Source organism: Ectorhizobium quercum, from assembly GCF_026552795.1.
Classification (GTDB): Bacteria; Pseudomonadota; Alphaproteobacteria; order Rhizobiales; family Rhizobiaceae; genus Ectorhizobium; species Ectorhizobium quercum.
Map to the genome: position 1 here is coordinate 225143 of NZ_JANFPI010000004.1, position 229604 is coordinate 454746.

Annotated in this window: 203 protein-coding genes (2 of these 203 running past the window's edge); 103 read left to right on the top strand and 100 right to left on the bottom strand. The window is 66.5% G+C overall.

The features are described from left to right. Positions 1-407, bottom strand: partial view of an adenosylcobinamide amidohydrolase gene (locus NOF55_RS13435; RefSeq protein WP_306411895.1) — the 5' portion only. It extends 271 nt beyond the left edge of the window; only the first 407 of its 678 coding nucleotides appear in the window; it begins with the start codon at positions 405-407; its stop codon lies beyond the left edge, outside the window. A gap of 211 nt (positions 408-618) precedes the next feature. On the opposite strand from NOF55_RS13435, the gene fabG reads away from it, so the two are divergent. Then, positions 619-1389: a 3-oxoacyl-ACP reductase FabG gene (fabG, locus tag NOF55_RS13440; RefSeq protein ID WP_306411896.1), complete on the top strand. Its 771-nt coding sequence runs from the start codon at positions 619-621 to the stop codon at positions 1387-1389. A gap of 186 nt (positions 1390-1575) precedes the next feature. Here fabG and NOF55_RS13445 read toward each other — a convergent pair whose 3' ends face one another. Together NOF55_RS13445 and NOF55_RS13450 are read right to left on the bottom strand one after the other, a co-directional pair. Beyond that, complete coding sequence (locus NOF55_RS13445; RefSeq protein ID WP_306411897.1) at positions 1576-2910, bottom strand: aspartate aminotransferase family protein; 1335 nt, start codon at positions 2908-2910, stop codon at positions 1576-1578. 12 nt (positions 2911-2922) lie between these two features. Further along, positions 2923-3906, bottom strand: a complete 984-nt coding sequence (locus tag NOF55_RS13450) for a phosphotransferase enzyme family protein (RefSeq protein WP_306411898.1) — start codon at positions 3904-3906, stop codon at positions 2923-2925. Between the two features lie 153 nt (positions 3907-4059). On the opposite strand from NOF55_RS13450, the gene NOF55_RS13455 reads away from it, so the two are divergent. Next, positions 4060-4347 (top strand): hypothetical protein, encoded by a 288-nt coding sequence (locus NOF55_RS13455; RefSeq protein WP_306411899.1) that lies wholly within the window; start codon positions 4060-4062, stop codon positions 4345-4347. Here NOF55_RS13455 and NOF55_RS13460 read toward each other — a convergent pair. The 6 genes from NOF55_RS13460 to NOF55_RS13485 form a co-directional block, all read right to left on the bottom strand. After that, entirely contained in the window at positions 4320-5183 is an 864-nt protein-coding gene (locus NOF55_RS13460; RefSeq protein WP_306411900.1) for an urea carboxylase-associated family protein, read from the bottom strand. The genes NOF55_RS13455 and NOF55_RS13460 overlap by 28 nt on opposite strands. A 156-nt stretch (positions 5184-5339) precedes the next feature. Next, positions 5340-6644: a TRAP transporter large permease gene (locus NOF55_RS13465; RefSeq protein WP_306411901.1), complete on the bottom strand. Its 1305-nt coding sequence runs from the start codon at positions 6642-6644 to the stop codon at positions 5340-5342. Further along, positions 6641-7144, bottom strand: a complete 504-nt coding sequence (locus NOF55_RS13470; RefSeq protein ID WP_306411902.1) for a TRAP transporter small permease — start codon at positions 7142-7144, stop codon at positions 6641-6643. Before NOF55_RS13470 ends, NOF55_RS13465 begins: the two co-directional genes overlap by 4 nt. A 5-nt stretch (positions 7145-7149) precedes the next feature. Beyond that, the gene (locus tag NOF55_RS13475; RefSeq protein WP_306411903.1) at positions 7150-8139 is read right to left on the bottom strand and encodes a TRAP transporter substrate-binding protein; all 990 of its coding nucleotides are present in this window, start codon (positions 8137-8139) and stop codon (positions 7150-7152) included. A gap of 157 nt (positions 8140-8296) precedes the next feature. Then, the gene (locus NOF55_RS13480; protein ID WP_306411904.1) at positions 8297-9499 is read right to left on the bottom strand and encodes a LysR family transcriptional regulator; all 1203 of its coding nucleotides are present in this window, start codon (positions 9497-9499) and stop codon (positions 8297-8299) included. Then, positions 9496-10374, bottom strand: coding sequence for an NAD(P)-dependent oxidoreductase (locus NOF55_RS13485; protein ID WP_306411905.1), 879 nt, complete (start codon positions 10372-10374; stop codon positions 9496-9498). Before NOF55_RS13485 ends, NOF55_RS13480 begins: the two co-directional genes overlap by 4 nt. 169 nt (positions 10375-10543) lie before the next feature. Here NOF55_RS13485 and NOF55_RS13490 point away from each other — a divergent pair, with 169 nt between their 5' ends. From NOF55_RS13490 to NOF55_RS13505, 4 genes are read left to right on the top strand one after another with little or no spacing between them, the layout of a single operon-like run. Further along, positions 10544-11278, top strand: a complete 735-nt coding sequence (locus NOF55_RS13490) for a PIG-L deacetylase family protein (RefSeq protein ID WP_306411906.1) — start codon at positions 10544-10546, stop codon at positions 11276-11278. Positions 11279-11319: 41 nt separating this feature from the next. Further along, entirely contained in the window at positions 11320-12276 is a 957-nt protein-coding gene (locus tag NOF55_RS13495) for a VOC family protein (protein WP_306411907.1), read from the top strand. Between the two features lies 1 nt (position 12277). Continuing rightward, positions 12278-12949 (top strand): 4-carboxy-4-hydroxy-2-oxoadipate aldolase/oxaloacetate decarboxylase, encoded by a 672-nt coding sequence (locus tag NOF55_RS13500; RefSeq protein ID WP_306411908.1) that lies wholly within the window; start codon positions 12278-12280, stop codon positions 12947-12949. After that, positions 12942-13994 carry a 4-oxalomesaconate tautomerase gene (locus NOF55_RS13505; protein ID WP_306411909.1) on the top strand — a complete coding sequence of 351 codons (1053 nt, stop codon included), beginning with the start codon at positions 12942-12944 and terminating at the stop codon, positions 13992-13994. The genes NOF55_RS13500 and NOF55_RS13505 overlap by 8 nt, the downstream gene beginning before the upstream one ends. A gap of 110 nt (positions 13995-14104) precedes the next feature. Here NOF55_RS13505 and NOF55_RS13510 read toward each other — a convergent pair whose 3' ends face one another. The 7 genes from NOF55_RS13510 to NOF55_RS13540 all read right to left on the bottom strand — a co-directional run bounded on the left by NOF55_RS13510 (position 14105) and on the right by NOF55_RS13540 (position 22099). Then, positions 14105-14857: a class I SAM-dependent methyltransferase gene (locus NOF55_RS13510; RefSeq protein ID WP_306411910.1), complete on the bottom strand. Its 753-nt coding sequence runs from the start codon at positions 14855-14857 to the stop codon at positions 14105-14107. Positions 14858-14934: 77 nt separating this feature from the next. Then, positions 14935-16053 (bottom strand): endo-1,4-beta-xylanase, encoded by a 1119-nt coding sequence (locus NOF55_RS13515; protein WP_306411911.1) that lies wholly within the window; start codon positions 16051-16053, stop codon positions 14935-14937. Then, positions 16043-16966 (bottom strand): glycosyltransferase family 2 protein, encoded by a 924-nt coding sequence (locus NOF55_RS13520; protein ID WP_306411912.1) that lies wholly within the window; start codon positions 16964-16966, stop codon positions 16043-16045. The genes NOF55_RS13515 and NOF55_RS13520 overlap by 11 nt, the downstream gene beginning before the upstream one ends. Continuing rightward, the gene (locus NOF55_RS13525; RefSeq protein WP_306411913.1) at positions 16959-18296 is read right to left on the bottom strand and encodes an O-antigen ligase family protein; all 1338 of its coding nucleotides are present in this window, start codon (positions 18294-18296) and stop codon (positions 16959-16961) included. Before NOF55_RS13525 ends, NOF55_RS13520 begins: the two co-directional genes overlap by 8 nt. Next, entirely contained in the window at positions 18283-19239 is a 957-nt protein-coding gene (locus tag NOF55_RS13530) for a glycosyltransferase family 2 protein (RefSeq protein WP_306411914.1), read from the bottom strand. The genes NOF55_RS13525 and NOF55_RS13530 overlap by 14 nt, the downstream gene beginning before the upstream one ends. 16 nt (positions 19240-19255) lie before the next feature. After that, positions 19256-21214, bottom strand: a complete 1959-nt coding sequence (locus NOF55_RS13535; protein ID WP_306411915.1) for an acyltransferase family protein — start codon at positions 21212-21214, stop codon at positions 19256-19258. Between the two features lie 27 nt (positions 21215-21241). Beyond that, complete coding sequence (locus NOF55_RS13540) at positions 21242-22099, bottom strand: WecB/TagA/CpsF family glycosyltransferase (RefSeq protein ID WP_503128510.1); 858 nt, start codon at positions 22097-22099, stop codon at positions 21242-21244. Between the two features lie 733 nt (positions 22100-22832). On the opposite strand from NOF55_RS13540, the gene NOF55_RS13545 reads away from it, so the two are divergent. From NOF55_RS13545 to NOF55_RS13565, 5 genes are all read left to right on the top strand, one after another. Further along, positions 22833-25238: an SGNH/GDSL hydrolase family protein gene (locus NOF55_RS13545; protein ID WP_306411917.1), complete on the top strand. Its 2406-nt coding sequence runs from the start codon at positions 22833-22835 to the stop codon at positions 25236-25238. A gap of 345 nt (positions 25239-25583) precedes the next feature. Continuing rightward, positions 25584-26747 (top strand): hypothetical protein, encoded by a 1164-nt coding sequence (locus NOF55_RS13550; RefSeq protein WP_306411918.1) that lies wholly within the window; start codon positions 25584-25586, stop codon positions 26745-26747. Beyond that, positions 26731-27675, top strand: a complete 945-nt coding sequence (locus NOF55_RS13555) for a glycosyltransferase family 2 protein (protein WP_306411919.1) — start codon at positions 26731-26733, stop codon at positions 27673-27675. The genes NOF55_RS13550 and NOF55_RS13555 overlap by 17 nt, the downstream gene beginning before the upstream one ends. 80 nt (positions 27676-27755) lie before the next feature. Continuing rightward, entirely contained in the window at positions 27756-28682 is a 927-nt protein-coding gene (locus tag NOF55_RS13560; RefSeq protein WP_306411920.1) for a glycosyltransferase family 2 protein, read from the top strand. Positions 28683-28770: 88 nt separating this feature from the next. Continuing rightward, complete coding sequence (locus tag NOF55_RS13565) at positions 28771-30168, top strand: O-antigen ligase family protein (RefSeq protein WP_306411921.1); 1398 nt, start codon at positions 28771-28773, stop codon at positions 30166-30168. Positions 30169-30175: 7 nt separating this feature from the next. Here NOF55_RS13565 and NOF55_RS13570 read toward each other — a convergent pair whose 3' ends face one another. The 3 genes from NOF55_RS13570 to NOF55_RS13580 form a co-directional block, all read right to left on the bottom strand. Further along, positions 30176-30493: a hypothetical protein gene (locus tag NOF55_RS13570; protein WP_306411922.1), complete on the bottom strand. Its 318-nt coding sequence runs from the start codon at positions 30491-30493 to the stop codon at positions 30176-30178. Positions 30494-30636: 143 nt separating this feature from the next. After that, positions 30637-31239 carry a transglutaminase-like cysteine peptidase gene (locus NOF55_RS13575; protein ID WP_306411923.1) on the bottom strand — a complete coding sequence of 201 codons (603 nt, stop codon included), beginning with the start codon at positions 31237-31239 and terminating at the stop codon, positions 30637-30639. A gap of 88 nt (positions 31240-31327) precedes the next feature. Further along, positions 31328-31840: a thermonuclease family protein gene (locus NOF55_RS13580; RefSeq protein ID WP_306411924.1), complete on the bottom strand. Its 513-nt coding sequence runs from the start codon at positions 31838-31840 to the stop codon at positions 31328-31330. Between the two features lie 198 nt (positions 31841-32038). On the opposite strand from NOF55_RS13580, the gene cydD reads away from it, so the two are divergent. The 6 genes from cydD to galE all read left to right on the top strand — a co-directional run bounded on the left by cydD (position 32039) and on the right by galE (position 40161). Beyond that, the gene (gene cydD, locus NOF55_RS13585) at positions 32039-33736 is read left to right on the top strand and encodes a thiol reductant ABC exporter subunit CydD (RefSeq protein WP_306411925.1); all 1698 of its coding nucleotides are present in this window, start codon (positions 32039-32041) and stop codon (positions 33734-33736) included. Then, the gene (gene cydC, locus NOF55_RS13590) at positions 33733-35412 is read left to right on the top strand and encodes a thiol reductant ABC exporter subunit CydC (RefSeq protein ID WP_306411926.1); all 1680 of its coding nucleotides are present in this window, start codon (positions 33733-33735) and stop codon (positions 35410-35412) included. The genes cydD and cydC overlap by 4 nt, the downstream gene beginning before the upstream one ends. Before the next feature lie 540 nt (positions 35413-35952). Beyond that, the gene (locus tag NOF55_RS13595) at positions 35953-37530 is read left to right on the top strand and encodes a cytochrome ubiquinol oxidase subunit I (RefSeq protein ID WP_306411927.1); all 1578 of its coding nucleotides are present in this window, start codon (positions 35953-35955) and stop codon (positions 37528-37530) included. A gap of 5 nt (positions 37531-37535) precedes the next feature. Further along, positions 37536-38690, top strand: coding sequence for a cytochrome d ubiquinol oxidase subunit II (gene cydB / locus NOF55_RS13600; RefSeq protein ID WP_306411928.1), 1155 nt, complete (start codon positions 37536-37538; stop codon positions 38688-38690). Between the two features lie 15 nt (positions 38691-38705). Next, on the top strand, positions 38706-38825 hold the full coding sequence (gene cydX, locus NOF55_RS13605) for a cytochrome bd-I oxidase subunit CydX (RefSeq protein WP_306411929.1): 120 nt from the start codon (positions 38706-38708) through the stop codon (positions 38823-38825). 361 nt (positions 38826-39186) lie between these two features. Beyond that, the gene (gene galE / locus NOF55_RS13610; RefSeq protein ID WP_306411930.1) at positions 39187-40161 is read left to right on the top strand and encodes a UDP-glucose 4-epimerase GalE; all 975 of its coding nucleotides are present in this window, start codon (positions 39187-39189) and stop codon (positions 40159-40161) included. A gap of 16 nt (positions 40162-40177) precedes the next feature. Here the strand turns inward: galE and NOF55_RS13615 are convergent, their stop codons facing one another. Further along, positions 40178-41368, bottom strand: a complete 1191-nt coding sequence (locus tag NOF55_RS13615) for an AGE family epimerase/isomerase (RefSeq protein WP_306411931.1) — start codon at positions 41366-41368, stop codon at positions 40178-40180. A 260-nt stretch (positions 41369-41628) separates the two neighbouring features. Between NOF55_RS13615 and NOF55_RS13620 the strand changes: the two genes are divergently transcribed. The 4 genes from NOF55_RS13620 (at position 41629) to NOF55_RS13635 (ending at position 45361) form a co-directional block, all read left to right on the top strand. Next, entirely contained in the window at positions 41629-42150 is a 522-nt protein-coding gene (locus tag NOF55_RS13620; protein ID WP_306411932.1) for a putative pterin-binding protein, read from the top strand. Next, on the top strand, positions 42147-43532 hold the full coding sequence (locus NOF55_RS13625) for a sensor histidine kinase (RefSeq protein WP_306411933.1): 1386 nt from the start codon (positions 42147-42149) through the stop codon (positions 43530-43532). Before NOF55_RS13620 ends, NOF55_RS13625 begins: the two co-directional genes overlap by 4 nt. Before the next feature lie 2 nt (positions 43533-43534). Continuing rightward, positions 43535-44179 (top strand): response regulator transcription factor, encoded by a 645-nt coding sequence (locus NOF55_RS13630; protein ID WP_306411934.1) that lies wholly within the window; start codon positions 43535-43537, stop codon positions 44177-44179. Between the two features lie 549 nt (positions 44180-44728). Further along, the gene (locus NOF55_RS13635) at positions 44729-45361 is read left to right on the top strand and encodes a helix-turn-helix transcriptional regulator (RefSeq protein ID WP_306411935.1); all 633 of its coding nucleotides are present in this window, start codon (positions 44729-44731) and stop codon (positions 45359-45361) included. Positions 45362-45394: 33 nt separating this feature from the next. Here the strand turns inward: NOF55_RS13635 and NOF55_RS13640 are convergent, their stop codons facing one another. Then, the gene (locus NOF55_RS13640; RefSeq protein WP_306411936.1) at positions 45395-45994 is read right to left on the bottom strand and encodes an alpha/beta hydrolase; all 600 of its coding nucleotides are present in this window, start codon (positions 45992-45994) and stop codon (positions 45395-45397) included. Positions 45995-46319: 325 nt separating this feature from the next. Here NOF55_RS13640 and NOF55_RS13645 point away from each other — a divergent pair, with 325 nt between their 5' ends. The 4 genes from NOF55_RS13645 to NOF55_RS13660 all read left to right on the top strand — a co-directional run bounded on the left by NOF55_RS13645 (position 46320) and on the right by NOF55_RS13660 (position 49252). Next, positions 46320-46499: a hypothetical protein gene (locus NOF55_RS13645; RefSeq protein ID WP_306411937.1), complete on the top strand. Its 180-nt coding sequence runs from the start codon at positions 46320-46322 to the stop codon at positions 46497-46499. A gap of 173 nt (positions 46500-46672) precedes the next feature. Beyond that, positions 46673-47377, top strand: coding sequence for an SDR family oxidoreductase (locus NOF55_RS13650; protein WP_306411938.1), 705 nt, complete (start codon positions 46673-46675; stop codon positions 47375-47377). A 113-nt stretch (positions 47378-47490) separates the two neighbouring features. Next, complete coding sequence (locus NOF55_RS13655; RefSeq protein WP_306411939.1) at positions 47491-48285, top strand: restriction endonuclease; 795 nt, start codon at positions 47491-47493, stop codon at positions 48283-48285. Positions 48286-48556: 271 nt separating this feature from the next. Beyond that, positions 48557-49252 (top strand): L,D-transpeptidase, encoded by a 696-nt coding sequence (locus tag NOF55_RS13660; RefSeq protein ID WP_306411940.1) that lies wholly within the window; start codon positions 48557-48559, stop codon positions 49250-49252. Between the two features lie 36 nt (positions 49253-49288). Here the strand turns inward: NOF55_RS13660 and NOF55_RS13665 are convergent, their stop codons facing one another. Next, positions 49289-49810, bottom strand: a complete 522-nt coding sequence (locus tag NOF55_RS13665) for a winged helix DNA-binding protein (RefSeq protein ID WP_306411941.1) — start codon at positions 49808-49810, stop codon at positions 49289-49291. A 193-nt stretch (positions 49811-50003) separates the two neighbouring features. Between NOF55_RS13665 and NOF55_RS13670 the strand changes: the two genes are divergently transcribed. After that, positions 50004-53606, top strand: coding sequence for a hydantoinase B/oxoprolinase family protein (locus tag NOF55_RS13670; protein WP_306411942.1), 3603 nt, complete (start codon positions 50004-50006; stop codon positions 53604-53606). A gap of 37 nt (positions 53607-53643) precedes the next feature. Here the strand turns inward: NOF55_RS13670 and NOF55_RS13675 are convergent, their stop codons facing one another. The 4 genes from NOF55_RS13675 to NOF55_RS13690 all read right to left on the bottom strand — a co-directional run bounded on the left by NOF55_RS13675 (position 53644) and on the right by NOF55_RS13690 (position 56925). Further along, positions 53644-54927 (bottom strand): TRAP transporter large permease, encoded by a 1284-nt coding sequence (locus NOF55_RS13675; protein WP_306411943.1) that lies wholly within the window; start codon positions 54925-54927, stop codon positions 53644-53646. Between the two features lie 19 nt (positions 54928-54946). Continuing rightward, complete coding sequence (locus NOF55_RS13680; RefSeq protein WP_306411944.1) at positions 54947-55444, bottom strand: TRAP transporter small permease; 498 nt, start codon at positions 55442-55444, stop codon at positions 54947-54949. After that, positions 55441-56472, bottom strand: coding sequence for a TRAP transporter substrate-binding protein (locus NOF55_RS13685; RefSeq protein ID WP_306411945.1), 1032 nt, complete (start codon positions 56470-56472; stop codon positions 55441-55443). Before NOF55_RS13685 ends, NOF55_RS13680 begins: the two co-directional genes overlap by 4 nt. A 171-nt stretch (positions 56473-56643) precedes the next feature. Beyond that, positions 56644-56925, bottom strand: a complete 282-nt coding sequence (locus NOF55_RS13690; RefSeq protein WP_306411946.1) for a DUF2934 domain-containing protein — start codon at positions 56923-56925, stop codon at positions 56644-56646. Positions 56926-57223: 298 nt separating this feature from the next. Between NOF55_RS13690 and NOF55_RS13695 the strand changes: the two genes are divergently transcribed. From NOF55_RS13695 to fba, 3 genes are all read left to right on the top strand, one after another. Beyond that, on the top strand, positions 57224-58474 hold the full coding sequence (locus NOF55_RS13695; RefSeq protein ID WP_306411947.1) for a glycerate kinase type-2 family protein: 1251 nt from the start codon (positions 57224-57226) through the stop codon (positions 58472-58474). A gap of 14 nt (positions 58475-58488) precedes the next feature. Then, positions 58489-59784, top strand: a complete 1296-nt coding sequence (locus tag NOF55_RS13700; RefSeq protein WP_306411948.1) for an MgtC/SapB family protein — start codon at positions 58489-58491, stop codon at positions 59782-59784. 311 nt (positions 59785-60095) lie between these two features. After that, a complete protein-coding gene (gene fba / locus NOF55_RS13705) occupies positions 60096-61160 on the top strand; it encodes a class II fructose-bisphosphate aldolase (protein WP_306411949.1) in 1065 nt (354 codons plus the stop codon). A 239-nt stretch (positions 61161-61399) separates the two neighbouring features. Here fba and NOF55_RS13710 read toward each other — a convergent pair whose 3' ends face one another. From NOF55_RS13710 to NOF55_RS13760, 11 genes are all read right to left on the bottom strand, one after another. Beyond that, positions 61400-62485, bottom strand: coding sequence for a lipocalin-like domain-containing protein (locus tag NOF55_RS13710; RefSeq protein WP_306411950.1), 1086 nt, complete (start codon positions 62483-62485; stop codon positions 61400-61402). Further along, a complete protein-coding gene (locus NOF55_RS13715; RefSeq protein WP_306411951.1) occupies positions 62475-64883 on the bottom strand; it encodes an FtsX-like permease family protein in 2409 nt (802 codons plus the stop codon). The genes NOF55_RS13710 and NOF55_RS13715 overlap by 11 nt, the downstream gene beginning before the upstream one ends. After that, entirely contained in the window at positions 64880-65539 is a 660-nt protein-coding gene (locus NOF55_RS13720; RefSeq protein WP_306412216.1) for an ABC transporter ATP-binding protein, read from the bottom strand. Before NOF55_RS13720 ends, NOF55_RS13715 begins: the two co-directional genes overlap by 4 nt. Before the next feature lie 99 nt (positions 65540-65638). Then, positions 65639-66361: an amino acid ABC transporter ATP-binding protein gene (locus NOF55_RS13725; RefSeq protein ID WP_306412217.1), complete on the bottom strand. Its 723-nt coding sequence runs from the start codon at positions 66359-66361 to the stop codon at positions 65639-65641. Positions 66362-66443: 82 nt separating this feature from the next. Next, positions 66444-67088 carry an amino acid ABC transporter permease gene (locus NOF55_RS13730; RefSeq protein ID WP_306411952.1) on the bottom strand — a complete coding sequence of 215 codons (645 nt, stop codon included), beginning with the start codon at positions 67086-67088 and terminating at the stop codon, positions 66444-66446. A 12-nt stretch (positions 67089-67100) separates the two neighbouring features. After that, positions 67101-67763, bottom strand: a complete 663-nt coding sequence (locus NOF55_RS13735) for an amino acid ABC transporter permease (RefSeq protein WP_306411953.1) — start codon at positions 67761-67763, stop codon at positions 67101-67103. A 25-nt stretch (positions 67764-67788) separates the two neighbouring features. Beyond that, positions 67789-68619, bottom strand: coding sequence for an aldo/keto reductase (locus NOF55_RS13740; RefSeq protein ID WP_306411954.1), 831 nt, complete (start codon positions 68617-68619; stop codon positions 67789-67791). Further along, on the bottom strand, positions 68616-69443 hold the full coding sequence (locus tag NOF55_RS13745) for a sugar phosphate isomerase/epimerase family protein (protein ID WP_306411955.1): 828 nt from the start codon (positions 69441-69443) through the stop codon (positions 68616-68618). The genes NOF55_RS13740 and NOF55_RS13745 overlap by 4 nt, the downstream gene beginning before the upstream one ends. After that, on the bottom strand, positions 69440-70504 hold the full coding sequence (locus tag NOF55_RS13750; protein WP_306411956.1) for a Gfo/Idh/MocA family protein: 1065 nt from the start codon (positions 70502-70504) through the stop codon (positions 69440-69442). The genes NOF55_RS13745 and NOF55_RS13750 overlap by 4 nt, the downstream gene beginning before the upstream one ends. Further along, a complete protein-coding gene (gene aroQ / locus NOF55_RS13755; RefSeq protein ID WP_306411957.1) occupies positions 70501-70935 on the bottom strand; it encodes a type II 3-dehydroquinate dehydratase in 435 nt (144 codons plus the stop codon). Before aroQ ends, NOF55_RS13750 begins: the two co-directional genes overlap by 4 nt. Before the next feature lie 96 nt (positions 70936-71031). Beyond that, positions 71032-71862, bottom strand: coding sequence for a transporter substrate-binding domain-containing protein (locus NOF55_RS13760; protein WP_306411958.1), 831 nt, complete (start codon positions 71860-71862; stop codon positions 71032-71034). Positions 71863-72100: 238 nt separating this feature from the next. On the opposite strand from NOF55_RS13760, the gene NOF55_RS13765 reads away from it, so the two are divergent. Beyond that, a complete protein-coding gene (locus tag NOF55_RS13765; RefSeq protein ID WP_306411959.1) occupies positions 72101-72757 on the top strand; it encodes a TetR family transcriptional regulator in 657 nt (218 codons plus the stop codon). A gap of 79 nt (positions 72758-72836) precedes the next feature. Here NOF55_RS13765 and NOF55_RS13770 read toward each other — a convergent pair whose 3' ends face one another. After that, a complete protein-coding gene (locus NOF55_RS13770; RefSeq protein WP_306411960.1) occupies positions 72837-73538 on the bottom strand; it encodes a hypothetical protein in 702 nt (233 codons plus the stop codon). A gap of 141 nt (positions 73539-73679) precedes the next feature. On the opposite strand from NOF55_RS13770, the gene NOF55_RS13775 reads away from it, so the two are divergent. The 10 genes from NOF55_RS13775 to zigA all read left to right on the top strand — a co-directional run bounded on the left by NOF55_RS13775 (position 73680) and on the right by zigA (position 84992). Next, a complete protein-coding gene (locus NOF55_RS13775; RefSeq protein WP_306411961.1) occupies positions 73680-74420 on the top strand; it encodes an SDR family NAD(P)-dependent oxidoreductase in 741 nt (246 codons plus the stop codon). Between the two features lie 8 nt (positions 74421-74428). Then, entirely contained in the window at positions 74429-75247 is an 819-nt protein-coding gene (locus NOF55_RS13780; RefSeq protein WP_306411962.1) for a sugar phosphate isomerase/epimerase family protein, read from the top strand. Between the two features lie 142 nt (positions 75248-75389). Continuing rightward, on the top strand, positions 75390-76112 hold the full coding sequence (locus tag NOF55_RS13785; RefSeq protein ID WP_306411963.1) for a GntR family transcriptional regulator: 723 nt from the start codon (positions 75390-75392) through the stop codon (positions 76110-76112). A gap of 236 nt (positions 76113-76348) precedes the next feature. After that, positions 76349-77404 carry a four-carbon acid sugar kinase family protein gene (locus NOF55_RS13790; protein WP_306411964.1) on the top strand — a complete coding sequence of 352 codons (1056 nt, stop codon included), beginning with the start codon at positions 76349-76351 and terminating at the stop codon, positions 77402-77404. Between the two features lie 3 nt (positions 77405-77407). Further along, positions 77408-78151 carry a FadR/GntR family transcriptional regulator gene (locus NOF55_RS13795; RefSeq protein WP_306411965.1) on the top strand — a complete coding sequence of 248 codons (744 nt, stop codon included), beginning with the start codon at positions 77408-77410 and terminating at the stop codon, positions 78149-78151. A gap of 110 nt (positions 78152-78261) precedes the next feature. After that, a complete protein-coding gene (locus NOF55_RS13800; protein WP_306412218.1) occupies positions 78262-78711 on the top strand; it encodes a dehydroquinate synthase/iron-containing alcohol dehydrogenase family protein in 450 nt (149 codons plus the stop codon). 320 nt (positions 78712-79031) lie between these two features. Next, the gene (locus NOF55_RS13805) at positions 79032-80606 is read left to right on the top strand and encodes a Re/Si-specific NAD(P)(+) transhydrogenase subunit alpha (RefSeq protein WP_306411966.1); all 1575 of its coding nucleotides are present in this window, start codon (positions 79032-79034) and stop codon (positions 80604-80606) included. Between the two features lie 15 nt (positions 80607-80621). Further along, positions 80622-82055: an NAD(P)(+) transhydrogenase (Re/Si-specific) subunit beta gene (locus NOF55_RS13810; RefSeq protein WP_306411967.1), complete on the top strand. Its 1434-nt coding sequence runs from the start codon at positions 80622-80624 to the stop codon at positions 82053-82055. Between the two features lie 369 nt (positions 82056-82424). After that, positions 82425-83660, top strand: a complete 1236-nt coding sequence (gene aztD / locus NOF55_RS13815) for a zinc metallochaperone AztD (RefSeq protein ID WP_306411968.1) — start codon at positions 82425-82427, stop codon at positions 83658-83660. A 123-nt stretch (positions 83661-83783) separates the two neighbouring features. Next, positions 83784-84992 carry a zinc metallochaperone GTPase ZigA gene (zigA, locus tag NOF55_RS13820; protein ID WP_306411969.1) on the top strand — a complete coding sequence of 403 codons (1209 nt, stop codon included), beginning with the start codon at positions 83784-83786 and terminating at the stop codon, positions 84990-84992. A 42-nt stretch (positions 84993-85034) separates the two neighbouring features. On the opposite strand, the gene NOF55_RS13825 is transcribed toward zigA, so the two are convergent. The 11 genes from NOF55_RS13825 to pcaQ form a co-directional block, all read right to left on the bottom strand. Continuing rightward, positions 85035-86030 carry a magnesium transporter CorA family protein gene (locus tag NOF55_RS13825; protein ID WP_306411970.1) on the bottom strand — a complete coding sequence of 332 codons (996 nt, stop codon included), beginning with the start codon at positions 86028-86030 and terminating at the stop codon, positions 85035-85037. A 363-nt stretch (positions 86031-86393) separates the two neighbouring features. Then, positions 86394-87038: a molybdenum cofactor guanylyltransferase MobA gene (gene mobA, locus NOF55_RS13830; protein WP_306411971.1), complete on the bottom strand. Its 645-nt coding sequence runs from the start codon at positions 87036-87038 to the stop codon at positions 86394-86396. Between the two features lie 86 nt (positions 87039-87124). Further along, a complete protein-coding gene (locus NOF55_RS13835) occupies positions 87125-87727 on the bottom strand; it encodes a 2-hydroxychromene-2-carboxylate isomerase (RefSeq protein ID WP_306411972.1) in 603 nt (200 codons plus the stop codon). After that, positions 87724-88308 (bottom strand): TetR/AcrR family transcriptional regulator, encoded by a 585-nt coding sequence (locus NOF55_RS13840; protein WP_306411973.1) that lies wholly within the window; start codon positions 88306-88308, stop codon positions 87724-87726. Before NOF55_RS13840 ends, NOF55_RS13835 begins: the two co-directional genes overlap by 4 nt. A gap of 108 nt (positions 88309-88416) precedes the next feature. Continuing rightward, entirely contained in the window at positions 88417-90060 is a 1644-nt protein-coding gene (locus NOF55_RS13845) for a dipeptide ABC transporter ATP-binding protein (protein WP_306411974.1), read from the bottom strand. After that, positions 90057-90974 carry an ABC transporter permease gene (locus tag NOF55_RS13850; RefSeq protein ID WP_306411975.1) on the bottom strand — a complete coding sequence of 306 codons (918 nt, stop codon included), beginning with the start codon at positions 90972-90974 and terminating at the stop codon, positions 90057-90059. Before NOF55_RS13850 ends, NOF55_RS13845 begins: the two co-directional genes overlap by 4 nt. An 11-nt stretch (positions 90975-90985) precedes the next feature. Further along, positions 90986-91936, bottom strand: coding sequence for an ABC transporter permease (locus tag NOF55_RS13855; RefSeq protein WP_306411976.1), 951 nt, complete (start codon positions 91934-91936; stop codon positions 90986-90988). 19 nt (positions 91937-91955) lie between these two features. Continuing rightward, on the bottom strand, positions 91956-93626 hold the full coding sequence (locus NOF55_RS13860) for an ABC transporter substrate-binding protein (protein ID WP_306411977.1): 1671 nt from the start codon (positions 93624-93626) through the stop codon (positions 91956-91958). A gap of 19 nt (positions 93627-93645) precedes the next feature. Then, positions 93646-94830 carry an acyl-CoA dehydrogenase family protein gene (locus NOF55_RS13865; RefSeq protein ID WP_306411978.1) on the bottom strand — a complete coding sequence of 395 codons (1185 nt, stop codon included), beginning with the start codon at positions 94828-94830 and terminating at the stop codon, positions 93646-93648. Positions 94831-94933: 103 nt separating this feature from the next. Then, entirely contained in the window at positions 94934-96037 is a 1104-nt protein-coding gene (locus tag NOF55_RS13870) for an LLM class flavin-dependent oxidoreductase (RefSeq protein ID WP_306411979.1), read from the bottom strand. A gap of 181 nt (positions 96038-96218) precedes the next feature. After that, the gene (gene pcaQ, locus NOF55_RS13875) at positions 96219-97169 is read right to left on the bottom strand and encodes a pca operon transcription factor PcaQ (RefSeq protein ID WP_306411980.1); all 951 of its coding nucleotides are present in this window, start codon (positions 97167-97169) and stop codon (positions 96219-96221) included. Between the two features lie 85 nt (positions 97170-97254). Here pcaQ and pcaD point away from each other — a divergent pair, with 85 nt between their 5' ends. The 13 genes from pcaD to NOF55_RS13940 all read left to right on the top strand — a co-directional run bounded on the left by pcaD (position 97255) and on the right by NOF55_RS13940 (position 109899). Further along, the gene (gene pcaD, locus NOF55_RS13880) at positions 97255-98058 is read left to right on the top strand and encodes a 3-oxoadipate enol-lactonase (RefSeq protein ID WP_306411981.1); all 804 of its coding nucleotides are present in this window, start codon (positions 97255-97257) and stop codon (positions 98056-98058) included. Next, on the top strand, positions 98055-98456 hold the full coding sequence (gene pcaC / locus NOF55_RS13885; RefSeq protein ID WP_306411982.1) for a 4-carboxymuconolactone decarboxylase: 402 nt from the start codon (positions 98055-98057) through the stop codon (positions 98454-98456). Before pcaD ends, pcaC begins: the two co-directional genes overlap by 4 nt. 100 nt (positions 98457-98556) lie before the next feature. Next, positions 98557-99297, top strand: a complete 741-nt coding sequence (pcaH, locus tag NOF55_RS13890) for a protocatechuate 3,4-dioxygenase subunit beta (RefSeq protein ID WP_306411983.1) — start codon at positions 98557-98559, stop codon at positions 99295-99297. Position 99298: 1 nt separating this feature from the next. Further along, complete coding sequence (gene pcaG, locus NOF55_RS13895) at positions 99299-99919, top strand: protocatechuate 3,4-dioxygenase subunit alpha (protein WP_306411984.1); 621 nt, start codon at positions 99299-99301, stop codon at positions 99917-99919. A 9-nt stretch (positions 99920-99928) separates the two neighbouring features. Next, complete coding sequence (locus NOF55_RS13900) at positions 99929-100990, top strand: 3-carboxy-cis,cis-muconate cycloisomerase (RefSeq protein WP_306411985.1); 1062 nt, start codon at positions 99929-99931, stop codon at positions 100988-100990. A gap of 106 nt (positions 100991-101096) precedes the next feature. Beyond that, a complete protein-coding gene (locus NOF55_RS13905) occupies positions 101097-102998 on the top strand; it encodes a bifunctional sugar phosphate isomerase/epimerase/4-hydroxyphenylpyruvate dioxygenase family protein (protein WP_306412219.1) in 1902 nt (633 codons plus the stop codon). 119 nt (positions 102999-103117) lie between these two features. Continuing rightward, complete coding sequence (locus NOF55_RS13910; protein ID WP_306411986.1) at positions 103118-103972, top strand: shikimate dehydrogenase family protein; 855 nt, start codon at positions 103118-103120, stop codon at positions 103970-103972. Positions 103973-104135: 163 nt separating this feature from the next. After that, positions 104136-105035 (top strand): NAD-dependent epimerase/dehydratase family protein, encoded by a 900-nt coding sequence (locus tag NOF55_RS13915; protein ID WP_306411987.1) that lies wholly within the window; start codon positions 104136-104138, stop codon positions 105033-105035. 295 nt (positions 105036-105330) lie between these two features. Further along, positions 105331-106461, top strand: coding sequence for an ABC transporter substrate-binding protein (locus NOF55_RS13920; RefSeq protein ID WP_370868981.1), 1131 nt, complete (start codon positions 105331-105333; stop codon positions 106459-106461). A gap of 100 nt (positions 106462-106561) precedes the next feature. Continuing rightward, on the top strand, positions 106562-107440 hold the full coding sequence (locus tag NOF55_RS13925) for a branched-chain amino acid ABC transporter permease (protein ID WP_306411988.1): 879 nt from the start codon (positions 106562-106564) through the stop codon (positions 107438-107440). After that, positions 107437-108411: a branched-chain amino acid ABC transporter permease gene (locus NOF55_RS13930; RefSeq protein ID WP_306411989.1), complete on the top strand. Its 975-nt coding sequence runs from the start codon at positions 107437-107439 to the stop codon at positions 108409-108411. Before NOF55_RS13925 ends, NOF55_RS13930 begins: the two co-directional genes overlap by 4 nt. After that, on the top strand, positions 108408-109175 hold the full coding sequence (locus NOF55_RS13935) for an ABC transporter ATP-binding protein (RefSeq protein ID WP_306411990.1): 768 nt from the start codon (positions 108408-108410) through the stop codon (positions 109173-109175). Before NOF55_RS13930 ends, NOF55_RS13935 begins: the two co-directional genes overlap by 4 nt. Before the next feature lies 1 nt (position 109176). Beyond that, positions 109177-109899: an ABC transporter ATP-binding protein gene (locus NOF55_RS13940; RefSeq protein WP_306411991.1), complete on the top strand. Its 723-nt coding sequence runs from the start codon at positions 109177-109179 to the stop codon at positions 109897-109899. A gap of 242 nt (positions 109900-110141) precedes the next feature. Here NOF55_RS13940 and NOF55_RS13945 read toward each other — a convergent pair whose 3' ends face one another. The 3 genes from NOF55_RS13945 to NOF55_RS13955 are packed head-to-tail and all read right to left on the bottom strand — an operon-like array spanning position 110142 to position 113375. Continuing rightward, positions 110142-110897 (bottom strand): SDR family NAD(P)-dependent oxidoreductase, encoded by a 756-nt coding sequence (locus NOF55_RS13945; protein WP_306411992.1) that lies wholly within the window; start codon positions 110895-110897, stop codon positions 110142-110144. After that, positions 110890-111669 carry an SDR family NAD(P)-dependent oxidoreductase gene (locus NOF55_RS13950; RefSeq protein WP_306411993.1) on the bottom strand — a complete coding sequence of 260 codons (780 nt, stop codon included), beginning with the start codon at positions 111667-111669 and terminating at the stop codon, positions 110890-110892. Before NOF55_RS13950 ends, NOF55_RS13945 begins: the two co-directional genes overlap by 8 nt. After that, positions 111666-113375 carry an FAD-dependent oxidoreductase gene (locus tag NOF55_RS13955; protein WP_306411994.1) on the bottom strand — a complete coding sequence of 570 codons (1710 nt, stop codon included), beginning with the start codon at positions 113373-113375 and terminating at the stop codon, positions 111666-111668. Before NOF55_RS13955 ends, NOF55_RS13950 begins: the two co-directional genes overlap by 4 nt. A 113-nt stretch (positions 113376-113488) precedes the next feature. On the opposite strand from NOF55_RS13955, the gene NOF55_RS13960 reads away from it, so the two are divergent. From NOF55_RS13960 to pobA, 3 genes are all read left to right on the top strand, one after another. Beyond that, positions 113489-114388: a helix-turn-helix domain-containing protein gene (locus tag NOF55_RS13960; protein WP_306411995.1), complete on the top strand. Its 900-nt coding sequence runs from the start codon at positions 113489-113491 to the stop codon at positions 114386-114388. A gap of 253 nt (positions 114389-114641) precedes the next feature. After that, positions 114642-115205, top strand: a complete 564-nt coding sequence (locus NOF55_RS13965) for an NIPSNAP family protein (protein WP_306411996.1) — start codon at positions 114642-114644, stop codon at positions 115203-115205. A 21-nt stretch (positions 115206-115226) separates the two neighbouring features. After that, positions 115227-116393 carry a 4-hydroxybenzoate 3-monooxygenase gene (gene pobA / locus NOF55_RS13970; protein WP_306411997.1) on the top strand — a complete coding sequence of 389 codons (1167 nt, stop codon included), beginning with the start codon at positions 115227-115229 and terminating at the stop codon, positions 116391-116393. On the opposite strand, the gene NOF55_RS13975 is transcribed toward pobA, so the two are convergent. Next, positions 116394-117155, bottom strand: a complete 762-nt coding sequence (locus NOF55_RS13975; RefSeq protein ID WP_306411998.1) for an IclR family transcriptional regulator domain-containing protein — start codon at positions 117153-117155, stop codon at positions 116394-116396. A 144-nt stretch (positions 117156-117299) separates the two neighbouring features. On the opposite strand from NOF55_RS13975, the gene NOF55_RS13980 reads away from it, so the two are divergent. From NOF55_RS13980 to NOF55_RS13995, 4 genes are all read left to right on the top strand, one after another. Further along, a complete protein-coding gene (locus NOF55_RS13980) occupies positions 117300-118007 on the top strand; it encodes a 3-oxoacid CoA-transferase subunit A (RefSeq protein ID WP_306411999.1) in 708 nt (235 codons plus the stop codon). Next, positions 118004-118693 (top strand): CoA transferase subunit B, encoded by a 690-nt coding sequence (locus NOF55_RS13985; RefSeq protein WP_306412000.1) that lies wholly within the window; start codon positions 118004-118006, stop codon positions 118691-118693. Before NOF55_RS13980 ends, NOF55_RS13985 begins: the two co-directional genes overlap by 4 nt. 12 nt (positions 118694-118705) lie before the next feature. Next, complete coding sequence (gene pcaF, locus NOF55_RS13990) at positions 118706-119911, top strand: 3-oxoadipyl-CoA thiolase (protein ID WP_306412001.1); 1206 nt, start codon at positions 118706-118708, stop codon at positions 119909-119911. Positions 119912-119993: 82 nt separating this feature from the next. Next, the gene (locus NOF55_RS13995; protein WP_306412002.1) at positions 119994-120788 is read left to right on the top strand and encodes an IclR family transcriptional regulator; all 795 of its coding nucleotides are present in this window, start codon (positions 119994-119996) and stop codon (positions 120786-120788) included. Positions 120789-120846: 58 nt separating this feature from the next. On the opposite strand, the gene NOF55_RS14000 is transcribed toward NOF55_RS13995, so the two are convergent. The 5 genes from NOF55_RS14000 to NOF55_RS14020 form a co-directional block, all read right to left on the bottom strand. Then, complete coding sequence (locus NOF55_RS14000) at positions 120847-121458, bottom strand: NIPSNAP family protein (RefSeq protein WP_306412003.1); 612 nt, start codon at positions 121456-121458, stop codon at positions 120847-120849. After that, positions 121445-123202 carry an FAD-dependent oxidoreductase gene (locus tag NOF55_RS14005; protein ID WP_306412004.1) on the bottom strand — a complete coding sequence of 586 codons (1758 nt, stop codon included), beginning with the start codon at positions 123200-123202 and terminating at the stop codon, positions 121445-121447. The genes NOF55_RS14000 and NOF55_RS14005 overlap by 14 nt, the downstream gene beginning before the upstream one ends. Then, positions 123192-124982, bottom strand: a complete 1791-nt coding sequence (locus NOF55_RS14010) for an FAD-dependent oxidoreductase (RefSeq protein WP_306412005.1) — start codon at positions 124980-124982, stop codon at positions 123192-123194. The genes NOF55_RS14005 and NOF55_RS14010 overlap by 11 nt, the downstream gene beginning before the upstream one ends. A 153-nt stretch (positions 124983-125135) precedes the next feature. Continuing rightward, positions 125136-125957, bottom strand: coding sequence for a sugar phosphate isomerase/epimerase family protein (locus NOF55_RS14015; RefSeq protein ID WP_306412006.1), 822 nt, complete (start codon positions 125955-125957; stop codon positions 125136-125138). After that, positions 125954-126757, bottom strand: coding sequence for a shikimate dehydrogenase family protein (locus NOF55_RS14020; protein WP_306412007.1), 804 nt, complete (start codon positions 126755-126757; stop codon positions 125954-125956). Before NOF55_RS14020 ends, NOF55_RS14015 begins: the two co-directional genes overlap by 4 nt. Positions 126758-127057: 300 nt before the next feature. Here NOF55_RS14020 and NOF55_RS14025 point away from each other — a divergent pair, with 300 nt between their 5' ends. Both NOF55_RS14025 and NOF55_RS14030 read left to right on the top strand, forming a co-directional pair. After that, positions 127058-128773: a type I secretion system permease/ATPase gene (locus NOF55_RS14025; protein WP_306412008.1), complete on the top strand. Its 1716-nt coding sequence runs from the start codon at positions 127058-127060 to the stop codon at positions 128771-128773. A 13-nt stretch (positions 128774-128786) separates the two neighbouring features. Continuing rightward, positions 128787-130094 carry an HlyD family type I secretion periplasmic adaptor subunit gene (locus tag NOF55_RS14030; protein WP_306412009.1) on the top strand — a complete coding sequence of 436 codons (1308 nt, stop codon included), beginning with the start codon at positions 128787-128789 and terminating at the stop codon, positions 130092-130094. 248 nt (positions 130095-130342) lie between these two features. Here the strand turns inward: NOF55_RS14030 and NOF55_RS14035 are convergent, their stop codons facing one another. The 9 genes from NOF55_RS14035 to NOF55_RS14075 form a co-directional block, all read right to left on the bottom strand. Beyond that, positions 130343-134857, bottom strand: a complete 4515-nt coding sequence (locus NOF55_RS14035) for a family 16 glycosylhydrolase (protein ID WP_306412010.1) — start codon at positions 134855-134857, stop codon at positions 130343-130345. 217 nt (positions 134858-135074) lie between these two features. Next, the gene (locus tag NOF55_RS14040; RefSeq protein ID WP_306412011.1) at positions 135075-135992 is read right to left on the bottom strand and encodes a TIM barrel protein; all 918 of its coding nucleotides are present in this window, start codon (positions 135990-135992) and stop codon (positions 135075-135077) included. A 22-nt stretch (positions 135993-136014) separates the two neighbouring features. Continuing rightward, positions 136015-136761 carry a glycerophosphodiester phosphodiesterase family protein gene (locus NOF55_RS14045; protein ID WP_306412012.1) on the bottom strand — a complete coding sequence of 249 codons (747 nt, stop codon included), beginning with the start codon at positions 136759-136761 and terminating at the stop codon, positions 136015-136017. Positions 136762-136780: 19 nt separating this feature from the next. Beyond that, positions 136781-137662 (bottom strand): ABC transporter permease, encoded by an 882-nt coding sequence (locus NOF55_RS14050; RefSeq protein ID WP_306412013.1) that lies wholly within the window; start codon positions 137660-137662, stop codon positions 136781-136783. Between the two features lie 11 nt (positions 137663-137673). After that, a complete protein-coding gene (locus NOF55_RS14055; RefSeq protein ID WP_306412014.1) occupies positions 137674-138600 on the bottom strand; it encodes an ABC transporter permease in 927 nt (308 codons plus the stop codon). Between the two features lie 12 nt (positions 138601-138612). Then, positions 138613-139596: an ABC transporter ATP-binding protein gene (locus NOF55_RS14060; protein ID WP_306412015.1), complete on the bottom strand. Its 984-nt coding sequence runs from the start codon at positions 139594-139596 to the stop codon at positions 138613-138615. 1 nt (position 139597) lies between these two features. Next, positions 139598-140593 (bottom strand): ABC transporter ATP-binding protein, encoded by a 996-nt coding sequence (locus NOF55_RS14065; protein WP_306412016.1) that lies wholly within the window; start codon positions 140591-140593, stop codon positions 139598-139600. A gap of 260 nt (positions 140594-140853) precedes the next feature. Next, complete coding sequence (locus NOF55_RS14070; RefSeq protein ID WP_306412017.1) at positions 140854-142488, bottom strand: ABC transporter substrate-binding protein; 1635 nt, start codon at positions 142486-142488, stop codon at positions 140854-140856. Between the two features lie 133 nt (positions 142489-142621). Next, positions 142622-143338 (bottom strand): HAD family hydrolase, encoded by a 717-nt coding sequence (locus NOF55_RS14075; protein WP_306412018.1) that lies wholly within the window; start codon positions 143336-143338, stop codon positions 142622-142624. A 159-nt stretch (positions 143339-143497) separates the two neighbouring features. On the opposite strand from NOF55_RS14075, the gene NOF55_RS14080 reads away from it, so the two are divergent. Further along, positions 143498-144454, top strand: a complete 957-nt coding sequence (locus NOF55_RS14080; RefSeq protein WP_306412019.1) for a sugar-binding transcriptional regulator — start codon at positions 143498-143500, stop codon at positions 144452-144454. Positions 144455-144491: 37 nt separating this feature from the next. Here the strand turns inward: NOF55_RS14080 and NOF55_RS14085 are convergent, their stop codons facing one another. The 4 genes from NOF55_RS14085 to NOF55_RS14100 form a co-directional block, all read right to left on the bottom strand. After that, a complete protein-coding gene (locus tag NOF55_RS14085; protein ID WP_306412020.1) occupies positions 144492-145604 on the bottom strand; it encodes a TRAP transporter substrate-binding protein in 1113 nt (370 codons plus the stop codon). A gap of 31 nt (positions 145605-145635) precedes the next feature. Next, positions 145636-147192, bottom strand: coding sequence for a TRAP transporter large permease (locus NOF55_RS14090; protein WP_306412021.1), 1557 nt, complete (start codon positions 147190-147192; stop codon positions 145636-145638). Between the two features lie 14 nt (positions 147193-147206). Beyond that, positions 147207-147755, bottom strand: a complete 549-nt coding sequence (locus tag NOF55_RS14095; protein WP_306412022.1) for a TRAP transporter small permease subunit — start codon at positions 147753-147755, stop codon at positions 147207-147209. Positions 147756-147886: 131 nt separating this feature from the next. Next, the gene (locus tag NOF55_RS14100) at positions 147887-149161 is read right to left on the bottom strand and encodes a Na+/H+ antiporter NhaA (RefSeq protein WP_306412023.1); all 1275 of its coding nucleotides are present in this window, start codon (positions 149159-149161) and stop codon (positions 147887-147889) included. 340 nt (positions 149162-149501) lie between these two features. Between NOF55_RS14100 and NOF55_RS14105 the strand changes: the two genes are divergently transcribed. After that, positions 149502-152267 carry a bifunctional diguanylate cyclase/phosphodiesterase gene (locus NOF55_RS14105; protein WP_306412024.1) on the top strand — a complete coding sequence of 922 codons (2766 nt, stop codon included), beginning with the start codon at positions 149502-149504 and terminating at the stop codon, positions 152265-152267. Between the two features lie 17 nt (positions 152268-152284). On the opposite strand, the gene NOF55_RS14110 is transcribed toward NOF55_RS14105, so the two are convergent. After that, positions 152285-153115, bottom strand: a complete 831-nt coding sequence (locus NOF55_RS14110) for a sulfite exporter TauE/SafE family protein (protein WP_306412025.1) — start codon at positions 153113-153115, stop codon at positions 152285-152287. A 273-nt stretch (positions 153116-153388) separates the two neighbouring features. Then, positions 153389-154831, bottom strand: a complete 1443-nt coding sequence (locus NOF55_RS14115) for a M20 family metallopeptidase (protein ID WP_306412026.1) — start codon at positions 154829-154831, stop codon at positions 153389-153391. A gap of 24 nt (positions 154832-154855) precedes the next feature. Here NOF55_RS14115 and NOF55_RS14120 point away from each other — a divergent pair, with 24 nt between their 5' ends. Beyond that, a complete protein-coding gene (locus NOF55_RS14120) occupies positions 154856-155404 on the top strand; it encodes a hypothetical protein (protein ID WP_306412027.1) in 549 nt (182 codons plus the stop codon). 6 nt (positions 155405-155410) lie between these two features. Here the strand turns inward: NOF55_RS14120 and NOF55_RS14125 are convergent, their stop codons facing one another. Next, a complete protein-coding gene (locus NOF55_RS14125) occupies positions 155411-156541 on the bottom strand; it encodes an SLAC1 family transporter (RefSeq protein WP_306412028.1) in 1131 nt (376 codons plus the stop codon). Between the two features lie 107 nt (positions 156542-156648). Between NOF55_RS14125 and NOF55_RS14130 the strand changes: the two genes are divergently transcribed. Continuing rightward, a complete protein-coding gene (locus tag NOF55_RS14130) occupies positions 156649-157527 on the top strand; it encodes a LysR family transcriptional regulator (protein WP_306412029.1) in 879 nt (292 codons plus the stop codon). Between the two features lie 69 nt (positions 157528-157596). On the opposite strand, the gene NOF55_RS14135 is transcribed toward NOF55_RS14130, so the two are convergent. Then, complete coding sequence (locus tag NOF55_RS14135; RefSeq protein ID WP_306412030.1) at positions 157597-157986, bottom strand: helix-turn-helix domain-containing protein; 390 nt, start codon at positions 157984-157986, stop codon at positions 157597-157599. 373 nt (positions 157987-158359) lie between these two features. Between NOF55_RS14135 and NOF55_RS14140 the strand changes: the two genes are divergently transcribed. Next, positions 158360-159073, top strand: a complete 714-nt coding sequence (locus NOF55_RS14140) for a GntR family transcriptional regulator (protein WP_306412031.1) — start codon at positions 158360-158362, stop codon at positions 159071-159073. A gap of 38 nt (positions 159074-159111) precedes the next feature. On the opposite strand, the gene NOF55_RS14145 is transcribed toward NOF55_RS14140, so the two are convergent. From NOF55_RS14145 to NOF55_RS14155, 3 genes are read right to left on the bottom strand one after another with little or no spacing between them, the layout of a single operon-like run. Continuing rightward, a complete protein-coding gene (locus tag NOF55_RS14145; RefSeq protein WP_306412032.1) occupies positions 159112-159612 on the bottom strand; it encodes a heme-degrading domain-containing protein in 501 nt (166 codons plus the stop codon). Then, positions 159603-160670: an oxidoreductase gene (locus tag NOF55_RS14150; protein ID WP_306412033.1), complete on the bottom strand. Its 1068-nt coding sequence runs from the start codon at positions 160668-160670 to the stop codon at positions 159603-159605. Before NOF55_RS14150 ends, NOF55_RS14145 begins: the two co-directional genes overlap by 10 nt. After that, positions 160667-161575 (bottom strand): ROK family protein, encoded by a 909-nt coding sequence (locus tag NOF55_RS14155; RefSeq protein ID WP_306412034.1) that lies wholly within the window; start codon positions 161573-161575, stop codon positions 160667-160669. The genes NOF55_RS14150 and NOF55_RS14155 overlap by 4 nt, the downstream gene beginning before the upstream one ends. A gap of 424 nt (positions 161576-161999) precedes the next feature. On the opposite strand from NOF55_RS14155, the gene NOF55_RS14160 reads away from it, so the two are divergent. Further along, positions 162000-164576, top strand: a complete 2577-nt coding sequence (locus NOF55_RS14160) for a DNA translocase FtsK (RefSeq protein WP_306412035.1) — start codon at positions 162000-162002, stop codon at positions 164574-164576. A gap of 71 nt (positions 164577-164647) precedes the next feature. Here NOF55_RS14160 and NOF55_RS14165 read toward each other — a convergent pair whose 3' ends face one another. Further along, on the bottom strand, positions 164648-165085 hold the full coding sequence (locus NOF55_RS14165) for a BA14K family protein (protein ID WP_306412036.1): 438 nt from the start codon (positions 165083-165085) through the stop codon (positions 164648-164650). Positions 165086-165685: 600 nt separating this feature from the next. Between NOF55_RS14165 and repA the strand changes: the two genes are divergently transcribed. The 4 genes from repA to NOF55_RS14185 all read left to right on the top strand — a co-directional run bounded on the left by repA (position 165686) and on the right by NOF55_RS14185 (position 171178). Next, positions 165686-166960 (top strand): plasmid partitioning protein RepA, encoded by a 1275-nt coding sequence (gene repA / locus NOF55_RS14170; RefSeq protein WP_306412037.1) that lies wholly within the window; start codon positions 165686-165688, stop codon positions 166958-166960. Positions 166961-166963: 3 nt separating this feature from the next. Next, positions 166964-167998, top strand: coding sequence for a plasmid partitioning protein RepB (gene repB / locus NOF55_RS14175; protein WP_306412038.1), 1035 nt, complete (start codon positions 166964-166966; stop codon positions 167996-167998). Between the two features lie 683 nt (positions 167999-168681). After that, entirely contained in the window at positions 168682-169932 is a 1251-nt protein-coding gene (gene repC / locus NOF55_RS14180) for a plasmid replication protein RepC (RefSeq protein WP_306412039.1), read from the top strand. A gap of 79 nt (positions 169933-170011) precedes the next feature. Next, positions 170012-171178 (top strand): M20 family metallopeptidase, encoded by a 1167-nt coding sequence (locus NOF55_RS14185; protein ID WP_306412040.1) that lies wholly within the window; start codon positions 170012-170014, stop codon positions 171176-171178. Between the two features lie 167 nt (positions 171179-171345). On the opposite strand, the gene NOF55_RS14190 is transcribed toward NOF55_RS14185, so the two are convergent. The 6 genes from NOF55_RS14190 to NOF55_RS14215 form a co-directional block, all read right to left on the bottom strand. Further along, complete coding sequence (locus NOF55_RS14190; RefSeq protein WP_306412041.1) at positions 171346-172350, bottom strand: Tim44 domain-containing protein; 1005 nt, start codon at positions 172348-172350, stop codon at positions 171346-171348. 151 nt (positions 172351-172501) lie between these two features. Continuing rightward, on the bottom strand, positions 172502-173398 hold the full coding sequence (locus NOF55_RS14195) for an alpha/beta fold hydrolase (RefSeq protein ID WP_306412042.1): 897 nt from the start codon (positions 173396-173398) through the stop codon (positions 172502-172504). Positions 173399-173407: 9 nt separating this feature from the next. Beyond that, positions 173408-174847 (bottom strand): amidohydrolase, encoded by a 1440-nt coding sequence (locus NOF55_RS14200; RefSeq protein WP_306412043.1) that lies wholly within the window; start codon positions 174845-174847, stop codon positions 173408-173410. A gap of 57 nt (positions 174848-174904) precedes the next feature. Continuing rightward, positions 174905-175825 carry an integrase gene (locus NOF55_RS14205; protein ID WP_306412044.1) on the bottom strand — a complete coding sequence of 307 codons (921 nt, stop codon included), beginning with the start codon at positions 175823-175825 and terminating at the stop codon, positions 174905-174907. A gap of 113 nt (positions 175826-175938) precedes the next feature. Further along, positions 175939-176961: an LLM class flavin-dependent oxidoreductase gene (locus tag NOF55_RS14210; protein WP_306412045.1), complete on the bottom strand. Its 1023-nt coding sequence runs from the start codon at positions 176959-176961 to the stop codon at positions 175939-175941. Positions 176962-177194: 233 nt separating this feature from the next. Then, the gene (locus NOF55_RS14215) at positions 177195-178136 is read right to left on the bottom strand and encodes a LysR family transcriptional regulator (protein ID WP_306412046.1); all 942 of its coding nucleotides are present in this window, start codon (positions 178134-178136) and stop codon (positions 177195-177197) included. Between the two features lie 139 nt (positions 178137-178275). Between NOF55_RS14215 and chvE the strand changes: the two genes are divergently transcribed. The 9 genes from chvE to NOF55_RS14260 all read left to right on the top strand — a co-directional run bounded on the left by chvE (position 178276) and on the right by NOF55_RS14260 (position 188993). Further along, positions 178276-179343 (top strand): multiple monosaccharide ABC transporter substrate-binding protein, encoded by a 1068-nt coding sequence (gene chvE / locus NOF55_RS14220; protein ID WP_370868982.1) that lies wholly within the window; start codon positions 178276-178278, stop codon positions 179341-179343. A 77-nt stretch (positions 179344-179420) separates the two neighbouring features. Beyond that, positions 179421-180959, top strand: coding sequence for a multiple monosaccharide ABC transporter ATP-binding protein (gene mmsA / locus NOF55_RS14225; protein WP_306412048.1), 1539 nt, complete (start codon positions 179421-179423; stop codon positions 180957-180959). Further along, entirely contained in the window at positions 180956-182143 is a 1188-nt protein-coding gene (gene mmsB / locus NOF55_RS14230; protein WP_306412049.1) for a multiple monosaccharide ABC transporter permease, read from the top strand. Before mmsA ends, mmsB begins: the two co-directional genes overlap by 4 nt. 5 nt (positions 182144-182148) lie before the next feature. Next, entirely contained in the window at positions 182149-183117 is a 969-nt protein-coding gene (gene araD1, locus NOF55_RS14235; RefSeq protein ID WP_306412050.1) for an AraD1 family protein, read from the top strand. Then, a complete protein-coding gene (locus NOF55_RS14240) occupies positions 183114-183881 on the top strand; it encodes an SDR family NAD(P)-dependent oxidoreductase (protein ID WP_306412051.1) in 768 nt (255 codons plus the stop codon). Before araD1 ends, NOF55_RS14240 begins: the two co-directional genes overlap by 4 nt. After that, on the top strand, positions 183878-185635 hold the full coding sequence (gene araD / locus NOF55_RS14245; RefSeq protein ID WP_306412052.1) for an L-arabinonate dehydratase: 1758 nt from the start codon (positions 183878-183880) through the stop codon (positions 185633-185635). Before NOF55_RS14240 ends, araD begins: the two co-directional genes overlap by 4 nt. Positions 185636-185950: 315 nt before the next feature. Then, positions 185951-187468, top strand: a complete 1518-nt coding sequence (locus NOF55_RS14250; protein ID WP_306412053.1) for an aldehyde dehydrogenase (NADP(+)) — start codon at positions 185951-185953, stop codon at positions 187466-187468. After that, entirely contained in the window at positions 187465-188379 is a 915-nt protein-coding gene (locus NOF55_RS14255; protein ID WP_306412054.1) for a 2-dehydro-3-deoxygalactonokinase, read from the top strand. The genes NOF55_RS14250 and NOF55_RS14255 overlap by 4 nt, the downstream gene beginning before the upstream one ends. After that, complete coding sequence (locus NOF55_RS14260; protein WP_306412055.1) at positions 188376-188993, top strand: 2-dehydro-3-deoxy-6-phosphogalactonate aldolase; 618 nt, start codon at positions 188376-188378, stop codon at positions 188991-188993. Before NOF55_RS14255 ends, NOF55_RS14260 begins: the two co-directional genes overlap by 4 nt. 25 nt (positions 188994-189018) lie before the next feature. Here NOF55_RS14260 and NOF55_RS14265 read toward each other — a convergent pair whose 3' ends face one another. Further along, positions 189019-190140, bottom strand: a complete 1122-nt coding sequence (locus tag NOF55_RS14265) for an ankyrin repeat domain-containing protein (protein ID WP_306412056.1) — start codon at positions 190138-190140, stop codon at positions 189019-189021. 278 nt (positions 190141-190418) lie between these two features. Here NOF55_RS14265 and NOF55_RS14270 point away from each other — a divergent pair, with 278 nt between their 5' ends. Genes NOF55_RS14270 through NOF55_RS14300 form a run of 7 tightly spaced genes read left to right on the top strand, consistent with a single transcriptional unit; the run spans position 190419 to position 197063 of the window. After that, complete coding sequence (locus NOF55_RS14270) at positions 190419-191555, top strand: ABC transporter ATP-binding protein (RefSeq protein ID WP_306412057.1); 1137 nt, start codon at positions 190419-190421, stop codon at positions 191553-191555. 29 nt (positions 191556-191584) lie between these two features. Beyond that, positions 191585-192718 carry an ABC transporter substrate-binding protein gene (locus NOF55_RS14275; protein ID WP_306412058.1) on the top strand — a complete coding sequence of 378 codons (1134 nt, stop codon included), beginning with the start codon at positions 191585-191587 and terminating at the stop codon, positions 192716-192718. A gap of 57 nt (positions 192719-192775) precedes the next feature. After that, complete coding sequence (locus tag NOF55_RS14280; protein ID WP_306412059.1) at positions 192776-193597, top strand: ABC transporter permease; 822 nt, start codon at positions 192776-192778, stop codon at positions 193595-193597. Next, complete coding sequence (locus NOF55_RS14285; protein WP_370868989.1) at positions 193597-194436, top strand: ABC transporter permease; 840 nt, start codon at positions 193597-193599, stop codon at positions 194434-194436. Before NOF55_RS14280 ends, NOF55_RS14285 begins: the two co-directional genes overlap by 1 nt. An 11-nt stretch (positions 194437-194447) precedes the next feature. Continuing rightward, positions 194448-195476 carry a LacI family DNA-binding transcriptional regulator gene (locus tag NOF55_RS14290; protein ID WP_306412061.1) on the top strand — a complete coding sequence of 343 codons (1029 nt, stop codon included), beginning with the start codon at positions 194448-194450 and terminating at the stop codon, positions 195474-195476. Between the two features lie 19 nt (positions 195477-195495). Next, entirely contained in the window at positions 195496-196317 is an 822-nt protein-coding gene (locus NOF55_RS14295) for an inositol monophosphatase family protein (protein WP_306412062.1), read from the top strand. Beyond that, a complete protein-coding gene (locus tag NOF55_RS14300) occupies positions 196314-197063 on the top strand; it encodes a phosphodiesterase (RefSeq protein WP_306412063.1) in 750 nt (249 codons plus the stop codon). The genes NOF55_RS14295 and NOF55_RS14300 overlap by 4 nt, the downstream gene beginning before the upstream one ends. Positions 197064-197076: 13 nt before the next feature. On the opposite strand, the gene NOF55_RS14305 is transcribed toward NOF55_RS14300, so the two are convergent. Both NOF55_RS14305 and NOF55_RS14310 read right to left on the bottom strand, forming a co-directional pair. After that, a complete protein-coding gene (locus NOF55_RS14305) occupies positions 197077-197817 on the bottom strand; it encodes a response regulator transcription factor (protein WP_306412221.1) in 741 nt (246 codons plus the stop codon). Positions 197818-197857: 40 nt separating this feature from the next. After that, on the bottom strand, positions 197858-199072 hold the full coding sequence (locus NOF55_RS14310) for a sensor histidine kinase (protein WP_306412064.1): 1215 nt from the start codon (positions 199070-199072) through the stop codon (positions 197858-197860). Between the two features lie 278 nt (positions 199073-199350). On the opposite strand from NOF55_RS14310, the gene NOF55_RS14315 reads away from it, so the two are divergent. From NOF55_RS14315 to NOF55_RS14350, 8 genes are all read left to right on the top strand, one after another. Then, positions 199351-200370: an ABC transporter substrate-binding protein gene (locus NOF55_RS14315; RefSeq protein ID WP_306412065.1), complete on the top strand. Its 1020-nt coding sequence runs from the start codon at positions 199351-199353 to the stop codon at positions 200368-200370. Between the two features lie 83 nt (positions 200371-200453). Further along, positions 200454-201920: an ATP-binding cassette domain-containing protein gene (locus NOF55_RS14320; protein WP_306412066.1), complete on the top strand. Its 1467-nt coding sequence runs from the start codon at positions 200454-200456 to the stop codon at positions 201918-201920. Continuing rightward, positions 201917-202846 carry an ABC transporter permease gene (locus NOF55_RS14325; protein WP_306412067.1) on the top strand — a complete coding sequence of 310 codons (930 nt, stop codon included), beginning with the start codon at positions 201917-201919 and terminating at the stop codon, positions 202844-202846. The genes NOF55_RS14320 and NOF55_RS14325 overlap by 4 nt, the downstream gene beginning before the upstream one ends. Before the next feature lie 9 nt (positions 202847-202855). Continuing rightward, positions 202856-203806 (top strand): ABC transporter permease, encoded by a 951-nt coding sequence (locus NOF55_RS14330; RefSeq protein ID WP_306412068.1) that lies wholly within the window; start codon positions 202856-202858, stop codon positions 203804-203806. Positions 203807-203821: 15 nt separating this feature from the next. Then, positions 203822-204724: an SMP-30/gluconolactonase/LRE family protein gene (locus NOF55_RS14335; RefSeq protein WP_306412069.1), complete on the top strand. Its 903-nt coding sequence runs from the start codon at positions 203822-203824 to the stop codon at positions 204722-204724. 82 nt (positions 204725-204806) lie between these two features. After that, positions 204807-205724, top strand: coding sequence for a sugar kinase (locus NOF55_RS14340; protein WP_306412070.1), 918 nt, complete (start codon positions 204807-204809; stop codon positions 205722-205724). 203 nt (positions 205725-205927) lie between these two features. Next, positions 205928-206341, top strand: a complete 414-nt coding sequence (locus NOF55_RS14345; RefSeq protein ID WP_306412071.1) for a PRC-barrel domain-containing protein — start codon at positions 205928-205930, stop codon at positions 206339-206341. Between the two features lie 259 nt (positions 206342-206600). Next, positions 206601-206996: a RidA family protein gene (locus NOF55_RS14350; protein ID WP_306412072.1), complete on the top strand. Its 396-nt coding sequence runs from the start codon at positions 206601-206603 to the stop codon at positions 206994-206996. A gap of 15 nt (positions 206997-207011) precedes the next feature. Here the strand turns inward: NOF55_RS14350 and NOF55_RS14355 are convergent, their stop codons facing one another. After that, the gene (locus NOF55_RS14355; RefSeq protein WP_306412073.1) at positions 207012-207875 is read right to left on the bottom strand and encodes a MurR/RpiR family transcriptional regulator; all 864 of its coding nucleotides are present in this window, start codon (positions 207873-207875) and stop codon (positions 207012-207014) included. A gap of 187 nt (positions 207876-208062) precedes the next feature. Here NOF55_RS14355 and NOF55_RS14360 point away from each other — a divergent pair, with 187 nt between their 5' ends. The 6 genes from NOF55_RS14360 to NOF55_RS14385 all read left to right on the top strand — a co-directional run bounded on the left by NOF55_RS14360 (position 208063) and on the right by NOF55_RS14385 (position 216466). Then, entirely contained in the window at positions 208063-209151 is a 1089-nt protein-coding gene (locus NOF55_RS14360; protein WP_306412074.1) for a D-TA family PLP-dependent enzyme, read from the top strand. Positions 209152-209723: 572 nt separating this feature from the next. Then, positions 209724-211205: a M81 family metallopeptidase gene (locus tag NOF55_RS14365; protein ID WP_306412075.1), complete on the top strand. Its 1482-nt coding sequence runs from the start codon at positions 209724-209726 to the stop codon at positions 211203-211205. A 92-nt stretch (positions 211206-211297) separates the two neighbouring features. Beyond that, positions 211298-212815, top strand: coding sequence for an ABC transporter substrate-binding protein (locus NOF55_RS14370; RefSeq protein ID WP_306412076.1), 1518 nt, complete (start codon positions 211298-211300; stop codon positions 212813-212815). 18 nt (positions 212816-212833) lie between these two features. Next, positions 212834-213775 carry an ABC transporter permease gene (locus NOF55_RS14375; RefSeq protein ID WP_306412222.1) on the top strand — a complete coding sequence of 314 codons (942 nt, stop codon included), beginning with the start codon at positions 212834-212836 and terminating at the stop codon, positions 213773-213775. Beyond that, on the top strand, positions 213772-214632 hold the full coding sequence (locus NOF55_RS14380) for an ABC transporter permease (RefSeq protein ID WP_306412077.1): 861 nt from the start codon (positions 213772-213774) through the stop codon (positions 214630-214632). Before NOF55_RS14375 ends, NOF55_RS14380 begins: the two co-directional genes overlap by 4 nt. 1 nt (position 214633) lies before the next feature. Continuing rightward, entirely contained in the window at positions 214634-216466 is a 1833-nt protein-coding gene (locus NOF55_RS14385) for an ABC transporter ATP-binding protein (protein ID WP_306412078.1), read from the top strand. A 108-nt stretch (positions 216467-216574) separates the two neighbouring features. Here NOF55_RS14385 and NOF55_RS14390 read toward each other — a convergent pair whose 3' ends face one another. The 11 genes from NOF55_RS14390 to NOF55_RS14440 form a co-directional block, all read right to left on the bottom strand. Continuing rightward, positions 216575-218479, bottom strand: a complete 1905-nt coding sequence (locus NOF55_RS14390) for a methyl-accepting chemotaxis protein (protein WP_306412079.1) — start codon at positions 218477-218479, stop codon at positions 216575-216577. A 146-nt stretch (positions 218480-218625) separates the two neighbouring features. Next, entirely contained in the window at positions 218626-219963 is a 1338-nt protein-coding gene (locus NOF55_RS14395; RefSeq protein WP_306412080.1) for an MATE family efflux transporter, read from the bottom strand. Beyond that, on the bottom strand, positions 219964-220542 hold the full coding sequence (locus NOF55_RS14400; RefSeq protein ID WP_306412081.1) for a peroxidase-related enzyme: 579 nt from the start codon (positions 220540-220542) through the stop codon (positions 219964-219966). A 1-nt stretch (position 220543) separates the two neighbouring features. Further along, the gene (locus tag NOF55_RS14405; RefSeq protein ID WP_306412082.1) at positions 220544-221053 is read right to left on the bottom strand and encodes a CMD domain protein; all 510 of its coding nucleotides are present in this window, start codon (positions 221051-221053) and stop codon (positions 220544-220546) included. Between the two features lie 10 nt (positions 221054-221063). Next, positions 221064-221657 carry a 2-hydroxychromene-2-carboxylate isomerase gene (locus NOF55_RS14410; protein WP_306412083.1) on the bottom strand — a complete coding sequence of 198 codons (594 nt, stop codon included), beginning with the start codon at positions 221655-221657 and terminating at the stop codon, positions 221064-221066. Between the two features lie 10 nt (positions 221658-221667). Next, the gene (locus NOF55_RS14415; protein ID WP_306412084.1) at positions 221668-223134 is read right to left on the bottom strand and encodes an NAD(P)-binding domain-containing protein; all 1467 of its coding nucleotides are present in this window, start codon (positions 223132-223134) and stop codon (positions 221668-221670) included. Positions 223135-223216: 82 nt separating this feature from the next. Beyond that, positions 223217-224287 carry an ABC transporter ATP-binding protein gene (locus NOF55_RS14420; protein WP_306412085.1) on the bottom strand — a complete coding sequence of 357 codons (1071 nt, stop codon included), beginning with the start codon at positions 224285-224287 and terminating at the stop codon, positions 223217-223219. A gap of 4 nt (positions 224288-224291) precedes the next feature. Further along, complete coding sequence (locus NOF55_RS14425; protein ID WP_306412086.1) at positions 224292-225083, bottom strand: ABC transporter permease; 792 nt, start codon at positions 225081-225083, stop codon at positions 224292-224294. Positions 225084-225093: 10 nt separating this feature from the next. Further along, the gene (locus NOF55_RS14430; RefSeq protein ID WP_306412087.1) at positions 225094-226074 is read right to left on the bottom strand and encodes an ABC transporter permease; all 981 of its coding nucleotides are present in this window, start codon (positions 226072-226074) and stop codon (positions 225094-225096) included. Between the two features lie 86 nt (positions 226075-226160). Continuing rightward, entirely contained in the window at positions 226161-227261 is a 1101-nt protein-coding gene (locus tag NOF55_RS14435; protein ID WP_306412088.1) for an extracellular solute-binding protein, read from the bottom strand. A 99-nt stretch (positions 227262-227360) separates the two neighbouring features. After that, entirely contained in the window at positions 227361-228341 is a 981-nt protein-coding gene (locus NOF55_RS14440) for a LysR family transcriptional regulator (protein WP_306412223.1), read from the bottom strand. A 380-nt stretch (positions 228342-228721) separates the two neighbouring features. Between NOF55_RS14440 and NOF55_RS14445 the strand changes: the two genes are divergently transcribed. Further along, a protein-coding gene (locus NOF55_RS14445) for an NAD/NADP-dependent octopine/nopaline dehydrogenase family protein (RefSeq protein ID WP_306412089.1) crosses the window boundary here: on the top strand, positions 228722-229604 show its 5' portion. 197 nt of this gene lie beyond the right edge of the window; only the first 883 of its 1080 coding nucleotides appear in the window; it begins with the start codon at positions 228722-228724; the stop codon falls past the right edge of the window.

The following is a 229604-nucleotide window of genomic DNA, read 5'->3' on the forward strand; positions in this document are numbered from 1 at the left end:
CCGGCCTCGTCGAGCGGCTGGTTCACCCATGCGAGAAGGTTGATCGTGCCGGCCGTTTCCGGCGCCCGGCACGGTTCGCCGACACGGCCGGCATTGGCGAGCCCCACCGTCGCGAGGCAGAAGGCCTGCGCACGGCCGCTGCGGGCCGAGGCATGATGATGGCGCTCCACGATGCGGGAGGTCATCATCTGGACGGCATCGCCGAAGCCGGCCGATGCGAGACGGTCGCGAAGCAGCGTGCGCGGGTCCAGCCCGACGGGCAGATCGGCATCCGTGACCTGCAACCACGCGACGGAGGTGGCGCGCCGGAAGCCGGGCCGGGTCAGCGACCAGCTCAGCATGGCCTGTTCCGCATCGAAGCGGACGGCCAGCACACCATCCTTGCAGGAAATGTCGAAAGGGTTCATGTCGACGTTTTGTCAGCATCGGTGCCCGCCTGCAAGTCCCGGGAGACATGGGAGAATGCCGTCATGCCTGCCTTGTCTGTTTGTGAATGAGGATCGTCCGCTTGCTGCCTTCCATGTTGCAAGTGTGTCGCCGGAATGTGTGATTTACAACATTTATCTTTTGCGCCATCCTGCCTGCCTGATGGCAACCACAACGGAAAACGGGCGGAAAATGTTGAAGTCGCTACAGGGGAAGACGGCTATCGTGACGGGCGCCAGCCGCGGGATCGGCAAAGGCATTGCAAAAAGGTTCGGCGCGGCCGGGCTCAACGTGCTCGTCGTCTCGCGCAATCAGGCGGAGGCCGACGCGGTCGCCGCCGAAATCGGCGCGAATGCCGCCGGTTTCGCCGCCGACGTGGCGACGCCGGAAGGCTGCGAGGCGATGGTGAAGGCAGCCGTCGAGCGCTTCGGCGGCGTGGACATTCTCTGCGCCAATGCCGGCATATTCCCGGCGGCGAAACTCGGCGAGATGACGCCCGCCGATTTCGATCACGTCATGAACACCAACCTGAGGAGCACCTTCCTCTCCGTCTCCGCCGTGCTGCCGGAACTGACGAAGAGCGGCGCGGGCCGCATCGTCATCACCTCGTCCATCACCGGCCCGGTCACGGGTTATCCCGGCTGGTCGCATTATGGCGCGTCCAAGGCCGGGCAGCTCGGCTTCATGCGCACCGCGGCCATCGAGCTGGCGCCGAAGAACATCACGGTCAACGCCGTGCTGCCCGGCAATATCTTTACCGAGGGTCTGGACGGGATCGGCGGCGATTACATCGCCAGCATGGAGGCCTCCATCCCCATGAAGCGGCTCGGCTCGGTCGAGGACATCGCCAATGCCGCCCTGTTCTTCGCCTCGGAGGAGGCCGCCTATATCACCGGCCAGACGATCACCGTCGACGGCGGCCAGATCCTGCCGGAATCGCTGGCCGCGCTGGAGGCGATGTGAGGTGAGGGCCCGCGCCACCGCCGGACTGCCGACGGAGTGCCTGTCGCTCTCTGTCGTCATGCTCGGCCTTGAGCCGGGCATCCAGCGGCGCGCTGCGATGGACCCTTGGGTCAAGCCCGAGGGTGACGAGGGAGGGGTGGCGGCGCAATGGGCAACGATACGCTTTTCCGCCGCCGCGCCGGTCCGTCAGCGGTTGCCGAGAATGCCCGACAGCGTTTCCACGACCTGATCGGCGTCGGCCTTCGAGAAGCAGAGCGGCGGGCGGATCTTGAGGGTCGCGCCGTATTTGCCGGCGGCGCCGATCAGGATGCCGTTCTTCTTCATCTCGTTGATGACGTGGGTCGCAAGCTGCGTGTCCGGCCCGCCGCCTTCCGGGGCGATGAAGTCGAGGCCGATGAAAAGGCCGGCGCCGCGCACCCCGCCTATGGCCGCATGCCGGTCCTTCAGCGCCCGCAGTCCTTCGGCGAGATGGAAGCCGACCGTGGCGGCATTCTCCGTCAGCCCCTCGTCCGCGATCACGTCGAGCACCGCCAGACCGGCGGCGGCGGCAACGGGATTGCCGCCGAACGTGTTGAAATAGCCGGTCTCGGCGCAGAATTTCTCCAGAAGCTCCGGGCGCGTCACCACCCCGCCCATCGGGAAGCCGTTGCCCATCGGCTTGCCCATCGTCACGATGTCGGGCACGACGCCGTGGCGGGAAAATCCCCACAGGCCGGAACCGGTGCGGCCGAAGCCCGGTTGCACCTCGTCGGCGATGAAGACGCCGCCCGCCCGGCGCACCGCCTCGACGGCCGGCCGGAGGAAGCCCGCCGGATCGGCATAGATGCCGTCGCTGGAAAAGATCGAGTCGACGACGAGGGCCGCCACGCCGAGGCCTTCCCGGTTGAGGTCGGCGATGGCGGCCTCGACATCGGCGGCGAAGCGCGCGCCGACCGTTGAGGGATCGTCGTCGCCCGCCGGGGCGGGAACGGTGCGCACGAAGGCGGCGGGCTTGCGCGTCTTCAGCGCCGAGGGCGAGATTTCCGTCACCAGCGCGGTGTTGCCGTGATAGGCGGCCTCGGTGACGATGAAGCCTTCCGCGCCGCTGCCGGTCCGGGCGATGCGCATGGCCAGATCGTTGCTCTCGCTGCCGGTGCAGGTCATCACGAGATTGGAGAGCGGCGCGGGAAAGGTGGCAAGCAGCCGTTCGCTATAGGTTTCGACGATCCGCGTCAGGTAGCGCGTGTGGATGTTGATCGCCGCCGCCTGCCGGGAGATCGCCTCCACGACGCGCGGATGGCAGTGGCCGACGGAGGGAACGTTGTTGTAGACGTCGAGATATCTGCGTCCGTCGGCGCCGTACATGTAGGCCCCTTCGGCCCGCACCATCTCGATCGGCTGTTCGTAGAACAGCACCGAGGAGGCGCCGAAGGTGGCCGAGCGCCGCTGCACCCGTTCGGCAAGCTCTTCGGGAAAGCCGTCCGTCCGGCTGGCGTCGAAGCGGTTCAGCGCCAGGATTTCCGTCAAGGGGGAGGCAGTCATCGGCAATCCTTCTCAGAGCGAGGCGAGGAACCGTTCGCCGAGCGCCACGGTGCCGTCCGTATAGCCGGTTCCGAGCGCGCGGGCCGTGGGCGTTTCGGCGTGCGAGGCGATCCAGGCGGTGAGCTGCATGCGGCGCAGCATGACGAACATGGGCAATGCCGCCTCCTGTCCGGCATCGAGCGGCGATACGCGGCGATACCCTTCGAGCCAGGCGGCGGTGAGGTCGGGAACGAACGGCTCGTGTTCCATGAAGCTGATGGCGGCGGCGAAGTCGTAGGCGAACCAGGAGAAGCCGCAATCGTCGAAGTCGATCACGCCCAGCCGCTCGCCCTCGACCAGAAGATTGGCGGTGCGCATGTCGCAATGGACGAGGCCGAAACGGTCCTGATCGTAGCCGAACGCCGCCGTGCGCCGTTCGAGTTCGTCGTGAACGCGCTCCAGAACCGCCCTGCCTTCCGCCGTGAGGCCGAGGGCGGCGCGCCAGTCGCCCCACCAGGCGGAGGGGCCGAGAATATGCTCGAAATCCCAGATCTTCCGCACGAAATCCTGCGGACGTTTCCAGTTGCGGCTGTGGTCGTGCAGGCGGGCATTGACCCCGCCGAGAACCCCGTACCACCTCACCAGATCGGATTCGGCATCGGGCTCCCTGCCCGACATGAATTCGAAGGCGACGGCGAAGCGCTGCGTGCCGCCGTCGGAAAAGGCATGCAGCAGCCTGCCGTCCTCGGCCGGAACGACGTGTGGCGTGACGACGATACGATCCCTGCGCAACGCCTCCGTCCAGGCCAGTTCGGAAAGGATTTCCGCCTCGCTGTGGTAATCGGGACGATGAACGCGGATGACGAGATCCCGCCCGGCGGGATCGGACACCAGATAGGTGGCGTTTTCCGAAATGGTCAGGAGCCGCAACTCCGCCTCCTGCCCCACGCCCCAGACGGGCAAGAGCGTGGCGAGGCCGTCGGCAAGCCGCGTCAGAAACTGGTCGTCATAGAGCATCGCGCGTATGTCCGGATCGTCTTTCTTGGTAATTCCAACACAGGAATGTTGGAATTGCAACATCGTTCTTCGCCCCCGTTCGGGGAGCCGCTTCAATTTCGCCGGAATCCGGCCTCACCATACCGTTTGTCGCATGAACGGAGGAACAATCCCATGCGCAACGACGAAGCCGTTCAGTGCCTGTTCGAGGATGCCGTTCGCAGCGACCGTTTCGTCGGCTTTGCACGGCATCGTCCCTCCCGTTTCGACGTGCATCTGACGCTCGGCCCGTGCCAGGGCGCCGGCGACGATCTTTCGATCCGGGCCGGCGACGCGCTGACGGACGCGCTCGAAGCGGCGGAACGCCGCGCCCGGCAGGACTGCGTCGTCCACGATGTCGAAGGGATCGGCGGCGGCCGTCACCGGCCCGGCGGTCAGATCCCCTCGGCGATGCCCGTATAGCCGTTCGGTTCGGGGAACGGCCAGTCCGCCAACAGGGCGGGATCGGGCCGGAAGATCTCGACCTTCAGCGGATGGCACCGCGCGGTGTCGCTCGAATGGGTGGCGCTGCAATCGCCGCCGGGGCAGGCCGAAAGCGCGCCGAGAAGATCGATTTCGGCGAACAGTTCGAGATAATCGCCCGGACGGACCGGGCTCGCCTTCATGAAATATTGCTTCGTATCCGCCGTGAAGCCGGTACACATGAAGACGTTCAGCACGTCGTGAACGAAGGGCTCGGCCTCGTGCATCGAAAGGCCCCTTTCCTTCGCCAGCGCGCGGCAGAGGTTCGAATGGCAGCAATTGTGATAATCGCCGCCGGAAAGAAGACGGTTCGTGTAGGGGTCGCAGCGCGTGCCGATCACATCGTGGACGCCGCCGCCGTCGGCGTCGAAACCGTACCAGCCGAGCGTGTCGTGGCTGATCGTCGCCATCGGCCGCAGCGCCGGCAGCGTACTCCATAGCCGGTTGCCGGTGGTGACGTGGGTCGCGTGTAGCGCCCGTGTCTTGCCGCTGAAGAACCGCTCCGAAAGATCGTTGGCGTTCCACAGGTTGAGGTCGCCGACCTGCGGCCCCTCGATGCTGACGATGCGGAAGAAATGCCCCTTCGGCACCCGGAAGGTCGCCCCTTCGCGCGGCGGCACGATCACCTCGTCCGTCTTTTCCAGCGTGGCGCGGGCCCGTTCGAGCAAGGTCATGTCCGGCATCGGCAGGGTGCCGTTCGGATAGACGACGACGGGGCTGACGGCGCGGCGCCGGGCGGCGTCGGCGGGCGGAACGATGCGGGGATCGATGGGCATGGGCACTCCGGATGATGGTGTCGCGGAGGGAGCGGGCGGAGGTATCGCCCGCCCGCCATCCGCACCGCCGATGGAGCGACTATAATACGATGACGATTTATCGATAAAGTGTTTTCTTGGTGCCGTGGTTCCGGTTCCCGCCAGAGGAATGGCGGATCAGTTGAACATGGTGTTCGGGATGAGCAGTGCGATGTCCGGGAACAGGATGATGAGCAGCAGGCCGGTCAGCATCGCCAGCAGGAAAGGCAGGATGCCGCGGAAGATCGTCGTCAGCGGCACGTCCTCGGCCACGCCCTTGACCACGAAGACGTTGAGGCCGACCGGCGGCGTGATCATGCTCATTTCGATGACGATGACCACCACGACGCCGAACCAGATCGGATCGAAGCCGTTCTGGACGATGACCGGAAAGACGATGGGGATCGTCACCACCAGCATCGCCAGCCCGTCGAGGAACATGCCGAGCACGATGTAGGTGAGGATGATGACGGCCAGGCTGCCATAGGGGCCGAGCCCCAGCGTCGCCAGCCCCTCGCCGAGCGCGGTGGGAATGTGGGTGACGGCCAGGAACGGGTTGAGGACGTTGGCGCCGATCACGATCATGTAGAGCATGGCGGAGGTCTTGACCGTGTCGAACACCGCCTGCCGGAACGCGGCCAGGGAAATCGCGCGGCGCGCGACCGCCAGGAGGATGACGAGGGCCGCGCCGATGCCGGAGGCCTCGACCGGGGTGAAGGCGCCGATATAGATGCCGCCGATCGACAGGACGATGACCGCGACCAGCGGCATCGCCTGCCCGAGCACGGCGATCCGCCTGCCGAACGGCACGGCCTCGCCGCGCGGCCCGGCGGCCGGGTTGAGCGAGACCACGACCAGCACGGCGGCGATGAACAGCGCCGTCATCAGCAGGCCCGGCAGGATGCCGGCCATGAACAGCCGTCCGATCGATTCCTCGGTCAGGATCGCGTAGATCACGAAAGCCGTCGACGGCGGAATGAGGAAGCCGAGCGTTCCCCCCGCCGCGATGGCGCCGGTGGAAAGCCCGTCGGCATAGCCGCGCCGGCGCATTTCCGGCAGGGCGACCTTGCCGATGGTCACGGCGGTGGCGACGGAGGAGCCGCAGACGGCGGAAAAGGCCGCGCAGCCGATGACCGACGCGGAGGCGAGCCCGCCGCGGAAACGGCCGATCCAGGCGAAGGCGGCTTCGTAGAGCCCCCGGCTGAAGCCCGCCGCCGAGGCGACGTTGCCGAGCAGCACGAACATCGGGATGACGATCAGCGAATAGGCCGAAACGGCGGCGTAGCTTTCGGTCAAAAGCACGGCACCTGCGGCCCAGATGCCGTTCAGCATCCACAGCCCGAAGAAGCCGACGATCAGCATGGCAAAGGCGACGGGTGTGCGCAGGATCATCAGCAGGAACATGCAGACGATGCCTATGGTGCCGACGAAAATGGGACTCATTGCTCGTATCTCCCCGCGAGCAGAAGGACGATCTGGGCGGCGAAGACCAGAACGCAAAGGGCCATGCCGGCGGCGATCATGGCGTAGAAGGGCCAGATCGGCAGGTTCAGCATGTTGGTGGCGTCATTGTATTCGAAGGCGTCCAGCGCCTTCAGCCAGGCGCGCCAGACGAGCGCCGACAGCACGAAGCCGGACAGCAGCCGCGACAGGATATCCCCCGAGAAGCGCCCCGCCCGCCCGATGGCCTCGTCGAGGACGTCGACGCGGACATGGCCCCTCGTCTCGGTGCAATAGGGCAGCGCCAGCATGACGACGGCGACGGAGGCAAGCTGGATGATCTCGTTGGAGCCGAGGATCGGATAGGCGAATACGAACCGCAGCACGACGCCGACCGCGATCACCATCATCATGAACAGCAGGCTCAATCCCGCCAGGACGGCGAGAAAGAGCGTCGTCCGTTCCAGCGCCTTGTACCAGGCAGGTCGGAGATGCGCGCTCATGCCCGTTACTTCGCTTTCAGCGCGTCGACGACGCTGCGCGCATCGACGCCGGCAGCACTTGCTTCGGCCACCACCTTGTCGACGACAGGGGCGGAGAGCGCATTGAACGCGGCCGCTTCCTCAGGCGTCAGGCGTATGACCTCCTTGCCCGGCAGCGCGGCGAAGGCGTCGATGCCCTTCTGGGCCTCGGTGAGTTGCACCCGGTTGCCGAGATCGGAAACCTCGCGGCCGACCTTGTCGACGGCGGCTTGCTGTTCGGCCGGCAGGGCGGCATAGGCGTCGCGGTTCATGACGATGAAGAACGGCGAGATCGTCGTATCCATGCCGATGGTGAGGTATTGCGCGACCTCTCCGAGCTTGAAGGCCAGCGTGGCGGTTCCGTCGATCATGGCGGCGTCGATCACCCCGGTCTGGAGCGCGTTGTAGATGTCGGACACCGGCATGGAGACCGGCGAGCCGCCCCAGGCTTCGACGATGAGCCCGGCATTGCGCGAGGGAACGCGTATCTTGAGGCCGCGGACGTCCTCCGGCTTGCGCACCGCCTTGGCGCGCGAATAAAGCAGGTTCTGGGCGCTAGACCACAGGCTGACCAGCTTGACGCGGCGATATTCCGGCTGAAGCACGTCGATGTGCTCCCACAGCGTCGCCGTTCCGTCGGCTTCCGTCAGCACCCCGGGCAGTTCGCTCAGCAGGGTCATGGGGAAGCTGGATGCCGTGTAGCCGGGAAGGCCGACGGCAAGCTCGGCGACGCCATCCACCACGCGCGAATACTGGTCGGTGGGCCCGGCGCCGAGCTCGCCGCCGCTATAGATCCTGACGGTGAGCGCACCGCCGGTCTCGGCTGCGATCTTCTCGGCCAGCGGCTCGAACGCGCCGGGCACGTAAGGGTGCGTGGGCGCCATGTAGTTGGCGAACTTGAGTTCGGCCGCCAGCGCGGCGGACGCCATGAGTGCCGCCCCGAAAACGGCGGCGGTGATTTTCTGCATGAAATTCATTTGGTTCTCCTCCAGCAAGATAGTGTTCCCGCCCCTGCGGGACCGTTCACCCGATGCGCATCGCCGCGCATGCCTCTCCTGCCCTCCTCGTCTCGTATCCTTGAGCAAATCGGCGGGAAGAACCATTCCAAAACCGGAGGATGTCCATAAGTTCTTGCTATACCGCGGCGCTGGCGATGAAATCGAGAAACTGCTGCTGCGCCGCCGTGGGCAGCCAGTCGCGCCGCAGCGTCAGGCCGATGGGACGCGAGGTGTGCGCCAGATCGACGGGCAGCGCCCGCATCAGGCCGCGGGCGATTTCTGCCTCCGCCTGAAGGCGGGAGGTGCAGCCGAGATGGTCGCTGGCGTCGAGAAGCTCGCGCATCAGGATGAGCGAGCCGGATTCGACGATGCTTCTCGGCGCCCTGTCGCCAAGCGGTGCGAACAGGGCGTCGAAATGGCGGCGGATCGGCGTGTCCTTCTGCCCGACGATCCAGGGATAGGCGGCGATCTCCTCAAGCGTCAGCGTCTCCCTGTCCGCCAGCGGATGGCGGCGGCCGGACACGAGCACCAGCGTATCGGAAAACAGCGCCCGCTGCTCGACGTCGCCGATCGGCACCGGATCGCGCAACGCGCCGATCAGGAAATCGATCTCGCCGCGCCGGAGGCCGGACAGCAGGTCCGCATAGGGGCCTTCGAGAATCTGGATCGGCAGGTTCGGCCGCAGCTTGCGGAAAGCGGCGATGGCCTGGGGCAGCGCGAAGGAGCGCGACAGCGGCATCGCCCCGACGACGATGCGGCCCGCCTCCCGCGCGGTGATCTCGGCCAGGTCCGCATCGGCCTGGGCCAGTTCCGCGAAGGCGAGCCGCGCGGCCTGGCCGAGCGCCTGCGCCGCCCGCGTCGCGACCATGCCGTAGGACGTCCGTTCGAAGAGCGGCCGCGCCGCCTCGTGTTCGAGCTGGGTGACGGCGCGGTGGACCGTTGGCTGCGCAAGGCCGAGCCGGCGCGCCGCCAGCGTGAAGTTCTCGGTTTCCCGGACGGCGATCAGCGCGTTGAGCTGCGCCGTCGTCGCCGTCACCCTGAGACGTGGCGACAGTTCGGCCAGCGCCGGATCGAGAAAGGCGAAGGCGCGGCGAAGGCGGCGCGCCAGCACGGTGCCGGCATCGTTGGCGAAAAGCCGCTGCGGCGTGCGGGTGAAGAGCGGCAGGCCCGCCCCGGCCTCCAGCTTGGAAAGCGCCTGCGTCACCGCCGGTTGCGAAACGAAGCAAAGCTCGGCGGCGCGGGTGACGGAGCCGGTGTCGACGGCGGCGAGGAACACCCTGAGATGGCGCAGGTTGAGCTGGGCCGTCTTGGCCGGAACCGGGGCGGGCGCCGCGCTCACGGCGCCAGCCGGTTAAGGATGCGGTCCGCCCGTGCGTCGAGCGCCGCATCGCCGGGTGCAAGCGCAAGGCCGGCGATCTGCCGCTGCCATTGCGCCGCCGCCTGCGTCATGCGGTCGGGCACGCCCAGATCGCGCAGCGTCACGGCCACCTCCGTCATCTCGGCGGCGCGGCGCGCGCCGTGAACCATCATCCGTTCCAGATTGTAGGCGCCGCGCGCCTTCCAGTCGAAGCCGGGGTCGGATGCCTGCAACGAGGCGAGCACGGCCTCTTCCACGCCGGCGCGCCGCGCCGCCAGCAGGCATTCGGCCGTCAGCGCCTCCAGCCCCTTGATCATGACCGAGCGCAGCATCTTGATGGCCGAGGCCTGCCCGACGCGGTTTCCGGCAAGCGTGGGGCGCATGTCGAGCCCGGCCAGCAGCGCCTGCGCCTCTCCTGCCGCCTCCCCGGCCAGAAGGACCGGCGTGCGGTGCCGGGCCGGATGGATGGGCGCCATGATCGCCATGTCCACATAGCGCCCGCCCGCCGCCTCGATGAGGCCGGCGGCGGCCTGCTTGGTGGAGGGCGCGCAGGAATTGCCGTCGAGATAAAGCGTGCCGGGCCCGATGGCGACGGCAGCGCTTTCGGCGGCTTCCAGCGCCCGGTCGGCGGTGACGAGGCTGAAGACCGCGCCGGCCTCCGCCAGCCCGTCCGCAACGGTGGGCGCGCAGCGCACCCGCAGGTCCGCGCAGGCCCGGACGATGCCGGCGCGCGCCTCCCCTCCTGCGTCATGCTTGATGTCGAACGCCGAAAGCGGCGGCGGCGTCTCGAGCGATTCCCGCCATCCGGCCACGATGGCGCGCGCCGCTTCCCCGAAACCGAGCATCGCGATTTTCATTGCCTTTTCCTCCCTGCCTTCAGCCCCTTCGCTATCATGCCCGATTCTTGCAAATCCCGAAGCCCGTGGACAGTCGCCCTAGCCAAAACTTATGGCTTCGGCACGAAATCCGAATTGGCAAGCGGCCCGGTTGCGGGCGAGATCGGGGCGGATCAGGAAGGAGACCCCCATGCCACAGAAAAAGACCGCACTCGTCATCAGCGCCCATGCGGCGGATTTCGTCTGGCGCTGCGGCGGCGCCATCGCCCTGCATGCCGAAAAAGGCTATGACGTCACCGTCGTCTGCCTGTCCTTCGGGGAACGCGGCGAATCCGCCAAGCTGTGGAAAGAGCCGGGCATGACGCTGGAAAAGGTGAAGACCGCCCGCCGGGCCGAGGCGGAGAAGGCGGCCGTCGCGCTCGGCGTCCACGATCTCGTCTGCTTCGACCTCGGCGACTATCCGCTGCGCCTGACGGACGACGACAAATATCGCCTCGTCGACGTGATCCGCGCCGTGCAGCCCGCCTTCATGCTCAGCCATTCGCAATACGACCCCTACAACACCGACCACATGTATGCGACGCAGGTGGCGCTGGAAACGCGCATGATCGCCCAGGCCTGGGGCCACAAGCCCGGCGAGACGGTGCTCGGCGCGCCGCAGCTCTATCTGTTCGAGCCGCACCAGACCGAGCAGATGGGCTGGAAGCCCGACACCTTCCTCGATATCACGCCCGTCTGGGACAGGAAGCGCGCGGCGATCGAGTGCATGGAAGGCCAGGAACATCTGTGGGACTTCTATACGCGGGTGGCCGAGAACCGCGCCAACCACTTCATGCGCAACTCCGGCGGCCAGTCCGGCGGGCGCAAGGCGAAATATGCGGAAGGCTTCCAGTCGGTCTTCCCGCGCACGGTGGACGAACTTTGACGGCCGCTTGAAGGGCTTCGAACGGGAGGAGGAAGAACCCGATGGAACCTTGTTTCGATATCGCGCATCTGGCGCACGTCGAGATGTATACCGACAAGTTCGAGGAAAGCCTCGACTTCTTCACGCGCGTCTACGGCTTGTCGCTTTCGGGGCGGGACGAGAATTCCGCCTGGCTGCGCGCCTGGGACGACTACGAGTTCCACTCGCTGAAGCTGACGCGCCATCACACCACCGGCGTCGGCCACATCGCCTACCGCGCATCCTCGCCCGAGGCGCTGGAGCGGCGGGTGAAGGCGATCGAGGCGAGCGGCTACACGGTGATCGGCTGGGTGGAGGGCGACCGCGGCCACGGCCGCGCCTTCCGCTTCGAGGACCCGTTCGGCCATGTCTTCGAGATCTACTGGGACACGGTGCGATACAGGCCCGAGGGGGCGGACGTCCCGGCGCTGAAGAACACGGCGAGCGCGTTCACCGGGGCCGCGCCGCGCCGCATCGACCACCTGAACCTCCTGAGCGGCGACGTGACCGAGTTCCGCCGCTTCATGGAAACCTGCCTCGGCTCGCGCGTCACCGAGATCATCCGGCTCGACAACGGCCGGATCGGCGGCTGCTGGTTCACGGTCAACAACAAGACCTACGACCTCGCCTGCACCGAGGAGCACGGCGGCGGCCACGGGCGGCTGCACCACGTCACCTACGCCACCGACCAGCGCGAGGACATATTGCGCGCCGCTGACATCTTTCTCCAGAACGGTGTGCATATCGAGACCGGCCCGCACAAGCATGCGGTGCAGGGCACCTTCTTCCTCTACGTCTGGGAGCCGGCGGGCAACCGCGTCGAGCTTGCCAATTCCGGCGCGCGGCTGATCCTCGCGCCCGACTGGGAGCCGGTCGTCTGGACGCAGGCCGAGCGCCTGAAGGGACAGGCCTGGGGGCTGAAGACAATCGAGACATTCCACACGCACGGCACGCCGCCGGTGCAAGCCAAGGAGCATTGAGATGGGAATCGTCGTTCAGAACATCGCCCGCGCCGGCCAGGAAGTGATCGACGGGCTGGCTGAGGCCGGCGTCGCCACGGTTCACGAGGCGCAGGGTCGCAAGGGGCTTCTGGCCAGCTACATGCGCCCGATCTACAGCGGCGCCCAGATCGCCGGATCGGCGGTGACGATCTCCGCACCGCCCGGCGACAACTGGATGCTGCATGTGGCGATTGAGCAGGTGAAGCCGGGCGACATCCTCGTGCTCGCCCCGACCAGCCCGTGCGACAACGGCTATTTTGGCGATCTTCTCGCCACGTCGGCCCGGGCGCGCGGCTGCCTCGGCCTCGTCATCGACGCCGGGGTGCGCGACGTGCGCGACCTGACCCGGATGGACTTTCCGGTCTGGTCACGGGCGGTGTCCGCTGAGGGCACCGTCAAGGAAACGCCAGGTTCGGTGAACGCGCCGGTCGTCTGCGCGGGAGCTTATGTCGAGGCCGGCGACGTGATCGTCGCCGACGATGACGGGGTGTGCGTGGTGCGGCGCGAGGAGGCCGAAACCGTGCTGGCGGCCGCCCGCAAGCGGCTGGCCAACGAGGAGGAGAAGCGCAGACGGCTGGCCGCGGGCGAACTCGGCCTCGATCTCTACGGCATGCGGCCCGCGCTTGCCGCCAAGGGACTGAAATATGTCTGAGGACGGCATTCCCTGCCTGTGGATGCGGGGGGGCACGTCCAAGGGGGCTTATTTTCTGGGAAGCGACCTGCCCGCCGATCCGGCCCAGCGTGACGCCCTGCTGCTGCGGATCATGGGATCGCCCGATCCGCGTCAGATCGACGGGATCGGCGGCGGCGATCCGCTGACCTCCAAGGTGGCAGTGCTGTCGCCGTCGAGCCGGGCGGATGCCGACGTCGACTACCTTTTCCTTCAGGTGTTCGTCGACCGGGCGCTGGTCAGCGACGCGCAGGGCTGCGGCAATATTCTGGCCGGCGTCGGCCCGGCGGCCATAGAGCGCGGGCTGGTCGGCGCCCGCGACGGCGAAACGCAGGTGCGCATCCACATGGTCAACACCGGCGAGGTGGCGGTAGCGCGGGTGCAGACCCCGGGCGGGCGCGTCCGCTACGACGGCGCGACCGCCATCGCCGGCGTGCCGGGCACCCATGCCGCCATTCCGCTGCTGTTCCTCAACACCGCCGGCGCGATGTGCGGGACGCTTCTGCCGACCGGCAACGAGGCCGACACGATAGACGGCGTCGAGGCGACGCTGATCGACAACGGCATGCCCTGCGTAATCATGCGCGCCACCGATTTTGGCCTGAACGGCCGCGAAAGCCGCGAGGCGCTGGAGGCGAATGCGGAGCTGAAAGCCCGGCTGGAGGCGATCCGGCTGAAGGCGGGGCCGATGATGAACCTCGGCGACGTTTCCGCCGCCTCGGTGCCGAAGATGACGCTGGTCTCGGCCCCTTCCGCAGGCGGGGCGATCGCGACCCGCAGTTTCATTCCGCACCGGGTCCACGCCTCGGTCGGCGTGCTGGCCGCCGTCACCGTCGCCACCGCCACTCGCATGGCCGCAAGCCCCGCCGCCGCGCTCGCCGTTGCGCCGCCGGACGGCCGCTACCACATCGAGCACCCGACCGGCGAGATGGAGGTGTTCCTCGATATCGCCGCCGACGGATCGATCAGGGGTGCCGGAACCGTGCGCACGGCGCGCAAGCTTTTCGACGGGAAGGTCTTTCCCTGACGGTGCCGCGTCCCGGCCGCTGACCTTTGGAAACGGCATGACCGGCGCAGGCGTTCAGGGCCGCGGCAGTCCGGCCTCCTCTGCACCCGGCGGAAACCGGAATGACGGTTTCAGGCCACGTCGCGCTTCTGCATGAAGATCAGAAGATCCGTCGCCATGAATTCCGGAGCGATGGCGTTCCACAGGGACATGAGGCGGAAGAGGAGCCGGTTGTTGGCGTGGTACTTGGGTTCGCCGCCATAACCATAGGATGCGTTCAGCCAGCGGTTTTGCGGGAAATGTTTCGTCAGCGCCGGCCAGCTGTTGAGGCGGTAGTATTTGGGAAAGACGTCCTCGTCGCTGCGTTCGGGCCAGACGGCGCTCAGCACCTTCTTTTCCAGCCAGTCGGGAACGAGCCGCACGCCCAGTCCCGTCATGCCCCACTTGTTGGGGGTGCGGGCACAGAACCAGCCGCCGGGCTTGAGGATGCGCCGGATTTCCGTCTCGAACCCGTCCGGGTCTTCGATATGCTCGATCACCCAGTCGCAGGTGACGAGATCGAACGTGCCGTCCTCGAACGGCAGCCGCGCATTTGGCTGGATGACATGCCGCTCGTCGACGCTCTGGTTCTCCAGCACGGCGGCGTCGATGTCGCAGCCGACGACCTTGCGCGCCTTGCCTTTCAGCGCCCGCAAGGTGCGGCGGTAGTGGCTCGGGTCGTCGAGAAAGGAGCCGCGGCCGGCTCCGTACTCCAGAATGACGGAATCGGGCCCGATCAATGCATTGACGCGATTATAGAAACTGATGTCGGAATCGAAGCGGCCGTAAGCACCGGCAGCGAATTCCGGCCTTACGGCGAGATGAAAATGCTCTCTGGCATTCATAATGGACCGTCCGATAAAGAAATGAACTGGGCCCCATGCCCAACAGGACCCGTATACACCAAAGTCTCTCAGTATTCCTATCCATTTCGACTTTTAAGGGAATCGCTGATGGACGTCCACATGGCGGTTTTCTGTAGTTCCTTGTCGAAGGGAAGATTGCGCAAGTCATATCCCTCGGGCGGTTTCTTCTCCCATTCGGGATTGATCCAGTTGTACCGGCTGCTGAGGCCCCAGGTGACGATGCCGAGCGTTTCCTTGAAATCGAGGAGAACGTCCAGATAGGCCTTGGTGATCGCCGCGACGTTTTCATCGCGCGTCGGCGTGTCATCCGGTCCGGGGAAATTGCGGATCTCCAGTTCCGTGACCATGAGCTTGTAGCCCATGTCGACGATCTTCTGGAGAAAGTCGCGCAAGACCTCCTGGTCGAAATGCTTGGCGCCGAAAACCCGCAGGTGGGACTGGAGGCCGAGCGCATCGACGGGCACGTTGCGCGTTTTCAGGCGCTCCATGAGGTCGAGCACCGCGCGGCGGCGGTTTCCGTACCATTTGCCTTGCAGCATGCCGTCCTGCATCTCGATGCCGTAGTCGTTGTAGACCAGAACGGCGTCCGGATCGGTCGCGCGGGCGGCATGGAAGGCCGTGTCGATGAAGGTCTCGCCGAAAGCCTTGTACCACGGGGAATCCGTGCGCATGCCGTCCTTGCCGCCGTCTTCCGGGGCGACACATTCGTTGGCGACGTCCCAGGAATGGGTCCGGCCCTTGTAGCGGCCCGCGACTTTCTCGATGTAGCCGACGATGTGCTTCTGCTCGTCCGGCTTTTCCTCCAGTTCCTGCTTGAGCCAGTCCGTCATGGCGATGTGCCAGATCAGCGTGTGGCCGCGCACCTTCATGTCGTAGCGCCGCGCGAACTGGTAAAGCCAGTCGCTTTCCCGGAAATTGAACGTATCGGGACCGCCGGACTGTATCCAGCGCTGCTTCATCTCGTATTCGGCGACGAGCGCGTCGCATTCCCGGCCGACGAGATCGGCGTAGGCACGATCCTTCATGAGCCGGCTGGTGGCGGTTGCGGCGCCGAAGAACAGATCCTTCGACGCGGCGATGGAGCGCAATGTTTCCTCCGCCTCAGCCGAAGCGGAAGCGGGAAGGAACGGAAGGCTGGCAAGCCCACCCACGAACTGTCGTCTGTCAAGCTTCATGGCGACCTCTCGAACGGACGTGGCCAATATAGAAATCGGCCAGTTTTCGGTAGTTGGTGCCGGAAAGCACCAGTTGGATGAAGACTACGACAGCAAGTCTGGGGCCATAGGCGCCGTGTCTCAAGGCGTTCACGTAAAGCTTGAACGCCTTGAGCGGGTGTTCCGGCATGAAGCTCTTTGCGACATGCCAGCCGCGGTAGCCTTCATAGGCCGAGGCCGGGATTTTCTCCTTCAGGTCCTCGAGCCATACGGGATTGCGGATCGAACGGTTATTGGACGAAAGGCGGTCGGGATCGGCTTCGTCGCGCCAGATGACCCCCGGCTTTTCGGTCATGACGAACGGGGTGCCGGCAAGCGACAGGCGGATGGCGTAATCCGTGTCGTCGCCGAAGGAAACGTCGGGTCGATACCGCACCGCGAGCGCCAGGGCGCGCGGAAGAACGAGCGTGCTCGTCTGCACGAAACCGGCGCCCGTCACCAGATAGGAGGCCATGTTCTCGCCGGGCCTTATGCTGCGCGGCGGCTTGACCGTGACGCGGCCATTGCCGCGGTCCGCCAGCACTTGTGAATAGACCACGGCATCCGGATTGTCCTTCAGGATCGCGGCGGCGCTCTCCAGATGATGCGGCAGGAAGAAATCGTCGGAATCGAGAAAGGCGATGTAGCGTCCCCGCCCCTCGCTGACCGCGCGGTTGCGCGCAACCGCGGCGCCGCCGTTCGGTTGCCTGATCAGGCGGATGCGCGGATCCCCGATCGCGGCGATCGCCTTTTCCGGCTGGTCGACCGAGCCATCGTCCACGACCACGATCTCGAAATCGGAAAAGCTTTGCGCCAGAACCGATTCGATGGTTTTCCCGATGGTCTTCGCCCTGTTGTAGAGCGGTATCGCGACCGAGAAAAACGGATCAGTCATACACCCTGTTTCCTGATCTACGTCGCCCCCCGATGATATGAAGGCTCGTCATGGACAGAAGCATGATCGTCCACATGACCGAGTCCTTGGTGAGAAAACGCGTTTCCAGCAGATTGGTCAGCAGGCAGAAGAGCCATATTCCGGCATAAAGGCTGGCGATATTGGCGTCTTCCCGGGACGCGTAGAAAAGCCCGATGATCGGCATGACGAGGCCGGAGATGAGGCTCAGGACAAGCCCGATAATACCTGTCGTGACCCACATTTCCAAAAAGCCGTTATGGGAGTGCGCGACGCCTGTCAGCCACATCTGCTGGATGTTCATCCAGAAGATCGGCGATTTTTCACCGATCTGCCAGAACGATCCGTAACCGGATCCGAGCCAGAAATGATCCTTGCCATAGGCGATGATCGCGTTCCAGATAGCCACGCGTCCGGTGAAGGATTGCGGGTTGGAAAAAACTTCGATGATCTCGTCGCGGAAGATGCCGTAACCGATCATCAGCACCGCGACGATCGACAGGAGGGTCGTGAGCAGGAGTTTGTTCTTGTGGTTTGAAAGCATCATCCATCGGTAGGCGAGGGCGAACGCGATCGAGGGCAGAAGGAAGCCGATGGATGTTTTGCCGCTGGTTCCCATGAGGAACACGATCGCGAGCACCGTCAGGACGAGATCGTGAAGCCTGTGTCTGGTGTAGAACTTGAAGAAAAAGATGATGGCTGACACGGATGAAACGCCGGACGCCACATTCTTATGAATCATGATGCCTTTCCAGGCACCGATGAGGCCCTCGTCATACTCATCCGACAGGTGTATCGCCCAATTGGGGACGAGCGCCACGGACAGGAAATTGACGATCAGGAGAGAGATCAGGGACTTGTATAGAATATCCATGATCTTTTCTGGGCCGAGATAGGCGGTCATGTTGATCGTGATCACTGCCACGATGATCGCCAGAACCGAGCGCTTGAACGAGGTTACGGGGTCGATGGCCCACAGGCACGACAACAGGATCCAGGCAAAGAGGACGAAAAGCATCGGCTGGAATGCACGAAAGAGAATCGCCTTCAGGTTCGCCAGTGTGAAGAGTATCGTCAGGCCGAACATGAGCAGGAAGAAGGCCTGCCGCGCGGAATCGCCTTTGGTGCTGGTGGAAAGAGCATCTTCGAATTCTGCCGCCGAGCGGCCCGAATAAGGCCAGCCGTTCACGTAGCTGTACCACATGAAAAAGAAAAACAGCCCATAAACGATCGAGCTGTAGCTGATCCGTACACCCGCCCGTTCGCCACCGACAGGCGCGAACTGCCGCAGCCCTGCATTATGAGTATTCATTGTAATGCCCGTTGAGCAGACCGTAGAGTTTACCGGTGGCACGCCCGGCACTGAATATGCCGTTTGCTCTGGTTTGTTTTCTCAGGACGAGAATAGATAACATTGCGCCGTGAAAAGCAAGGCCAGCCCCGGCTTTCAGGGCCGCCTGGACGGTCTGGAAAGGGGTCTTCGCACGCAGGAGCTGGATCCGCATATCGGACGTGCCGATCCTGAAACCGCGCTTCAGGACCCAATTCAGCCTGGCCCGTTCGGGGGGCTGTCCTTCGTGGACCAGGGCGTCTTTCGACCAGGCGAAGCGGAAGCCCCGTTCTTTCATCCTGGAAAAGAAGTCGACGTCTTCGCCGCCCATCAGGTTGAATGTTGGCGAAAACCACTCCGGTCCCGTCGCCTCGAGGCATTTGCGTGATATGACCGCGTTATTGCAGCCCCAGATGATGTCGCACACGCCGTCCGAGTGTATCTCGGGCCTGAACAAGTTGCAATATTCGGTCCAGTCCGGCGGCGGCCTCTCGAAAACGGATTCGACCGGCCCGCCGACGATATCGCAGCTGGTCGCGAGCAGCGTATCTCTCATTTTCTCCAGCCAGTGCGGGGACGGCCATTCGTCGTCGTCGATCAGGGCGAAATGGGTTGCGTCGGTAATGCTTAATCCGCGGGACAGGAGGCTGTTTCGGACATTGCAGAGACCTTTTTCTTCAACGATGATGCAGTCGACCGAAAACGGGTAGCTCTTCTGCCGAAGGGCCTCGACGACCTTCTCGCCATCCCTGCGCTCGGCGTCGTTTTCGGCGACGATGATGTGCACGGGTGGCGGGCCTGACAGGTTCTGCACGGCGATGAGAAGTCGCTCCAGATGCTCCGGGCGCCTGTATGTCGGAATGAGGACGGCGATTCTTATGTCGTTTCCGACTCCTCCGGTTTCCCTGGCTGTCGTCGTTGTCATGGCGAAGCCTTCCGGTTTATTCCGCAAGCTTCGAAAAGCCGCCGGTTTTCGTGAATTGTGTCAGGGCATACCGTGCGCCCTCTACCGTCAGATGGCTGTAATCCCACTGGACCGGAATGCCCGACGCTGTTTCGACGACGCAATCCCGCCTTGAGGCGCACAGGGCTCGATAGGATGACAAATACGTCGCTCCAGCCTTGGTCGCCGCTTCTTCGACGGTAAGATCGAGAATGTCCTTGTCGCCGGTCCGGGCGGCCGGGTCGGGCGCCGTCTGCCCGTTGGCTTCCGCATGGGCGAGTAGCCGCGCCAGCGACTGGTCATATTCGACTATGGGACCGATGACATACACCTCCCGGCTGAACTGCTTTGCATAGGCAATGGTCGAAGCAAGCATGGCCATGTCGCGTTCATGCCATTGCGCAGACAGGATAACGGCATCGACCGGGTTCCGAGGTAAAAACTCGGTGAAGGCATATCGCATGACGCTGACGCAGGTTCTCTCGCCGAGAGTGTCGGTCAGAGGCTTGCAGCCGGAGGCCGTTGCCTGCATCACGTTCGAGCCTTGGAGGCCGTCGGCGAAAGCCTGCCAGTAATGGGCGGCGTGGCTATCGCCAATGAGCAGTACGTTCCGTCTGTCCGCTTCCGGTTGAAGGCACGTCGAGGGGCGAAACGCCTCGAAGGAATCGCGGTGGGAATCGATGAAGCAGGATCCTCGGCGATAGGCGACCGTATCGTCATACTGGATGTATTGCGCCAGTTCGTCGACCCGCGGGCTGAAACGCCAGCCCATGCCCGACGTGAACACGATGAACGCAGCGGCCGCTGCCGTGATCGCGAAGGCTGCGGATGAGGTGACGACCACATGCCGCCTGGGATTAGGACCCTTGTAGAAACGGAACGGCTGCTCGACGAAGCGCCAGGAAATATAGGCAGCGGCCGTGCTGATGGCGAAGAGTGTCCATTTCTCTTCCATCGACAGGACCCGGCCTACATGAAGATGATAAAAGACGATGATCGGCCAGTGCCAAAGATACAAAGAATAGGAAATGCGGCCGATGAACACGAGCGGGGACAGCGAGAGGAGGCGGGCTGTGAGCGTGCGGTTGTCCGATCCGGCGAAAATGATCGCCGCCGCCCCGAAAACGGGCGCTGCTGCCCAGATGCCGGGGAAATTCATGTTCGCATAATAGAAATAAACGGCGGCGGCGATGAGTATCAACCCGCCCAATCCGGCGATCTCGCACAGGAACCGTTTGCGCAGAAAGGCAAGGGGGGTGACGGCGAGGAACGATCCGGCCAGCAATTCCCACATGCGAAAGAAGACGATGTAGAAGGCGGCTTCGGCCTGATACGCGGTCATGAAGACGCACAGACCGAGCGAGAGCATGCCGAGAGCAAAGATGCTCAGCGAAAGCCAGCGACGGGCATGCCGGCACAGCAGCAGGAGAATGATCGGGAACAGCAGATAGAACTGCTCCTCTACCGCAAGCGACCATGTATGCAGCAGCGCGTTGGTATTGGTGCTGACGTCGAAATAGTTCGATGTCGCATAGAGGTAGATGTTCGAGGCGAAGAGGGTCGCGGCGATCGCGTTCTTGCCGAGCGCCTCGAACTCGATGGGAAATAGGACGAAATAGCCGACGAACAATGACACCAGAATCACGGTGAAAAAGGCCGGGAAAATACGTCTGGCCCGCCGCTCGTAAAATCGCCAGAGCCAGCCCGGACGAAGCTGCGGTTCGAAGTCCCGCATGAGGATGCCGGTAATCAGATAGCCCGAGATGACGAAGAAGACGTCCACACCGACGAAACCGCCCTTCACGAAAGGCAGGCCGAGATGATAGGCGACCACGGGCAGGACGGCGAGCGATCTCAGCCCGTCGATATCGGGCCGGTATGCCAGATGCACACCGCTTCGATTTGCATCGGAAGAGGCAGTTTCACCCATCGTTTTTTCAGTTGAGGTCAACGTCAAAACCCGTTCTTCCCCGCAAGCAAACGGTTAGTCGGCAACCGACTGTCCGGATTTCTGTGTCAAGTTGAGGCCTGAACCGTTCGAATCCGGAGCCGGTTGTCGCTTTTCCCCGGATGCGGAATGGAGAATCAGCATGCAGAGCGCGACGGGATTGGTGGTCAGGTAGCGCCAGACGAATTCGCGCGGGCGGGTTGCAAGGCGGTGAAGCCATTCGAGGCCGGAACTCTGCATCCAGCGCGGCGCGCGGGTGTAATGGCCGACGATGAAGTTGAAACAGCCGCCGCAGGTGATGATCCAGCCGGCGTGCAGCTTGTCCTGTGCCCTGACGGCGAACAGCTGTTCCTTGGGCTTGCCGAGTCCGACCCAGACGATGTCGGCCCCGGATGCGTTGATCTTCTCGAAAATCTCGGCTTCCTCCGCTTCCTGGAAGTAGCCGTGGTGATGGCCGGCGATGATCAGGTCCGGGAAATGGTCCTTGAGGCGTGCGGCGGCATCGGCGGCGAGCCCTTCCGTGCCGCCGATCAGGAAGAAGGACTTGCCCTCTGCGGCAGCGTCGGCGGCGATGTCGTAGATCAGGTCCGTGGTGGCGCTGCGTTCCCGCACCGGGGTACTCGTCAGCAGTTTCGAGGCGAAGACGAGCGGTTCGCCGTCGACATGGACGACGTCGGCGCCGTTCAGCGCCTCCCGGTAATCGGAGTCGCTGCGGGAAAGGGCGAGCGCATGTCCGTTCAGGTCGAAGAGAAGCTTGCTCCTTCGGTCCTCCGGCGCGGGTTCGCACAGATGCTGCATGACGAGAGACGTGATTTCTCTTCGAGAGAGACGCGATGCCTGACAGCCTCCAAGAATCACATGTTCATCAATGATTTTTCCACGCGGTGGAAGCATGCCCGCTCCGTTTGCTCTCTGTCCGCACCGTAGTGCAGCGAGAATAGTGAATGTGCCTTCTTAAAAATAGGTCAAAATGGCATATTTCTGAATAGTTATTGTTCTGTCACTACAAGCAATATCAAAAGTCAGTTAAATTCAAGACTGTATGGAGGATGATTGTTAAACTTGTTGGCGATGCGTCAAAAAGTGATTGCATGTGGATCATTTACCATGATCCGGCAGCCCGGAACCTTTGTATAGCGCGCTTTTTGGCGTTTTCTGTGTTGTTGCGCCGCAACAGGTCCGGTCCGGGCCAGGTTCCGCAATCTCCTCTCCTTCATTCCAGCCGGCAAAACGGCCGTTTGGGAGGCGTTTCGAGGTCTCCGGCCCGATGCCGCCGCCCTTCTAATGGTTTGATGGCGCCGACGCAATATCCGCCAGCGCCTGCGATGCGGTTTCGGGGGATGATGCGGCGCGGAAACAACATGCGCACCGGCAGGCGAAAAGCGTCGTCCGTCGGAATGACGGACGAAAGTATATTTTAAAAACAATGAGATTTCGCGTTTCCGGGCCGGCCTGAAGGCCGCCGCCGCCGCTGGTGCGCGCGTTCGGTCCGGCCGCCGTTATCCCCCTCCTCCCGACACCTGACACAATGCTTCCAAGGTTGGATGACATATGGCATGACAGTCCGAGTGTGTCCCGTTTTTGGAGAACTGTCATGCCGATAACTTTGAATCGAAGGAGTTTCATCGTGACAAGTTCGCTCGGTATCGGTTTGGGACTTGCATTTTCCAGGCCGGCCGCCTCGCAGGGGGCGGTCGCTGCGGTGCAAAATGTCGCCGCGCGCGGTCAGGTTCCTAACGGCACGATAGCCGCTTCCGGCTCCAAAACGCGGATGAAGGGGATCGCTCGCTTTACCATCGGTGCCGGCGGCGCCCTGTCGCTTGCCCCCGTCTTCGCGAATTTCCGGATCGATAACAGATTGCCGCGCGAGGTCGATGCGGAAGCCGCCTATTCCATCGTCAAGGCGGCGATATCCTATGAGGGCGTCACGGTGCCGCTTCACTTCGCCGGGTCGCGATCCGTCGACGTTCCGCCTGGCGCGGTCAGCCTGATGCCGGACGCGGTGACGCCGCAGCAGTTCGGTGTCGGCCGCTTCGAGCCCGGCTACGTCGCGTTTGTCCGCGTCGTCATCGATCTGCCGGCGACCGGCAATATCGCCGTCCAGATGAACCCGATGTATCTCGGCGGCGAAAGCCAGCTTCTCTACGATCCGGCAGGTCATGTGGACGATATCGACGGCACGGCATGGGAGGTTCCGGCCGAAGCCGAGCAATGGGTGCCCTTTCCGCATCCCGTGATGCTGATCGGCGAAGCGGCCCGGCCGGTGACGTCGGTGATCGGCATAGGCGACAGTATCTTCGACGGCTCGGTCGACAATGCCGGCGACGGTTCCGGCGGCGGCGGCTGGGCGCGCCGTGCCGTCTATGCGGCCAATCTGCCCTATCTGTCGATCAGCCGCACGGGTGAAAAGGCGCAGTACGTGGCCGCCGATCATGCCAAGACGGAAGAGCTTGTCCGTCTGGCCGGCGCGAATGCGGCTCTCATCGGCCTCGGCAACAACGATATTCGCGACGGGCGCAGTACGGAGGAATTGCTGGGCGATTTCCGGGCGATCTGGGGCATGCTGCGCGATCGGGGTGTCGCCTACATCGCGCAGGCGCAGGTGACGGCCGAAACAGCTTCTACCGACCAGACGACCTCGCTTGCCGGGCAGACGCCCGTTCGAGGCTTTGGCGCCGATGAGGTGCTGGGCGCGGTGAATGCCATGTTGGCAACGCGGGCAGACGGTCTCATCGACGATGTGATCGATGCGCCGGGCGCCGTGCAGTCGGATGGCAAATGGAACGTACCGCTCTATGTGTCGAAGCTGGCGGCGGCCGCACCGGCCTGGAGCGGCGGTGTCAGCGTTCTGCACGCGCCGGAGGTTGGGGATTATCTGTCGCTTGATCCCGAAACGCCGGCCAAGCACGATCTCGTCTGGCCACATGTCACCAGCGTTTCAGGCGCCGGCCCGTTTGCCGTCACGCTGACGGGCGGTCCGAATCTCAGCCACGATGCCGGCGCGCTTGTCAGGTCCTCTCTGTCGGCCGATGGCATTCATCCGCAGCAGGCGGCGCACCGGCAGATCGCGGCCAAGGCCGCGCCGGTGCTGCGCCGCATCGGCGCGGTCAGGACACCGTGGATCGACGCCGCGCGAAGCTTCGAGATCGATTTCGTCAATCGCCGCGCCCAGCGCGGTGGCGTGACCGTGCCGATCGAAAGCATCGTGAGCTGCACGCGGGCGTCGGCTGGCAAGGCCTTCGATGGCCTGTCCTGGAGCGACATCCCGCAGAACGCCCTGCGCTATGCCGATGGCGGCGGGCTGTTCGTGGAGCCGGAGGCGACGAACGTCCTTCTGGATACGGCCTTCGCGGAGGCGGACGGAAGCGGGCTTTCGCCCGTCTGGACGACGATGTTCAGAGGGCTGACTGCCTCCTATGAATTCTTTCGCGAGAACGGTCTGAAGGTCATGCGCCTTCGCCTTTCCGGAACGGCGACCAGCAGCGGATCGATGAGTTTCTACCATGCCAATACATGGGTCCCGGCATCCGCCGGACAGACGTGGACGGCGAAGTTCTGGGCACGTCGCATCGTCGGCGAGGGAAGCGATCTCAATATCCAGTCGTCCGTCGAGGAGTTGAATTCCGCAGGCAACATTTTTAGCGGCACCTATTCCGGCCGGACGGCATCCCGCAACTGGAGCGAATTCGTTGCGACGCGGACCTTTTCCAATGCCGGCACGGTCAATGCGCGGCTGAAGGTGGTCGTCGGCGCGGGCGCGGTCAGCGGCACCCGCTACGATCTGACGACGGACATCGCCTTTCCGCAGCTCGAATCGGGCGCGCACGCGTCTTCGCCCGTCGAATGCGCCGGAGCGGCCACGACCCGCGCGGCGGATGTCGTCGTGATCGCCCTGCCGCCCGGAGTGCATGATGTCACGATCACCTATGCCGACGGCACCACCGGTGCCGCTGCCGGTGTCAGCGGAAACTATACCGTGCCCGCCGATCCGGCCCGGCCCGTGATCGCCGCAATCGCCGGAACCTCTGCCTGAGCGGACATGCGGCACCGCCTGCTGTCCGTTCGACACGGGCGGCAGGCGATCGGCCGGAAAGCCGGTGCCCGTTGCGGTGTTTCCAGAAAGAACGGGATGCCCTGAAACGAAAATTGCGTGCGTGGAAGGAATGCGTTAAATCAGCAGGGAAATTCGCTGCGTTGCGGCATTTAAAAGATTGACGATCCGCCAGACAGTATTCGAAATCTATATTTCGCGACGGGAGTTCGAGATTTGCAGCCAGCTGAAGCCAGACCTGGAAAACGGCTGACAAAGTTCGCCAAACGCTTCGGCATTACCACAATCGGTCCGCTTTCGGTTTCAGGCGCGAACTTCCTCGTTTCCATGCTTCTGTTGCCGAAGCTGACGCCTCACGACTACGGTTTCTTCGCCTTCACGCTGGTTCTCGTCCAGTTCACGTTTTCGATCACCAATGCCACGGCTTCCACGCCGCTTTCGGTATTGCTGAACCAGAACCCGCAGGGTTGGGAAGGCGATTATCACGCGATCCGCAAGGTCAATCTCATTCTCTCGCTGTTCTCCGCGCTGATCGTTCTCGGCTCGGGCTTCTATTTCGAGATCGGCGTAGCGGCCTCGCTGCTCATGGCTGCCTTTGCCTGGCTTTCGGCCGTGCGCTGGTTCAACCGCTCGTTCGAATATGCCCGCCATCTTCCGCGCTATGCTGCCCTGTCGGATGTCGTTTATTCCGTGGTGCTGGTGGCCGGTTCGGCGCTGCTGTTCTTCTGGTCGGACGTGTCGATCCTCTTTACGTCCCTCGTCCTGAACGCGGCGGCACTGGCGGCGCTCGTCTATCTCGTCGCCCTGACGCCGAAAACGAAGCCGGCGGTCTCCGGCGGCCGGCTGCGGGATTATCTGCCCATATGGCGCGATCAGGTGCGCTGGTCGCTGGTCGGCGTGACGACGACGGAAATGACGGTGAACGGCCACGCCTATCTGGTGACGTTCCTGGCCGGCCCCACGGCGTTCGCGCCGCTGGCGATCGCCACGCTCTGCTGGCGTCCGGTCGCCACCATGCTGCCGTCGATCACCCTGATCGAGCGCCCGGTAATGGCTCGCCAGCTCGCGGAAGGAAAGCTGAAGGGCGCGCGGCGTACCGTGCGTGTATTCCAGGTCACGGTCCAGGCGATTCTTCTCATCAACATTCTGGCGCTGGTGGCGGCCTGGTATCTGTTCCCGCAACAGATTGCCGGCCTGCCCTACGATTTGACGACGGCGTTAACCGCCATCGGCCTGTGGTTCATCGTCATTTTCGTCAGGACGATCCGCATTCCGGAGAGCACGTTCATCCAGGCGGCAAAGTCGTTCAAGGAACTGGCGCGGACCAGCATGGTCGCGGCTCCTGTCAGCCTGGGTGTCGCCGCCCTCCTCATCATCTTCTTCAACCCCACGATCTCGATCCTCGGCATCATCGCCGGCGAAATCGCCATGACCACCGGTATCCTGCTGCTCGGCCGGAAAATTGTGAGGCATTATGAAAAAACCGCTTAAGATCGTCCTCGGGGTGCCCACCTACAAGCGTCCGGTCGGCCTGCGCCGCGTCCTCGCCTCCATCGCCAGGCTGGAACTCGATCAGGAGACGGAACTCAGGGTGGTCGTTGCCGAGAATGACCTCGATGGCCGTCAGGGTGTGGCGACCGTCGAGGAAATCAGGGCCGGCGGCTTCCCCTTCCCCATCGAGACGGTCCTGTCCACGGCGCGCGGCATATCGCAGGCGCGCAACGCCCTGATGAACGCCGCCTTTTCCGATCCTGAAACCGACATGTTGGCGATGGTGGACGACGACCAGTGGATGGAGCCCATCTGGCTCGAGCGGCTCGTCGCCATGCAGCGCCAGACAGAGGCGACCGTCGTCGGTGGCTACACGCTTCCGGATTTCGAGGGGCAGGCCCTGACCTGGGAATTGAAACTGCCCGTTTACTGGCGAAAGAAACGCCGCCACGGCAAGGTGCCGATGATCGAGGGAACCTGCGGTGTCCTCTTTACCCGCAAGATTCTCGATTATTGCGCGGATGGCTATTTCGATGAGAAGTTTTCCCTTATCGGCGGCGAGGACAAGGAGTTCTTCACCCGGATCCTGCATCGGGGATGCACCTTCGCCTTTGCGGACGATGCCATTGCCTACGAAGTCTTCGAGGCGGACCGCAGGTCTTTGGCCTGGGCCAAGCGCCGTGCCTACCGCATCGGCGCCAGCGATATGCGGGCCAGCCTTGTGCGTTCCAGAAACCCGCTCGACAAGATAGAGCAGATCGCCAAGATTTTCGCCGGTTTTCTGCGAGGCGGATGGCGCTATGTCACGGGCTATTTCTCGCCCGAACAGCGCATGCGCGCGCAATTGCTGCTGCTGCGTTCGGCCGGCAAGCTTTCGACGCTGTTCGGTTTGCGTTACGAAAGCTACCGCAATACATCGGGGAAATGAACGAGCCCCTCCGGCCGTCCCGCCACCGGCAAAAGGCCAGCGATTGTCAAAAGGCCCGTGACTTTCAAAAGGATTGAGACATGACGATTCCGAAATTCTCGGTGGTGATTCCCTGCTACAACCGCGCGGACCGCATCATGCCGACGCTCGAATCCGTCATGCGGCAGACCTGGCAGGATTTCGAATGTATCGTCGTCGATGACGGTTCGAAGGACGGCGAGGCGCTCAAGGCGGTGGTCGAGGGGCTGAACTCGCCGAAATTCCGCTATGTCCGCCGGGAAAACGGCGGCGGCAGCGCGGCGCGCAATACCGGCATTCTGGAGGCGCGGGGCGAATATGTCGCCCTGCTCGATTCCGACGATCAATTCCTGCCGGAGAAATTGCAGGTTTGCGCCGACACGCTGGCCGGCGTCACCGACGAGCGGGTCATGTGCTATTCCCAGCTCATGGTCGACCGGGGTGTCGGCAAGACCTGGATCAAGCCGCCGGAGGGCCTGAAGCCGGGCGAACGGGTCGACGAATACATCATGTGCGGCGCCGGCTGGGTGCAGACGTCCACGATGGTGCTGAGCGCCGGGCTGGCGAAGACGGTGCTGTTCAACGAGGCGCTGCCCTCGTCGCAGGATACGGATTTCGCCATTCGCTGCGCGACGGCCGGCGCACGCTATATCTTCATTCAGCAGCCGCTGGTGATCATGGAGGATCGCTACGATCCGACCCGTGTGTCCAAGCAGAAGAACTTCCGGCCGCTGCTCAACTGGATCGAGACGATGCGCGGCGTGCATATTTCCGACCGGTCCTACTGGGCCTATCGCGGCTGGCAGTGCGCCCGCATCGCCTCCTTCACCAACAGGCCGCTGGCGGTGTGGATCTATCTCCAGTCCATCGTCCATCGCCCCTATTCGCTGAAAACCTCTCTCCAGATCGCCGCACAGATCCTGATCCCGCAGACGCTCTACCAGCGCATGTCGAGCTGGATCGTCAACGTCTTCGGCAAGCGTGCCTGAAAGGCGACGACGATGGGAGGAGCGGTGGCTGACGGTGCCTGAAACCAAGCGAGGAACGGGTTCTCCCGTGGAAGCGGTTGTGCGGGGCTTGGCGACGTGCGTCTTCTTCGTCGCCCTGCTCGTCGGGATCGTCGATTACGGTGCGGTCGGGATCGAGACGCGCTCCGTCCTCGCCCTGGCCGTCTTTGCGGTCCTGTGCCTGTCGACGCTGGCGTTCGGCCTGCCGGTCCATACGCGCCGCGTGCTGATCGTCGCCGCGCTTCTGATGCTGTCGGTCTTCCTGGTCGTCTTCGTGCAGACGACGCCGCTTCCCGGCTGGGTGCCGCCAAGCCCGTCCTGGGCGGCGGCTGCGCCCTTTTCCGGGCAGACCCGGGCGTTGATTTCCCTTACGCCGGCGGATGACAGGCTGGCGCTCGTCGGCGTTGCCCTGCCCTTCGGCTTTCTCATGGCGGGCCTCGTCCTGTTCGATACGGACGAGCGCGCCATGCGGGCCTTGCAGGGTATGGCGGCTGCCGGCGGCGTCATCGCGCTCTGGTCGCTGCTGCAATTCCTTTTCCTGCCGGATACGCTGGTGTTCGGCGAGAAGCGGTTCTACCACGAAAGCCTCACCTCCTTCTTCGTCAACAGGAATACGGCGGCCACCTTTCTCGGCCTGATCGCGCTCACGCAGTTCGCGTTGTTCTGGCGGGCGGCAGCCGCGCTCGACTGGCGCTGGCTGGTGCAATTGCTGGACAGCGATTCATCGCTTCTGCCGGAACAGAAACGCCTGATCCGGCGGGCTTTTGTCATGGGGGGGCTGCTGGCGGTCAGCTTCATCGCCCTGATGCTGACGCTGTCGCGCGGCGGGATCGGCGCGAGTTTCGCCGGTTTCGCGCTGTTTGCCGTGGTGATGCTGGTGACACGGCTGCGCCGGACGGCCGAGCGTGACGCCCGGCATTCGCGGCGGCGCGTTGCGGCGGCGGTCGTCGCGATTGCCGCTCTCCTGCTGGTTTTTCTGCTCTTTGCCGGGCAGACGATCCTGCGCGCCGAAATGAGGGGCCTGGAGGATAGCCGCTTCTGCGTGATGCCGGGCATTCTGGCGGCGATAGCGGATCATTGGCCGTGGGGCAGCGGGCTTGCGAGTTTCGAAGATGCCTATGCGCCCTACCATGACGCCGATTGCAGCATCAATGCGGTCTTCAAGCGGGCGCACAACGTCTATCTGGAAGGTCTTCTAACGCTTGGCATGTTTTTCCCGCCGCTACTCATCGCCGGGATCGGCAGCCTGGCCTTCATTTTCGTGCGCGGCCTGCGGCGGCGGCGCAGCTACGGCTTCGCCGGGGTGCTGGGGCTTGCCGCGCTGCTCCTCGTCGTCCTGCACTCGGCCGTCGACTTTTCCGTGCAGATACCGGGTTTCGCCATCAGCTTCGCCGCCTTCCTCGCGCCGGTCGTCACCCTTTGCCTGCGGCCTGCCCGCGGCGGCAGGGATGCCCGCTCAGCCGGCTGAAACGGCGTCAGTTGCAGTGGACCCGCCCCTGCCCGTCGACCAGGCAGTTCTTTCTGGTGGCGCCGGGCCTGCTAGAGCCGGACGAGGGGGCCTCGTTCAGGTTGCGGCCGCCCAGATGGCCGGAGGGTGGCTGGCTGTAGCTCCTGTCGAACTCGAAGTTCTGGCCGCCATAGGTGCCGTGCGCGCCGCCGCGCCCGTCGGGCGTGATTTCGAAATTCTGGTAGGGCTGCTGGCTGAAGGCCACGCCCGCCGGGGCGCAAAGCAGGAACGCGGCAGCGAGTGCTCCGCGCAAAAGACCCGCCGATTTCCTGTTTGATCCGGACATGTTCGCGTGACTCCCTCGCGTGAGAACATAGCCTGAATATGGTGCTTTTTCGCGCGATTTACAGGTGGAAGGTCGCGGGCCCGTTTCGGTGCGAAGCCGTGGCGGATTTTCGCACCGGATGGCGTCGGGAAGGACAGGCGCCTTCAGAGCGCCAGCCAGATGCGGGGATCTTCCTGCGACTGGATCTTGATCCAGCGCAGTTGCGTCGCATACCAGGGCTTGACGACATTCGTGCGGTTGTCGAGGACGAGATCGCCTTCCGACGTGCTGACGACGAGAACGGCGTGGCCGACGCCGGAGGCGGTGCGGGCGGTGGCGATGCGCAGCGCGGAAGACGGCCAGCCGGCGCGCAGAAGGCGCTGGCGCTTGGTCAGCGCATAGTCGTCGCAATCGCCCTCGCTGACGCCGGCGCGCCATTCGTCGGTCTTCGAACTGTCGTCCTTGTAGTTGATTTCGCGGTTGACCTGAACGTTCACGGCCTGAAGTTCGAGGCGCTTGTCGCGGCTCAGCTCGACCATCGTCACCGGGCCGGATTTCTCGCACTGGTCGGACTGGTTTTCGCAGAAGCCTGCAAAGCCGAAGGGCGGGAGCGTCGCGCGCCGGGCGACGAGATGCAGGCCCGGCCGCACCGGCGGGGTGCGGGTCAGGCCGCCGATGGACGATGCGTGGGCGACGCCGAAACCCGAAAAGACCGTGGCCGATGCGACAAGGGCGGCGCAAACCGTTCGTACAATCTTCGTTTTCATCTGCCGGCTCCCCATGATCGCGGTTCACATTGACGGGAGAAGAGTATGACGGCGGAATTGAAGTGCGCTTAAACCGATGGATCGGATTTTATCGAATTGCGACGGCCAGCAGGTCGCGCAGGTCGGTGTTGTTGATGACGCACTCCACCGTCTTGCCCTGCGCGTCTTCGGAAACGATCCGGCATTCGAGGTAGCGGCGGCGCACGGTGTTTTCCAGCCGCTTGAAGGCATTCAGCCCGCAGGCATAGCGGCGGCCATCTTCCGTGGTGCAGACGCGGTTGCGTTCGACCGGCTCGACACCGGCCAGCCGGAAAGGTTCGCCCTGATAGGTGAACGCGTTGTTGGCGGTGACGCGCAGCCGGAAATCAGCCCGCAGCTTGAGCGGAAAGGGATCGGGCGGCGTCGGCAGGCGCTCGAAATCCTGCCGGCGGGTTTCGACCCGCACCGGATAGGTCGGCCAGAGCGATTCCGTGCCGGCGGTGAGCTTTGCCACGGGAGCGGCGGAGGGTCCGGTGCCGATCACCGTAGCGACGCGCACGGCGATGATCGCAAGGAAGACGACCAGGGCAACCTGAAAGATCATCGCCGCAAATTCGCGCATCAAGACTCCGGCCCGGCAGGAAGAATCGGTTTGGGTTCGCACAGGAATACATTGCGTGCCTCGTGCCTCGCTTCAAGCGCCATGAGCCGATCTTCGGCTGTCATATGCGCGCGCCGGCCCGAGTCTCCGGGCTCACCGGCGACATTTCGCCGCTTGCGGCCACGGGAACGGCTCCTTATACCCTCCCGAAGCCATATCATGAGACCAACGGAACCCGCCATCTTGCCGAACGTCTCCGCAGATGCCCCATCCCGCAAGCGCAGCAGGGGCCGGAACTCCACCTTGCCCGGGCCGGGCCGGGCCGCGACGGCGCTTGCCGTGGCGGCGCCACTGTTCTGGCTGCCGCAGGCCGGACTGGCGGCGCATGCCGTGGGGCGGCTGGCGGAGGGCGGCGGCGTTGCCGATATCCTGCCGAACGCCATCGGCTTCGTGGTTCTCGGTCTCCTGCGCGCCGGCTTCGATGCCCTGTCGGGGCGCATGGCGTTCCGCACGGCCCGCCGCGAACTGTCGCGCAACCGCGCCGATGCGCTGGATGCGCTGGCGCTGCGTTCGCCGGTCGATATTACCCGTCCCGCGTCCGGCCATGCCGCCAGCGTCGTCGCCGAACAGGCGGAGATGATCACGCCCTGGCTTTCGCGCTATCTGCCGGTCAGGATGAAGGCGGTGATCGTTCCCCTCGTCATCGTCGCGGCGGTCTGTCCCTTTTCGTGGATGGCGGCGCTGGCGCTGCTGTTCACCGCGCCGGTCATTCCGCTGTTCATGGCGCTGGTCGGCATGAAGGCGCAGCAGGCCAGCGAACGCCAGCTCGTGCGCATGGCCGACATCAACGCCTTCCTGATCGACCGCCTGCGCGGGCTTGCCACCATCCGCACGCTTGGCGCTGTGGAGCAGACGGCGAAGCGCCTGCGCGCCGAGGCCGAGGACCTCAAGGCCCGCACCATGACGGTGCTGAAGATCGCCTTCCTGACGTCGGCGACGCTCGAACTGTTCTCGGCGCTCGGCGTGGCGTTGACGGCTGTCTACGTCGGCTTTCACCTGCTGGGCTTCATCGAGATCGGCAGCTGGGGGACGAAACTGACGCTGGCCGAGGGCCTGTTCGTTCTGATGCTGGCGCCGGCCTTCTTCGAGCCGATGCGCGAGCTTTCCGCCGTCTGGCACGACCGCGCCGCCGGCGAGGCGGCGCACAGGGCGCTGGCGACACTGTCCGAACGCGGACTGCCGCTGCCGCCCGCCGCCGGGGAGCAGGCGGCAGGCGAGCCGTTTCTGCTGATCGACGGCCTGCGCTACACGCATCCGGGCCGCGATGCGCCGATCCTCGACGGTTTCTGCCTGCGCGTCGCCGAAGGGGAGCGGCTTGCCATCATGGCCCCGAGCGGTGCCGGAAAATCGACCCTCCTGTCGCTGATCGCGGGACTGGCCGCGCCGCAGGAGGGTCGCATCTCGATCTTCGGCCGCGATCCGGCGGCGGCGCGCGCGGCGGGCGGCATCGCCTGGATCGGCCAGTCGGCGCATGTCTTTTCCGGTTCCATCGCCGCCAACGTTTCGCTGGGGCGTCCGGATGTCGGCCCGCAGGCGGTCGCCGGGGCGCTGGAGGTGGCGCGGCTGACCCAGGTGGCCGGCGCCCACGGCAAGGCGCCGCTGGGCGAAGGCGGAACGGGCCTTTCCGGCGGCGAGATCGTCCGTCTGGCCGTGGCGCGCGCCGCCGCCAGCCGGAATGCGACGCTCATCCTCGCCGACGAGCCGACCGCCCATCTCGATTCGCAGACGGCCGGCCTCGTGACGGACAGCCTGCTCGACCTTGCACGGGGGCGGACGCTGATCGTCGTCACCCATGACGCGAAACTCGCCGCCCGCATGGACCGCATCGTCACGCTTGCGCCGGAGACCGACCGATGAAGGCGCTGTCCATCGTGCTCGCACGGTTTCTCGCCGAAAAGCGGCTGGCGCTGGCGCTCGGCTTCCTGCTTGCGGCGCTGACGGCGCTTGCCGGCATCGTCCTGCTGTCGCTTTCGGGCTGGTTCATCACGGCGACGGCGCTGGCTGGCCTCACCGCCGCGACGGCCTATGCCTTCGACGTCTTCGTGCCGTCGGCGGGCATTCGTTTCCTCGCCCTGTTCCGCACCGCCGCACGCTACGGCGAGCGCGTCGTCAGCCACGATGCCACACTGTCGGTTCTGGCCGGTATGCGCGAAACGCTGTTCCGCGCCTTCGCCACGGCCGGCATGAGCCGGGCGCTGGCTCTGCGTCCGGCCCGGCTGCTTTTCCGGCTGACGCTCGACGTCGACGCGCTGGACGGCCTCTATCTGCGGCTTCTGGTGCCGGCGGGCGTTGCGCTGGCCTCGGCGCTCTTCGCCATGCTGTGTCTCGCCTTCATCGATGGCGGCACGGCGCTGGCCGCCGGCCTGTTCCTGATCGCGGCCGGTTTCGGCCTGGCGACCTGGGCAGCGTTCAGGGCGGAAAAGCCGGCCCGCCTGCGGGCGGCGGCGCTGGAAGCGCTGCGCGGCCGCGTGATCGATCTGGTCTCCGGCGCCACCGATCTCCTGATGACGGGACGGGTTGCCGCCTGCCGGCAGGCCATCGCCGCGGCGGAACGGCGTTTGCACGAGACGGACGACCGCCTCAACCGCATCGAAACCCTCGCCGGCTTCGGTCTGGCGGCGCTGGCGCCCGTTCTCGGCGGCGGGCTGTTGGTCGCGCTTGCCCTTTTGGTGGAGCGCGGCGTGATCGGCGCGCCGGGTGCGGCCTTCGCCCTGCTTCTGGCGCTGGCCGCCGCGGAACCGTTCATCGGGCTGAAGCGGGGCGCCGTCGAGGCAGGGCGCATTCTGGCAGCCGCCCGGCGCATCGCCCCGCGGCTGGCCGAGACCGCCGTGGAGCGCGCTCCTGCCCCGCCCCCGCAAGGCGTCGCGGTGCGGCTGGAGGATGTGAGCGCGCGCCATCCCGGTGCCGCCAGGCCTGCCCTTGCCGGCCTTTCCCTGACGATCGCGCCCGGTGAGGTCGTGGCGCTGACCGGCCCGAGCGGAGCGGGCAAGTCGACGCTGCTGGCGCTGCTGGCCGGCGAGATCGAAGCCGAGCACGGCCGGGTCGAGGCGCTGCCTTCGACGCTTTTGACACAGCGTGCCGAACTCTTCGCGGACACGCTGGCCGGCAATCTGCGCCTTGCCGATCCGGATGCGAGCGAGGCGGCGCTCTGGGCGGCGCTCGACGCCGCCGGGCTGGCGGAGACGGCCCGCGCCCTGCCGCAGGGACTTGAGACATGGCTCGGTGAAGGCGGTTCGGGCCTGTCGGGCGGGGAGCGGCGGCGCCTGTCGCTCGCCCGTCTCCTGCTGCGCCGCCATCCGCTGCTGCTGCTCGACGAGCCGACGGAGGCGCTCGACGCCGAAACAGCCCGCGACATCCTGGCGCGGCTGGCGGCGGCAAGGGCCGGCAGAACCATCCTGATTGCAACCCATACTATGCGTGATGCAGTTTTTGCGGACCGTATCGTTCACCTCGGTTGCGGCAGGATGATCAATGATTTCAGCCGGATGGATGCCGGCTTCGCATCGGTTGCAGCGCGCCTGCGCGATTGTTGAGCGCTTGCCATTTTGTCGCATTGCGGGCACTCTGAGATAACAATAAGCAAGTTTCAGACAGTGTTCCAAAGCAGTCAGCGGCATGAAACGGCTTTTCCACCCCCTTTCGCGACATGCGTGTCCTGCACGCAGGGTCGCCTCGCTCCCGGCGCCTTCCGTGCCCGGGACACGGGATGCGTGGCTGGATGACGCCCTGCCCGCAGCGGTTCATGCGTCGTCCGACGGCCTGTTTTCCGGTCTCTGTCCCATCCGTAGCGATGGCGCGAAGGCGGTTGCACGCCGCGTCCGCCTTGCCGCTCGCCGGCTCTGTCCGATCACCGGTCGCCTCCTTCCGCCGCTGCCGGCGGAGGGCGGTGCCCGGCCGGTTCGCCGGAAAGCTGTCCCGATGCCGGAGCCGGTGGCTTGCGGCGCGTTCCCCGTACTGATTTTCGAGGCCTCGCCCCGCGCCCCGCCTCGCGCCTGACGGCACAGAAGGTTCGACGCCGCGCCCGCCCGCGGCTTCGGACAAGAATTCCGGCATGTCATTCTGGAGATCGAGATATGGAACTCGATATCGTGGCGCTATCGCGCCTGCAATTCGCTCTCACCGCGCTTTATCACTTCCTCTTCGTACCGCTGACTCTCGGCCTGTCGGTCGTGATCGCCATCATGGAAACGGTTTATGTCATGACCGGCCGCACCATCTGGCGGCAGATGACGAAGTTCTGGGGCACGCTCTTCGGCATCAACTTCGTACTGGGCGTCTCGACCGGCCTCGTCATGGAGTTCCAGTTCGGCATGAACTGGAGCTATTACAGCCATTATGTCGGCGACATCTTCGGCGCGCCGCTCGCCATCGAGGGGCTCATGGCCTTCTTCCTGGAGGCGACCTTCGTCGGCCTGTTTTTCTTCGGCTGGGAGCGCATGTCGAAGGTCGGCCATCTGGTCGCCACCTGGTGCGTGGCGATCGGCTCGAATTTCTCGGCGCTGTGGATCCTGATCGCCAACGGCTGGATGCAGAACCCGGTCGGCTCCACCTTCAATCCGCAGACCATGCGCATGGAAGTGAACGACTTCTTCGCCGTTCTGTTCAATCCGGTGGCGCAGGCCAAGTTCGTGCACACCGTTTCCGCCGGCTACGTGACGGCGGCGATCTTCGTCCTCGGCGTTTCCGCCTGGTATCTTTTGAAGAACCGCCATACGGAGCTTGCCAAGCGGTCGATGACGGTCGCCGCGTCCTTCGGCGTGGCCGCGTCGCTGTCGGTCGTCGTCCTCGGCGACGAAAGCGGCTATCTGTCCAACGAGCACCAGAAGATGAAGCTCGCCGCCATCGAGGCCATGTGGGAGACGGAGCCGGCCCCGGCCGCCTTCACCGCCTTCGGCTTTCCCGACCAGGAAACGCGCGAGACGCATTATGCCGTTCATATCCCGTGGGTCATGGGGCTGATCGGCACCCGCTCGCTGACCGAGGAAATTCCCGGCATCGAGGAACTGGTGGCCAGTGCGGAAAACCGCATCCGCAGGGGCATCCTCGCCTATGATGCGCTCCAGACGATCCGCGCCGCCGGCACGACCGGTGCCGTCGATCCCGCCGTCAGGACGCAGTTCGAGGACAACGGCGCCGATCTCGGCTATGCCCTTCTCCTGAAGCGCTATATCGACGATCCGCGCCAGGCGAGCGACGAGCAGATCGCCACAGCCGCCACGGACACGATCCCGCACGTTCCGACGCTGTTCTGGTCGTTCCGCATCATGGTCGGCCTCGGCATCTACTTCATCGTGCTGACGATCACCTTCTTCGTCATCTGTAGCCGGCATGCCCACGCGAAGCGGCCGTGGTTGCTGAAGGTCGCGGTCTATTCCATTCCTCTGCCGTGGATCGCGGCGGAAATGGGCTGGATCGTCGCCGAAATGGGCCGCCAGCCGTGGATCATCGAGGGCGTTCTTCCCACGGCGGTCGCCGTTTCGAACCTCGGCGCGGCCACGCTGCTGACCACCATCGTCGGCTTCTGCCTCATCTACACGGTCCTGTTCGTCATCGAGATGGGCCTGATGCTGAAGGCGATCCGCAAGGGCCCCGAGCCGGACGAACAGCCGGAGCCCGAACTCATCTCCAAGACCATCGTACCGGCGGAGTAAGAGCCATGATTCTGCACACGCTTCTCGATTATGAAATCCTCCGCATCATCTGGTGGCTGCTGCTCGGCGTGCTGCTGATCGCCTTCGCCGTGATGGACGGCTTCGATCTGGGCGTTGCGACGCTGCTGCCCTTCGTCGGCAGGGAGGATGTGGAACGCCGCGTCGTCATCAACACCATCGGCCCGGTGTGGGAAGGCAACCAGGTGTGGCTCATCCTCGGCGGCGGCGCCATCTTCGCCGCCTGGCCGCCGCTCTACGCCGTGTCGTTCTCCGGTTTCTATCTGGCGATGTTCGCGATCCTCTTCGCGCTCATCCTGCGGCCGGTCGGCTTCAAGTACCGCTCCAAGCGCGAAAGCGCCCTGTGGCGGACGAGCTGGGACTGGGCGCTGTTCATCGGCGGCCTCGTGCCGGCGCTGGTCATGGGTGTCGCCGTCGGCAACGTGCTTCAGGGCGTGCCCTTCCACCTCGGCGACGACCTGCGCATCTTCTACGACGGCACCACGCTGTTCGAGCTCCTGAACCCCTACGGCCTGCTCGCCGGGCTCCTGTCCGTCGCCATGCTGGTGATGCACGGGGCCGGCTGGCTGACGCTCAAGACCTCCGGGACCGTCAACGCCCGCGCCCGCCGGTTCGGCATGGCCGCGGCGGTCGCCACCGTCGCGCTGTTCGCCATCGGCGGCCTTTGGCTCACCGTCATCGACGGCTACCGCATCACCTCGGTCGTCGATCCGAACGGCCCCTCGAACCCGCTCTACAAGACGGTCGAGGTCGCCTCGGGCGTCTGGTTCGAAAACTACGCCGCCCATCCGTGGATGCTGGTCGCGCCGGTGCTCGGCTTCCTCGGCGCGCTCGGCTCGCTTGCCGCCTTCGCGGCGAAGAAGGACGGGGTTCCGTGGCTGTTCAGCTCGGTGTCGATCATCGGCATCATCTCGACGGTCGGCCTGTCGATCTTCCCGTTCATCCTGCCGTCGAACGTCGATCCGCGGTCGAGCCTGACGGTCTGGGACGCTTCGTCCAGCCACATGACGCTGTTCATCATGCTGGTCTGCGCGGTCGTGTTCGTGCCGATCATCATTGCCTATACCAGCTACGTCTACAAGGTGCTGTGGGGCAAGGTCGAAGAGAAGGACGTCACCGATCCTTCGACCCACGCCTATTGAGGAAAGGAAACGCTCATGTGGTATTTTGCCTGGCTTCTGGGCCTGCCGCTCGCCGCCGCCTTCGCCGTGCTCAACGCGATGTGGTACGAACTGATCGACGACAAGAAGAAGGCGGAATCGCAGAAGTCGCGATAAGGTTTTCCGTACCGCCTGAAGCAGGGAAACCTCCGGTTTTCCGGCGGTTCGGTGTATTGACAGCCTCCGTTCCTGCGTTCCTGGTCGTCCTCGGGCTCGAGCCCCCGGGATCCACGCCGCAAGCGGCGCGGTGGATGGTCGGGTCAAGCCCGACCATGACGAAAGAGAGTAACGGCTACTTCACCGATAGACTGAAGCCGCCGGAAAACCGGCGGCTATTCTTTGTCCGGCGGTGGCTGAATTAAGTGCGTCGAAGAATTTTCGCCGGAAAATACGGGGACATTCTTGGTAATGCACGGTTCAGATGCTAGAGAAACCTCACGCGGGGTTTCCTTCCCGCAATGAGGGCGGAAAGCGACGCATGGGAAACGTTCTGGTTGTCGGCGGCGCCGGCTATATCGGCAGTCACGTCTGCAAGGCGCTGCATGCGGCGGGTTATACGCCGGTCGTGTACGACAATCTGGTCTATGGCCATGAGGACGCCGTCAAATGGGGGCCGTTCGAACACGGCGACCTTCTCGACGCGGCAAGGCTCGACGAGGTTCTGGCGCGCTATCGGCCGTCCTGCGTCATGCATTTCGCGGCCTATGCCTATGTCGGCGAGTCGGTGAACGATCCGGCCAAGTATTACAGCAACAATATTTCCGGCTCCTTCGCGCTTCTCGACGCGATGCGCCGCAACGGCGTCGACACGATCGTCTTTTCCTCCACCTGCGCCACCTATGGCGAGGTCGAGACGTTGCCCGTCAGCGAGGACATGCCGCAGGCACCGGTGAACCCCTACGGCTTTTCGAAGCTGGTGGTGGAGCATGCGCTGCGCGACTACGGCCGCGCCTACGGGCTGAAATGGGTGGCGATGCGCTATTTCAACGCCGCCGGCCTCGACCCCGAGGGCGAACTCGGCGAACGGCACGATCCGGAAACCCACGCCATTCCGCTGGCGATCCTCGCCGCGATGCGGCAGACGGAATTCAGCGTCTTCGGCACGGATTACGACACGCCGGACGGCACCGCCATCCGCGACTACGTCCACGTCTGTGATCTGGCCGATGCGCATGTGCGCGCCATCGGCTATCTGCGGGACGGCGGCCGCAGCGACGCCTTCAACCTCGCCACCGGGCGCGGCACCTCGGTGAAGGAACTTCTCGCCGCCGTCGAAAGGGCGGTCGGCGCGCCCGTGCCGGTGACGTTCGCGCCGCGGCGCGAAGGCGATGCGCCCATGCTGTTCGCCACCGGCGACAAGGCGCGGGACAAACTCGGCTGGACGCCGCAATACACCGATATCGACGCGATCGTGAGGACGGCGGCGGACTGGTTCCGCCGGCATCACAACTGACGGCGCCCCGGCGATGTCAGGCGTCGAGGCCGGACATCACCTCGTCCGTCTCGTAGATGGCGCAGAGAATATGGTAGAAGGTGCTGGCCGGCGCCGGCTCGTCGATCATGTCGCCTTCCGCCGGCCACTTGTCGTACCAGAGCCCCCTGACCGGAGTTGCCAGGAAGGGATCGAGCGCATCGAGCGCCCGGTTCGCCGACACCAGATAGCGCTGCCGTTCTTCCCCGCCGCTCAGGCTCGCCAGCCTCACGGCGGCCTTCAGCCATTCTGTCTGCGGCCAGAGGCGGGCAAGGCCGTCGGCCCAGGTGAAATCGTCGTTGAGCTGCATGATCGCCACCTTGCGGCGCGGGCATATGCCGTATTCCTCGCCGATCGCAAACAGCCGCCGGGCCTTGGCGAGCGCCTCGCCGTTGCCGCGCAGGGTTCCCCAGCGGGCCAGCAGCCAGCTCCATTCGAACTGGTGGCCCGGCTCCATGATGCGGCCCCTGTCTCCCGCAAGCGGTTTCCAGTCCCGGTCGAAGAATTCGCGCAGGCCACCGCTTTCGGCGTCGATGAAGCGGGTGAGCGCCAGCGTGCCGATCTCGTCGGCCAGATCGGCCCATAGCGGTTCGCCCGCCGTCAGCGCCTCCCAGGCAAGGGCGGCTTCGAACAGGTGCATGTGCGGGTTGGAGCACAGCGGCTCGCGGGGCGGGCGGGCCTCCTCGAAGCCGAAACGGGGATGGGCGTAATCGCGCCGCAGGATCGCCAGGATCTCTCCGGCCCGCGCCCGCGCCGCGTCCGCCCGTTCCGGTAGGGCCGCGGCGAGCGCGGCATTGGCGAAGATCGCGAAGGCTTGATTATAGAGGTCGAAGGAAGGATCGATCAGCCGGCCGGTCCTGTCGGCCAGGTTGCCGTAGAGGCCGTTTTCCAGCCGGTACACCCTGTCGAACCAGCGCATGCCGTGCAGCACGGCCTCCTGCCACGGGCCGGACCATCCCGCCTTGCCGGCCGCCGCGAAGCAATAGGCCTGCCGGGGCTGGACGCGGGAGCGGCGGTTGTCGTCCGTCATCGCCTTGCCGTTCTGGCCGATTCGCTCGTAGAAGCCGTCATCCGGCCGGCCGGCGCCCTCGCGCCACCAGAGCGGAAGCGCGTCCCGTTCCAGCCAGACGCGCAGCCTTGCGGTCCGGTCGATCAGGCGCTCGCGCGGCGAAATACTGTTCTGGGTCATGATCGTTATCGTTCCGATGATTGCGAATCCGGTCGGGATCGCACCAGAATAGCGGTCCGCGGGCGGTGTTTCCATCGTGACGCCGTGAATTTCTGTCATCCGCTCGGCTACTCCCCACGGTTCCGGCCTGCGAAAGGCGGTTCCGGTTGCATTCCGGCCGGGCTGCACGCGCCATCCCCGGGCAAGGTCGCCGTGCAACGTTTCCATCGGCGGTGAAAGCCCTTAAACTACAGTGCAGGTTCGAAGAGAGGGCATTGAAAATGGCCGGTTTCATCAAAGGCGTTTCGCGTCGGCAGTTTGGCCGCTCGGCTCTGGTTCTGCTCGCGGCAGCCGCGCTGGCGCCGCAGCGCCGCGCGATGGCGCAGGACACCGTGCGGCTGACGGTGGTGCGCACGGACGGAACCGAGACCCGCCTCGGCGATGCCGATCTCGACCGCTTGCCCGTGAAGACGATCGACACCGAGACGGCGTGGATGGACGGCGTTCACCACTTCGAAGGGGTTCTGCTGCGCGACGTCTTCACGATGGTCGGCATCGACGTCGAGGCGCCCGACGCCCAGTTCGAGGCACTGGCCCATAACGATTACAGCGTCGAGATCCCGGTCGCCGATGCCGTGAAGTGGGATGTGATCCTGGCGCGGCGCATGGACGGCGAGGCGCTGACGCTGAGGGACAAGGGGCCGCTGTGGATCGTCTATCCACGCGACGATTACCGGGAACTGCGCGACGCGCGCTACGATCACCGCTGGGTCTGGCAACTGCGTCAGTTGAAGCTGCTATGACGTCTTCGCCTCTCTACCGGCTCACGGGCTTTGTCATCATCGGCTTCATCGTGCTGTTCGGCTATTCGTTCCAGCAATTGATGCAGTTCCAGTATGCCGTTCGCATGGAGATCGGGGAGAACATGCTGTGGTCGCTCACGCAGGCCGAGCGCGAGGCGCGCAAGCTGGGCGATGCGGTGCTGGAGCTGGCCTATGAAGGCGGAAGCGTCGATGTGCTGTCCGAGCGGCTGGATATCCTGCACAGCCGCATAACGCTGCTCAACGAAGGGCCGCAGCGCACTTATTTCACCCGGATCGGCCTGTGGCCGGCGCTCGAGCGCAATACCCGCGCCCTGGAAGAGGTCAACGTGCTGGTGGAACAGGCGGTGGAGACGGGACGAATCGAGCCGCACGGCGTGCGCACCATCCTGATGCCGATGATGGACGATTTCGGCCGGCTGGCCAACCGCGCCATGCTGGTGGAGCGGGAGGAGGCCGGCGAGCGGCGCGACCAGCAGAGTTCGGCGCTCAACCTCGTCATCATGGCCGTGGCCGGGCTGATGCTGACCGGCTCGTTCCTGATCTGGCGGCTGATCGTCAACACCCGTACCGCGATCAGCAGCGGCGCGGCGCTGGCCGAGCACAAGGTGCGTCTCGAAGCGATGGTGGAGGAGCGGACGGCGGCGCTTTCCTCTGCGCTGGAGAAGGAGAAGAACATCAGCGAGATCTATCGCAGCTTCATCACCACCGTGTCGCACCAGTTCCGCACGCCGCTGTCGATCATCGACATGGTGGCCCAGAGCTTCATCCGCCGGCCCGGCGCCTTCCCGCCGGAAGCGGTGGCGGAAAAGGCGCAGCGCATCCGCAACGCCTGCCTGCGGCTGATGCGGATGCTGGAAAGCACGACCAATGCGGCGCGCCTCGACGGCGGCGCCGTTCCCGTCGACCTGACCGACAACGATCTCGGCCACATCGTCGAGAGCGCCTGCGCCTATCAGCGGGAGCTTCAGCCCGAACGGCACATCCTCCTGTCCTTCGAGGACGGCGACTTTCCCTGCCGGGCGGATGCGGCCCTCATCGAGCAGGTACTGCTCAACCTCCTGTCGAACGCGACCAAATATTCCCCGGAGGACACCGAGGTCCGCGTCCGGGTCTTCGCCAATGCCGGTCACGTTTTCTGCTCGGTCGCCGACAGGGGCATCGGCATTCCGGAAGAGGACCGCGAGAAGATCTTCACGCGCTTCTTCCGCGCCGGCAACGCCGCCAATATACCCGGCACGGGGTTGGGGCTGAACCTGTCCCGCGCCATCGCCGTGCTGCATGGCGGAATGCTGGAATTCAGGCCGGTCGAGGGCGGCGGCACGGAGTTCATCCTCACCCTGCCGCGCCGTGGGGAACGCTGAACATGTCGCTGCAACCCGTCATTCTCTGCATCGAGGACGAAGGCGACCTGCGCGCCGAACTGGCCGACGAGTTGAGCGCGGCGGGGTATACCGTGCTGACGGCGGCGGACGGCGTGGCGGCGCTGCATATCCTCGCCCGGCAGACGCCGCATCTCATTCTCTGCGACGTGATGATGCCCGGCCTGAGCGGCCTCGACCTCATCGCGCGGATCCGCAACCTGCGCCCCGCGCTCGCCTCGGTTCCCGTTCTCATGCTGACGGCGCTTGCCGACCGGCAGGACGAACTGGCCGGCCGGCTGGCCGGCGCCGACGACTATCTGACCAAGCCCATCGACCTCGACCTGTTGCAGACGGCGATCCGCAACAAGATCGCGCTGGTGGAGCGAATCCGCGCCGGCGCCGCCCTGCCGCCCGACATGGAGGCGCTGGTGCACCTGACCCCGCGCGAAACCGAGGTGCTGCGCGCGCTGGGAATGGGCGGGCGCATCCGCGACATCGCCGCCAAGCTCGGCATTTCCGAATACACGGTCAGCGATTACGTGAAGGCGATCTATGCCAAGCTCGGCATATCCTCCCGGGCCGAGGCCACGCGCGAGGCGTTGCGCCGTCATCTCATCACCCTCGGCGACGAAGACGAGACCGGTTGACCGGGAAAGGAAGGCCGTTTCGCGCACAGCCTTCCGGCTTGTCCCGTTCGCTCCTGTTCCCTCCGACCGGATGGCATGGCTAAGCCTCGGCAGCCGCGCGGATTTTCCGCATCCGCAATGGCCGACGCGGCAGGCGATTTCGCCGGCGTGAAGCGCGCAGAAAACGCCGGAAAGGGCTGCGGTGTGCCCGGAATGCCGCTCCATGCCGGCGATCTCCCGCGCCGGCGCGTCCTTCCGTTCCGGCATGCCGTTTTCTGCGCCCGCGCCGTTCTGCCGCCATCGTTCCGATACAGACATGCCGCCGCGAACAGCGGGCGTGCCATGTTGAGGCCGTGTTCCTGCGGGATCGAAAATACGTTGGAATGTGTCAGAACCCGGAACGCCAGCTTAACCCGCGCTTAACTCCGGGGCTGAATTCTTGAACGAAATCAGTTTTAAAGGTATTGCCGCGTGCCGTTCGGATCCGCTTTTGCCCTGGGCCTCCCACTGGAGGAGGCCGTAGATCTCGCCTCCCTGCCCAGATGCAGGCATTTCAACAGCCATCCTTTCGTGGACAGGCTGCGCCGTGCCGTGCCGTTCGACTACATCGTGGTGAGCGGGCTCGACTTCGACAATTACCGTCACGGTTCCGGCGCGTCCATCGATGCGGACCTGCCCCCGGCCTTCCTCGATGCCTATTATGCCGACGGGCTTTTGAAGTTCGATCCCTTCGTCAACGAATCGCTGTCGGCCCGCGGGCCGCTGACGGAGGCGGAGGTCTACGGCAAGCATCCGATGCCGGAGAGACTGCGCTATCTGAAGGACACGTTCGGCATCCACAACCGCACCCTGTTTCCGCTTCTGCGCGGCGACGTGCTTTACGGTGCGGTCACTTTTTCCCGCGCAACGCCGTTCGACGAGGATGAGATAGCGTTCTTTTCGTCCGTCGCCACGGCGACCTATGCGGTCATCGCCGGCCCTATTCTCGAAAAGTTCCAGGCGCAGACGCTCAGGCTTTCCGAAGGCGAGGTCATTTGCCTGAGACTGTCGAGCCAGGGGCGCACCAGCGAAGCCGTGGCCGCCGAAAGCGGCTATGCGGTCGATACGGTCAACACCTATATCAAGTCGGCCATCAAGAAGCTCGGGGCCGCCAACCGCGTGCATGGGGTGGCCGAAGCCATCCGCCGCGGCCTGATCGAGTGATGGCCGGACAGCGGCGATCGTCCGGCGGCGCGGTCAGGATGCCTCCGCGCCGAAGCCGCTGTCGGCGACGTGTACGGACCGGCGTTTGCGGATGCCTGTCGTCTGGCGCGCCAGCCTGTCGAAGATCCGGTAGCCTTCCTCCCAGCGTCCGAAGCCGCTGGCGACGTTGATGTGCCCGACCTCGCCCAGATCGACGAGAGCGCTGTCCCATGCGTTGGCATGGCGTTGCAGGTCGCGGACGTCCATATAGGGGTCGTTGCGGCTGCCGACCACGATGCTGCGGAAGGGCAGCGGATCGAGAGGCCTGGTGCCGAAACTGACGATGCACGGGTGAAGCGCTTCCACCCGGTCGAGATCGGCCGGCGCGACGAGCAATGCGCCCTTCACCTTGCGGGCGGAGGCTCGCCCGGCGAGGCTCGCCGTCAGGATGCAGCCGAGGCTGTGGGCGACGATATAGGCGCCGTCGGTCGCTTCCAGCGCGGCCTCGAGGCGGTCGCGCCAGTCCTCCAGCACGGGGCATGCCCAGTTTTCCTGATCGACCAGCCGCGATTCGGGCCGCTCGCGCAGCCAGTGCCCCTGCCAGTGGGCATCACACGAACCGTTGAGGCCGGGAACGATCAGGGTGGTACACATGCCTGCTCCTTGCGACGAACCTTTCATGCCCGGATCATGCACCAGAAACGCCGCGCGGTCGAAATCTGGATTTCCCCGCTTCGTCGCGCGGGAAAAATCGGCTGCCACAGTCGCTTTTTCCTTTGGTATTTTATTCCATCGAGGCCGCTGCTTCGGCCGGAATCCGAAATCAGGTTTCTGCCGCAGCGCAAGGATTCGCCGTAAAACGTGACCATTTCGGCTCCAGACTGCGGTAAAATTGGAATGAATTTGCGCGTGGGCCTATTGACGGAAAGGCCGATCGCCGCAACACTCGATCCATTGAACAACGACAGGAGCATCGACCATGACCAGCCTGCTTTCGTTCAACAGCATTGCGTCTTTCTTTCGGGAACTGATCGAGGCGCAATTGAGACCGCTGCCCGGCACCGAGACCAGCGCCCGGTACAGCGACGAGGATGACGACGATCGCGTCGACGAACGCGAACTCGAATATTTCTACTGGGGCCTGTTCCCGGTTTACTGAACCATCCGGCCGCCGCTATGGCCCGCCGCAACCCCGGCCGTCGCGGCGGCGGACAGGGTGTGAAGACGCTGCCGTTTCTCCCCCCGGGCGAAGCGCGTGCTGAAAACCGTCTCGCCTTCGTCCCGATCCTGTTATAGAACGGCTCCTCCATCAAAGAAGCAGAGGAGCGGAACATGGCGGACGGGAAAGTAGCGATTGTCACGGCTGGCGGCAGCGGCATGGGAGCTGCGGCTGCGCGGCGTCTTGCCGAGGACGGTTTCCGGATCGCGATCCTCTCCTCGTCGGGCAAGGGAGAGGCGCTTGCGACCCAGCTGGGCGGCATCGGCATCACGGGGTCCAACCAGTCCGTGGACGATCTCCGGCGCCTCGTCGATGAAACGCTGTCGGCCTATGGCCGCATCGATGTCCTCGTCAATTCCGCCGGCCACGGCCCGCGCGCGCCGATCCTCGATATCACCGACGAGGACTGGATGAAGGGCCTCGAAACCTATTTCCTCAATGTCGTGCGTCCCACGCGGCTGGTGACGCCGGTCATGCAGCAGCAGAAATCGGGTGCGATCGTCAATATTTCCACGGCCTGGGTGTTCGAGCCCTCGTCGATGTTCCCGACCTCGGCGGTGTTCCGCGCTGGCCTCGCCAGCTTCACGAAGCTTTTCGCCGATACCTATGCCCCGGAAAACATCCGCATGAACAACGTCCTGCCGGGCTGGATCGACAGCCTGCCCGCTTCGGAGGAGCGGCGCCAGGCGGTTCCGATGGGGCGCTACGGCAAGGCCGAGGAAGTCGCCGCGACCGTTTCCTTCCTCGCCTCGGAAGGCGCCTCCTATATCACCGGCCAGAATATCCGCGTCGACGGCGGGTTGATGCGCTCGGTCTGACCCGCCGCCCTGTTGCCAAAACGCGCATTTTGAGCGAGAACATATCGGCAACATCCCGTTCGGGCGGCTGCGTCGTGCCGCTTGGGTCGGAATCCGAAAGAGACTGTCGCGAAATGTATCTGTTCGTCTTCGGCGCGGGCGTCGCCGCCGCGCTTTCCTGGTTCTATGGCTGGCACCATCTTCCGGTGTTCTTTGCGGTCGCCGTCCTGTTGCCGGTGGCTGTCGCCATCGTGTGGTGGTGGTTCGCGCGCCTTACCGAGGCGGCCCGGCTGGCGAACGAGATGCGCCGCTGGCATGGCGTCGCGGAAGAGCATCGCGAGGCGCTCGCCCTGCGCTATCGTCAGCTCGTCAGCCGCAATCCCTATGGCGGGCTGGAAATGAAGCCGTGGAGCAAGGAACTGGAGCGTTTTCGCGAGAGCACCGGCATTGCCGGCTCGCCGGAGCGCATCGCCGCCTTCGACGAGGAACTGACCGAACGGGTGAAGGGCTGGGCCTGCGAGGCGGAGGCCGTGTCGTCGGCCGGCCGCTTCCGCTCCGGCGACCCTTACGAATACGAGCGCTGGTGCGCAAGCCAGCTCAGCCGGTTTGGCTGGAAGGCGGAGGCGACCGTCTCCTCCGCCGATCAGGGCGTCGATGTGGTCGCCGTCAAGGGCGGCGTGAAGGTCGCCCTGCAATGCAAGCTGCACAACAGCGTCGTCGGCAACAAGGCGATCCAGGAAGTGCATGCCGCCGCCGCCTTCATCGACGCCACCCATGCCGCCGTCGTCGCGCCTTCGGACTACACGCGCGCCGCCCGCCAGCTCGCCGGCAAGCTCGGCGTGCTTCTTCTGCATCACACGCAGCTTTCGAAGCTGGACGAACTGCTGGCCGGCGCTGAAAAGGCTGGCGCGCTACCGCCCGACGCGTAGGGTCAGGACCGATTAAATTGGCGCATTCTGCGTTGCGGATTTCGTGTCCGGCGAGGAGGAAAGAGGCAGGAAATGCCGATCATTTTCAAATCTTCCCGACGACGTCCGGGCGCGAAATCCGCAACGCCCTTCGAACAGAATGCGTCAATTGAACAGGTCCTGCCCCCCGGGGTTTTCCCGTTCCGGGCTCCTTCCCCCGGTTCGCGGCTTGCCGAGGCGGCGAAGATGTGACTGATTGCGTGCGATTCAACCCCTATTCACAGGAACAACGATGCGATTCGATGACAGGCTCGTCCAGCGCCGGGGCCTTCTGGCCGGCATGCTTTCCCTGACCGCGGCTCTGGCGGGATGTTCCACCGGTGGCGCGCGCGTGCCGGGGCCGATGGCGGCCAGCCGGCCCGTGGGGCCGCCGAGCGAGGAGGAACTGGTAAGCCGCTATGCGGCTATGGAAGACGGCGGCTATCAGTTGCCGGCCGTGCCTTTCCGCCAGATCGATCCGCGCTTCTATCGCCAGCGGGTGGTGAACACGACCGGCGAACGGGCGGGCACGGTCGTCGTCGATACGCGCTCGAACTTTCTCTATGTCGTGGAACCGGGCGGCACCGCCATGCGCTACGGCGTCGGCCTCGGCCGCGCCGGTTTCGACTGGTCGGGCGAAGGCGTCATCCACTGGCGCCAGAAATGGCCGCGCTGGAAGCCGCCGGCGGAAATGATCGCCCGCCAGCCGTCGCTTGCGCGATATTCGGTCGAGAACGGCGGCCAGGAGCCCGGCCCGAACAATCCGCTCGGCGCGCGGGCGCTCTACATCTTCCAGAACGGCGAGGACACGCTCTATCGCCTGCACGGCACCCGCGAATGGGCCTCCATCGGCAAGTCCGTGTCGTCGGGCTGCGTCCGCCTCATCAATCAAGACGTGATCGACCTCTACGACCGCGTTCCGGGCAAGGCGCGCATCGTGGTCTTCTGACGGCCTTTCCGGCCGCGCGGAGCATAGGTTCCGACCTTAAAGCGCGGCTGCCGACCGGGCGGCCTGATCGTAGTGGCCGGACAGCGCCCGCAGTCGGGCGGCGATCGCCGAAAGATTGTCCGGCGACATTTCCGTCGCCAGGACCGACTTGACGAGAAGGGCCTCGCGGATCGCGAAATAGCGTTCGCAGGCCGCTTCCCCCGCCGGGGTGATGGAGACGAGCTTCTCCTTGCCGCGCTTGCCGGAGCGGATCAGCTTCAGGCGCTCCAGCTTCTTCACCGCATAGGTCACGACATGCGTATCCTCGATGTTGAGGATGAGGCACAGGTCGGCGATGGTCTTCGGCTTGCCGCGGCTGCGGATATTGTGAAGGATGATGGTGTCGACGGGGGAAAGGTCCGGCACGCCGGCGGCGGCCATGCAGCGCACGATCCAGCGGCTGAAGGCATGGTCGAGCATGATCAGCCCGAATTCGATTTCCGACAGCGCCGGCAACGCCCCTCTGGCCAGATGTCCCGAAGATGCGATCGGTCCCAGATCCTGCTCGATGTCCGCCATGCCCTATCCCGCCGTCTTGCCGGGGCCTCTTCCGGCTGCCCCGCGCTTGTTCCTCATCGCGCAAACCGCGCTGCGCCGTTTGCCGGAAATGCTTTAGCTATCGCCGGCGGGCAAATTTCTGCAAGCACCATATTGATGATTTATCGATAAAATGTTTCCGTTCGCCGGATCAATTCATGACGAGGGAACGGACATGCCTGAGCTTTGGGATTTCTGGATCGACCGCGGCGGCACTTTTACCGACATCGTGGCCCGCAGGCCGGACGGGACGCTGGTCGCCCACAAGCTTCTCTCCGAGAATCCCGAGGCCTATCGCGATCCCGCCGTTCAGGGCATCCGCGACCTGCTCGGCCTCGGCCGGGACGACAGGGTGCCGGCGGACAGGATCGGCGCGGTGAAGATGGGCACCACGGTCGCCACCAATGCGCTGCTGGAACGCAAGGGCGAACGCGTCGTGCTCGTCACGACGCGAGGTTTCCGCGATGCGCTCGACATCGGCTATCAGGCGCGGCCCGACATTTTCGCCAAGAAGATCGTCAAGCCGGAACTGCTCTATTCCTCCGTCATCGAGGCGGACGAGCGCGTGCTGGCCGACGGCACGGTGGAAAAGGCGCTCGACGGGGCGTCCCTCGAAGCGGCGCTGAAGGCGGCGTTCGACACGGGCGTCCGCGCCGTCGCCATCGTGTTCATGAATTCCTACCGCTTTCCCGAACATGAAAAGCAGGCCGCCGAAGTCGCGAGGGAGATCGGTTTCACGCAGGTTTCCGTCAGCCATGAGGTTTCGCCGCTGATCAAGCTCGTCGGGCGCGGCGACACCACGGTCGTCGATGCCTATCTCTCGCCGGTCCTGCGCCGCTATGTCGATCAGGTCGCCTCCGAACTCGGCCTGACCGGAGAGGAAGGCCCGCGACTGATGTTCATGCAATCCTCGGGCGGGCTGACCGCCGCCAGCCTTTTTCAGGGCAAGGATGCGATCCTGTCCGGTCCGGCCGGCGGCGTGGTCGGCGCGGTGGAGACGACCCGGCTTGCCGGCTTCGACCGGATGATCGGCTTCGACATGGGCGGCACCTCCACGGACGTCTCCCATTACGACGGCGAGCTTGAGCGCGCCTTCGAGACGGAAGTGGCCGGCGTGCGCATGCGCGCGCCGATGATGAAGATCCATACGGTTGCCGCCGGCGGCGGCTCGATCCTGACCTATGACGGCTCGCGCTTCCGCGCCGGGCCGGAATCGGCGGGCGCCAACCCCGGCCCCAAGGCCTACCGCCGCGGCGGGCCGCTGGCCGTGACCGACGCCAATGTGATGGTCGGCAAGCTGAAGCCGGAATTCTTCCCGTCGATCTTCGGCCCGCAGCAGGACCAGCCGCTCGATGCCGAAGCCGTGCGCGATGCCTTCGCGGCGATGGCGGCCGAGGTGGGCGACGGGCGCTCGCCGGAGGAGGTGGCCGACGGCTTCCTCGCCATCGCGGTCGAGAACATGGCGAATGCCATCAAGAAGATTTCCGTCCAACGCGGTTACGACATCACCGGCTATTGCCTGACCTGCTTCGGCGGCGCGGGCGGCCAGCATGCCTGCCTCGTGGCCGACAGCCTCGGTATGAAGACCGTTCTCGTTCATCCCTTCTCCGGCATCCTTTCGGCCTACGGCATGGGGCTTGCCGACATCCGCGCCGTGCGCCAGCACGCCGTTCTGAAGGAGCTTTCCGAGGCCGGCGGCGTCATCGCAGAGGCCCGCGGCGGGCTGGAGGCCGAGGTGCGCGCGGAACTGGCGCGGCAGGGCGTTAGCGATGCGAAGGTCGTCACCCGCCTGCATCTGAACTACAAGGGCACCGATACCGCCCTTCCCGTCGCCTTCGGGTCCGTGGACGATATGGTCGCGGCGTTCGAGGAGGCGCATCGCAAGCAGTTCGGCTTCATCTTCGAAGACCGGCCGGTGATGGTCGATTCGCTGGAAGTGGAAGGCATCGGCGGCGGCGCGGGCATAGACGAGGCGGTCGACGAAACGGCGCAATGGACGGCGCAACCCGGCGGCACGACGCGTTTCTTCTCCGGCGGCGCGTGGCACGAGGCGGGCGTTCATCCGCGCGGGGGCCTCACCCCCGGCGCGCTGGTCAGGGGGCCGGCCCTCATCATCGAACCGCACCAGACCATCGTGGTCGAGCCGGGCTGGCAGGCGAAGATCAACAGCCGCGACCACATCGTGCTCACCCGCGTCGAGGCGCTCGCCCGCCGCGCCGCCATCGGCACCAGCGCCGATCCGGTGATGCTGGAAGTGTTCAACAACCTGTTCATGTCGATTGCCGAGCAGATGGGCGTGACGCTCCAGAACACCGCGCATTCGGTCAACATCAAGGAGCGCCTCGATTTCTCCTGCGCAGTGTTCGACGCCAGCGGCGCGCTCGTCGCCAATGCGCCGCACATGCCGGTGCATCTGGGATCGATGGACCGTTCCGTTGAGACGATCATCCGCCTCAATGCCGGCCGGATCCGCCCCGGCGACGTCTTCGCGCTCAATGCGCCCTATAATGGCGGCACGCACCTGCCCGACATCACCGCGGTGACGCCGGTCTTCGACGACGCGCAGGAAAACATTCTCTTCTACGTCGCCTCGCGCGGCCATCACGCCGATATCGGCGGCAAGGCGCCCGGTTCGATGACGCCGCTGGCCACCACCGTCGACGAGGAGGGCGTTCTGTTCGATAATTTCCTCGCCGTCGAACAGGGGCGCTTCCGCGAACGGGAGCTGGAGGCGATGCTGACCGACCACGCATGGCCGGCCCGCAACCCGGCCCAGAACATCGCCGACCTCAAGGCGCAGATCGCCGCCAACACCAAGGGCGTGCAGGAACTGCGCAGGATGGTCGCCCATTTCGGCCTCGACGTCGTGCAGGCCTATATGGGCCACGTTCAGGACAATGCCGAGGAAAGCGTGCGCCGCGTCGTCGCCCGGCTGTCCGACAGCGCGTTCACCTGCCCGACCGACCAGGGGAGCGTGATCCGGGTGAAGATCACCGTGGATCGCGACAAGCGCGAAGCAACGGTGGATTTCACCGGCACCAGCCCGCAACAGCCCAACAATTTCAACGCGCCGGAGCCGGTCGCGCGCGCCGCCGTGCTCTATGTCTTCCGGGTCATGGTCGAACAGGACATTCCGATGAATGCCGGCTGCCTGCGGCCGATCCACATCGTCATCCCCGAAGGCTCGATGCTGAAGCCGGTCTATCCGGCGGCGGTCGTCGCCGGCAATGTCGAGACGAGCCAGCACGTCACCAACGCGCTGTTCGGGGCGCTCGGCGCGCTTGCCGCCTCGCAGGGATCGATGAACAACCTGACGTTCGGCAACGCCGCCTACCAGTATTACGAGACGATCTGCTCCGGCAGCCCGGCCGGCGTGCTGAACGACGGGACGGGTTTCGACGGCGCCGACGGCGTGCATGTCCACATGACCAATTCGCGTCTCACCGACCCGGAAATCCTCGAATTCCGCTTTCCCGTGGTGCTGGAGAACTTCCACATCCGCCGCGGCTCGGGCGGACAGGGGAAGTTCCGCTCGGGCGGCGGCACGCAGCGCACCATCCGCTTCCGCGAAAGCATGGAATGCGCGATCCTCTCCTCGCACCGGACGATCCCGCCGCATGGCCTTCTCGGTGGCGGGCCGGGCGAAACCGGGCGCACCGAGGTGCGGCGTCTGGACGGTTCCGTGGAGGTGCTGGCGGGCTGCGCCCAGACCGTTCTGCAACCCGGCGAGGCCGTCACGGTCGTCACCCCCACCGGTGGCGGCTTCGGCAAGGCCTGAAGGGCGGCGGGAAGAGGCCGCCGTCCGGCCCCTTCCCTCACATCTGCGAAGGCAGGTACAGCGCCATGACCGGGAAGGCGATCAGGAGCAGGATGCGCACGAAGTCTATGGCGACGAAGGGCACGAGGCCGGAAAAGATCGTCCGCAGGCTGACGTTGCGGACCACGGAGCGCAGCACGAACGCGTTCAGCCCCACCGGCGGGGTGATGTAGCTGATTTCGGTGACGACCACCACGAAGATGCCGAACCAGATGAGGTCGAAACCGGCGGCGGCGACGACCGGATAGAACAGCGGCACGGTCAGCGTGATCATCGACAGGCTTTCGAGCACGCAGCCGAGGAGCAGGTAGATGGCGAGGATGATGAAAATGATCGCCAGCGGGCTGGAAAAGCCCGAGAGCGCGCTTTGCAGGTCGGTCGTCATGCCGGACAGGTTGACGTAGTTGGTGAAGGTCAGCGCGCCGAACAGCACGAAGAACATCATCGCCGTGTTCTTCGCCGTCTCGTAGAGCGTGCGGAAGGTTTCCGCCAGATTGAGCCGTCGCTTGAGCAGGGTGAGCAGCAGCGCACCGGCCGCGCCCATGCCGGCGGATTCGGTCGCCGTGAAGGCGCCGGCATAGATGCCGCCCATCACGAAGCCGAACAGCACGAGGGCGCCGGCGACGCCGCGCGTCGCCTTCAGCCGCTCGATCAGCGGCAGCTTCGGTTCCACCGGCAGGTCCAGCTTGCGGTAGCGCACCGAGATCGTCACGGCGAGCGAATAGCCGAGAATGCCGATGATGCCCGGAATGATGCCGGCGAGAAACAGCTTGCCGATGTCCTGCTGGGTCATGATGCCGTAGAAGACGAGAATCACCGAGGGCGGAATAAGGATGCCGAGCGTGCCGCCCGCCGCGATCGAGGCCGTCGAGAGGCTGTCGGGATAGCGGTAGCGGCGCATCGAGGGCAGCGCGATCTTCGCCATCGTGGCGGCGGTCGCCATCGACGAGCCGCAGACGGAGGAAAAGCCGCCGCAGGCGAAGATGGTGGCGATGGCGAGCCCGCCCTTGCGGTGTCTCAGCCAGGCATGGGCCGCCTGATAGAGATCGCCGGCAATGCCCGACTGCACGACGAAATTGCCCATCATCAGGAACAGCGGCAGCACGGACAGCGAATATTCGCGGCCGTTGTCGAAGAAGGTCTGGCCGAGCAGCGAAAGCGCCGGCGCCACGCCGATGATGGACATGGTGCCGACGACGCCGACCAGCGCCATCGCGAAGGCGATGGGCATGCCGGCGAACATCAGCGCCAGGAAGAGAAGGCTTCCGACCGGCCAGCTCATGATATGCACTCCGAAAAAGTCAGAAGGGACGCCGGGCCAGCCCGTGCCAGAAGGTGATGAGCGAGGCGGCCAGCGTGCCGCCGGCAGCAAGCCATGCGAAGGGCGCGACCGGGAGGTGGAGGCTGACGGTCGTTTCACCGTAGGAGGCGAGCGCCTGCCCGTGGACGGCGAGCCGCCAGGCGACGACCGCCAGAACGACGCCCGAGAGAAGGCGGATCGCCCGGATGCGCAGCGGGTGGATCCAGGCCGGCATGTAGTCGACCAGAAGATCGACCGTCACGTTGTCCTCGTCCAGGCAGACGGCGGGCAGGCCGACGAAGATGGTGGCCACGAGCAGCATCGCCGTCAGTTCGGTGGCGCCCTGCAACGGGCTGTTGAGGAAATAACGGCCGACGACGTCGAGAAGCGTGACGAACATCATCGCCAGCAGCATGACGCCGCAGATGACCGACAGCACCGTGTGGACGGGTCCCGTGCTGCGGGCGCCCGCGCCGGCGGGTTCCGCTTCGCCGCTCATTCGCCTTTTTCCGCCTTGCCGATCTCCGCCTTGAGGTCCGCGTAGGCGGCCTGCTCGTCGATGCCGGTGGCCTTCACTTCGGCCAGCTTGGCGTCGACGATATCCTTCAGGCCGGCTTCGATGGCGGCCACCTGTTCGGGCGTGGCCGTCACCAGGCCGATCCGGCCTTCCATCTCGGCCTTGCCGGCGGCGTCCGCTGCATCCCACGCCCGGCCGGCGAGCCGCGCCAGCGCCTCGCCCGAAACGCTGTCGATCGCGGCCTTGTCCTCGTCGGAAAGCGCCTCCCACTTGCCCTTGTTCATCACCACGAAGAAGGAGGTGTTGTAGAGCCCGCCGGGAACGAGGAAGGCGCTGTCGAGCAGCGGGATGAGCTTGAAGAAGGCGACGGATTCGAACGGGAAGGTGATGCCGTCGGCCACGCCGCTCGACATGATCTCGTAGGTCTTCGACGACGGGCCTTCGACCGGCACGCCGCCGAGTGCCTTGACCAGATCGGCGACGATGCCGCCGCCGACGCGGATCTTCCTGCCGGCGATGACGTCCGTGCTGGTCAGGTCGACGCCCTTGGTGAAGATTTCGCCCGGGCCGTGGGTGAAGACGCCGAGAACCTTCACGTCGTCATATTCGCCGGCCGCGCGCAGCGTCCTGTCGAACACGCGCCAGTAGCCCACCGAATTGGCTTCGGCGCTGTCTCCGAGAAAGGGAAGCTCGGCGAGGTTGGTGGTCTTGAAGCGGCCGGGATTGTAGCCCTGCACGCCGTAGGTGATGTCGGCGACGCCGTTGATGGCGAAGTCGAAATGCGCGGCGGGCGGGCCGAGCGGCGCGGGCAGGATGTTGATCGTCACGCGGCCCTCGGTCGCCGTCTTCACGGCCTCCGCATAGGGGATCATCACCGCCGTCATCAGCGGATGCGAGGGCGGAAGCCAGTTTGCCATGTTCAGCACCGTCTGGGCGGCGGCGCCCCCGGCGGCGGACAGGCCGGCGGCGGCGGCGAACACGAGCGAAACAAGCGTGCGGGACAGGCGCATTGACCAAGGCTCCATATCGGTTGGGCTGGCGCGGGGCGGCATCGTTCTCACGTGCGCCCTGCCGGACAGGAACCTGCATTTCAGCCGAAATGAATGCGCGCCGCAAGCCCTTGATCGCTCAACGCAGGGCTTTCTGCATCCATGCGTGGCGCATGGCCGCAAAAGTGCGGTTCAGGCCTTGGATTTTCCCGCCGCCGGCGCCTTCTTGCGGCCCGGAGCCTTGGCCTTGGCCGGCTCCGGTTTCGCTGCGGCCTTGTCGGTTGCAGGCGCGGCCACGGCCTTGCCGGCCGCCTTGACGGCCGCCGGCTTTTTCGCCGGAACGGCGACGCTCAGCGACCAGAACTCGGCGGTTGCGGCATACCAGTGGTCGAAAGCCCGCCCCTCGGGCCGGCCTTCCGCCTCCCACAGTTCATGGGCGCGCTTTCGAACCCAGGCTTCATCGATACCCGACATGATCCCTCCTCTTCTCCGAAATCCCTCGCCCGGGCCTTCGGCATTGCATGAAAATGACGACCAACGGTCGGAAGGAAGCGGCAACGCAGTCCTCGGGCTGCTTCGCGAAATTAAAGTGTACGCGGCGGGGATGGCCAAGTCACGCGCAATCCCCCGCCAGGGCTGCGGCGAAGCGTCCGGCCTGACGATCGTCAGGTATGCGGCGTCCGGGGGCGGGAAATTCCGCCCGATATCGTATAGACTGTCCGCAAAACGGGTCGGGCGGGCGCGAATCAGCCGTGTCCGGGGGAGGTCTTGCATGTCACGCGAATTCCTGGCGGAGCTGTTTCGGGCGGCGGTGAAAGCCGCCGATCCTGCCGGCACCATCGAACGCCATCTGCCGGAGGCGCCGAAGGGCCGGACGGTGGTGATCGGCGCCGGCAAGGGGGCAGCGCAGATGGCGGCGGCGCTGGAGGACCTGTGGTCCGGCCCGCTGTCCGGCGTCGTCGTCACCCGCTACGGCTACGGATGCCCGACGCGCGACGTCGAGGTGCTGGAAGCGGCCCATCCGGTGCCGGACGAGGCCGGATTGCGGGCGGGAAAGCGGCTTGTCGAGGCCGTGGCCGGCCTGACGCCCGACGATCTGGTGATCGCGCTGGTCTGCGGCGGCGGATCGGCGCTGCTGCCCGCCCCGCCGCCCGGCCTGTCGCTCGACGACGAGATCCGCCTGAACGAGATGCTGCTCGCCTCCGGTGCGCCGATTTCCGTCATGAACCTGGTGCGCAAGCATTTCTCGACGATCAAGGGCGGGCGCCTCGCCGCGGCGACGCAGGCCCGGGTCGTCAGCCTCATCGTGTCCGACATTCCGGGCGACAATCCCGCCCAGGTCGCCTCCGGCCCCACCGTTCCCGACCGCTCGACGCGGCAGGACGCGCTCGATGCCGTCGCCCGCTATCGCCTGCCGCTTCCCGAGGCGATGATGGCGCATCTGCGCTCGCCGGATGCCGACGCTCCCCTGCCCGGCGATCCGGTGTTCGCCCGGCATGAGCATCATGTCATCGCCTCGGCGGCGCGCTCGCTGGAGGCGGCGGCGGAAACGGCCCGCAAGCGGGGCATCGCCGCCCATATCCTTTCCGACAGCATGGAGGGCGAGGCGCGCGACGTGGGGCTGGTGCATGCGGCGCTCGCCCGCGAAATCGCCGCCCGCAACCGTCCCTTCGAAAAGCCCTGCCTGCTGCTGTCCGGCGGCGAAACCACCGTCACGGTTCGCGAAGAGGGCGGCCGGGGTGGGCGCAACGGCGAGTTCGCGCTGGCTTTCGCGCTGGCGGCGGAGGGCCTGCCGGTGACGGCTCTGGCCGCCGATACGGACGGTATCGACGGATCGCAGGACAATGCCGGCGCCTTCGCCGACGGGCAGAGCGCGGAACGTCTGCGCGAGGCCGGGCTGGACGGGCAGGCGCTTCTCGCCGCCCACGACAGCTATTCGGGCTTCGAGAAGACGGGCGACCTGTTCGTGACCGGGCCGACCGGCACGAATGTCAACGATTTCCGCGCCATCCTCGTCGAATAGGAGGCGCGCGGACTATGGAGACCATCGAGCTTTTCGAACGGTTCGGCCTTGCGATCGCGATTGGCGCGGTCGTCGGTGTCGAGCGCCACTGGCGCGAGCGGGACGAGGAAGCCGGCCAGCGCACCGCCGGTCTGAGGACATTCACCCTTTCCGGCATGCTGGGCGGCCTTGCCGCCTTCATCGATCCGGCCCCCTCCTCCCCCGGCCTGGTGCTGACCGGCATGTTTGTCGTCTTTTCCGCCGTCTTCGCCCTCTTCCAGTACCGGGAGGCTGTGGTGTCGGGAAATCACAGCGTCACCTCCGTGGTGGCCGCCATGTCGACCTTCGCGCTCGGCGCGCTGGCCGTCTCGGGCAGCCAGACGCTCGCCGCCGCCGGCGGCGTCACGCTCGCAGCGGTTCTGGCCAGCCGCGGCGTCCTGCACGGCTTCATGCGCACGCTGACATGGACCGAGCTGCGCTCCGCCATCATCTTCCTGGCGATGGCCTTTGTGATCCTGCCGATCATTCCGGTGGAACCGGTCGGCCCCTTCGGCGGCATTTCGCCCGCCGGCACATGGAAGCTCGTCGTCCTTCTGGCCGGCGTTTCGTTCATCGGCTATGCGGCGGTGAAGGCCTTCGGCCCGACCCAGGGCGAGCTTCTGGCGGGCGCGGTCGGCGGGCTCATCTCCTCGACCGGCGTGTCGATCACCAATGCCCGCCTCAGCCGCAGCCTGCCCACCATGCCGACCCTCTTGGCCGGCGCACTGGCGGCCAATGCGGTCTCCTGCGCCAAGGTGGCGGTTCTGGCCGCCCTGCTCGCACCGCAGATGGCCGCGCGGATCGGCCCGGCGCTTGCCGTCACCGCCGCGGTCATGGCACTGGCGGCAACGGTGCTGGCGCGGCGGCAGACGACGGAGCACGCAGCGATCAGCCCGCGCAACCCGTTCGAGATCGGCGCCGTGGTGAAAATGGCGGTGCTGCTGGTCGTCATCGCCTTTCTGGCCCGCGCCGCCACGGCCTGGCTCGGACAGGCCGGGCTGATCGCCGTCTCCGTCCTGTCGGGGCTGGCGGATGTCGATGCCGTGACCGTCACCGTGACCGGGATGATCGGCCAGATCGGCACCGAATTCGCCTGCATCGCGCTCGGCGCGGCGGTGATTTCCAACACGGTCGCCAAGAGCGCCTATGCCTTCGCCTTCGGAACAGCCGCCTTCGGCACGCGGTTCGCCGCGGTCGGGGCGCTCGCCCTGCTGGCGGGAATCGCCGTCTTCCAGATCACGCCCGCCGTCCTGCCGCTGGTCGGCCTCACGGTCGCGGATGTCGCAGAATAGGGCGAAAAAACGGTGCGCCGGGCCGTCCCATTCGCCGGGTTTCGGGTCGTAACCGGCGGCATTTGGGCGCAAGGACATGGCGGGCAAGGCGCGGAACCTTCAATTCAAACGTTTGAAATAAAGTTCACGCCGCCGTGTCACATGTCTGTGTCAAACAAGCTGTGTGTTGCTCGCACATTGCATTTATTTCAGCCGGATGCCTGAGAGACATTCTCCGCATAGCCTGTTAGTCTATGTTCCTACTGACGAAAACTCGGATGCCGTCACCGGGCGGCAGCCGTTCCACTGAAGTACAGACCAGGAAGCCAGAGATGCCGAGAATTACACTGAGACAATTGCTTGATCACGCAGCCGAGAACAACTACGCGGTGCCTGCGTTCAACATCAACAACATGGAGCAGGCACTGGCGATCATGGCTGCCGCCAGCGAGTGCAGCGCGCCCGTCATCCTTCAGGCCTCGCGCGGCGCGCGCGCCTATGCCAACGATATCATGCTGCGCCACATCATCGACGCGGTGACGGAGATCTACCCGCAGATCCCCGTCTGCATGCACCTCGACCACGGCAACGAGTTCAAGACGTGCCAGAGCGCGATGGATTCCGGCTTCACCTCGGTGATGATGGACGGTTCGCTGCTCGCCGACGGCAAGACCCCGGCCGACTGGGACTACAATGTCGGCGTGACCAGATCGGTCGTCGAGGAAGCGCATCGCCGCGGCATTTCGGTCGAGGGCGAGCTGGGCGTGCTGGGTTCGCTCGAAACGGGCGGCGGCGAGCAGGAAGACGGCCACGGCGCCGAGGGCGTGCTGAGCCACGACCAGCTTCTGACCGATCCCGACGAGGCGCTGAAATTCGTGGCCGCCACCAAGGTCGATGCGCTGGCCGTGGCGATGGGCACGTCGCACGGCGCTTACAAGTTCACCAAGAAGCCGGACGGCTCCGTGCTGGCCATGCACGTCATCGAGGCGATCCACCGCAAGCTGCCGAACACCCATCTGGTGATGCACGGCTCCTCCAGCGTTCCGCAGGAGCTTCAGGATATCATCAACGCGCATGGCGGCGACATCAAGCCGACCTGGGGCGTGCCGGTGGAGGAAATCCAGCGCGGCATCAAGTTCGGCGTCCGCAAGGTCAACATCGATACCGATTGCCGTCTGGCGATGACCGGCCAGATCCGCAAGGTGTTCTTCACCAACCCGGCCGAGTTCGACCCGCGCAAGTACCTGAAGCCGGCGATGGACGCCGTGACCAAGCTGTGCAAGCAGCGCTTCGAGGAATTCGGCACCGCCGGCCATGCCGGCAGCATCACGCCCATCCCGCTGGAGGAGATGGCGAAGCGCTACGCCGACGGAAAGCTGGAGCCGGCCTTCGGCTGACGCGCCGGACGCTCCCGCCTATGAACGAGCCGGCATGTCATGAGGCTTGCCGGCTCAGATTTTTACAAAGAGCGTATCACTCTCTTCCGTCATGGTCGGGCTTGACCCGACCATCCACCGCGCCGCTTGCGGCGTGGACCCTCGGGTCGAGCCCGAGGGTGACGAAGGAGAGGGTTGGCAATACACTGAGCCGGCAAGTCGCCTGACGTGCCGGCTTTTTCGTGCCGGTGAAAACGGCGTTACTCGTATCCGGTCATTTCCAGATAGCCCTCTCCCGGCAGGGAGCCGGTGACGCGCACCGGGCCTTCCCAGTAGGGAAAGCGGCCGTCCATCCAGGCGGCGTCGTTCAGCGCCCTGACGGTGACGTCGAGACCGCGCGCCGGCAGTTGCACCCGCCAGACGACCGGGATCGTCCGGCCCGCGACGGTCGCGGTCCCCTGCGGCGTCAGCTTCAGGTCGTCGGGGCCGAGGGGCGACGGCGTGCCGTCGGGCGCAATCCAGGTGCCGGATGTGAAGGCCCCGCCGTCCCTCTGCCGCAGCCGGAAGCCCATCATCCTGTCGCCGGTCTCGAAATGCAGCGAGAACCAGTCCCAGCCGGTCTGGTCGGCGGCCAGCGGCTGGCTCGACCATTCGCGGTCGAGCCACGCCTTGCCGGTGACGGAAACCGTCCGTCCGCCAATCTCTATCGTGCCGGACGCCTCGTAGAACGGCTGCGAATAATAGTAGCTCGCCTGCCCGCTCTGCGATTTCACCGAATAGCCGCCGTCGCCGTGGCGCACCAGCGGACCCTTTGCCTCCAGCGTCAGGTCGTAGCGGAAATCGCCGCCGCCGGCCGCCATGTCGAGCCTGTCCAGCGCATCGCCGGATGCGGCGCCCGGCGGAGCGGCAAGCCGCCATTCGTCGATCCAGGCCGCGAAGGGTTGCGCCGTCGCGCCGGCCTCGCCGGTGCCGCCGCGGGACAGGCGCTCGGCGGAATGATGCGCGTCGGGCGTCGTCAGTCCGGCATGGCCCATCCACAGCTGCGGGCTCGACCAGCCCTCGGTCTCGCGCGGTGCCGCCGCCGAGCGGAACAGCGTCCATTGCGCGCCGTAATCGCGGCCGTCCTCGCCCTTGAGAACGGCGGTCACATACCACCACTCGATGCGGAATTCGGGATGCGGGCCGTGATCGCGCGGAAATGCGAGCGCCGTGCCGCGCTCCGGCACGGCAAACCCCTGCGCATCGCCGCCGAGCCCGGCGAAGCCCTGCGCGAGGGCGGCGGCGCATCCCCATATGAGGAAGGCCGCTGCGGCCACCGTTTTCCGGGCGATGTCCCTAACGTTCATGGGCGAACACCTTCAGCAGATCGGCGGGCGCGACCCGCGACAGCCGGACGAGCGGCAGGGCCGCCGCAACCAGCGCCGCCGCGACCGCGAAGCCGGCGAGCATCATCCAGTCGCGCGGGAAGAGCCTGAGCGGCAGCCGCCATCCGAAGGCCTCGACATTGACGATGGCGAGCAGCACCCAGGCGAGCGCCACCCCGACCGGGATGGCCAGCAGAAGCGTCGCGACCACCAGCAGGACCGTTTTCAGAAGCTCCAGACCGGCGAGCGACGCGCGGGTGAAACCCATCGCCCAGACCGGCGCGAGCTGCGGCAGGCGCATGCCCGAAAGCGTCGTCATGCTGGCGAACAGCGCGATGCCCGCAACCCCGAGCGTCAGCACGTTCAGCGCCGCCGTCACCGCGAATGTCTGCTCGAAGATCGCCAGCGACCGCGCCTTGATCGAGGCCTGGTCGGTGACGTTGGCCGGGCCGAGGCCGAACGTGGTTTCGAGCCCCTGCCTCAGCGCCGGAACGGTGTCGGGTGGCGCCCTCACCCCGAAGCGCAGCACGGGCGTGCCGGGAAAATACCGGGTGAAGAGGCCGATGCCGATCATCGCCTGACCGGACGGATTGCCGTAATCCGAATAGACGCCGACGATCTCCGGCGCGAGGCCGTCCGGCAGGGTGAGCCGCTCGCCGAGGCGCAGACCGTTTCGGCGGTAGAGCTGTTCGTTGACGAGCAGGCCGTCGCCCGCCCGCACCCGGTCCCATGCATCGGGCATCGCGTCCAGAAGCGGCCAACGGTCGCGGTAGGTGGCATGGTCGGCCACGCCGTAGATCTGCCCCGGCTGGCCGCCGAGGTCCGCCGCGACATCGACCATCGGCAGGACGGCATCGGCGCGGGCGGCGAGCCAGACCGACACCGCGCGCGCTTCGTCCTCGTTGCGCGCCGTCACGTAAAGCTCGGAGGCCAGCCGCTGGTCCAGCCAGCCGGTGAAGGTGGTGCGGAAGCTCGCCACCATCGTGCTGACGCCGACATTGGCGGAAAAGGCGAGCATCAGCGCCATGAAGGCAAGCGCGAGGCCGGGGATCTGCTGGCGGGTATCCGCCCAGAACCATTGCGTCCGCACCCCGGTCGACCAGCGTTCCGCAAGGCCGAGGGCCGCGTCGAGTACGCCCGGCCACAGCAGCGCCGCGCCGAGCAGCAGAAAGGCGAGCACGGCAAAGCCGGCAGGCAGGCCCTCGCCGGCAAGCGCTAGCAGCCCCGCCGCGGCCAGAAGCGCGAGTGCTACGCCCGACTGGACCGCGAGCATGCGCCGGGAGGTGCGGGCCCAGGCGCGCGGCCGGCCCGAGGCGAGCGGCGGCAGGCGCGATATGCGCCAGAGACTGCCGCCGGCCGAAAGCAAGGTTCCGCCGACCGAGATCGCAAGGCCGCTCGCGATCCATTGCGGGCGCAGCGAAAGGGTGCCGTCGACGGCAGCGCCGTAAAGCGCGTTCAGCGTGCCGGCGACGCCCGGCATGAGCAGCGAGGCGACGACGAAGCCGAGTGCCAGGCCGGCGAGACCTGCGGCAAGGGAGAAGACCAGCAGTTCGGCAAGGACCAGTGCCACGAGCATGCGCGCCGTCAGCCCCAGCGCCCTCAGGATCCGGAAGGTCGGCCGCCGCTGCTCGAAGGCGAGGCCGATGGCCGAATAGACGATGAACAGCCCGACGATGAAGGCGAGGAAGCCGAAGGCCGTCAGGTTGAGGTGGAAACTCTCGGTCAGGCGGCCGATATCGGTGCCGCCGTCCGGCGGGCGGAGCGTCAGGCCGGACGCGACGTCGTCGAGGGCGGGGCGTCCCGCCGGCTGGTCGGGCAGGACGATCAGCCGCGTCAGCCGCCCCGGCCTGTCAAGAAGCTGCTGGGCGATGCCGATGTCGGCAAGCGCGGTTCCGGGCAGAAGGCCCGGGTCCGCCCGCAGCGGCGGCGTTCCGGCCTCGTCCAGCTCCGCCAGCGTGGCGGGCGCGACATGGACGAGCCCCGGCGGGGTGATGAAGGCGAGCAGGTCGTCCGCCGTGCCGGGCATGGAGGCTGTCGTTCCCGCCGGCATGGAAACGGGGTCGATCCCGACGAGATGGAGGCGCCGGCCGCCGGCCCGCCACTCGCCTTCGATGATCGGGGCGACGCGCCACCCGGCCCGGCGCAGCGCGATATAGGTCTCTTCGGCGATGTCGCGCCCGCCGGACGGCACCAGCGTGGCGAACCGGTCCTGTCCCAGCAGGGCGGCGGCGCGGTCGTAGCTGGCGCGGGCCTCGGCATTGATCGCCTGCACGCCGGACCACAGCGCGGTGGCGAGGCACAGGCCGATAAGTAGCATGGCAAGCTGGAGCCGGTGCCGGCGCCAGTGGGACAGGAGTGCGGCAAGCCCCGCGCCGATCATGCGAGAATACGCCCGCCGGTGAGCGTCACCTGGCGGTCGAGCCGCTGCGCCAGCCGGGCGGAATGCGTGACCATCAGCAGGGCGGCGGCACTTTCCCGCAACAGGTCGAGAAACAGCGCCATCACCGCGTCGCCATTGGCCTCGTCGAGGTTTCCGGTCGGCTCGTCGGCGAGGATCAGCGGCGGGCGGGCGGCAAGCGTCCGGCCGATGGCGACCCGCTGCTGCTGGCCGCCGGAAAGCTGTTCCGGGTAGCGCCCAAGGAGCGGCGTGAGCCCGAGACGCCCGGCAAGGCGGTTTTCCCATGCGGGGTCGGATCGGCCGGCCAGACGGGCATGAAAGGAAAGGTTGGCGGCGACCGTCAGCGAGGGAATGAGGTTGAACTGCTGGAAGACGATGCCGACCAGCGTGCGGCGCACGCCGGCCCGGCCGCTTTCGCTCATGGCCGACACGTCGCGGCCGGCAATGGCGACGCTGCCTTCGTCCGGCGTGTCGAGGGCGGCCGCCAGATGCAGGAGCGTGCTCTTGCCGCTGCCGGATTCGCCCGTCAGCGCAAGGCTTTGCCCGGCAACGAGCGTCAGGTCGATATCCTTCAGAACCGTCAGCGGCCCTTCCGCCGTCTGATAGCGCTTGCCGACGGACCGCAGCACCAGAACCATCTCGCTCTTCATCCCATGCTCGTGAACGCACGGATCCTTGATAGCATCGCCGGCGGCCAGAGTCCTTCCCGCTTTGCGCGGGAGGACTGTTTCCCGCGCTCAGTGATGGGCGAGGATTTCTCCGAGAAAGGCGCGCGTTCGTTCGTGGGCGGGATGGCGGAAGAAGGTCTCGGGATCGTTTTCTTCGATGATCATGCCGTCGGCCATGAAGATGACGCGGTCGGCGACCTGCCGGGCGAAGCCCATTTCATGGGTGACGCAGATCATGGTCATGCCGTCGCGGGCGAGCGAGACCATCGTGTCGAGCACCTCCTTGACCATTTCGGGATCGAGGGCCGAGGTCGGCTCGTCGAACAGCATGGCCTTCGGCTCCATGCACAGCGCCCGGGCGATCGCCACGCGCTGCTGCTGGCCGCCGGAAAGCTGGGCGGGATATTTGTCGGCCTGATCGCCGATGCGGACGCGCTCCAGATATTTGCGCGCCGTGGCCTCGGCTTCCGCGCGGCGAAGCTTGCGGACGCGCATCGGGGCGAGGATGCAGTTTTCCAGCACGGTCTTGTGGGGAAACAGGTTGAACTGCTGGAACACCATGCCCACCTCGCGGCGCACCGCGTCGACCGCTTCCTGGCTGTGGCTGAGCCGGTGGCCGGCCACGACGATCTCGCCGCTCTGGACGGCTTCCAGATGATTGATGCAGCGGATGAGCGTCGACTTGCCCGACCCGGAGGGGCCGCACAGCACGATCTTCTCGCCCTGAGCGACCGTCAGGTTGACGTTCTTGAGGGCGTGGAAGGCGGCGTACCATTTTTCGATGGCGCGCATTTCGATCATCGGCGGGACGGCGGGGCCGGGGACGGCGCCGGCAGTCTGCCCGGTCGGGGTGATGGTCATTGGTTCCTCTCCTTTACTTTGCAGTGCCCGCGCCCAGGCGCCGTTCGAGATAGCGGCCCCACAGCGAAAGCGGCCAGCACAGGGCGAAATACAGGGCGCCCACGACGGCGAAGACGAGCAGCGGCCTGTAGATCTGGTTCGAGACGATGGTGCCGGCGCGGGCCAGTTCGATGAAGCCGACGATGGCGGCCAGCGACGTGCCCTTGAGAAGCTGCACGAGAAAGCCGACGGTGGCCGGCAGCGACAGCTTGAACGCCTGCGGCAGCACGATGTCCACCATCAGGCTGAACGTGTGCAGCCCCAGCGCATGGGCGGCCTCGCTCTGGCCGCGCGGCACGGCCTGGATGGCGCCGCGCCAGATCTCGCCGAGAAAGGCGGAGGCATGCGCGGTGAGCGCCACGGCCACCGCACCCCAGGCGGGCAGGTCGAAGCCGAGCAGCGGCAGGCCGAAATAGGCGACGAAAAGCTGCATCAGCAGCGGCGTTCCCTGAAACAGCCCGATCCACGCGACTGCCGGAATCCTGAGCCACGGCGACGGCGAAACCCGCATCAGCGCGATCAGGATGCCGAAGGTGATGCCGCCGGCGAAGCCGATGGCGGTGAGGAACAGCGTCCACTTCAGTCCCTGAAGAAGATAGGTGAATTCCTGGATGCCCATCGCGTATCCTCCTCAGCGTACCGGATAATTGAATGCACGCCGGCCGATGGCGGCCAGAAACCACATCGTGATGAGCGAGATCACCAGATAGATCCCGGTCAGCGTGAAATAGACCTCGAAGCTGCGGAACGTTTCCGCCTCGACGCGCTGGCCGACGGAGGTGAGTTCGTAGGCCGAGATCGAGGTGCAGATCGCCGTCGTCAGCGTCAGCAGGATGAACTGGCTGCAAAGCGACGGGTAGATCGCCCGGATCGCCGGTTTGAGGATGATCAGGCGGAACACGTCGCGCTTGTGAAGCCCGAGCGCCAGCCCCGCCTCCGTCTGGCCCTTCGGAATGCTTTCGACACCGCCGCGAATGATCTCGATGGCATAGGCGCCGCCGTTCAGCCCCAGCGCGACGATGGCGGTCGTCGTCGGGTTGAGGCGGATGCCGGCCATCGGCAGCGCGAAGAACACGAAGTAGATCTGCACCAGGAACGGCGTGTTGCGGATGATCTCCACGAAAGCGTTGACGATGAACGACGGCACCGGCCTCTGTGCCCGGAGAATGGCGACGCCGAGAACGCCGATGATCATGGCGAGGATCATCCCCGCGACGGCCAGGAACAGCGTGCCGAACGTGCCGAAAAGCAACGCCTGCCAGGCGTCGGTCACTACACTGAAATCGAGTGTCATTGGCGTTTCCTCCCCCGCTGGCGGCTCAGTCGTCCCATTCCGGTTCCCAGTCGAAGCGGGAATAGCGCTCGCCCCGGGCGAGCCCGTGAATGGCGGCCATGTCTTCCGGCGACAGTTCGAAATCGAAGATGTCGATATTGGCGCGGATGTTGTCGATGCGCGACGAGCGCGGGATCGCGCCGACGCGATCCTGCTGGATCAGCCAGCGCAGCGTCACCTGCGCGGCCGACTTGCCGTATTTGCGGCCGAGTTCGTTGAGCAGCTCGCAGCCGAACACCTTGCCGCGCGCGATGGGCTGGTAGGCGTTGAGCAGCATGTCCGCCCGGCGCGTGCGTTCGAGCAGCGTCTGCTGCGAAAGGAAGGGATGGTACTCGACCTGATTGCAGAACAGGTCGGCCTTGTGGACGTCGAGCGCCTCGTCGAGAAGCTTGACCGTGAAGTTGCTGACGCCGATCAGGCGGGTCCTGCCCTTTGCCCGCTCTTCCGCGAAGGCCGCCAGCGTCTCGCCGAGCGGGATGTCGCGGGACGGCCAGTGGACGAGAAGCAGGTCCACCCGGTCGAGCGCGAGCCTTTCCAGGCTCTCCGCCACCCGGCGGGAAACGGTGTCCGGCGCAAGGTCGTTGAACCAGATCTTCGTCGTCACGAACAGATCGCCGCGCGGAACGCCGGAAGCGCGAAGGGCGCGCCCGACCTCCGCCTCGTTGCCGTAGCGGATCGCGGTGTCGATATGGCGATAGTCAAGGTCGAGCGCCGTGCGGATCGCCGCCTCGCCCTCGGGGCCGGTCAGTTCGAACGTGCCGAAGCCGAGAACGGGAATGGTCTCGCCCCGAATGGTCCTGGTCGTCGCTGCTGTCATCGTCCATCCCCTGCAATGGCCGCTTCCAGTACGGAAAGGCTGGCCTGTCTCGTCCTTCCGGCCCATTCGGCCGGCGTGAGACCGGCCGAAAGCCGGTCGTTGGGAACCTCGACGGCCACCGGAAGATCCGCCGGCAGGGCCGCGAAGATGGCGCCGAGATCGATGGCGCCGTCGCCCGGCACCAGCCGCGCGTGGCGCGCCGCGAAGTTCAGCTCGTCGACATTCTCGGGAATGTCGGCCGGGCCGTCGCAGATCTGGGCATAATGCAGCCACGGCCGGGGAATGGAGGCGATCTCCTCCACCGGCGTTCGCGAGCGCGACACATGCAGCGCATCGACGATGACGCCCTGATTGGGCCGGTCGGCGGCGTTGAGCACGCGCATCGCCGCGGCAAGATCGGGCAGCCGGGATTGCGGCATGAATTCCAGGTCCGCCGACAGGCCGAAATCCGCCGCCGTGTCGCACAGCGCCGCGAAGGAGGCTGTGAGCCGGGCCTCGTCCGGATCGTCGCCGGTGACGAGGATGACGCGGGCGCCGAGGTGCGCCGCGCAATCGAGGAACGGCAGGAAGGCGCTCGCATCGAAATGCGGCCCGATCCGGATCATCTCGACGTCGAAGATGTCCACGCCTTCGTCGTTGAGGAGCCGGCCGAGGTCGCGCATCCTGGCTGGCTCCTCCATCAGCGGAAAGGCGATGCCGCCGGGTGCCGCGGGCAGGAGGCGAAGGCCCAGATAGTCGTAGCCCGTCTCTGCCGCGACGCGCACCGCCTCCTCCGGCGGCGCGCCGAGGCAGGTCAGGAAGGAGAGCGAGAGTTTCCGCGTCATGCCGCGACCTCGCCGGCCGCCAGCATTTCCGCCAGCGTCACGGTGCGGTTCTCGTGGGCGGCGCGCTCCACCGCCAGCGTCGCCGCCAGCGTGGCCATGCCGTCGCGGGCGCTGATCAGCGGTTCCGCCTTCCTGCCGATGACGTCGATGAAATGGTTGAGCTGGTTGACGTAGGTGGCGGAGATTTCACCGCCGCGATATTCGCGCACCAGCGGATGCTGCCAGTGCGCGCCCTCTTCCGCGTGCCGCCACAGGTAAAGGTCCGAGACCGAAAGCGATGCCCGGCGTCCGGCGAGGAAAAGGCTCGGTCCCGGCTGTGCCGGATGGTAGAGCGCCTGCCCGGACGTGTATTCCCACGCCCAGGGGCTGACCGCGCCGTCGGAGATGATGAAGGTTCCGAGTACGCCGTTGACGAAGCGGATCGCGATGCTGGCGGTATCCTCCACCTCGAAACCGCGCCGTGCCGACGAGGTGAAGGCGCGGACGCTTTCGATCTCGCCCACCAGATGGCGCAGGACGTCGATGTCGTGGATGAGGTTGATCAGCAGGACCCCGCCGCCGCGCCGGCGGCGCCATTCCGCCTCGAAATAGGCGTCGGGCTTGTCGAACAGCGTCATGCCGTTGACCGCGACGAGGGGGCCGAGTTCCCCGGCCTCGATGGTGCGCCTGGCGGCACGGATGTCCGGGCTGTGGCGACGGTGATGGCCGACGAGAACGGGAACGCCGGTGCGCTCGGACGCCTCGGCGATGCGGGCCGCGGCGGCGATGCCGTCGGCAACCGGCTTTTCCACCAGGCAGGCGATGCCGCGCTCGATGCAGGCCAGCGCCGCCGGCGCATGCAGGTGATTGGGAAGCGCGACGATGGCGCCGTCCGGCCTTTCCGCGTCGAGCATCGCGGCGTAATCCGTCCAGTGCGGCACACCGAGGCGCGCGGCCAGCGCTTCCGCCTCCGGCGACGGATCGCAGATCGCGGCGAGCGTCGCCGTGGGGTGCGCGATGACGAGATCGGCATGTTCCCGGCCGATCAGGCCCGCGCCCATCAATGCGATACGGGGCGTCATGCCGTCATCTCCGCCATTGCGCGCAGCGCCAGCCGGTATCCCTGGGCGCCGAACCCGGCCATGACCGCCGTAACCACCGGCGACACCAGCGACTTGTGATAGATCGCCTCGCGCTGGTGAACGTTCGATATGTGCAGCTCGATCTTCGGACCGGCGAACATCTTCAGCGCGTCGAGAATGGCGACGGAGGTGAAGGTGTAGCCGGCCGGATTGATGACGATGCCTGCGGCGTGCGTCCGCGCCGCATGGATGGCCTCGATGATCTCGCCCTCGAAATTCGACTGGCGGAAATCGACGGCGAGGCCGAGGTCGGCGGCGTCCGCCTCGCACCATCCCCTGATCTCGTCCAGCGTCGTGCGGCCGTAGATCTCCGGCTCGCGCTGTCCGAGAAGATTGAGGTTGGGTCCGTTGAGAATGAAAATGGTTCGCATGCCATGCCTCCCGTGCAGGCTGTGGACAAGCCCCGGCCGCAGACGCGGCCGGGCCCGTCTCTCATGTCCGGTGATGGGGTCGGACGTTTGCGCCGTTTACTGCACCGTGAAGGGCACGCCCTCGACGGCTTCCGGGAATTCGGGCAGTGGCACGCCGAGCCACTTCTCGTTGATCGCCGCGAGCCGCCCGTCGGCGCGGATCTTGTCGATGAAGTCGTTCAGCCAGGCATTGAGTTCCGCGTCGCCGAGCTTGGTGCAGATGCCCTGCCACTGTTCGTTGAACACCAGCTTCTGCTCGTAGTCGTTGCCGGGGGCCGCCCTGTCGAGATTGATCTTGTAGGTGGTGTTACCGCCGATGGCGTCCACCTGGCCCGAGACCAGCGCCTGTATCGTCGAGCTGTCGTCGTCGAAGCGGCGGATGTTCGGGACGTCGCCGAGCAGCGTGGTGATCGCCTTGTCCTGCGCGGCGCCGCGCGGAACGCCGATGCGCAGGTTGCGCGCATCCTCGATGGTCTCGATCTTGTTCTTCTGGCTGGACAGCAGGATGATCTGCAAGCCGGAATAGGGCTTGGAGAACTGTACGGCCTTGGCGCGGTCGGGATACATGCCCATGACGGCCATCTGCAAGTCGACCTTGCCGGTGAGCAGGTTCGGAATGCGGGCGGCGACCGCGTTGGACACGAACTCCACCTTGACGCCCAGCTCCTCGCCGATCAGCCGGGCGACGTCGACGTCGTAGCCGATGTTCTGACCGCTGGCGTCGATCGAGCCCCACGGCGCCTGCTCGCCCATGACGCCGACGCGGATCACCCCGCTCTGCTTGATCCTTTCAATGGACTGGGCCTCGGCCCCGGGGGCAGCCGCCATCAGGCCGAAAGCCGCCACGACGGCGAGCACGGCGCTTTTCATCGAGAAATTTCGCAACATCTGATCCTCCTCTAGGTCGCGAAACCGGGATGCGATTGTTCTTCGCTCCGGTGATCCGGGCTGGCTGTCACTCCTCCGCAGCCAGCCCGGATATTTGATGTCGATCAATCTACCAACTGGTTGGTTAATGTCAATTGCGATGCTATAACCGTTTCGATTCAGTCATGGTTTTCTCAAGCGCGCAGCCGTCTTTCGGCCTGCGGACGAAACGGGGACGGACATTCGGATGAACAGGGAAATGGCGGAACTTGGTCCGGGCGAGCGGGCACCGGAGCGTCGGCGGCGTTCGCTGCTCGATTCGGCGATCCTGGAATTTTCCACCTATGGCATCGGCGGCGCCCGCGTCGACCGGATCGCCGAGCGTGCCAGCACCAACAAGGCGATGCTCTACCATTATTTCGGCGGCAAGAAGCAGCTCTACCTCGCGGCCTTGCAGGCCATCTATGCCGATATCCGCCAGGCGGAAGCCGAACTGGAACTGGACCCCGGCGAGCCCGAGGCCGCGATCCGGGCGCTGGTCGCCTTCACCTTCCGCTATTACATCGATCATCCCTCGTTCGTGCGGATGATCAACACGGAGAACCTGCACGGCGCCGTTCATCTGCGCGCCGCCGGCGACATGTCCGCCCTCAACCGGCCGGTCATCGGCAAGGTTTCGGCGATCCTCGAGGGCGGCGTTGCCCGGGGCGTGTTCCGCAGCGGCGTCGACCCGCTCGATCTCTATATCTCGATCTCGGCGCTCGCTTTCACCTATGTCGCGAACCGGCATACGCTGGAGGTGCTGTTCGGCCGGCCGCTGCTCTCGGACGAGGCCGTGCAGGCGCGTCTCGAAACGATGACGGAGATGATCCTTCGCTTTCTGGCGCCCGGCGACCATCAGCCCCTCCCCCTGTGACGGACGGGCGTCCGGGCGACGCCTTTGCGCCGCCGACAGCCGCCCGGAAAACCGCTTCCGCTCCATATCGACATGGGCTTCATCCTCCTGCCGCCTGCATGTCTTCGCTGGTCAGGCTGAATGCGGTCTCGTAGACGAGGCTGATCGGGTTCGCCAGCGCGCCGGTCGCCACGGCCAGCGCCTCGGCCTGCGGCAGCGCCGATCCGAGCCCCGCCCGCGACGAGCCCTCGACCAGCAGGACGGCATCGAAGCCGCGCTCCGACATCGTGCTGCGCAGCTCGGTTTCGCGCGTCGGCACGTTGGATACTTCCGCGCGCGCCACGCCGACATGCACGCCGCAAACGCCGCGGAGCGCCAGGATGTCCCCGGCGAGCCGCGCCGCCGCTTCGGCCAGTTTCGCGGGCGCGTCGGCGCCGCTGAAATCGAGACGGACCGTGGCCATGAAACCGCCGTCGCCGTGCCCGGCCGCGGCGATCCGCTCGCAGGCGACCCGCAGGAAATTGCAGAAGCTGGGCGCGACGGCGGCGGTCCAGGCGGTGGGGGTGTTCAGCCGCTCAAGGTAGGCGGGGGAACGGAACGTCTCGAGGGTCTCTCCCGCGTAGATCGTGCCGAACACATGGCGGCCCGCATCCGGGGCGTGCAGGCGCTTGCCGGTGGTGAAGCCGGGAATCGACAGCCGCTCCGGCATGTGCTCCCGCGTGTGCCACTCGATGTATTCCTCGTGCGCGCCCTCGGCGATGTCGTGCCAGATCGCCAGAAACGCGGACCCTTTCAGCCCCATTGCCGTCCTCCCTTGCCCTGAATGGTCCGGCCTGCACCGCAGGCTTCCTCCCGAACCGTTCTGACTACTAGAATGTTAGTATGTTGCATTAGTCAAGAGCATCGTTTAAATCCGTTGTGTCGACCGAGCCAAGGAGGGGTTATGTCACAGCAGGAAATATCACGCGTCGCAATCGTCACGGGCGGGGCCGGCGGCCTCGGATTCCCGATTGCCGAACGTCTCGCAGCCCGCGGCCACACGGTGGCCTTGTGGGATATCGACGCCGACCGCGCCGAAGCCGCCGCCGCCCGGATTCCCGGCGCGAAAGGCTACAGGGTCGACGTCACCGATCCGGACGCCGTCCATGCCGCCACGGCAAGGGTGGTCGAGGAACTGGGGCCGCTCGGCATTCTCGTCACCTGCGCCGGCCATAACGGGCCGCTTGCGGCCTTCGCCGACTATCCGGAGGACGGATGGCGGTTCGTCATGTCGTTGAACCTCGATGCCGTGTTCCACTGCTGCCAGGCGGCGGTGCGCGAAATGCTCAAGACCGGCTACGGGCGGATCGTCAACATGGCCTCGATCGCTGGCAAGGAGGGCAACCCCAACGCGGTCGCCTATTCGGCCTCGAAGGCCGGCGTCATCGCGCTCACCAAGTCGGTTGGCCGGGAACTTGCGACCACCCAGATCCGCGTGAACTGCATTACGCCCGCCGCCATCGAGACGGAGATGCTGGAGCAGCTCACCCCGGAATTTCGCAGCTACGTCATTTCGAAAATCCCGGTCGGGCGCCTCGGCCGGGCGGAGGAAGTCGCCGCGCTGGCCGCCTGGCTCGCATCGGAGGAATGCTCGTTCTCGACCGGCGCGGTGTTCGACGCCTCCGGCGGCCGGGCCACCTATTGAGGGCGGCCATGTATCGTGGACACCCGCTTTCCCTCGCCTTCCTGACGGTTCAGGGCTGCCCGCCCGTGGAACACGTCAGGATCGCGGCCGCCGCCGGTTACGATGCGGTCGGCCTGCGCCTGATCGCGCCGCACGGGCTCGAACTTGCCCATCCCATCGTCGGCAACTGGGCGCTGATTCGCGAGATCGGCGCGGTCGCGGCCGATCTGGGCGTGACCTTTCTCGACGGCGAGGTCTTCACGCTCCTGCCGTCGACGGATATCGGGCAATGGCTGCCCGTCATCGAGACGGCGGCGGAATTCGCCATGCCGCTGATGCAGATCACCTGCGAGGACCCGGAGCCGGCGCGCGCCGCCGACAATCTCGGCCGGATCGCCGACGAGGCCGCGAAGGCCGGCATCGCGATGGCGATCGAGTTCATGCGCTGGCGCGCCGTCGCGACGATCGGCGATGCGGCCCGCCTCGCCCGCCAATCGGGGCGCGGCAATGTCGGCATCCTGCTGGATGCCCTGCACCTGTCGCGCTCCGGCGGCGATCCGGCGGCAGTTGCTGCCCTGCCGAAGGACCTCGTTCTCTATCTGCAACTGTGCGATGCCCCGGCCGGACAGCCCGCCGACGATGCGGCCTGCATCGCCGAGGCACGCGGTGCGCGGATGATGCCCGGCGACGGCGGGCTCTGGCTGGATGAGCTGATGGCGGTCCTGCCGCCCGATGTGGCGATCAGCGTGGAAACGCCCCACAGGGGCGATGCGGCGCTGGGCTTCGCGCAGCGGGCGGAAAAGGGAATGGCCGCGACCCGCCGTTTTCTGGATCGCCTGCGGTCCTGAAGGCGGGCGACATGCCGTCCGGAAAACGGCATGCCGAAAAACGCTCACAGACCGGCCCACTAACATGTTACCTCTTGTTTTTGCCGGGATCGCGGGCAAACTGCGCGAACGGGAACACGGGAACCAACGATTTGGGAACGCTGTGAAACTGGAGCCAATACCGCGCGGTTCGCTAACCGCTCGCGTCACCGAAAGACTGCGGAGCGCCATTCTCGACGGCGAACTCGAACTGGGCGACGCCCTGTCCGAGGACAAGCTGGCGAAGACGCTCGGCGTCAGCCGCAGCCCGGTGCGCGAGGCGCTGGCCGCGCTTGAACAGCAGGGCCTGATCGACGTACGCCCGCAGCGCGGCAGCTTCGTGTTCCTGCCCTCGCAGGAAGACACCAAGAATCTGTGCGAGTTCCGGCGGGCGATCGAGCTGGAAGCGTTGCGGCTCGCCATGCAGCGCCAGCCGGAAAACACCGTCGCCGCCCTGCGGGAGGCGGCCGAGGACATGCAGGTCGCCACCGGGGAAGGCGACGGCCTGCGCAGCGCCCGAGCCGACGACCGCTTCCACGACACCGCGCTGGCAAACAGCGGCAATCCCTATCTGGTCAACGCCTATCGTCTCGTTTCCGGCAAGGTGGCGGCGCTGCGCGCCCACCGCTCGGCCCTTCCCACCCGCAAGCAGGCGAATGCCGAGCATTTCGCCATCGTCGCCATGCTGGAGGGCGGCGACGTGGACGGTGCGCTGCGGGAATTGAGCGTCCACATCATCAAGATGGCCGAGCGTTACGCGCTCAACCTCGACACGCCGCAATCCAGGCTGAACAGGCGCAGCGCCCGCAGCGCCTCCATCGAGCATCTGGGGCCGCTGGTCGACTGAGGCGGATATCCCCCGCACGGGCCGAAAGGCCCCCTTCCCCATGACGAATCATCTTATCATCGGCACGACAATCCGCGATGGGCCGCCGCCGGGGCCTTTCCCATGCGCCGGCATGCCCGTTCCCGGCCCGGTGCCACGGCACGTCGAAGGCGTGGGAAACCCATCAAAAAATTTGTCTCTCATTTCGGAATATGCCATCATCGTAAGTATGTTAGATGTTTACATAAGTTTACGACATGGAAAATGAGGCACGCCGCCCGGCGCCCCGCCTGTGCATTATCGCCGACGATCTCACCGGTGCGCTCGACGCTGCCGCCCCCTTCGCCGGCCGCGGCCTGAAAACGGCGGTCGCTTTCGACCGAGGCGCCGTCGCGGACGCCCTCGCATCGCATGCCGATATTATCGCCGTCACCACCGGCTCGCGCGAGATTGCGCCGGACGATGCCGCCAGCCGGGTGGCGGAGGTTCATGCGGCGCTGCCGGCGGAAACGCCCGTCTTCAAGAAGGTCGATTCGCGGATGAAGGGTCATGTCGCCGCCGAACTGGCGGCGCTCGGCGTGCCGGGGCGGTTCCTCGTCGCTCCCGCCATTCCGGATTTCGGGCGCATCGTCCGAGACGGCGCGGTGACGGGCTTCGGTGTGGCGGAGCCGGTGGCGATCGCGCCGCGTCTCGGCGCCCTGGCCGGGAGGGCGATCATACCGGATATCGCCGGCAGCGACGATCTCGACGCGGCGCTCGCCGCCCACCCGGATGCGCTTCCCGTCGGGGCGCGGGGGCTTGCGGAGGCGCTCGCCGTATCCCTGACAGGCCTTCGCGCCCCGCGGGTTCCGCAGATGGAAGACGGCCGGATGCTCATCGTGGTCGGCTCGCAGGACCCGATCACGACGGCGCAGGTCGAGGCGCTGAAGGCGGACGGCCGGGTCGCGTGGTTCGGTGCGCCCAACGGCATCCTCCCGGCGCCGGAGACGGCGGGCAGCGCGCCGGTCAGCGTGGTCCAGGCCCTGCCGGGCGCCGTCGCGCTGTCGGGCGCCGAGGTCGCGGACAATCTGGCGGAAAGCCTTTGCGCCGTTCTGGCGCGCGATATCGGCATTCTGGTGCTGACGGGCGGCGCGACGGCCGAAGCCGTTCTGGCGCGGATGGGCATACGCTCGGCCCTGCTCGACGGCGAGTGCCTGCCCGGCCTGCCGCTTGCGCGGGCCGGCGGCTTGACTGTCGTCACGAAGTCGGGCGGATTCGGGGATGCCGACACGCTTGTGACATTGGCGGGTCTTATCGGGAAAGGGGTGAACTGAGGAATGCGATTTGCCAGCGATTCAGGGCGCAGAAGCCTTGCCGACGGGGTGTTCGAGCGCATGCAGAAGGCGATCAAGTCGGGTGCCTACCGCCCGGAGGAGCGCCTGCCGACGGAACACGACCTTGCCGCCGAATTCGAGGTGTCGCGCCCCATCGTGCGCGAGGCGCTGAGGCGGCTGCGCGAACAGGGCCTCATCTATTCGCGCCAGGGGGCGGGCAGTTTCGTGCGCGCCATCGGCCTGAAGGAGCCGCTCGGCTTCAGTCCGCTCCAGAACGTGTCCGACCTGCTGAACTGCTACGAGTTCCGCATGACGATGGAGCCCGCCGCCGCCGCCTGCGCCGCCGAGCGCCACGACGAGGCGACGCTGCGCAACATCGCCAACGCGCTGGAGATGATGCGCGACGCGACGAATCGCCAGTCGCACCGCGAGGATGCCGATTTCCTGTTCCACCTCGCCATCGCCAAGGCATCGGAAAACCCGTATTTCTCGACGGCGATGGAGGCGCTCAAGGCGCATATCGCCGTGGGCATGCGCTTCCACGGCGCCTCGGTGAAGCGGGAGGCGACCGGCCTTGCCCGCGTCTTCGAGGAGCATGCGGCGATTTTCGCCGCGATCCAGGCGCGTGACGGGGCCAGAGCCCGGGACCTGATGCGCGATCACCTTCTCGGCTCGCGCGAGCGGCTGTTCGAGCGGCGGCGCCCTGACGATGGCGATGACGATGGCGGCGTAGACGGCGCGGCGTAAGCCGCAACGCCCCGCGGGTTTGGTTTCATGGGCCGGCTGCCCGGCGCGAATATCCGCGAGGCGACCTTCAACGGACGCGGCAGGCAGGCGCGCTGCTGCTCGGCTCGCTGCTGGCGGGGCAGTCCTTCGCCAATGCGCCGGTTGCTGGCGTGCATACGCTGGCCTATCCCCTCGGCGGCCATTTCCATGTGCCGCACGGCCTGTCGAACGCGCTGGTGCTGCCGCATGTGCTGTGTTTCAACCTGCCGGATGCGGCGCATCTTTACGCCGACATCGCCGCCGCCGCCTTTCCGGAACTGGTCGAAGGGCCGTCCGGGCAACGGGCGGAGGCTTCCGTCGCGTCGCTGGAAACGCCGAGCCGCACGTTGAACCCGCCGCAACGCCTGCGCGACGTCGGCATTCCCCGCGACGCGCTGCCGCCTCTTGCCCGCGATGCGATAACGTCTCCTCAACAACCCGCGCGAAATGACCGGGGCCTTTGCCCTCGCCATCTACGGAGCCGCCTATTGAGGCGGACAGGTCGGCGCCCGCCCCGCTGCGGGGAGAGGGTGGCTGCATGAAACACTACGTTGCGGTTGTTTCCCTTCTCCCCGTGGGGAGAAGGTGCCCGAAGGGCGGATGAGGGGGCAAGCGCAAAGGTCCTGCTTCGAACACCCCTTCATCCGGCTGCCGTCACCTTCTCCCCGGCAGGGAGAAGGCGCAAGACCGCAATCCCGGCCCATATGCCCCACTCCCCACGCCACCGATTTGCCGCGACCCGTGGCCGCACTGGCGCCCGCGGTCACATTCCTGTTTTGCAGTTGCGCGACTTTCGTCGTAAAAGCCTCGCGGGGCCGCGCCGGACTTCGTGGATCGCCGGCCGGATATAAGGAGTACATTCGTGAAGATCGGTACACCGAAAGAATTGCATGCCGGAGAGGCCCGGGTCGGGATGACGCCGGAAAGCGCAGTGCAGTTGCAGAAGCTTGGCTATGAATGCATCGTGGAGACCGGCGCCGGGGTTGCGGCGGGCTTCACCGACGCGGCCTATCGCGCCGCCGGGGTCGAGGTGGCGGAAAGCGCCGACGCGCTCTACGCGGCCGCGGACGTCATCGCCAAGGTGCGCCCGCCCGAAGGGCCCGAGCCGGATCGTCTCGGCACTGGCAAGACGCTGATTTCCTTCTTCTACCCGGCGCAGAACGCCGCACTTCTGGAGCAGGCCGCGGCGAAGGGTGCCAATGTCATCGCGATGGACATGGTGCCGCGCATCTCGCGCGCCCAGAAGATGGATGCCCTGTCCTCGATGGCCAATATCGCCGGCTACCGCGCGGTGATCGAGGCCGGCAACAATTTCGGCCGCTTCTTCACTGGCCAGGTGACGGCGGCGGGCAAGGTGCCGCCGGCGAAGGTTCTGGTCATCGGCGCCGGCGTCGCGGGTCTGGCCGCCATCGGCACCGCCACCTCGCTCGGCGCGATCACCTATGCCTTCGACGTTCGCCCGGAAGTGGCCGAGCAGATCGAGTCGATGGGCGCCCAGTTCGTCTTTCTCGATTTCACCGACCAGCATCAGGACGGTGCGGCGACCGGCGGTTACGCCGCCCCCTCCTCGCCGGAATTCCGCGAGAAGCAGCTCGAGAAATTCCGCGAGCTGGCGCCGGAGATCGACATCGTCATCACCACCGCGCTCATCCCGGGCCGCGATGCGCCGAAGCTCTGGCTTGCCGACATGGTGGCCGCGATGAAGCCGGGCTCGGTCATCGTCGACCTCGCCGCCGAGCGCGGCGGCAATTGCGAGCTGACCGTTCCTGACCAGCGCGTGGTGTCGGAAAACGGCGTCATCGTCATCGGCTATACGGATTTCCCCAGCCGGATGGCGGCGCAGTCCTCGACCCTTTATGCCACCAACGTCCGCCACATGATGACGGACCTGACGCCGGGCAAGGACGGCGTGCTCGTCCACAACATGGAGGACGACGTGATCCGCGGCGCGACGGTGACGTTCGCCGGCGCCGTCACCTATCCGCCGCCACCGCCGAAGGTGCAGGCCATCGCCGCGCAGAAGCCGAAGGAAAAGGCCAAGGAGCCGACGCCCGAGGAGAAGCGCGCCGCCGAAGCGGAAGCTTTCCGGAAGCAGACGCTCAACCAGGCCGGCCTTCTGGCCGTCGGCACGGCTCTGGTGCTTCTGGTCGGGGCCTATGCGCCGGCCAGCTTCATGAGCCATTTCATCGTCTTCGTCCTTGCCTGCTTCGTCGGCTTCCAGGTCATCTGGAACGTGTCGCATTCGCTGCACACGCCGCTGATGGCGGTGACGAACGCCATTTCGGGCATCGTCATTCTCGGCGCGCTGTTGCAGATCGGCTCGGGCAACTGGCTGGTCGTTCTCCTCGCCGCGCTTTCGGTGCTGATCGCCACGATCAATATCGTCGGCGGCTTCCTCGTGACACGGCGCATGCTCGCCATGTTCCGCAAGTCGTGACGGGAGAGTAAGACCATGACCATCGGTATCGTTTCAGCGGCCTACGTTTCCGCCGCCATTCTCTTCATCCTGTCGCTCGGCGGGCTTTCCGGGCAGGAAAGCGCCAAGCGCGCCGTCTGGTACGGCATTCTCGGCATGGCGCTCGCGGTCGTCGCCACGGTCTTCGGTCCGGGCATCGACAACGGCTTCATCATCCTGCTGATGATCGCCGCCGGCTCGGCCACGGGCTGGTACGTGGCCAAGCGCGTGCAGATGACGGAAATGCCGCAGCTCGTCGCAGCACTTCATTCCTTCGTCGGACTGGCCGCCGTCTTCATCGGCTACAACGCCCATATCGAGGCCTGGCGGGTGGCCGGCATGGACGAGGCGACGCGCGAGGCGCTGACCGGCTTCGCCGCCCTTCTCGCCCACAAGACGCCGGTCGAGCTGACCATCATGAAGGTCGAGATCTTCCTCGGCGTCTTCATCGGCGCTGTCACCTTCACCGGTTCCGTCATCGCCTTCGGCAAGCTGGCCGGCAAGGTGGACGGCCAGGCGAAGCAGCTGCCCGGCGGGCATCTGCTGAATGCCGGTGCCGCCCTCTTCTCGCTGATCCTGCTGGTGATGTATTTCAACGGCGCCGGCGCCTGGACGCTGATCCTGATGACGCTGCTCGCCTTCTTCATCGGCTATCATCTCATCATGGGCATCGGCGGCGCCGACATGCCGGTGGTGGTATCGATGCTGAACAGCTATTCCGGCTGGGCGGCGGCGGCCATCGGCTTCACGCTCGGCAACGATCTCCTGATCGTCACCGGCGCGCTGGTCGGCTCCTCCGGGGCGATCCTCTCCTACATCATGTGCAAGGCGATGAACCGCTCCTTCATCTCGGTCATTCTCGGCGGCTTCGGCGGGACATCGGGACCGGCGATGGAAATCGACGGCGAACAGGTCGCCATCGACGCGGAAGGCGTGGCCGCCGCGCTCAACGAGGCGGATTCGGTCATCATCGTGCCGGGCTACGGCATGGCGGTGGCGCAGGCGCAGCAATCCGTGTCCGAACTCACGCGCAAGCTGCGCGCGGCGGGCAAGACGGTGCGTTTCGCCATCCACCCCGTTGCCGGCCGCCTGCCGGGCCACATGAACGTGCTGCTGGCCGAAGCCAAGGTGCCCTACGACATCGTTCTGGAAATGGATGAGATCAACGACGATTTCCCGGACACGGATGTGGTCATCGTCATCGGCTCCAACGACATCGTCAACCCGGCGGCCGAGGACGATCCCAATTCGCCCATCGCCGGCATGCCGGTTCTCCAGGTCTGGAAGGCCAAGCAGGTCATCGTGTCCAAGCGCGGCCAGGGCACCGGCTATTCCGGCATCGAGAACCCGCTGTTCTACAAGGAGAATACCCGCATGTTCTACGGCGACGCCAAGAAGAGCATCGACAGCCTTCTGCCGCTCGTGAACTGACGGTCCCGACGCCCCGGCCTGCGCGAGCGGGCCGGGTCCCGCTCGTCATCCGACCTCACCACATACGCATCGTCGTCCCCGGCATCGAGCCGGGAGACCATGCCGCACGCGCGGTGATGGATGAATGGTCGGGTCAAACCCGACCGCGACGAAGGAGAGGTTGTCTGCCCAATCGGCAGTCCGCCCCCGGTCCGCGCACGCGGCCCGGGGGTTTTTCGTTGCAGGGGAAAACGGTCGCCGGCGGGCTTGACAGTCACTCGTTATGTAATGTTATTACATTAATGTTACGTAATAACATTTAGGCGGCTTGCCCGACGCGAGGGGCCGGTCGCGCTTTCGCAACCTCTCGCGAACCAGGGAAGAAACCGGATGAGCCTTTCTCTTGCCCCGCCGCGCCTGATGGCGGCCGTCGCAACAAGTTTTCTGATTGCCGCACCGTCAGCCTTGGCCGAGGATCACGACACGAAAGAGGCGTGGCGGCTGTTCGTGGCTGACCACGCGCAGCCTGTCGTGCGCGCCATCGACTTCGACAACGGCAGGGAACTCGGCCGCTACGATCTCAAGGGCTACGCCGCGCTGACGGCGAGCGCCTCGGGCCGGACGGTTTTCGCCACGCAGTCGGACGCCGACATCGTCCATGTCATCAAGACCGGCATCGGCTTCTCGGATCATGGCGGCCATCGCGACATCGAGGTGGAGGACGCCGCGCTCCTGCCCGTGACCTTCGAGGGCAAACGCCCCTTCCATGTCGTGCCGCACGACGATCACGCCATCCTGTTCTACGACCGGGGCGGCAAGGCCGACATCATCGAGGAGGAGCCGCTGCTGGACGGCAAGGCCGAGGTGCGCAGCATCGACACCACCGCGCCGCATCACGGTGTCGCCGTCACGATGGGCCGTCACGTCCTCGTTTCGGTGCCGGACACCGCGGCCGAGGTGAAGCCGGACGCGCTGCCGCCGCGCGTCGCGCTGAGGGTGATCGACGAGAACGGCCGCGAGGTGGGTGAACAGGCGACATGCACCGACCTGCACGGCGAGGCGACCTCCGCGAAACTGGCGGCCTTCGGCTGCAAGGAAGGCGTCCTCATCGCCCGGCCCGGCGGCGCGGAAGGGCCGAAGCTGACGCTGCTGCCCTATCCGCAAGACTGGCCGAAGGCGATGACCGGCACGCTGCTCGGCGGCAAGGCCATGCAGTTCTTCCTCGGCAATTACGGCGAGGACAAGCTGGCGCTGATCGACCCGGACAGCGACGAGCCCTACCGCCTCGTCGAGCTTCCGACGCGGCGGGTGGATTTCATTCTCGACCCCGCCAGCCCGCGCAACGCCTATATCCTGACGGAAGACGGCAACCTGCATGTGCTCGACGTGGTGAGGGGCGAAATCGCCCGCAAGGCGGCAGTGACCGAGCCCTATAGCAAGGACGGTCACTGGCGCGATCCGCGCCCGCGCCTCGCCGTGGCCGATGGGCAGGTCGCCATCACCGACCCGCGCCATTCGCTCGTCCGCGTCGTCGATCCCGAAACGCTGAAGGAGGTTCGCACCATTCCGGTCGAGGGCCAGCCCTTCTCCATCGTCGCCGTCGGCGGCTCCGGCGCATCGCATTGAACCTTCCGGGAGCCGGCCTGGAGCCATTCCAGGAAAAGTGCGCAGCGGTTTTCCGTCCGGAATTGCGTGAAACGCCGAACCGCTCAAGCCGGCTCCCTCTTCCAACCCACGAAAGGTAAGGCCATGTCTTCGAAAAAACTTCCCGTCACCGTGCTTTCCGGTTTTCTCGGCGCGGGCAAGACCACGCTTCTCAACCACATCCTGGCCAATCGCGACGGCTTGCGCGTGGCGCTGATCGTCAACGACATGAGCGAGGTCAACATCGACGCAGCGCTGGTGCGCGACGGCGGCGCCAATCTCTCGCGCACCGAGGAGCAGCTCGTAGAGATGACGAACGGCTGCATCTGTTGCACGCTGCGCGACGATCTTCTGAGCGAGGTCCGCGCGCTGGCCGAACAGAACCGCTTCGACTATCTCCTGATCGAATCGACCGGCATTGCCGAGCCGCTGCCGGTCGCCGCCACCTTCGATTTCCGCGACGAAAACGGCCGGAGCCTCTCCGATGTGGCGCGGCTCGACACGATGGTGACTGTGGTGGACGCCGCCAATCTGCTGGCCGATTACGGGTCCGCCGATTTCCTGTCGGACCGCGGCGAGACGGCCGGCGACGGCGACGACCGTACCATCGTCGATCTTCTCGTCGAGCAGATCGAGTTCGCCGATGTCGTCGTCCTCAACAAGATCGGCATGGCGACGCCGCAGCAGCGCGATGCCGCCCGCAAGATCGTCGTCGGCCTGAACCCGGATGCCAGGCTGATCGAGGCGGATTTCGGCAGGGTCGATCCGAAGGAGGTGCTCGGCACCGGCCGGTTCGATTTTGCCCGGGCCGAGCAGCATCCGCTGTGGTTCAAGGAGCTTCACGGCTTCAAGGACCATGTGCCGGAAACCGAGGAATACGGCATCCGCTCCTTCGTCTACCGCGCCCGCCAGCCCTTCGATCCGCAACGCTTCAAGCGCTTTCTCGACCGGGACTGGCCGGGTGTCGTCCGCGCCAAGGGCTTCTTCTGGCTGGCGACCCGGCCGCATTATGTCGGCGAGGTCAGCCAGGCCGGCGCGCTGGTGCGCACCCAGAAGATGGGCCTGTGGTGGTCGTCCGTGCCGAAAACGCAATGGCCGGACGATCCCGTCTTCCTGAAAATGATGAAGCCCTATCTCGATCCGGTCTGGGGCGACCGGCGGCAGGAGATCGTCTTCATCGGCGCCGATCCGATGGACGAGGCGGCGATCCGCGCCGAACTCGACGCCTGCCTGGTCGGGGCCGAGGGTTTCACGCCGGAAAAGTGGCGCAACCTGCCCGACCCCTTCGCAAGCTGGGCGCCGAGGGCCGCTTGAGGCTTCTGCCGCGGCCGCCGTGTCCGGCCCCTTGCTCCGGGGTCAGAGCCAGCCCCGGCGCTTGAAATAGAAGAACGGCAGCGCGGCGGAGCACACCATCAAGAGGATGGCCCAGGGATAGCCGAGCGTCCATTCCAGTTCCGGCATCAGTTCGAAGTTCATGCCGTAGATGGAGGCGACCAGTGTCGGCGGCAGGAAGACGACCGAGGCGACGGTGAAGATCTTGATGATCTGGCTCTGCTCGAGGTTGATCAGGCCGAGCGTCGCGTCGAGCAGGAAATTCACCTTGCCCGACAGGAAGGCGGCGTGATCGCCGAGCGAAACCGCGTCGCGTTGCAGCAGCTTCACCATCTGGCGGGCTTCCTTGGTCGGCTTGCGGCCCGTTCCTTCCAGCGCCGCGTGGTAGGCCACGAGGCGCGCGATGCTGACCATGCTTTCGCGCACGCCGCCGAGGAAGTCGCCCTTCTGGCCCAGCTGCTCGATCAGCGAGCGCAGATCGTTGGTCTTCTTCTCCGCCGTGGCCTTCTGGCTGCGGAAGACGCTGCGCGAGATGATGTCGATTTCATTGCCGACGCGCTCCAGTATATCCGCCAGCCGGTCCGTCAGCGCCTCGATCAGCCCGAGCATGATGAGTTCGCCGTTGCTACAGGGCACGCCGCTGCTGCCGTGGCGGGCGCGGGCGACGAAGAGGTCGAACGGCCGGGTCACGGCGTAGCGCACCGTCACCAGCACCCTGTCCTTGAGGATGAAGGTGATCGGCGTCTTGCCGGGCTCGCCGCCCTCGGCCACGATCAGCGCGGTCAGCGTCAGGAAGGTCGCGCCGGTGTCCTGATAGAGGCGGGCGGAAAGCTCGATTTCCTCCATCTCGTCGCGGGTCGGGATGGAAAGGCCGAGAACAGCCTCCACCTCCCGCCCCTCTTCGGGCGTGGGGTTCAGCAGATCGTACCAGAGGACGGGGTTCACGGCTTCGGCCAGCGTTTCGGGAAGATTTTCCCGCAGAACGAGGCGGTCTGACTCGTGGACGAACATGCGCAGCATGGAATGCTCCTTGAAGGGCTTGTAGCCCCGCCGGAGCAGGATGGATCATCCCTTACCGGACAGGGCGGCAGACGTCGGTCGAACTTCGACTGTCGGGGTCCATCTTGTCGGTTCCTTTGGAAAACGCGCGCAGGGGCGCTGCGCCGGACATGCGCCGGTTGCCGCCGAAGGTCAAGCGAAATTGTTGCCGCGGCCGGATTCAGATGTGTGACAGAAGCGGGCTTCTCCCCCGATTTCCACAGGCGCCAGAGCCGTTCCAGCAAAAGTGTGAAGCGGTTTTGCCTGCCGCGAAATGCCTGAAAACAAACGGTTGGAGCGTGTTCGCGATTCGGGGAAAAGCGGACATGCTCCAGACGCGCGTCCTCATGCGCGGTGGCGGTTTTGCCAGATCGCCCGCGCCCGTTCCAGATCCTCCGGCGTGTTGACGTTGAAGAACGGATCGACGGGCGTTGCGGGAAATTCGGCCAGTGCCGTTCCGTGGCGGTCGGTCCAGACCACCACCTTCGAAACCCCGTCGTCGAGGGCGGCGCGCAGGTCCGCGCGCAGGTCGACTGGCCAGAGGCCGAAGGTGGGATGGCGCACCAGCCGCCCGTTCTCGCGGGTGGCGGCAAGGGCGATGGGCCGTGACTGCAAGGCTGAGGCTTCCTTCAGCCTTGCGGCAAGGTCCTCCGGCAGGAAGGGCGTGTCGGCGGCCGCGCTCAGCACATGGGTGAAGCCGAGGCCGGCGGCATGGTCCATGCCCGCCAGCACGCCGGCCAGCGGGCCGGGAAAGCCGGCGATACTGTCCGGCACCACCGTCAGGCCCAGATCGGCGAAGCGCGCGGCGTTTCCGTTGGCGTTCAGCACCAGCCGGTCGCATTGCCCGGCCAGCCGGGCGATCACCTCGGCCATCAGGCTTTGCCCGCCGAGGTCGAGCCGCCCCTTGTCGGGCAATGCCCGGTGGCCGCCGTCTCCCATCCGTCGCGCCAGCCCGCCGGCAAGCACGACGCCCAGAACCCGATCGACCATTCCCCATTCCTTTCGCCGGTGCCGTCCGCAACCGCTTCTCAGGGTATGACGAAACGGACGGCGTGTGAACCTTCCGGGCCGGCAGTTCAGGCGATGAGCTTCTCGTCGGCAAGGTGGCGTTCGAGAAAGGGCAGGCTGTCCTGGCCCCAGTACAATTCGCCCTCGTAACGGAAGGTGGGGATGCCGAAGACTCCGGCCTTGCGGGCAAGTTCGTAATTGGCGTCGAGTTGGGCCTTCACCTCGCTGCTGCCGGCCCGCGCCTCCAGCGCTTCCGGGTCGAAGCCGGCGGAAAAGGCAAGGGCTGCGCGGACCTCGGGCCTGCCGATATCCTCGCCCCGCCCCCAGAATGCTTCCTGAAGCGTCCGCGTCAGGCCGATCCAGTCCTGGCCGTCGAGCGCGGCGGCGGCGACGAGCAGTCCGGCCGGGCCGGGATCGGAAAGCGCCGCCCGGTTTTCGAGGGAAAGCGTCTTGCCGCGCAGCGCCGCCCAGCGTCGCAGATCCTTGGTCCAGTAGGTCCGCCGCGCCTCGGGCCGGTTGCGCGAATAGATACCGCCGTTTTCCTCGATCAGCGGAATGAGGTGCGGCCGGATTTCGGCGTCGAAGCGCTGTGCGAGCGCGATGAACGGATCGAAGCCGATAAAGACCCAAGGCGAGCCGATGCCGAAGAAATAGTCGATTGTCCTGGTCATTGCACGTTTTCTCCTGTCGGCGCGCGGGAACGGGTGGCGGTGTCGAAAACGGCCAGCGCACAGTCGCGCGCCACGAGAACCGCGCGCGGATCGTGGCTGACGGCAACGGTCGCCAGCGCACCCTCGTAAAGCAGGGCGAGATGCGCCGCCGGTCGTTCGGGAACGGTGCCTGCATGTCTCATCACGGCCTGGAAGATGCCGCGCACCGCGTCCTTGTGCTCGCGGGCCACGGAAACGACACGGTCGGAATCGCCATGTTCGGCCACGGCCAGCGCGAAGGCGCAGCCGCGGAATTCCTGGCTGTCGGCCTTTTCGAACAGGCGTTCGAAGATCAGGGCGATCTGGTCGCGCGGATCGGGCACGGTGTCCGTCACCTCCTCCAGCGACCGCAGGACCCGCTCGTGCCGCTGGACGAGATAGGCCGCCACGAGATGGTCCTTGGACGGGAAATGCCGATAGAGCGTCGCCTTGGCGACGTTCGCCTCCTCGACGATGCGGTCGATGCCGACGGCACGGATGCCTTCGCTATAGAAAAGCGTGCCGGCGACAGTCAGTATTTGCTCGGATATCGATGCTCTCATGAATATATTCCATATGCCTCCGTCTGCGGACCCCGGCGCCTGCGGTCTGGAAATCCCGCAGGCGCGTGCCGGTTCGAATTGGTGATGGTGCGGGACGCGGGCCCTGCCTCATGCCCGTCTTCCGGGAATGGCGTCGAGCAGCTCCCTCGTATAATCCGCCTTCGGAGAACCGAAGACTTCGCCCGCCGGCCCCGCCTCCACGACCCGTCCCCGCCGCAGCACGACGATGCGGTCGGCAATGGCCGAGACCACGGACAGGTCGTGCGAGACGAACACGTAGGTGACGCCGAGATCGCGCTGCAATTCGCCGAGCAGATCGAGGATCTGCGCCTGAATGGATACGTCGAGCGCCGAGACCGGCTCGTCGAGGAACAGAAGCTCCGGGCCGAGCGCCAGCGCGCGGGCAATCGCCACGCGCTGGCGCTGGCCGCCGGAAAGCTCGCGCGGCAGGCGGTTCAGCGCCAGCCGGGGCAGATGCACCCGGTCGACGAGATGGCGGGCGCGAGCCTCCAGTTCCTGCGCGGAATGGCGGCCGAAGGACTGGAGCGGCTCGACGATGCTTTCGTAGACGGTGTAGCGCGGGTCGAGCGCGGCGAACGGGTTCTGCTGCACGAGTTGGATGCGCTGGCGCAACGGCCGGAACGCGTTCCAGCCCAGTTTCGAGATGTCCTTCCCTTCGAAGATCACCCGGCCGGACGTGGCGCTTTCGAGACCGAGCGCGATGCGCAGCGAGGTGGTCTTGCCCGAGCCGGATTCGCCGACGATGGCGAGCGTCCGCCCGGCCTCGACGCCGAAGCTCACATCGTCGAGCGCCTGGAACGACCGCTTGACGCTGCGTCCGAACCACGCGCTTTCGCCCGGCAGGTCGAAGGTCTTGCTGACGCCTTCGAAGCGGAAGATTTCCCGGCCGTCATTGGCCGCGACCGGGCGGCGGCGGTCGAACAGCGGCTTGCCGAGCGCCGGCGCGGCGGCGATCAGCGCGCGGGTATAGGGTTGCGCCGGCGCGCGCAGGATGGCGTCGGGGTGCCCCTGCTCCACGATCCGCCCGGCCTGCATCACCAGGACGCGGTCGGCCCGGTCGGCGGCGACGCCGAGATCGTGGGTGATGATCAGCATGGAAATGCCGCGATCCTTCACCAGCCGTTCCAGATGGTCGAGAATGCGGCGCTGCACGGTGGCGTCGAGCGCGCTGGTCGGCTCGTCGGCGATGATCAGTTCCGGCTCGCCGGCAAGCGCGATGGCAATCAGCACACGCTGGCGCATGCCCCCGGAAAGCTCGTGCGGATATTGCCGGGCGCGCAGCTCCGGCCGGTCGATGCCGACCTGCTCGAGCAGCGCCACCACGTCGGCGTCGAGGCTGCGGCCGCGGTGGCCCCGCACCCGCTCGATGGCCTCGCCGATCTGGCGGCCGATCCGCATCGTCGGGTTGAGGCTCACCATCGGGTCCTGCGGTACGAGGCCGACGACGCGGCCGCGCAGCGCGCGCCACACCCCTTCTCGCGCGCGGGTCACGTCCTCGCCGGCGACGGTGATCGTGCCGCCGCCGATGGTGGCGTTGTCCGGCAGAAGGCCCGACAGCGCATTGGCGATCGTCGACTTGCCCGAGCCGGATTCGCCGACGATGGCGACGACCTCGCCGGGGGCGATGGCGAGGTTCGCCTGCCTGACGGCCTCGACGATCTGGTCGCCGGAGCGGTAGGCGATGTCGAGATTCGTCAGATCGACGATCCTGGCCTGGGTTTCACCGGTCATCGCCAGATCTCCTCGAGCGTGCGCGAAATGTGGTTGAGGGAGAAGACCGCCAGCGCCACGAACAGGCCCGGCACCAGCGACAGCCACGGGGCGGTCATCAGGAACTTGCGGCCGTTGGCGATCAGCGTGCCCCATTCGGCCAGCGGCGGCGCGGCGCCGAAGCCGAGGAAGCTGAGGCCCGAGGCGACGAGGATCGCCACGCCGAAATCGAGCGTGGCGAGCACCAGCACCGCGCCCGAGGCATTCGGCAGGATGTGGTTCTTCAGCACCGCGAACCAGCCGGCGCCGCCCAGCCGGGCGGCTTCCACGTAAGGAAGCGTCTTCACCCGGAGAACCTCCGCCCGCATGGTGCGCGCGAAGCCCGGCAGGATGCCGAATCCGACGGCGATCGCCACCGGAATGGTGCCGAAGCCGATGGCGGTGACGATGGAAAGCGCCAGCAGCAGGCTGGGCAGCGCGAGCAGGACGTCGATCAGGCGCATGATGACGCTGTCGGTCCGCCCGCCGAAGAAGCCGGCGAACAGCCCCAGCGCCGAGCCGCCGAAGAAGGCGATGGCCACCGCCAGAACGGCGGCCTGCACGGAGAGCGAGGCGCCGTAGATGACGCGCGTGTAGAGGTCGCGGCCGAGTTCGTCTGTTCCGAAGAAATGGACGAGGCTCGGGCTTTTGAGCTTTTGCAGCGGCGCGGTGGCGTAGGGATCGAACTGCGTGAGCCATGCGGGAGCGATGGCGGCGACCAGGACGAAGAGGATGAAGGCAAGCGCCAGCAGGAAGCCGGGGCGGTTGCGCGAAAGCCGCGCCACCTCCCGCCAGCGGCGCAGCCGGGCGGAGCGGATCGTCACGTCGTCGTCCCTGTCCGGCCGGGCATGGACGATGCCGAGGGGCGCGGGGCCCGTATAGTCCTGAGCGGTCATGGCAGTCTCCTTCAGGTGACTTTGGCCGTGCGGGTGATGCGCGGGTCGAGGAGCGGGTAAAGCAGGTCGACGGCGAGGTTGACGATGACGAAGGCGACCGCCGAGATCGACACGACGGCCAGCACCACCGGCATGTCCTGCCGCAGCACCGCCTCCTGCACCAGCCGGCCGACGCCGACGCGGGTGAACACGGTTTCGACCAGCACCGCACCGGACACCGTGTTGCCGACCTGAAGGCCGACCAGCGTCAGGATCGGCAGGCTGGCGTTGCGCAGCACGTGCCGCCACTGGATCTGGCCGCGCGCGAGCCCCTTGGCGCGCGCCGTCGTCACATAGGGCTCGATCCAGATGTCGTCGAAGCCCTTGAGCAGCACCTGCGCGTAGATCGCGGCGCTCGGGATAGCGAGCGTCACCGCCGGCAGGATGAGCGATTCGAAGCCCTCGTTGCCCATCGAGGGGAACCAGCCGAGGCTGAAGGCGAAGATCTGGATGAAGAGCAGGCCCGTCCAGAACACCGGCACGGACAGTCCCAGCGCCGGCAGGCGCCGCAGCACGGTGCGCAGCGGCTTCCAGCGCAGCCACGCCGCCAGATAGGCGAAGCCGAAGCCACCGAGCACCGACAGCAGGACGGCGAGGCCCGAAAGCCGCAGGGTTTGCGGCAGCCTTTCCGCCAGAAGCTCCGCCACCGGCCGGCCGTTGCTCAGCGACGTTCCGAAATCCCCGGTGACGATCTTTCCGAGAAGGTCGAAATATTGCTCGAAAACGCCGCGGTCGAGGCCGTAATACTGCCGGGCCTGCGCGAGCTGTTCCGGGCTCAGCGTGTCCGCATCGACGCCCGAGGCGGTGAGCATGATCGCCAGCGTGTCGCTGGGAAGGAGGTAGAGGATCGCATAGGTGATCGTATAGGCGCCCCACAGGACGAGCACCGCCTGGGCGATCCGGCCGAGGATATAGCGTGTCATGGTTTCACCGTTTCCCCTGTCAGGCGTCGGCCGCCAGCCAGATGTCGCTGAGCAGCGCGAAGCCTTCGGACGTCCACTGGAAGCCCCGGACGCCCGGCTGGGCGGCAGCCTGCCACAGGCGCTCGTAGATCGGGAAGGCGACGTTGTCGTCGATCAGCAGGTCCTGAAGCGCGCCGTAAGCCTCGGCGCGGCCTTCGCGCGAGGTGTTGCGCAGGCCCTCGTCGAACAGCGCCTGCGCCTTGGCGAGCGTTTCCGGCGGATAGGCATTGACTGAAAGCGCCGAGTTGGCGGTGTAGCGCGGATCGAGGATCGTCTGGAGCACCACCGGATCGGCGCGGGTCATGTAGCTGGAATGCAGGTCGTAGCGGGCGGCCGAGACGAAGGCCTGGTATTCGCCGGCCACCAGAACCTCCAGCTTCAGCTCGATGCCGACCTGGCGCAACTGGTCCTGGATCAGCACGTCGCCGGCGGTTTCCGCGCCCTGAAGCGGGCGGACGAGCGTCAGCCGCTTGCCGTCCTTGTAGCGCCAGCCGCCGTCGCCCGGCGTCCAGCCGGCCTCGTCCAGCAGCTTTGCCGCGCCTTCGGGATCGTAGCCGAGCTTGTCGGCCTGCGACTTGAAGAACGGGGTCGTGACGTCGTAGGGGCCCTGCACGGTCGGAAAATCGGCGCTGAAGATGCCCTTGGCATAGCTTTCGCGGTCGATGGACTTCTGGAAAGCGGCGCGCACCTTCGGATCGCTCAGGATACGGCCTTCGGCGGTGTTCGGGTAGAGGTTCAGCGCGGGGCCGGGCAGCGAGCGTTCGAGAATCTGGGCGCCGTTCGCCTTGAACAGGTCGAGATCGACTTCCGCGAAGGGATCGCGCGGCCACAGAAGATCGATCTGGCCCTGGATGAACTGGCCGTTGCGCACGCTCTCCTCGGTGATGTAGCGCACGTCGACGGCTTCGAGCCAGGCCTTGCCGCGGTTTTTCACGGCGGCGGAGGGCCAGGCATAGTCCTCGCGCCGTTTCAGCCGGATGCCGACTTCGGGCGTGTAGGATTCGAGCGTGAACGGGCCGGTGCCGACCAGCGCGCCGAGCGAGCGCTCCTGCGGCGTGCGCTTGTAGGATTCCGGCGCGAGGATCGAGAGGTTGGTGGTGGAGGTGGCCTGGAGGAAGCCGGCATTCGGCTGGGCGAGATGGATGCGGATCGTGTGCGGATCGACCACTTCCGAGCGGTCGTAGCCGGCCAGATAGGTGCGGCCGAAGGTGGCCGGAACGGCCTGCGCGAACTCCTTGTTGGAATCGAGCGCGATGCGCACGGCCTCGGCGTCGAACGGCTCGCCGTTCGAGAAGGTCACGTCGTCGCGCAGCGTGAAGGTGTAGGCCAGCCCGTCGTCGCTGATCTGCCATCCCGTCGCCAGCCACGGAATGATCTCGCCGGTCTCCGGGTCCTGATCGGTCAGCGATTCGACGACATTGCGCAGCACGACGCGATGTTCCAGCCAGTAGACCTGGAACGGATCGAGGCTGACGAGCGTGGTGTTGTCGCGGAGGAAGGCGATGCGCAGCGTGCCGCCCGTCTTCGGGGTGTCGTCGGCGGCCCGGGCGGGCGAGGAAAGCGGCAGGCCCGCCGCGCCGGCAGCGGCGAGCGCGCTGGCCGACAGCAGAAGACGGCGACGGGTGAGGAATGGCGAGGAGAAGGACGTCATGTTCGTGATCCCGTTGTTGTCAGGCGGTCCTGAGGATGGAGGCGGGCGCCGGCGCCGGCGGGGACTGGCTTTCCGCCTGCGTGCGCCATCGTTCGAAGGCTGAACGGCCGAGAAGGGAGACGGCGGTGTCTTCCTGCGGCGCGTGGACGAGCACGGCCTGTATGTCGCGGAAATGCCGTTCCAGAGCGTTATCGGCATTGAGGCCCGGATTGCCGAGGCCGCGCACCGCGATCTGCACGGCATCGCGCAATTGCCGCCCGGCCAGAAGCCGGGCCCGGATCAGCCGCTCGGGGTCGCCCGTGCCGGCTTCGAGCGCGTCGAAGATGATCTGCCGCGCGCCGGAGACGAGCAGGTCGATTTCCCCGGAAAGCGTCACGAAACGCTCGGTGCGGGCGACGGGGTGGCCGAGATTGCCCGGCACCCGTTCATGGGCGAACCGGCTGAAGGCGTCCTGCGCGGCTTCCGCCACGCCGAGATAGATCGCCACCAGCACCAGCGAGGTGCCGGCATGGGCGCGGTTGTCCTGTCCGGCCTGCGCGGCGTCCACCAGTTCCAGAACGTTTTCGTCGGGGATTTCGACATCCGTGTATTCGACGTCGTGCGAGCCGGTGGCGCGCATGCCGAGGCTGTTCCAGTTCTCGATCACCCGGATGCCGGGCAGGCTGGCGGGCACGACGAAGGTGCCGACCTTCGGCTCGGCATCGTCCGTGCGCGCCCAGACGAGGAAATGGGTGAGGCCGTGGGCGCCGGTGACGAAGCGCTTGCGGCCGGAAATCGACCAGCCTGCGGCGGTGCGGCGTGCCAGCGTGTCGGGCAGGCCGCCGCGGGCGGGTGAGCCGAGGTCCGGCTCGACGCGGGCCGCGTTGAGCAGCAGCGGCTTGTGTCTGGCTTCCGCCAGCAGCCGCCGGTAGAGGCCGTCGGGCCAGCGGCCCGTCGTCGCCTGGCCGAGATGGGTCAGGATCGTCATGGCGCTGATCAGCGCCACGGACGGATCGCCGCGGCCCAGCGCGGCGAGGATATAGCCAGCATCGGCAAGCGTCGCCCCCCGTCCGCCGTAGCGGGTGCCGACGGTGCTTTCCAGAAGCCCGCTTTCATGCACGGCGCGGATGCCCGTCCACGGGAAAGCGCCGGTGCGGTCCGCTTCGGGGGCCGCTTCCGACAGGACCCGCACGGTTGCCGCCAGTGCGGCTGCGTCATGGAACATGGTGGTGAAGCCTTCTGATGGAGAGCGACGGAGGCCGCATGGCGGCGATGCTTGCCGCCGACCGTGCGGCCCGGCGCGAGAGTGTGCCGGGCCGGATGCGGAATTACGCCGCGGCCTTCTTCTTCGCCTCTTCCCGCTCGCGGAGGCCTTCGCGCACCAGCGGCAGGATGTAGCGGCCGTAATCGACCGCATCGTTGAAGTTGTCGTAGCCGCGGATCGAGATCAGGTCGGCGCCGAGGTCGATGTAGTCGAGAATGGAATCGGCGATGGTGCGCGGCGAGCCGACCAGCGCGGTGGACGCGCCGCCGGCATTGGTGGCGGTGACGGTCGGATACCACAGGGCACGATCCTGCACGTCGCCGCGCGCGGCGATTTCCAGCAGGCGCTGCGAGCCGACATTGGCCGGCGGCGGCGCGGAGGCCGGCGTCCTGCCGAGACCCTTTTCACGGTTCGATTTCAGCGCCTCCAGAACCTTTTCGGCCTTGGCCCAGGCCAGTTCGTCGGTTTCGGCGACGATGGGGCGGAACGTGACCCAGATGCGCGGACGGTCGGTGCGCCCGGCCCTGGCCGCTTCCGCGTAGATGCGGTCGATCTGCTGCTTCGTTTCTGCGAGCGGCTCGCCCCACAGGCCGAAGATATCGCACAGTGATCCGCCGATCCGGTAGGCCGCATCCGAGGAGCCGCCGAGTGAGATCGGAATGAGGCCGTTGGTGGGGCGCACGGCGCTGCGGAAATTCTTGAACTGATAGTATTTCCCGTCGAAGTCGAAGGGCTCGGTCGAGGTCCAGGCAAGCCGCAGGATGCGGATATATTCCTCCTGCCGCTCGTAGCGCTGCTCCTTGTTGAGGAAATCGCCCTCGCGGGCCTGCTCCTCGTCGCTGCCGCCGGCGATGAAGTGGACGACCACGCGCCCGCCGCTCAGCTGGTCGAGTGTCGCCAGCGATTTCGCCGCGACGGTCGGATAAACGGTGTTGGGCCGCAGGGCGACGATGATCTTGATGTTGCGCGTATGGGCGAGGATCGTCGCGCCGAGGGTGAAGGGATCGAAGGAGGACGAGGAATAGGGGATCAACGTGTAGTTGAAGCCGTAATCGTCGAGTGCCCGCGCATAACGCTCCAGAAACTGCGGGTCCACCGGGGCATTCGGGATCGGGTGGAGCTCATTCGAGGCGTTTGGAAACGTTACGCTGATGAATTCTGCGGTCATCGGAGTGTCTCTCCCTTTCGGTTGCCGAACCATGTCCCGACTATGGCGGGTGGGCTGCGGCGGAGAAAGACAGTTCATTCTTTTTCTATTGGTTTTGTAGAAAAATTGCCTTCCCGACCGGCGCCGTCGCAGAATGACGGGCGGCGCAGACGGGAGCGCGACGCGCCTCGGGTTCTGGCCCTTACGCGCCGCGGTCGTCCGGGACCGGGGACAGGTCGGCCGCAGCCGCCCGGATGGCCTGCATCAGAAGGGCCAGCGGCATGGACGGCAGCGTGTCGGCCCGCATCGTCAGCCCCACCGGGCCGCGCGTGTCGGCGGTTTCCAGCGGCAGCACGGCCAGCGCGCCGTCCCTGATGTCGCCGGCGACGACGCCTTCTGAAATGATCCAGATCGCGTCGCTCGCCGACAGGAAGGCGCGGCCGAAGGCATCGGAAACGGTTTCGATCTGGTTCGGCAGGGCGGGTACGCCGTGGGTGATCAGGAACTGCTCGACGATCGGCCGGATCACGGAATTGCGCGTCGGCATCAGCACGGGATAGTCCCCCAGGCGGTCGAAGACATTGGCGCCGGCGGCGAGAAGCGGATGGCCGGTGCGGACGGTGAACAGCACCCGCTCCGAATAGAGATGCTCGAAGGAAAGGCCGGTCATCTTCTCCGGCGCGGCGAGACGCCCGACCACGAGATCGAGATCGCCCACGCGCAACTGTTCCAGAAGAACGGCGTTCTCGCCGGTGACGATCTTGACCGGGCTGGCGGTCCCCTCCCCGAGGAACCGCGACATGGCTTTCGGCATGATGCGCACGGACACCGTCGGCAGCGCGCCGACGCGCACCGGCGGGCCCGAGCGGGCCATGTCCGGCGAGACGGAATCGACCGCCTGCCTGAGCGCCGTCAGCGTCGCGCCCGCGTGGCGCAGGAACACGTCGCCCTGGCTGTTCGTGCGGATGCCGCGCCCTTCCCGCTCGAACAGCACGACGCCCAGGATATCCTCCAGTTCCCGGATCGTCTTCGTCACGGCGGGCTGGCTGACATGCAGGATCCGCGCCGCCTTGTTGACGCTCCTCTGGCGGGCCACCTCGACGAAACTTTGCAGGTGGCGGAACTTGATGCGCGGATCGATCGGAAGAACCATAACTCTACGGTTATCGATTAACGAGAAAAACTCATTTTACTTAACCGGATTGCCATTGCAATATGACTATCGGAGGAACACGACGATGAATTTTCTAAAGGTCGGCGATACGGCGATCTATTATCGCGCCATCGGCCCGCTCGACGGCCGGCCGGTGATCGCCTTCGTCAATTCGCTCGGCACGGATTTCCGCATCTGGGATGCGGTGATCGCCGAACTGGGCGACGCCTATGCCTATGTGCTGCACGACAAGCGTGGCCACGGCCTTTCCGACGTCGGCCAGCCGCCCTGTTCCATCGAGGCCCATGCCGGCGACCTCGCCGCCCTGCTCGACCATCTCGGGGTGAAGAGCGCCGTCATCTGGGGGCTGTCGGTCGGCGGGCTGATCGCGCAGGGGCTTTACGCTGCGCGCCCCGATCTCGTTCGCGGCCTCGTTCTTTCCAACACCGCCCACAGGATCGGCACGCCCGAAATGTGGAATGCCCGCATCGACGCGATTCTGAAGGATGGGCTTGGCGGCATGATCGACCCGGTCATGGAACGCTGGTTCACGCCCGCCTTCCGCCAGCCGGACAATGCGCTCTATGCCGGGTGCCGCAACATGCTGGCCCGCCAGCCGGCCGAAGGCTATTGCGGCACCTGCGCGGCGATCCGCGATGCCGATTTCACCGCCGCCGCCGCGCGCATCGCCGTGCCCGTCCTGTGTGTCGGCGGCGACCTAGATGGTTCCACCCCGCCGGAGGTGGTGAAGTCCCTCGCCGCGCTCGTTCCCGGCAGCCGCTATGTCGAGATCGCCGGCAGCGGCCACATTCCCTGCGTCGAACAGCCGGTTGCCTACGCCGCCGCCGTGGCAGCCTTTCTGAAAACCTTGCCGGAGCTTGACCGATGACCGATAATGCCGCGCCCTCCGAACGCTATGCGAAAGGCATGGCCACGCGCCGCTCCGTTCTGGGCGATGCCCATGTGGACCGGGCGAGCGCCGGGGCGACGCCCTTCGACCAGCCATTCCAGACGCTGATCACCGAATCCGCCTGGGGAACCGTCTGGTCGGGAACGCACTGGACGAAACGCGAGCGCTCGATGGTGACGATCGCGCTTCTGGCCGCGCTCGGCCATGACGACGAGGTGGCGATGCACGTGCGCGCCACCGTGAACACCGGCGCGACGGAGGAGGATATCCGCGAGGCGCTGATGCATGTCGCGGTCTATGCCGGCGTGCCGGCCGCCAACCATGCGTTCAGGATCGCAAAGCTGGCGCTGGCCGAACGCCGCGCCGGCGGCGCGTGATCTTCAGGTCGAGGATCGTGCGCGATTTATAGGAGTGTTCCAGCGTCCGTTGCGCCCGTGAGGAGGCGTGGCGCCGGAATGCCGAGCAGGAGGAGACGAAATGAGCAACAACCCGCCCGAAACCGGGCCGTTTTTCGCGCGCGACCGTGACATGCATCCGCCGGCCTATACGCCGTGGTACAAGACGACCGTGCTGCGCTCGCCGCAGCGGGCGCTGATCTCGCTGGAGGGTACGAAGAGCGAGATCACCGGCCCGGTCTTCGGCCACGGCCTGCTGAACCCGCTCGACAACGACCTGATCCTCAACTACGCCCGCCCCGGCGAGATGCCCATCGGCCCGCGCATTCTGGTGCATGGCCGCGTGCTCGACGAGCGCGGCCGCGGCGTCGCCGGCGCGCTGGTCGAGTTCTGGCAGGCCAATGCCGGCGGGCGCTACCGCCACAAGAAGGAAACCTATCTCGCGGCGGTCGATCCGAATTTCGGCGGCGTCGGCCGCGCCATCACCGACGAGAGCGGCTACTACTGGTTCAAGACCATCCAGCCCGGCCCCTATCCCTGGCCGAACGGCGTCAACGACTGGCGCCCGGCGCACATCCATTTCTCGATCTTCGGCCACGGCTTCCAGCAGCGCCTCATCACCCAGATGTATTTCGAGGGCGATCCGCTGATCTGGCGTTGTCCCATCGTCAAGACCATTCCCGACGAGGAGGCGATCCGACGGCTCGTCGCGCCGCTCGACATGAACGCCACCGTTCCGATGGACATGCGCGCCTACAAGTTCGATATCGTTCTGCGCGGCCGCCGTTCCACCTTCTTCGAGAACCGTCCGGAGGGCAACTGACATGGTTCAACCGCTTGGCTATCTCAAGGAAAGCGCCTCGCAGACCGCCGGCCCCTACGTTCACATCGGCTGCACGCCGAATTTCGTCGGCATCCACGGCGTGTTCGAGACGGATCTCGGCTCCGGCGCGCTCTACAACGACCAGACGCGCGGTCATCGCATCACCATTCGTGGCACCGTCTACGACGGCGGCGGCAATGCGCTGAAGGACGCGCTGATCGAGATCTGGCAGGCCGACGACGCCGGCTTCTACAACAGCCCGGCCGAGACGCGGGGTGCCGCCGATCCGAACTTCCTCGGCTGGGGCCGCTCGCCCGGCGACATGGATACCGGCGAATTCGTGTTCGAGACGATCAAGCCGGGCCGCGTTCCCTTCAGGGACGGCCGCTGGATGGCGCCGCACGTCACCTTCTGGATCGTGGCGCGCGGCATCAACATCGGCCTCCACACCCGCATGTATTTTCCCGAGGAGGATGCCGCCAATGCCGAGGACCCGGTTCTGGCCCGCATCGAGCACAGGAACCGCATTCCGACGCTGATCGCGCAGAAGGAAGGCGACAGCACCTACCGCTTCGACATTCGCCTTCAGGGCGAAGGCGAAACCGTGTTCTTCGATATCTGACGGAGCCCCATGAGCCTTTCCCCCTTCGAGCATCCGTTCCTGTCCGGCCTGTTCGGCGACGCCGAGGTCGCCCCGCTCTTTTCGGCGGAGGCCGATATCGCCGCCATGTTGCGGTTCGAGACCGCGCTGGCCGAAGCGCAGGCCGAATGCGGCATCCTGAGCGAAGTAGAGGCAGGGGCCGTCGCTGACGGCCTTGCCCGTTTCGTGCCGGACATGGCGGCGCTCGGCGGCGGCGTGGGGAGGGATGGCGTCGTCGTGCCCGAACTCGTCCGGCAGTTGCGCCGGGCGGTCGGCGGCGCGGCGGCGGAGAAGGTTCACTTCGGCGCGACGAGCCAGGACGTGATCGACACCAGCCTGGTGCTGCGCCTCGCCGCGGCGGCGGAGATCGTCGAAACGCGGCTGGCGGACTGCATCGACGCACTGGCCGCGCTGGCGGAGCGCGACGGACACCTGTCGCTGACCGGCTACACGCGCATGCAGGCGGCCATTCCGATCACCGCCGCCGACCGTGTCGCGGCCTGGCGTGCGCCGCTGGAGCGCAGCCGGCAGCGCCTGGCGGCGTTCCGGCGCGACGGCTTCGCCGTCCAGTTCGGCGGTGCGGCGGGCACGCTGGAAAAACTCGCCGGCAGGGGCGCGCAGGTCCGCGCCGCGCTGGCCGCCCGGCTCGGCCTTGCCGACCGGCCGCAATGGCAGAGCCAGCGCGACACGCTTGCCGAATTCGCCGGCCTGCTGTCGCTCGTGAGCGGAAGCCTCGGCAAGTTTGGCCAGGATGTGGCGCTGCTTGCCGAACTCGGCGGCGAAATCCGCCTGTCGGGCGGCGGCGGCTCGTCGGCCATGCCGCACAAGCAGAACCCGGTTTCGGCAGAGCTGCTGGTCACGTTGGCGCGCTTCAACGCGGCGCAGCTTTCGGCCATGCACCAGTCGCTGGTGCATGAGCAGGAGCGGTCCGGCGCGGCCTGGGCGCTGGAATGGCTCGTCCTGCCGCAGATGACGGTGGCGACGGGCGTCTCGCTGTCGGCGGCGCGCCGCCTGACCGGGCAGATCGAACGTTTGGGAAAGGACGCCGGCTGACGGACGCAAAGAAGGCGTTCCGCGGCCCTGCAATCGACCGATCCATAGATGAACCCGGCAGGAGGGCAACATGGCCAGCGACGACAAGGGCAGACAGGGCGCGACGATGCGCACCTCCATCGCGACCGTCTCGATCAGCGGCGAGTTTCCCGAAAAGCTGGCGGCCATCGCCCGGGCGGGTTTCACCGGCGTCGAGATTTTCGAGAACGATTTCCTGACCTATGACGCCTCGCCGCGCGAGGTGGCGGCAATGGCGCGCGACCACGGGCTGGAGATCACCCTGTTCCAGCCCTTCCGCGATTTCGAGGGCATGCCGGAGCCTCACCGCGCCCGCGCCTTCGAGCGGGCGGAGCGCAAGTTCGACATCATGGGCGAGCTTGGCACCGACCTGATGCTGATCTGCTCGAACGTGTCGCCCATATCGCTCGGCGGCATCGACCGCGCCGCCGACGATTTTCGCGAACTTGGCGAACGGGCGGCGAAGCGCGGCGTGCGCGTCGGATACGAGGCGCTGGCCTGGGGCCGCCACGTCAACGACCACCGCGATGCCTGGGAAATCGTCCGGCGTGCCGATCATGCCGCCGTCGGGCTCATTCTCGACAGTTTCCACACCCTGTCGCGCAAGATCGATCCCGACACGATCCGCTCCATTCCCGGCGACCGGATCTTCATCGTCCAGCTTGCCGATGCGCCGCTCATCGACATGGACCTGCTCTACTGGAGCCGCCATTTCCGCAACATGCCGGGCGAAGGCGACCTGCCGGTGGTCGATTTCATGCGCGCCGTCGCGGCGACCGGCTATGCGGGGCCGCTGTCGCTTGAAATCTTCAACGACCAGTTCCGCGGCGGCTCCGCCCGGGCGCTGGCCGAAGACGGGCACCGGTCGCTGGTGTATGTCATGGACCAGGTGGCGCGGCTGGAGCCGGACATCCGCATCGCGGTTCCTCCCATGCCGGACCGCATCCATGCCGAAGGCATCGAGTTCGTCGAATTCGCCGCCGGCACGGAGGAGAAGGTCAATCTCGAGGCGCTTCTGGCAACGCTCGGTTTCGAGAAGACCGCCCGGCACCGCAACCGCGACGTCGATCTTTATACCCAGGGCGGCATCCGCATCGCCATCAACACCGACAGTTCCGGCGACAGCTTCGCGGGCGCCTCCTATTCCGTCCACGGCACGAACGCCTATGCCTTCGGAATGCGGGTGGAGAATGCCGAGGCCGCCCGCGAGCGCGCCGCCGCCCTCGGCGCCCCGGTCTTTTCCGAGCCGCGCCAGCCGGGCGAGATTTCCGTGCCCGCCATCCAGGGCGTCGGCAACGGCGTGATCTATTTCCTCGACGATGCACCGGCGCTTTCCGCCATATGGCAGAGCGAGTTCGAGCCGGTCGTGCCGGCCGCCCCGCGCGGCAATGCCGGCCTGACGCGCATCGACCATCTGGCCCAGACCACCCGCTACGACGAGATGCTGACCTGGCTGCTGTTCTATACCTCGATCTTCGCGACGCGGCGCACGCCGATGGTCGATGTCGTCGATCCCGGCGGGCTGGTGCGCAGCCAGGCGATCGAAAGCCTGCCGGACCAGCGCTTCCGGCTGACCATGAACGGCGCCGACAGTCGCAAGACCTTCGCCGGAAAGTTCCTTGCCGAAGGCTTCGGCACGAGCATCCAGCACATCGCCTTCGCCACCGACGACATTTTTTTCACCGCGCGGGCGCTGACCGCGCTCGGCTTCCAGGCCCTGCCGATCTCGCGGAACTACTATGACGACCTGGAGGCCCGGTTCGGGCTGGAGCCGGCGTTTTCCGACAGGCTCAGGGCGGCGGGCATTCTCTACGACCGCGACGACAACGGCGAGTATTTCCAGATCTACAGCCGCACCTTCGGCGAGGGCTTTTTCTTCGAGGTCGTCGAGCGGCGCGGCGCCTATGGCGGATACGGCGCCATGAACGCCCCTTTCCGGATCGCCGCGCAGCGCCGGCTGCTGCGCCCGGAGGGAATGCCGAAGCGGTGAGCGGCCGGGACGGAACCGATCCCGGCCCGATGTCGCGCCTGCCACGGGCCGGATATGGGCCGCCAGCCGGCAGGCCGCGGATGGCGGAAGCCTTGAGTGTTCGCAACGGAGCGTGCCGCATGACCGAAACCATTCGCCTTGGCCTGATCGGCGACAATATCGGCAAGTCGCTTTCGCCGCGCCTGCACGGGCTGGCGGCGGCCCAGAACGGCCACGAGGTCGTTTACGACCGGCTGATGCCCGCCGAGCGCGGCACGGATTTCGACACGCTTTTCGATGCGGTCGCAGCGTCGGGCTATCGCGGCGTCAACGTGACCTATCCCTACAAGGAGCGGGCCGCCGCGCGGGTGAGGATCGACGATCCGCTGGTGCGCGCCATCGGCGCCGTCAACACCGTGCTGTTCGAGGAAAGCGGCGCTCGCGGCTTCAACACCGATTATTCGGGCTTCATCGCCGCTTACCGGCGCGTGCGCGGCAAGGCCCGGCCCGGCCAGGTGCTGCTGATCGGCGCCGGCGGGGTGGGCAGGGCGATCGCCTTCGCCCTCGTCGCCCTCGGCCTGTCCGACATCCGCATCGCCGATCGCGACCGGCAGCGCGCCGAAGCGCTGGCCGATGCGCTTCAGGCCGTGCGCCCCGGACTTGCCGCGCAGACCGGCGACGATGCGGCCGCCCTCGCAGCCGGTGCCGCCGGTTTCGTCAACGGCACGCCGGTCGGCATGGTGGGCCATGACGGCACGCCGCTCGCCCGCGCCGCCATGCGCGGTGGCGAATGGGCGTTCGATGCGGTCTACACCCCCGTCGAAACGCAGTTCCTCAAAGACGCCGCTGCCGAGGGCATGCAGGTGATTTCCGGTTACGAGCTTTTCGTCGGCCAGGGCGTCGATGCGTGGCGCCTTTTCACCGGCCTGCCGGTCGATGAGGACCGGTTGCGGGCCGCGCTGGGCGACGCCTCGCAATCGGAGCGGCAAAAATAAAAATGGAATTGAAGTTTATTATTGAATGTCATTCCATTTATTGCGATGATCGGTGCCGGGAGAGATCGGCCATTTCGGGAGGAGTGTCCATGCGAAAGACGCAGGCAGGTGAGGAATCCGGACGTATCGTCCTTCAGGCGGCAACGCCGGGAGGGCCGCGTCCATGAGCCGGATTCTCGTGACCGGCGGCACCGGCTTCGTCGGGCTGCGCACGGTCGAGGCCCTGCACGGGGCCGGCCACGATATTCGCATCCTCGACCTTGCGCCGAGACCGGAGCGCCTGCCGCGCGGCATCGCCGCCGAGATCGTGACCGGTGACATCACGGATGCGGCCACCGTCGCCGCGGCGGCGCGCGATTGCGGCGGCATCGTCCACCTCGCCGGGCTGATGACGCTGGATTGCGCCCGCGCTCCGGTTCTCGGCGCGCGGGTCAACCTGATCGGCAGTCTCAACGTCTTCGAGGCCGCGAAGGCGCGACGCCTTCCCGTCGCTTATCTGAGCAGCGCCGGCGTCTTCGGGCCGCAGGATGCGCGCCATCCGCAGCCGACGACGATCTACGGCGCCACCAAGCTGGCGGTCGAAGGCGCTGCCCGCGCCTTCCTTGTCGATCACGGCGTGCCGAGCCTCGGCCTGCGGCCCTATGTCGTCTACGGCCCCGGCATCAGCGCCGGCATCGCCGCCGGCCCGTCGATCGCCATCGCCGCGTCCGTGCGGCGGGAGCCGGCGGTGATCCGTTTTTCCGGCCGGGTCGGCTTCGTCCATGTGGACGATGTGGCCCGCATGCTGGCCGCGGCCATGACCGCGCCGCTCGACGGCGCGACGGTGCTGACCATGTCCGGCGAAACCGCCGGCCTGGAAGCGTTCGTTTCCGAACTCGGCCGCCAGACCGGCTGGACGGACATCGCCATCGAGGGACCGCCGCTGCGCATACCCGCCGACCTTCAGTCCGATCCGGTGCCGTCGTTTCTCGGCGCGCAGCCGGTCACGGGCATCGAGGCCGGAATCCGCCAGTCTCTCGCCGTTCTGAAAACCGCCGCCGGGCAGGAGAAGTCCAATGTTTAGCCCCCATCGTCCATTTTCCGGTCGCGGGCGTCGTGGTCTTGTCGGGATGCGAGAACGGCAGAGACGTCCGGACGGGACCGGCACGATGCTGCGCCGGGCCCCCGGCGGGTACTCGTCAACCTGCTCCGGCGCACGCTATGGTGCGGCCGGTCGCCCATCTGGGAGGGTGGAGAAGACCGACTGACAGAAAATCGCTGCCGGGGAGGAGGAGCCTGCCGCCGGCCAGCGTTCCGAATGCCGGTCCCGTGTCGGATGCCGGCCGGATAGTGCACAGATGATCACTCACGGGAGGAACATGATGATCAGGAAACTGCTTTCCGCAACCGCGATGGTGCTGGCGCTGGGTGCCGCACCCGCGCTCGCCGACCTCAAGGTCGGCTCCATCGTCGAGCTGTCCGGCCCGGGTGCCGCTGCCGGCACCAATTTCCGCGACGGCGTGAAGATGGGCTTCGAGGAGATCAATGCCCAGGGCGGCATTCTCAACGAGCAGGTCAGGATAACCGAATACGACAGCCAGACCGATCCGCAGGTCTCGCGCGCTATGGTGCAGAAGGCCATAGACGACGGCGTCTACGCCATCATGGGCACGGTGTTCTCCTCCTCGACGGTGGTGAACATGCTCGTCGCCCGGCAATACGGCATTCCGCAGTTCACCGGCTCGGAAGCGCCCTCGATCACCGACAAGGGCAACCCCTACATCTTCCGCACCGCGTTCGGCTCGCAGAAGGGCGTGCCGAAGATGGCGAAATACATGGTCGAGCAGATGGGCGTGAAGAAGGTCGGCGTCGCCTGGGCCAACACCGAATTCGGCAAGGGCGGCCATCAGGCCTTCCTCGAGGAGATGGAGAAGGCCGGCATTCCGGTCGTGGTCGACGTGCCGGCCGAACAGGCGCAGGCCGATTTCTCGGCCGACATCCTCCGGCTCAAGAATTCCGACGCGGACGCGATCTTCGTCTACCTGACCGAGGAGGAAAGCGCCCGTTTCCTGCGCGAGGCGCGCAAGCAGGGCATCGACAAGCCGCTGGTCGGTGAAACCACGCTGATCGGCCACAAGGTCATCGAACTGGCGGGAGACGCCGCCAACGGGGCGATGGGCCATGTCGGCCTGACCCCGGACGCCAACATCCCGGCCATGACCGAAATGGTCGAGCGCTTCAAGACAAAGTTCCGCTACACGCCGGACCATAACGCCATCAAGGGCTACACGGCCGCCTGGACGCTGAAATACGTGACCGAACTGGTGGGCAGCGCAGACGGCAAGGCGGTTGCCGAAAAGCTGCACGGCCTGACGCTGAAGGCATCCGAATATCCCGGCGTGCTGATGGACGTGAGCTGGGACGAAACCGGCGAAATGTCCCGCGAGAGCTTCTTCGTGAAGGTCGAGGACGGCAAGCAGGTGGTGGAAGCCATCCTGCCGCCGAACTGATCGCCCTCATCTCTGGTCCCGCCGCCGGCGGCGCGAGGCGCCGGCGGCCCCCCTTCGCCAATATTCGCAAGCCGACCAACAGCCCTTGAGGACGATAACAATGGCCGAGCTTCTCCAGATTCTCGTTTCCGGCCTCGCCGCCGGTTCCATCTATGCGCTCGCCGCCGTCGGCTTCACGCTGCTGTGGCAGGCGTCGCAAACCATCAATTTCGCCCAGGGCGAGTTCGTCATGCTGCCGGCCTTCTTCGTGCTGGTCGGCCTGACCGTCCTGGGCCTGCCCCTGTGGACTGCCGTCATCTTCGCGCTGGTCCTGTCGCTTCTCATCCTCGGCGTCGCCTTCAAGCGGCTGATCGTCGAGCCAATGCTGCCGCACGGCACGCTGCCGCTCGTCATCGCCACCATCGCGCTCGGCCTGCTGATGAAGGAAAGTGTCAAGGAGTTCTACGGCGCGACCGCCCAGCCCTTTCCCGCCGTCTTCCCGCAGACGGTCTATCATGTCGCCGGCGCCAGCATCTCGGTGCAGGATATCGGCAATCTGGTCGTCTCGATGATCGCCATCGGCAGCCTGCAACTCTTTCTCAGCCGCACCCGCACGGGCCGCTGCATGCAGGCGAGCGCCCAGAACCCGGCGGTTGCCGAAATCCTCGGCGTCAACGTCAGGCGGATGGTGCTCTACACCTTCCTGATCAACGCCGCGCTCGCCACCATCGCCTCGGTGCTGATCTCGCCGATCTACCTCGCCAAGTTCTCGAACGGCGAAACGCTCGGCCTCGTCGCCTTCATCGCGGCCATCGTCGGCGGTTTCAACCAGATCCGCGGCGCCCTCGTCGGCGGCCTGCTGATCGGGGTGATCGACAACCTGTCGGCGGTCTACGTCTCGGCCCAGTACCGCTCGGCCGTGCCGCTGATCCTGCTCATCGCCATCATCCTGCTGCGCCCGCAGGGCCTGCTCGGCACCCCGGAAGGGAGAACCGTATGACCCGTTTTCAACCCATTCTCCTCATCATCGCCATCGCGGCGCTGATCGCCGCGCCCATCGGCCAGGGCAACTACATCATCTACACGCTCTGCTCGTGGCTCTTGTTCTCGATTGCCGCGATGGGGCTGAACCTGACGCTCGGCTATGCCGGCCAGGTGAGCCTCGCGCAGGCCGGCTTCATGGGCATCGGCGCCTATATCACCGCGCTGATGACGCTTTCCGGCATCCACTGGAGCCTCGCCGCCTTCATCTCGATCATTTCGAGCTTCGCCGTCGGCCTGCTGCTCGGCTATCCGGCGCTCAGGGTGCAGCATCATTTCCTCGCCTTCGTGACGCTCGCCTTCAACACGCTGCTGTTCCTGGTGCTGCGCAACGAGGAGAGCATCACCGGCGGCTCCTTCGGCCTCGTCGGCATGGAGCGCCCGTCCTTCTTCGGCATCACGACCGACAGCAACCTCGCCTTCTACTATTTCTCGCTCGTCTGCTTCCTGCTGGCCGCCGGCGTGCTGTGGTGGATCCTGCGCTCGCCGTGGGGCCGCGCCTTCAAGGCGCTGCGCGAAAACCCGGTGCGGGCCGAAAGCCTCGGCCTGAAGGTGCGCCGCCAGACGCTGCTGGCCTTCGCCATCGGCTCGGCCTTCGGCGGCTTCGCCGGCGCGTTGCAGACGCCGCTGGTGCAGTTCATCGAGCCGTCCAGCTTTGCGCTCATCCATTCGCTGAAGGTCCTGCTCATGGTCGTCGTCGGCGGCTCGGGCTTCTTCTTCGGCCCGATGCTGGGGGCGGCCGTCGTCATCCTCCTGCCGGAAGTGCTGCGCTTTACGGAAGGCTACTACCTCATCATCTACTCGTTCCTCGTCATCGTGCTGATGGTCTATTCGCCGAACGGCCTGATCGGCCTCGGGCTGAAGCTCGTCGAGAAGTTCAAGCCGCGGCACGAGGCCCGCAGCGATCTCAAGCAGGGTGTCCAGCTATGAACATGCACGCTTCCAACACCGGCGGACCCATCCTGTCCGTCCGCAACATGTCCAAGCAGTTCGGCGGCATCCGCGCCGTCAACGGCGTCAGCTTCGATGTCCAGCGCGGCGAGATCCTCGGGCTGATCGGCCCGAACGGCTCCGGCAAGTCGACGCTGTTCAACTGCATCCTCGGCCAGCTTCGCCCGACCGAGGGCCATTGCGAGATCGACGGCCGGACGACCGACGGCGTGCGCCCGGCGGATCTTTCGCTGATGGGTGTCGGCCGCACCTTCCAGCAGCTTTCGGTCTTCCCGAAGATGAGCGTGCTCGACAACGTCATCCTCGCCGGCCAGGAGCACGAGGGCTCGATGCTGTCGCGCCTGTTCGGCAAGCCGGACGCCGGCCTGACGCAGAAGGCGGAGCAGCTCATCGAGTTCTTCCGCCTCACCCCCTATCGCGACACCCCGGCCGGCTCTCTGTCCTACGGCCAGCAGAAGCTGGTGGATGCGGCGATGGCCTTCATGGCCGGCCCCGGCATCGTGCTGCTCGACGAGCCGGCGGGCGGGGTGAACCTCACCATGCTCGGCCATCTGAAGGAGCGGCTCGTCACCTACAACCGCGAGCACGGCACGACCTTCGTGGTCATAGAGCACAACATGGAATTCGTCATGTCGCTCTGCACCCGCATCATCGTGCTGGCGCAGGGCGAGGTCATCGCCGAGGGAACGCCGGACGAGATCCGGTCGAACCAGATGGTCATCGACGCATATCTGGGAGGCTGACATGCTGGAGCTGAAGAAAGTCACCGGCGGCTATGGCCGCATCACCATCCTCAACGGCACGTCCTTCACCATTCCGAAGGCGTCGATCACCACGGTCATCGGCCCCAACGGCGCCGGCAAGTCCACCGTCTTCAAGGCGATCTTCGGCCTTCTCAACATCCATTCGGGCGAGATCCTGCTGGACGGCGAAAACGTGACCCGCAAGACGCCAGCGGAGATGATCGCCCGCGGCGTGACCTACGTGCCACAGGGCCGCAACGTCGTGCCGCAGCTTTCGGTGTTCCACAATCTGGAACTTGGCGGCATCACGGCGAAGGACCAGGCAAGGGTGCGGCAGCGGATGGAAGAGGTCATGGACCAGTTCCCCATGCTGCGCCAGCGCAAGGACCAGAAGGCCATCGAGCTTTCCGGCGGCCAGCAGAAGCAGCTGGAGATCGCCCGCGCCCTGCTGCTCGATCCGAAGCTGATGCTGATCGACGAGCCCTCCATCGGCCTTTCGCCCAATCTGGTGCAGGAGGTGTTCCAGACGCTCATCCGGCTGCGAGACCAGGGCGTGACCATCCTGATGGTCGAGCAGAACGCCAAGGCAGCGCTCGCCATGTCGGATTACGGGCTGGTGCTCGAACTCGGCCAGACCCGCATGTTCGACGAGGCGGGCAAGCTTCTCAAGGACCCGCGCGTCGGCCAGCTCTTCCTCGGCGGCCATATCGAAGATGCCGCCTGACTTCTTCCCCGGGCGGACATGCGAAAGGCCCGGCGGGTGTAACCGCCGGGCCGTTCCGGCTTGCTGACATGCCCTCCTCCTCTGCTTTCCGTCATCCTCGGGCTTGACCCGAGGATCCATTCCCCCAGATGCGGCGTGGATGGTCGGGTCAAGCCCGACCATGACGGAGGAGAGGCTGGCGGGGGCCGTGAAAAACCCGGCGTTACGCCGGGCCTTCCACGAACCGGAATCCTTTGCTCCTCTCACCCCGCAGACGCATCGCCGAAGTCGCCGAAGGCGGTCCAGCCGCCGTCGACGGGGAGCACCGCGCCGGTGATGGCCGAGGCGGCGGGCGAGGCGAGGAAGGCGACGGCGGCGGCCACCTCCTCCGCCCGGATCAGCCGGCCGATCGGCGTGCGGCGGCGCAGCGCCGAAAGGTCGATGCGCCCGGCATCGGCGAGCGTCCTGACGAGCGCGGTTTCGACGAAGGCGGGCGCGACGGCATTGACCCGGATTCCGCTGCCGGCCCATTCGCAGGACATGGCCCGCGTCATGGCGACGATGCCCGCCTTGGCCGCGCCATAGGCGTTGCGCTTCGGCAGGCCGGTGAGACCAGCGATGGAGGAGAGGTTGACGATGGCCCCGCCGCCGCGCGCCGCCATGCCCTTCGCCACCTCGCGCGACATCAGGAAGGTGCCGGAAAGATGCACGTCGAGCACCCTGCGGAAATCCTCGATGCCCTGTTCCAGCGTCGGCAGGTGGCTGTCGCCGATGCCGGCATTGTTGACCAGAACGTCGAAGGGCCGCGCCGCGGCAGCGGCCGTCGCCCGCGCCTCGTCGGTGACGTCGCAGGCGATGCCGCGATGCCCTTCGCCCAGTTCCGCCGCCCGCGCGGCGGCCTTTTCGCCGTCGAGATCGGCGATGGTCACGCTGAAGCCGGCCTTGGCCAGCGCCCGCGCGATGGCGAGGCCGATCCCGTCGGCCCCGCCCGTCACGATGGCGTTTCCGGGTTCATGCATAGCCGGGCCTCGGCACCAGCCCCATCAGCGTCTGCGACAGGCCGCCATCGACGACGATGTCCTGCCCGGACACGTAAGCCGCGCGCGGCGAGGCGAGGAACAGCGCCACGTCGGCCATGTCCTGCGGCCCCGCGATCCGGCCCAGCGGCACCATCGCCTCGCGCCGCGCCCTCACCTCGGCGTCCCGGTAGAACGGTTCGGACAGCGGCGTGCGCACGAGGCCGGGGCTGACCGTGTTCGAGCGGATGCCTTTCGGCCCCCATTCGCAGGCAAGCTGCCGCGACAGCATCAAAATCGCCGCCTTGGAGGCCGAATAGGCGCCGCTGGCCGGTTGCGGCTGGCTGCCGGCGATGCTGGCGACGTGGACGAGCGCGCCCTGCCCGCGCGCGATCATGCCCTTGCCGAAGGCCTGCGCGGCGGCGAGATAGCCGGTGAGGTTCACGGCGAGCATGGCCGACCAGTCGGCCTGCGACACGCTTTCCAGCGGGCCGGGCCGCAGGATTCCGGCATTGTTGACAAGAATGTCGGCGCCGCCCGCCGCCTCGACCCTTTCCGCCGCCGCGGCGATCTCGCCGGCTTTCGAAAGATCGCAGGCGAGCGCGAACGCGCCGTTGCCGATCTCTGCGGCGAGTGGCGCCGTGCGCGCCTCGTCGCGGTCGATGAGCACGACGCGCGCCCCCTCGCCGGCGAAGGCGCGGGCGAGCGCCTGCCCGATGCCGCCGCCGGCGCCGGTGACGACGATTGTCTTTCCGTCCAGCCCGAGCCAGCTCATGCGGCCACCTCCCCGTTGGCGGCGCCGGGCGCGATGCCGGCCAGATGACGCCCGGCGATCCAGCCGAAGGTCATGGCCGGGCCGAGCGTGATGCCGGCGCCCGGATAGTTACCGCCCATGATCGAGGCGCGGTCGTTGCCGACCGCATAGAGGCCGGCAATGACATGGCCCTGCCGGTCGAGCACTTCGCCCGGAACGGTGGTTTTCAGCCCGTCGAACGTGCCGAGGTCGCCCATTTCCAGCTTCACCGCGTAGAACGGCCCCTGTTCCACCGGCGCGACGCAGGGGTTCGGCCTGTTGTCGGGATCGGCGAGATAGCGGTTGAAAGCGGTTTCGCCGCGGTGGAACTGCTCGTCGCGCCCCTGCCGCGCGCCGCGATTGAAACCGGCCACCGTCGCTTCCAGCCCGGCGGTGTCGATGCCGCAGGCGCGGGCGAGGTCGGCCAGAGTGCGGCCCGTCTTCAGATAGCCGGAGCGAAGCCAGGGGGTGAGCGGCATCGGCGCAGGCTTGGCATGGCCGAGCCCGTATTTGCGGATCGCCCGGTGATCGCAGATCAGCCAGGCAGAGGCCTCTCCAGCCGCGATCATCGCCGCGCCGACATCGTGATAGCTCTCGCTTTCGTTGGTGAAGCGCCGGCCGTTCGACAGCACGGCGATCATGCCCGGCTTGTAGCGGTCGAGGAGATGCGGAAAGAGCCCCTTGCCCGGCACGCGGCTGACCGGCATCCACGCGGCGGCCTGCGGGAACTCGGCGTCGAAGGCCCCGCCCGCCTCCTCGCCCAGGCGGATGCCGTCGCCGCTGTTGCCCTCCGGCACCGGCGAGAAATGCGCCGCCCCGGCCTTCAGATGGACATAGACCCCGGCCCGGCGGGCGAGATCCTGCGCATAGCCGCCGCAGGCGAGCACCACGGCGCGCCGCGCCATGATCGTTCCCGCCTCCCTGCCGCCGATCTTCGCGCCGGTCACGCGGCCGCCGTCCTTCGTCAGGTGCAGGGCGGGCGCTTCCGTCAGGATCGGGATGCCGAGGTCGAAGCAGGATTTCACCAGCCGCGCGGCGAGCGCGTTGCCGCTCGTCACCTGCACGCCGCGGCCGTAGCGCACCACTTCGCCGGCATGCGCGGCAAGCCGTTTCACGACATAGGCGAAGGAGGCGGTCGACTTGGTGACGTTGAAGAAGTGCTTTATGTCGGCGTTCGATGAATTGAACATCATCCCCATGAAGGTGATGGTGGAAAGCGGCGGGCGCAGCCGCTTCAGGTTCGCGCCCAGCGAACGGGTGTCGAAGGGCGCGGCCAGCACCGAGCGCCCCACCTCCGCGCCGCCTTCCACCGCCGGGTGGTAGTCGGGGTAGAGCGTCGGGACGAACTTCACATCCGTTTCCGCCTCGAACCAGTCGAGCATTTTCGGGCCGGCGTCGAGAAAGGCGTCGACCGCCTCTTCCTGAAACCAGTTACCGGTTTCGGCCTTCAGGTAGCGCCGCGCCGCCTCGCGCGTGTCGGCGGGATTGTTCGCCCTGCCGTGGCGATTGCCGGGGATCCACAGGACCCCGCCGGAAAAGGCGGTGGTGCCGCCGAAGACCGGCTCCTTCTCGACGACGATCACGGAAAGGCCGTACTTCTTCGCCGTGATGGCGGTGGCGAGCCCGCCCGCGCCCGATCCGATCACCAGCACGTCGCAGACGCGCCCGTCCTCCTTGAGCCGCTCCATCGGTTCCTCCCTGTCGTGGCATGGACCCTTGCTAACCCGCCCCCTTCTGCGGACCAATGGACGCACCGGCGCAATTGTTGCACAATTCGGCCGGGAGACATTCGGGAGGAAACATGGCAAGCGAAGCCGCGCGCGGCATTCCGCACTATTATCTCTATGGCGATCAGGGCGCGGACGTCGAACTCGACTTCCTGCATATCGAGCCGATCCGCGACCGCAGCGGGCCGAACGACTGGAGAATTCGTCCGCACGCCCATCCCGATCACATGCAGGCGCTGCTGGTAAAGGAAGGCGGCGGCACCATCCGGCTGGAGGAACGGATCCTGCCGATTTCCGTGCCGGGCATTCTCGTCGTGCCCGCCGGCATCGTGCATCAGATCGACTTCGACCCCGGCACCGACGGCTTCGTCGTTACCGCCGCGCTCGGCTGCCTGAAGGCGGCCGCGGCCTCCGATCCGCGCCTGATGGGGGCGGCGGAACGGCCGGCCGTCTATCCGCTCGAAGGGACCGGCGTCAGCATTCCGGCGGTCTTCGACACGTTCGAATGGCTGCACCGGGAGTTCATCTGGTCCGCCCCCGGCCGCCGCACGGCGATCATGGCGCAATACATGCGCCTCCTCGTCGTGATGCTCCGGCTTTCCGTGACGCATGACGATCCCGGCATCGCCGCGCCGGACCGGGATTACGATCTCCTCGTGCGCTACCGGGCGCTGCTGGAAACGCATTTCCGCAGCGAGCGCTCGCTCGCCTTCTATGCCGGCGACCTCGCCGTGACGCAGGCGCGCCTCAACACCGCCTGCAAGGCGCGCGCCGGCAAGACGGCCTCCGACCTGCTCTACGAGCGTATCGTCATCGAGGCGAAGCGCTATCTCGTCTATACCGAAAGCAGCGTGGCGCAGGTAGCGCACCTGACCGGCTTCGACGACCCCGCCTATTTCAATCGCTTCTTTACCCAGCGCGTCGGCGTCTCGCCGGGCGCCTTCCGCAAGCAGGCACTGCACCGGGAAGCGTGAGGCGGCCGGTCCCGTCCCCGGCAATGTGCGGGCCTGCATCATAAACCTTCGTCACCCTCGGGCTCGACCCGAGGGTCCATGCGGAGGGTGTGGCGTGGATGGTCGGGTCAGGCCCGACCATGACGGAGGCGAGGTGCGCGCCCGAACATCGCCACGCTGGAAGCCGCCTCCGGCTATCGTCCAATCTTTCCGACGCTCCGTCCATTTCCGAAAAGCTCTTCCTTGGCCAGTTTCCTGAGCAAGGGAGAGAAACATGATCCATGAATGGCGAAGCTACCGGCTGAAGCCCGGCGCGGCCCCCGATTATCTGGCGCTTCTGGCGGATCGCGGCCTGCCGTTCGTCACGCGCCACCTGCCGCTGACGGGCTACTGGCTCGGCGAGACCGGGCCGCTCAACACCATCCATCACCTGTGGAGCTATGCGGACTGGGCCGAACGCGAAGCCTGCCGTGCGGCGCTTTCCGCCGAGGAGGCGTGGACGCAGGGCTTCGTTCCCGAAGCCTTCGCGCTGGTCGAGGAGCAGCACAACCGCTTCCTGCGCCTCACCGTTTCGTCGCCCGCCTTCGACGCGGCCCTTGCGCAGCGTGGCGATGCCCGCCGGGCGCGGGTTGCGGGAACGCCGCTCTTTGCCGGCGAATGCGCGGCGCTCGTCGACGGGTTGGCCGTCCACGAAGCCGTCGCCGTGTGGGACACGCTGTCGGGCGAGCCGGGCGGGCCGCTGTCCCTGCTGCCGCGCGGTGCCGATCCCGTGCCCGCCGCCCCGCTTTCCGGCGCGGCGCATGTCGTGCTGCGGCCGCTCGCCTTTTCGCCGCTTTGATCTTCGAGAGGATAAACAACGATGCGTCATCAGGTCTGTATCATCGGCGGCGGCCCGTCCGGGCTGCTCCTGTCGCTGCTCCTGCGCCGCGCGGGCGTGGATGCCGTGCTGCTGGAACGGCGCAGCCGCGATTACGTGCTGGCCCGCATCCGCGCCGGGGTTCTGGAACAGGGGCTGTGCGACCTCCTGCGGGAGGCGGGCGTCGGCACACGGCTGGATGCGGAGGGTTTCGTGCATGGCGGCACGGTCATCGCCGCCCACGGGCAGACGGTGCCCATCGGCCTGCGGACGCTGACCGGCAAGACGGTGACGATTTACGGGCAGACGGAAGTGACCCGCGACCTCTACGGCGAACTCGACCGCATCGGCGCGCCGGTCATCCACGAGGCGGAGGACGTGACGATCCACGACGCCGACCGGGGCGCGCCGTTCGTCACCTTCACGCAGAACGGGACAAGCCACCGCGTCGATTGCGATTACATCGCCGGCTGCGACGGTTTCCACGGCGTCAGCCGCCGCACCATTCCCGCAGCCGTCCGGCGCGATTACGAGCACGTCTATCCGTTCGGCTGGCTCGGCATTCTCTCCGAAACGCGGCCGCTCCACCACGAACTCGTCTATGCCGGCCACGAGCGCGGCTTCGCGCTGTGCTCGATGCGCAATGCGCACCTGAGCCGCCACTATCTTCAGGTGCCGCTGGCCGACCGGCCGGGGGACTGGAGCGACGAAGCCTTCTGGGACGAGCTGCGCCGCCGCCTGCCGCCGGATCTGGCCGAAACGCTGGAGACCGGCCCGTCCATCGAGAAATCCATCGCGCCGCTCAGGAGCTTCATTTCCGAGCCGATGCGCTGGGGACGCCTCTTCCTCGCCGGCGACGCCGCCCATATCGTGCCGCCGACCGGGGCGAAGGGGCTGAACCTCGCCGCCTCCGACGTCTTCTACCTGTCGCGGGCGCTGATCGCCCGCTATGCCGGCGACGAAAGCCTGCTGGAGACTTATTCCGCCACGGCGCTCGCCCGCGTCTGGAAGGCCTCGCGCTTTTCCTGGTCGATGACGCGGATGCTGCACAGCTTCCCCGACGAGGGCGATTTCCTGCGGCGCATGCAGGGTGCGGAAATGGCGCATCTGGCCGGATCGCCGGCGGCGCAGACGGCGCTGGCGGAAAACTATGTCGGCCTGCCCTGGTGATCAGGCCAGCATGGCGGCGAGTTCGGCCTGCACGGCCTTCAGCGGCGGCAGGTAGCGATCCGCAAGCGCGGAAACCGGCTCCGCCGTCGCGGCGAGCCCGGCGTTGAGCGCGGCGACCGTTCTGCCGCGCACGGTCTTCAGCGGCACGGCGATGGAGCGCAGCCCGGTTTCCACTTCCTGGTCGATGGTCGCGTAGCCGAGCCTGCGCGTTTCCTCGAGCGCCGCCATCAGCGCGTCGATGTCCGTCAGCGTCCGCTCCGTCCGGGCGCTGCGCCCGGAGGCTTCCAGAATGGCGCGCGCCTCTTCCGGTGCCAGCGCGGCCAGCAGCACGCGGCCCATCGAGGTGCAATAGGCCGGAAGCCGCGAGCCGGGCATCAGCGCGATCGACATGACCCGCCGCTGGGCGGCGCGCGCCACATAGACGATTTCCCCCTCGTCGAGGATCGAGACCGAGGTGCTCTGGCCGATGGTTTCCGACAGCCGGTCGAGGGTCGGCTGCACGATGCGCGGCAGGGGCATGGTGGCGAGGCAACCCGTGCCGAGCCGCAGCACGCGCGGCGTGACGGTGAAGAACTTGCCGTCATAGGCGGCATAGCCGAGTTCCGAAAGCGTCAGCAGGCAACGCCGCGCCGTCGCCCGGTCGAGCCCGGCGATCTCGGCCGCCTCGGCAATCGATAGGCGCGGCCGCTCGGCGCTGAAAGCCTCGATCACCCGCAGCCCCTTGGCGAGCCCGCCCATCATGTCGCGCTCCCTGACCGTCATGGCATCGCCTCTCCATTTTGTGCGATATACGAACAAAAATCATATAACGCACAAACCGGTTGCCGTCGATGGGTGTTGCGCCGTAATTTCAGCTCCGGAAACGGCGGCGGCCCGGTAGGCCCCACGCCGAACGGAGGAGTTTCAATGGACAAGACAATCGCGAGCGCGGCGCAAGCCGTCGCCGGGATCGGAGACGGCGCGACCGTCATGATCGGCGGTTTCGGCGGCTCCGGCGCGCCGATCGAGCTGATCCACGCCCTGATCGACAAGGGCGCGAAGGATCTGACGGTGATCAACAACAATGCCGGCAACGGCCGCATCGGCATCGCGGCAATGATCGATGCCGGGCTGGTCAAAAAGATGATCTGCTCCTTCCCGCGCTCGTCCGATCCACGCGCCTTCACCGACGCCTATCTGGCCGGCAGGGTGGAGCTGGAACTGGTGCCGCAGGGCACGCTCGCCGAGCGCATCCGTGCCGGCGGCGCGGGCATTCCCGCCTTCTACACGCCGACCGGCTACGGCACGGAACTGGCGGAAGGCAAGGTGATCGCCGAGTTCGACGGCCGCCCTTACGTGCAGGAGCGCTGGCTGAAGGCCGATTTCGCGCTGATCAAGGCGCATGTCGGCGACATCCACGGCAACCTGACCTACAACAAGGCCGCCCGCAACTTCAATCCGATCATGTGCATGGCGGCGGCAAAGACCATCGTCCAGGTGGCGAGGCTCGTACCGCTCGGCGGCATCGACCCGGAGCACGTCGTCACCCCCGGCATCTTCGTCGACAGCGTCGTCGAGATCGCCGATCCGCAACAGGAAGAAATCCTCATCCGGTCGGGAGCCGTCTACGCATGACCGCCGAAACGCAAGAAGACCTCAAGCTTTCCAATGCCCAGATCGCCTGGCGCGCCGCGCAGGACATCGCCGACGGCGCCTATGTGAACCTCGGCATCGGCTTTCCGGAAATGGTCGCCCGTTACCAGCCGCCGGGCCGGCAGGCGATCTTCCACACCGAAAACGGCATTCTCGACTTCGGCGAGCCGCCGGCGGAGGGCGAGGAGGACTGGGACCTGATCAACGCCGGCAAGAAGGCCGTGACGCTGAAGCCGGGCGCGGCCTTCTTCCACCACGCCGATAGTTTCGCGATGGTGCGCGGCGGCCATCTCGACGTCGCGATCCTCGGCGCCTATCAGGTGGCCGAAAGCGGCGATCTCGCCAACTGGCGCGTCGGCTCCAGGGGCGTTCCCGCCGTCGGCGGCGCGATGGATCTCGTGCACGGCGCCAAGCAGGTCTTCGTCATCACCGAGCACGTCACCAAGAACGGCGAGCCGAAGCTGGTCGAAAAATGCACCTTTCCGCTGACCGGCGTCGGCTGTATCACCCGTGTCTATACGAGCCACGCCGTGATCGATATCGTCGAAGGCCGCTTCGTGCTGCGTGAAAAGCTGCCCGGCCTTTCCCTCGACGCGCTTCAGGCGCTGACCGGCGCGACGCTTCATCTCGACGGGCCCGTGGCCGATCTCGTCGCCCCGCCGCTGTAGAGGACCAGTATCATGACCGAAGCCTATCTCTGCGATTACATCCGCACGCCCATCGGCCGCTTCGGCGGCGCGCTGTCCTCCGTTCGGGCCGACGATCTCGGCGCCGTGCCGCTGAAGGCGCTGATGAAGCGCAATGCCGGCGTCGACTGGGAGGCGGTCGACGACGTGATCTTCGGCTGCGCCAACCAGGCCGGCGAGGACAACCGCAACGTCGCCCGCATGGCGCTGCTTCTGGCCGGCCTGCCCGTCTCCGTCACGGGCACGACCATCAACCGCCTCTGCGGCTCGGGCATGGACGCGGTGATTACCGCCGCCCGCGCCATCAGGGCCGGCGAGGCGGAGCTGGTGATCGCCGGCGGTGTCGAAAGCATGAGCCGCGCGCCCTTCGTGATGCCGAAGGCGGAAACCGCCTTTTCCCGCAATGCCCAGATCTACGACACCACCATCGGCTGGCGCTTCGTCAATCCGGCGATGAAGGCCGCCTACGGCGTCGATTCCATGCCGGAGACCGGCGACAACGTCGCCATCGATTACAAGGTCTCGCGCGAGGATCAGGACGCCTTCGCCCTGCGCAGCCAGGACAAGGCGGCGGCCGCGCAGGAAAACGGCCGCCTCGGCAGGGAAATCGTTCCCGTCTTCGTGCCGCAGAGGAAGGGCGATCCGCTGGCGGTGGTGAAGGACGAGCATCCCCGCGCCACCAGCCTCGATGCGCTGGCGAAGCTGAAGCCGGTGAACCGCATCGACGGGGCGACGGTGACGGCGGGTAACGCCTCCGGCGTCAACGACGGGGCGGCGGCGCTGATCGTCGCCTCGCAAGCCGCGGTGAAGGCGCATGGCCTGACGCCGATTGCCCGCGTCGTCGGCGGGGCGACGGCGGGTGTTCCACCGCGCATCATGGGCATCGGCCCGGCCCCGGCCTCGCAGAAGCTGCTCGCCCGGATCGGCTGGACGGCGGACGATCTCGACGTGGTCGAACTGAACGAGGCCTTCGCCAGCCAGGGTCTCGCGACGCTGCGCCTGCTTGGCATCGCCGACGACGATCCGCGCGCCAACCCGAACGGCGGGGCGATCGCGCTCGGCCATCCGCTCGGCATGTCCGGCGCGCGCATCGCCGGAACGGCGGCGCTGGAACTGTCGCTGACGGGCAGGCGCCGGGCGCTTGCCACCATGTGCATCGGCGTCGGACAGGGCATCGCCATTGCCCTCGAACGGGCCTGATCCTTCTGCCGCGATACCGAAACAGCTTGACTGTCGGGCGGCTCATGCCAAAACTGGAATGACAATCCAGATTGGAAAATCCATGAGCACGCTTGAAAAGTCCCTGAGCATCATCGAACTTCTGGCCGAGAAGCCGGGCGGCCTGTCCGTCTCGACCATCGCCCAGCAGGTCAACCAGCCCGCCAGCGGCGTCCACCGGACGCTCAACGAATTGATCCGGCTGGGGTATGTCCGGCAGGTCCAGGATCAGGGCGACTATGCGCTGACCATGAAGCTGGCCGCGCTCGGGGTCGGTTTTCTCGGCCGCACCGGCGTCGGCGACGTGGCGCAACCGATCCTCGACCGGCTGGCGCAGGTGAGCGGCGAGCTGATTCGCCTGTCGGTGATCGACGGCGACGACCTTATCTGGGTCGCGGTGGCGCAGGGGGCGACGAGTGGCCTGCGCTACGATCCCGGGCAGGAACAGGGCGTCGTGGTGCATCTCGCCTCCAGTTCCGGCGGGCAGGCCTGGCTCGCCTCCATGAGCGACGAGGAGGCGCTGGAACGGGTCTCGCGTCAGGGGCTGGTCAATCCCGGCAAGCCCACCGGGCCGGGCGCACCGGCCACCATCACCGAGCTTCTGGGCATTCTGGCGGAAACGCGCAGGCGCGGCTATGCGGTGTCCGTCAACAGCTACATCGTCGGCATGGCGGCGATGGCCATGCCCGTCATGAGCGGCGGCCGGGCGATCAGCTGCCTGTCCATCGCCGGGCCGGCCGTCCGCATGACGCCGGAGCGCATGGCCGAACTCGCGCCGCACCTCGCCCGCGCGGCGGAAGAAATCGGCATCGCCGCCAGCGGCTCGCGCTATTTTCCGGGGCTGCGCAAGCCCGATTGACACGAAAGGCCCCGCTTCGGCAACGAAACGGGGCCTCTGGCGCTTGTATTATTGCCGCCTATTTCAGCGGCGAGTTCGCGGTCGGAAAGGCGATGGTCGAGCGCATGTCGGTCGTCAGCCAGTCCGGCCCGCCCTTGGGCGGCCAGACGCCCTGCGCAACGGAATCGGCCCGGATGCGGCCACGGTCGTTGACGGAGGCGAAGGGCCAGATATGCGTCATGCGCGGCTTGCCGTCGATGCCGTACATGCAGATCGAAAGCTTCGACAGTTGCGTGCGCCCCGGCACGGCGGCTTCCCACGCCTTGATCGTCGGTTCCAGCCCGCCGGTCTTCAGCACGTAGGTGCGGAACTCGTAGGCCGGGCCGAAACTGCCGGTCTCGACCGGCGGCAGGAAGGGAAAGGGCGCGTAGCCTTCGAGTTCCAGCCCGGTCAGCCATTCCGCCGAGCCGAAGGGACTGGCCGCCCGCAGCGTGCGCTCGCGCTCCGCGTCGTAGTCGGCGGCGGTGTCGAACCCGCGCAGAACGAGGACGCGGTTGAGCAGGCCGATATCGGCGGAGAAGATGCCGAGAAGACGGCCCTTGCCCTCTCCCGCAAAGGCCTCAATGGCGGGCGCCGCCTTGGCAGCCGCGCCAAGCGTGGTCGAAAGTGTCGCGATTTCATAACGTTGCATGGTTCGTCCTTTCATCTTTCATGGTGTCGGCCGGGGTTTCCGGCATGTCGTTGAGCGTGCCGGCGGCGTGCCTGGCCACACGCCAGCCGAAGACCACGGCCGGGCCGATGGTCGTCCCCGGCCCCGGATAGGTGCCGCGGAAGATCGAGGCGAGGTCGTTGCCGCAGGCGTAAAGGCCGGCAATGGGCTCGCCCGCCTCGTCGAGCACGCGGCCATATTCGTCACCCGCCAGACCGGCGCTCGAAGCGAGATCAGCGGGGCGAACCGGTATGGCGTAGTAAGGCCCCGCCCCCACCGGGCCGAGGCAGGGATTGGGGCCGACGGCGGGATCGCCGTTGAAGCGGTTGACCACCGAGGCGCCGCGCCCGAACGCCTCGTCGATGCCGGCGGCCGCCGCGCGGTTATAGGCATCCACGGTTTCCGCCAGCGCCTGCGGGTCGCAGCCGATCTTTTCGGCGAGTTCGGCCAGCGTCCGCGCCTCCGTCACATAGCCGGCCTTCAGCATGGCGGGCAGATTGCTCGCGCCCGGCAGCACCATGCCCATGCCGTAGCGGCGCATGAAGGCGGCGTCGCAGACGAGATGGGCGGGAATGGCGCCGGTCGAAATCTGCTCCATCGAGAAGTCGTGATAGGAATCCGACTCGTTGACGAAACGCCGGCCGGCGGCGTTCACCGCCAGCAGCCCCGGCTTGGCGCGGTCGAGGATGATGTGCGGCCAGACCGCCAGCGTGCCGTCCGGGCGGCGGTACGACGAGCAGGGCATCCACAGTGCCGGGCTGTCGCCGCCGTCCTCGAAACGCGCGCCGATGGCCGTCGCCACGTCGGCGCCGTCGCCGGTGTTGGTCTCCGGCGCGAGCGAATAGTCGCGCGTGCCGGCCGGAAACAGGCGTTCGCGGATCTTGCGGTTCCAGCCGACGCCGCCGGTCGCCAGCACGACGCCCTTGCGGGCGCGGATGCGGCGCGGACCGGCCGGGCCTGAGAGCACGGCCCCGACGACGCGGCCCTCTTCGACGAGAAGTTCGCGGACACCGGTTTCGAACAGCACCGGCACCTTCGCCTTGCGCAGGCTGTAGAGAAGCCGGGCGACCAGCGCATTGCCCATGAGAAGCCGGGTGCCGCGCCGGTAGCGCAGGCGGTCCAGCACGTAGCGGCCGACGATGGTGATGGCGTCGCGCAGATGGGCGGCGGATGCGAAGGGCGCGAGCAGCGCGCCGAGTTCGTTGCGCCCCACCATCATGCCGCCGAGCCCCATGAATTCGCGGCGAGGCGGGCGGACGCGGTCGAAATCCGCGCGGCCGAGCCGCCGCCCGTCGAACGTCACCGGCGCGAGCGCCCGGCCGCCATAGGCCGCGCCGGGGCCGTCGAGATAATCGGGATGCGCCGCCGCCGCGACGAATTTCACATCGGTCCGGCGGTCGAGATCCGCGATGGCGTCGCGTCCCGAGGCAAGGAAGGCCTCGCGCAGGCGCGCGCCGCCCCGGTTGGCGACGACCGCCTCCAGAAAGGCCCGGGCGTCCTCCACCCGGTCGGGAACGCCGGCCTGTTCGGAAAGGTGGGTGCCGGGCACCCAGGTCGTGCCGCCGGAGGTGGAGGTGGTGCCGCCGGCCTGGGCGGTCTTTTCGCACAGAACGACGTCCAGCCCCTCCAGCGCGGCGACGAGGGCGGCGGTCATGCCGCCCGCCCCCGCGCCGCAGACCAGAAGGTCCACCTCCTCGATTGCCTGCGAATTGCGATCAGATGGCATTTTGCGTCCTCCCGTCATGCTCCTCCTGCGCCGCTCCGTCCGCAACGATGGCTTCGGCGGCCAGGAACCCGTAGGTCATGGCCGGGCCGAGCGTGATGCCGCCGCTCGGATACTGCCCGCCCATGATGCTGTTCATGTCGTTGCCCGCCGCGTAAAGCCCCGGGACCGGCTGTCCCGATGCGTCGAGCACCCGGGCCTGCGCGTCGGTCTCGATGCCGGCGAAGGTGCCGAGGCTGCCCGGCACCACCCGCACCGCGTAGAACGGCGCATCGACGATGGGCGCGATGCAGGGGTTGGGCGTGTGGTCGGGGTCGCCCTGCGCGCGCTGGTAGGGTGTCGTTCCGCGGTGGAACTCCGGATCCCTCCCCTCGGCGGCATGGCGGTTGAAGGTCTCGACGGTGCGTTTCAGCCCGGCCGGGTCGATGCCGCAGCGCCGCGCCAGATCCTCGACGCTCGCGCCTTCACTCAGGTAGCCGTTCCTTAGCCAGCGGCCGAAGGGCACCGGCGCCGGCTTCACCGCGCCGAGGCCGTAGCGGCGCAGGAAGCGCCGGTCGCAGACGAGCCAGGAAACGACCGGCCGGTCCGGCGGCGTCGCGGCGATCAGCTCGCGGATATAGTCGTGATAGGGGCCGCCCTCGTCGGTGAAGCGCCGGCCTTCGGCGGTGACGGCGATGATGCCGGGCTTGCCGCGCTCCACGAGGTGCGGAAAACGGCCAGTGCTGCCGTCCGGGCGGGGAACGAGCGAGACGGGCGCATAGGCGGCGGCATGCGCCATCCGTTCCGACACGCGCCCGCCGGCGCTTTCGGCGAGCCGCAGCCCGTCGCCGCTGTTCGTTTCGGGGGCGGCCGAGTGATGCGGCGTGCCGGCCCGGACATGCGGCAGAAGATCGTGAAGCCGGCCCGGATCGTGCGGGAAGCCGCCGGCGGCCAGCACGACGCCGCGCCGCGCGCAGACCGTAACGTCGCCGCCGCCGGTGGCGAGCACGGCGCCCGTCACGCGTCGTCCCTGCCGGATTAGTTCCCGGGCGGCGGTGCCGGACCAGAGCGTCACGCCCTTGTCCGCCGCCGAGCGCAGGAGCCGGGCGATCAGGGCGTTGCCGTTCACGAGCTGCATCGAGCGCCGGTGGAGGGCGAGGTCGCGCAGATGCTTCAGCAGGCGGCGGCTCACATAGGCGAAGGCGGCGGGCGAGCGCATCGCGGTCAGGAACATGCGCATGTCGACGCCCGAGGCGATGCCCATGCCGAGAAAGGTTGTTTCGGGAATGGGCGGGCGCAGCCGATCGATCAGCGATCCGAGTTGGCGGCCGTCATAGGGCGCGGCGACCACCGAGCGCCAGCCCTGCGCCGCGCCGGGCACGTCGCCGTGGAAATCCGGCACGCCGCTGCCGGGGTTGAAGCGCACCTGCGTATTGGTCTCGAAGAATGCGAGCATGCGCGGCGCGGCCCTCAGGTAGCCGTCGATCATCGCCTCGTCGTAACGGTTGCCGAGGATGTGGCGCAGATAGGTCTTCGGCGTTTCGGGGTCCTCGCCCCTGCCCGCCGCCACGGCGTGCGGCGCGTTGGGAATCCACAGCCAGCCGCCGGAAAAGGCACTGGTGCCGCCGAAGGTCCCGGCCTTTTCCGCGACGATCACCTCGAGCCCGAGATGGGCGGCGGCGACGGCGGCGGAAAGCCCGCCCGCCCCCGAGCCGATGACGAGGACGTCGCATTCCGCGCGGCGGGGCGAACCGCCGCGATCCTCCTCGCCCGCCGCGCAACCGGCGGTATCCATCTTGTTCATCGCCTCCTCCTTCGGCGCGCAGGGCGCGGGCCATGCTGCACGCGGCAGCCCGGCCCGTTTCCGCAGGTCGGCCCCCGTTCCTCCCCGGTTCGGCCTTCCCTTCCCTCACGCACCATTCATACATAAAATGGAATTACATTCCATATAATAATTTTATTCCATATATGCGCCGGCAATGACCGCCTTCGCCGTGGCAAGCGCCTGCGTGGCCCGTTCCCGTGGCGTCAGGCGCCGTGTGAGCGCTGCCGACGCGACCTCGACGCTGACGGGAACGTCGTCCGGCAGGGCATGCACGAATGCCGCAAGGTCGATGCCGCCGTCTCCCGGCATCAGGCGGCCGCCGCGGGCGATGGCGATCAGGCCTTCGTCGCTGGGATCGAAATCGGCCGGCGCATCGCAAAGCTGGACATAGTGGATGCGGCCCGGCGGAATGAGCGCCAGATCGTCAATCCGGCCGCCGGTGCGGTGCCAGTGGAGCGCGTCCACCAGAACGCCGCCGTTCGGCTGGCCGGCGCCCTCCACGACGGCAAGGGCGGTTGCGGCGTCGCGCACGCCGGTCCACGGCATGAATTCGAGGTCCGCCGTCAGCCCGTAGCGGGAGGCGAGCAGGGCGAAGGCGCCGAAGGTCTGGCTCAGCCGCGCCGGTTCGGGGTCGTCGCCCGCCACGAGGATGTTCGATGCGCCGAGGGTGGCGGCGCATTCGAGAAACGGGATGAAGTCGCCGGCCCGCGTTTCGGGCTTCAGGCGCACGATCTCGACGTCGCCGACGCGCATGCCGGTGTCGGCCAGCGCCGCGCGCGCCTCCGCCAGCACGGTGGGATCGGTCAGGATGGGATAGGGTTCCTCTCCCGTCGCCGCCGCCGGCAGCAGGCGCAGGCCGACGCTGTCGTAGCCGGTTTCGGCGGCGATGCGGATCGCCTCCACCGGCTGGAGATCGGGCACGGTGAGAAAGGCCAGCGCGTAGGTCCTGCTCACGGCGCGGCCTCGGTCCGGCACAGGAAATCGACCATGAGGTCGCGCACCTCGACGAACATGTCGAAGCCGGTGATGGCGCCGCAGCCGATGGCCCGCGCCCGCGCGACCAGCGGCGAGACGGCGGGCTGGGTGATGACCTCGCCGATGAACATGTTCGCGGTCAGCCGGTCGCCGTCGAACGGCAGCGGATCGCCCTCCCGCATGCCCGCCGGCGTCGCATTGACGACGACGTCGAAGCCGCCGGGATCGGCGCTGCCGGCAAAGACCTTCGCCGTGCCGAGCGAGGCGAGCCGGGCGATCAGGCCGTCGCGTCGCGCCGCGTCCGTCTCGTGGATCGCCAGTTCCGCGACGCCGGCCAGAACCAGCGCATGCGCGATCGCGCTTCCCGCGCCCCCTGCGCCGGCGAGGATGGCCCGCCTGCCCTCCAGCACGCAGCCGGCCTTGCGCAGCGCCGCGACATGGCCGAGCCCGTCGAACATGTCGCCCTCCCAGCCCGTCTCCGTGCGGCGCAGCGTATTGACCGCGCCCAGGAAGGCGGCGCGCTCGGAAAGCCTGTCGGCCATGCCGGTCGCGGCGATCTTGTGGGGAATGGTGATGATCACGCCGTCGAGGTTTTGCAGCCGGCGCGCGCCGGCCCAGAAGGTCTCCAGATCCTTCGGGGCGACGTGGCCGGGAATGCACACCGCATTCGCCCCGCGCGCCTGAAGCATTTCGCTCACCCCGCCGGGCGACTTCACCTGCGCGATCGGATCGCCGATCACGAAATGCAGCCGCGAGGCTCCGTTCAGTTCCAGATTCATCCTCTCCTCCAATATTTGAATTATTTTCCAATATTGAATACACATCCATATTGATGCGGTCCAGAGGAAATCCGCCGGACGTCACGCGGACAGTGCCGATGCCGGCACAGGATACGGGTAACAAATCGTCGCCGGGATCAATCGAACATTAAGCATCCGGCGCTTACGCTCATGGGACGAGCCCGCCCTCATCCGGGAAGATATCCGGCGATGTTCGCAAGAGGGGCGGCCTTGGTTTCGCCGTGCCGCCTATCCCGCACAGGCCCTTGAACAGTCCCAGGCAAAGAACCGGAAAGACCGATGAAATCCAGATCTCCGCTCGACGAAGCCTACGGAAAATTCAAAGCCATCGTGCTGAGCACGTTCGTCTTCAGCCTGGCGATCAACCTGCTGCTGTTCGTGGCGCCTCTCTACACGCTCCAGATCTACGACCGCGTGCTCGGCACCCGCAACGAGGTGACGCTGCTGATGATCTCGCTGATCGCGCTGTTCCTGATGGTCGTTTACGGCCTGATGGAGTTCATCCGCTCGCGGATGCTCGTGCGGGCCGGCATGCAGTTCGACGAGGTCCTGTCCCGGGCGATCTTCGGCCGGGCGGTCAAGGCGCGGCTGGCAAACCCCAACGGCGGCGCGGAACAGGTCATGTCCGACGGCGACCGGATCCGCGACTTCATGACCGGCCCGGGCCTCGTCACCTTTTTCGACGTTCCGTGGACACCGCTTTTCATTCTCGTCTGCTTCCTCTTCCATTCATGGCTGGGCTATCTGGCCCTGGCCGGCACGCTGGTGATCTTCGCCCTGGCGCTGGTCAACGAATATGCCACCCGCAGGCAGCTGAAGGAGGCGAACGTCGCCGCGCAAGGGGCTGCCCAGTTCGCCAGCGCCGCCTTGCAGAACGCCGAGGTCATCCGCTCGATGGGCATGGAGCGCCAGCTCGGGGAGCGCTGGCGCGCGCACCACGGCCGGATGCTCGACGCGCAGACCGGCGCCTCCGACAAGGGCGGTGCCATCATCATCTTCCAGAAATTCTTCCGCATGGCGCTGCAATCGGCCATTCTCGGCCTCGGCGCCTATCTGGCCCTGCATCAGGAGATCTCGCCGGGCATCATGATCGCCGCATCCATCATGACGGGCCGCGCCTTGCAGCCGGTCGAGCAGGGCGTCGCCCAGTGGCGGCAGTTCGTGACCGCCCGTCAGGCGCACGAGCGGCTGGCGAGGCTGTTCGAGAACGTTCCCGACGACGCGCGGCGCACCGATCTGCCGGAGCCGAAAGGGTTGATCGCCGTCGAGAACCTGACCGCCTTCGCGCCCGGCACCCGCATTCCCCTGCTCCGCAACATCGGCTTCACCGTACAGCCCGGCGAGACGCTGGCCGTCATCGGGCCGTCCGGCTCGGGCAAATCCAGCCTCGTGCGCCACATGGCCGGCGTCTGGCCGGCGGCGTCGGGCACCGTGCGCATCGACGGCGCCGACATCGCCCACTGGAATGCCGAGCAGCTCGGCAGGCATCTCGGCTACCTGCCGCAGGAGGTGCGCCTGTTTTCCGGCACGATTGCCGAAAACATCGCCCGCTTCTCCGACGGCCCGTCCGAGGCAGTCGTCAAGGCCGCCATCATGGCCGGCGTCCACGACATGATCCTGCGCCTGCCCGACGGTTACGAGACGCAGGTGGGCGATAATGGCCAGCAGCTTTCCGGCGGCCAGCGCCAGCGCGTCGGGCTGGCCCGCGCCGTCTTCGGCATGCCGCGCATCGTCATTCTCGACGAGCCGAACTCCAATCTCGACAGCGACGGCGAAACCGCCCTGCTGGAGGCGGTCAAGGCGATGAAAGGCGCGGGCGTCACCGTGATCCTCGTCACGCACAAGACCAATCTGCTCACGGTCAGCGACCGGGTGCTGGTGCTGCGCGACGGTGCCGTGCAGGCCTGCACGACGCCCAAGGAACTGTTCCGGCCGACGGGCGCCCGGACGGCGCCGGCCGCCCTTGCCGACGCCATCGCGCAGCGGCACGTCTGAGGGAGGGAAGACCATGAAACAGGATATCGCCCGCAAGGTCTCCGGTCCGAAACCGTTCATGGTGGCCGGCTATTCGCTGATCGCGCTGACCTTCGGCGTCATGGGCGGCTGGGCGGCCACCGCGAAGCTCGACCGCGCCGTCATCGCGCCCGGCGTCATCGACGTCGCCTCGAACCGCAAGGAGATCCAGCATCTGGAAGGCGGCATCATCGAGCGGATTGTCGTGACGGAAGGCGAACTGGTCAAGGAAGGCGATACGCTCGTGCGGCTGAACGCCGTCCAGGCCGAGTCCAGCCTTCAGGTCATCACCATCCGCCTGCGCATCGCCCAGGCGATGGAGGCGCGCCTCCAGGCGGAGCGCCGCATGGCGGACAGGATCGCCTTTCCCGAAACGCTGGTGAAGGACGAGACGCCGGAGATCAGGGCCGCCGTCGAGGATCAGCTCGAGATATTCCGGGACCGCACGTCGATCCTGACGTCGCAGACCGGCATTCTCAAAAGCCGTATCGAGCAGTTGCACCGCGAAGCCGAGGGATTGCAGGCGCAGAAGCAGGCTTTCGAGGAGCGGGTGAGCATTCTGGCCGAGCAGCTCGTTCGCCTGCGCCGCGGCCATGAAAGCGGCGTGGTGCAATCCAACGTCGTCTCGACCTACGAGGAGGAGTATGTCGAGGTCAAGGCGAATATCGGGCGCATGGAAACCGAAATGGCCAAGGTGGAGAAATCGGTCGGCGAGACCGAATTCCAGATCTTGCAGGCGCAGCAGCAGTACCGCGAGCGGGCCAGCTCCGAATACAAGGAGGTCAGCGGCCAGATCCAGGAGCTTTCCGAGCATCTGAAGGTAGCGCGCGACGTTCTGGAACGCACCGGCATCCGCGCGCCCGTTTCCGGCACCGTGCAGAACATCAGGTTCCATACCACCGGCGGCGTCGTGCGCCCCGGCGAGGTGATGATGGAGATCGTTCCCGCCGAGGACAGCATGGTCATCAACGCCCATGTCCAGCCGATCGATATCGACAATGTACGTCCGGGCCTGACGGCGGAGGTGAAGTTCTCGGCCTTCGCCAGCCGTTTCATGCCGATCGTCGTCGGCGAGGTCGCCAGCGTGTCGAAAGGCAGCATCACGCCGACCGACGGACGCACGCCGCCCTATTTCCTGGCGCGGATCAATGTCAGCAAGGGAATGGTTCCCGACGATATCGAGGAACGCCTGAGCGCCGGCATGCCCGCCGACGTGATCATCTCCACCGGCGAACGCACCGTTGCCGATTACCTGACCTCGCCCCTGACGGATGCCATCCGCAAGGGCATGCGCGAGGAATAGGGGGAGAGCACCGGGTTTCGGTGCCCCTGAAACAGGAAAAACGCCGAGGTTTCCGCCACGGCGCTCAGACTGCTGACAAACGGCTCATCGCTCTCCTTCGTCACGGTCGGGCCTGACCCGACCATCCACCGCGCCGCCTGCGGCGTGGAGCCTTGGGGCTCGAGCCCGAGGGTGACGGAGGAAGACGGTCCGTTAATACTCTGAGCGCCGTGGCTCCCCCACGGCGCTTTTCCATGATCGTCACGTTCCTACAGGATGAACTCGTTGCCGCTCGTCGAGAAGGCCGACAGGGCGACGTTCGCCAGCAGGATCTGGCTGTCGGCGGCGGCATCGCCGTCCACGTCGATATTGACCATGACCCCGCCGTTGACGCCGGCAAGCCGCACCTCGCCGGCGCTGCCGGTGAAGCTCGCATCGTAGAGGAACGACAGCGTTCCCTCGTAGATGTTGGAAAGGTCGATCCTGTCGTTCGACGCGAAGTCGGTGATGGTGTCCGCCCGGCCGGCCAGCGAGTCGGCGACCGAGTTGAAGACGAATATGTCGGCGCCGTAGCCTCCGGTCAGGATATCCCTGCCCAGTCCGCCCTCGATCCGGTCGGCGCCGGCGCCGCCGTCGAGGACGTTGTCGCCGTCATTGCCGATGAGGACGTTGTCCAGCCAGTTGCCGGTGCCGTCGGTATTGGCCGTGCCCGTCAGGATAAGGTTCTCGACATTGGCGGCCAGTGTGTGGGTGATCGAAGAATAGACCGTATCGTTGCCGCCGTTTGCCCATTCGATGACGATATCGCCGGCATTGTCGACGTAGTAGATGTCGTCGCCGCCGCGGCCCTCCATGCGGTCGGCGCCCGCGCCGCCGTCGATGATGTCGGCGGTGTCGCTGCCGGTGATGCGGTTGTCGAGGCCGTTGCCGGTCAGGGTGGAGTTGCGCGTGCCGGTATAGATGAGGTTCTCGACATTGTCGGTCAGCGCGTAGCTGATCGAGGAGTAGACCGTGTCGGTTCCCTCGCCGGCCCGTTCGACGACCACGTCGCCGGCATTGTCGACGTAGTAGGTGTCGTTGCCGTCGCCGCCTTCCATGCGGTCTGCCCCGGCACCGCCGTCGATGACGTTGGCCATCTCGTTGCCGGTGATCCGGTTGGCGAGGCTGTTGCCGGTCAGCGTGGCGTTGTTCCGCGTGCCGGTGTAGATGAGGTTCTCGACATTGTCGGTCAGCGTGTAGCTGATGGTGGAGTAGACCGTGTCGGTTCCCTCGCCGGCCCGTTCGACGACCACGTCGCCGGCATTGTCGACATAGTAGGTGTCGTTGCCGGCCCCACCTTCCATGTAGTCGGCGCCGATACCGCCGTTGATGACATTGTGGCCGCTGTTGCCGATGAGCCGGTTGGCGAGGCTGTTGCCGGTCAGCGTGCCATTCCACTGGCCGATATAGATGAGGTTTTCGACGTTGGCGGCCAGCGTATGGTTGACGGTGGAATAGACCGTGTCGGTTCCCTCGCCGGCCCGTTCGACAACGACATCGCCGGGATTGTCGACATAGTAGATGTCGTCGCCGTCACGCCCGTCCATGCGGTCGGCGCCGGCGCCGCCGTTGAGGATATTGTTGCCGCTGTTACCGATCAGGGTATTGCTCAACCAGTTGCCGGTGGCGTTGATATTGGCCGTGCCCGTCAGGGTCAGGTTCTCGACATAGGCGGAGAGCGTGTAGCTCACCGAAGCATAGACCGTATCGGTTCCCTCGCCGGCCCGTTCGACGATGACATCGCCGGCATTGTCGACGTAGTAGGTGTCGTTGCCGTCGCCGCCCTCCATGCGGTCGGCGCCGGCACCGCCATCGATGATGTTGTTGCCACTGTTGCCGACGAGCCGGTTGTTGAGGCCGTTGCCGGTCAGCGTGCCATTCCACTGGCCGGTGTAGATGAGGTTCTCGACATTGGCGGTCAGCGCGTAGCTGACCGTTGAATAAACCGTGTCGGTTCCCTCGCCGGCGCGCTCGAAGACGACATCGTCGGCATTGTCGACGTAGTAGGTGTCGTTGCCCGCCCCGCCTTCCATGTAGTCGGCGCCGATACCGCCGTCGATGATGTTATGGCCGCTGTTGCCGATGAGCCGGTTGGCGAGGCTGTTGCCGGTCAGTGTGCCATTCCACTGGCCGATATAGATCAGGTTCTCGACATTGGCCGAGAGCGTGTGGTTGACGGTGGAATAGACCGTGTCGTTGCCGCCGTTCGCCCATTCGACGACCACATCGTCCGGGTTGTCGACATAGTAGATGTCGTCGCCGCCGCGGCCTTCCATGCGGTCGGCGCCGGCGCCGCCGTTGAGGACGTTGTTGCCGTCATTGCCGATGAGTGTGTTGCTCAGCCAGTTGCCGGTGGCGTTGATATTCCCGTCGCCCGTCAGGGTCAGGTTCTCGACATTGGCGGACAGCGTGTAGCTCACCGAGGCCCGGACGGTGTCGTTGCCTTCGCCGGCCTTTTCGACGACCACGTCGTTCACGTTGTCGACGTAATAGATGTCGTCGCCGGCCCCGCCTTCCATGCGGTCGGCTCCCGCACCGCCGTCGATGGTGTTGGCCATCTCGTTGCCGACGATCCGGTTGGCGAGGTCGTTGCCGGTCAGCGTCGAGTTCCACGAGCCGGTGTAGATGAGGTTCTCGACATTGTCGGTCAGCGTGTAGCTGACCGTGGAATAGACCGTGTCGGTGCCCTCGCCGGCCCGTTCGACGACCACGTCGCCGGAATTGTCGACGTAATAGGTGTCGTTGCCGCCGCCGCCTTCCATGCGGTCGGCGCCCGTGCCGCCGTCGAGGACGTTGTTGCCGCTGTTGCCGATGAGGATGTTGCTCATCCAGTTGCCGGTGGCGTTGAGATTGGCCGTTCCCGTCAGGGTCAGGTTCTCGACATTGGCGGCAAGCGCATGGCTGACCGAGGCGTAGACCGTGTCGGTGCCGCCGTTCGCCCATTCGACGACGACGTCGTTCACATTGTTGACGTAGTAGATGTCGTCGCCGCCGCGGCCTTCCATGCGGTCGGCGCCGGCGCCGCCGTTGAGAACGTTGTTGCCGTCATTGCCGATGAGGACGTTGTCCAGCCTGTTGCCGGTGGCGTTGATATCCGCCTCGCCGATGAGGGTGAGGTTCTCGACATGGCTGCCGAGCGTGTAGCTGATCGAGGCCCGGACGGTGTCGTTGCCTTCGCCGGCCCGTTCGATGACGACATCGCCGGGATTGTCGACGTAATAGATATCGTCGCCCGCGCCGCCTTCCATGCGGTCGGCGCCCTCACGACCGTCGAGGATGTTGTCGCCGCTGTTGCCGACCAGCGTGTTGTCCATCGCATTGCCGGTGCCGTTGAGGTTCAGGTCGCCGGTCAGCACCAGGCCGTGCGACACGTTATCCAGCGTGATCGACCACTTGTCGCCGTAGACGATATTGTCCGCGTCGGCATATTCGGCAAGCTGGTAGGCACGGATGTAATCGACGTTGTAGTCGGCACTGACGAAGCTTGCGTCCGGATCTCCGGGCCAGTAGCCGCCGATGGCCAGATTGGTGACGAGATACATGGGCTGGTGCATGTCGTCCGGCGTGGCGAGACGGTAGGCCTCGACGCCGTCGATATACCAGACCAGCTCGGTTTCCGTCCACAGGAGGCCGTAGGTGTGCATGCCGCCCGACGTCTCGCCCACCCAGGAGGAGATGCCGGTTTCGGTATGCTCGCCGTTGGCCACGGAGTGCGCCGTCATGTAGACCGTCGACGTGTCGTCGCCGATCTGTTCGAAAACGTCCAGTTCCGGCGGCCAGTTGCCGTTGGCGGCCAGCAGCCAGAAGGCGGGCCACGTGCCGGTCTGAGCCGGCACTTCGGCGCGGATTTCGAAATAGCCGTAGGTCTGCGAGAAGGTGCCGCGCGAGGAGAGCATGCCGGAGGTATAGTCGTAGCCCGTCACGGCCTGCGTTTCGGCGTCGGCCTTCTCGGCGCGGATCGTCAGGATGCCGTCGTCGATGGAGAACGGATTGATGCCGAGCCCCTCGTAATAGGCATCGACATAGATCTGCAACTCGCCGTTCATGTCGTGCGTGTTGCCGCCCGGGCCGTCATAATAGCTCGTGCGCCATATGCCGCCTTCCGACTGGAGAGTCAGGCTGTCGAACTCCTCGGCCAGGGTGATCTCGAGACGGGACGTGTCCAGCGCGTACTGGAAATTGCTTTCCGAGAAATCGGCGATCGACGTGTCGAGGAAGGTCAGGGTCTCGCCATTGCCCAGATCCAGAACCGTGTCGCTTCCCCGCATGGTCATGCTGGAGGTGACTTCGGTGAAGGTGGTGAACCCGTAGGAGCCGATCTTGGCGATATCGACCGTCTGGAAATCCGTGATGGTATCGGAACCGCTGCCGGGCTGGACGACGAATATGTCGCTGCCGGCGCCGCCGGTCAGCGTATCGTCGCCGCCGCCGCCGAAAAGCGTCTGGCGGCCGTTGCCGCCGATGATGACGTTGTCCAGATCGTTGCCGATGCCGACGAGGCCGTTGCCCAGGATCGACAGGTTCTCCACGTAATCCGGCAGGGCGTAGCTCGTTCCCCAGCTGATGATCGTATCGGTGCCTTCCGAGGCATACTCGACCACCGTGTCATATTTGGAAATGATGTAGTAGATATCGTCACCGCGGCCACCAATCAGCGTGGCGCCACCTTCCGTACCGGTCAGGACATCATCCGCGTCGGTTCCGACGACCACTTGTCCCGGGACTGCTGCTCTGAGAGTTGCCATGCCAATCCATCCCCGTTTTGGTGGTGATGTGTATTAGTGTTAGCAGGCGCACACTTCGGAAGGTTGAACTCTCTCGCTAAAATGTGAGGGGTCATTTTTACCATCCGGTAAGGATTTCGCCGCCGCAGACAGGGCATTTGCCGGTGGTGACGGCGGTCGAAAACAGCAAAGGGACCGTTCCGGCACACGGAGACGGTCCCTTTGCTTTCGGGCCGATTTATTCGGCTGCGCGCAGTGCGGAACCGGCGGCGTTGAGCGCGATCAGCCGGTGGGCGCGCTCGAGGCTTGCGGGCTGCTCGGCGCGATAGCGGCGGCCGATTTCCATCATCAGCACCGTGCCGGGCAGGAAGCTCAGTTCGGAGAAGATGTCCTCCCAGTCGATGTCGCCCCAGCCGAGCGGCATGTGCAGGTCGCCGATGCCGAGCGCGGTGTTTTCCTGGAGATGATGGCCGACGAAGAAACCCTGCGGGCGGCCGAAGGAATCGTGGACGTGCAGGTGGCCGGCGACGGGGGCCATCGCCCGGAGCTGCTCGCGGAAATCCAGCCCGCGATAGGTGGATTCGAGATAGGCATGGCTGAAATCGATCAGCGCGACCAGGTTCGGATGGTTCACGGCCTTCACCGTTTCCGCCACTTCCGCCGGGGTCTGGCGATACTGGCCAGGCTCGGTGGTGAAGATGTTCTCGAAGGCGATCCTGACGCCGTAGGGCTCGCAGAATTGCGCCAGTTCGTGCAGCGCGTCGCGTTCGCGCCTGTCGGCCTCGGCCCGGTCGAAGATCGCGGCGGGCCGCAGGTTGCCGCCGTGCTGGACGAGAATGCGTGCGCCGATGCGGTCGCAGAGAACGACCAGCGCCTTGGCCGCGTCGATCTGATACCGGCAGGTGGCCGGGTCCATGAAATTGGACGAGACGAGGCCGTGGACCGTGTAGCGGAAGCCGAACTGCTTCGTGAGGGCGACGAGGCGCTCGGCGCGCTCCTCGACGATGCGTCCGCCGGCGATGAGGTCGAGGCTGGTGAGGCCGAGTTCGACCGTATCGCAGCCGATGTCGGCCAGCGCGCGCAGGTCGCGTTCGAGGCTGTCCAGCTCGCCGTCGACCGATCCGGCGTTGAAGCCCGTTCCTATGATGTTGCTCATGTTCGTCTCCTGAGGGAAGGGTTTAGGCGTGTTCCGCCGCTTGCGCCCGCAGGCGCAGCGCGAGGTCGGGGGTGTCGGAGGTGAGATGGCCGATCTTCCGGTCGAGCCAGAAGCGGATCGGACCGGCGTCGTTGAGCGTCCAGACGCACAGGCGCTCCAGCGGCAGCCGGGCGGTGATGAGGCTCCATTCCGCCGCCATCAGTTCGTGATGGATGGCGACGATATCGACGAGGCCGTCGACCTTGTCGATGAAGGCGCCGAGCCCGCCCTGCCGCGCGGCCCACTCCGCGTTGACCGACACCAGGCGGGCGATCTGCGGCGCCTCGCGGCGGCAATCCTCGAGGATCGTCGTGTCGAAGGAGGTCAGGTGGCAGCGGTTCGCAATTCCGAAGCGGGCGACTTCCGCCGCAACCTTGGCGGCGATGCCCGGATAGGGCTTGCCGGCCTCGTCGACCTTGATCTCGACATGCAGGTCCTTGCCCGAGGGGGCGAGAACCTCGAGCACCTGCGCCAGTGTCGGGATCGTGTCGTCCGAGCCCTTCAGCTTCGTCGCCGCGCGGGCTTCCGGGGCAAGAAGGCGCACGGGGCCGGTGCCTTCGGTGGTGCGGTCGAGCGTGGCGTCGTGGATGACGGCCAGTTCGCCAGCATCGGTCAGGTGGACGTCGAATTCCACGGCGTCGACGTCAAGGGCGAGAACGTTGCGGAAGCCGGTCAGGCCGTTTTCGGGCCAGAGGTTGCGGGCGCCGCGATGGCCGGTGATCTTCGTCATGGCAGGGGTCTCCTGGGGTTCAGCGCAGGGTCGGATCGAGCTTGTCTCGCAGCCAGTCGCCGACGAGCGAGATGGACAGCGTCGTCAGCATGATGACGGCGGCGGGGGCGAGCATGATCCACGGCGCGCGGGTGAGATATTCGCGGCCGAAGCCGACCATGTTGCCGAGGCTGGTTTCCGGCGGCTGCACGCCGAGCCCGAGGAAGGAGAGCCCGCTTTCCATCAGGATGATTTCCGGAAAGGTCAGCGTCATGGAGACGATCAGCGTCGAGGCGACGTTCGGCAGGATGTGCTTGAGATAGACCCGCGCCGGCGTCGCGCCGAGCTGGACGACCGAGGCGGCATAGCCCTGCGCATTGGCGGAGATGGCAAGCCCCCGGGCGATGCGGGCGTAGCGCTCCCAGCCGTAGAAGCCCATGAGGCCGATCAGAAGCGGCATGGACGACCCGAAGAAGGCGAGAACCGCAAGCGACATGATGAGAAATGGCAGCGCGGCCTGAAAATCGGCGAGCACGAGCACCAGATGCTCGACGCTGCCGCGGAACTTGGCGGCGAGAAAGCCGAGCGTCGTGCCGAAGACGGCGGAAATGATCGTCGCGCCGAAGGCGATGGCCAGCGACACCCGGATCGACTGGATGAGGCGAGACAGCACGTCGCGGCCCAGTTCGTCGGTTCCGAGCAGATGCGGAAAGCTGCCGGGCAGCGCCAGCCGGCTCTTCAGGTCCATCGCGGTGATGCCGTAGGGGCGCAGCCAGTCGGCGAAAAAGGCGATGAAGACCATCGCCGCAAGCCAGGCGATGCCGAAGCCGACCGAGAAGGGCACCTTGCGCAGCCCCTTGCCGATGCGCGAGAAGATCGTGGTCTGCCCGGACGGCACGACGGATGTGTCTGCAATCGTCATGGTTCTTCTCCTCAATGGGCGGTCTGGCTGCGAAGGCGCGGGTCGAGCCAGCCGTAGAGCAGGTCGACGATGAGGTTCGAAATGACCATCGCCGCGGCGATGATCAGCAGGATGCACTGCACGACGGCGAGGTCGCGGTTGGAAACGGACACGACCAGCAGGCGGCCGATGCCCGGCCAGGAGAAGATCGATTCCACCACCACGGCGCCGGCGATCAGCGAGCCGACCATGAAGCCGACGATGGTGACGATCGGCACGGCGGCGTTGGGCAGCGCGTGGTTCCACACCACGTCGTTCCACTTCAGGCCCTTGGCCGAGGCGGTGCGGATATAGGGCTGGCCCATCACCTCGATCATGGCGGAGCGGGAGAAGCGGGCGAGAATGCCTATGCCGCCGATGCTCATGGTCAGCGTCGGCAGGATGCCGTGCTGCCAGGTGTCCTGCCCGCCCGAGGGCAGCACGCCGAGGATGATCGAGAAGATCAGCACCAACAGCAGGCCCATGACGAAGGAGGGGATGGTGAAGCCGAGGATCGCGCCGAAGATCACGCCCCGGTCGATGAAGCTCTGGCGGTGCAGCGCCGCGTAGACGCCGGCCGGAATGCCGATGGCGAGCTTGAGCAGCAGCGCCGGAATGGTGAGCTGGAGCGTGGCGGGAATGCGCTCGACGACCAGGCCGATGGCCGAGGCCTTGTCGCGCATCGACACGCCGAAATCGCCGGTGAAGATCGATTTCAGATAGGCGAAATACTGGATCCACAACGGCTGGTCGAGTCCCCACGCGGCGCGGAAGGCGGCCACGGATTCGTGCGGTGCATCGGGGCCGAGCATGACCTGGGCCGGATCGCCCGACATGCGCAGCACGACGAAGGCGAAGGTGATCACCGCCAGGATGGTGATGGTGGCGCGGAGGATGCGGGTGAGAACGAAACGGAACATCTTCGCTTTTCCTTACGCGGCCACGGGTCGGGCGATGTCGGGCACCATGTGGCAGGCGGCGGTGCGCCCCTCCTCCACCGTCCGAAGCGCCGGCGTGGTGGTGCGGCACAGGTCGGTGGCGAGCGGACAGCGCGGGTGGAAGGCGCAGCCGGTCGGCCGGTTCGCCGGGTTCGGCGGCTCGCCCTGAAGGATGACGCGGCCCTCCAGCCGCTTGCCCGGCACCGGCACGCTGGAAACGAGCGCCTTGGTGTAGGGATGGCGGGGCGACAGGAAGATCACGTCGGAGGACGCCTCCTCGACGATCCGCCCGAGATACATCACCGCCACGCGGTCGGCGATGTTGCGCACCACCTTGAGGTCGTGGCTGATGAAGACCATCGCGATGTCATGGCTCTCCTGAAGGTCGCGCAGCATGTTCACCACCTGCGCCTGAATGGAGACGTCGAGCGCCGAGACCGGCTCGTCGCAGACGAGAAGCTTCGGGCGGGAGGCGAGTGCCCGGGCGATGACGGCGCGCTGGCGCTGGCCGCCGGAAAACTCGTGCGGATAGCGCCCGGCCTGATCGGGGCGCAGGCCGACGGCGGCCATCAGCTCGGCCACGCGGGCGGCGCGATGCTCTTTCGGGATGAGGTTGTGGATATCCAGCGGCTCGCCGATCTGGGCGGCGATGGTCAGGCGGCGGTCGAGCGCGGCCAGCGGGTCCTGATAGACGAGCTGCATTTTCGCGCGCAGCGCCCGCCAGGCGGCCGTGCCGAACGGCGGCATGGCCGCGCCTTCGAAGAACACCTGCCCGCCCTGCGGCGCATCGATGCCGAGCAGCATGCGCCCGAGGGTCGACTTGCCCGAGCCGCTTTCGCCGACGATGCCGAGCGTCTCGCCCGGCCGGACGGTCAGCGACACGCCGTCGACGGCGCGAACCGGCGTCGGCTTGCCGAGAAGGCCGCTGCGGGTCTGGTAGGTGCGGACGAGGTCGTGCGCTTCGAGAAGGTTCGTCATGTCAGTGCGCTCCCTCCAGGGCGTGGCAGGCGGCCGCCTTCGCGGTTCCGACTGGCCGGTGGCAGGCAAGACGGCTTCCGTCCGGCAGGTCGGTCAGCGCCGGGCGCAGGTGGCGGCACGCCTCCACCGCATTGGAACAGCGCGGCGTGAAGGCGCAGCCCTCGGGCAGATGGCGGGGATCGGGCACCGTTCCGGGAATGGGGATCAGCCGCGTGCGTTCGCCGTGAAGGCTCGGAATGGCGTCGAACAGGCCGCGCGTATAGGGATGGCGCGGCGTGGCGAACAGGGTGTCGATGCCGCCCTGCTCGACGATGCGGCCGGCATACATGACGCAGACGCGCTCGCAGATCTGCGAGACGGCGCCAAGGTCGTGGCTGATGAAGACGGTGGCCATGCCGGTTTCGGCGCGAAGCTGGATGAGAAGGTCGAGGATCTGCGCCTGGATGGTGGCGTCGAGCGCGGTGGTCGGTTCGTCGGCGATCAGCAGGTCCGGCTCGCCGGCCAGCGCCATCGCGATCATCAGGCGCTGGCACTGGCCGCCGGAAAATTCGTGCGGGAAGAGATCGATGCGGCGGCGGGCATCGGGAATGCCGACCATGTCCATCAGGCGTAGCGCCTCCGCCTTCGCGGCCGCTCCCTTCAGGCCGCGATGCAGGGTGAGCGCCTCGGTGATCTGGCGGCCGATGCGGATGACGGGATTGAGCGAGCTGGACGGGTCCTGGAAGATCATGGCGACCTTTCCGCCGCGCACCGCCTCCTGCGTGGAGCGCGCGCCGCCGAGAATCTCACGGCCCTCGACGCGCACCGAGCCGGAAACGCTGGCCTTTCCCGGCAAAAGGCCGAGCGCGGCCAGCCAGGTCACGGATTTCCCGCAGCCGGATTCGCCCACCAGTCCGATGGCCTCGCCGCGCCCGACATCGAGGTCGATGCCGTGCAGGACCTGAACGCCGTCGAAGGAGACCTTCAGGTCACGCAGTTCCACGAGATTGGTCGTCATCGCGCTCACCTTTCTATCGATCATATGTCGCGGAATGTCCCCGCACACGCTGGGCATTCCGGCCTCCCCCTCTGGCTGCCGCCATCTCTCCCGCAAGGGGGGAGAACGATGGGAGTGACGGCCTCCTGCCACCGTGGACCGGGAGGCTGCCGCGAATTTTCTCCCCCCCTTGTGGGGGAGATGGCCGGCAGGCCAGAGGGGGGCTTCGCAAACAAGCACGCCGGCCACCCTTTCGGGCGGCCGGCGCTTCATTTCGATGGTCAGATGAACCAGTTCGTGGAGCGGAAATCCATCGCGAAGGCGGGCGCGGCCTTCCACTTCAGCGAGGACTTCATGCCCGTGAAGACGGCGTTCTGGTGGAGCACCTGATAGGCCGGGTCCTCGCGCTCGGCGATTTCGAGCATGCGGGCGACGGCTTTTTTGCGCAGCGCCTTGTCGGTCGAGGTTTCCATGACGACGGAAAGCTCGTTGAACTCGGCGTTCGTCCAGTCCTTCTTCTGCTGCACTTCGCCGTTCGGGCCGAACTGCACGACCAGCGGCGTGATCGGGTCGTTGATCGTGTTGGAGGCCGACCAGTCGCGCACGCCCCTGACGCCCTGCGGGTCGTGGATCTGCGCCCAGTTCTCCTTCATCTCGATCTCGACGTTGAGGCCGACCTGCTTCCACATCTCGACCAGGATCTGCGCGGTCGGGGTCTGGTTGGTGTAGTAGTTGTTCAGCAGGCGGTAGGGGATCGGATCGCCCTTGTAGCCGGCTTCCGCCAGAAGCTGCTTGGCGAGGTCGGGATTGTATTCCGGGGTCGCCCAGCCGTCGATGAACATGTCGCTGGTCTTGAAGGATTCGAACTGGAGGCCGGCGGGAATGACGGTCTGGCCGCCCCACAGCGCGTCGACGATGGCCTGGCGGTCGACCGAATGCGTGAAGGCGCGACGGACCAGCGGGTTGGCGAGGATCGGGTTTTCGGTGTTGAACGTCGAGATGCGGTGGTTCCAGATGGTGGAGTTCTGCACTTCGAGGCCGGGCGCGGCGGCGATGGTGGCGATCTGGTCCGGCGGCAGGTCGCAGGCGAAGTCGTATTCGCCCGAAAGCAGGCCGTTGACGCGCGAGGCGACTTCCGGAACCTCGACGAAGCGGATTTCCTGAAGCGGCGGGCGGCCGCCCCAGTATTCGTCGAAGGCGACGAGGGTGAGCGAGATGTCCGGCCTGTAGTCGCCGACCATGTAGGGGCCGGTGGTGATCGGCTTGCGGGCCCAGTCGTTGTAGGAGGCGGCTTCGTCCCAGGCGCGGCGGTTGGCGATCTGGCTGCCGAAGGAATAGAGGCGGCCTTCGAGCGTCACGTCCGGCGTGGTGTTGTGGAAGCGCACCGTGTACTTGTCCACGGCCTCGACGCCGGCGAGCGCGGGCCAGACGCGGCGGCCGACGCCGGGCACGTTGGCCGGCAGTTCCTTGACGGTGGCGGGCTTGTGGTCGTCGGCGAAGATCGTCTTGCCGCCGGCCGGCTCGGTGTTGCCGAACACGCGCTCCTGGGAGAAGGAGAACACGACGTCTTCGGCCGTCAGCTCATCGCCGTTATGGAACTTCACGCCCTGGCGCAGCTTCAGTTCCAGCGTCTTGTCGTCGATGCGGGTCCACTCGGTGGCGAGACCGGCGACCGGGCCCTGGTTGCCCATCCAGTCGCGCACGATCAGGCCTTCCCACAGGTTCGGGAAGAAGACGCGCTCGCCGACGTTGGACTGTTCGTACCAGACGTCGAGCGTGTTGTTGTTGGTGATCTTCTGCACCGCGATGGTGACGGAGGGGCGTGCGCCCTGGCTGAACGACATGCGCGGCAGCACGAACGTGCCGGCGGCGGCGCCCATCAGCCCGAGGGCGTGACGACGATTGATGGAAAGCATCGGAAGTTCTCCTTCTTCAGGGGACAGTCGGTAAAGGGAATGGCTGTTTGTGCGTTCGTCAGATGTCTGTCTGTTGATGGCTGCATGAATTTTCGATGACAGGCCCGCCGTGCCGCAGCCGCGGCGGCATCGTTCAGGCGAAAGTCGGCCGCGCCGGCGCGGCGTGATGGGTGCGAAGGGCCGAGGCGCCGAGGATCGTTTCGAAGGCGCGGGCGAGCCCGGCGGCGCCGGTGGCCGTCATCACCGCGCCGGCATCGGAAAGAACCGCATGGCGCCCCTCGCGCGGGTCGGCCGGATCGACGAAGCCGATCGCCTTCATCCCAGCCGCGACCGCGCCGGCAATGCCGTGCGGACTGTCGTCGACCACGAGACAGCGGGCCGGATCGACGTCGAGCGTTTCGGCTGAGAGAAAGAAGAGATCCGGCGCGGGTTTCGGCCGGGCCACCATGTCGGCACTGAAGACATGCGGCGCGAAGGCGTGCCACAGGTCGAAGAGGCCGAGGCTGTTGTGCAGCCGCTCCAGGGTCGAGTTGGATGCGACGCATTTGCGGTGCTTCAGCGATGCGATCACCTCGCCGATACCCGGCATCGGCGTCAGGGAGCGGGAAAATTCGGCAAACAGCGCCGCCTCGAACGCCCCGAACACCGATTCCACATCCTCGACGCCGAGTTCCTCGGTGCAGATGCGCCGCGCCGCGCCCGCCGCATGGCCGGTGAAGCGGCGGTGGACGTCCGCCTCGGTGATCTCCACGCCGGCATCGTTGAGCGCACGGCAAAGGACGCGGCTTGAGGCCGGCTCGCTGTCGATGAGCACGCCGTCACAGTCGAAAATCACCAGATCGATCGTCATTGAACCGCAGAACCATGTTGATAAGGATCAGGGTGCGGGTTGCGGGGCCGGAGGGTTTTCCGGGGCGCCGCAACCCGCACCTGTTGTGCGGGAATGTGTAAGTTACATATGTTACGCTCGTGTGACATATGTTCGAATTGATCGGCGGGGGAAACGAATTTGGACAACCGGCAACTGATGGTGAAGGCATCCTGGCTCTATCATGTCGAGGGGCTGACGCAGGCGCAGATCGCCGAGCGGATCAACCTCACGCGGCGGCGCGTCAACGAGCTGCTCGCCGCAGCGCTCGATGAGGGCATCGTGCGAATCAGCTTCACCTCGCCGCTGGCCGAGAATGTCGAGCTGGAGGCGCAGCTATGCGGGGCGTTCGGCCTCGACGAGGCGGTCGTCGCTCCGACGCCGGCCGACCCGCGGCAGATGCAGTCGGTGATCGGGCGGGCGGCGGCGGCCCTGCTCGACAGGATGATCCCGGTGCGCCGGCCGCAATCGCTCGGCGTCGGCTGGGGCACGACGCTGCGCGAGACCGTGGAGCAGATGACACCTGTCAACGTTCCCGAAACCAAGGTGCGCTCGATGATGGGCGGGCTGACGCGCGGCTCCGAGATCAACACGTTCGAGATCGTCCGGCGCTTCGCCAAGGTGCTGGGCGCGGAATGCCATTACCTGGCGGCGCCGATCTATGCCGACAGCGCCGCCTCGCGCGATGCCATCGTCGCGCAGCCGGTGATCCGGACCTTGCTGGAGGAGGCCGCCGCGGTGGAGATTTCCTGCCTCAGCGTCGGCGACCTGACGCGGGAATCCTTGCAGGTCCGCTACGGCCTGCCCTCGTTGCAGGTGATCGAGGAGCTGAAGCAGGCGGGCGCCGTCGGCGACATACTGGGCCGCTATCTCGACGGCGAGGGTCGCACGGTGGACCATCCGATGAACCGGCAGGTGATCTCGCCCGAACTGGAGGACTACCGGCGCATTCCCTGCCGCATCATCGCCTCGGGCGGCGCCCACAAGCATGCCACCCTGCATGCCGCGTTGAAGGCGCGCCTCGCCACGGTGCTGGTGACGGATGCCGAAAGCGCCCGCTGGCTGATAAAGAAGGCCGGACGATCCCCGGCCGAATGACCGGGGACCGCATTTTCGTTCGCGTGCCGGAAACGCCTCAGTTGCCGGACGCCTGCATGGCGAAGTTGTAGCTGTCATAGGTATATTCGGCGACGCGGAACCATTCGAAGCCTTCGTCGCGGAACTTCTTCCAGCCGGGATATATCTTCGCCCAGGCCGGATACCTCTGGCCGTACTCCTCGTACAGTTCGAAGGACGTCTTGTAGGCGGCGTCGAGCACGTCGCGCGGCAGCGGGCGAAGCTGCGTGCCCTTGGAGACGAGCGAGCGGATCGCGTCCTTGTTCTTGACGTCGTAAAGGGCCTGCATGTTGATGTTGGCGGCCTTGCAGGCGGTGTCGAGCGCCGCCTTGTATTCGTCCGGCAGGCCGGCATACTGGTCGCGGTTGATGTAGAAGTGGATGGTCAGGCCGCCCTCCCAGAAGGCCGGGTAGTAATAGTAGGGCGCGATCTGGTGGAAGCCGAGCTTCTCGTCGTCATAGGGGCCCACCCATTCGGCGGCGTCGATGGTGCCGCGCTCCAGCGCCGGATAGATGTCGCCGCCGGGAAGCTGCTGCGGCACGACGCCGAGACGCGACATGACTTCGCCGGCCACGCCGGCAATGCGCATCTTGAGGCCGCTGAGATCGGCGAGACTGTTGATTTCCTTGCGATACCAGCCACCCATCTGGGCGCCGGTGCCGCCGCCCGGCCTGCCGGTGACGCCGTAATCGGCCAGGAATTCGTCATAGGCCTCGTTTCCGCCGCCGTGATAGAGCCAGGCGTTCTGCAAGCGGCCGTTCAGGCCGAAGGGAATGGTCGAGCCGATGGCGAAGGTCGGGTCCTTGCCGGTGAAGTAATAGCCGCAGGTGTGGGTGATCTCGACCGTGTTGGCCTTCACGGCGTCGATCGCCTGCGGGCCGGGCACGATTTCGCCGGCCTGGAACACCTGGATGTCGAACTTGCCGCCGGTGATCGCCCTCACTGCGTTCGCCATGACCACGGCGCCGCCGTAGATCGTGTCGAGGTTGTTGGGAAAGCCGGATGTCAGCCGCCAGCGGACATTCGGCAGCGACTGGGCGACGGCCGGCGTGGCGAGCGCCGTGGCGGCGGCGGCCGCGCCGGCCATCGCGCCGCCGGACAGGAAGCGTCTGCGATCTAGGGTCTTGCTCATAAGGTTTCCTCCTCCTTTGAGAACTGTTGGGTCAGGGCTGCTGACGCGGCTCGCTCCCGAAGGACGGTGCCGGGGCGCCGAAGCCCGGGGCCGGCGGATTGGCCGGGGCGGAACCGTTGCCGGGCGTGGCGAAGGGATTGGCGAACGGATCGGCCCCGACGCCGGCGCCGGGCATCGGCACGTTGAGATGGATGGTGGACGGATCGACCTGCGGCGCGTTGCCCCTGTAGTGCATCACCAGGCCGGGGAAGGCGATCACCACGCCAACCATCGCCAGCTGGATCACCAGATAGGGGATGGCGCCGAGATAGATCTGCGTCGACGTCACCGGCTGGATCGTCCGGCCGGTCACGCGGTCGCGATAGGCGCGGGCCGGCGCCACCGAGCGCAGGAAGAACAGCGAGAAGCCGAAGGGCGGGTGCATGAACGCGGTCTGCATGTTGACCGCCAGCATGACGCCGAACCAGATCAGGTCGATGCCGAGCGCATCGGCGACCGGCGCCAGCAGCGGGATGATGATGAAGGCCAGCTCGAAATAATCGAGGAAGAAGGCCAGGAAGAACACCAGCAGGTTGGCGACTATCAGGAAGCCGATCTCGCCGCCGGGGATCGAGGTCATCAGGTGCTCGACCCAGACATGGCCGTTCACGCCGTAGAAGGTGAGCGAGAAGATGCGCGCGCCGAGCAGGATGAACAGCACGAAGGACGACAGCTTCGCGGTCGAGTAGAGCGACTGCTTCACCAGCGGCAGGGTGAGCTTGCGGTTCAGGGCGGCCAGGATGAGGGCGCCGGTCGCGCCCATCGCGCCGCCTTCCGTCGGCGTAGCAATGCCGAGGAAGATGGTTCCGAGCACGAGGAAGACCAGCACCAGCGGCGGCACCAGCGAGGTGACGACCTTCAGCAGAAGCTTGCCCCCGCGCAGCGTGCGGGCCTCCAGCGGCAGCGCCGGAACCTTGGCCGGGCTGACGACGGCGGTAAAGGCGATGTAGGCGGCGTAGAGGCCGACGAGCATCAGCCCCGGCACCAGCGCACCCTTGTACATGTCGCCCACCGAACGGCCGAGCTGGTCGGCGAGAACGATCAGCACGAGGCTCGGCGGGATGATCTGGGCAAGCGTGCCGGAAGCCGCGATCGTGCCGGCGGCGACCTTGCGGTCGTAGCCGTAGCGCAGCATGATCGGCAGCGAGATCAGCCCCATCGAGATGACCGAGGCGGCGACGACGCCGGTGGTGGCGGCGAGAATCGCGCCGACGAAGATCACCGCGAAGGCGATGCCGCCGCGCACCGGGCCGAAGAGCTGGCCGATCGTGTCGAGCAGGTCCTCGGCCATGCCGCTCTTTTCCAGGATCAGCCCCATGAAGGTGAAGAACGGAATGGCGAGCAGCGTCTCGTTCGACATCTGCCCGAAGATGCGGTCCGGTATGGCCTGGAACAGCGTGGCCGGCAGGAGGCCCAGCTCGATGCCGATGAAGCCGAAGACGAAGCCGACGAAGGCCAGCGCGAAGGCGACGGGATAGCCGAGCAGCAGGACCACGATCAGGCCAGCGAACATGATGGGCGCGAGGTTTTCCGCGATGAATGCAGTCATTGTCCGGTCCTCCCTCAGAGCGCCGCGGCTTCGGCATCGGCTTCCGCCACCGGATCGGGAATGTCCCCGCGCAGGATGGCGATGCGCTTGATGAGTTCGGACACGCCCTGAAGGGCGAGCAGGCCGAAGCCGATGGGGATCAGCAGCCAGGCCGGCCACTGTATTAGGCCGCCGGTATTGTTGGACACCTCGCCGGAGGCGAGCTTCTGCAGGAAGACCGGCCAGGAGAGATAGACCGTGACGAGGCAGAACGGCAGCAGGAAGAAGATCGTGCCAAGAATGTCGATCCAGATCTGGCTCCGGCGGGACAGGCGGCTGTAGAGCAGGTCGACCTTCACATGCTCGTTGTTGAGCAGCGTATAGCCCGCCGCGATCAGAAAGACCGCGGAGAACAGATACCATTGCGATTCGAGCCAGGCATTGGAGCTGGCGGAGAAACCCTTGCGCGCGACGGCGTTGATGGAGCTGATCAGGATGGCGGCCAGCAGCAGCCAGGAAATCGCCTTGCCGATCACGGTGTTGGCGGCGTCGATGACGCGCGAAAGCGCCAGCAGAAATGGCATTCGTCCCTCCCTCGGTTTCCGGCGCCGCGGCACTCCTCAATGCCGGTGCGGCTCCGGATCACTCTTTGGGCGGGAAGGATAACAGCCGGACGTTGCACTACAAGCGCGCCGCCCGGCCGTTTTCGCCGAATCTACCCGGAACTGGGTAGATGCGCCGGCGACTGGACGACATGCTTTCGCCGGACGGCGAAGATCCTGCCGGCGACGATGGCGATGGCCGCCGCGCCGAAGGAGAACAGCGCGCCCATCTTGGCGGCGTCCTGTTCCGCGCCGGGCGGGAAGGCGACGCCGGCGACGAACAGCGCCACGGTGAAGCCGATGGCGGCGACGCAGCCGATGACCGGCAGGTCGGCAAGGCGCATGCCCTCCGGCAGGCCGAAGCCGAGCGGCCGGGCGGCGATCCAGCCCATCAGGGTGATGCCGAGCGGCTTGCCGACGATCAGCCCGCCGAGCACCAGCCAGGTCACGTCGTCCATCGCCGAGAACTCGACGCCGGCATTGGCGAGCCCGAACAGCAGCAGGACGATCTGCACCGGCGCCTTCAGCGCATGCTCGATGCGGTTGAGAAGGTCGGTCTGGTAGCGCTCTTCCTCCGCGAAGAAGCCGAAATCGGTTTCGGCGTGCGGAATGGCCGGGATGATCGGCAGGAGGCCGAGCGCCGGGTGGATGCCGGCTTCCTGAAAGCCGTACCAGCTTGCGGCGGCGGCGATCAGATAGGGCCAGAACGACAGCCTGCGCTTCACCGCGCTCGAGACCGGCCGGCGCGGATTGTTGCCATCGAGGAGGCGCGGCAGGCGGTTGGCGAGGAACCAGACGGCCAGCGCGGCGCCGAAGGACAGAAGCAGCCATTGCGGCGCAAGGTCGCCCTGCGGATAGAAGATCGCCAGGATGATGAGGCCGCCGGCATCGTCGGCGATGGCCAGCAGCAGCAGGAACATCACCGCCGGATGGCCGGCGCCGAACACGAGGCGGCCGACCAGATAGGAAAAGGCGATGTCGGTGGCAGTGGGAATGGCCCAGCCGCTGGCGAGAAGGCCGAACTTGCCGATGACGAAGGCGCCGCCGAGATAGACGGCGACGGGGCCGAGCATGCCGCCGGCGGTCGCGATCAGCGGCGTCACGGCCTTCTTGCCACGCAGGGAGCCGTTTTTCAGCGCCACCGCTTCCCACACTTCCTTGCCCGCGATGGCGAAGAAGAAGGCCATCAGCATGTCGTTGATGAGATAGTGGAGCGTCAGCGTGCGATGGCCGTCATGCAGATGGCCGACGAACCCGCCCTCCCAGAGCGGATAGTCGACGATGGCATGGTAGCTGCCCGGCGCCGTGTTGGCCCAGACGAGCGCGGTGATCGCGCCGAAGACCAGAAGCAGCGAATATTCCTGTAGATAATTCCAGATGCGATGCATGTCCTCTCCTCCTCCACACGAGCTTTATGCCGCATTTCCGCGAACGGCAAGACGCGGCGGCGGGTGGCGAGAGAGACGGGGGCGATGCATGGACAAACCTTCTCTTTCGTTGCCTTCGGGCTTGACCCGAGGATGACCCGACCATGACGAAAGGGAGCGACCGGCACGTCGGCGGCGCTCCTGCATTCTCCAGTCTCGCGCATCGCCTCGGGCTGCACTCCCAAGAATCCGTTCACACATTGTTATTCTTGACGGATATCAATTGTTAACGATGGGAACCTAAGGCGTTGAGGAAGGTTGGGAATAGTCCGTGGCCTGTCTGATGCGCGTGGGAGGCGATATGTACGACGTTCTGGCATGCCTCGTGTTCGAACACGATTTGCGTCTCGTCGCTCTCGCCGCGATCCTGTGCGTTCTTTCCTGTCTCGCCGCGATGGGGCTGCTCGGCCGGGCGCGCGCGGTCGAAGGCAGCGCCCGCGTCATCTGGTTTCTCGCCGGCGGCGCGGTAGGCGGCTTCGGCATCTGGAGCACGCATTTCGTCGCCATGCTGGCCTACGATCCCGGTGTCGTCACCGGCTATGAGAGCCTGCTGACCCTGGGGTCGCTTGCGACGGCTGTCGCGGCCACTTCCGCCGCGAGCGGCATTGCGGCGCGCGCATCCGGCCGCGCCGCCCTCGCCTCGGCGGGCGCCCTGTTCGGGCTCGGCGTGTCCACCATGCACTTCATGGGAATGGCGGCGCTGGAATTTCCCGGCCGCATCGTCTGGGACGGTTCGCTGGTCGTCGCTGCCATCCTGCTTTCCATGCTGTTTTCGATGCCGGCCTTTGTGCTCGGCGTGTCGCTGCGCTCGCGCTCGAAGGCGCTCTGCGTTTCGAGCCTGTGCCTGGCATTCGCCATCGTCGCCATGCATTTCACGGCGATGGGCGCGGTCACGGTCGTTCCCGATCCGGCGAAGATCGTCGTGCCGACCATGCTGTCGCCGGTCGTCATGTCCGCGGCAATCGTGGTCATTGCGGTCTCGCTGCTGTTTTCCGGCGCGGCGGCGGTGCTTTTCGCCATGCGGGCGGAACGGCAGGCGGCGGTCAGCGAGCGCAATTTCCGCCTTCTGGTGCAGGGCGTGACCGACTACGCCCTCTACATGCTCGACGGTAGCGGCCGGGTGACGAGCTGGAACCCCGGCGCCGAGCGGGTGAAGGGCTATGGCGCGCCGGAGATTCTCGGCCGGCACTTCGAATGCTTCTACCTGCCGGAGGACCGGGTGGCGGGCCTGCCGGACGAACAGCTGCAAAATGCGCTCGAAGCCGGGAAATACGTGACGGAAGGCTGGCGGCTGCGCAAGGACGGCACGCGGTTCTGGGCGCATATCGTCATCAATACCGTCCGCGACCAGCGCGGCGAGCTGGTCGGCTTCGCCAAAGTCACCCGCGACCGCACCGAGCAGCGGCTTGCCGAAACGCGGCTCGGCGAGATATCCGCCAACCTCAACCTGGCTCTCGCCCACATGGCCAACGCGCTGACCCTGTTCGACGAGGACGGCCGGCTGGTGATGTACAACACGCGCCTGAGCGAGCTTCTCCGCATCGATCCGGCCATCGATCTTCACGGCCTCACGATGGAGGAGCTGTCGCTGTTCCATCCGCTTCACGCCGAAAGGCGGGTAGCCGCGTATCGGGCGCTGATCGAGCGCGGTGGCGGCGAAATCGTGATCGAGGCGCCGTGGGAGAGCTTCATCCGCGTCACCGTCTCGCCGACCCGGACGGCGGCCCGGGTGATGACCTTCGAGGACGTCACGCTGCGGGTCAGATCGGAGCGCCGCCTCAGCCACATGGCGCGGCACGATACCCTGACCGGCCTGCCCAACCGGCGCCAGTTCATGGAAATCCTGGAGGACGCCATCGCCAGGGCCCGCGAGACCGGCGCGCAGATCGCCGTCTTCAACATCGACCTTGACCGTTTCAAGGAAATCAACGACGGCTACGGCCACGCGGTCGGCGACGGCGTGCTCTGCCGCCTGTCGGAGCGCATGGCCGGGGCGTTGCAGGAGGGCGAGACCGTCGCCCGCTTCGGCGGCGACGAATTCGTGGCGGCCAAGGTCTATTCGAACGAGACCGACCTGCATGCCTTCGTCGCGCGGCTCACCACCGGCCTGAGCGAGCCGATCGTGATCGACGACCGGGAGATCGTGCCGGGAGCGAGCCTCGGCATCTCGATCTTCCCGACCGACGGTTCCGACCCGGAGAGGCTGCTCGGCAATGCCGATATGGCGATGTACCGCGCCAAGGAGAATTTCGAGCAGAAGGTGTGCTTCTATCAGGCCTCGATGGACGAGACCGAGCGGGCCCGGCGCGCGCTGGCGAAGGACATCTGGACCGGTCTGCGCGAGGGGCAGTTCTTCCTCAATTACCAGATCCAGCGCGCCGCCGCCGACAACCGGCTGGCAGGCTACGAGGTGCTGGCGCGCTGGCGGCATCCGGTCCACGGCATGATCTCGCCTGCCGTTTTCATTCCGCTGGCGGAGGAATGCGGTGCGATCGGCGCGGTCGGCGACTGGGTGCTGACGCAGGCGTGCCGGGAAGCCGCCTCCTGGCCCGGGCGCGAGAAGATCGCGGTCAATCTCTCGGCCCTCCAGCTTTCCAGCCTCCAGCTGGCAAGCCGCGTGCAGGACGTGCTGCTGGAAACGGGGCTTTCGCCCGAGCGGCTGGAACTGGAAGTGACGGAATCGGCCATCGTCGGCGACAAGGCGCGGGCGCTGCACATCCTCCGGCAGATCAAGGCGATGGGCGTGACGATCGCCATCGACGATTTCGGCACGGGCTATTCGTCGCTGGAAACGCTGCGCGCCTTTCCGTTCGACAAGATCAAGCTCGACCGCAGCTTCGTGTCGGATCTGGCCACCGACCGGCAGGCGCTGGCCTTCGTGCGCGCCATCCTGGCGCTCGGCAAGAGCCTGGAGATTCCGGTCCTGGCCGAAGGCGTGGAGACCGAACTCCAGCGCGATATCCTGACCCGCGAGGGCTGCGACCAGTTCCAGGGCTACCTGTTCGGCCGGCCGGACACGCTGGAGCACATTCTCGACTCCGCCGCGCCGCAACGCATCGCCGTCTGACGGCGAAACCGGCGCCGTCAGCCCGCAAGCAGCGGCCAGAGCATCCGGATCGACGTGATCATCAGGAACACCGCGAAGGCGCGTTTGAGGTGTTCCGGTTGCAGGCTGTGGGCGAGCCTGACGCCGAGCTTGGCGGTCGTCATGGTCAGCGGGATGATGAGCGCGGCGGCCAGCAGGTTGACGTAGCCGAGCGACAGCGGTGGCAGTCCGTCGACGTTGAGCCCCGTGACGACGAAGCCGACCACGGCCGGAAGCGAGATGATCAGGCCGAAGGCCGAGGACGAGCCGACCGCCTTGTGGACCGGATAGGAATAGGCCGCCAGCGTCGGCACCGTCAGCGAGCCGCCGCCGATGCCCATCAGCGACGAGATGAAGCCGATCGCGCCGGGAACGCTGAACTTGAAGGGAAGGTTCTGCGGCAGCGTGTCGCCGAGGACGATCTTCTTCGGCAGCAGCATGTTGATGGCGACGGCAAGGGCGACGAAGCCGAAGACGGACTTGAGGCTCGCGCCGCTGAAATAATGGGCGGCAATGCCGCCGACCGCCGCGCCGAGCGCCACGAACGGCGCCCAGGAGCGAATCAGCGCCTTGTCCATCGCCCCGCGCTTGTTATGCGCGTTGAGCGACATGATCGAGGTGGGGATGATCGTCAGAAGCGAGGTGCCGACCGCGACGTGCATCGCCACCGTCGGCGAAAACTTCATGAATTCCAGCATGAACGACAGCACCGGCACGATGACGATGCCGCCGCCGACACCCAGGAGGCCGGCGAGGAGACCGGCCGCGGCGCCGGTGACGGCCAGCCCCGCGACGAAAAGAAGGAAAGACTGAAGGGTTAGGGCTTCCACGATAGACCTCGAAATAATTCTGGCGGCATAAATGCACGACATGTATACATATCGCAAGTCAAATATACTGAAACGCGACTATGCGGGTGGTGGCGGTGCAGGCTGGTTGCAGCAGGCGTCCGGTCGGGCGGTCCGGGCACCTTGAAGGTCCTGCGCCGCTGTTTGGCAGCGGCCCGGCGCCCGGCTGCGGATCGGCCGGAACGATTTGGCGTTTCACGGCAGGGGTCGCCGGACACCCTCTCATTCCCGGTTTTCCGCAGTGCCGGATTTGCCCTATGGCGCAGCGAAGCTCCAGCCCGCGGGCGCGGGCACCAGCGCCGGCGCGACGCCGTGCGTCAGCGGATTGGCAAGCGGACGCCCGCGCCGGCGCGTGCCGTGATCGGCCTTCGCCTGTTCGACCAGCGCCGGATCGCGGATCAGCGCGGCGGCGGTGGAGGCCATGATCTTCGCGGCGTGTTCCATGCCCTTGTGCGCCAAGGGCAGCTTGCCCTGCGCCACCATCTGCCAGCTATGCGGCGGCGTGCCGATGGCGCAGGTCGCGCCGTACATCTGCACGGTCGGCACCGCCCAGCTCACCGTGCCCACATCCGTCGAGCCGATCAGCGCCGGATCGCCGCTGTCGAGCGGCAGGATGCGGTCGCAGAGCACGAGCCCCTCTTCCGGTTGCAGCCTGTAGGTGGCGAAGCAGGTGGCGATATCCTCCGGGTTGAAGGTGGCGTGGAACTTTGCCGCGATTTCGCGGTCGGCGTCGTCGAAGGCGGCGGGGCCGAGCCGTTCCAGTTCGCGCTGCATCAGTGCCTCGAGCGCATCGTTGCCGAGCAGGTTCGCCTCGCCCGAGACGGGCTCGCAGACGACGGTGGTTTCCGTCATCAGGGCCGCGCCCTCGGCAACCTTCTTCACGCGCTCGAACAGCGCCTGCATCTCGTCCAGCTCGCGGGCGCGCACCAGATAGCGCACGGTCGCCTTCGCCTGCACCACGTTGGGTGCCACGCCGCCGGCGTCGATCAGCGCATAATGGATGCGCGCCGTCGAGGGCATGTGCTCGCGCATGTAGTTCACGCCGACATTCATCAGTTCCACGGCATCGAGGGCGGAGCGCCCGAGGTGGGGCGCGGCCGCCGCATGCGCGGCGCGGCCGGTGAAGTGGAACAGCACTTCCACGCAGGCGAGCGATGCCGGATACATGACGCAGGTGAAGGGGCCGGGATGCCAGGAGATGGCGATGTCGACATCGTCGAACAGGCCCTCGCGCACCATGAAGCCCTTGGCCGAGCCGCCCTCCTCCGCCGGGCAGCCGTAATAGCGGACGCGGCCGGGCAGGCCGGTCTGCGCCAGCCAGTCCTTCACGGCGGTCGCGGCCTGCAACGCCGCCGTGCCGAGCAGGTTGTGGCCGCAGCCGTGGCCGTTGCCGCCGGCGACGAGCGGGCGCTCCTCGGCGATGCCGGCTTCCTGCGACAGGCCGGGCAGGGCGTCGTACTCGCCGAGGATGGCGATGACCGGGCCGCCCTCGCCCGCCTCGCCGAGGAGCGCGGTCGGTATGCCGCCGATGCCGCGACTCAGCCTGAAACCCGTTCCGGTCAGGACGGCGGCATGGGAATCGCTCGAGCGAAACTCGCCGTAATTCAGTTCCGGCGTGTCCCAGACGCGGTCTGCCAGCTCCACGAATGTCTGGCGCCGATGGTCCACCAGATCCCAGATTTGATCGGAATTTTTCACGATATTGCTCTTCAGGCTTGTTGAATGCCCGTTTCCCTTACAGGAAACCGGTCATCTGGGGAAAATGATTTCTATTCTTCGTGTGGCCGTCTTTGTGCTGCCGATGCCTGCCGTGCTTCGATTTTAGTCTTATCGGCATTGCAATTTATGGGATATGTCGTCAGAATCGACAGGGAGGAAGTCGACGATGAATGGGCGGTCCTGCTGGCAGGGGATTCCAGACGGATCGAAGCAAAACGGGGACACCACATGGTATTAGTCGCGCAGGGGCCGCGCGCTGACAGTTTTCGACGGATAATTCGCCAATTGGTCGATGCAAGGACCACCGCCCGCCAACTGGGACTGACTGATGTCGACCGGTTGCTGGAGATGGCTTTGCTGGACGTTGTTGTCGAATGGAGCGGTGTCGATCTGAATGCGGTCGATGACGCCAAGCTCGAGGCAATGATGAAGATGCGCGTGCGGCAGGCATGCGAGCGCCCGTCCGGGGCGTCGGTGCATCTTCTGGACGAGTGGCGGCGGGACAGTTTCCGCCTCTCGGGCAACGTCACGGAGCCGACGCCGGTCGAATGACCGCGCTCAGCCGGAGGTGATGCAGGGGTCGCTGAACAGGCGTCCCCGGATGGCGCCGGCGAAGGTGCGCGCCGTGACCAGAAGCCAGATCACCGCCAGCAATCCCACCATTACCGTTCCCGCCACCGTGAAGAAGGCGAGCGGAAGCAGCGCGCCGATCTTCAGCGTGGCCAGCGCATAGACCCCCAGCGGAAAGGTGTAGGCCCACCAGCCGAGATTGAACGGCAGGCCCTGCCCGATCTGCCGCAGCGTCACCAGCAGCGCTATGGCGAGCCACCAGAGACCGTAACCCCACAGCATCAGCGCGCCGAGGGTCGCCGCGCCGGTGACGGCGGGGGCGATGGCTTCCAGTCCGTTGGCGGCCAGAACCGGCGCGCCGTTCAGGGCAAGCAGCGCAAGACCGAGCGCGCCGGTGCCGATCGGCCCGAGCGCGAGCCAGCTTGTAGCGGCCATTGCCGCTGGCGGCAGCTTGTGCAGCGCCATCCGCAGGAACAGGATGACGAGGACGCTCAGCGCCAGCGGCACGGAAAAGGCCCAGAGCGCAAGGCTTGCCGCCAGTATGCCGAGCCCGGCGGGGCCATCGCCCGCGAACGGCAGCAGGAGAAGGCCGCTGGCCGCCGCCACCTCGGCAGCGACCACCGGCAGCAGCCAGACGGCGCTCATGTCGGCCATCGCGTGGCTCTGCCGCGTGAACATGAGAAAGGGCACGCCGCTGCCGATGGCGACGGCCAGAACCGCATCCACGAGCCATAGCCGCGTTGCCACCGCCGCCGCGATCTCCTCACCGACGAGGCTGCTGCCGAAAATCAGCGTGCCGTTGACGATCGTCGCCAGCGCCATCGGGATTGTGCCGAGAAACATCGACTGGACCGGATGTTCGAAGATCCGCGCGGCCAGCCGGGTGTGACACAGCCATTTCAACCCGTAGAGAACCGAAAACAGCAAAAACAGCGCGATATTGACGAGATGGAGAACGAGGCCGGCGGCGTGGACGACGGGCGTGCCGGGAAACTGCCCGAGGGCCGCGGCAAGGATGCCCGTGCCCATGCTGGCGGCGAACCAGTTGGGCGTGAAGTGAAGCACGATGTCGCTGGCGCCGTTGGCGGGCGGGGCGGTGTCGGCGCGAAGCAGGAGCATGATATTTGTCCATGTCGATTTTCATTGGAATATAATTTTACAAAATGACCATTTCCAACGAATTATCTTTGTCATATCGTTCGATAAAATCGAATGATCGGATCGTCATGACGCTTGAGCAGCTCCGTATATTCCTCGAGGTCGCAACGCTTCAGCACGTCACCCGGGCGGCTCGGCGGCTGAACATGACGCAATCGGCGGTCAGCGCGGCCATCACGGCGCTGGAAATGCGTCATGGCGTGGTTCTGTTCGACCGGGTGGGGCGCACGATCGTTCTCAACCCGAACGGGCAGCAGTTCATGCGCGAGGCGCAGGCGGTTCTGGCCAGCGCCAGGGCGGCGGAAGCGGCGCTGGCCGACCTTTCCGGGCTGATGCATGGCGAGCTGACGATCATGGCGAGCCAGACTATCGCCGGGCACTGGCTGCCGGCCCGGCTGGTCGCCTTCCGCGAGGCCTGGCCCGGCATCCGCCTCGATCTCGGGATCGGCAATACATCGGAGGTTGCGGAGGCGGTTTCCGAGGGGCGGGCGGAAATCGGCCTGATCGAATGGCCGAATCCGAAGCGCGGCCTTGCCATGAAGGCCGTGGCGGAAGACGAGATGATCGTCGTCGTCGCCCCTTCGCACCGCTGGGCGGATCGCGCCGGGCCGGTGACGCAGCTCTCGGAAAGCCCGTGGGTTTTGCGGGAAACGGGATCGGGAACCCGGCTGGCATTCGGCGAGATGCTGGCGCGCGAGGGGCTTGGAATCGCCGATATCGAGATTGCGCTGACCCTGCCGGGCAACATGGCGGTGATCGGTGCCGTGACGGCGGGGCTCGGCGCAACGCTCGTTTCGCGCAGCGCCGTCGAGGCATCGCTGATGGCCGGGATGTTGTGCGAGGCGCCGGTGCGCCCCGTTCCGCGGCCGTTCTTCGTGGTCACGCATGAAGAGCGTTATCGCAGCCGGGCCGCTCAGGCGTTCGAAGCCTTTCTTGCGGATGGATAATACCGGCTAAGCGTACATCCCGCCGCCGTCACGGTGCCGGGATGTTTCTGAATCTCGGCCTGAAACGTTTCAGGATTCCGCGTTTCCGCTGGCGATGGTCTGGACGAGGCGGAGAATGTTCTCGCGGATTCGCTCATCGGCAATGGCGAAGAAAGCCGCATTCAGCATCAGGCCCTGGCGCGAGCTGACGAAGCTCTGGGCGACGGGCCTGTTGTCGTTGCTGCCGGTTTCCTCTTCAAGGCCATCGAAGAACAGTCTCACATCGACATCGAGGGCACGGGCGATTTCGACCAGCTTGCTGGCGCTGACGCGATTCGAGCCGCGTTCGTATTTCTGCACCTGCTGGAACGTCACACCGATCCGGTTGCCGAGTTCGGTCTGCGACATTTTCTTCATTGTCCGCTGAACGCGAATCTTTTTTCCGACCTCGATATCAACCTTGTGGGGTTCTGCTTTCATTGACGGCATTTTCCTTGTTAGAATTGAGAAGTACGACGTCCGACGCCCCCTCTTGGTCGGATTGCCATGCCATACTGGCGCTCATCTCTATATCGGGGGGCGGTAAACCGCAACTGTGTTAACGGTTATCGCGGGGTTTGTTCCGCGAAAAAAAGCCTGCCATTGCAGGGAAAAGTCATCCGTTTCGGCCCGCTGACGATGTGCTTTCCGGCTGGTGGACGACCGGCCGGGACGGATGCGCGAGAGCGTATCGCCGATCGTGAACCAGCCTTCGGCGCGATTGTATGCGATATTTTCATGGCCGGGAGCAACTTAGGCATTTGCGCGGGGCGCGGCGCGCGCTACATAGGGTCGAATACTCGGATCATCGCCCATGAACATAGCCGACACCACTCTCGACGCCTCGGACATCCAGCCAGAAGACCGTGCGCAGCATATTCGCGACAGCCTCCGCAGCGCGATTGCCGATCGCCGTCTGGCGCCGGGCACCAAGCTTTCCGAGGCGGAGGTCGGCACGCTGTTCGATGTCAGCCGCACCGTGGTGCGTTCGGCCCTGCAAATGCTGGCATTCGAGGGGCTGGTGCGCATCGAGCGCAACCGCGGCGCTTTCGTTTCCAATCCGACGCCCGAGGAAGCCCGGCAGATCTTCGCATCCCGCCGGCTGATCGAGCCGGGCATCGTCGCCGAGGCGGCGCAGCGCATCACCGCCCGGGATATGGCGGAGTTCCGCGCCCACCTGAAGGAAGAGGCCTATTACATGAACCAGCGCGGCCCGGATGCCCGCCGCGCGGAGATCAAGGCCTCTGGCGATTTTCACCTGAAGCTGGCGCATGTCGCCGGCAACGTCATCCTCCAGAAGTTCATGGACGAGTTGGTCGCCCGCTCGTCGCTGGTCATCGCGCTTTACGGCCGCTCCGGCGTGTCGAGCTGCGGGCATGGCGAGCATGGCGCCCTGCTGGACGCGCTGGAGCAGGGAGATGTCGAAAAGGCCCGCCACCTCATGCTGCACCACATCGACCATATCGAGGCCGATCTGGACCTACGCACGATGGAAGGTCTGGCGCTGAAGGATGCCCTCATGCTCTGAGGCGGTCTCCCACCCGGCAGGCCGGGCGGCCCCCTCCCCTATTCTTCCGGGCCGAGTGCGAGCGCGGCATGGTCGTGACCGAGCAGCCCGCACAGAACTTCGACGACCGTCTCGTGATCCTGACGCTGCGGCAGCCCCGAGACGGTGATCGAACCGATGACGCCGGTTCCGCCGATTCGGACGGGAAAGCCGCCGCCATGCGCGGCGTAATCGCTTGCCGCCAGGCCGCTGCGTTCCGTCAGCGTCGTTCCCTTCAGCCGCGTTTCCAGGCCGACCCGATAGCTGGACTTGTGGAAGTGATTGACAACATTGCGTTTTCGTCTCATCCAGTCGGCGTTTTCAGGCGCGCTTCCCGGCGTTGCGGCAAAGAAAAGCTGCCGGTCGAAGTGGCGAATATCGATAGTGAGGCCCCAGCCATTGCCAATGGCGAGCGCGTGTAACGTTGTGCCGAGTTTGAAAGCGGCATTTTCATCGAATGACGGAAAGATGAGGGTTTTTTCCTGTTCCGCGATGCGGGCGATGTCGTCAGTCAGAGCCATGCGGATTTTTCCTTGTCGGTGAGCGGCAGCGCGACGGTGCGGCCGGTGTCGGACGATTCCACCGCGGCTTCGAGAACGGCCATGACGGCCAGCGCCTGGTGCGGCGTCACCGGGTTCGCGCCCTCTCCGCGGATGGCGCGGGCGACGTCGCGATAGTAGCGGCTCTGGTCGCCGGCCGGCACGGGCAGGGTCTGCTCGCGCTCGCCGTCATAAAGGATCATCTGGTCATCGTCCTTGCCCCATCCCGGCAGGCCGGGCCGCATGCCGGAAAGAAGTTGCGGCTCCTGCGGGTCGAGGTGCCGCTTCACCACGCTGCCCTTCTCGCCATGCACGGTGAAGCGGTTCACGCCGCCCGCGACCAGCATCGAACCATGCAGGATCGCCCGCGCCGTGCCGTAATCGAGGATGACATGGGCGTAATCGGCGGCCTGCCCGCCTTCCCTCTGGGTGGCGATGGTGGCCGTCACCCGTTCCGGCAGGCCGAGGAGCTGGAGCGTCTGGTCGATGAGGTGCGGTCCGAGATCGAACCACAGCCCGCCGCCGGGAACTGCCCGCTCGCGCCAGCGGTCGCGCACGGCGGGGCGGAACCGGTCGAAATGGGTTTCGAAATGCACGATCCTGCCGAGAACGCCGCTCTCGATCACGTTCCGGATGCCGAGGAAATCCGTGTCGTAGCGCCGGTTGTGGAACACCGACAGCAGCTTTCCCTCCGCCTCGGCCAGCGCGGCGAGGTCGCGTGCCTCGTCGAGCGTCAGGGTGAACGGCTTGTCCACCACGACATGCGCGCCTGCTTTCAACGCGGCAGCGGCCAGGGGCGCGTGGGTGTCGTTCGGCGAGGCGACGACGATCAGGTCAACCGAGCCGGAGGCGGCGAGCGCCACCGGATCGGCGAAAATCTCGACGGAGGGAAGATCCGCCCTGACGGCGTCCGGTTTCGATGACGCGACGGCGACGAGCGCCAGGTCGGGCGCGGCGGCGATCAGCGGCGCATGGAAGGTCTTTCCGGCGAAACCGTAGCCGATCAGGCCGACCCGGATGGCACTCCGGTTGTCGTTCATGGTGTTTCCTCTCCTTTCCAGAGCCAGGCGGCGCCCCGGACACCGGAACTGTCGCCATGCCGCGCCTTGCGGATGGGCGTCGAAAAGCCGTCGCCGAACACATAGGCGGGTATCAGGCGCGGCAGGTCGGCATAAAGTTCATCGACATTGGACAGGCCGCCGCCGAGAACGAAGACGTCGGGATCGACGATATTGGTGAGCAGCGCCAGGGAGCGCGCCAGCCGGTCGACGAAACGGTCGTAACACGCCCGGGCGGCCGCATCGCCAACTTGCATGTCGGCGATGATGTCGGCGCCGCGCCTCTGCTCGCCAGTCGCGCCGGCATAGTCCAGTTCGAAGCCGGTGCCGCTGGCATACATGTCGAGGCAGCCCTGCTTGCCGCACCAGCAGCGGTGTCCGGGATATTCGGCCGCCGTCATCCACGGCAGCGGATAATGGCCGATCTCTGCCGCAACCCCTTGAAATCCCGCGTGAACCCGGCCCTTGATGGCTATGCCGCCGCCATGCCCCGTGCCGATGATGATGCCGAAAACGACGTTCTCGCCGGCGCCCGCCCCGTCGGTGGCCTCGGAAACGGCCAGGCAATTGGCGTCGTTGGCGATGCGGACCGGCTGGCCAAGCCGCCGTTGCAGGTCGCTGCCGAGCGGCCGCCCGTTGAGCAGGGTGGCATTGGAATTGCGCACCAGCCCGGTCTGCGGCGAGGGACTGCCGGGAATGCCGATCCCCAGCGTTCCGCTGCTGCCCGATTGCTTCTCGGCCTCGCGCACCAGGGCGACGGCGGCCGACAGGCAGTCGTCGTAGTCGGTCGTCGGGGTGGAGATGCGATGCCGGGCGTGAAGCGCCCCCTCAGCGTCAAGAGCGACGATTTCCATCTTGGTGCCGCCCCAGTCGATTCCGAAAAGCATGATATGGGTCCGATATGTCTTTCGCTCGATAAGAGGCCGGCACCGTCGGCCGGCGAGGTGATTGTAACGGTGCGACGGCAGGATCTGTCAAGCTTTGGCTGCACTCATCCGGCGTTATCGGCGGCTTCGAGGGCCGAAGATCGAGGAAGCGCGCGCAAGGCGGCTTCGTCATATCTCCACAGGGCATATTTCACCGGTGTGTTCGATGCTAAATCGTCGAAAATGCAACATATTCATGGGGATGAGTTTCCCTCCTCCGGCTTTGCGCGGCGTTTGCATGCGGGCCGGCGCCGGTTTCGAAAGGGGAAGTTAACCTTTATTTTCTATTACTCGGAACACGCGTTTTGGCATTCGTCTCAAGTGCAGGTTCCCCATGAGTTCATATAAAAATCCCGCTTACCCTTCCTTCGATGATCAGGGGAACATGGAGGAGCCGGCCGCACCGGCCCCGGTTCAACTGCCCGAATGGCAGAACGCCTTCGCGCTGGCCTCCAATGTGCGCTTTTCCCGCACGCCGGAAAGCGAGCTTCAGAAGCGCCGCACCCCGATGGACCCGCCGAAGGACACCTATGCCGCCCGCCGCGCCGCCGAGAAGGCCGCGGAAGCCGAGCGCACCGCCGCCGCCGAAAAGGCTGCGGTCGATGCGCTGCTGGCCAACCGGGCCCGCATGGCGGCGAACCAGCCGCTGGCCGATCTGGCGCCCGGCGTCGACGCCACCGGCGGCGAGCCGGTGCAGCCGGTCGTGACGCCCGCTATGTTGCAGGATATCGCGCTGACCGGCATGCGTGCGCCGTTCTTCGCGCCGATCGACATCGAGGCCCGCGAACCGGCGGAGCCTGACGAGGCGGCGCCGGAAACGCCTGTTGCCGCGCCTCCCCTCCCCTCCCCCCAAACGGCTGCCGTAGCCGCCCAGCCGGCTGGCGAAGGCCAGTCCCCTGCCCTGCCAGACTGGGTTTCCGATTTCGCCTTCTTCGAAACGCTGGGACAGGGCGCCGATTTCGGTGCGATCGCCCCGCGCCCCGCCGTGCCGGATTTTTCCACCAGCGCACCGGCGGGTTCCGTTGTGGCGCTTTATCGCGAAGTGCCGCCGAAATCCGGTTCGATCCGCGAGGACGATCCGGTGCAGGAAGCTCGTGAAGGCTGGACCCGGCTTCCGGCCACGACGCTGACGCCGACCCTCTTCTGGACTGCGACTGTCGTCAGGGCTGGCTTCGGAACCGAAACCATGCCGGAAGCCGACATGACGGCAACGGAACCGCTCATCGAAGCCGTCGCGGAGCCCGCCGCCGAAGCGCCGGTCGAGGATGCCGGGGTCATCGAGGCACCCGCACCCGTCGAGGCGCCGGCCATGCCGTCGCCCCTCCCCTCTCCCGTCTCCGCGACTGTTCCGGCGCCGGCGTCCTTCTCCGCCGCCGTGCAGCGTCCGTTGAACCGGCTGGTGGAAGATTACGGCCCTTACGAATTTCCGCCGGTTTCGCTGTTGCAGGAGCCGAGCGGCCAGCGCGCCGAAGCCATGTCTCCGGAAGCGCTGGAGCAGAGCGCCGGCCTGCTGGAAAGCATTCTGGAGGATTTCGGCGTCAAGGGCGAGATCATCGACGTGCGCCCCGGCCCGGTCGTCACGCTCTACGAGTTCGAGCCCGCCCCTGGGGTCAAGTCGTCGCGCGTCATCGGTCTTTCCGACGACATCGCCCGCTCCATGTCGGCGCTGTCGGCCCGCGTTGCGGTCGTTCCCGGCCGCAACGTCATCGGTGTCGAACTGCCGAACGCGGTGCGCGAGACGGTGTTCTTCCGCGAGTTGATCGAATGCGAGGAATACTGGGAATCGAAATACAAGCTGGCCGTCTGCCTCGGCAAGACCATCGGCGGTGAACCGGTGATCGCGGAACTGGCCAAGATGCCGCATCTGCTGGTCGCCGGCACCACCGGTTCGGGCAAGTCGGTGGCGATCAACACCATGATCCTGTCGCTGGTCTATCGCCTGCGCCCGGAAGAATGCCGCCTGATCATGGTCGATCCGAAGATGCTTGAGCTTTCCGTCTATGACGGCATTCCGCACCTGCTGACCCCGGTCGTCACCGACCCGAAGAAGGCCGTGATGGCGCTGAAATGGGCGGTGCGCGAGATGGAGGATCGCTATCGCAAGATGTCGCGCCTCGGCGTGCGCAACATCGACGGCTACAACGCCCGCGCCGCGGAAGCCCGCGCCAAGGGCGAGGAGGTGACGGTTCAGGTTCCCTCCGGCTTCGACCGTTCGACCGGCGAGCCGACCTATACCGAGGAGGCGATGGACCTGTCGCACATGCCCTATATCGTCGTCATCGTCGACGAGATGGCCGACCTGATGATGGTCGCCGGCAAGGAGATCGAGGGCGCGATCCAGCGGCTCGCCCAGATGGCCCGCGCCGCCGGCATTCATCTGATCATGGCGACGCAGCGGCCTTCGGTCGATGTCATCACCGGCACGATCAAGGCCAACTTCCCGACGCGCATCTCCTTCCAGGTGACGTCGAAGATCGACAGCCGCACCATTCTCGGCGAACAGGGCGCGGAACATCTTCTCGGCCAGGGCGACATGCTGCACATGGCCGGCGGCGGGCGCATCAGCCGCGTCCACGGCCCGTTCGTCTCGGATCGCGAGGTGGAGCACGTCGTCGCGCACCTGAAGCGTCAGGGCCGGCCACACTATCTCGGCACGGTGACGGAAGAAGAAGCGGTGGAAGACGCACAGGCCGCCGACGAGGCCGTGTTCGACAAGGGGGCGATGGCGGAGGAATCCGGCGACGACCTGTTCGAGAAGGCCGTCAAGGTGGTCCTGCGCGACCGCAAATGCTCGACCTCCTATATCCAGCGCCGCCTGTCGATCGGCTATAACCGCGCCGCCTCGCTGGTGGAGCGCATGGAACAGGAAGGCCTGGTCGGCCCGGCCAACCATGTCGGCAAGCGCGAAATCATCAGCGGCAGCCGCGATGCCGCCCCCGCGCCGATGGACGAGGACGAATAGTTGCCCGGCCCCGGCCGGCGGCATGAAAAAGGGGCGGCCAAGAGGCCGCCCCTTTTCCGTTTGTCCGGGTCTCAGCGCGAATAGGGCGAGACGCAGATCCTGTAATGGCCCGAATTGCTGAGGAAGCGGTTCGTGGCCGGATTGTACGAACGGTAGCGGTTCAGGCACCATTGTACATGCGAGCGGGCATGCGGACGCGGATGGTAGACCCGCGGCGGCGGTGCCGGGCGATAGTGGTGGCGCGGCGGCGGCCGATGCCTCCAGCCCGGCGGCGGGGGCGGCGGACGGTGGCCCCAATGCGGCGGCGGCGGGGGCGGGCGATGACCCCAGCCGGGCGGCGGCCGGCGCTGGTCCCAACGGGGAGGCGGTCCCCACTGGGCAAGCGTGATGTCGCCCGCGGCGACGGCCGGCAAGGCCGGTGCGGCGGGCATGCTGAAGGCCGGCATGGCCCCGGCGATGGCGCCGAAGCCGAGCATGCAAACGGCCAGAAACCTCCCTATTCGCGTCATGACAATTCCTCGCTTTCTTGTACGGAATTGATCTTGGTCCTCACGATCGACCGCTTTTCCGGCCGTTTCGTGGCCGCGGCGTCAGGCGAGTGTCCCGATGGTAAGAAGGTGCCGATGAACGCAGGCTGAAGGCGTGGATCGCCCGCGTGGCGCCCGTTGACAGCTGTCAACGGCTGAGTCGCCGGCTCGGTTGCCAGCTGTCAACCGTCTGTCGCGCGCGGAAAACGAACCGCCCGAAAGCCGATGGCGCCGGAGATTTCACTCCGTTTCATCCCCCTGTCCCGCAAGGCGGGTAAGATCGTGGAATAGGCGTGCAGACGGCGGCGCGAGCGGGCATCAAGGCGGATCGACAAAGGCCTTGACCCGACTCACAAGCTTCTGCACCTTTGCGAGTGTTACGGATTTCGACGGAGAAATCCGCGATCTTCGTAAATCGAGGGGCAGGCTGTCAGCGATGAGGCGCTCCGTATATACTAGGGGACAGAATCGGCTGTAGCTGGTCCAGTCTCTCACGGTGCTGGGCGGCGGAACAGTTGTCGCCGAAGCGCGGCAGAAACGGAATGGGCGGCGCTGGCCGCCCGCAGACAGGAAGAGGTCGGCATGGCGGCGACGCCCGAAACAGCAGCGGTCACGGTGGGGGAAGGCGCGGTTCGCCAGCCGGCGGATCTCGCGATTGCCGCCGACGCGCATGCGCTGTCCGATCAGCTCAAGGCGATGCGCGAGCGGCTGTTTCCGCCGGCCGCGCAGAAGACCCTGCGTGCCTTTTCCTCCGGCGAGGCCGCGCGTCTCATCGGCGTGTCCGATGGCTATCTGCGCCAGCTCTCGCTGGCCGGCGAGGGGCCGAAGCCGGAAACCGGAAACGGCGGCCGCCGGTTCTACACGCTGGCGGATATCGCGGCGCTGCGCCGTTACCTGGCCGATCAGGCGCTCTCAAAGGGCAACGCCCCCAAGGCGCGCACCTACCTGCCCTGGCGCGACCCGGAAGCCGGCGAGCATCTCCAGATCATTTCCGTCACCAATTTCAAGGGCGGCTCCGGCAAGACGACCTCCACCGTTCATCTGGCGCAGTATCTGGCGCTGACCGGCCATCGGGTGCTGGCGGTCGATCTCGACCCGCAGGCCTCGCTTTCGGCCATGTTCGGCTATCAGCCGGAACTCGACCTTTCCGGCAATGACACGCTTTACGGCGCGATCCGCTATGACGGCGACACGCGCCGGCCGCTTGGCGACATCGTGCGCGGCACCTATTTCCCCGGCCTCGATCTGGTGCCGGGCAATCTGGAGCTTCAGGAATTCGAGCATGCGACGCCGCAGGCGCTGTTGCGACGGCAGGAGGGCGCGGATATCGGCCCCCTCTTCTTCGCCCGCATCCAGGCGGCGCTGGCCGATGTGGCGGCCAATTACGACGTCGTCGTCATCGACTGCCCGCCGCAGCTCGGCTATCTCACGCTTTCGGCGCTGTGCGCCTCGACCTCGGTGCTTGTCACCGTGCATCCGCAGATGCTCGACGTCGCCTCGATGAACCAGTTCCTGTTCATGACGGCCGACCTGCTCGGCGTGGTGCGCGAGGCCGGCGGCGAGCTGAACTTCGATTTCCTGCGCTATCTGGTGACGCGCTACGAGCCGAACGACGGCCCGCAGGCGCAGATCGTCGGCTTCATGCGCTCGCTGTTCGGCGGGCGGGTGCTGACTGCGCCGATGGTCAAGTCCACGGCGATTTCCGATGCGGGCCTGACCAAGCAGACGCTCTACGAGGTGGGGCGCGAGAATTTCACCCGCTCGACCTACGACCGGGCGATGGAATCCATGAATGCGGTCAATGCCGAGATCGAGGCGCTGATCCATGCGGCCTGGGGCCGCGAGAAGAGGGGGTAAGACGTGGCGGGCATCAATCGCAAGAACGAGCTGAAGGCTCTTTTCGGCGGATCGCTGGCGCCGTCCGCGCCGCCAGCCGCACCGGAAACCAAGTCGGCTCCCGCCGCGCCGCCGCCTCCGGACCATTCGCGCTCCGGCGCCGTCAAGGCGATGGGCCTGACGCTCGGCGCGATGACGCGCGAGGCCGAGGAGGCGCGCAACCTGCGCGCCGCGCTGGAAAAGGGCGAGCGGGTCGTCTTGCTTGATCCGGCCGTGGTCGACGGGTCCATCGTCGAGGACCGGCTGACCGTTTCCGGCCGAACGGACGAGGATTTCGAGCGGCTGGTCGACAGCATCCGCGAGAGCGGCCAGCAGGTGCCGATCCTCGTGCGGCCGCATCCGACCGCCGAAGGCCGCTACCAGACCGCCTACGGCCACCGCCGCCTGGAGGCCGCGCGCCGTCTCGGCATCAAGGTGCAGGCGGTGGTGCGGGCGCTGTCCGACGACGCGCTGGTGCTGGCGCAGGGCAAGGAGAACGCCGAGCGGCGCAACCTGACCTTCATCGAGCGCGCCTTCTTCGCCCGGACGCTGGTGTCGCGCGGCTTCGACCGCAAGGTGGTGGGCGAGGCGCTGGCCGTCGAAAAGAGCGAGCTTTCGCGCCTTCTCCAGGTCGCCGAGGCGGTGCCGGTGCATATCGTGCGGGCCATCGGCCCCGCGCCGAAGGCCGGCCGCGACCGGTGGATGGCGCTCGGATCGCTGGTGTCGAGCGACGCGGGCCATGCGAAGGCGACCGAAGAGATCGGTTTCCAGCGGTTCGCCGAGGCCGACAGCGACAAGCGCTTCCAGTTCGTCTTCAACCGCCTGACGGCCCGCGACAAGCCGAAGGCGGCCAGGCCCCGCGAACTGGCCGATGGAACAGGCAGGGTGTTCGCCCGGCTCGTGACCACGGCCAAGGGATCGCGGATCGAGTTTCTGCCCGGCGCCTCGGCCGAGGCGATCGAAAAGGCCGCCGACCTTCTGTCGCGGCACTATTCGCAGATCGCCGGGGCAGGGGAGTGAGACCAGTTCGCCGCGGCATTTTGCGGCGGTGAAATGCAGGACCGGGACATGTCGCGCCTACCCGGTCCCGTCCAGAGCGCCATGCGTCCGCCCGGTATCGGGGCGACGCGCCGGCGTTTCGAAAGGGTGCCCGGCATCCTCCCGTCTGCGAAGCGGGAAAGCCGTGCGCCGTGAGCGGCCGGAAGCCTGTCCCGCAGGGGCAGGGCCGGCCAGGTGAAACCGAAGAAAGGACCAAGAGCGCAAGAAAAAAGGCCTCCAAAACGTCGCCGTTCCGGAAGCCCTCTTCAATGTAGCAATTCAAGAGAATCACTTCGAACGGTCAAAGTCAAGCTCCGGCTCCGCGCATGACGCACCGGAATTGAGTATCCTTTTGTTTTAGAAAGGAAATTCAATACCTTAGTCGTGCCCGTCGCCCTTTGGAAAAACTGCGGATTTCGTCTGGCACCGATCGTGCCGGCGGAAAACGGGAGTGATTTGCCTGAAATCAGGATAAGACCGGGTTCGATCGGCCGATATCCTGAACGGCGATCCTTCTCCACACGCTCCGAAGCGTGCCGGAAACGGTCGGGCTGCGCCATCCTGCGCGGTTCGCCCGAAGGACGCCTGCGTCTTTCGGATCGCTTTGCCGTGGCTTGACGGATTGTTTTGCTGCGCCGCTTGCCCTCCAAGGGAAGGGGCCGATCATGACGGAAAGACTGGCAACGACGCCGTTCGGCGGCGGGCGCATGCGTGCGGATATCTTTGCCCTGCAACAGCGCACGGCAAGGCGGCAGGACGAGATCGCCGCCGGCCGCGGCGGCAACGACACGGGGCAGGCGGATAAGTGGGAACTGCTGCGCGCACTCATCGACGCGCGGGCCCATTACGGGCTTTCCGACCGCGCTCTGACGGTTCTCGACGCGCTCCTGACCTTCCATCCCGAGCGCATTCTCGACGGCAGCCAGCCGATCGTCGTCTTTCCCTCCAATCGGGAATTGTCGCTGCGCTCGCGCGGCATGTCGGACGCCACGTTGCGCCGTCATCTGGCGGCGCTGGTCGGGGCGGGGCTGCTCCTGCGCCGCGACAGTCCGAACGGCAAGCGCTACTGCCGCCGTGACGAGGACGGGTTGAGGGAAGAGGCGTTCGGCTTCGACCTGGCGCCGCTGGCGCTGGCCGCCGCCGAGATCCATGCGAAGGCCGAGGCGGTGCGGGCGGAGGCGAGGGACGTCCGTATCCTGCGCGGCGAGATCACCCTGCACCTGCGCGACATCGCCAAGACCGTGGAAGCGGCGCTTGACGAGCGAAGGGCAGGGGACTGGGCCGACTACGCCCTTCGCCTGCAAGGGCTTTCCGGCCGTCTTTCTCGCGCCGCCGACAGCACCGGCCTTGTCGAGCGCCGCGACGCTCTCGTCAGGCTACGTGCGGAGGTGGAGAATGCCTATCTCGATAGTCTCTCTGAGCAGGAAATGAGCGGCTATGACGACGAAAATGAGCGGCATATTCATACTTCAAACACAGAACCACCACTTGAAATAAAAGGCTATGACCCCAACACAGCGGCGGGGGCCATACCCACGGCGGAAAAGCCGGAGTCGGGATCGTCTGGAAAACGCCGTCATTCTGACAGGAAAGCCGAAAAGATTACGTTAACGTCGCTGCTTCGGGCCTGCCCGACGATCCGCGACTATTCCCGCGACGGTATCGCGACCTGGAAGGACGCACGAGCGACGGCCGATCTGGTTCGCTCGATGCTCGGGATTTCGCCGTCCGCCTGGCGGGAAGCGATCGAGATTCTCGGCGAACCGGCGGCCATCACCGTCATTGCCGCCATTCTGGAACGGGCCGGGGACATCCATTCGCCCGGCGGCTATCTGCGTGATCTCACCCGCAAGGCGCAACAGGGCAAGTTCTCGATCCATCCCATGTTGAAAGCGTTACGATCGGCGGAGGATTAGGGTTGCGCGACGGCTTCGCTCCGGGTCAGTATGGCCTTTCCCGCCATGATCTTCCCAAACGAAACGACAGGTCCATTCCGTGAGCATTCCCTCTTTCCCGCTGGCGATCTCGCCGGACGACATCGATGAAACCGCGCTGCTGGCCGAATTGAAGGCCTGGGTGGAAATCGAAAGCCACACGCCGGACGTCGCAGGCGTCAGCGCGATGATGGACCGGGCGGAAGCCTATGCGAAGGCCTGCGGATTTCATATCGAGCGCCTGCCGGGCAAGCCGGGTTTCGGCGACGTGCTGATCGTCCGTTCGGGCGAGCCGCGCGAAACGGAGGCCGAAAAGGGCGTGCTGGTCCTTGCCCATCTCGACACGGTCCATGCCCGCGGCACGCTGGCCGGAAAACTGCCCTACCGCGAGGAGGGAAACCGCATCTACGGTCCGGGCATATACGACATGAAATCCGGCGCGCTGATGACGCTCGCGGCGCTGAAGCTGGCGGTCGCCTCGGGTAACGGCCCGAAACGGCCGGTCACGATCCTTTTCGCGCCCGACGAGGAGACGGGCAGCGTAAGCTGCCGGGCGATCATCGAGGCGGAGGGGCGCAAGGCGCGCAGCGTGCTGGTCGTCGAGCCGGCCCGCGACGGCGGCAGGATCGTCGTCGCCCGCAAGGGCGTGGCGATCTACGATATCGGCATCTACGGCAAGCCGTCGCATGCCGGCACCCACCCGCAGAACGGGGTGAGTGCGATCCGCGAGGCGGCCAAGATCATCCTGAAGCTGGAGGCGCTCAACGATTTCGAACGTGGTGTGACCGTCACGGTCGGCCAGATCGAGGGCGGCGCCGGCCGCAACATCATTCCCGCCGAATGCCACCTCAAGGTGGATGTGCGCCTGCCGGATGCGGAGGCCGAGCGCGACGTGCTGGCCTTCATCGATGGGCTGAAGCCGGAGGACGCACGCATCCGGCTGAGGATTTCAGGCGGCATGAACCGTCCGGCCTTTCCGCGATCGGCGGGCGGGGATGCGCTTTTTGCCCAGGCGCGCGCGGTGGCGAAGCCGCTCGGGATCGAGTTGGAAGGCATGGCGACCGGCGGCGGTTCGGACGGCAACTTCACCGCCGCGATGGGCGTCGCCACCCTCGACGGCCTCGGTGCGGACGGGGCAGGGGCCCACACCCATGAGGAATATATCCTCAAGGACAGTGTCCGGCCGCGCACCGCCCTGCTTGCCAATCTGATCCTGACGCTGGATTGAGCGTCGGCCGGGTATGAAAAAGCCCCGGTGGTGAACCGGGGCTCGATGATATTCACAGTCTCCTCCTTCGTCACCCTCGGGCTTGACCCGAGGGTCCATGTCCCGGGTGCGGCGGTGGATGGTCGGGTCAGGCCCGACCATGACGAAAGAGAGCCAGACGCGAGTTCTTATTCAACCGCCTGGATGGCCGAAAGCAGCCAGTCGCCGCCGCGCTTGCGCGCGAAGGTCCAGATTTCGGTGCTTTCGGTCGGCGTCTCGGCATTGCCCTCGACGACGGCGCCGCTGGCCCGGTCGGTCATGACGTCGATGCTTTCGTAGCGCAACGCCACCGTCGCATAATCCGTGTCGTCCTCGCTCCAGGCTTCGGACAGGTCGCCCTGAAGCAGCTTCACGGCGCTGACGCTATTCTTCACGCCGGCCGTTGCGTTCTCGCCCAGTTCCTCGGCGAGATAGGACATGGCTTCCGGCGTGGCGATGCGGCGAAGCGCTGCATAGTCCTCACGGCCATAGGCTTCCTGAACCTCGGTCAGGAGTTCCTCGAACCGGTCGAAATCCGGGCCGTCGATCTCCAGCGGCCGGGCGGCGGGCACCGCGGCGGCGGCCGGCGCGGCATTGCCGCCGAGGTCCGGCATGCGGAAACCGGAGCCGGCAGAAGAATCGCGACCGCCGAAGCCGCTGGCCTGGCGCAGCGCCGGACCGCCTGCGGCCGCCTGTGCCGGCTGGTTGCGGCTGGCGAAGAAGCGCATCGCCAGCATGATGAGACCGCCGATCAGCGCGACCTGGAGAAGCATTCCCAGCATGCCGGCCATGCCACCGAAACCGTGGCCGAGCAGCATGCCGATCAGCCCGCCGACGAGCAGGCCGCCAAGCATGCTGCGGCCGAAGCCGCCGAACAGGCCGCCGGTGTTGCGCTGCTGGGCCGCGGCATTCGGGGCGGCCTGCGAAGGCTGCGTGGTGCGCGGGGTCATCGATCGTTCGACGGGCGAGGCAGCGCCCGGCGCGGTGTTGGTCGGGGCCGGGGCGGCGAAGGTCTTCGAGCCGCGGCTGCCGAAGCTCGAAAACCCGCCGCCGGCGCGGCGGGCGTCCGCCGTGTCGATCGTTGCGAGCGTCGTTGTCAGGCCGAGCGCCACGATGGCGGTAAGCCGGGCAAGGCGCGATGCGAAAGCGGGCATTCAAGTCTCCTCTTCTCGGAAATGGTTTCCCTGATGAAAATTCATATAGGGGTTCTATGCGACCGTTTCAGGGGATCGCCGCTGCTTTTTGCCGGGAGATGGCGAAAGGTGCCTTACACATTTGGAGTTTTGCGATCACGTTTCTGTGAAATCAGGCGAAGCTGGCGAGGGACAGAACGGCCCGTGCGAAATCCTCGGGTGCTTCCTGCGGCAGGTTGTGGCCGATCCCGGCCAGACGCCGCCGTTCATAGGGACCGGTGAAATGCGCGGCGTCCTCATCCGCCTCTGCGGGCGGATCGACTCCATCGTCGATACCTTGCAGCACGACGGTCGGAACGCCGATGGAAGGCTGCTTTTCCAGCGCGGTTTCGATCGCCGCGAAGGCCGGGTCACCGGCGACGAGCCCGAAACGGTGGCGATAGGAATGGACGACGACCTCGACGAAATCGGGATTGTCGAAGGCGGCGGCGCTTGCCGCGAACGTTGCGTCGTCGAAGGTCCACAGCGGCGACCATGACTTCCAGATGAAGCGGCAGAGATCGCGGCGGTTTTCGGTCAGCGCCGCGCGCCCGCGTTCGGAGTGGAAGTAGTACTGATACCAGTAGCGGGCTTCCTCCTCCGGGGCCACGGGTCGCCCGGCCTGCGGAATATTCTGGATGTTGTAGCCCGTGCCGCAACTCACCAGAGCGATTGCCCGCCCCGGCTGGAGCGCGGCGACGATGCAGGCGGCGCGGCCGCCCCAGTCGTAGCCGCCGAGCACGGCACGATTGATGGACAGCGCATCCATCAGGGCGAGCAGATCGGCGCCGAGCGCGGCCTGCTCGCCGGAGCGCGGCGTGGTCGCGGACAGAAACCGGGTCGGGCCGTAACCGCGCAGCCAGGGCACGATGCAGCGATAACCGGAAGCGGAAAGCGTTTCCGTCACCGCGTCATAGGCATGCGCGTCATAGGGAAAGCCGTGCAGCAGGATGGCGGGAATGCCGTCTGCCGGGCCGGTTTCGAGATAGGCGATGTCGAGCGTCGCGGTGCGGACTGTCTTCAGGGCCATGACGAAATCTTACGCTGCCTCCGCCGGGCGGGGCTGGAGGGGCGGCTGAACCTCGGGCGGCATCGGGCAGACGTAGGGCGTCTTTTCGGTGCGGGCGAGGAAGTCCTGCTTCGCCCGGGCCAGAAGCGTTTCGTCCGAAATCGCCTCGACGGCGGTCGCGGCCATGATCTTGGCGGCGTGCAGCATGCCCTTGTGGGCGGCGGGCATCTTGCCCTGCGCCGTCACCTGCCAGGAATGGCCCGGCGTTCCGATCGCCTGCGTCGCCACCAGCGCCTGCACCAGCGGCACCTTCCAGCTCACGTCGCCGACATCGGTGGAACCGACCATCGGCTCGCCCTTCAGGAAGCGCGGCACGACGTAATCGCACAGCGGCTTTCCCTCCTCGACGGGCACGCCGACGCTGGCGTAGTCGCTTTCGATGTCGTTCTGCGACAGCGTTGCCTGGATCTTCGCCGCGAAGGCGCGGTCGGCGGCGTCGAAGGGAACGCCGCCGAGCCTCTCGAAGGCGGCGGCCATCGCGTCTTCCAGCGGCGTGTTGGCGAGAAGGTTGGACACGGCGGAAACGACCTTCGCCTCCACCTGCGTCTCGGTCATCAGCGCCGCGCCGTCGGCGATCTTCCTCACCCGCTCGATCAGCGAGAACAGTCCGGGCAGTTCCTTCGAGCGGATGAGATAGCGCACCGTCGCCCGGGCCTGCACGACGTTCGGCGCGACGCCGCCCGCATCGAGAATGGCGTAGTGAACGCGGGCGTCGGAGGGCATGTGCTCGCGCATGTAGTTGGCGCCGATGTTCATCAGCTCGATGGCGTCGAGCGCCGAACGGCCGAGATGCGGCGCGGCCGAGGCATGCGAGGCGCGGCCGGTGAAGGTGAAGTCGATGCGCATGTTGGCGAGCGACAGCGGTTCCCACACCCGGGTGAAGGTGTCGGGATGCCAGGTGATCGCCGCGTCCACGTCGTCGAAGGCGCCGGCGCGCACCATGAAGGATTTCGCCGCACCCCCTTCCTCGGCCGGGCAGCCGTAATAGCGCACGCGACCCTTGCGGCCGGTCGCCGCCAGCCAGTCCTTGACGGCGGTGGCGGCGAGAAGGGCGGCCGAGCCGAGCAGATTGTGGCCGCAGCCGTGGCCGTTGCCATTGCCGGGCAGCGGCTTCGGCTCCGCGACGCCGGCTTCCTGCGACAGGCCGGGCAGGGCGTCGTACTCGCCGAGGATGGCGATGACCGGACCGCCTTCGCCGGCCTCTCCGACGACGGCGGTCGGAATGCCGGCGACGTTTTCCGTCACCCGGAAACCCTGCTCGTGCAGCATGCGGGTATGTTCGGCGACCGACCGGTATTCGCCGTAGCACAGTTCCGGGGTTTCCCACACCCGGTCGGCCAGGTCGCAAAAGGCCTGCTTCTTGGCGTCGGCATAGGCCCAGATCGGATCGCTGTTTGTCAGTTCGGTCATTGCGGCATGTTCCCTTCTTTCACAGTCAGGCCATGAGACATGAATTTGTCCGGACCATCAACGGTGAAAAACGGATCGGCGCAGGCTGCGGGCGGAAAAGGCGGCGGGATCGAGACCGGCGGCCCGGGCGCGGGCCTTGACGATGAGTTTCACCGATTGCGGCGTCAGCCCCAGCCGCCCCGGGTTCTGCCAGCGGTCGACCGGACGGAAGAGCGGCCCGCCCGAAAGCTGCGCTTGCGCCCGCCAGAGGCTCAGGGATGCGAAGACGGCGTCCGGCAGAGTCTGCGCCTCATCGGGTGGGGAATCCGCGCCAGCGGGCTTCCTCGTGGTGATGAGGAGCCGTGGCGGCGGGCCGTCTTCCAGGTCGGCGGCATCGAGCGCGGCGATCTGCGCCGGGGTGAGGCCGAGATGGAATGCCGTCAGCAGCAGGGCGCGGTCGCGGCAGTCGGTCAGGCTGCCGGTGTCGCAGGTGGAAAGAAGCCGTTCGAAATCGCCCGGGCCGAGCGGCTGCGCCTTCGGCCGCACGGGCCTGCGTCCGGCAAGGGCGGCGCGCAGGACCGGGACATCGAAGACGCCGGTCTCGCCGCCGGCGGCGCGGGTCAGCGCCGCCCAGCTTGTGAGGCGGCGTTTCAGCGTCGAGAGCGACGGGGGCGGATCGGCCGCCTGCTCCGTTTCGACGAAGCGGCGCAACACGGCTTCGGACGGCGGCAAGGGCAGGGGGCCTTCGCCCGCCGCCCGCCACCAGAGCGAAAGACGGTCGAGGTCGCCGGCCAGCGCCCTGACGGTATGGGCCGAGCGGCCGGCGTCGGCGAAGCTGGCCAGAAGCGCGGCCTCGCCATCCGTCAGCCGCGCGGCGAGTTCTTCGCGCCGGGCGAAGGTCAGCACGCCGTCGAGCGCTTCGAGGGTGACGGCGCGGGCCAGACGCCGCGCCGCCTCGCGCTCGGCCCGTTCGCGCTGAAGGGCGGAAAAACCGGTCATCCGTGACGTCCTGCTCCCGGTCGATTGTTTTCAAGTGAGACTCGTCAGGTCTCACTATCGATATCGGCGGGTTTGGCGCAAGAGGCGGGTTTCCGGTTTTCCCGGGAAGAAAATTACCGCCAGCCGAGCGCCGGGGCGACGTGCTTGAGGATCGATTCGATCACATGGACATTGTAGTCGACGCCGAGCTGGTTCGGGACGGTCAGCAGCAGCGTATCGGCCTCGGCGACGGCCTCGTCCTTCTTCAGCTCCTCGACCAGCCTGTCCGGTTCGGCGGCGTAGGAGCGCCCGAAGATGGCGCGGGTGTTCTCGTCGAGATAACCGATCGAGTCCTGTTCCTTGCTGCCATAGCCGAAATAGGCCCGGTCGCGGTCGTCGGTCAGCGCGAAGATCGAGCGGCTGACGGAGACGCGCGGGGTGCGGGTATGACCGGCCTCCTTCCAGGCTTCGCGATAGATGCGGATCTGCTTCGCCTGCTGGATGTGGAACGGTTCGCCCGTCTCGTCGTCCTTCAGCGTCGAGCTTTGCAGGTTCATGCCGAGCTTGGCCGCCCAGGTGGCGGTGGCATTGGAGCCGGCACCCCACCAGATGCGGTCGCGCAGGCCCTCGGAATGCGGTTCGAGGCGCAAGAGGCCGGGCGGGTTCGGGAACATCGGCCGCGGATTGGGCTCGGCGAAGCCGTTGCCCCGGAGCACTTCGAGCAGGACCTCGGCATGGCCGCGGCCCATGTCGGCGTCGCTCTGGCCTTCCTTCGGCGCATAGCCGAAATAGCGCCAGCCGTCGACCACCTGTTCCGGCGAGCCGCGGCTGATGCCGAGCTGAAGACGGCCGCCGGCGATGAGGTCGGCGGCGCCGGCGTCCTCGGCCATGTAGAACGGGTTTTCATAGCGCATGTCGATGACCGCCGTGCCGATCTCGATTGTCTTCGTCCGCGCGCCGACGGCGGCGAGAAGCGGGAAGGGCGAGGCGAGCTGGCGGGCGAAGTGGTGGACGCGGAAATAGGCGCCGTCCGCGCCGAGTTCCTCCGCCGCCACGGCGAGGTCGATGGACTGGAGAAGGGCGTCGCCGGCAGAGCGGGTCTGCGATTGCGGCGAGGGCGCCCAATGCCCGAAGGAAAGGAAACCGATGTTCTTCATGGTCGTTCTGCCTTTTGAAAATGGATATGCCGCATTGTTCATCGCACAATGTGGGCCCGCGGGACAGAAAGGGAAAGGCGGATGAACGCTCTGTTCGCAAAAGCGCGCGGCTGGTTTTCCGCCCGGGCGGCGGCGTCCCGGCGAACTTTAGCGATTCGGGGTTTAAGTCTTTATCGTAAAACGGGAATTTGTTGACAGCTGTCTACTCGTCAACGGCCTTTTCGGCGGTCATTTCAGGTGCGCAGGCGGGTCATTTCCTCCTCGACCAGCGTATAAAGGCGGCTGGCTGCCGGCGAAAGGCGGCGGTCGCGCCGCGTGATGATGTGGTAGGGCGAGACCTCGATCGGCATGTCGAGGTCGAGAACGGCAAGCACGCCGCCGCTCGTCGCCTCCATCAGCTTGGCCACCTCCATCGACATCGGCGCGATCATGTCGGAATCGATGATCAGCCCCATCATCAGCACCAGCGACGAGGTGGCGACCACATCGGCGGGAACGCTCAGACCCTTGCCGATGAAGGCGGCCTCGACGGCCTGGCGGATGGGCGTGCCGCGTTCCTGGATGATCCACGGATGGTTCTTCAGGTCCGAAAGGGGCACATGGCGGCGGCCGGCGAGCGGATGGCCGCGCCGCACGAGGCACCGCACGCGCTCGATCTTGCCGGGCACGATCTGGAAGGCGTCGGCGTCGGAATCGGGCAGAAGCCGGCCGATGATGAAATCGTAGTCGCCTTCCTCCAGTCCGCGCATGAGCTGGATCGACGGACCGACGTCGATCCTCAGCTCGACATGAGGGCTTTCGGCCTTCAGCCTGCGGATGGCCGGCACGAAGCAGCCGACCGCCGGGCCGGTCACGGCGCCGGTCTGCACGAGGCCGGAGCGGCCTTCGCGCTGGCCCTGAAGCTCGTGGGCGAGATCCTGCATCTCCATCAGCATCGAATTGGCCCGCCGCACCATGATGGCGCCCGTCGGCGTCGGCGTCATGCCGCGCGGATGGCGCTCGAACAGCGGCGCGCCGACCAGCTTCTCGATTTCGGCCAGCGTGCGCGAGGCGGCCGGCTGGGTCAGCGTCAGGGCCTGCGCGGCCATCTGGATCTGGCCGTGCTGGGCGATCGCCGCCACCAGGCGCAGGTGCGAGAGCTTGAGATAGGGAAGCGGAGAGAGCGGGAAAGCCATGTTTTTATATACCGGTTTTGATATGTGAATTTGAAATAATTCGATTTGATAGTCATGTCGAGAGGGATTATCTCTGGTTTATCCGTATCGCGGATGAGGTTGCGGGACCCGAGGAGGCGCCCCGCTCACCAGGGAGGAAATGATGAAGTTTAAGTTTCTCGCGGCAACAGCCGCCGTCGCCGCATGTCTTTTCGCCGCTCAGGCCTCGGCCCAGAGCAAGGGCCTCGTCGGCATCGCCATGCCGACCAAGTCGTCGGCCCGCTGGATCGACGACGGCAACAACATGGTCAAGCAGTTGCAGGAAGCCGGTTATCAGACCGACCTGCAATATGCCGAGGACGACATTCCCAACCAGCTCAACCAGATCGAGAACATGATCACCAAGGGCGTGAAGGTCCTGGTCATCGCCTCGATCGACGGCACGACGCTGACCAACGCGCTGGAAAACGCGGAGGCGGCCGATATCAAGGTGATCGCCTACGACCGCCTGATCCGCGAAAGCGACGCCGTCAGCTACTATGCCACCTTCGACAACTTCAAGGTCGGCGTGCAGCAGGCCTCGTCGCTGGTGAAGGGGCTGGAAGACCGCTTCCCGGACGAGAAGCCGTGGAACGTCGAGCTGTTCGGCGGCTCGCCGGACGACAACAACGCCTTCTTCTTCTACAACGGCGCCATGTCCGTTCTCCAGCCGCTGATCGACAAGGGCGATATCGTCATCCCGTCGGGCCAGACCGGCATGGACAAGGTCGGCACGCTGCGCTGGGACCCGGCCACGGCCCAGTCGCGCATGGACAACATCCTGTCCTCGCAATATTCGAACAAGCATCTCCACGGCGTGCTTTCGCCCTATGACGGTCTTTCCATCGGCATCCTGTCGTCGGTCAAGGGCGTCGGTTACGGCTCCGGCGACCTGAAGATGCCGATCGTCACGGGACAGGACGCGGAAGTGCCCTCGGTGAAGTCGATCATCGCCGACGAACAGTATTCGACGATCTTCAAGGACACCCGTGCGCTCGCCGCCGTGACCGTGAAGATGGTGGATGCCGTGCTCCAGGGCAGCGAGCCCGAAATCAACGACACGGAAACCTACGACAACGGCGTGAAAGTCGTTCCCTCCTACCTGCTCGAACCGGTTTCGGTCGACAAGTCGAACTACGAGGAAATTCTCGTCGGTTCCGGTTACTACAAGCCCGAACAGCTCAAGTAACCGTTTCCGGCAGACAGGGAAGGGCGCAGGCCCCATCGCGCCCTTCCCGTTTTCTTTCGTAAATTCAGGAGGCGCTCATGACTGCCATTCTTGAAATGCGCGGCATCGGCAAGTCGTTTCCCGGCGTCCGGGCCCTGGATCGCGTCGATCTCAAGGTCGAGCAGGGCGAGATCCATGCGATCTGCGGCGAGAACGGAGCCGGCAAGTCGACGCTGATGAAAGTCCTTTCCGGCGTCTATCCCCACGGCACCTATGAGGGCGATATCGTCTTCGAGGGCGAGACCGTGGCCTTCCGGGACATTCGCGACAGCGAGACGCACGGCATCATCATCATCCACCAGGAGCTGGCGCTGGTGCCGCTTCTGTCCATCGCCGAGAACATCTTCCTCGGCAACGAGGTGGCGACGCGCGGCGTCATCAACTGGCCGCTGGCCTTCAGCCGCACGGGCGAACTGCTGCGCAAGGTCGGCCTCGACGAAGCGCCCGCCACGCCGGTCGAGAAGCTCGGCGTCGGCAAGCAGCAGCTCGTCGAGATCGCTAAGGCGCTCGCCAAGGATGTCAAGCTTCTGATCCTCGACGAGCCGACCGCGGCGCTTCAGGAAAACGACAGCCAGAAGCTCCTGGACCTGATGCTGGAGCTGAAGGCGCAGGGCGTGACGTCGATCATCATTTCCCACAAGCTCAACGAGATCCGCCGCGTCGCGGACCGGGTGACGGTGATCCGCGACGGCTCCACCGTCTCGACGCTTGACCGCGACGAGGTCACGGAGGAACGCATCATCCGCGACATGGTCGGCCGCGACATGGAGCACCGCTATCCGCACCGCGACCCGCAGATCGGCGAGATGCTGATGGAGGTCAGGGGCTGGAACGTCGGTCATCCCGACCAGCCGCGCCAGATGATCCGCGACGCCGCCTTCAACGTGCGCCGCGGCGAGATCGTCGGCATCGCCGGCCTGATGGGCTCCGGCCGCACGGAACTGGCCATGAGCCTGTTCGGCCGCTCCTACGGCCGCTTCCTGTCGGGCGAGGCGACCATCGACGGCAGGACGGCCGATCTTTCGACGGTCAGCCGCGCCATCGACGCGGGGCTCGCCTATGTCACCGAGGACCGCAAGGCGCTCGGCCTCATCCTCGACGAGCCGATCACCCGCAACGTGACGCTCGCCAACCTGGCCGGCATCGCCAGCGGCTGGGTGCTCGGCAAGGGCCGCGAACATTCGGTGGCCGAGAATTACCGCAAGGCGCTGAAGATCCGTACGCCGGGTGTTCACCAGCGGGTCGTCAACCTGTCCGGCGGCAACCAGCAGAAGGTGGTTCTGTCGAAATGGCTGTTCACCAACCCGCAGGTGCTGATCCTCGACGAACCGACGCGCGGCATCGATGTCGGCGCGAAATATGAAATCTACGCCATCATGAACGATCTCGCCGCCCAGGGGCGGGGCATCGTGATGATTTCGTCGGAAATGCCGGAACTGCTCGGCATGTGCGACCGTATCTTCGTCATGAACGAAGGCAGGATCGTCGGCGAGCTTTCCCGCGAGAAAGCCAGCCAGGAAGCGATCATGGGCCTCATCGTCAGGGACGGACAGCAAAACGGGGAGAAAGCAGCGTGACAAGCGCCAAGGAAACCCTTCGCACCCAGCTCGGGGGCAATTTTCGGGAAAACGGAATGATTCTGGCGCTGCTCGCCATCGTCTTCTTTTTCCTCGTCGTGGTGCGGGCCGTCCAGGACGTCGATTTCCTGTCGGCCCAGAACATCACCAACCTCTTTTTGCAGAATTCCTACGTCATCGTCATGGCGCTGGGCATGCTGCTGGTCATCGTTTCGGGCCATATCGACCTGTCGGTCGGCTCGGTCGCCGCCTTCACCGGGGCGATCGCGGCGGTGCTGACCGTGCAGCAGGGCTGGCCGGTCTGGGCGGTCATCCCGACCGTTCTCGTCGCCGGCGGCCTGATCGGCGCGGCGCAGGGATACTGGGTCGCCTTCTGGCGCATCCCCTCCTTCATCGTGACGCTGGCCGGCATGCTGGTGTTCCGCGGCCTGACGCTGTGGCTGCTGGCCGGCCAGAACATCGGCCCGTTCCCGCGCGAGTTCCAGGCGCTGTCGACCGGCTTCATTCCCGATTTCTTCGGCGTCGGGCGGCCGAACATGACGGCGATCGCCGTGGTGGTCATCGCCATCCTCGCCATCGTCTGGCAGAGCCTGCGCGCCCGCCGGCAGGACGAGGCCTTCGGCATGGAGACCGGCTCGGCGGCCATGTTCTGGCTGAAGCATGCGGTAGTGTCGGCGGTGCTGCTGTTCGTCGGCTGGAAGCTCGCGAGCTTCCGCGGCCTGCCGAACGTGCTGATCGTCATGTCGGTGCTGATCGTCGCCTATAACTTCTTCACCAACCAGACGACCACCGGCCGCCGCATCTACGCGGTCGGCGGCAACGAGAAGGCGGCGAAGCTTTCGGGCATCAAGACCAGCCGGCTGGTGTTCTTCACCTTCGTGAACATGGGCGTTCTGGCCGGGCTTGCCGGAATGATCGTCACCGCCCGCCTCAACTCGGCGACCCCGAGGGCCGGGACCGGCTTCGAGCTGGACGTGATCGCCGCCGTCTTCATCGGCGGGGCCTCGATGGCCGGCGGTTCGGGCAAGGTGATCGGCGTCGTGGTCGGCGCGCTGATCATGGGCGTGATGAACAACGGCATGTCGATCATGGGCATCGGCATCGATTACCAGCAGGTCATCAAGGGTCTGGTTCTCCTCGTCGCCGTCATCTTCGACGTCTACAACAAGACCAAGCAAGGATAGGACAAATGCTTCTCAGCCAGGTTCGCAAGGGTGGTGTCGCGGTGCGTGACGCCGCGACGGATGCCGCACGCCTCGTTGCCGGCGCCACCATTCTGGATTTCGCCCGCGAGGCCGTCGAAAAGGGCCGGCCGCTGGCAAGCGTCGTGCCGCCCGGCGGCGAGACCGTCGACGTGGCGGAACTGGCGGCGAAGGGCGCGCTCGACGTGCCGCTGCGCCATCCCGAGCCGGCCCGCATGTTCCTGACCGGCACGGGCCTGACGCATACCGGCTCGGCCTCGACGCGCGACGCCATGCACGCCCCGGCCGAGGGCCTGTCGGACTCGATGAAGATGTTCCGCATGGGACTGGAAGGCGGCAGGCCGGCCGACGGCGAGGTCGGCGTCCAGCCGGAATGGTTCTACAAGGGCACCGGCGTCAACGCCGTCGCGCCGGGCGAGCCGCTGACCTCGCCCGCCTTCGCGCTCGACGGCGGCGAGGAGCCGGAAATCGCCGGCTATTACCTGATCGGCCCGGACGGCACGCCGTTCCGCGTCGGCTTCTCGCTGGCCAACGAGTTCTCCGACCATGTGACGGAGCGGATCAACTATCTGTTCCTCGCCCATTCGAAGCTGCGCCCGGCCGCCTTCGGCCCCGAGCTTCTCGTCGGCGACCTGCCGGCCGACATCCGCGGCACGTCGCGCATCCTGCGCGGCGGCGAGGTCCTGTGGGAAAAGCCGTTCCTGTCGGGCGGGGCGAACATGTCCCACACCATCGCCAACCTCGAGCATCATCATTTCAAGTATGCGCTGTTCCGCCAGCCGGGCGACCTGCACGTCCACATGTTCGGCACGGCGACGCTTTCCTTCGCCGACGGCATCAGGCCGCAGGCGGGCGACGTGTTCGAGATTTCCGCCCCGGATTTCGGCGCGGCGCTTGCCAATCCGCTGGCGGTGGCCGCGCCCGAGGCGGGGGCCGTGAAGGTCCGCGCGCTATGAGCGAGCCTGTCGCGATTTATCCCGACCTCGCCGGCAAGGCGGTCTTCGTCTCCGGCGGCGCGACCGGCATCGGCGCGGAGCTGACGGAGGCCTTCGCCCGGCAGGGATCCGTCACCTGCTTCGTCGATATTGCCGAGGCCGAGGGCGAGGCGCTTGCCGCCCGGCTGAACGCCGAGGGGCTGGACGTGCGTTTCGCGGCCTGCGACATCACGCGGACTGCGGACTATCAGGCCACGATCCGCCGCTTCGCCGACGAGGCCGGGCCGATCCGCGTGCTTTTGAACAACGCCGCCAACGACCAGCGCCACACGCTGGACAGCGTGACGGAGGAATTCTTCGACCGGACGATTGCCGTCAACCTGCGCCACCAGATGTTCGCCGCGCAGGCGGTCGTGCCGATGATGAAGGCGGCGGGCGGCGGCTCGATCGTCAATTTCGGCTCGGTGTCGTGGATGATCAGGAGCGCGGATCTCGCCACCTACGCCGCCTGCAAGGCCGCCGTCCACGGCATGACGCGCTGTCTTGCCAGCGACCACGGCGCGGACGGCATCCGCGTCAACACGCTGGTTCCTGGCTGGGTGATGACCGAAAAGCAGCTCAGGCTCTGGGTGGACGACCAGGCGCGCGAGACGATCCGGCGCAGCCAGTGTCTTCCGGGCCCGCTTCTGCCCGCGCATATCGCGCAGATGGCGCTTTTCCTCGGCTCCGAGGCCTCCGCCATGTGTACCGCGCAGAATTTTATCGTCGATGGAGGCTGGACATGACCGGCACGAGCAAGACATTCACACCCGCGCCCTGGCCGCGCAAGCTGCGCTCGCAGGAATGGTACGGCGGCACCAGCCGCGACGTGATCTACCACCGCGGCTGGCTGAAGAACCAGGGCTATCCGCACGACCTGTTCGACGGCCGCCCGGTGATCGGCATCCTCAACACCTGGTCGGACCTGACGCCGTGCAACGGCCACCTGCGCGAACTGGCCGAAAAGGTGAAGGCCGGTATCTGGGAGGCCGGCGGCTTCCCGGTCGAGGTGCCGGTGTTCTCGGCCTCGGAAAACACCTTCCGTCCGACGGCGATGATGTTCCGCAACCTCGCCGCGCTGGCGGTCGAGGAGGCCATTCGCGGCCAGCCCATCGACGGCTGCGTGCTGATGGTCGGCTGCGACAAGACCACGCCGTCGCTGCTGATGGCGGCGGCCTCCTGCGACCTGCCGTCCATCGTCGTCACCGGCGGGCCGATGCTGAACGGCTGGTTCCGCGGCGAGCGCATCGGCTCGGGCACGCATCTGTGGAAATTCTCCGAGGCCGTGAAGGCCGGCGAGATGACGCAGGCCGAGTTCCTGGAGGCGGAAGCGGCGATGAGCCGCTCGTCCGGCACCTGCAACACGATGGGCACGGCCTCGACGATGGCCTCGATGGCCGAGGCGCTCGGCATGGCGCTGTCGGGCAACGCCGCGATTCCCGCGGTCGACAGCCGCCGCAAGGTGATGGCGCAGCTCACCGGCCGGCGCATCGTGCAGATGGTGAAGGACGACCTGAAGCCCTCCGACATCCTGACGAAGCAGGCCTTCGAGAATGCCATCCGCACCAATGCGGCCATCGGCGGCTCGACCAATGCCGTGGTCCACCTGCTGGCCGTCGCCGGCCGCGTCGGCGTCGACCTGACGCTGGACGACTGGGACCGCTGCGGCCGCGACGTGCCGACCATCGTCAATCTCATGCCGTCCGGCAAGTACCTGATGGAGGAGTTCTTCTATGCCGGCGGCCTGCCGGTGGTGCTCAAGCGCCTCGGCGAGGCGGGCCTTTTGCACCGGGATGCGCTGACGGTGTCCGGCGAGGCCGTGTGGGACGAGGTGAAGGATGTCGTCAACTGGAACGAGGACGTCATCCTGCCGGCCGACAAGGCGCTGACCGCCTCGGGCGGCATCGTGGTGCTGCGCGGCAACCTCGCGCCGAAGGGCGCGGTGCTGAAGCCGTCCGCCGCCTCGCCGCACCTGATGGTGCATCGGGGCAGGGCGGTCGTCTTCGAGGATATCGACGACTACAAGGCGAAGATCAACGACGACGGCCTCGACATCGACGAGACCTGCGTCATGGTGATGAAGAACTGCGGCCCGAAGGGCTATCCCGGCATGGCCGAGGTCGGCAACATGGGGCTTCCCCCGAAAGTGCTGAAGAAGGGCATCACCGACATGGTGCGCATTTCCGACGCCCGCATGTCCGGCACGGCCTATGGCACGGTCGTGCTGCACACCGCGCCGGAAGCCGCCGTCGGCGGGCCGCTGGCGGTGGTGCGCAACGGCGACTTCATCTCGCTCGACGTGCCGAACCGATCGCTGACGCTCGAAATCTCCGATGCGGAGCTGGCCGCGCGCCTGGCCGAATGGGAGCCGAACCACGACCTGCCGACTTCCGGCTATGCCTGGTTGCACCAGAGCCATGTGCAGGGCGCCGATACCGGCGCCGATCTCGACTTCCTCAAGGGATGTCGCGGCGCGCCGGTGGGCAAGGACAGCCATTAGAGCAATTCCAGCAGAAGCGGGAAACGGATTTGCGTCCGGAATTGCTTAAAAACAAAGAGATAGGGCATTTCCGGTAAACGGAAACGCTCCAGGGGGCTGGCCGTGTCATAGGGCAGTGCGGTTGTCCCCTTCTCCCCGTCGGGGAGAAGGTGGCGGCAGCCGGATGAGGGGGAGGCGAAGCCTCCTGACACGTGTGCGGCGCTTCGCGCGCCCCTCATCCGACCCTTCGGGCCACCTTCTCCCCGATGGGGGGAAGGGATACCGCACCGGTCCGCATCGCCTCTGGCCGGAATGCACGTACGGGAGGACAACGACATGGCTTACACGCCGCATGGCAGACACCTGATCGCCGGGGAATGGGTGGCGGGGGAGGCGACGTTCCTGTCGTCGCCGTCGTCGGGTCCGGCGCAAGCCTTTTCCGCCGGCACGGAGGCCCATGTGGATGCGGCCGCGAAGGCGGCGGAGGACGCCTTCTGGACCTATGGCTACCTGCCGCGCGAGACGCGGGCGGGCTTCCTGATGGCGATCGCCGCCGAGATCGAGGAGCGCGGCGCGGCGATCACCGACATCGCCGTGCGCGAGACCGGCCTGCCGGCGGCCCGCATCGACGGCGAGCGCGCCCGCACCACCGGGCAGCTCCGCCTGTTCGTCTATCACATCCTCAAGGGCGAGTTCCTCGACCGCCGCTTCGACGCCGCGCTGCCCGACCGCCAGCCGCTGCCGCGCCCGGAAATCCGGCTGATGCAGCGGCCCGTCGGGCCGGTCGGCGTCTTCGGCGCCTCGAATTTCCCGCTGGCCTTCTCGGTCGCCGGCGGCGACACGGCCTCGGCGCTGGCGGCCGGCTGCCCGGTCGTCGTCAAGGGGCACCCCGCCCATCCCGGCACGGGCGAGATCGTCGCCGAGGCGATCCGGGCGGCGATTGCCACGACCGGCGTTCCGAAAGGGGTCTTCTCCTTCGTTCACGGCCAGGACAGGCTGGTCGGCGAGGCGCTGGTCCGCCACCCGCTGATCAAGGCCGTGGGCTTCACCGGTTCGCTGGCGGGCGGCCGGGCGCTGTTCGATCTCTGCGCCCGCCGTCCCGAGCCGATCCCCTTCTTCGGCGAACTGGGGTCGGTCAACCCGATGTTCGTGCTGCCGGAGGCGCTTTTCGCGCGCGGCCCGGCGATTGCCGCGGGATGGGCGGCGTCGCTGACGATGGGGGCCGGCCAGTTCTGCACCAATCCGGGCATCGTCGTCGTGCCGGACGGCAAGGCGGCCGACAGGTTCGTGTCCGCGGCGCGGACGGCGCTCGAGAAGATCGGTCCCCAGACCATGCTGACGGACGGCATCGCCGAGGCCTTCCGGCGTGGCCACGCGCGGTTTGCCGTCCATGAGGCCGTTCGCCCGGTGATCGAGACGCAGAGCGAGGGCCGCACCGCCTCGCCCAGCGTCTACGAGACGACGGCCGACGCCTTCCTGCGCGACCATGCGCTGAGCGAGGAGGTCTTCGGCCCGCTCGGTTTGGTGGTCCGCGTCCCGGACGGCGCGGCGATGATCGATCTCGCCAGGGCGTTCGAGGGGCAGCTGACCGCCACGCTGCACATGGACCGGGCCGATGCGCCGCTAGCGCGGCAGCTTCTGCCGGTTCTGGAGCGCAAGGCGGGGCGCATCCTTGCCAACGGCTTTCCGACCGGTGTAGAGGTCTCGGACGCCATGATTCATGGCGGGCCATACCCGGCCTCCACCAATTTCGGCGCGACCTCCGTCGGTACGATGGCGATCCGCCGCTTTCTCCGCCCGGTGTCCTACCAGAACCTGCCGGACGAGATATTGCCGACGGATATTCGCCCATGACCTACGCATTCCGCATCGCCGCCGACTGGGGGACGAGCAACCTGCGCGTCTTCGCCCTCGACGAAGGCGGCGGGGTGCTGGCCGAGGCGTCCAGCGACGACGGCATGGGCCGGCTGACGCCGGCGCAATACGAGCCGGCGCTGATGGCGCTGATCGGCGGCTGGCTCGACCCCGCCCGCGTCACGCCCGTGCTGGTCTGCGGCATGGCGGGCGCCCGGCAGGGCTGGATCGAGGCGGCCTATCGCGCCGTTCCCTGCGCGCCGGTCGGCGGTCCCTTCGCGCGGCCGAAGGTCGAGAGCCCGCTGATCGAGGTCTTCATCGTGCCGGGCCTGTCGCAGGCCGAGCCTGCCGACGTGATGCGCGGCGAGGAAACCCAGATCGCCGGCGTGCTGGCCGGCCGGCCGGGCTTTTCCGGCGTCGTCTGCCTGCCCGGCACCCATTCGAAATGGGCCGTCATCCGGGAAGGGCGCGTCGAGCGCTTCCTGACGCTGATGACCGGCGAGCTTTTCGCGCTCCTTTCGGCGCAGTCGGTGCTGCGTCACGGCATGGCCGACGATGGCGAGGGCATGGACACGGACGCCTTCGCGGCGGCCGTTCGTGAAACCGCCACCGAACCGGCCGGCTTTGCCGCCTCGCTTTTTCGCCTGCGCGCGGAAAACCTGCTGGAAGGGCTTGCGCCCCGGGCGGCCCGCAGCCGCCTGTCCGGCCTGCTGATCGGCATCGAGATGGCCTCGGCGCGCGCGCTGTGGCAGGACGAACCGACGCTGATCGTCGGCACGGGCCCGCTTGGCAGGCTCTACGCCACGGCGCTGACGCAGCTCGGTGCGAGCGCGGAGGCCGTGTCCGGCGAGGCGATGGCGCTGGCCGGGCTGACCCGGGCGTTCGCAAACATCGAAGAGGACAAGTCATGACCCGCAACATCATCGCCATCCTGCGCGGCATCCGCCCGGAAGACGTGGAAGCCCATGTCGACGTGCTGGTCGCGGCGGGCATCACCACCATCGAGGTGCCGCTGAACTCGCCGGAGCCGTTCGACAGCATCGGGCGGCTGATCGCCCGGTTCGCCGGCCGCGCCATGATCGGCGCCGGCACGGTGCTCGAGGTGGCCGATGTCCGGCGGCTGGCGGAGATGGGGGCGGCCATCGTCGTCTCGCCCAATTGCGACCCTGCGGTGATTGCCGCCACGCGGGCGGCGGGCATGGAATCCTGGCCGGGTGTCTTCACGCCGACCGAATGCTTCGCGGCGCTGAAGGCCGGCGCCACGGGCCTGAAATTCTTCCCCGCGACGCTGATCGGCCCGGCGGGCATCGCCGCCGTCAGGGCCGTGCTGCCGAAGGGAACGCCGCTCTATGCGGTGGGCGGCGCGGGCGCCGACAATTTCCCGGAATGGATCAGGGCCGGCGCCACCGGCTTCGGCATCGGAACCGCGCTTTACCGTCCCGGCCAGAGCGTCGAGGCGACGGCGGCCGCCGCCGCGAAGATCGTTTCGGCCTATGACGCGGCGCTCGCCGCGGCACAGGACTGAACGGGCACCGCCGTCGTCGCGTCCGTCAGCGCCTGTACGAAGGCGCGGGCAGCGCGACCGGCTTCGGGTTCAGCGCCACCCACGCGACCGCCAGCTCGCTTAACCGCCGCGTATCGCCATACTTGCGCTTCACCTCGCCGACGATGGTCGCGGCCTCTTTCAGTTCGGGGGCGGGCAGGGGCTTGCCGGAGCCGAGATGGACCAGCAGCGCGTCGGCCATCTGCCTGAACTCCGCATCCCAGTTTATGCCGCCATTGCCGTCGAGTTCTCCGGCGATGCGCCCCGAAATGCGGATGACCTCGCCCTGCACGGTCTCCGCCGCGCCGCTCGAAGGGACGAGCAACTCCCACAATTCCTGATGGCGGTCCTGCCAGCTCGCCGCCTTGGCCATGATGGGCGACCTGCCGTCATGGATGGCCCGGCGCGGAACGGGCGGCACGTCGAACAGGGCATAAAGCCTGTCGAGCGCGGCGCTGGTCTCCTCCCTGCTGTCCGGATTGAAGCCGCTGCGGTGGAATTCGAAGTTTTCGCCGATACGCCGCACGAAATCCTGCATCTGCGGGGAAATCCGGTCGTCGCCTTGCCGCCGTGCTGTAAACAAGCGCGCGGCGAGCGTGCGAATGCCGGCCGGCCGGGGAGCTTGCGCGTTCAGCAACAGGTCCGACATGTCCGCAATCGCGCGGATATTTGCGTTGCTGCACCGTTGAAGCGCCAGTTCCAGCGGGGTCAGGCGGTCGTCGTTGGTGGCGTCGATGCTGGCGCCGTGTTCAAGCAGGGTCCGGGCGGTTCGGACGTTGCCGACCGCGGCGGCCTTGTGAAGCGGCGTGTTGCCCTTGCCGTCCCTGCCGTTCACGTCCGCGCCCAGTTCGAGCAGGATGTCGATCCTGCCTTGCCAGTGGCCGGCGCGCGCATGCAGGGGCGTCTCGCCATAGGCGTCGGGCGCCGAAATATCCGCGCCTTTTTCGACCAGCCATCGAGCGACGTCATCCGGAAGCGCGTTGAACGCCAGGGCCGTTTTCTTGAAGGAGCCGCCACGCGCATGGACGTCGCATGTCTCGAATACCGCCTTGATCGCACCGCAATCGCCATTCGTCAGCAATTCCTCGAAATCCTTCGGCAAGGTCTTCTTCTTCCGGGTCTTCGTCATCCGATACAGACTCCCTTCCTGATCAGGGCCGGATCACTCCGGCGCCTTTCCGGTATTTTCGGGGATACGCCCGGCGTCTTCAAGCGTTCCGGTCGCGGCACAGGTCGTTTCAGGCGATGGGCGGGCGCCCGGGCTTTCGATAAATCCCTTATGAATCAATCGCCGGACTGAAAATGTCCGGGGCAGGCGTGTCTGCTGCCGCCTTTGTCATCCAGCTGTCAACGAAAGGTTCTATCTGTTGCCCGATCGCATTGCACAGGCGTGCAAAGGAACCGGACATGCAGCAGAACACCTTTCTGGAACTCGACGGCATCGCCTGCCGCTATGGCGCCACGCAGGTCCTGAACGATATCGATCTCGCCATCGACAAGGGCGAGTTCGTCGCCCTTCTCGGCTCCTCGGGCTGCGGAAAGACGACCCTGCTGCGCGTTCTTGCCGGCTTCGTCGCCCCGACGGCCGGGCGGGTGCAATTGCGGCAGAAGGACGTGACGAGCCTGCCGCCCGACCGGCGCGGCGTGTCGCTGGTCTTCCAGAGCTATGCGCTGTGGCCGCACATGACGGTCGCGCAGAACATCGGCTACGGGCTCCGGCTGCGGCGCGTGGCGAAGGCGGAAATCGCCCGCCGCGTCGGCGAGGTCCAGTCGATGCTCGGCCTCGACGGTCTCGGGGAGCGCAAGCCCGCCGCCCTTTCCGGCGGGCAGCGCCAGCGCGTGGCGCTCGGCCGGGCGCTGGCCGTCGATCCGGAAATCCTGCTGCTCGACGAGCCGCTCTCCAATCTCGATGCGCGCATCCGGCTTTCCGTGCGCCACGAGCTGCGCGCCTTGCAGCGCCGCCTCGGCATCACGGCGGTCCATGTCACCCATGACCGGGAGGAGGCGATGGTGATGGCCGACCGCATCGTCATCCTCGACGCCGGCCGGATCGCCCAGCAGGGCACGCCCGAAGAGGTCTACAACCGGCCGGCCTCCGCCTTCGTCGCGGCCTTCATGGGCGCCGAGAATATCCTTCAGCTCACCGGCTCGCCCGAGGGCGACCGCTTCGCCATCGCCGCCGGCCCGGCCAATGCGGGAGCCCATGTTCCGCTGGCCGGCCGGCCGCTCGGCTCCGGCCCGGTCGACGCCCGCTTCCGCCCGGAAGCCGCGCGCATCGCCGCGGCCGGATCGGCCCTGCCGGAAGGCGGCGCCGTCTTTCACGGCACGGTTCTCGCCGCCAGCTATCCCGGCGGCGTCTGGCGCCACACGATCCGCATCGGCGAGGCCGAGATCATGGCCGACGCGGCGCAGGCCTTCGCGCCCGGCGACCGGGTGGACGTCCATGTCCCGGCCGAGGCGCTTTTCCTTTTTGACCGGCCGCAGACGCATCCGCCGGTCGCTCCCGTTTCCCGGACGGCCACCGCCGGGAAGGTTCCCGCCTGACACCCTTCTTCAAACACCGGAGATCATCCATGAAGAGACTGTCTTTCGCGACGTTTGCCGTCGTGCTCGCCGCCCTTCCCGTGAAGGCCGCCGAACTCACCGTCGCCACGGCCGGCGACCAGAACATGGTCGATTACATCAACCAGTATCTCGGCCCGCTGTTCGAGAAGGCCTATCCGGGCAACACGGTGCGCGCCATCGGCACGGGGCCGGGTGACGCCGGCTCCCAGAAGCTTCTGGAACGCTTCGACGCGCAGGCCGCCGCCAACGCTGCCGCCTGGGATGTCGACGTCGCCATCGTGCATGAGAAGTTCGTCGGCCCGATGGTCGAGAAGGGCTATCTCGACAAGTACCGCGACGCGATCTCCTCGGGCCCGCTGGTGACGCGCGACAATGCGAAGAACGCGCTCGGCACGAATGTCGAGGGCTATGTGATGCCGATGTTCAACAGCCAGACGGCCATCGCCTACAATCCGGCGCTCGTCGAAAACCCGCCCAAGAGCTATGCCGAACTCGCCGAATGGGCGAAGGAGAACCCGAAGCAGTTCGGCTATAACGGCATCAAGGGCGGTGCCTCCGGCGTCAGCTTCGTCATGGGCTGGATCTACGCCTTCGGCGACGGCGACGCGCAGAACCTGATGACGGGTCCGTTCCGGGAAGACGAAACCAAGAAGTGGGACGGCGCGTTTGCGAGCCTTGCCGACTTCACGAAGAACGCGACGCTGACGCCCGGCAATGCCGGCACGCTTGATCTCATCAGCCGCGGCGAGATCGCGATGGGCCCGGTCTGGGTCGACATGTTCTATTCCTGGCAGGCGAACGGCCAGCTTCCGCCCGACCTGAAGCTCTTCCTGCCGGCCCCCGGCATGCCCGGCCAGCCGATGCACTACATCGTTCCGGAAAAGGCTGCCGAGAAGGATCTGGCCCGCAAGTTCGTCGAACTCGCCACCAGCCCGGAGGTTCAGGCCGAAGGCATCGTCAAGCGCTTCAACTGGTATCCGGGCATCGACGCCGAGCATGTGAAGGCCAAGCTCGACGAGGCGACCTGGAACAGGCTGTTCGTCGACATCACCCCGGAAGACCTCGCCACCAAGGGCAAGCCCTTCCCGATTGCCGAGTACAACACGGCGATCCTCGAAGCCTACGAACAGTCGGTGAAGTAATTCCTCCGAAGGCTCCCCGGCATTCGCCGGGGAGCCTGTCTTTCAAAGGTCCCTGCCATGCCCGGACGTCTCCTCGGCCTTGCTCTCGTCGCGCCTGCGCTCGCGGTCATCGCGCTGTTCTTCATCCTGCCGCTGGGAATGTCGGCCATTGGCGCGTTCCGGGTCGGGGACGGTTTCGGTCTCGGCAACTTCGCCAAGACCTTCGACCTCTATATGAAGGACATCGTCTTCACGGTGGTGATCGTCAGCCTTTCGACGGCGCTGACCGGCCTTGCGGCCATCGCCATCGGCGGCTACCTGACGCTCGGGGAAAACCCGCGCGCCGTCGCCATCCTGCGCTGGCTCTATCGCTGGCCGCTGTTCATTCCCTTCATCGTCGTCGGGCAGATCCTGCGCACCTTCCTCGCCAAGAACGGCATCATGAACAACGCCATCATCGGCCTCGGCCTGATGACGCCGATGGAGGCGCAGAGCTTTCTCGACTGGCGCGGCATCGTCATCGCCTTCGTGTGGAAGCAGACGCCGTTCGTCGCCCTTCTCGTCGCCGGCGCGATGGCCTCGGTCAACCGCGACACGATCGAGGCCGCCCGCAACCTCGGCGCTTCGCGCCTGCGCATCCTGATCGAGATCCTGGTGCCGCAGGTGGCGATGACGATCACGGTGGGGCTCATCCTGTCCTTCGTCACGATGATGTCGGTCCTGTCGGTGCCGCTGATGATCAATGCGCAGTCGCCGACCATGCTGACCGCCGACATCGCCTTCCGCGTCAACGCCTACGGCGATTACGGCGTCGCCAACGCGCTCGGCCTCGTGTCGCTGGCGCTCGCCTCCTCCGTCGCGTGGATCTATCTCCGCCAGAGCCTCAAGGAGCGCGCATGATGGCGTCTTCCCTCTCCTTATCCCTTTCCCGGCTGGCGCCGGCGCTGTGGTGGGTGCCGCGCGGCATCGTCTTCGGCCTCATGGCCTTCTTCATCTTCGGCCCGCTGGCCAACATGCTGCTGTGGACGGTGGCGGAGCGGTGGTATTTTCCCCACACGCTGCCGGCGCAATACGGCTTCAGCGCCTGGCAGAACGTCTTCGCCCCGCGCGGCGGCGCGCTGGAATCGCTGCGGAACTCGCTGCTCGTCGCGGTCCTGACCGTCATCGTCGCGCTGATGCTGGCGATCCCCGCCGGCTATGCGCTGGCGCGGCTGAAACTGCCGGTGCGCGGGCTCATCCTGCTGGCCTTTCTCATTCCGCAGGCGTTCCCGAACCTCACCGTCTATGTGAACATCGCCCGGATCTTCTACGAGATTCGCCTGAACGGAACGGTGGCGGGCCTCGTGCTCGTTCATGTCTCGCACGGGCTGGTCTATGCCGTCTGGATCGCCACGGCCGCCTTCTCGGCCATCGACCGCGAACTCGAACAGGCCGCCCGCTCGGCGGGAGCGGGGCCGATGCGGGCCTTCATGGACATCACCCTGCCGCTCGCCGCGCCGGGACTGATGGCCAGCGCCATCTTCGTCTTCCTCGAAAGTCTCGACGAGTTCACCGGCAGCTACTTCGTCGGCGCGCCGGACGTGACGACGCTGCCGCTTCTGCTCTACACCGCAGGCTCCGGCGGCAATTACCAGGTCGCCTCCATCACGGCGCTGCTTTTGCTTGTTCCCTCGCTCGTCTTTATGCTCGTGGTCGAACGATTCCTGAAGGCGGACGTGCTCTCCCGCGTCGGGCATTGACGAGGACGATCATGGCAGATGCGGAAAACAGGCCCCAGGGCCGCATGCGCTTCGTCAGCGCCGAGCAGGTGGCGCAGCGCGCCGGCGTTTCCCGCTCCGCCGTCTCGCGCACCTTCACGCCCGGCGCCAGCGTCGCGCCGGCGACGCGCGCGAAGGTGCTCGAAGCCGCCCGCGAGCTGGGTTATCAGGTCAACGACCTGGCGCGCGGCGTGCTGGCCAACCACAGCCGGCTGGTCGGCATCGTCGCGACGAAGCCGGAAGTCGGCTTTCGCGCCCATCTTGCTTCGGCGCTCGCGAAGGCGCTGATCGCCCGCGGCAACATTCCCGTTCTCATCAACACCGGCCAGACCGAGGCGGAGATGCTGGCCGCCCAGCGCACGCTGATCGGCCACCGGGCGGAGGCGACCGTCATCCTGTCGGGCTCGCCGCCGCAAAGCTTCTTCGACCTCGCCCGCCGCAATGGCCAGCCGCTGGTGGTCATCGGCCGCTCGGAGCCGGATGCCGACCATGTCCGCGCCGGCAATTCCGAGGCGTCGCGCAAGGCCGCCGCCGCCTTCCTGCGGGCCGGCAGGACGCGGCTCGCCATCGCCGGCTCGGCCTCCGGCACGCCCAGCATCCGCGAGCGCGAGACGGCGTTTGCGGCCGAGGCGGAGCGTCTCGGCGCCTCCGTCGCCATCGGCCGTGGCGCCGATTCCGATTACGAGAGCGGCGTCGCCGCCGCCCGCCTGCTGTTCGGCGGCGCGGGCCATCCCGACGCGGTCTTCTGCGTGAACGACCAGATCGCCTTCGGACTGATGGATTTCATCCGCTGCGAGCGCGGGCTGGCCGTGCCGGAGGACGTCGCCGTCATCGGCTTCGACGACGTGCCGGAGGCCGCCTGGCTGAGCTACCGCCTGACGACGTTCCGCCAGGACCCGGTGAGCATGGCGGCCCGCGCCGTCGACCTGATCGGCCGGCGCCTTGCCGAGCCGGACCTACCGCCCGCCTATGAGCGGATCATCCCGGATTTCGTGGTCCGCCAGAGTTTCATCCCCGCCTGACAGAAGAAGATAGATAGCCATGCCGAATGAATTTCCCGACGATCTCCGCTTCTCGCTTGCCCGCGACATCATCCACGACGCGGCGCGGCTGGCCCTTGCCTCCTTCGCCGACCTCTCCTCCCTCGACGTGGAGGAGAAGCAGAACGGCCAGGATGTCGTCAGCGAGACGGACAAGGCCGTCGAGCGGCTGATCCGCGCCCGCGTCGCCGAAGCCTTCCCTGGCGACGGCGTGCTCGGCGAGGAGCAGGGGCTGGACGCCGGCACCTCCGGCTTCCTGTGGGTCGTCGATCCGATCGACGGAACGAGCTGCTTCGTCCACGGCCTCGACCAGTGGTGCATCTCGATCGCCGTGATGAAGGGCGAGGAAACGCTCCTCGGCGTGATCTTCCGGCCGACGACGCAGGACCTGTTCGCGGCGCGGCTGGGCGGCGGCGCCTTCCTGAACGGCAGGCCCATGCGCGTCGACACACGCGCCGGCATCGCCACGGGCCTTCTCGGCGTCGGCGCCAATTTCCGCGTTCCGCGCCGCAGCGTCACGGACTTCATCGACGTGCTTCTGGAGGCGGGCGGCATGTTCATCCGCAACGGCTCCGGCGCGCTGATGCTGGCGGAAGTCGCGAGCGGACGGCTCGCCGGCTATTACGAGCCGCATATCAATGCCTGGGACTGCATGGCCGGCCTGCTGATGATCCGCGAGGCCGGCGGCTGGACCGCGCCGTTCCCGACTGCCGGCGAGGCCCTGCTGCGCGGCGGCCCGGTCATCGGCTGCGCGCCGCAGGTCCGGCAGGATCTCACCGATCTGGTGGGCAAGTCGCTGGAAAGGGCGGGGCAAAACCCATGAAGCTCGTCCAGATATCGGACCCGCATCTCGTCGCGCCCGGCAAAACCCTGATGGGCCTCGACCCCTTCCGGCGGCTCGACGCCTGCCTCAGCGACGTCGAGGCCCGGCACGGCGATGCCGACCTGGTGCTGGTTTCGGGCGACCTTTCCGATAGCGGCGGTGCGGACACCTATGCACTGCTGAAGCAGCGGCTGGCGCATTTTTCCCTGCCGGTCCGCCTGCTGCTCGGCAATCACGACCACCGCGCGTATTTCGCCGCCGCCTTTCCCGGCCAGGTCGATGGCGAGGGCTTCGCGCAGGCCGCGATCGATCTCGACGGCAGCCGCATCCTCGTTCTCGACACGCTGGACGACGGCCGGGTCGGCGGCCGCCTGTGCCCGGCCCGGCTGCGCTGGCTCCGCGCGCGGCTGGCGAAGGCGGAAGGCCGGCCGGTCTATGTCTTCATGCACCATCCGGCCGGGCCGGTCCACATGCCGGCGCTCGATCCGCTCGGCCTTGCCGAACCGGAGGCTTTTCTCGACTGCCTCAGGCGGCACGGCGACGTCCGCCACATCTTCGCCGGCCATCTGCACCGGCTCGTCACCGGCCATTGGGGCGGCGTGCCCTTCACCATCCTGCGCGGCACCAATCACCAGACGGCGCTCGATCTGGTCTCCCGCCGCACCGGGCCGTCGTTCGAGGCGCCGGCCTATGCCGTCATCGAGGCGCGGGTGCAAACGCTGGTCGTGCATTTCAGCGAGTTCTGAGCGTCGCCGGCCGTCAGGGCCTGCGTCCGTGCCCGTCCTTTTCGAGCCAGCGCGCCAGCTCGATCTCGGCGCGTTCCAGCGCCGTGTGGTTCACGAGCTTGCGCAGCAGCGACACGGTGACGGCGCGCGAGCGCAGGTTGAAGCGCGCCTGCGTGCCCGCGCCGTCGTCCGGCTGGTAGACGCCGAGCTTCTCGTAAAGCTGCTGGAGCCGGTTCTGGACGCTGCGCAGCGACAGGTTCCGCCGCCGGGCGATGGTGCGGTCGGTGAGGCCGAGCGCGATGTCGATCAGCACCTCGTATTCGGAATCGGTGAAGCCGCCGGCGCCGCCGGTGCTCTTCTGTTGCAGGCCGCGCACCTCGCGGTCGATGACGCACTGGTCCTCGATGAAGATCGAGCGCAGCGCCAGCCGCAGCCGCTCGTCGGAGGCCGATTTCAGCACATAGCCATAGGCGGCACCGGCCGGAACGATGCGGGAGATGCCGCGCACATTCGCCTCGTCGGCATAGTTCGACCAGAAGAGGATGCGGGTGTCGGGCCGTTCGCGCCAGATGGTGCGGGCCGCCTCGATGCCGTTCCTCGGGCTCATCTGGAGGTCCATGACCACGCGGTCCGAGGCATGCTCGCGGGCGAGCTTCTCTCCGGTCGCGCCGTCGCCCGCCTCCAGCACGATGTCGCATTCGGGAAGGGCGGCGCGCACCGCCTCGCCGAGATAGGTCCGGTGCAGCGGGTCGTCTTCCACGATCAGCACTTTCATGGCGTCTTCCTTCCCTGCCGGCGGTGGTGTCTGCATGGTCCTATCCTTCCCTCGGCAGGGGGAGCGTGACCTCGACGACGGTCTCCGCCCCTTGCCTGCGGCAGGTGAAATGCGCGCCGATCAGCCGGGCGCGGGTCTTCATGTTGCCGATGCCGCTGCCGGCGGTTTCGCGGCCGGGGGCGAGCCCGATGCCGTCGTCGCGGATCTCGATCCGGAAGCGCCCGCCGGCATGGGCGAGCCGCACGGCGATGCGGCTGGCCTGCCCGTGGCGCACGGCATTGTTGATCGCCTCCTGCGCGATGCGGAAGAGGGCGGTCAGAACCGGCTGCGGCAGGGTTTCCACCAGGCCGTCGCTTTCGTCGGAAAGCCGCCAGCCGATGGTCAGCCCGCTGTCGCGCACCGAGCGGTCGAGATGGTTGTCGATGGCCTCGACGAGGCCGAAGAGTTCCAGCACCGAGGGCCGGGCCTGCTCGATGATCTGGCGCAGGTCGCGCATCGATTGCTGGAGGCTCTGGAACAGGGGGGAGAGCATGTCGCCCGGCACGGTCTTCATCTGCGAAAGCCGCTCCAGCCGCCGGGCGAAGCGGGTCATGTCGGCCAGCGTCTGGTCGTGCAGGTCCATGCCGATGCGCTGGCGCTCGGCCTCCAGCGCCTCCGTCAGCCGGAGCGCGCCGACGCGCAGGCCCTCGGCGCGCACCCGCGTCTCGGCCTCGGCGATCGCCGCGCGCTTCGCCTCGTCGGAGGCGCGCAGCGCGAAGAAATAGGGGGCGATGAGGTCGGCGATCCAGCGCGCCCGCTCGACGTCGACGGCGCTGTACATATCGGGCCTGAGGTCGGAGAAGGAGAGCGCGCCGATGGTCTCGCCGCGCACCTTGAGCGCGACGTGGACGCGGCTCCTCAGCCTGTGCTCCATGATCGGCTGGACGAAGGCGCCTTCGAAATGGAAGGCGGGATCGACCATCGCATCGCCGGTCAGCATCGTCTCGACCTCGCCGGTCAGGATGCTGCGCAGCGGGCTTTGTTCGATGCGCGCCTCGGTGCGCCGGCTCCACGCCGTCTCGAAGCCGCTTTCGTAGGCCATGTGGAAACGGCTGCCCGGCATGATGATGCAGACATCCATGTGGTCATGCGGCACGATAAGGGCTATATGCCCGGCGACGGCGCGGATCGCCGAGTTGAAATCGAGCTTGCCGGCCAGATGCCAGGCAATGGCGAGATATTGCTTGAACAGCGGCGATGCGGAATTGTCGAGCACGGCGCTTCCTCCCTGACCGTTCTCCCCAACCGGGCCTTGCGGACCCGCTCCCTGTCGGACAATAGCGCTCCGCCCACCCCGTCCGTCCTGCGGGTTTCCGCAAATGACCTGCGGAAACCCGCAGGTTCCCTGTTCCAATTCGCCTATACAGCTTTAGCCGTTTGCGCCATCCTTTTCGCCGCGGATCGGGAAATCCGTGTGACATCGGGTCCGGGAGCGGTCGTTGAGGAGCGGTCTCCCCGGGCGAAAGCCGCCATTGGCGGCATCAGGGAGGAAACATGACTATCCGTACCGTTCTTGCGGCATCCGCCGCCGTTTTCGCTTGCGCGCTCTCGCCGCTTTCCGCCAGCGCGGATACGTCGGACAAGAAGATCGCGCTGTCCAACAACTATGCCGGAAATTCCTGGCGCCAGGCCATGCTGACGAGCTGGAACAAGGTGACGGGCGAGGCGGTCAGCGCCGGCGTCGTCGCCGCCGCCGATGCCTTCACCACCGCCGAGAACCAGGCGACGGAGCAGGCCGCGCAGATCCAGAACATGATCCTTCAGGGCTACGACGCCATCGTCATCAACGCCGCCTCGCCCACGGCGCTGAATGGCGCGGTGAAGGAAGCCTGCGACGCGGGCATCGTCGTCGTGTCCTTCGACGGCATCGTCACCGAACCGTGCGCCTGGCGCATCGCGGTCGATTTCAAGGAGATGGGCCGCAGCCAGGTCGAATATCTCTCCACCAAGCTGCCGGACGGCGGCAACCTGCTCGAAATCCGCGGCCTTGCCGGCGTCTTCGTCGACGACGAGATTTCGGCCGGCATCCACGAGGGGGTGCAGCAGTTCCCCCAGTTCAGGATCGCCGGCTCGGTGAACGGCGACTGGGCGCAGGACGTGGCGCAGCGCGCCGTGGCCGGCATCCTGCCGAGCCTGCCCGAAATCGTCGGCGTTGTGACGCAGGGCGGCGACGGCTACGGCGCGGCGCAGGCCTTCGAGGCGGCCCGGCGCCCCATGCCCATCATCGTGATGGGCAACCGCGAGGACGAGCTTCAGTGGTGGAAGCAGCAGAAGGACGCCAACGGCTATGAAACCATGTCGGTTTCCATCGCGCCGGGCGTATCGACGCTCGCCTTCTGGGTCGCCCAGCAGATTCTCGACGGCAAGGAGGTCACGAAGGACCTGACCGTTCCGTTCCTGAGCATCGGGCAGGACACGCTGGAGGAAAGCCTGGAGACCACCGAAAGGGGCGGCGTCGCCAATGTCGAATATTCGCAGGCCGATGCCGAAAAGGTGATCGCCGAGGCCGAGTGATCCTCCGGCGAGCCGAGGCCGCCCGCCCGGCTTTCCGGGCGGACGGCTCCCCGTTCACCCCCCAATCGGACGGACCCGAACCCATGAACATTCCATCCCAGCCGCGCCCTGTCGTCTCGGCGCGCGGCGTTCGCGTCGCCTTCGGCGCGGTCACGGCGCTGGACGGCGTCGATCTCGACATCGACGCCGGCGAGGCGCTCGGACTGGTCGGCCATAACGGCGCGGGAAAATCCACCATCGTCAACGTCGTCAATGGCGGCCTGACCCCGCACCGGGGCGGCATCGCCTACAGCGGCACGGACGCGGCCGGCGGCGGCGTGGCCGCGGCCCGGGCGGGCGGGGTGCGCTGCGTCTTCCAGGAACTGTCGCTCTGTCCGAACCTCACCGTCGCCGAGAACACGCGGCTGATGCACCAGGGGCTGGCCGGCTTCGGCTGGCGAAAGCGCGCGCTGGCGCTGATCCGCGCCAAGCTGGCGGAAATCTTCCCCGGCAACCGCATCGACTGCGCCGGCACGGTCGGCGAGCTTTCCATCGCCGAACGGCAGATGGTCGAGATCGCCATCAACTTTCTCGACGTCGGGGAAAGTCCGAAGCTGGTCATTCTCGACGAGCCGACCTCCTCGCTGGATGCGTCGCTTGCCGAGCAACTCATGGCGCATGTGCGCCGCTTCGTGGCCTCCGGCGGCTCGGTGCTGCTGATTTCGCACATTCTCGGCGAAATCCTGTCCACCGCCACCCGCATCGTGGTGATGAAGGACGGCAAGGTCGTGACCAGCCGGCCGGTCGGCGAATTCACGGCGAAAAGTCTCGTGGAGACGATGGGCAGCGTCGTCAGGGAAAAGGCCGAAGCCGGGGTGCGGGGTCCTTCGGGCACCGCGCCGCCGGTGATCGAGCTGCCCGCCGCCAACGGTTCGGCCTTCGGCTTCACCGCCGGCCGGGGCGAGATCGTCGGGCTTGCCGGCCTCGGCGGTCACGGCCAGACCGACATGCTGCTTTCGCTCTACCGCGCCCGCTCCGGCAACTGGCTGCCGCGCCGCCCGGAGGAGATCGCCTTCGTGGCCGGCGACCGGTCGCTGAACGGCACCTTCGCGCTGTGGAGCATCCTGCGCAACCTGTCCGTCGGCGATCTCGGCGCGCTGTCGCGCGCCTTCGCCGTCGACCGCGGCCGCGAGGCGGCGCTGGGCGAGGCGTGGAAGGCGAAGATGGCGATCCGCACGCCCGACATGGGCAATCCGATCCTGTCGCTGTCCGGCGGCAACCAGCAGAAGGTGCTCTTCGCCCGCGCCCTTGCGACGCCGGCCTCCATCGTGCTGATGGACGATCCGATGCGCGGCGTCGACGTCGGCACCAAGCAGGACGTCTACGCCATCCTCCGCGCCGAGGCCGAGGCCGGGCGCACCTTCGTCTGGTACTCGACCGAGATGGACGAAATCCGCCTGTGCGACCGCGTCTACGTGTTCCGCGACGGCGCCATCGTCGCCGAGCTGAAGGGCGCGGACATCACGGAGGAAGGCGTTCTGGCCGCCTCCTTCTCGGGAGAAGCCGCATGAAGGGACTGTCCTCCAACACGCTCCGCCTGATGATCCCGGTGGTCTCGCTTGCCCTGCTGCTGGCTGCCGTGTTCTGGCTCCAGCCGCGCGCCATGAGCTACATGGGCATGAACCTGCTGTTCAACCTGGCGGTGCCGATCGCGCTCGCCACCATCGCCCAGATGATGATCGTCGCGGTCAACGACCTCGATCTGTCCATCGGCACCTTCGTCAGCTTCGCGGCCTGCGTCACCGCCGTCTACATGCCGTCCTCGCCGGCGCTGGCCGTCGCGATCCTCGCCGCCGCCGTCGCGGCCTATGCGGTGATCGGCATCGTCATCTATCTGCGCGACCTGCCCTCCATCGTCGTCACGCTCGGCATGAGCTTCGTCTGGGGCGGGCTCGCCGTGCTGATCCTGCCCTCGCCGGGCGGGCAGGCGCCGGTCTGGCTGCGCTCGCTCATGACGGCGCCGACGCCCTTCCTGCCCTTCGCCATCGTCGCCAGCATCGCCATCGCGGCGGTCGCGCACCTCGTCGTCATGCGCTCGACGCTCGGCGTCGCCATTCGCGGCGTCGGCGGCAATTCCCGCTCGGTCGCCCGCGCCGGCTGGTCGGTGCTGAAGATCAGGGCCGCGGCCTATGCGCTGGCCGGCATCTTCGCCGTCCTCGCCGGCATGGCGCTGGTCGGCCTGACCACCGCGGCGGACGCGAATATCGCGCTCCGCTACACGCTGCTGTCGATCGCGGGCGTCATTCTCGGCGGCGGCGAGTTCACCGGCGGCCGCGTCTCGCCCGTCGGGGCCGTGGTCGGCGCGCTGACGCTGACGCTCGCCGGCTCCTTCCTTTCCTTCCTGCGGATATCGCCCGACTGGCAGATCGGCGCGCAGGGCGCGGTGCTCATCATCGTGCTCGGCCTGCGCCTGATCCTCAGCCGGCGCGATGCGTGAGGTGACACCATGAACGCCATCAAGCCGCTTCTGTCCAAAGCCTGGATCTGGTCCTGGCTGGCCGCCGTCGCGACCTTCACCACCACCGTTCTCTTCACCGGCGGGGCGAGCACCGTCGGCCTCGGCCAGGCGACGCTCACCTTCGCGGCCTTTTCGGTCATGGTCGGGCTCGGCCAGATGCTGGTCATCACGCTCGGCCCCGGCAATGTCGATCTCTCGGTGCCGGCGACCATCACGCTGTCCGGCACGCTGGCGCTGAAATTCATGGGCAGCGAGGGGTCGATGATCCTGCCGGGGCTCGGCGTCGCCATCGGCGTCGGCCTTGCCGTCGGCGCCGCCAATTTCGGCCTGATCAAGCTGCTGCGCATTCCGCCGATCATCGCGACGCTCTCCATGAGCTTCCTCGTGCAGTCGCTGGCCATCTGGTCGAACCGGGGCCTGCGCATCAAGCCGCCGGATGCGCTCGCCGCCTTCGCCACGGGCACCACCTTCGGCGTGCCGAACGTCGCGCTCGTCGGGCTTGCTCTGTCCGTCGCCGTCTGGTGGCTGCTCGAGCGGGCGATCTACGGCCGCTGGATCTCGGCCATCGGCCAGAGCCCCTTCGCCGCCCGCATGGCCGGCATCCCGGTCGACGGCACGCGCTTCGTCACCTATGTGCTGTGCGCGGTGCTGGCCGCGGTCTGCGGCTACCTGCTCGCCAGCTTTTCCGGCGGCGCGGCGCTCAACATGGGTGCCGAATACCTGCTGATGTCGATCGCCGTGGTGGTGATCGGCGGCTCGGCGGTCGCCGGCGGCAATTCCAACGTGCCGGGCATATGGGGCGCCTCGCTCTTCATGTTCCTCGTCGTCTCGATGCTGAACACCTACGGCTTCGGCGCGGGCGTCCGCCTGATGCTGACCGGCCTCATCATCATCGCCGTCATCGTCGCGGCCAGCCGCCCTGCCGGCGGCGTCCGCTAAACAGGGCAGCAGGCCATGCGCAATTCCATCTACCAGATCGACGATCCCCGCTTCAGCCGCCTGCTCATCGCGAGCGCCGGGCTGGAGGAACTCCATTGCGGATGCCGCTGGGCCGAGGGGCCGGTGTGGTTCGCGGATCACAACCTGCTGGTCTTCAGCGACATTCCCGAGCAGCGCATGCTGCGCTGGGTGCCCGGGCAGGGCGTTTCGGTCTTCCGCGAGCCCTCCGGCTTCGTGAACGGCAACACCCGCGACCGCGAGGGCCGGCTGATCTCCTGCGAGCATGGCGGGCGGCGGGTGGTCCGCACCGAGCCCGACGGCTCGATCACCACGCTCGCCGACCGCTTCGAGGGCCGGCGGCTCAATTCGCCCAACGACGTGGTGGTGAAGTCCGACGGCACGATCTGGTTCACCGACCCGACCTACGGCATCATTTCCGACTACGAAGGCTACACCGCCGAACCCGAACAGCCCCACCGCAACGTCTTCCGCCTCGATCCCGCAACCGGCGAACTCGCTGCCGTGGTGAGCGATTTCGGCCAGCCGAACGGCCTCGCCTTCTCGCCGGACGAGACGCGGCTCTACGTCGCCGATTCCGCCATGAGCCACGATCCCTCGGCCGAACCGGTCATCCGCGTCTTCGACGTGGCGGAAAGCGGCAGGCTTTCCGGCGGCGCGGTGTTCTGCCGCCTCGACGCCGGCCTGCCGGACGGCTTCAGGCTCGACACCGCCGGCAACCTGTGGACCAGCGCAGGCGACGGCGTGCATTGCTTCGCGCCGGACGGCACGCGCCTCGGCAAGATCCTCGTGCCGCAGACGGTGGCGAACCTCGCCTTCGGCGGCCCGCGCAGGAACCGGCTGTTCATCACGGCGACCCGCTCGCTCTATTCCATTTATGTGAATGCCTGCGGGATTTGAGGCCGGAAAGCCGCCGGACGGATTGTGCTTTGCCGGGAAGGATGCAAAGTCGGCGCCGAAGCGATTTTCCGGAGGAGGACCAATGCGCCGCAAACTGTTTCTGTCGGCCGGCGAATGCATGCTGGAAATGGCGACGCAGGCCAATGGCGATTTCCGCCTCGGCTTTGCCGGCGACACGCTGAACACCGCCTGGTACGCGCGGGCCTGCCTGCCGCGCGAGCGCTGGGACGTCGCCTATTTCACCCGGCTGGGAGCCGATCCCTATTCGGCGCGGATGAAGGCCTTCTTCGCGGAAAACGGCCTCGACACCCGGTTCGTCTCGGCCGATCCGGTGCGCCAGCCGGGCCTTTATCTCATCGAGATCGCCGATGGCGAGCGCAGCTTCACCTATTGGCGCGAGCGCTCCGCGGCGAAGCTTCTGGCCGACGACCGCGCGGCGCTGGAGGAGGCCTTCGCCGCGGCGGACATCGTCTATTTCTCGGCGATCACGCTGGCGATCCTGGCGCCGGAGCGCCGCGACGTGTTCCTCGACTGCGTGCAGGCGGCGCGCGGGGCGGGGAAGCTGACCGTGTTCGACACCAATATCCGCCCGAGCCTGTGGGAAAGCCCGCAGGCGATGAAGGGCGCCATCCTGCGGGCCGCCGGCACGGCCGCCATCGTCCTGCCGAGCTATGACGACGAGGCGGCGTCGTTCGGCGACGCCTCGCTGGAGGCCTGCGCCGAACGCTACCATAGCGCCGGCGGCGGAACCGTGGTCGTCAAGAACGGCGGCGGGCCGATGGTCGTGCTGGGCGAGCAAGGTTTCCTGCGGTTCGACGGTTTCGAGAAGGTCCGGCCCGTCGACACGACCGGGGCCGGCGACAGCTTCAACGGCGGCTTTCTCGCGGCGATCGCCGAGGGTGCGGAACTCGGCGCGGCGGTCGCGCGCGGCCATTCGGTGTCGGCGCAGGTCATCATGAACCGCGGCGCGCTGATGCCGATGGACGCGGTGGAGCGCTAGAGTTTGTCAGGAAAAAGCGGGAACCGGTTTTTCCGGAAAGACAAACGTAAAAAAGAATCCTGGAGTCGCCCTGGTTCAGAATGAACCTGACGGACTCCGGGAACAAAGCGCCGCGCATTGCCCCGAAATCGCCGAAATTTTTCCCGGAACCGATAGGCGGGGCACCCGTTACCCTCCTGTGATCAACACAGAGGAGTAAGATCATGACCTATCAGGACACCAGCACGACGACCTTTCGCGACAACGCCCTGCGCGACCCCAGCGTGAAGGAAACCCACGATCTCATTGCCAGCGACAAGGTCGAGGGCACGCGCGTCTACGGCCGCGACGATAAGCAGATCGGCTCGATCGAGCGCGTGATCATCGAAAAGCGCTCCGGCCGCGTGTCCTATGCCGTGATGAGCTTCGGCGGCTTCCTCGGCATCGGCGAGGACCACTATCCGATTCCGTGGGCCAAGCTGAGCTATGACGAGCGCCTCGGCGGCTATCGTACCGACCTGACGCGCGAGCAGGTGGAAAGCGCGCCGAAATACCATGACGGCGACGACTACGAGTGGAGCCGTGAAAATGGCCGCCGTGTCTACGACTATTACGGCGTTCCGCCGTACTGGATGTAACCGGCGCCCGGCGAACCGCATCGCTGATACGTGTGCGCCCCCTCCCTTTCGTCATGCTTGGGCTTGGCCCGGGCGTGACGGAGGCGATGGTTCGGCAATGGATCGAAGCCCTCCGCGTGCCGCGCGGAGGGCTTTTGCGTTCGGGTTGATTTTATGAACGAACATAAATTAATTTCAGAAGGCGCGTGGATTTTCGCTGCGGATGCCGGTATGAATGGCATTTCCTCCTGTATTGTGAAAATTATTTACGGATATCGTGATGACCGAGAAGAAACTGATCCGTTTCGACGTTGCGGATGCCCAGGCCGGCGGCCAGCGCCGCCCCTTTGCCAAGGCCGTGCGCGCCGGCGATTTCGTCTATGTGTCCGGCCAGGTGCCGACGGTGGACGGCGAGGTGATCGTCGGCAACATCGTCGCCCAGACCGAACAGGTGATCGCCAATATCAGGGACGTGCTGGCGCTGGCCGATTGCACGCTGGCCGACGTGGTGAAGGTGAATGTGTGGCTGGACGACGCCCGCGATTTCTCCAGCTTCAACGCCGTGTTCCAGAAGCATTTCATCGATCATCCGCCGGCCCGCTCCACCGTGCAGTCGCCGATGATGGTGGACGTCAAGGTCGAGATGGACGTGATCGCCTACAAGCCGCTCGCCTGAGCCTGTCCGGCGCGGTTAGTCGCCGAGGAGCTGGCGGTCGTCGCCGTCGCGGTTGCGCACCAGTTCCTCCTTGATGCTGCGCAGCGCCTTCAGCGCCGTGTTGCGGTCGGCATAGGCGACGAGGTTGGCGAGGATGTCGATGGCCCCGAGATAGGCGTAGCGCGTCGAGGTGGGCCGGAAGATGTTCTTGCCTTCCGGCAGGTCGACGGCGATCACTACATCCGCGGCGTCGGCCACCGGCGACTGGCTCTGGGTGATGACGATGGTCGGTATGGCGCGCTGTCTGAGAAGGTCGAGGCAATGGACGAGGCCGAGGTCTCGGCCGGTGAAGGACGAGCCGAACACCACCGTGCCGGGCTGCGCCGCCGCCGAAAGCATCAGATTCATGTTGTGGTCGTTGGAGGCGTTGATGCGGCATCCGAGGCGAAAGAGCCGGTTGTGCAGCTCGTTGACGATCATCGCCGAATTGCCGCTGGCGCCGAAGGCCTGGATGAAGTCCGCGCCGCGCAGCAGGTGGGCGGCCTTTTCGAGCACCGCGAGATCGAGCTGGCGGTGAAGCTGGAAGAGGGCGTTCTGGGCCTTGGTGACGATGTCGCCGGCGACTTCGGCCGGCGTCGCGGTCGGCGCTTCCGGCTTCAGGTAGCGCAGGCCGACATAGGTCATCCGGGCAAGCTGCACCTTGAAATCGGAATAGCCCTGGCATCCCAGCCGCCGGCAGAAGCGGGTTACGGTCGGCGGCGAGACGCCGGCGCGGCCGGCCAGATCGATGATCGAGGAGTTGACGACGAAATCCACGTCTTCCAGCACCAGCCGGGCGAGCTTCTTCTCAAGCCCGGAAAGCCTGCCGTCTTCGTCGGAAAGGGCGTGAAAGAGATCCATCGGTCTTCCCTTCGAAAATCGGGGGCGCGGGCGAAACCGCCGCCGGCCCATGAAAATGAATTTCTCTCGAATGTGTTTTCATACCATAATGCAGCCAAGCATCAACGGAAGCAGCCATCCGGGCGAAAATAAAGAACAGCGCGTCCTTCTCCGGGCGTGAGGTCTTCCCCCAAGCAGAGGTGTCATCATGAACTATCCGTGGCCGGACATCGGCACGCCGCTCGACCAGGTCGCAACGCCCATGCCCGTCATCGACGAGGACAGGCTGGCCGCCAACATCGCCAGGGCCCAGGATTATCTCGACAGCCACGGCAAGGCGTTCCGCCCGCACATCAAGACGCACAAGATCGCCGCCATCGCCCACCGGCAGGTCGAGGCGGGCGCGATCGGCATCAATTGCCAGAAGGTGACGGAGGCGGAAGTCTTCGCCGCTGCCGGCTTCGACGACATCCTCATCACCTACAATATTCTCGGCGCGGCGAAGCTGGCGCGGCTGAAGGCGCTGAACGGGCGCGTGCCGAAGCTTTCGGTGGTGGCCGACAGCGAAACGACCGTGAACGGGCTCGACGCGACCTTCGATGCGGACAGGCCGCTGACCGTGCTGGTCGAATGCGATACGGGCGGCCGGCGCTGCGGCGTGCAGACGCCGGACGCCGCCGCCGCGCTGGCGCAGCGGATCGCGGCGGCCCCCGGCCTGCGCTTCGCCGGCCTGCTCACCTATCCGGCGGCCGGCGGCGCGGCCGAAGTCGAGGCGTTCATCGTCGGCACGATGGCGCTGCTTGCGGAACAGGGCATCGACTGCCCGGTGCGCTCCAACGGCGGCTCGCCGGACCTCTTCTCCGCCCATCTCGTGCCCTCGGCCACCGAGCACCGCGCCGGCACCTATGTCTACAACGATCGCAGCATGGTGCGGGCCGGCCACTGCACGGCGGACGATCTCGCCATGCACATCCTCGCGACCGTCGTCTCGCGGCCGGCGCCGGACCGCGCCGTGCTCGATTGCGGCTCGAAGGCGCTGACCTCGGACCTGCTCGGCTTCACCGATTACGGCGCGATCGAGGGATACGAGGGCGCGCGGATCGTCTCGCTGTCGGAGGAACATGCCGTGGTCGATCTCGGCGGCTGCGCAGCGGGGTTCCCGGGCATCGGCGCGATGGTCAAGGTAGTGCCCAATCACACCTGCGTCGTCACCAACCTGTTCGACCGCATGGTCTTCCACCGCGACGGGATCGTCACCCGCGTCGAGACCGTCGACGCCCGCGGAACGGTCTGGTGAGACCTCCGCTTCCGTAAATTTTTCGCGCGCCGGGCCGGGGCAGGCCCCCGAAACCCGGCGCGTGGCCCGCGATGCACGAAAACGGACGCCTTTTTCCGGGACGTATTTTCATCCGGCCTCCGCGCCGCGCCGTCCGTTCCGGCCCGTTTCCGCCGCCGGCTTTGCCCGGAACGGTTTGATCTCAAAAAACGAATCGTCTTCGTCACCTCTGTCGGCTGCCGCGCGGGTGCGGCGGCGACCGTGAAAATTTTCATCGAAAAGAGCAGTTGAGAAAATAAATTACACAAATAGAGGACGACTTAGGAAGAAATGTTGACTTCGATGGTTTTTGGCGCATTATTAAGAAAATAAATTACACTGATCGAACAGTGAAACGGGTGAACTGAACAACGGGAAACAATCATTCGGACGGGCGGAAACCGCTATCCCTGACCCGCGAAGCCGCCGCAGGCGGTTTTCGGGACGGCGGAACCGTGTCCGCAGGCGGCGGTGAGCCGGCGGCACGCGCCGGACATCGCCAGACATTGCCAGACTGGCGGCCCCCGGGCCGGAACTCATCGGATCATTTCGACATGCGCATCTTCACGGCCTCGCTGGCGACGGAAACCAACACGTTCTCTCCCGTTCCGACGGACATGCACGCCTTCAAGGCGGCGTTCTATGCCGGGCCGGGCGAGCATCCGGATGCGCCGACGCTGTGCTCCTCGGTGGTGCCGATCCTGCGCCGGCGCGGCCGGGAGGAGGGTTTCACGGTGATCGAGGGCACCTCGTGCTGGGCCGAGCCCGCCGGCCTCATCCAGCGCCAGACCTACGAGACGCTGCGCGACCGCATCCTGGCCGAACTGAAGGACGCGCTGCCGGTCGACGGCGTCGTCCTCGGCCTGCACGGGGCGATGGCCGCCCAGGGCTACGACGATCCGGAAGGCGACCTCCTGTCGCGGGTCCGCGCGATGGTCGGCCCGGACGTGCTGATTGCCGCGGAGTTCGATCCGCACAGCCACCTGACGGCGCTGCGCGTTGCAAGTCTCGACCTGATGGCCGCCTTCCTAGAATTCCCCCACACCGATTTCGAGCAGCGCGGCGAGCATGTCGTCGATCTGGCGCTGAAGGCGCTGCGCGGCGAGATCAGGCCGGTAATCTCGACCTTCGACTGCCGGATGATCACCATTTTCCCGACGAGCCGCGAGCCGATGCGCTCCTTCGTCGACCGCCTCAAGGCGATGGAAGGCAAGGACGGCATCCTCTCCATCTCCGTCATCCACGGCTTCATGGCCGGCGACCTGCCGGACATGGGCACGCGCATCGTCGTCGTGACCGACAACGACAGGGACAAGGGCGACGCGCTGGCCGCAGCGCTCGGCCGCGAGCTTTACGGCCTGCGCAAGCAGACGGCCATGCCGATGTTCGACACCGAGGCGGGGCTCGACCGAGCCGTCGAGGTCCGCGCCGCCCATCCCTTCGTTCCGGTGGTGATCGCCGATGTCTGGGACAATCCGGGCGGCGGCGTCGCGGGCGATGCGACCCACATCCTGCGCCGCATGCTGGAGCGCGGCCTCGACGACATCGCGGTGGCGACGATCTGGGACCCGATCGCCGTTTCCTTCTGCCATGCGGCGGGCGAGGGGGCGGAACTCGACCTGCGGATCGGCGGCAAGTCCGGCCCGCAGGGCGGCGAGCCGCTCGACCTGCGCGTCACGGTGCAGCGCGTCTTCGATGCCGGCTGGCAGAGCTTCCGCAACAGCCGCGTCACCCTCGGTCGCACCGCCGTGGTGCGTCCCGCGGGCACGCGGACGGACATCGTGCTGATCACCAGCCGCACCCAGACCTACGAGCCGGACATCTTCTCCAACCAGGGCGTGGACTTCACGCGGAAATCCTACCTGCTGGTGAAGTCGACCAACCATTTCCATGCGGGCTTCCAGCCGGTTTCCTCGGAAATCGTCTACATCGCCGCGCCGACCTCCTATCCCACGGACCCCGCAACGACGCCTTACCGCAAGGCGAGCCTGAAGCTTTGGCCGCGCGTTGCCGATCCGCTGGGCCTTGAAACCTGAGCCGGCGGCCGGACGGGAGCCGGCCGCCGACCGACGCTTCGACAGAACCGGCGCACCCGACAGGGATTGCCGACAACGAAAAGGGGATTGAGATGAAAAGTGCATTCGTTCTGATGACGCTGGCGGCACTCGCCGGCACGAGCAGCCTGGCGATCGCGCAGGGCACGACGGACGGGATCCTGACGGTCGCCACCATCGGCGAACCGCCGACGCTCGACGCGATGCAGACGCCGACCGATATCGTGCTGACCATCGACCAGCACATTTTCGAAACGCTCTACACCTATGACGCGGAGTGGAAGTCCGTTCCGCTGCTGGCCGCCGGCATGCCGGAAATGTCCGAGGACGGCCTGACCTACCGCATTCCGCTGCGCGAGGGCGTGAAGTTCCACGACGGCAGCGATTTCGACGCGAAGGACGTCGTCGCCTCGCTCACCCGCTGGATGGACGTCAACTCCAAGGGCAAGCAGGTGGCGGATATCGTCGAAAGCCTGACGGAAGACGGCGACCATGCCGTGGTCATCAAGCTGAAGTCGCGTTACGCGCCGCTGCTCGCCACGCTGTCGCAGGCCTCCATCATCATCCCCTCGGAAAAGGTGGCCGACACGCTGACCGAGTTCGTCGGCACGGGTCCCTATGCCCTGAAGGAGCGCCGGCCCGACCAGTACACACAGCTCGTCCGCTTCGACGACTACGTCTCGCCCGAGGGAGAGCCGAGCAACTATGCCGGCAAGCGCGTGGCGATCGCGAAGGAAATCCGCTTCGTTCCGGTGCCGGACGCCAATACCCGCGTCGAGGGCCTGATCTCCGGCCAGTTCGATTTCGCCGACTCGCTGCCGGTCAGCGCCTATGAGCGCGTCGAGCAGAGCGGCAACGCGAAGCCGGTGATCTACGAGAACACCGGCTGGGCCTCGCTCAACATGAACATGAAGGAAGGCCTTCTGGTGAAGAAGGAACTCCGCCAGGCCGTTCAGGTGGCGCTCAACCCGAACGACATGATGCTGGCCGCCTTCTCCGACGACCGGTTCTTCAGCGTCGACGGCTCGATCTTCCCGCAGGGCTCCTTCTGGCACACCGAGGCCGGCATCGAGCGCTACGGCGAGGGCGACCCAGAAGCCGCCGCGAAGCTGCTGGAGGAAGGCGGTTACGACGGTACGCCGCTGCGCCTGATGACCAGCCGCCAGTACGAGTTCCACTACAAGATCGGCGAGGTGGCCAAGGCCTATCTGGAGGCCGCCGGCTTCAAGGTCGATCTCCAGGTGGTGGACTGGGCGACGCTGACGACGCGGCGCGCCGACTCGAAGGAATGGGACATCTTCATCACCCACTCCAACTTCCCCGGCGATCCGACGACGATCAACACCATTACCGACAGCTATCCGGGCTGGTATGTTTCGGATGCGAAGGCCGCCGCCGTTGCCGCATACATGGATGCGACGACCGACGAGGCCAAGAAGACGGCATGGGACGGCATCCAGACGGTCATCTACGACGATGCGCCGCTCTACAAGGTCGGCAACTTCAATGCGGTGACGGGCGTCGCGGCGGGCATTTCCGACTACACGCCCACCTACTGGCCGCATTTCTGGAACGTCACCCCGAAGAAGTAAGGGATCATCATGGCAAGGATCACCCGGGCGCTGCTGCAACGGCTTGGAGGCATGGCGATCGTGCTCGCCCTCGTCGTGACGGTCGTTTTCATCATCGTCCGGGTGACGCCCGGCGATCCGGCCGCCGTCATGCTGGGGTCGGACGCCACGCCGGAAGACATCGCGCAACTGCGCAGCCGCATGGGGCTCGACGCCCCCCTGATCACGCAATATGTCCAGTTCGTCCTCGGCATCCTCAAGGGCGATCTCGGCCAGTCGATCTTCCTCAACCAGCCGGTGACGCAGGCGCTCGCCGCGCGGGCGGAGCCGACCTTCTTCCTGACGCTGTTCTCCATCCTGATCGCGGTCGCCATCGCGCTGCCCGTCGGCATCCTGTCGGCGGTCCGGCGCGGCACGGTCTTCGACCAGGTCGTCGTCACCTTGACGATGGTGGCGGCGAGCGTGCCGAGCTTCTGGCTCGGCCTGCTGCTCATCCAGTTCTTCGCGGTCGGGCAGGGCTGGTTCCCGGCCTCGGGCTACGGCGGGCCGGATACGCCATTTCTTGAACGGCTGCACCATCTCGTCCTGCCGGCGATTGCGCTGGGAACGGTCAATTCGGCGCTGATCACCCGCTTCACCCGCGCCGCCATGCTCGACGTGCTGGGCGACGACTACGTGCGCACCGCCCGCGCCAAGGGGGCGGGCGAGGGCCGCGTGATCCTCAAGCACGCGCTGAAGAACGCGCTGATCCCAATCATCACCGTCATCGGCCTTTCGGTCGCCATGCTGGTCGCCGGCGCGGTGGTGACGGAAACGGTGTTCGGCCTGCCGGGCGTCGGCAATCTGGTGGTCTCCGCCGTGCTGCGGCGCGACTATCCCGTCATCCAGGGCGCGCTGCTGGTCGTCGCCGCGATCTACGTGCTCATCAACTTCATCGTGGACATGCTCTACATCCTCGTCGATCCGCGGGTGCGCCAATGACGATCGCCTCCTTCTCCATGCCGTTCGCCTCCGGCCTGCGCCGGCTGTTCGGCAACCGCGCCATCCTGTTCGGGGCGGTCATCCTTCTCGTCGTGGTCCTCGCCGCGCTGCTCGCGCCCTGGGTCGCGCCCTATGCGCCGAACCGGCTGTCGATCGTCAACAAGCTGAAGGAGCCGTCGCTGGCGCACTTCTTCGGCACGGACGAGTTCGGCCGCGACATCTTCTCCCGCGCGATCTTCGCGGGGCGGATCTCGCTGCTCGTCAGTCTCGGCGTGGTCTGCATCTCGACGGTTCTGGGCGTGATCCTCGGCGTCGCCGCCGGCTTCTTCCGCCGGCTCGATGCGCCGATCTCGCGCCTGCTCGACGCCATGATGTCCTTTCCCGACATCCTGCTCGCCATCGCGCTGGTCGCCGCGCTCGGCCCGTCGCTCGTCACCGTCATCCTGGCGCTCGGCATCACCTATGCGCCGCGGCTTGCCCGCATCGTGCGCGGCTCGACGCTGGTGCTGCGCGAACTGCCCTATGTCGAGGCGGCGGTGGCGATGGGGCTGCCGACATGGCAGATCCTGTTGCGTCACGTCCTGCTCAATCTCGCCTCTCCCATCCTCGTGCAGGCCACCTTCGTCTTCGCCTCCGCCATGCTGGCCGAAGCGAGCCTCTCCTTCCTCGGCGTCGGCGTCTCCACCGACATGCCGACCTGGGGCACGATGCTCGCCTCGGGCCGGGAATACATGAACAACGCCCCCTGGCTGATGGTGTTTCCGGGCCTTGCCATCGTCTTCTCCGTGCTGTCGCTGCAATTGCTGGGCGACGGCCTGCGCGATCTCGTCGATCCGCGCCTTGCCAAGGAAAGCTGACATGAGCGAAACGACACCCGCAAGCCGGCCGGTCCTTTCGGTCGAGAACCTGACGACCTCCTTCAAGACCCCGGAAGGCTGGAAGGCCGTCATCCGCGATATCAGCCTGCATGTGGATGCCGGCGAGACGGTCGCCATCGTCGGCGAATCCGGCTCCGGCAAGAGCGTCACCGCGCTCTCCACCATGCGGCTGCTGCCGGCGGGCCGCGCGCGCGTCGAAGGGCGCATCCTGCTCGAGGGCAGGGACCTGCTCGCCGCCAGCGAGGCGGAGATGCGCGCCGTGCGCGGCGGCTCCATCGGCATGATCTTCCAGGAGCCGATGACCTCGCTCAACCCGGTCTTCACCATTGGCAACCAGATCGCCGAGGCGCTGGTGCTGCATCGCGGCCTGTCGTGGAAGGCGGCCGAGGCCGAGGCGCTGAGGCTGATGGAGCGGGTGCGCATTCCGGCGGCGAAGGCGCGGCTGCACGAATATCCGCACAAGTTCTCCGGCGGCATGCGCCAGCGCGTGATGATCGCGATGGCGCTCGCCTGCCGACCGCGGCTTCTGATCGCCGACGAGCCGACGACCGCGCTCGATGTGACGATCCAGGCCGAAATCCTCCATCTGCTGCGCGAATTGCAGCGCGAGGAGAACATGGGCGTGCTCTTCATCACCCACGACATGGGCGTGGTGGCGGAAGTGGCCGACCGCACGGTCGTCATGTTCCGCGGCGACATGATCGAGACCGGCCCGACGCCGGAGATCTTCGCTGCGCCGAAGGCTCCCTATACGAAGGCGCTGCTCGCTTCCATCCCGCGTCTCGGCACGATGGGCGCCGCGCAGGCGCCGCGCCGCTTTCCCGAAGTCGACGCGACGACCGGCGAGGCGTCCGAGGGCCGCGAGACGCGCCCGGTTTCCGCCGCCGCCGCGCCGATCCTCAAGGTCGAGAACCTTGCCGTGCGCTTCGACCTGCCGACCGGCCGCGTCCATGCCGTCGAGGGCGTGTCCTTCGACCTCCGGCCCGGCGAAACCCTGTCGCTGGTCGGCGAATCCGGCTGCGGCAAGTCGACGACGGGCCGCGCCATCCTGCGGCTGGTCGACCCGAGCGAGGGCGCCATCGTCATCGGTGGAAAAGATGTGACGCGGGCCGGCGCGCGCGACCTGCGCGCCATGCGCCGCACCTCGCAGATGATCTTCCAGGACCCGTTCGCCTCGCTCAATCCGCGTATCACCATCGGTTCGGCCATCGCGGAGCCGATGCTCGCCCACGGGCTGGCCAACCGGCGCGAGGCGAAGGAGCGCGTGGCCGGGCTTCTGGAACAGGTCGGCCTGTCGCCGGCGATGGCCGACCGCCATCCGCACGAGTTTTCCGGCGGCCAGCGCCAGCGCATCTCCATCGCCCGCGCCCTGGCGCTCGACCCGATGTTCATCGTCGCCGACGAGGCCGTTTCCGCGCTCGACGTGTCGGTGAAGGCGCAGGTTTCCAACCTGCTGCTCGATCTTCAGGAAAAGCGCGGCCTCGCCTATCTCTTCATCAGCCACGACATGGCGGTGGTGGAACGCATGAGCCACCGCGTCGCCGTCATGTATCTCGGCGAGATCGTCGAGATCGGCCCGCGCGCGGCGATCTTCGACAGCCCGCAGCACCCCTATACCCGCCGGCTGATCTCGGCGGTGCCGATCCCCGATCCGACGCGGCGCGGCATGATGAACCCGCCGCTGAACGAGGAAATCAAAAGCCCGGTCCGCCCCTACGACTACGTGCCGCCGAAGCGGACGTGGCGCGAGGTCTCGCCGGGCCATTTCGTTCAGGACGCGGAGGCCGCCGGGCCGGTGGCCTTGTCGGCCTGAGCAGGGCAATTCCAGGAAAAGTGTGAAGCGGTCTTCCGTCCGGAATTGCTCCAGAAAAGACGGGCAAAAGCGTTCCCCGGAGCGTTTGAACCTCCGGGGAAGAAGCGGTCAGGCGGCCTGGCCGACCGGGGCATAGCCTGCGGCGTTGTCCAGCCGGAACTTCGACAGTTCGACCTGAAGCTGGCGGGCCTCGCCGGCCAGCACCTGGCTGGAGGCGGTGGTTTCCTCCACCATCGCGGCGTTCTGCTGGGTCATCTGGTCCATGTGGTTGACCGAGCTGTTGATTTCGCCGAGCGCGACCGCCTGCTCCTGCGCCGCCTGCGCGATCATCGCCACATGGTCGTTGACGCGGTTGACCAGGCTTTCGATTTCCTTCAACGCCTCGCCGGTCGACAGAACCAGCGTCACGCCACCCTTGACCTCGCCGGCCGAGGTGTTGATCAGCGCCTTGATCTCCTTCGCCGCATTGGCGGAGCGCTGGGCGAGTTCGCGCACTTCCTGCGCGACGACCGCGAAGCCGCGGCCGGCATCGCCGGCGCGCGCCGCCTCGACGCCGGCGTTGAGCGCCAGAAGGTTGGTCTGGAAGGCGATCTCGTCGATGACCGAGATGATCTGGCTGATCTTCTGCGAGGACTGCTCGATGCGGCTCATGGCGTCGATGGCGTCGCGAACGATGTCGCCCGACTTCCCGGCGCTTTCCTTGGTCTGGTGGACCATGCCGGAGGCCTCGCGCGCCCGTTCCGTCGAGGTCTTCACCGTGGCGGTGATCTCGTCGAGCGCGGCGGCGGTCTCCTCCAGCGCTGCCGCCTGCTGCTCGGTGCGGCGCGAAAGCTGGTTGGCCGACGACGACAGCTCGCCGGAATTGTCGGTGATGGTGCCGGCGACGGAAAGAATGCCCTGCATGGTGTGGCGCAGCGTTTCCATCGTGCCGTTGACGTTGGTCTGAAGCTCGGCGAAGGCGCCCTGGAAGCGGCCGTGCATCTCCTGGGTCAGGTCGGCCTCGGCCAGCGCCGCGATCACGCGCCGGACCTCGTTGATGCCCCTGTCGACATTGGCCACCAGCTCGTTGATGCCGCCGGCGAAGCGCTGGAGGTCGGCGTCGTCGTAGCTCTTGTCGATGCGCTGCGAGAAATCGCCCGCCGCCGCTGCGGCCACGATGGCGCTGATCGAGGACTGGAGGTCCCTGCTCTGGGCGTGGAGGGCGGCTTCCTGCGCTTCCATTTCGCGCATCTGCGCCTCGTTGGCGCGGAACACCTCGAGGGCGCGTGCCATTTCGCCGATCTCGTCCTTGCGGGCGGTGCCGGGAATGGAGGCCACGCGGTTGCCCGATGCCATGCCCGACATGATTTCCGTGAGCGAGCGGATCGGATTGACGATGCCCCTGCGGGCCAGCACGAAGCTTGCCGCGACGCCGGCGACGATGCAGAAGAGGGCGGTGGCGAGCAGGACGATCTGCGTCGTGCCCGATCGGGAAATCGCCGCCGTGCGCGAGGCCGACAGCGTTTCCGCCGAATAGGTCGAATAGTCCTTCACCGTGTCCGTGACCGTCTTCTGCGCGTCGAGCGCCTTGGCAAGCTCGATGCGCATCACCGAAAGGTCGCGGCCGGCGGCGGTGCCCGCGACCTCGACCATCGAGCGGATCTGGTTGAAATAGGCGTCGAGCGCGCCGCGGATGTTGCCGAGCATGCGCTGTTCGTTGACATCCGCCGTCGAGGCGATCTTCGGCAGGCGGTCGAGCATTTCTTCGGCGCGCCGTTCGGTCTCGGCGGCGAAATCGGCCGCCTTTTCCGGCGCCAGCGCCAGCTGGTAGGTCATGCGGCTGATCGCGATGATGTCGACCCGCAGGTCCATCGCCTCGCGCGCCACTTCCTCGCGCGCGCCGGTATCCTTCAGCGCGGCGCCGAGTGACAGCAACCCTTGCGATCCCGTCGCGGCGATGACGGCGGCGGAGACGCCCATCAGAACGACCAGAAGACTGATTTTCTTCAGAATAGACAGATTGGAAATATTCATGACCGGTTCCGTGAGGGCCTGCGGGCGAGTCCATTTCGCCCCTGCCGCCCGTCCGGCCCGAATTTCATTCCCGGCCATTGCCTGAAACTATCGGTCGCGAGTGTTGATATTTCCTGAATCGGCCTGTTTGCGGGGGGTGGGGTCGGCTAGGAGAAGGTTCTCCCTGCAAGCTTCGGCAGCATGAAGCGGAAGGCGATGCTGCGGGCGCTCTGGAAGAGGATGAGGGCGATCCACAGCCCGTCATTGCCGAACAGCGGTTGCAGGATGGCCCAGGCGGCGAAATAGATCGCCAGCGATCCCACCATCAGGTTGCGCATCTGCCGCGACCATGTCGCGCCGATATAGACGCCGTCCATCTGGAAGGCGACGATGCCGAAGACCGGCAGCGCGACGACATAGGGCAGGTAGGCATGGGCAAGCGCGGAGACGGCCGCCGTCGGGGCGGTGATGCCGATCACCCAGCCGCCGGCGGACAGGAAGGCGAGCGAGACCAGCCCGGCGAAGATAAAGCCCCACAGCGTCGTCAGCCGGATCGTCCGGTCGAAGGCCGGGCGGTAGCGGGCGCCGACGGCCCGCCCGGCAAGCTGCTCGGCGGCGGTCGCCACGCCGTCCAGGAAGGCGACGCCGAAGAAGTAGAAGCGCAGCAGGATGGTGTTCGCCGCCAGAATGTCGATGCCGAGCGTTCCGCTCTGGCGGGTGAAGAAGGAAATGCCGATCAGCAGCGCGAAGGAGCGGATCATCATGTCGCCGTTGACCGAGAAGGCGCGGCGGAAGGCGGCGGGATCCGGCAGGCTCCAGGCGGTGCGGTCGGCCTTCCTCAGGATGAGGTAGAGGCCCGCCAGCGCGGTGACGGCCTCCGCCACCAGCGCGGCGATGGCGACGCCGGACAGGCCCCAGCCGAGGCCGATCACCCAGTGATAGCTGAGTGCGGCGTTGAGCCCGTTGAGCAGCGTTTGCAGGATCATGCCCGACAGCGCGTCGCCGCGCCCGATGATCCAGCCGAACACGACGAAGTTGAACAGGACGAAGGGCGCCGACCAGATGCGCCAGTGGAAGTAGGTCGCGGCCGCCTCGGCGACCGGGCCTTCCGCCCCCATCGCGGCGAGGCCGAGCGCGCCGATCGGCTTTTGCAGGACGAGCAGCGCCAGCCCGGCGACCAGCGCGATGATGAGGCCGCTTGCCAGCATGCGCTGTTCCTCGCGGCGGTTTCCCGCGCCGACGGCCTGCGCCGTGAAGCCGGTCGTCGCGCCGCGCAGGAAGTTGAAGGACACGAAGATGACGTCGAAGATCACCGCCGCTAGCGCGACGCCGCCGACCAGCGTCTCGTCGCGCAACTGTCCGATCACGCCCGTCGCCACCAGGCCGACGAGCGGCGTCGACAGGTAGGCGATCATCATCGGCAGCGCTATCCTCAGCACGTCGCGGTGGGCGATGGCGAAGGGGCGGACCGGGCCGCCGCCGGCCCTTGACGGATCGTGGGACACTCAGGCCTTCCGATGCGGTTCGCCGAGCGTGTGCATCAGCCGGTTCGCCCAGCCGAAGATCGCGATCGAGTGGATGAGGTCGAGGATTTCCAGATCGCTCAGGCCCGTCTCGCGCAGGTGGTAGAACTGGTAGACGCCGACATTGTCGGGATGCGCGGTCAGGTCGACGCCGAAGTTGAACAGGGCCTGCTCGAAGTCCGGCAGGTCGGCGTCGAGGCCGTTCCTGTAGATTTCCTCGACCACCTCCGGCCGCTTTTCGAGCTGGATGTAGCGGTTGGCGTGAACGGCGGCGCAATAGATGCAGGCGTTGACGAAGGAGGCGGCCAGCGCGCCGATCTCGCGCCCGCCGCGCGACAGGCCGCCCTCGCTGTACATGATGTCGTTGAAGAGGGGCGTGCGCTCGTTGAGCGCTTCCGCATCGTTGGCGAGCACCAGCGCATAGTCCGAAATCTTCTGGTTGGAAGGCGTGACCTTCAGCGCCTCGCGCTGCTCCGGCGTCGCGCTGTCGAGATCGACGGGCTTGACGTAGGGCTTCCAGACGAGCGCGTCGAGGGTGAATTCGTGTACGGCGTCCGACATGTCAGTTGTCCCTCAGCATCTTGAGGCCGGCCACGACCAGCACCTGGTAATTGACGAAGGCGATGAGGCCCGCCAGCGTGACGATGTCGCGGTCGTCGAGGCCGGCGGCGTAGAGCTTCTCAATATGGGCGCGCGTCGCCTCCCGTGGCGTGAGCGTGACCAGATCGACATGGGCGAGGATGGTCGCAAGCCGCGTGTCGCCGCTCTCGTCCGGCCGGAAGGCGGGATCGGCGATGGCGGCAAGGTCGGGCGTTGCCTCCTCCCGGGCCAGAAGGTCCCTGTAGTGGGCGACGAGTTCCACTGCCTTCCACAGGCCTGCCATGCGGGCGGCGAGCGCGGCCCGCATGGCATAGGAGAAATTGCGGGGTTCGCGGGGGCGAAGGGCCGCTTCGTAGCTCGTCTGCGTCAGGTGTTTCAGCCTGGCGCGCTGTTCGCGCAGTTTGCGGATGTCCGGAAACGTGTCGAGATGCAGGACGGTGTCGATCACATCGGTGTCGGAATGGGCGGTCATCGCATGGTCCTCAGTCTGCCGACAGCGCTTCGTCGAGGAAATTCAGGCGGTCCTGTCCCCAGTAGAGCACGTCGTTGTAGATCCAGGTCGGCGTGCCGAAGACGCCGCGCCGTTTCGCTTCCTCGTGGCTGTCGTTCCAGGCCTGCATGATCTCGGGCGTGTCCTCCATCGCCTGGAGCGCCTTGCCGTCGAGGCCGAGCCGGTCGGCGACGGCGATGCGCACGTCGGGACGCGTCACGTCCTGCTCCTCGGCCCACAGCGCGCGCAGAAGCGCATGGCTGAGTTCGAGCGCCGGCAGGCCGAGCCGGTCGGCGGCGATGACCATGCGCGCCGAGAACTCGTTGTTGGTCGGATAGTATTTCGGCTTCAGCACCAGCGGCATGTTCAGCCGCCTGCGCCAGCGGTCGAGTTCGACGGCATGGTAGTCCTGGCGCGGCTGCGGGCGCGAGCGCAGCGGCACGCCGCCATTGTCCGGCACGATGCGGGTCGGGCGCACCACCACGTTAAGATCGTGCTTCTCGATCAGCGCCTTGAACTCCGGCCAGCCGAGATAGGCCCAGGGCGAGCTGAGCGCGTGATAGTAGTAGACGGTCTTCTGACCCATGTTCTCCTCCTCAGGCTGTCTTCTGCGCGGTCGCGCCGGCGTCGGCGTCGACCCATTCGGAACCGTCGAGTTCCGGCTTCTCATAGGCGAGCAGCGCCTTCCAGTGCTGGTCGATATCGGCGATGAACAGCGAGGCGGCGACGCCGCGCGCCAGCCATTGCGCGCCCTCGCTGATGGCGGGAATGTCGCCGCTGACCTTGCCCAGGCTGACGGTCGAGCCGTAGTTGAAGCAATGGATGTCCTTCAGCCACGGCGCGGTTCCCGGCTCCTTCTCGGTGAAGGAGAAATCCTCGTTCAGCCACGGGAAGCGGCCCAGTCCCGGATTTTCCTCGCCCTGCGGCGGCGTGTAGCGGTCCTCCCAGCAGGCGATCCGGTCCTGATAGGGGGCCAGTTCGCCGCGGCTCAGCGGGTCGATGGAGAAGCCGGTGCCGAGAATGACGAAATCGGTGCGGAAGACGCGGCCGTGGACGGTGGTGATGACGATCTCGCCGTCCTCCTCCGTCATCGAGCCGATGCCGCAATCGAAATGGAAATAGGCGTTCGGATGGCGGCTGACGCGCAGCGTCGAATTGTGCGGCGCAGGCGTCTGCTGCTTGAAGGAATAATCCATCAGCCGCCAGCGCCATTCCGGCGCGATCTTCGCGAAGCCGGCGGTGACGCCGTAGGAGCCGATGCCCATCAGCTTGTTGACGGTCGGCATCGTCTTGCGCCGCGCGAGCAGGCGCACTTCCGCCGCCCCCGCTTCCAGCGCTTCCGCCGCATTGTCCACGGCCGAGGCGCCGACGCCGATGACGACGACGCGCTTGTCCTTCAGCCGGGTGAAATCGATCTCGTCGGCGGAATGCGCCCAGGAGGCGTGGCGCTGCATGCCCTTGACGAAATCGGGAACGGTCGGCTCGCCGAGGCCGTCGCGGCCGGTCGCCAGCACGATCTTGCGGGTCACGATGGAGGGTTTCGCACCGCCGTCGATTTCGAGCGACAGCAGCCCGTCGTCGCGCGGGACGATGCGGGTGACGTGGGTGTCGTTCTCCACCGGGATCGACAGCACGTCGCGATACCAGTTGAGGTAATCCATCCACATCGGCCGCGGAATGCGGAACAGCGTTTCCCAGGCCTCCTCGCCGTGAAGCGCGGTGTACCAGGCACGGAAGGTGAGAGAGGCCATGCCGAGCGCCGGGCCGAGCAGGTTCTTGGGCGAGCGCAGCGTTTCCATGCGCGCATAGGTCCGCCACGGGCCTTCCGAGCCCTTCGGTGCGCGGTCGAGAATGCGCAGGTTGGCGATGCCGCCGCGGGTCAGCGAAAGCCAGGCCACGAGGCCACACATGCCGCCGCCGATGATCACGACGTCGCTGACTGCCGTGCCGTCCGTCGCGGTCACGGGCTTCGACCAGTTGGCCGGCGGATAGTTCAGATAGGCGAGATCCTGTTTCACCCGTTCATCCAGTGCCGCCAGCCGTGGGTTGCGTTCGTTGCTCATAACCTCGATCTCCTGCGAATGATGGTTTCGGGGGGCTGCCAGCGGCGGTCCCCCGCAAGTGCGATTGGTCCTCGCGCCGGCCTCAGTCCGCCAGCACCACGGCGTCCTGCTCGCGCCAGCCGACCCAGACCTCGTCGCCGTCGAGATGCGACAGCGCCACCGGATCGAGCTGCACGGTCAGGGCCGTGCCGTTGTCGAGGGCGACGGTGAGGGACGTGTGGGCGCCTTTGAAGACCCTGTGGTCGACGCGGCCCTTCAGCGCCAGCCGGTCCTTCGGCTTTTCGGCGAGGCAATAGAGCGCCTCCGGGCGCAGGGCGACGGTCGCGCGGGCGCCGGGGGCGTGCGCCGTGCCGTTGAGGTCGGCATGGATCGCGTTGCCTTGCCAGTCGAGCGTGGCGACCGTTCCCTCGACCGACAGCAGCGTGCCTTCGAGGAAATTGCTCTGGCCGATGAAATCGGCGACGAAGCGGCTGCGCGGGCGCGAGTAGAGTGCGTGCGGGTCGCCCATCTGCTCGATGCGGCCCTTGTTCATCACCACGATGACGTCGGACATGGTCAACGCCTCCTCCTGGTCGTGGGTGACGAAGATGAAGGTCTTGCCGGTCGTCTGCTGGATGGATTTCAGCTCGATCTGCATCTGCTGGCGCAGCTTGGCGTCGAGCGCGGACAGAGGCTCGTCGAGCAGCAGCACCTCCGGGTCCGGCGCCAGCGCCCGCATCAGCGCCACGCGCTGGCGCTGGCCGCCGGAAAGCTGGTCGGGCATCCGGTCGGCGAAATCCTGAAGCTCGACGAGGGCGAGCAGCTCCAGCACCCGCTTGTGGATCGCATCCGAATCCCAGCCCTTCAGCTCCAGCCCGAAGGCGATGTTGCGGCCGACGGTGAGGTGCGGGAAGAGCGCGTAGTCCTGGAAGACGATGTTGACGTTGCGCTTGTTGGGCGGCAGGTGGGAGATCGCCTTTCCGTCGAGATAGATCTCGCCGGAGGACGGGTCCTCGAAGCCGCCGAGCATGCGCAGCGTCGTGGATTTGCCGCAGCCCGAGGGGCCGAGCAGCGTGACGAACTGGCCCGGCTCGATGGCAAGGTCGAGGTTCTCGACGGCGGGTGCTGCCCCGTAATACTTGTTGACGTCCTTGAAATGAACAACCGGCTGCATGGCCTCAGCTCCTTGAACGGCGGGTAAAGTGCTCGGCATAGAGGCCGACGGCGGCGGTGACGATCAGCACGATGGTCGCCATCGCGTTGATTTCCGGCGACATGCCGCCCTGCACCTTGGCGAAGATCAGCATGGGAAGCGTCGGCTTGTAGCCGCCGAGGAAGAAGGTGCGGACGAAATCGTCGATGCTGGTCAGCACGCAGAAGATCATGCCGCCGAGGAGCGCGGGCATCAGGTAGGGGATCGTCACCCGCAGGAAGGCGACGAAGGGATCGGCGCCGAGGTCGCGGGCGGCATCCACCAGGTTGGCCGGCATGGACCTCAGCCGCGTCAGCACCATGATGACCACGAAGGGCACGGCGTGGACCGTGTGGGCAAGCACGATGGCGAAGGTGCCGGTGGGAATGTCCACCGCGCGGATGAAGATGCGCATCGAGATGGCGTTGATGAGGCCGGGAACGACGGCGGGCAGGCAGGCGAGCGCGAAGATGACGGCCTTGCCCCAGATGCCCTCTGCGGAGACGAGCAGCGCGATCCAGACGCCGACGATGGTGGCGGCCAGCGTCGTGGCCAGCGCGATGCCGATGGAATAGAAGGCGGCCTCGATGAACTGCTTGTCCTGAAGCACCTGCGCATACCAGCGCAGCGTCCATTCGGTGATCGGGAAGGCGATGAAGTTCGCGTCCTTGAAGCTCATCGCCATCATCAGCGCCAGCGGCAGCATGAGATAGACGACGAACAGCCAGTAGGAGGCGCCGAGCGCGGTTTTCGGCAGGTCGTTGAGATAGGGGCGCATCGGCTTCTCCTTACATCAGCCGGACGGAGCGGCCGCCGACGATGCGCATGAACAGGCCGACGGTGGTCAGCGAGACGGCGAGCATCAGCATGGCGAAGGCAGCACCCTCGGGCCATTTGTCGTTGGAGGAGTGGAAGAGCTGGGCGATCACCTCCGGGAAGATGACGGAGTTGGGGCCGCCGAGCAGCAGCGGTGCGGCGAAGACGCCGACCGAGGTCAGGTAGACGAGGCTGCACCCGGAGACGATGCCGTCCTTCGACAGCGGCAGGATGACCCGGCGGAAACGCTGGAAGGGGCCGGCGCCGAGATCGGCCGCCGCATGGACGAGCTGCGTCGGGATCTTCTCGATGGCCGAATAGAGCGGCAGCAGCATGTAGAGCGCCAGGAGATAGACGACGCCGAAGCTGAGCGAGAAGGAGGTGTAGAGCATCGGGATCGGCCGGTCGATGAAGCCGAGTTCGCGCAAGAGCACGTTCACCGCCCCCCGGTTGGCCAGAAGCATGATGACCGAGAAGGTGCGGATCAACTCGCCTGCCCAGAAGGGGATGAGCAGCAGCAGCAGCGCCCGCATGCGGTTCTTCGGCTGGACGACCTTCGCGACGTAATAGGCGACCGGATAGACGATCACCAGCGTCGAGAGCGTCACCACCGCCGCGAAGACGAGGCTGCGGATGAAGGGCATGAAATACAGCCGGTCGGAGAAGAACAGCCCGTAATTGGCGAGCGTGTAGGCGGCGCCGTCCGGCGGCGGCGGATAGCTCGCCATGAAGCTGATATTGGCCATCTGGAAGATCGGCCCGAGATGAAGCGCGGCGATCCAGACGAGCGGCACGCCGGCCAGCAGGGCGAGCCGGACCCGCCGGCTGTCGGCGAGGCGTCCGATGGTGTGGCGGTAGAGGCTGGAGCCGGTCGCCCGGCCGATCCATCCGGCATAGCGCGGCGCCGCTGGCGAGGCGGCGGGGCGGGGTTGCGTCATCGTCCTGTCATCCATTGTTCTTGTTGTTCCCGGCTCTGGAAGAGCTGCATGCGGGGCGCGGCCGGCCCCGGGGAGGGACCGGCCGCGCAGTCGTGCTTGCCTTAGGCGGCCTTGATCTCGGCCGTGGCCTTGTCGATCATGTCGTTCTTCATGGCGCGGTTGACGGAGCTGAAGAACTGGATGCGCTCCATCTGCTCCGGCGGCAGCGACATGGCGGCGCGCTCCTTGTCGTTCAGCACCTTGTCCACCCCTTCGAAGGCCGAGGCGAAGCCCGACTGGCGCGTCATCGCCGCACCGATTTCCGGCGAGGAGAGGATGGCGTCGAGGAAGGTGTAGGCGGCATCGGTGTTCGGGCCGTTTTCGACGACGTTGAACGAGTAGAGGAAGCCGTAGGTGCCTTCCTTCGGAACGGAAAGCTCGACCGGATGGCCGTCCATGATGAGCTTGGCGGTCGGGCCGGACCAGGTCTGCGCGACGTAGATGTCCTCGTTGACGAACATCTGCTGCACCTCGGCGCCGGAATCGTAGTACTTGCGCACCTTGTCCTTGTGGCTGATGAGGAAGTCGCGGGCCTCGTTGGTGGCCGCCTGGGCGATGTCCGGCTTGCCGTCATAGGTCACGAAGTCGCCGTCGTTGCCCTGGTAGAGCATGGTGATCGCCAGGAAGTCGGAGACGATGTAGGAGGTCAGGTTCTTGTACTGGTCTTCGAACATGATGCCCCAGCTGTCGGAAGCCTGCGTGTAGTCGGTGTTGCGGGTCAGGCCCTCGAAGCCGAACAGCAGCGGCACGCCGTAGGTCGAGCCGTCGATGGTGAGCTGCGGCGCGCCCTTGTAGGCGGAGGCGAGCTTGTCCCAGTTCTTCAGGCGGCCGGTGTCGAGCGGGGCGAGCAGGTTCGAGGTGATGAACTGCGTCAGGCGGTGGCCGGTGACGGTCACGATGTCGGTGGAGGGCGTCGCGCCCTCGGCGGAAAGCAGGTTGTACTGCTTGCCCTGGTCGTCGGTGAGGCGCACGCGCACCTCGATGCCCGTATCCTTCTGGAACTGTTCGATGAACGACTGCGGAACGAACTTGTCGTAGGTGGTGATGTTGACCACCTTGCTCTGGGCGCGGGCGGAGCGGATGATGCCCGGCGCCGCCAGCATGCCGGTGCCGGCGGCCAGAAGCTTCAGCGTGGAGCGGCGGGTTGCGGTAAGGTCTTTCATGTCACTCTCCTTGTTTCCGGATGGCGGTTGCGCTGTTCTGTATCGGGTATGGCAGGTATCCGGCCCCGTTGCCGGGAGCCGGTGTCTTTCGGAAATGCCCTAGCGTATCTTCGTGTCGGGCCTTCCTCCATAGGTCATGTCGGCGACACGGCCGGTGTGGTGGGGATCGTGCGCCGTGAAGCCCGGCATGCGCGCCGACGCGATCTGGATGATGATCTGGATCAGTTCGCGCGCGGTCGCCGACAGGGGGCGCGCGGCGGCGGAGAAGATCGCCCAGAGAAACGGAATGTCGGCATCGAGCGGCCGCACCTCGATGCCGGTCAGGGGCAGGCCGTATGCCGTCGCCGGCTCGACGATGGCCACCGCAAGCCCTGTCGAGGCGATCTGCACGGCGTTGAGCGCCGCGCCGGTGGCGATGATCCGTCCCGGCTTGACGTTCGCGGCGTCGAAGGCGCGGTCGACGCGCCGGCGCAGCCGGTAGGGATTGGCCATCGTCGCGATGTTGCGCCCGGCGAGATCGGCGATCGAGATCACCTCGCGCGCGGCCAGCGGATCGCCCGGCGCCAGCGCGGCGACGCAGCGGCCCTGGAAGAAGCCGTGGGCTTCGAGCCCCGGCTGCTCGGCCGGCAGGGACGTGACGCAGAAATCGGCGGTTCGGGCGAGCACGGATTGCACCGCCGCCTCCGCCGGCATGCCGCGCAGATAGACCTTGCGCGGCAGCAGGTCCTCCGGCAGCGCGGCGAGCGCCAGCGGGATAATGCCGCTCGCGAAGGCCGGCGTCGCGGCGATTTCCAGCGGTTCAGGCTCCTTGCGGGCAATGGTGATCGCCCGCTCGCGCAGGTGGCCGATGCCGCTCAGGAACCGTTCCGCATCCGCATGGAAGGCGATGCCCCGGTCGGTGGGGGTGATCTTCGGGCCGTTGCGGTCGAACAGCGCGAAGCCGAGGTCGGTTTCCAGATCCTGGATGAGCCGCGTGACCTGGGATTGCGAACGGTCGAGGAGCCGGGCGGCGCCGGTGATGCTGCCCGTCGACATGACTGCGAGAAAGACCTCGAGTTCGCGGATTTCCATGTCTATTATGCGCCTTGTGCATCATGAATGCTTGATAGTGCATAAATCGCATTTTCAATGCTAGTGACAAAGAACAATTTTGCGTTTTGTCAGCCCTGTGTGAAAAGATGTGTTTCTGCCGGTGCGGCTGGTCGAAAAATGCGCACAGGGTCGCTTGTTTCGGCATTTGCCCTTCCGGTTCGGGGCGGGGGAGTGCCGGTGCCTTTGCATTGATGAAAAGCAAGGCTGGAGACTGCACGCGAATCCGGCAAATGGTTTGGAAAAGATGCGGCAGCGGGCGTTTCAGGCGACTGTTGCGATAATGCGACATCGTTCGTTTTTCTGCCGGAGATCAGACGAGGACGGGCGCCCGGTCATGGCGGGTGCCGACAACAGGAGACAGGAAACCAATGCGAATTGCTATTCTCGGTGCCGGTGCGATTGCCTTCGGCATGGCGGCCTTTCTGGCGAAGGCTGGTCATCAGCCCGTCCTCTGGTCGCCGTCAGGCGGGCGGGCCCGCAAGCTGGCCGACGGTGCGCCGTTGACGGCGACGGGGGCCGTCGAATTTTCCGGCCCGGTGGCGGTGGCCGGCGATTGCGGCGAGGCGGTTTCCGGCGCCGATGTGGTAGTGGTCGCCCTGCCGGCCAACGGCCACCGCATGGTCTTCGATGCGGCGCTGCCGCATCTGAAGTCCGGCCAGCCGGTGATCGTCAGCTCGCACAGCTCCTTCGGCGCGCTCTACCTGTCGAAGCGTCTGGCCGCGCGCGGCATCTCCCTGCCGGTCGTCGTCTGGGGCACGACCCTTCTGACCGGGCGCCAGCAGCCGGACGGCACGAGCGTGACCGTGAACACCGTGCGCCAGAAGATCGACGTCGCCACCGTGCCGAAATCGGCCGCCGCTCAGGGCAAGGCGCTCTGCACCGAACTGTTCGGCGACCGTTTCGTCGAGCGCGACGGGCTTCTCGCCATCTCGCTGTCCAACCTCAACCCGCAGAACCATCTCGGCATCGCCCTTCTTAACCTCACCAGGATGGAAAAGGGCGAAAAATGGGGGCAGGGCGAGCATGTCACCCCCGCGGTCGGGCAACTGATCGAGGCGCTGGACGCCGAACGGCTAAGGATCGCGGAAAGCTTCGGGCTATCGGTCAGGACGGTGCGCGAGCATTTCTCGCTGTCCTTCCACGTGCCGATGGGAACCGTGTCGGAGATGAACCAGCAGATGCACAGCGAAGGACGCGGCGGCTTCGGCCCGGCGACCGCCGACAGCCGCTATATCTACGAGGACGTGCCCT

Coding starts and splice junctions, on each gene's coding strand:
- fabG (WP_306411896.1), top strand. CDS start 619: ATGTTGAAGTCGCTACAGGGGAAGACGGCTATCGTGACGGGCGCCAGC.
- NOF55_RS13445 (WP_306411897.1), bottom strand. CDS start 2,910: ATGACTGCCTCCCCCTTGACGGAAATCCTGGCGCTGAACCGCTTCGAC.
- NOF55_RS13450 (WP_306411898.1), bottom strand. CDS start 3,906: ATGCTCTATGACGACCAGTTTCTGACGCGGCTTGCCGACGGCCTCGCC.
- NOF55_RS13455 (WP_306411899.1), top strand. CDS start 4,060: ATGCGCAACGACGAAGCCGTTCAGTGCCTGTTCGAGGATGCCGTTCGC.
- NOF55_RS13460 (WP_306411900.1), bottom strand. CDS start 5,183: ATGCCCATCGATCCCCGCATCGTTCCGCCCGCCGACGCCGCCCGGCGC.
- NOF55_RS13465 (WP_306411901.1), bottom strand. CDS start 6,644: ATGAGTCCCATTTTCGTCGGCACCATAGGCATCGTCTGCATGTTCCTG.
- NOF55_RS13470 (WP_306411902.1), bottom strand. CDS start 7,144: ATGAGCGCGCATCTCCGACCTGCCTGGTACAAGGCGCTGGAACGGACG.
- NOF55_RS13475 (WP_306411903.1), bottom strand. CDS start 8,139: ATGAATTTCATGCAGAAAATCACCGCCGCCGTTTTCGGGGCGGCACTC.
- NOF55_RS13485 (WP_306411905.1), bottom strand. CDS start 10,374: ATGAAAATCGCGATGCTCGGTTTCGGGGAAGCGGCGCGCGCCATCGTG.
- NOF55_RS13490 (WP_306411906.1), top strand. CDS start 10,544: ATGCCACAGAAAAAGACCGCACTCGTCATCAGCGCCCATGCGGCGGAT.
- NOF55_RS13495 (WP_306411907.1), top strand. CDS start 11,320: ATGGAACCTTGTTTCGATATCGCGCATCTGGCGCACGTCGAGATGTAT.
- NOF55_RS13500 (WP_306411908.1), top strand. CDS start 12,278: ATGGGAATCGTCGTTCAGAACATCGCCCGCGCCGGCCAGGAAGTGATC.
- NOF55_RS13505 (WP_306411909.1), top strand. CDS start 12,942: ATGTCTGAGGACGGCATTCCCTGCCTGTGGATGCGGGGGGGCACGTCC.
- NOF55_RS13510 (WP_306411910.1), bottom strand. CDS start 14,857: ATGAATGCCAGAGAGCATTTTCATCTCGCCGTAAGGCCGGAATTCGCT.
- NOF55_RS13515 (WP_306411911.1), bottom strand. CDS start 16,053: ATGAAGCTTGACAGACGACAGTTCGTGGGTGGGCTTGCCAGCCTTCCG.
- NOF55_RS13520 (WP_306411912.1), bottom strand. CDS start 16,966: ATGACTGATCCGTTTTTCTCGGTCGCGATACCGCTCTACAACAGGGCG.
- NOF55_RS13525 (WP_306411913.1), bottom strand. CDS start 18,296: ATGAATACTCATAATGCAGGGCTGCGGCAGTTCGCGCCTGTCGGTGGC.
- NOF55_RS13530 (WP_306411914.1), bottom strand. CDS start 19,239: ATGACAACGACGACAGCCAGGGAAACCGGAGGAGTCGGAAACGACATA.
- NOF55_RS13540 (WP_503128510.1), bottom strand. CDS start 22,099: ATGCTTCCACCGCGTGGAAAAATCATTGATGAACATGTGATTCTTGGA.
- NOF55_RS13550 (WP_306411918.1), top strand. CDS start 25,584: ATGCTTCTGTTGCCGAAGCTGACGCCTCACGACTACGGTTTCTTCGCC.
- NOF55_RS13555 (WP_306411919.1), top strand. CDS start 26,731: ATGAAAAAACCGCTTAAGATCGTCCTCGGGGTGCCCACCTACAAGCGT.
- NOF55_RS13560 (WP_306411920.1), top strand. CDS start 27,756: ATGACGATTCCGAAATTCTCGGTGGTGATTCCCTGCTACAACCGCGCG.
- NOF55_RS13570 (WP_306411922.1), bottom strand. CDS start 30,493: ATGTCCGGATCAAACAGGAAATCGGCGGGTCTTTTGCGCGGAGCACTC.
- NOF55_RS13575 (WP_306411923.1), bottom strand. CDS start 31,239: ATGAAAACGAAGATTGTACGAACGGTTTGCGCCGCCCTTGTCGCATCG.
- NOF55_RS13580 (WP_306411924.1), bottom strand. CDS start 31,840: ATGCGCGAATTTGCGGCGATGATCTTTCAGGTTGCCCTGGTCGTCTTC.
- cydD (WP_306411925.1), top strand. CDS start 32,039: ATGAGACCAACGGAACCCGCCATCTTGCCGAACGTCTCCGCAGATGCC.
- cydC (WP_306411926.1), top strand. CDS start 33,733: ATGAAGGCGCTGTCCATCGTGCTCGCACGGTTTCTCGCCGAAAAGCGG.
- NOF55_RS13595 (WP_306411927.1), top strand. CDS start 35,953: ATGGAACTCGATATCGTGGCGCTATCGCGCCTGCAATTCGCTCTCACC.
- cydB (WP_306411928.1), top strand. CDS start 37,536: ATGATTCTGCACACGCTTCTCGATTATGAAATCCTCCGCATCATCTGG.
- cydX (WP_306411929.1), top strand. CDS start 38,706: ATGTGGTATTTTGCCTGGCTTCTGGGCCTGCCGCTCGCCGCCGCCTTC.
- galE (WP_306411930.1), top strand. CDS start 39,187: ATGGGAAACGTTCTGGTTGTCGGCGGCGCCGGCTATATCGGCAGTCAC.
- NOF55_RS13615 (WP_306411931.1), bottom strand. CDS start 41,368: ATGACCCAGAACAGTATTTCGCCGCGCGAGCGCCTGATCGACCGGACC.
- NOF55_RS13620 (WP_306411932.1), top strand. CDS start 41,629: ATGGCCGGTTTCATCAAAGGCGTTTCGCGTCGGCAGTTTGGCCGCTCG.
- NOF55_RS13625 (WP_306411933.1), top strand. CDS start 42,147: ATGACGTCTTCGCCTCTCTACCGGCTCACGGGCTTTGTCATCATCGGC.
- NOF55_RS13630 (WP_306411934.1), top strand. CDS start 43,535: ATGTCGCTGCAACCCGTCATTCTCTGCATCGAGGACGAAGGCGACCTG.
- NOF55_RS13640 (WP_306411936.1), bottom strand. CDS start 45,994: ATGTGTACCACCCTGATCGTTCCCGGCCTCAACGGTTCGTGTGATGCC.
- NOF55_RS13645 (WP_306411937.1), top strand. CDS start 46,320: ATGACCAGCCTGCTTTCGTTCAACAGCATTGCGTCTTTCTTTCGGGAA.
- NOF55_RS13650 (WP_306411938.1), top strand. CDS start 46,673: ATGGCGGACGGGAAAGTAGCGATTGTCACGGCTGGCGGCAGCGGCATG.
- NOF55_RS13655 (WP_306411939.1), top strand. CDS start 47,491: ATGTATCTGTTCGTCTTCGGCGCGGGCGTCGCCGCCGCGCTTTCCTGG.
- NOF55_RS13660 (WP_306411940.1), top strand. CDS start 48,557: ATGCGATTCGATGACAGGCTCGTCCAGCGCCGGGGCCTTCTGGCCGGC.
- NOF55_RS13665 (WP_306411941.1), bottom strand. CDS start 49,810: ATGGCGGACATCGAGCAGGATCTGGGACCGATCGCATCTTCGGGACAT.
- NOF55_RS13670 (WP_306411942.1), top strand. CDS start 50,004: ATGCCTGAGCTTTGGGATTTCTGGATCGACCGCGGCGGCACTTTTACC.
- NOF55_RS13675 (WP_306411943.1), bottom strand. CDS start 54,927: ATGAGCTGGCCGGTCGGAAGCCTTCTCTTCCTGGCGCTGATGTTCGCC.
- NOF55_RS13680 (WP_306411944.1), bottom strand. CDS start 55,444: ATGAGCGGCGAAGCGGAACCCGCCGGCGCGGGCGCCCGCAGCACGGGA.
- NOF55_RS13685 (WP_306411945.1), bottom strand. CDS start 56,472: ATGCGCCTGTCCCGCACGCTTGTTTCGCTCGTGTTCGCCGCCGCCGCC.
- NOF55_RS13690 (WP_306411946.1), bottom strand. CDS start 56,925: ATGTCGGGTATCGATGAAGCCTGGGTTCGAAAGCGCGCCCATGAACTG.
- NOF55_RS13695 (WP_306411947.1), top strand. CDS start 57,224: ATGTCACGCGAATTCCTGGCGGAGCTGTTTCGGGCGGCGGTGAAAGCC.
- NOF55_RS13700 (WP_306411948.1), top strand. CDS start 58,489: ATGGAGACCATCGAGCTTTTCGAACGGTTCGGCCTTGCGATCGCGATT.
- fba (WP_306411949.1), top strand. CDS start 60,096: ATGCCGAGAATTACACTGAGACAATTGCTTGATCACGCAGCCGAGAAC.
- NOF55_RS13710 (WP_306411950.1), bottom strand. CDS start 62,485: ATGAACGTTAGGGACATCGCCCGGAAAACGGTGGCCGCAGCGGCCTTC.
- NOF55_RS13715 (WP_306411951.1), bottom strand. CDS start 64,883: ATGATCGGCGCGGGGCTTGCCGCACTCCTGTCCCACTGGCGCCGGCAC.
- NOF55_RS13720 (WP_306412216.1), bottom strand. CDS start 65,539: ATGGTTCTGGTGCTGCGGTCCGTCGGCAAGCGCTATCAGACGGCGGAA.
- NOF55_RS13725 (WP_306412217.1), bottom strand. CDS start 66,361: ATGCGCGCCATCGAAAAATGGTACGCCGCCTTCCACGCCCTCAAGAAC.
- NOF55_RS13730 (WP_306411952.1), bottom strand. CDS start 67,088: ATGGGCATCCAGGAATTCACCTATCTTCTTCAGGGACTGAAGTGGACG.
- NOF55_RS13735 (WP_306411953.1), bottom strand. CDS start 67,763: ATGACACTCGATTTCAGTGTAGTGACCGACGCCTGGCAGGCGTTGCTT.
- NOF55_RS13740 (WP_306411954.1), bottom strand. CDS start 68,619: ATGACAGCAGCGACGACCAGGACCATTCGGGGCGAGACCATTCCCGTT.
- NOF55_RS13745 (WP_306411955.1), bottom strand. CDS start 69,443: ATGACGCGGAAACTCTCGCTCTCCTTCCTGACCTGCCTCGGCGCGCCG.
- NOF55_RS13750 (WP_306411956.1), bottom strand. CDS start 70,504: ATGACGCCCCGTATCGCATTGATGGGCGCGGGCCTGATCGGCCGGGAA.
- aroQ (WP_306411957.1), bottom strand. CDS start 70,935: ATGCGAACCATTTTCATTCTCAACGGACCCAACCTCAATCTTCTCGGA.
- NOF55_RS13760 (WP_306411958.1), bottom strand. CDS start 71,862: ATGTTGCGAAATTTCTCGATGAAAAGCGCCGTGCTCGCCGTCGTGGCG.
- NOF55_RS13765 (WP_306411959.1), top strand. CDS start 72,101: ATGGCGGAACTTGGTCCGGGCGAGCGGGCACCGGAGCGTCGGCGGCGT.
- NOF55_RS13770 (WP_306411960.1), bottom strand. CDS start 73,538: ATGGGGCTGAAAGGGTCCGCGTTTCTGGCGATCTGGCACGACATCGCC.
- NOF55_RS13775 (WP_306411961.1), top strand. CDS start 73,680: ATGTCACAGCAGGAAATATCACGCGTCGCAATCGTCACGGGCGGGGCC.
- NOF55_RS13780 (WP_306411962.1), top strand. CDS start 74,429: ATGTATCGTGGACACCCGCTTTCCCTCGCCTTCCTGACGGTTCAGGGC.
- NOF55_RS13790 (WP_306411964.1), top strand. CDS start 76,349: ATGGAAAATGAGGCACGCCGCCCGGCGCCCCGCCTGTGCATTATCGCC.
- NOF55_RS13795 (WP_306411965.1), top strand. CDS start 77,408: ATGCGATTTGCCAGCGATTCAGGGCGCAGAAGCCTTGCCGACGGGGTG.
- NOF55_RS13810 (WP_306411967.1), top strand. CDS start 80,622: ATGACCATCGGTATCGTTTCAGCGGCCTACGTTTCCGCCGCCATTCTC.
- aztD (WP_306411968.1), top strand. CDS start 82,425: ATGAGCCTTTCTCTTGCCCCGCCGCGCCTGATGGCGGCCGTCGCAACA.
- zigA (WP_306411969.1), top strand. CDS start 83,784: ATGTCTTCGAAAAAACTTCCCGTCACCGTGCTTTCCGGTTTTCTCGGC.
- NOF55_RS13825 (WP_306411970.1), bottom strand. CDS start 86,030: ATGCTGCGCATGTTCGTCCACGAGTCAGACCGCCTCGTTCTGCGGGAA.
- mobA (WP_306411971.1), bottom strand. CDS start 87,038: ATGGTCGATCGGGTTCTGGGCGTCGTGCTTGCCGGCGGGCTGGCGCGA.
- NOF55_RS13835 (WP_306411972.1), bottom strand. CDS start 87,727: ATGACCAGGACAATCGACTATTTCTTCGGCATCGGCTCGCCTTGGGTC.
- NOF55_RS13840 (WP_306411973.1), bottom strand. CDS start 88,308: ATGAGAGCATCGATATCCGAGCAAATACTGACTGTCGCCGGCACGCTT.
- NOF55_RS13845 (WP_306411974.1), bottom strand. CDS start 90,060: ATGACCGGTGAAACCCAGGCCAGGATCGTCGATCTGACGAATCTCGAC.
- NOF55_RS13850 (WP_306411975.1), bottom strand. CDS start 90,974: ATGACCGCTCAGGACTATACGGGCCCCGCGCCCCTCGGCATCGTCCAT.
- NOF55_RS13855 (WP_306411976.1), bottom strand. CDS start 91,936: ATGACACGCTATATCCTCGGCCGGATCGCCCAGGCGGTGCTCGTCCTG.
- NOF55_RS13860 (WP_306411977.1), bottom strand. CDS start 93,626: ATGACGTCCTTCTCCTCGCCATTCCTCACCCGTCGCCGTCTTCTGCTG.
- NOF55_RS13865 (WP_306411978.1), bottom strand. CDS start 94,830: ATGTTCCATGACGCAGCCGCACTGGCGGCAACCGTGCGGGTCCTGTCG.
- NOF55_RS13870 (WP_306411979.1), bottom strand. CDS start 96,037: ATGACCGCAGAATTCATCAGCGTAACGTTTCCAAACGCCTCGAATGAG.
- pcaQ (WP_306411980.1), bottom strand. CDS start 97,169: ATGGTTCTTCCGATCGATCCGCGCATCAAGTTCCGCCACCTGCAAAGT.
- pcaD (WP_306411981.1), top strand. CDS start 97,255: ATGAATTTTCTAAAGGTCGGCGATACGGCGATCTATTATCGCGCCATC.
- pcaC (WP_306411982.1), top strand. CDS start 98,055: ATGACCGATAATGCCGCGCCCTCCGAACGCTATGCGAAAGGCATGGCC.
- pcaH (WP_306411983.1), top strand. CDS start 98,557: ATGAGCAACAACCCGCCCGAAACCGGGCCGTTTTTCGCGCGCGACCGT.
- pcaG (WP_306411984.1), top strand. CDS start 99,299: ATGGTTCAACCGCTTGGCTATCTCAAGGAAAGCGCCTCGCAGACCGCC.
- NOF55_RS13900 (WP_306411985.1), top strand. CDS start 99,929: ATGAGCCTTTCCCCCTTCGAGCATCCGTTCCTGTCCGGCCTGTTCGGC.
- NOF55_RS13905 (WP_306412219.1), top strand. CDS start 101,097: ATGCGCACCTCCATCGCGACCGTCTCGATCAGCGGCGAGTTTCCCGAA.
- NOF55_RS13910 (WP_306411986.1), top strand. CDS start 103,118: ATGACCGAAACCATTCGCCTTGGCCTGATCGGCGACAATATCGGCAAG.
- NOF55_RS13915 (WP_306411987.1), top strand. CDS start 104,136: ATGAGCCGGATTCTCGTGACCGGCGGCACCGGCTTCGTCGGGCTGCGC.
- NOF55_RS13920 (WP_370868981.1), top strand. CDS start 105,331: ATGATGATCAGGAAACTGCTTTCCGCAACCGCGATGGTGCTGGCGCTG.
- NOF55_RS13925 (WP_306411988.1), top strand. CDS start 106,562: ATGGCCGAGCTTCTCCAGATTCTCGTTTCCGGCCTCGCCGCCGGTTCC.
- NOF55_RS13930 (WP_306411989.1), top strand. CDS start 107,437: ATGACCCGTTTTCAACCCATTCTCCTCATCATCGCCATCGCGGCGCTG.
- NOF55_RS13935 (WP_306411990.1), top strand. CDS start 108,408: ATGAACATGCACGCTTCCAACACCGGCGGACCCATCCTGTCCGTCCGC.
- NOF55_RS13940 (WP_306411991.1), top strand. CDS start 109,177: ATGCTGGAGCTGAAGAAAGTCACCGGCGGCTATGGCCGCATCACCATC.
- NOF55_RS13945 (WP_306411992.1), bottom strand. CDS start 110,897: ATGCATGAACCCGGAAACGCCATCGTGACGGGCGGGGCCGACGGGATC.
- NOF55_RS13950 (WP_306411993.1), bottom strand. CDS start 111,669: ATGAGCTGGCTCGGGCTGGACGGAAAGACAATCGTCGTCACCGGCGCC.
- NOF55_RS13955 (WP_306411994.1), bottom strand. CDS start 113,375: ATGGAGCGGCTCAAGGAGGACGGGCGCGTCTGCGACGTGCTGGTGATC.
- NOF55_RS13960 (WP_306411995.1), top strand. CDS start 113,489: ATGGCAAGCGAAGCCGCGCGCGGCATTCCGCACTATTATCTCTATGGC.
- NOF55_RS13965 (WP_306411996.1), top strand. CDS start 114,642: ATGATCCATGAATGGCGAAGCTACCGGCTGAAGCCCGGCGCGGCCCCC.
- pobA (WP_306411997.1), top strand. CDS start 115,227: ATGCGTCATCAGGTCTGTATCATCGGCGGCGGCCCGTCCGGGCTGCTC.
- NOF55_RS13975 (WP_306411998.1), bottom strand. CDS start 117,155: ATGACGGTCAGGGAGCGCGACATGATGGGCGGGCTCGCCAAGGGGCTG.
- NOF55_RS13980 (WP_306411999.1), top strand. CDS start 117,300: ATGGACAAGACAATCGCGAGCGCGGCGCAAGCCGTCGCCGGGATCGGA.
- NOF55_RS13985 (WP_306412000.1), top strand. CDS start 118,004: ATGACCGCCGAAACGCAAGAAGACCTCAAGCTTTCCAATGCCCAGATC.
- pcaF (WP_306412001.1), top strand. CDS start 118,706: ATGACCGAAGCCTATCTCTGCGATTACATCCGCACGCCCATCGGCCGC.
- NOF55_RS13995 (WP_306412002.1), top strand. CDS start 119,994: ATGAGCACGCTTGAAAAGTCCCTGAGCATCATCGAACTTCTGGCCGAG.
- NOF55_RS14000 (WP_306412003.1), bottom strand. CDS start 121,458: ATGCAACGTTATGAAATCGCGACACTTTCGACCACGCTTGGCGCGGCT.
- NOF55_RS14005 (WP_306412004.1), bottom strand. CDS start 123,202: ATGCCATCTGATCGCAATTCGCAGGCAATCGAGGAGGTGGACCTTCTG.
- NOF55_RS14010 (WP_306412005.1), bottom strand. CDS start 124,982: ATGAACAAGATGGATACCGCCGGTTGCGCGGCGGGCGAGGAGGATCGC.
- NOF55_RS14020 (WP_306412007.1), bottom strand. CDS start 126,757: ATGAATCTGGAACTGAACGGAGCCTCGCGGCTGCATTTCGTGATCGGC.
- NOF55_RS14025 (WP_306412008.1), top strand. CDS start 127,058: ATGAAATCCAGATCTCCGCTCGACGAAGCCTACGGAAAATTCAAAGCC.
- NOF55_RS14030 (WP_306412009.1), top strand. CDS start 128,787: ATGAAACAGGATATCGCCCGCAAGGTCTCCGGTCCGAAACCGTTCATG.
- NOF55_RS14035 (WP_306412010.1), bottom strand. CDS start 134,857: ATGGCAACTCTCAGAGCAGCAGTCCCGGGACAAGTGGTCGTCGGAACC.
- NOF55_RS14040 (WP_306412011.1), bottom strand. CDS start 135,992: ATGAGCAACATCATAGGAACGGGCTTCAACGCCGGATCGGTCGACGGC.
- NOF55_RS14045 (WP_306412012.1), bottom strand. CDS start 136,761: ATGACGAAGATCACCGGCCATCGCGGCGCCCGCAACCTCTGGCCCGAA.
- NOF55_RS14050 (WP_306412013.1), bottom strand. CDS start 137,662: ATGACGATTGCAGACACATCCGTCGTGCCGTCCGGGCAGACCACGATC.
- NOF55_RS14055 (WP_306412014.1), bottom strand. CDS start 138,600: ATGTTCCGTTTCGTTCTCACCCGCATCCTCCGCGCCACCATCACCATC.
- NOF55_RS14060 (WP_306412015.1), bottom strand. CDS start 139,596: ATGACGAACCTTCTCGAAGCGCACGACCTCGTCCGCACCTACCAGACC.
- NOF55_RS14065 (WP_306412016.1), bottom strand. CDS start 140,593: ATGACGACCAATCTCGTGGAACTGCGTGACCTGAAGGTCTCCTTCGAC.
- NOF55_RS14070 (WP_306412017.1), bottom strand. CDS start 142,488: ATGCTTTCCATCAATCGTCGTCACGCCCTCGGGCTGATGGGCGCCGCC.
- NOF55_RS14075 (WP_306412018.1), bottom strand. CDS start 143,338: ATGACGATCGATCTGGTGATTTTCGACTGTGACGGCGTGCTCATCGAC.
- NOF55_RS14085 (WP_306412020.1), bottom strand. CDS start 145,604: ATGAGCAAGACCCTAGATCGCAGACGCTTCCTGTCCGGCGGCGCGATG.
- NOF55_RS14090 (WP_306412021.1), bottom strand. CDS start 147,192: ATGACTGCATTCATCGCGGAAAACCTCGCGCCCATCATGTTCGCTGGC.
- NOF55_RS14095 (WP_306412022.1), bottom strand. CDS start 147,755: ATGCCATTTCTGCTGGCGCTTTCGCGCGTCATCGACGCCGCCAACACC.
- NOF55_RS14100 (WP_306412023.1), bottom strand. CDS start 149,161: ATGCATCGCATCTGGAATTATCTACAGGAATATTCGCTGCTTCTGGTC.
- NOF55_RS14105 (WP_306412024.1), top strand. CDS start 149,502: ATGTACGACGTTCTGGCATGCCTCGTGTTCGAACACGATTTGCGTCTC.
- NOF55_RS14120 (WP_306412027.1), top strand. CDS start 154,856: ATGCCCGTTTCCCTTACAGGAAACCGGTCATCTGGGGAAAATGATTTC.
- NOF55_RS14125 (WP_306412028.1), bottom strand. CDS start 156,541: ATGCTCCTGCTTCGCGCCGACACCGCCCCGCCCGCCAACGGCGCCAGC.
- NOF55_RS14130 (WP_306412029.1), top strand. CDS start 156,649: ATGACGCTTGAGCAGCTCCGTATATTCCTCGAGGTCGCAACGCTTCAG.
- NOF55_RS14135 (WP_306412030.1), bottom strand. CDS start 157,986: ATGAAAGCAGAACCCCACAAGGTTGATATCGAGGTCGGAAAAAAGATT.
- NOF55_RS14140 (WP_306412031.1), top strand. CDS start 158,360: ATGAACATAGCCGACACCACTCTCGACGCCTCGGACATCCAGCCAGAA.
- NOF55_RS14145 (WP_306412032.1), bottom strand. CDS start 159,612: ATGGCTCTGACTGACGACATCGCCCGCATCGCGGAACAGGAAAAAACC.
- NOF55_RS14150 (WP_306412033.1), bottom strand. CDS start 160,670: ATGAACGACAACCGGAGTGCCATCCGGGTCGGCCTGATCGGCTACGGT.
- NOF55_RS14155 (WP_306412034.1), bottom strand. CDS start 161,575: ATGCTTTTCGGAATCGACTGGGGCGGCACCAAGATGGAAATCGTCGCT.
- NOF55_RS14160 (WP_306412035.1), top strand. CDS start 162,000: ATGGAGGAGCCGGCCGCACCGGCCCCGGTTCAACTGCCCGAATGGCAG.
- NOF55_RS14165 (WP_306412036.1), bottom strand. CDS start 165,085: ATGACGCGAATAGGGAGGTTTCTGGCCGTTTGCATGCTCGGCTTCGGC.
- repA (WP_306412037.1), top strand. CDS start 165,686: ATGGCGGCGACGCCCGAAACAGCAGCGGTCACGGTGGGGGAAGGCGCG.
- repC (WP_306412039.1), top strand. CDS start 168,682: ATGACGGAAAGACTGGCAACGACGCCGTTCGGCGGCGGGCGCATGCGT.
- NOF55_RS14190 (WP_306412041.1), bottom strand. CDS start 172,350: ATGCCCGCTTTCGCATCGCGCCTTGCCCGGCTTACCGCCATCGTGGCG.
- NOF55_RS14195 (WP_306412042.1), bottom strand. CDS start 173,398: ATGGCCCTGAAGACAGTCCGCACCGCGACGCTCGACATCGCCTATCTC.
- NOF55_RS14200 (WP_306412043.1), bottom strand. CDS start 174,847: ATGACCGAACTGACAAACAGCGATCCGATCTGGGCCTATGCCGACGCC.
- NOF55_RS14205 (WP_306412044.1), bottom strand. CDS start 175,825: ATGACCGGTTTTTCCGCCCTTCAGCGCGAACGGGCCGAGCGCGAGGCG.
- NOF55_RS14210 (WP_306412045.1), bottom strand. CDS start 176,961: ATGAAGAACATCGGTTTCCTTTCCTTCGGGCATTGGGCGCCCTCGCCG.
- NOF55_RS14215 (WP_306412046.1), bottom strand. CDS start 178,136: ATGGCTTTCCCGCTCTCTCCGCTTCCCTATCTCAAGCTCTCGCACCTG.
- chvE (WP_370868982.1), top strand. CDS start 178,276: ATGATGAAGTTTAAGTTTCTCGCGGCAACAGCCGCCGTCGCCGCATGT.
- mmsA (WP_306412048.1), top strand. CDS start 179,421: ATGACTGCCATTCTTGAAATGCGCGGCATCGGCAAGTCGTTTCCCGGC.
- araD1 (WP_306412050.1), top strand. CDS start 182,149: ATGCTTCTCAGCCAGGTTCGCAAGGGTGGTGTCGCGGTGCGTGACGCC.
- NOF55_RS14240 (WP_306412051.1), top strand. CDS start 183,114: ATGAGCGAGCCTGTCGCGATTTATCCCGACCTCGCCGGCAAGGCGGTC.
- araD (WP_306412052.1), top strand. CDS start 183,878: ATGACCGGCACGAGCAAGACATTCACACCCGCGCCCTGGCCGCGCAAG.
- NOF55_RS14250 (WP_306412053.1), top strand. CDS start 185,951: ATGGCTTACACGCCGCATGGCAGACACCTGATCGCCGGGGAATGGGTG.
- NOF55_RS14255 (WP_306412054.1), top strand. CDS start 187,465: ATGACCTACGCATTCCGCATCGCCGCCGACTGGGGGACGAGCAACCTG.
- NOF55_RS14260 (WP_306412055.1), top strand. CDS start 188,376: ATGACCCGCAACATCATCGCCATCCTGCGCGGCATCCGCCCGGAAGAC.
- NOF55_RS14265 (WP_306412056.1), bottom strand. CDS start 190,140: ATGACGAAGACCCGGAAGAAGAAGACCTTGCCGAAGGATTTCGAGGAA.
- NOF55_RS14270 (WP_306412057.1), top strand. CDS start 190,419: ATGCAGCAGAACACCTTTCTGGAACTCGACGGCATCGCCTGCCGCTAT.
- NOF55_RS14275 (WP_306412058.1), top strand. CDS start 191,585: ATGAAGAGACTGTCTTTCGCGACGTTTGCCGTCGTGCTCGCCGCCCTT.
- NOF55_RS14280 (WP_306412059.1), top strand. CDS start 192,776: ATGCCCGGACGTCTCCTCGGCCTTGCTCTCGTCGCGCCTGCGCTCGCG.
- NOF55_RS14285 (WP_370868989.1), top strand. CDS start 193,597: ATGGCGTCTTCCCTCTCCTTATCCCTTTCCCGGCTGGCGCCGGCGCTG.
- NOF55_RS14290 (WP_306412061.1), top strand. CDS start 194,448: ATGGCAGATGCGGAAAACAGGCCCCAGGGCCGCATGCGCTTCGTCAGC.
- NOF55_RS14295 (WP_306412062.1), top strand. CDS start 195,496: ATGCCGAATGAATTTCCCGACGATCTCCGCTTCTCGCTTGCCCGCGAC.
- NOF55_RS14300 (WP_306412063.1), top strand. CDS start 196,314: ATGAAGCTCGTCCAGATATCGGACCCGCATCTCGTCGCGCCCGGCAAA.
- NOF55_RS14305 (WP_306412221.1), bottom strand. CDS start 197,817: ATGAAAGTGCTGATCGTGGAAGACGACCCGCTGCACCGGACCTATCTC.
- NOF55_RS14315 (WP_306412065.1), top strand. CDS start 199,351: ATGACTATCCGTACCGTTCTTGCGGCATCCGCCGCCGTTTTCGCTTGC.
- NOF55_RS14320 (WP_306412066.1), top strand. CDS start 200,454: ATGAACATTCCATCCCAGCCGCGCCCTGTCGTCTCGGCGCGCGGCGTT.
- NOF55_RS14325 (WP_306412067.1), top strand. CDS start 201,917: ATGAAGGGACTGTCCTCCAACACGCTCCGCCTGATGATCCCGGTGGTC.
- NOF55_RS14330 (WP_306412068.1), top strand. CDS start 202,856: ATGAACGCCATCAAGCCGCTTCTGTCCAAAGCCTGGATCTGGTCCTGG.
- NOF55_RS14335 (WP_306412069.1), top strand. CDS start 203,822: ATGCGCAATTCCATCTACCAGATCGACGATCCCCGCTTCAGCCGCCTG.
- NOF55_RS14340 (WP_306412070.1), top strand. CDS start 204,807: ATGCGCCGCAAACTGTTTCTGTCGGCCGGCGAATGCATGCTGGAAATG.
- NOF55_RS14345 (WP_306412071.1), top strand. CDS start 205,928: ATGACCTATCAGGACACCAGCACGACGACCTTTCGCGACAACGCCCTG.
- NOF55_RS14350 (WP_306412072.1), top strand. CDS start 206,601: ATGACCGAGAAGAAACTGATCCGTTTCGACGTTGCGGATGCCCAGGCC.
- NOF55_RS14355 (WP_306412073.1), bottom strand. CDS start 207,875: ATGGATCTCTTTCACGCCCTTTCCGACGAAGACGGCAGGCTTTCCGGG.
- NOF55_RS14360 (WP_306412074.1), top strand. CDS start 208,063: ATGAACTATCCGTGGCCGGACATCGGCACGCCGCTCGACCAGGTCGCA.
- NOF55_RS14365 (WP_306412075.1), top strand. CDS start 209,724: ATGCGCATCTTCACGGCCTCGCTGGCGACGGAAACCAACACGTTCTCT.
- NOF55_RS14370 (WP_306412076.1), top strand. CDS start 211,298: ATGAAAAGTGCATTCGTTCTGATGACGCTGGCGGCACTCGCCGGCACG.
- NOF55_RS14380 (WP_306412077.1), top strand. CDS start 213,772: ATGACGATCGCCTCCTTCTCCATGCCGTTCGCCTCCGGCCTGCGCCGG.
- NOF55_RS14385 (WP_306412078.1), top strand. CDS start 214,634: ATGAGCGAAACGACACCCGCAAGCCGGCCGGTCCTTTCGGTCGAGAAC.
- NOF55_RS14390 (WP_306412079.1), bottom strand. CDS start 218,479: ATGAATATTTCCAATCTGTCTATTCTGAAGAAAATCAGTCTTCTGGTC.
- NOF55_RS14400 (WP_306412081.1), bottom strand. CDS start 220,542: ATGTCGGACGCCGTACACGAATTCACCCTCGACGCGCTCGTCTGGAAG.
- NOF55_RS14405 (WP_306412082.1), bottom strand. CDS start 221,053: ATGACCGCCCATTCCGACACCGATGTGATCGACACCGTCCTGCATCTC.
- NOF55_RS14410 (WP_306412083.1), bottom strand. CDS start 221,657: ATGGGTCAGAAGACCGTCTACTACTATCACGCGCTCAGCTCGCCCTGG.
- NOF55_RS14415 (WP_306412084.1), bottom strand. CDS start 223,134: ATGAGCAACGAACGCAACCCACGGCTGGCGGCACTGGATGAACGGGTG.
- NOF55_RS14420 (WP_306412085.1), bottom strand. CDS start 224,287: ATGCAGCCGGTTGTTCATTTCAAGGACGTCAACAAGTATTACGGGGCA.
- NOF55_RS14425 (WP_306412086.1), bottom strand. CDS start 225,083: ATGCGCCCCTATCTCAACGACCTGCCGAAAACCGCGCTCGGCGCCTCC.
- NOF55_RS14430 (WP_306412087.1), bottom strand. CDS start 226,074: ATGGATGACAGGACGATGACGCAACCCCGCCCCGCCGCCTCGCCAGCG.
- NOF55_RS14435 (WP_306412088.1), bottom strand. CDS start 227,261: ATGAAAGACCTTACCGCAACCCGCCGCTCCACGCTGAAGCTTCTGGCC.